This is a genomic window from Varibaculum sp. GTC20041, from assembly GCF_055387755.1.
Window position 1 is genome coordinate 1614804 of sequence record NZ_AP041144.1, and the last position, 228203, is coordinate 1843006.

The 228203-nt window shown below is 52.6% G+C and carries 232 protein-coding genes, 8 tRNA genes, 3 rRNA genes, 1 other RNA gene, 1 pseudogene and 1 CRISPR repeat array (2 of these 246 cut by a window edge); of the genes and pseudogenes, 141 read left to right on the forward strand and 104 right to left on the reverse strand.

Annotation, left to right across the window (positions count from 1 at the left end; all coding sequences use genetic code 11):
- The 3 genes in view from glpA to ACZ5BI_RS06750 are tightly spaced (each overlapping or abutting the next) and all read left to right on the forward strand, a layout consistent with a single transcriptional unit that may run on beyond the window.
- Window positions 1–163, forward strand: the 3' end of a protein-coding gene (glpA, locus tag ACZ5BI_RS06740) for an anaerobic glycerol-3-phosphate dehydrogenase subunit GlpA (RefSeq protein ID WP_464895939.1). 1484 nt of this gene lie to the left of the window's left edge; only the last 163 of its 1647 coding nucleotides appear in the window; its start codon lies beyond the left edge, outside the window; the stop codon is at window positions 161–163.
- A complete protein-coding gene (gene glpB, locus ACZ5BI_RS06745; RefSeq protein ID WP_316087062.1) occupies window positions 160–1407 on the forward strand; it encodes a glycerol-3-phosphate dehydrogenase subunit GlpB in 1248 nt (415 codons plus the stop codon). Before glpA ends, glpB begins: the two co-directional genes overlap by 4 nt.
- Window positions 1400–2647 carry an anaerobic glycerol-3-phosphate dehydrogenase subunit C gene (locus ACZ5BI_RS06750; RefSeq protein ID WP_024058369.1) on the forward strand — a complete coding sequence of 416 codons (1248 nt, stop codon included), beginning with the start codon at window positions 1400–1402 and terminating at the stop codon, window positions 2645–2647. Before glpB ends, ACZ5BI_RS06750 begins: the two co-directional genes overlap by 8 nt.
- A 67-nt stretch (window positions 2648–2714) precedes the next feature.
- On the opposite strand, the gene ACZ5BI_RS06755 is transcribed toward ACZ5BI_RS06750, so the two are convergent.
- Complete coding sequence (locus ACZ5BI_RS06755) at window positions 2715–3125, reverse strand: NUDIX domain-containing protein (protein WP_464895940.1); 411 nt, start codon at window positions 3123–3125, stop codon at window positions 2715–2717.
- Between the two features lie 136 nt (window positions 3126–3261).
- On the opposite strand from ACZ5BI_RS06755, the gene ACZ5BI_RS06760 reads away from it, so the two are divergent.
- The 3 genes from ACZ5BI_RS06760 (at window position 3262) to ACZ5BI_RS06770 (ending at window position 4295) form a co-directional block, all read left to right on the forward strand.
- Window positions 3262–3332 (forward strand) — tRNA-Gly (locus tag ACZ5BI_RS06760).
- A 281-nt stretch (window positions 3333–3613) separates the two neighbouring features.
- Window positions 3614–3949: a nucleotidyltransferase family protein gene (locus ACZ5BI_RS06765; RefSeq protein WP_464895941.1), complete on the forward strand. Its 336-nt coding sequence runs from the start codon at window positions 3614–3616 to the stop codon at window positions 3947–3949.
- Entirely contained in the window at window positions 3939–4295 is a 357-nt protein-coding gene (locus ACZ5BI_RS06770) for a HepT-like ribonuclease domain-containing protein (protein WP_464895942.1), read from the forward strand. The genes ACZ5BI_RS06765 and ACZ5BI_RS06770 overlap by 11 nt, the downstream gene beginning before the upstream one ends.
- On the opposite strand, the gene ACZ5BI_RS06775 is transcribed toward ACZ5BI_RS06770, so the two are convergent.
- The gene (locus ACZ5BI_RS06775; RefSeq protein WP_464895943.1) at window positions 4292–5917 is read right to left on the reverse strand and encodes an ATP-binding cassette domain-containing protein; all 1626 of its coding nucleotides are present in this window, start codon (window positions 5915–5917) and stop codon (window positions 4292–4294) included. The two genes, ACZ5BI_RS06770 and ACZ5BI_RS06775, sit on opposite strands and share 4 nt — an antisense overlap.
- Before the next feature lie 322 nt (window positions 5918–6239).
- Here ACZ5BI_RS06775 and ACZ5BI_RS06780 point away from each other — a divergent pair, with 322 nt between their 5' ends.
- The 7 genes from ACZ5BI_RS06780 to ACZ5BI_RS06810 all read left to right on the forward strand — a co-directional run bounded on the left by ACZ5BI_RS06780 (window position 6240) and on the right by ACZ5BI_RS06810 (window position 13857).
- Entirely contained in the window at window positions 6240–6950 is a 711-nt protein-coding gene (locus ACZ5BI_RS06780; RefSeq protein WP_464895944.1) for an ABC transporter ATP-binding protein, read from the forward strand.
- Window positions 6951–8408: an FtsX-like permease family protein gene (locus ACZ5BI_RS06785; protein WP_464895945.1), complete on the forward strand. Its 1458-nt coding sequence runs from the start codon at window positions 6951–6953 to the stop codon at window positions 8406–8408. It abuts the gene before it with no gap.
- A 378-nt stretch (window positions 8409–8786) separates the two neighbouring features.
- Window positions 8787–9725, forward strand: a complete 939-nt coding sequence (locus ACZ5BI_RS06790) for a metal ABC transporter substrate-binding protein (RefSeq protein ID WP_464895946.1) — start codon at window positions 8787–8789, stop codon at window positions 9723–9725.
- Between the two features lie 115 nt (window positions 9726–9840).
- On the forward strand, window positions 9841–10629 hold the full coding sequence (locus ACZ5BI_RS06795; RefSeq protein ID WP_464895947.1) for a metal ABC transporter ATP-binding protein: 789 nt from the start codon (window positions 9841–9843) through the stop codon (window positions 10627–10629).
- A complete protein-coding gene (locus ACZ5BI_RS06800; RefSeq protein ID WP_464895948.1) occupies window positions 10626–11771 on the forward strand; it encodes a metal ABC transporter permease in 1146 nt (381 codons plus the stop codon). Before ACZ5BI_RS06795 ends, ACZ5BI_RS06800 begins: the two co-directional genes overlap by 4 nt.
- Window positions 11768–12631 carry a metal ABC transporter permease gene (locus ACZ5BI_RS06805; RefSeq protein WP_311525403.1) on the forward strand — a complete coding sequence of 288 codons (864 nt, stop codon included), beginning with the start codon at window positions 11768–11770 and terminating at the stop codon, window positions 12629–12631. The genes ACZ5BI_RS06800 and ACZ5BI_RS06805 overlap by 4 nt, the downstream gene beginning before the upstream one ends.
- A gap of 260 nt (window positions 12632–12891) precedes the next feature.
- Window positions 12892–13857, forward strand: coding sequence for a carbohydrate kinase family protein (locus ACZ5BI_RS06810; RefSeq protein ID WP_464895949.1), 966 nt, complete (start codon window positions 12892–12894; stop codon window positions 13855–13857).
- Between the two features lie 83 nt (window positions 13858–13940).
- On the opposite strand, the gene ACZ5BI_RS06815 is transcribed toward ACZ5BI_RS06810, so the two are convergent.
- The 7 genes from ACZ5BI_RS06815 to ACZ5BI_RS06845 form a co-directional block, all read right to left on the reverse strand.
- The gene (locus tag ACZ5BI_RS06815) at window positions 13941–16568 is read right to left on the reverse strand and encodes an iron-containing alcohol dehydrogenase (protein WP_464895950.1); all 2628 of its coding nucleotides are present in this window, start codon (window positions 16566–16568) and stop codon (window positions 13941–13943) included.
- Between the two features lie 284 nt (window positions 16569–16852).
- Window positions 16853–18094, reverse strand: a complete 1242-nt coding sequence (locus ACZ5BI_RS06820; protein ID WP_464895951.1) for an MFS transporter — start codon at window positions 18092–18094, stop codon at window positions 16853–16855.
- Window positions 18095–18191: 97 nt separating this feature from the next.
- Window positions 18192–19382, reverse strand: a complete 1191-nt coding sequence (locus ACZ5BI_RS06825) for an MFS transporter (protein WP_464895952.1) — start codon at window positions 19380–19382, stop codon at window positions 18192–18194.
- Window positions 19383–19675: 293 nt separating this feature from the next.
- Window positions 19676–21040 carry an iron uptake transporter deferrochelatase/peroxidase subunit gene (gene efeB / locus ACZ5BI_RS06830; RefSeq protein ID WP_464895953.1) on the reverse strand — a complete coding sequence of 455 codons (1365 nt, stop codon included), beginning with the start codon at window positions 21038–21040 and terminating at the stop codon, window positions 19676–19678.
- Window positions 21041–21052: 12 nt separating this feature from the next.
- Complete coding sequence (efeO, locus tag ACZ5BI_RS06835) at window positions 21053–22285, reverse strand: iron uptake system protein EfeO (RefSeq protein WP_464895954.1); 1233 nt, start codon at window positions 22283–22285, stop codon at window positions 21053–21055.
- A 69-nt stretch (window positions 22286–22354) separates the two neighbouring features.
- Window positions 22355–23341: an iron uptake transporter permease EfeU gene (gene efeU / locus ACZ5BI_RS06840; RefSeq protein ID WP_307737923.1), complete on the reverse strand. Its 987-nt coding sequence runs from the start codon at window positions 23339–23341 to the stop codon at window positions 22355–22357.
- Window positions 23342–23744: 403 nt separating this feature from the next.
- Window positions 23745–24536: an MFS transporter gene (locus tag ACZ5BI_RS06845; protein WP_464895955.1), complete on the reverse strand. Its 792-nt coding sequence runs from the start codon at window positions 24534–24536 to the stop codon at window positions 23745–23747.
- A gap of 248 nt (window positions 24537–24784) precedes the next feature.
- On the opposite strand from ACZ5BI_RS06845, the gene ACZ5BI_RS06850 reads away from it, so the two are divergent.
- Entirely contained in the window at window positions 24785–25504 is a 720-nt protein-coding gene (locus ACZ5BI_RS06850; protein WP_464895956.1) for a TetR/AcrR family transcriptional regulator, read from the forward strand.
- Window positions 25505–25668: 164 nt separating this feature from the next.
- Window positions 25669–26919 carry a variant leucine-rich repeat-containing protein gene (locus tag ACZ5BI_RS06855; RefSeq protein WP_464895957.1) on the forward strand — a complete coding sequence of 417 codons (1251 nt, stop codon included), beginning with the start codon at window positions 25669–25671 and terminating at the stop codon, window positions 26917–26919.
- A gap of 96 nt (window positions 26920–27015) precedes the next feature.
- Here the strand turns inward: ACZ5BI_RS06855 and ACZ5BI_RS06860 are convergent, their stop codons facing one another.
- The 5 genes from ACZ5BI_RS06860 to ffs all read right to left on the reverse strand — a co-directional run bounded on the left by ACZ5BI_RS06860 (window position 27016) and on the right by ffs (window position 32956).
- Entirely contained in the window at window positions 27016–28062 is a 1047-nt protein-coding gene (locus tag ACZ5BI_RS06860) for an aspartate-semialdehyde dehydrogenase (RefSeq protein WP_278610613.1), read from the reverse strand.
- The gene (locus tag ACZ5BI_RS06865) at window positions 28062–29369 is read right to left on the reverse strand and encodes an aspartate kinase (protein ID WP_238127802.1); all 1308 of its coding nucleotides are present in this window, start codon (window positions 29367–29369) and stop codon (window positions 28062–28064) included. The genes ACZ5BI_RS06860 and ACZ5BI_RS06865 overlap by 1 nt, the downstream gene beginning before the upstream one ends.
- A 185-nt stretch (window positions 29370–29554) precedes the next feature.
- Window positions 29555–30151 carry a recombination mediator RecR gene (recR, locus tag ACZ5BI_RS06870; protein ID WP_024058293.1) on the reverse strand — a complete coding sequence of 199 codons (597 nt, stop codon included), beginning with the start codon at window positions 30149–30151 and terminating at the stop codon, window positions 29555–29557.
- 5 nt (window positions 30152–30156) lie between these two features.
- A complete protein-coding gene (locus ACZ5BI_RS06875) occupies window positions 30157–32805 on the reverse strand; it encodes a DNA polymerase III subunit gamma and tau (RefSeq protein ID WP_464895958.1) in 2649 nt (882 codons plus the stop codon).
- Between the two features lie 55 nt (window positions 32806–32860).
- Window positions 32861–32956: signal recognition particle sRNA small type (gene ffs / locus ACZ5BI_RS06880), an RNA gene on the reverse strand.
- 189 nt (window positions 32957–33145) lie between these two features.
- On the opposite strand from ffs, the gene ACZ5BI_RS06885 reads away from it, so the two are divergent.
- Window positions 33146–33233 (forward strand) — tRNA-Ser (locus tag ACZ5BI_RS06885).
- A gap of 181 nt (window positions 33234–33414) precedes the next feature.
- Entirely contained in the window at window positions 33415–34530 is a 1116-nt protein-coding gene (locus tag ACZ5BI_RS06890) for a tyrosine-type recombinase/integrase (RefSeq protein WP_464895959.1), read from the forward strand.
- On the opposite strand, the gene ACZ5BI_RS06895 is transcribed toward ACZ5BI_RS06890, so the two are convergent.
- From ACZ5BI_RS06895 to ACZ5BI_RS06905, 3 genes are read right to left on the reverse strand one after another with little or no spacing between them, the layout of a single operon-like run.
- A complete protein-coding gene (locus ACZ5BI_RS06895) occupies window positions 34525–34833 on the reverse strand; it encodes a hypothetical protein (RefSeq protein ID WP_464895960.1) in 309 nt (102 codons plus the stop codon). The two genes, ACZ5BI_RS06890 and ACZ5BI_RS06895, sit on opposite strands and share 6 nt — an antisense overlap.
- 30 nt (window positions 34834–34863) lie before the next feature.
- Window positions 34864–35289, reverse strand: coding sequence for a hypothetical protein (locus ACZ5BI_RS06900; RefSeq protein ID WP_464895961.1), 426 nt, complete (start codon window positions 35287–35289; stop codon window positions 34864–34866).
- A complete protein-coding gene (locus ACZ5BI_RS06905) occupies window positions 35286–35648 on the reverse strand; it encodes a helix-turn-helix domain-containing protein (RefSeq protein ID WP_464895962.1) in 363 nt (120 codons plus the stop codon). The genes ACZ5BI_RS06900 and ACZ5BI_RS06905 overlap by 4 nt, the downstream gene beginning before the upstream one ends.
- Window positions 35649–35756: 108 nt before the next feature.
- Here ACZ5BI_RS06905 and ACZ5BI_RS06910 point away from each other — a divergent pair, with 108 nt between their 5' ends.
- From ACZ5BI_RS06910 to ACZ5BI_RS07045, 28 genes are all read left to right on the forward strand, one after another.
- On the forward strand, window positions 35757–35999 hold the full coding sequence (locus ACZ5BI_RS06910) for a hypothetical protein (RefSeq protein WP_464895963.1): 243 nt from the start codon (window positions 35757–35759) through the stop codon (window positions 35997–35999).
- A 2-nt stretch (window positions 36000–36001) separates the two neighbouring features.
- On the forward strand, window positions 36002–36454 hold the full coding sequence (locus ACZ5BI_RS06915; protein ID WP_464895964.1) for a hypothetical protein: 453 nt from the start codon (window positions 36002–36004) through the stop codon (window positions 36452–36454).
- Window positions 36447–36638: a helix-turn-helix domain-containing protein gene (locus tag ACZ5BI_RS06920; protein ID WP_238127794.1), complete on the forward strand. Its 192-nt coding sequence runs from the start codon at window positions 36447–36449 to the stop codon at window positions 36636–36638. Before ACZ5BI_RS06915 ends, ACZ5BI_RS06920 begins: the two co-directional genes overlap by 8 nt.
- A gap of 13 nt (window positions 36639–36651) precedes the next feature.
- Window positions 36652–36852, forward strand: a complete 201-nt coding sequence (locus tag ACZ5BI_RS06925; protein ID WP_464895965.1) for a hypothetical protein — start codon at window positions 36652–36654, stop codon at window positions 36850–36852.
- A gap of 23 nt (window positions 36853–36875) precedes the next feature.
- Entirely contained in the window at window positions 36876–37046 is a 171-nt protein-coding gene (locus tag ACZ5BI_RS06930) for a hypothetical protein (RefSeq protein WP_464895966.1), read from the forward strand.
- Window positions 37039–37560 (forward strand): hypothetical protein, encoded by a 522-nt coding sequence (locus ACZ5BI_RS06935; RefSeq protein WP_464895967.1) that lies wholly within the window; start codon window positions 37039–37041, stop codon window positions 37558–37560. Before ACZ5BI_RS06930 ends, ACZ5BI_RS06935 begins: the two co-directional genes overlap by 8 nt.
- Window positions 37553–38410, forward strand: coding sequence for a hypothetical protein (locus tag ACZ5BI_RS06940; RefSeq protein ID WP_464895968.1), 858 nt, complete (start codon window positions 37553–37555; stop codon window positions 38408–38410). The genes ACZ5BI_RS06935 and ACZ5BI_RS06940 overlap by 8 nt, the downstream gene beginning before the upstream one ends.
- A 30-nt stretch (window positions 38411–38440) precedes the next feature.
- Window positions 38441–38623 carry a hypothetical protein gene (locus tag ACZ5BI_RS06945; RefSeq protein WP_464895969.1) on the forward strand — a complete coding sequence of 61 codons (183 nt, stop codon included), beginning with the start codon at window positions 38441–38443 and terminating at the stop codon, window positions 38621–38623.
- Complete coding sequence (locus ACZ5BI_RS06950; protein ID WP_464895970.1) at window positions 38620–39117, forward strand: RusA family crossover junction endodeoxyribonuclease; 498 nt, start codon at window positions 38620–38622, stop codon at window positions 39115–39117. Before ACZ5BI_RS06945 ends, ACZ5BI_RS06950 begins: the two co-directional genes overlap by 4 nt.
- Complete coding sequence (locus ACZ5BI_RS06955) at window positions 39104–39331, forward strand: hypothetical protein (protein ID WP_464895971.1); 228 nt, start codon at window positions 39104–39106, stop codon at window positions 39329–39331. Before ACZ5BI_RS06950 ends, ACZ5BI_RS06955 begins: the two co-directional genes overlap by 14 nt.
- On the forward strand, window positions 39276–40232 hold the full coding sequence (locus tag ACZ5BI_RS06960) for a hypothetical protein (protein WP_464895972.1): 957 nt from the start codon (window positions 39276–39278) through the stop codon (window positions 40230–40232). Before ACZ5BI_RS06955 ends, ACZ5BI_RS06960 begins: the two co-directional genes overlap by 56 nt.
- Complete coding sequence (locus ACZ5BI_RS06965) at window positions 40229–40753, forward strand: hypothetical protein (RefSeq protein WP_464895973.1); 525 nt, start codon at window positions 40229–40231, stop codon at window positions 40751–40753. The genes ACZ5BI_RS06960 and ACZ5BI_RS06965 overlap by 4 nt, the downstream gene beginning before the upstream one ends.
- 150 nt (window positions 40754–40903) lie before the next feature.
- Complete coding sequence (locus tag ACZ5BI_RS06970; RefSeq protein ID WP_464895974.1) at window positions 40904–41521, forward strand: hypothetical protein; 618 nt, start codon at window positions 40904–40906, stop codon at window positions 41519–41521.
- The gene (locus ACZ5BI_RS06975) at window positions 41522–41947 is read left to right on the forward strand and encodes a hypothetical protein (RefSeq protein WP_464895975.1); all 426 of its coding nucleotides are present in this window, start codon (window positions 41522–41524) and stop codon (window positions 41945–41947) included.
- A gap of 77 nt (window positions 41948–42024) precedes the next feature.
- On the forward strand, window positions 42025–42348 hold the full coding sequence (locus ACZ5BI_RS06980; protein ID WP_464895976.1) for a hypothetical protein: 324 nt from the start codon (window positions 42025–42027) through the stop codon (window positions 42346–42348).
- A gap of 50 nt (window positions 42349–42398) precedes the next feature.
- Complete coding sequence (locus ACZ5BI_RS06985; protein ID WP_464895977.1) at window positions 42399–42893, forward strand: single-stranded DNA-binding protein; 495 nt, start codon at window positions 42399–42401, stop codon at window positions 42891–42893.
- A gap of 21 nt (window positions 42894–42914) precedes the next feature.
- A complete protein-coding gene (locus tag ACZ5BI_RS06990) occupies window positions 42915–43220 on the forward strand; it encodes a hypothetical protein (protein WP_464895978.1) in 306 nt (101 codons plus the stop codon).
- Complete coding sequence (locus tag ACZ5BI_RS06995) at window positions 43213–43542, forward strand: hypothetical protein (protein ID WP_464895979.1); 330 nt, start codon at window positions 43213–43215, stop codon at window positions 43540–43542. Before ACZ5BI_RS06990 ends, ACZ5BI_RS06995 begins: the two co-directional genes overlap by 8 nt.
- Window positions 43535–43816, forward strand: a complete 282-nt coding sequence (locus ACZ5BI_RS07000; protein WP_464895980.1) for a hypothetical protein — start codon at window positions 43535–43537, stop codon at window positions 43814–43816. The genes ACZ5BI_RS06995 and ACZ5BI_RS07000 overlap by 8 nt, the downstream gene beginning before the upstream one ends.
- Window positions 43809–44147, forward strand: coding sequence for a hypothetical protein (locus tag ACZ5BI_RS07005; RefSeq protein ID WP_464895981.1), 339 nt, complete (start codon window positions 43809–43811; stop codon window positions 44145–44147). The genes ACZ5BI_RS07000 and ACZ5BI_RS07005 overlap by 8 nt, the downstream gene beginning before the upstream one ends.
- Window positions 44140–44469 carry a hypothetical protein gene (locus ACZ5BI_RS07010; RefSeq protein WP_464895982.1) on the forward strand — a complete coding sequence of 110 codons (330 nt, stop codon included), beginning with the start codon at window positions 44140–44142 and terminating at the stop codon, window positions 44467–44469. Before ACZ5BI_RS07005 ends, ACZ5BI_RS07010 begins: the two co-directional genes overlap by 8 nt.
- The gene (locus ACZ5BI_RS07015) at window positions 44456–44791 is read left to right on the forward strand and encodes a hypothetical protein (RefSeq protein ID WP_464895983.1); all 336 of its coding nucleotides are present in this window, start codon (window positions 44456–44458) and stop codon (window positions 44789–44791) included. Before ACZ5BI_RS07010 ends, ACZ5BI_RS07015 begins: the two co-directional genes overlap by 14 nt.
- Window positions 44785–45114 (forward strand): hypothetical protein, encoded by a 330-nt coding sequence (locus ACZ5BI_RS07020; RefSeq protein WP_464895984.1) that lies wholly within the window; start codon window positions 44785–44787, stop codon window positions 45112–45114. The genes ACZ5BI_RS07015 and ACZ5BI_RS07020 overlap by 7 nt, the downstream gene beginning before the upstream one ends.
- Complete coding sequence (locus ACZ5BI_RS07025; RefSeq protein WP_464895985.1) at window positions 45111–45440, forward strand: hypothetical protein; 330 nt, start codon at window positions 45111–45113, stop codon at window positions 45438–45440. The genes ACZ5BI_RS07020 and ACZ5BI_RS07025 overlap by 4 nt, the downstream gene beginning before the upstream one ends.
- Window positions 45425–45721: a hypothetical protein gene (locus ACZ5BI_RS07030; protein WP_464895986.1), complete on the forward strand. Its 297-nt coding sequence runs from the start codon at window positions 45425–45427 to the stop codon at window positions 45719–45721. Before ACZ5BI_RS07025 ends, ACZ5BI_RS07030 begins: the two co-directional genes overlap by 16 nt.
- Entirely contained in the window at window positions 45718–46245 is a 528-nt protein-coding gene (locus ACZ5BI_RS07035) for a hypothetical protein (protein WP_464895987.1), read from the forward strand. The genes ACZ5BI_RS07030 and ACZ5BI_RS07035 overlap by 4 nt, the downstream gene beginning before the upstream one ends.
- A complete protein-coding gene (locus ACZ5BI_RS07040; RefSeq protein ID WP_464895988.1) occupies window positions 46242–46517 on the forward strand; it encodes a hypothetical protein in 276 nt (91 codons plus the stop codon). Before ACZ5BI_RS07035 ends, ACZ5BI_RS07040 begins: the two co-directional genes overlap by 4 nt.
- A gap of 12 nt (window positions 46518–46529) precedes the next feature.
- Window positions 46530–47282, forward strand: a complete 753-nt coding sequence (locus ACZ5BI_RS07045) for a hypothetical protein (RefSeq protein ID WP_464895989.1) — start codon at window positions 46530–46532, stop codon at window positions 47280–47282.
- A gap of 41 nt (window positions 47283–47323) precedes the next feature.
- Here ACZ5BI_RS07045 and ACZ5BI_RS07050 read toward each other — a convergent pair whose 3' ends face one another.
- Together ACZ5BI_RS07050 and ACZ5BI_RS07055 are read right to left on the reverse strand one after the other, a co-directional pair.
- Window positions 47324–47530, reverse strand: a complete 207-nt coding sequence (locus ACZ5BI_RS07050) for a helix-turn-helix transcriptional regulator (RefSeq protein ID WP_464895990.1) — start codon at window positions 47528–47530, stop codon at window positions 47324–47326.
- Window positions 47523–47711 carry a hypothetical protein gene (locus ACZ5BI_RS07055; RefSeq protein ID WP_464895991.1) on the reverse strand — a complete coding sequence of 63 codons (189 nt, stop codon included), beginning with the start codon at window positions 47709–47711 and terminating at the stop codon, window positions 47523–47525. Before ACZ5BI_RS07055 ends, ACZ5BI_RS07050 begins: the two co-directional genes overlap by 8 nt.
- A 328-nt stretch (window positions 47712–48039) precedes the next feature.
- Between ACZ5BI_RS07055 and ACZ5BI_RS07060 the strand changes: the two genes are divergently transcribed.
- The 28 genes from ACZ5BI_RS07060 to ACZ5BI_RS07195 all read left to right on the forward strand — a co-directional run bounded on the left by ACZ5BI_RS07060 (window position 48040) and on the right by ACZ5BI_RS07195 (window position 70348).
- Window positions 48040–48672 (forward strand): ParB N-terminal domain-containing protein, encoded by a 633-nt coding sequence (locus ACZ5BI_RS07060; RefSeq protein ID WP_464895992.1) that lies wholly within the window; start codon window positions 48040–48042, stop codon window positions 48670–48672.
- Window positions 48650–49660, forward strand: a complete 1011-nt coding sequence (locus tag ACZ5BI_RS07065; protein WP_464895993.1) for a hypothetical protein — start codon at window positions 48650–48652, stop codon at window positions 49658–49660. The genes ACZ5BI_RS07060 and ACZ5BI_RS07065 overlap by 23 nt, the downstream gene beginning before the upstream one ends.
- Window positions 49647–49943 carry an HNH endonuclease gene (locus tag ACZ5BI_RS07070; protein WP_464895994.1) on the forward strand — a complete coding sequence of 99 codons (297 nt, stop codon included), beginning with the start codon at window positions 49647–49649 and terminating at the stop codon, window positions 49941–49943. Before ACZ5BI_RS07065 ends, ACZ5BI_RS07070 begins: the two co-directional genes overlap by 14 nt.
- A 159-nt stretch (window positions 49944–50102) precedes the next feature.
- Window positions 50103–50792: a terminase small subunit gene (locus tag ACZ5BI_RS07075; protein ID WP_464895995.1), complete on the forward strand. Its 690-nt coding sequence runs from the start codon at window positions 50103–50105 to the stop codon at window positions 50790–50792.
- 3 nt (window positions 50793–50795) lie between these two features.
- Window positions 50796–52349 (forward strand): terminase large subunit domain-containing protein, encoded by a 1554-nt coding sequence (locus ACZ5BI_RS07080; protein WP_464895996.1) that lies wholly within the window; start codon window positions 50796–50798, stop codon window positions 52347–52349.
- Complete coding sequence (locus ACZ5BI_RS07085; protein WP_464895997.1) at window positions 52346–53875, forward strand: phage portal protein; 1530 nt, start codon at window positions 52346–52348, stop codon at window positions 53873–53875. Before ACZ5BI_RS07080 ends, ACZ5BI_RS07085 begins: the two co-directional genes overlap by 4 nt.
- A complete protein-coding gene (locus ACZ5BI_RS07090; protein ID WP_464895998.1) occupies window positions 53872–55107 on the forward strand; it encodes an HK97 family phage prohead protease in 1236 nt (411 codons plus the stop codon). The genes ACZ5BI_RS07085 and ACZ5BI_RS07090 overlap by 4 nt, the downstream gene beginning before the upstream one ends.
- Before the next feature lie 9 nt (window positions 55108–55116).
- Window positions 55117–56316: a phage major capsid protein gene (locus tag ACZ5BI_RS07095; RefSeq protein WP_464895999.1), complete on the forward strand. Its 1200-nt coding sequence runs from the start codon at window positions 55117–55119 to the stop codon at window positions 56314–56316.
- A 164-nt stretch (window positions 56317–56480) separates the two neighbouring features.
- Window positions 56481–56645 carry a hypothetical protein gene (locus tag ACZ5BI_RS07100; RefSeq protein WP_464896000.1) on the forward strand — a complete coding sequence of 55 codons (165 nt, stop codon included), beginning with the start codon at window positions 56481–56483 and terminating at the stop codon, window positions 56643–56645.
- A gap of 19 nt (window positions 56646–56664) precedes the next feature.
- Complete coding sequence (locus tag ACZ5BI_RS07105) at window positions 56665–57213, forward strand: hypothetical protein (protein ID WP_464896001.1); 549 nt, start codon at window positions 56665–56667, stop codon at window positions 57211–57213.
- Between the two features lie 4 nt (window positions 57214–57217).
- Window positions 57218–57586 carry a hypothetical protein gene (locus ACZ5BI_RS07110; protein WP_464896002.1) on the forward strand — a complete coding sequence of 123 codons (369 nt, stop codon included), beginning with the start codon at window positions 57218–57220 and terminating at the stop codon, window positions 57584–57586.
- A gap of 14 nt (window positions 57587–57600) precedes the next feature.
- The gene (locus tag ACZ5BI_RS07115; protein WP_464896003.1) at window positions 57601–57894 is read left to right on the forward strand and encodes a hypothetical protein; all 294 of its coding nucleotides are present in this window, start codon (window positions 57601–57603) and stop codon (window positions 57892–57894) included.
- A 16-nt stretch (window positions 57895–57910) separates the two neighbouring features.
- Window positions 57911–58345 carry a hypothetical protein gene (locus tag ACZ5BI_RS07120; protein ID WP_464896004.1) on the forward strand — a complete coding sequence of 145 codons (435 nt, stop codon included), beginning with the start codon at window positions 57911–57913 and terminating at the stop codon, window positions 58343–58345.
- Window positions 58335–58943: a phage tail tube protein gene (locus tag ACZ5BI_RS07125; RefSeq protein ID WP_464896005.1), complete on the forward strand. Its 609-nt coding sequence runs from the start codon at window positions 58335–58337 to the stop codon at window positions 58941–58943. The genes ACZ5BI_RS07120 and ACZ5BI_RS07125 overlap by 11 nt, the downstream gene beginning before the upstream one ends.
- 242 nt (window positions 58944–59185) lie before the next feature.
- Window positions 59186–59536 (forward strand): hypothetical protein, encoded by a 351-nt coding sequence (locus ACZ5BI_RS07130; protein ID WP_464896006.1) that lies wholly within the window; start codon window positions 59186–59188, stop codon window positions 59534–59536.
- 104 nt (window positions 59537–59640) lie between these two features.
- The gene (locus ACZ5BI_RS07135) at window positions 59641–59937 is read left to right on the forward strand and encodes a hypothetical protein (RefSeq protein WP_464896007.1); all 297 of its coding nucleotides are present in this window, start codon (window positions 59641–59643) and stop codon (window positions 59935–59937) included.
- A gap of 29 nt (window positions 59938–59966) precedes the next feature.
- The gene (locus ACZ5BI_RS07140) at window positions 59967–63569 is read left to right on the forward strand and encodes a phage tail protein (RefSeq protein ID WP_464896008.1); all 3603 of its coding nucleotides are present in this window, start codon (window positions 59967–59969) and stop codon (window positions 63567–63569) included.
- Entirely contained in the window at window positions 63562–64464 is a 903-nt protein-coding gene (locus ACZ5BI_RS07145) for a phage distal tail protein (protein ID WP_464896009.1), read from the forward strand. Before ACZ5BI_RS07140 ends, ACZ5BI_RS07145 begins: the two co-directional genes overlap by 8 nt.
- A gap of 14 nt (window positions 64465–64478) precedes the next feature.
- Window positions 64479–65288: a hypothetical protein gene (locus tag ACZ5BI_RS07150; protein WP_464896010.1), complete on the forward strand. Its 810-nt coding sequence runs from the start codon at window positions 64479–64481 to the stop codon at window positions 65286–65288.
- 15 nt (window positions 65289–65303) lie between these two features.
- Window positions 65304–66362, forward strand: coding sequence for a hypothetical protein (locus ACZ5BI_RS07155; RefSeq protein WP_464896011.1), 1059 nt, complete (start codon window positions 65304–65306; stop codon window positions 66360–66362).
- Between the two features lie 3 nt (window positions 66363–66365).
- Complete coding sequence (locus tag ACZ5BI_RS07160) at window positions 66366–67040, forward strand: hypothetical protein (protein ID WP_464896012.1); 675 nt, start codon at window positions 66366–66368, stop codon at window positions 67038–67040.
- 16 nt (window positions 67041–67056) lie between these two features.
- A complete protein-coding gene (locus ACZ5BI_RS07165) occupies window positions 67057–67710 on the forward strand; it encodes a hypothetical protein (protein WP_464896013.1) in 654 nt (217 codons plus the stop codon).
- A gap of 230 nt (window positions 67711–67940) precedes the next feature.
- Window positions 67941–68102 carry a hypothetical protein gene (locus ACZ5BI_RS07170; RefSeq protein WP_464896014.1) on the forward strand — a complete coding sequence of 54 codons (162 nt, stop codon included), beginning with the start codon at window positions 67941–67943 and terminating at the stop codon, window positions 68100–68102.
- A gap of 42 nt (window positions 68103–68144) precedes the next feature.
- Window positions 68145–68504: a hypothetical protein gene (locus tag ACZ5BI_RS07175; protein WP_464896015.1), complete on the forward strand. Its 360-nt coding sequence runs from the start codon at window positions 68145–68147 to the stop codon at window positions 68502–68504.
- A 68-nt stretch (window positions 68505–68572) separates the two neighbouring features.
- Complete coding sequence (locus tag ACZ5BI_RS07180) at window positions 68573–68734, forward strand: hypothetical protein (RefSeq protein WP_464896016.1); 162 nt, start codon at window positions 68573–68575, stop codon at window positions 68732–68734.
- Window positions 68735–68736: 2 nt separating this feature from the next.
- Window positions 68737–69531, forward strand: a complete 795-nt coding sequence (locus ACZ5BI_RS07185) for a CHAP domain-containing protein (RefSeq protein ID WP_464896017.1) — start codon at window positions 68737–68739, stop codon at window positions 69529–69531.
- 22 nt (window positions 69532–69553) lie between these two features.
- The gene (locus ACZ5BI_RS07190; RefSeq protein ID WP_464896018.1) at window positions 69554–69826 is read left to right on the forward strand and encodes a phage holin; all 273 of its coding nucleotides are present in this window, start codon (window positions 69554–69556) and stop codon (window positions 69824–69826) included.
- 84 nt (window positions 69827–69910) lie between these two features.
- Window positions 69911–70348 carry a hypothetical protein gene (locus ACZ5BI_RS07195; protein WP_316689135.1) on the forward strand — a complete coding sequence of 146 codons (438 nt, stop codon included), beginning with the start codon at window positions 69911–69913 and terminating at the stop codon, window positions 70346–70348.
- On the opposite strand, the gene ACZ5BI_RS07200 is transcribed toward ACZ5BI_RS07195, so the two are convergent.
- The 5 genes from ACZ5BI_RS07200 to ACZ5BI_RS07220 form a co-directional block, all read right to left on the reverse strand.
- On the reverse strand, window positions 70345–71208 hold the full coding sequence (locus ACZ5BI_RS07200) for a tyrosine-type recombinase/integrase (protein WP_464896019.1): 864 nt from the start codon (window positions 71206–71208) through the stop codon (window positions 70345–70347). The genes ACZ5BI_RS07195 and ACZ5BI_RS07200 overlap by 4 nt on opposite strands.
- Window positions 71196–72044, reverse strand: a complete 849-nt coding sequence (locus tag ACZ5BI_RS07205; RefSeq protein WP_464896020.1) for a hypothetical protein — start codon at window positions 72042–72044, stop codon at window positions 71196–71198. Before ACZ5BI_RS07205 ends, ACZ5BI_RS07200 begins: the two co-directional genes overlap by 13 nt.
- A gap of 98 nt (window positions 72045–72142) precedes the next feature.
- Window positions 72143–72340, reverse strand: a complete 198-nt coding sequence (locus tag ACZ5BI_RS07210; RefSeq protein ID WP_024058229.1) for a hypothetical protein — start codon at window positions 72338–72340, stop codon at window positions 72143–72145.
- Between the two features lie 123 nt (window positions 72341–72463).
- Window positions 72464–72670 carry a hypothetical protein gene (locus ACZ5BI_RS07215; protein WP_464896021.1) on the reverse strand — a complete coding sequence of 69 codons (207 nt, stop codon included), beginning with the start codon at window positions 72668–72670 and terminating at the stop codon, window positions 72464–72466.
- Window positions 72671–72676: 6 nt separating this feature from the next.
- Window positions 72677–73534, reverse strand: coding sequence for a hypothetical protein (locus tag ACZ5BI_RS07220; protein WP_464896022.1), 858 nt, complete (start codon window positions 73532–73534; stop codon window positions 72677–72679).
- Between the two features lie 136 nt (window positions 73535–73670).
- On the opposite strand from ACZ5BI_RS07220, the gene ACZ5BI_RS07225 reads away from it, so the two are divergent.
- Entirely contained in the window at window positions 73671–74042 is a 372-nt protein-coding gene (locus ACZ5BI_RS07225) for a helix-turn-helix domain-containing protein (RefSeq protein WP_464896023.1), read from the forward strand.
- A gap of 507 nt (window positions 74043–74549) precedes the next feature.
- Here the strand turns inward: ACZ5BI_RS07225 and ACZ5BI_RS07230 are convergent.
- On the reverse strand, window positions 74550–75173 hold the full coding sequence (locus ACZ5BI_RS07230; protein ID WP_464896024.1) for a hypothetical protein: 624 nt from the start codon (window positions 75171–75173) through the stop codon (window positions 74550–74552).
- A gap of 610 nt (window positions 75174–75783) precedes the next feature.
- On the opposite strand from ACZ5BI_RS07230, the gene ACZ5BI_RS07235 reads away from it, so the two are divergent.
- Window positions 75784–77301 carry a xylulokinase gene (locus ACZ5BI_RS07235; RefSeq protein WP_278606354.1) on the forward strand — a complete coding sequence of 506 codons (1518 nt, stop codon included), beginning with the start codon at window positions 75784–75786 and terminating at the stop codon, window positions 77299–77301.
- Between the two features lie 89 nt (window positions 77302–77390).
- Here the strand turns inward: ACZ5BI_RS07235 and ACZ5BI_RS07240 are convergent, their stop codons facing one another.
- Genes ACZ5BI_RS07240 through ACZ5BI_RS07250 form a run of 3 tightly spaced genes read right to left on the reverse strand, consistent with a single transcriptional unit; the run spans window position 77391 to window position 78975 of the window.
- Window positions 77391–77501: an LPXTG cell wall anchor domain-containing protein gene (locus tag ACZ5BI_RS07240; RefSeq protein ID WP_278609032.1), complete on the reverse strand. Its 111-nt coding sequence runs from the start codon at window positions 77499–77501 to the stop codon at window positions 77391–77393.
- Window positions 77502–77528: 27 nt separating this feature from the next.
- The gene (locus ACZ5BI_RS07245) at window positions 77529–78440 is read right to left on the reverse strand and encodes a nucleotidyl transferase AbiEii/AbiGii toxin family protein (protein WP_278609033.1); all 912 of its coding nucleotides are present in this window, start codon (window positions 78438–78440) and stop codon (window positions 77529–77531) included.
- Window positions 78400–78975, reverse strand: a complete 576-nt coding sequence (locus tag ACZ5BI_RS07250; protein WP_464896025.1) for a hypothetical protein — start codon at window positions 78973–78975, stop codon at window positions 78400–78402. The genes ACZ5BI_RS07245 and ACZ5BI_RS07250 overlap by 41 nt, the downstream gene beginning before the upstream one ends.
- A gap of 152 nt (window positions 78976–79127) precedes the next feature.
- Between ACZ5BI_RS07250 and ACZ5BI_RS07255 the strand changes: the two genes are divergently transcribed.
- Entirely contained in the window at window positions 79128–80174 is a 1047-nt protein-coding gene (locus ACZ5BI_RS07255; RefSeq protein ID WP_316087035.1) for an NAD(P)-dependent alcohol dehydrogenase, read from the forward strand.
- 387 nt (window positions 80175–80561) lie between these two features.
- On the opposite strand, the gene rbsK is transcribed toward ACZ5BI_RS07255, so the two are convergent.
- The 6 genes from rbsK to ACZ5BI_RS07285 all read right to left on the reverse strand — a co-directional run bounded on the left by rbsK (window position 80562) and on the right by ACZ5BI_RS07285 (window position 86083).
- Window positions 80562–81464 carry a ribokinase gene (gene rbsK / locus ACZ5BI_RS07260; protein WP_024058220.1) on the reverse strand — a complete coding sequence of 301 codons (903 nt, stop codon included), beginning with the start codon at window positions 81462–81464 and terminating at the stop codon, window positions 80562–80564.
- A gap of 2 nt (window positions 81465–81466) precedes the next feature.
- Window positions 81467–82477 carry an aldose 1-epimerase family protein gene (locus ACZ5BI_RS07265; RefSeq protein ID WP_316086104.1) on the reverse strand — a complete coding sequence of 337 codons (1011 nt, stop codon included), beginning with the start codon at window positions 82475–82477 and terminating at the stop codon, window positions 81467–81469.
- Between the two features lie 11 nt (window positions 82478–82488).
- Window positions 82489–83889, reverse strand: a complete 1401-nt coding sequence (gene fucP, locus ACZ5BI_RS07270; protein ID WP_278606347.1) for an L-fucose:H+ symporter permease — start codon at window positions 83887–83889, stop codon at window positions 82489–82491.
- Window positions 83886–84539 (reverse strand): deoxyribose-phosphate aldolase, encoded by a 654-nt coding sequence (deoC, locus tag ACZ5BI_RS07275; RefSeq protein WP_316086100.1) that lies wholly within the window; start codon window positions 84537–84539, stop codon window positions 83886–83888. The genes fucP and deoC overlap by 4 nt, the downstream gene beginning before the upstream one ends.
- A 112-nt stretch (window positions 84540–84651) precedes the next feature.
- Window positions 84652–85629, reverse strand: a complete 978-nt coding sequence (locus tag ACZ5BI_RS07280) for a sugar-binding transcriptional regulator (RefSeq protein WP_464896026.1) — start codon at window positions 85627–85629, stop codon at window positions 84652–84654.
- Between the two features lie 229 nt (window positions 85630–85858).
- Complete coding sequence (locus ACZ5BI_RS07285; protein WP_316086097.1) at window positions 85859–86083, reverse strand: LPXTG cell wall anchor domain-containing protein; 225 nt, start codon at window positions 86081–86083, stop codon at window positions 85859–85861.
- A 375-nt stretch (window positions 86084–86458) separates the two neighbouring features.
- Between ACZ5BI_RS07285 and ACZ5BI_RS07290 the strand changes: the two genes are divergently transcribed.
- From ACZ5BI_RS07290 to ACZ5BI_RS07305, 4 genes are all read left to right on the forward strand, one after another.
- Window positions 86459–87502: an alcohol dehydrogenase catalytic domain-containing protein gene (locus tag ACZ5BI_RS07290; RefSeq protein WP_464896027.1), complete on the forward strand. Its 1044-nt coding sequence runs from the start codon at window positions 86459–86461 to the stop codon at window positions 87500–87502.
- Window positions 87503–87593: 91 nt separating this feature from the next.
- Window positions 87594–88637, forward strand: a complete 1044-nt coding sequence (locus ACZ5BI_RS07295; RefSeq protein WP_464896028.1) for a YeiH family protein — start codon at window positions 87594–87596, stop codon at window positions 88635–88637.
- Between the two features lie 761 nt (window positions 88638–89398).
- Window positions 89399–89782 (forward strand): type II toxin-antitoxin system death-on-curing family toxin, encoded by a 384-nt coding sequence (locus tag ACZ5BI_RS07300; protein WP_024058211.1) that lies wholly within the window; start codon window positions 89399–89401, stop codon window positions 89780–89782.
- Between the two features lie 91 nt (window positions 89783–89873).
- Entirely contained in the window at window positions 89874–90200 is a 327-nt protein-coding gene (locus ACZ5BI_RS07305) for an HNH endonuclease (protein ID WP_316086090.1), read from the forward strand.
- Between the two features lie 199 nt (window positions 90201–90399).
- Here the strand turns inward: ACZ5BI_RS07305 and ACZ5BI_RS07310 are convergent, their stop codons facing one another.
- The 3 genes from ACZ5BI_RS07310 to ACZ5BI_RS07320 form a co-directional block, all read right to left on the reverse strand.
- Window positions 90400–91146, reverse strand: a complete 747-nt coding sequence (locus ACZ5BI_RS07310) for a hypothetical protein (RefSeq protein WP_464896029.1) — start codon at window positions 91144–91146, stop codon at window positions 90400–90402.
- A complete protein-coding gene (locus tag ACZ5BI_RS07315) occupies window positions 91130–91825 on the reverse strand; it encodes an ABC transporter ATP-binding protein (RefSeq protein WP_316086088.1) in 696 nt (231 codons plus the stop codon). Before ACZ5BI_RS07315 ends, ACZ5BI_RS07310 begins: the two co-directional genes overlap by 17 nt.
- 73 nt (window positions 91826–91898) lie before the next feature.
- Entirely contained in the window at window positions 91899–92060 is a 162-nt protein-coding gene (locus tag ACZ5BI_RS07320; protein ID WP_278620170.1) for a hypothetical protein, read from the reverse strand.
- A gap of 171 nt (window positions 92061–92231) precedes the next feature.
- Between ACZ5BI_RS07320 and ACZ5BI_RS07325 the strand changes: the two genes are divergently transcribed.
- The 3 genes from ACZ5BI_RS07325 to ACZ5BI_RS07335 all read left to right on the forward strand — a co-directional run bounded on the left by ACZ5BI_RS07325 (window position 92232) and on the right by ACZ5BI_RS07335 (window position 94241).
- Window positions 92232–92495, forward strand: coding sequence for an AMP-binding enzyme (locus ACZ5BI_RS07325; RefSeq protein ID WP_464896030.1), 264 nt, complete (start codon window positions 92232–92234; stop codon window positions 92493–92495).
- Window positions 92496–92594: 99 nt separating this feature from the next.
- Window positions 92595–93203, forward strand: a complete 609-nt coding sequence (locus ACZ5BI_RS07330; protein ID WP_102184522.1) for a TetR/AcrR family transcriptional regulator — start codon at window positions 92595–92597, stop codon at window positions 93201–93203.
- Window positions 93204–93233: 30 nt separating this feature from the next.
- Complete coding sequence (locus tag ACZ5BI_RS07335; RefSeq protein ID WP_316098575.1) at window positions 93234–94241, forward strand: DUF5692 family protein; 1008 nt, start codon at window positions 93234–93236, stop codon at window positions 94239–94241.
- A gap of 332 nt (window positions 94242–94573) precedes the next feature.
- Here ACZ5BI_RS07335 and ACZ5BI_RS07340 read toward each other — a convergent pair.
- Window positions 94574–95050, reverse strand: a pseudogene (locus ACZ5BI_RS07340) (lipoyl synthase); the annotation flags it as partial.
- Window positions 95051–95893: 843 nt separating this feature from the next.
- Here ACZ5BI_RS07340 and ACZ5BI_RS07345 point away from each other — a divergent pair.
- On the forward strand, window positions 95894–97066 hold the full coding sequence (locus ACZ5BI_RS07345; RefSeq protein ID WP_464896031.1) for an IS256-like element IS256 family transposase: 1173 nt from the start codon (window positions 95894–95896) through the stop codon (window positions 97064–97066).
- A gap of 129 nt (window positions 97067–97195) precedes the next feature.
- Here the strand turns inward: ACZ5BI_RS07345 and ACZ5BI_RS07350 are convergent, their stop codons facing one another.
- The 4 genes from ACZ5BI_RS07350 to ACZ5BI_RS07365 all read right to left on the reverse strand — a co-directional run bounded on the left by ACZ5BI_RS07350 (window position 97196) and on the right by ACZ5BI_RS07365 (window position 101683).
- Window positions 97196–98635: a bifunctional aminoglycoside N-acetyltransferase AAC(6')-Ie/aminoglycoside O-phosphotransferase APH(2'')-Ia gene (locus ACZ5BI_RS07350; RefSeq protein ID WP_001028144.1), complete on the reverse strand. Its 1440-nt coding sequence runs from the start codon at window positions 98633–98635 to the stop codon at window positions 97196–97198.
- Window positions 98636–99043: a GNAT family N-acetyltransferase gene (locus tag ACZ5BI_RS07355; RefSeq protein ID WP_428844013.1), complete on the reverse strand. Its 408-nt coding sequence runs from the start codon at window positions 99041–99043 to the stop codon at window positions 98636–98638. It abuts the gene before it with no gap.
- A gap of 44 nt (window positions 99044–99087) precedes the next feature.
- Complete coding sequence (locus tag ACZ5BI_RS07360) at window positions 99088–100260, reverse strand: IS256-like element IS256 family transposase (protein ID WP_464896031.1); 1173 nt, start codon at window positions 100258–100260, stop codon at window positions 99088–99090.
- Window positions 100261–100501: 241 nt separating this feature from the next.
- Window positions 100502–101683, reverse strand: coding sequence for an IS1249 family transposase (locus ACZ5BI_RS07365; protein ID WP_464895807.1), 1182 nt, complete (start codon window positions 101681–101683; stop codon window positions 100502–100504).
- A gap of 160 nt (window positions 101684–101843) precedes the next feature.
- Between ACZ5BI_RS07365 and ACZ5BI_RS07370 the strand changes: the two genes are divergently transcribed.
- The gene (locus tag ACZ5BI_RS07370) at window positions 101844–102149 is read left to right on the forward strand and encodes a hypothetical protein (protein WP_464896032.1); all 306 of its coding nucleotides are present in this window, start codon (window positions 101844–101846) and stop codon (window positions 102147–102149) included.
- A gap of 314 nt (window positions 102150–102463) precedes the next feature.
- Here the strand turns inward: ACZ5BI_RS07370 and ACZ5BI_RS07375 are convergent, their stop codons facing one another.
- The 5 genes from ACZ5BI_RS07375 to ACZ5BI_RS07395 all read right to left on the reverse strand — a co-directional run bounded on the left by ACZ5BI_RS07375 (window position 102464) and on the right by ACZ5BI_RS07395 (window position 109429).
- The gene (locus ACZ5BI_RS07375; protein WP_285023532.1) at window positions 102464–103261 is read right to left on the reverse strand and encodes a hypothetical protein; all 798 of its coding nucleotides are present in this window, start codon (window positions 103259–103261) and stop codon (window positions 102464–102466) included.
- On the reverse strand, window positions 103261–104139 hold the full coding sequence (locus tag ACZ5BI_RS07380; RefSeq protein WP_464896791.1) for an ABC transporter ATP-binding protein: 879 nt from the start codon (window positions 104137–104139) through the stop codon (window positions 103261–103263). Before ACZ5BI_RS07380 ends, ACZ5BI_RS07375 begins: the two co-directional genes overlap by 1 nt.
- Window positions 104139–106271 (reverse strand): peptidase domain-containing ABC transporter, encoded by a 2133-nt coding sequence (locus ACZ5BI_RS07385; RefSeq protein WP_464896792.1) that lies wholly within the window; start codon window positions 106269–106271, stop codon window positions 104139–104141. The genes ACZ5BI_RS07380 and ACZ5BI_RS07385 overlap by 1 nt, the downstream gene beginning before the upstream one ends.
- Window positions 106259–109186, reverse strand: a complete 2928-nt coding sequence (lanM, locus tag ACZ5BI_RS07390) for a type 2 lanthipeptide synthetase LanM (RefSeq protein ID WP_464896033.1) — start codon at window positions 109184–109186, stop codon at window positions 106259–106261. Before lanM ends, ACZ5BI_RS07385 begins: the two co-directional genes overlap by 13 nt.
- 87 nt (window positions 109187–109273) lie before the next feature.
- The gene (locus ACZ5BI_RS07395; RefSeq protein WP_464896034.1) at window positions 109274–109429 is read right to left on the reverse strand and encodes a hypothetical protein; all 156 of its coding nucleotides are present in this window, start codon (window positions 109427–109429) and stop codon (window positions 109274–109276) included.
- A gap of 297 nt (window positions 109430–109726) precedes the next feature.
- Here ACZ5BI_RS07395 and ACZ5BI_RS07400 point away from each other — a divergent pair, with 297 nt between their 5' ends.
- Both ACZ5BI_RS07400 and ACZ5BI_RS07405 read left to right on the forward strand, forming a co-directional pair.
- Window positions 109727–110110, forward strand: a complete 384-nt coding sequence (locus ACZ5BI_RS07400; RefSeq protein ID WP_464896035.1) for a helix-turn-helix domain-containing protein — start codon at window positions 109727–109729, stop codon at window positions 110108–110110.
- The gene (locus tag ACZ5BI_RS07405; RefSeq protein ID WP_464896036.1) at window positions 110111–110773 is read left to right on the forward strand and encodes an ImmA/IrrE family metallo-endopeptidase; all 663 of its coding nucleotides are present in this window, start codon (window positions 110111–110113) and stop codon (window positions 110771–110773) included.
- A 331-nt stretch (window positions 110774–111104) separates the two neighbouring features.
- Here ACZ5BI_RS07405 and ACZ5BI_RS07410 read toward each other — a convergent pair whose 3' ends face one another.
- From ACZ5BI_RS07410 to ACZ5BI_RS07420, 3 genes are read right to left on the reverse strand one after another with little or no spacing between them, the layout of a single operon-like run.
- The gene (locus ACZ5BI_RS07410) at window positions 111105–112754 is read right to left on the reverse strand and encodes a DUF2326 domain-containing protein (RefSeq protein WP_464896037.1); all 1650 of its coding nucleotides are present in this window, start codon (window positions 112752–112754) and stop codon (window positions 111105–111107) included.
- Entirely contained in the window at window positions 112748–112966 is a 219-nt protein-coding gene (locus ACZ5BI_RS07415; RefSeq protein WP_464896038.1) for an ABC-three component system middle component 7, read from the reverse strand. Before ACZ5BI_RS07415 ends, ACZ5BI_RS07410 begins: the two co-directional genes overlap by 7 nt.
- Complete coding sequence (locus ACZ5BI_RS07420; protein WP_464896039.1) at window positions 112950–114116, reverse strand: ABC-three component system protein; 1167 nt, start codon at window positions 114114–114116, stop codon at window positions 112950–112952. Before ACZ5BI_RS07420 ends, ACZ5BI_RS07415 begins: the two co-directional genes overlap by 17 nt.
- A 447-nt stretch (window positions 114117–114563) precedes the next feature.
- Between ACZ5BI_RS07420 and ACZ5BI_RS07425 the strand changes: the two genes are divergently transcribed.
- The 6 genes from ACZ5BI_RS07425 (at window position 114564) to ACZ5BI_RS07450 (ending at window position 119423) form a co-directional block, all read left to right on the forward strand.
- Window positions 114564–115052: an RNA polymerase sigma factor gene (locus tag ACZ5BI_RS07425; protein WP_464896040.1), complete on the forward strand. Its 489-nt coding sequence runs from the start codon at window positions 114564–114566 to the stop codon at window positions 115050–115052.
- Between the two features lie 13 nt (window positions 115053–115065).
- Window positions 115066–115275, forward strand: a complete 210-nt coding sequence (locus tag ACZ5BI_RS07430; RefSeq protein WP_464896041.1) for a hypothetical protein — start codon at window positions 115066–115068, stop codon at window positions 115273–115275.
- Window positions 115272–115700, forward strand: a complete 429-nt coding sequence (locus tag ACZ5BI_RS07435; protein ID WP_464896042.1) for a hypothetical protein — start codon at window positions 115272–115274, stop codon at window positions 115698–115700. The genes ACZ5BI_RS07430 and ACZ5BI_RS07435 overlap by 4 nt, the downstream gene beginning before the upstream one ends.
- Complete coding sequence (locus ACZ5BI_RS07440; RefSeq protein WP_464896043.1) at window positions 115700–116854, forward strand: DUF2800 domain-containing protein; 1155 nt, start codon at window positions 115700–115702, stop codon at window positions 116852–116854. Before ACZ5BI_RS07435 ends, ACZ5BI_RS07440 begins: the two co-directional genes overlap by 1 nt.
- A 2-nt stretch (window positions 116855–116856) precedes the next feature.
- Window positions 116857–117429, forward strand: coding sequence for a DUF2815 family protein (locus ACZ5BI_RS07445; RefSeq protein WP_284906330.1), 573 nt, complete (start codon window positions 116857–116859; stop codon window positions 117427–117429).
- A gap of 71 nt (window positions 117430–117500) precedes the next feature.
- Window positions 117501–119423, forward strand: coding sequence for a DNA polymerase (locus ACZ5BI_RS07450; RefSeq protein WP_464896044.1), 1923 nt, complete (start codon window positions 117501–117503; stop codon window positions 119421–119423).
- 16 nt (window positions 119424–119439) lie between these two features.
- On the opposite strand, the gene ACZ5BI_RS07455 is transcribed toward ACZ5BI_RS07450, so the two are convergent.
- Entirely contained in the window at window positions 119440–120360 is a 921-nt protein-coding gene (locus ACZ5BI_RS07455) for a DUF3800 domain-containing protein (protein ID WP_464896045.1), read from the reverse strand.
- A 196-nt stretch (window positions 120361–120556) separates the two neighbouring features.
- Here ACZ5BI_RS07455 and ACZ5BI_RS07460 point away from each other — a divergent pair, with 196 nt between their 5' ends.
- From ACZ5BI_RS07460 to ACZ5BI_RS07535, 16 genes are all read left to right on the forward strand, one after another.
- Complete coding sequence (locus ACZ5BI_RS07460) at window positions 120557–121324, forward strand: phage antirepressor (RefSeq protein ID WP_464896046.1); 768 nt, start codon at window positions 120557–120559, stop codon at window positions 121322–121324.
- A complete protein-coding gene (locus tag ACZ5BI_RS07465) occupies window positions 121321–121779 on the forward strand; it encodes a DUF7768 domain-containing protein (RefSeq protein ID WP_464896047.1) in 459 nt (152 codons plus the stop codon). Before ACZ5BI_RS07460 ends, ACZ5BI_RS07465 begins: the two co-directional genes overlap by 4 nt.
- Window positions 121772–124015: a phage/plasmid primase, P4 family gene (locus tag ACZ5BI_RS07470; RefSeq protein ID WP_464896048.1), complete on the forward strand. Its 2244-nt coding sequence runs from the start codon at window positions 121772–121774 to the stop codon at window positions 124013–124015. Before ACZ5BI_RS07465 ends, ACZ5BI_RS07470 begins: the two co-directional genes overlap by 8 nt.
- Window positions 124016–124149: 134 nt before the next feature.
- Complete coding sequence (locus tag ACZ5BI_RS07475) at window positions 124150–124431, forward strand: VRR-NUC domain-containing protein (RefSeq protein ID WP_284906378.1); 282 nt, start codon at window positions 124150–124152, stop codon at window positions 124429–124431.
- The gene (locus ACZ5BI_RS07480; RefSeq protein ID WP_464896049.1) at window positions 124412–125770 is read left to right on the forward strand and encodes an SNF2-related protein; all 1359 of its coding nucleotides are present in this window, start codon (window positions 124412–124414) and stop codon (window positions 125768–125770) included. The genes ACZ5BI_RS07475 and ACZ5BI_RS07480 overlap by 20 nt, the downstream gene beginning before the upstream one ends.
- Window positions 125767–126246, forward strand: coding sequence for a hypothetical protein (locus ACZ5BI_RS07485; RefSeq protein ID WP_464896050.1), 480 nt, complete (start codon window positions 125767–125769; stop codon window positions 126244–126246). Before ACZ5BI_RS07480 ends, ACZ5BI_RS07485 begins: the two co-directional genes overlap by 4 nt.
- Before the next feature lie 130 nt (window positions 126247–126376).
- The gene (locus ACZ5BI_RS07490; protein WP_464896051.1) at window positions 126377–126754 is read left to right on the forward strand and encodes an HNH endonuclease; all 378 of its coding nucleotides are present in this window, start codon (window positions 126377–126379) and stop codon (window positions 126752–126754) included.
- Window positions 126755–127009: 255 nt separating this feature from the next.
- Window positions 127010–127582 (forward strand): P27 family phage terminase small subunit, encoded by a 573-nt coding sequence (locus ACZ5BI_RS07495; protein ID WP_464896052.1) that lies wholly within the window; start codon window positions 127010–127012, stop codon window positions 127580–127582.
- 133 nt (window positions 127583–127715) lie between these two features.
- Window positions 127716–128906, forward strand: a complete 1191-nt coding sequence (gene metK, locus ACZ5BI_RS07500) for a methionine adenosyltransferase (protein WP_464896053.1) — start codon at window positions 127716–127718, stop codon at window positions 128904–128906.
- A complete protein-coding gene (locus ACZ5BI_RS07505) occupies window positions 128878–130134 on the forward strand; it encodes a site-specific DNA-methyltransferase (RefSeq protein WP_464896054.1) in 1257 nt (418 codons plus the stop codon). The genes metK and ACZ5BI_RS07505 overlap by 29 nt, the downstream gene beginning before the upstream one ends.
- A gap of 3 nt (window positions 130135–130137) precedes the next feature.
- On the forward strand, window positions 130138–131553 hold the full coding sequence (locus ACZ5BI_RS07510; protein ID WP_464896055.1) for a DNA cytosine methyltransferase: 1416 nt from the start codon (window positions 130138–130140) through the stop codon (window positions 131551–131553).
- 88 nt (window positions 131554–131641) lie between these two features.
- Window positions 131642–131857: a hypothetical protein gene (locus ACZ5BI_RS07515; protein WP_464896056.1), complete on the forward strand. Its 216-nt coding sequence runs from the start codon at window positions 131642–131644 to the stop codon at window positions 131855–131857.
- Window positions 131851–132300: a virulence protein gene (locus tag ACZ5BI_RS07520; RefSeq protein WP_464896057.1), complete on the forward strand. Its 450-nt coding sequence runs from the start codon at window positions 131851–131853 to the stop codon at window positions 132298–132300. The genes ACZ5BI_RS07515 and ACZ5BI_RS07520 overlap by 7 nt, the downstream gene beginning before the upstream one ends.
- 105 nt (window positions 132301–132405) lie before the next feature.
- Window positions 132406–132741: a hypothetical protein gene (locus ACZ5BI_RS07525; protein ID WP_464896058.1), complete on the forward strand. Its 336-nt coding sequence runs from the start codon at window positions 132406–132408 to the stop codon at window positions 132739–132741.
- A 178-nt stretch (window positions 132742–132919) separates the two neighbouring features.
- The gene (locus ACZ5BI_RS07530; RefSeq protein ID WP_464896059.1) at window positions 132920–133213 is read left to right on the forward strand and encodes an Nmad4 family putative nucleotide modification protein; all 294 of its coding nucleotides are present in this window, start codon (window positions 132920–132922) and stop codon (window positions 133211–133213) included.
- Window positions 133214–133288: 75 nt separating this feature from the next.
- Complete coding sequence (locus tag ACZ5BI_RS07535; RefSeq protein WP_464896060.1) at window positions 133289–134893, forward strand: terminase large subunit; 1605 nt, start codon at window positions 133289–133291, stop codon at window positions 134891–134893.
- On the opposite strand, the gene ACZ5BI_RS07540 is transcribed toward ACZ5BI_RS07535, so the two are convergent.
- On the reverse strand, window positions 134863–135246 hold the full coding sequence (locus ACZ5BI_RS07540; protein WP_464896061.1) for a hypothetical protein: 384 nt from the start codon (window positions 135244–135246) through the stop codon (window positions 134863–134865). The genes ACZ5BI_RS07535 and ACZ5BI_RS07540 overlap by 31 nt on opposite strands.
- 34 nt (window positions 135247–135280) lie before the next feature.
- Between ACZ5BI_RS07540 and ACZ5BI_RS07545 the strand changes: the two genes are divergently transcribed.
- From ACZ5BI_RS07545 to ACZ5BI_RS07575, 7 genes are all read left to right on the forward strand, one after another.
- Window positions 135281–136552, forward strand: coding sequence for a phage portal protein (locus ACZ5BI_RS07545; RefSeq protein WP_464896062.1), 1272 nt, complete (start codon window positions 135281–135283; stop codon window positions 136550–136552).
- A 122-nt stretch (window positions 136553–136674) separates the two neighbouring features.
- Window positions 136675–137550 carry a head maturation protease, ClpP-related gene (locus tag ACZ5BI_RS07550; protein ID WP_464896063.1) on the forward strand — a complete coding sequence of 292 codons (876 nt, stop codon included), beginning with the start codon at window positions 136675–136677 and terminating at the stop codon, window positions 137548–137550.
- 22 nt (window positions 137551–137572) lie between these two features.
- A complete protein-coding gene (locus ACZ5BI_RS07555) occupies window positions 137573–138790 on the forward strand; it encodes a phage major capsid protein (protein ID WP_464896064.1) in 1218 nt (405 codons plus the stop codon).
- A 29-nt stretch (window positions 138791–138819) separates the two neighbouring features.
- Entirely contained in the window at window positions 138820–139137 is a 318-nt protein-coding gene (locus ACZ5BI_RS07560) for a head-tail connector protein (RefSeq protein WP_464896065.1), read from the forward strand.
- Window positions 139138–139151: 14 nt separating this feature from the next.
- The gene (locus ACZ5BI_RS07565) at window positions 139152–139484 is read left to right on the forward strand and encodes a phage head completion protein (RefSeq protein WP_464896066.1); all 333 of its coding nucleotides are present in this window, start codon (window positions 139152–139154) and stop codon (window positions 139482–139484) included.
- Window positions 139484–139921, forward strand: coding sequence for an HK97-gp10 family putative phage morphogenesis protein (locus ACZ5BI_RS07570; protein WP_464896067.1), 438 nt, complete (start codon window positions 139484–139486; stop codon window positions 139919–139921). The genes ACZ5BI_RS07565 and ACZ5BI_RS07570 overlap by 1 nt, the downstream gene beginning before the upstream one ends.
- Window positions 139918–140262 (forward strand): hypothetical protein, encoded by a 345-nt coding sequence (locus ACZ5BI_RS07575; RefSeq protein WP_464896068.1) that lies wholly within the window; start codon window positions 139918–139920, stop codon window positions 140260–140262. The genes ACZ5BI_RS07570 and ACZ5BI_RS07575 overlap by 4 nt, the downstream gene beginning before the upstream one ends.
- Here the strand turns inward: ACZ5BI_RS07575 and ACZ5BI_RS07580 are convergent.
- On the reverse strand, window positions 140259–140771 hold the full coding sequence (locus ACZ5BI_RS07580; RefSeq protein ID WP_464896069.1) for a VanZ family protein: 513 nt from the start codon (window positions 140769–140771) through the stop codon (window positions 140259–140261). The genes ACZ5BI_RS07575 and ACZ5BI_RS07580 overlap by 4 nt on opposite strands.
- Window positions 140772–140844: 73 nt before the next feature.
- Between ACZ5BI_RS07580 and ACZ5BI_RS07585 the strand changes: the two genes are divergently transcribed.
- Window positions 140845–141453, forward strand: a complete 609-nt coding sequence (locus tag ACZ5BI_RS07585; RefSeq protein WP_464896070.1) for a major tail protein — start codon at window positions 140845–140847, stop codon at window positions 141451–141453.
- Between the two features lie 15 nt (window positions 141454–141468).
- The gene (locus ACZ5BI_RS07590) at window positions 141469–141897 is read left to right on the forward strand and encodes a polysaccharide deacetylase family protein (RefSeq protein ID WP_464896071.1); all 429 of its coding nucleotides are present in this window, start codon (window positions 141469–141471) and stop codon (window positions 141895–141897) included.
- A gap of 298 nt (window positions 141898–142195) precedes the next feature.
- On the opposite strand, the gene ACZ5BI_RS07595 is transcribed toward ACZ5BI_RS07590, so the two are convergent.
- Window positions 142196–142927 carry a hypothetical protein gene (locus ACZ5BI_RS07595; RefSeq protein ID WP_464896072.1) on the reverse strand — a complete coding sequence of 244 codons (732 nt, stop codon included), beginning with the start codon at window positions 142925–142927 and terminating at the stop codon, window positions 142196–142198.
- Between the two features lie 59 nt (window positions 142928–142986).
- Between ACZ5BI_RS07595 and ACZ5BI_RS07600 the strand changes: the two genes are divergently transcribed.
- From ACZ5BI_RS07600 to ACZ5BI_RS07645, 10 genes are all read left to right on the forward strand, one after another.
- Window positions 142987–145665, forward strand: coding sequence for a phage tail protein (locus ACZ5BI_RS07600; RefSeq protein WP_464896073.1), 2679 nt, complete (start codon window positions 142987–142989; stop codon window positions 145663–145665).
- 52 nt (window positions 145666–145717) lie between these two features.
- Window positions 145718–146356, forward strand: coding sequence for a hypothetical protein (locus tag ACZ5BI_RS07605; RefSeq protein WP_464896074.1), 639 nt, complete (start codon window positions 145718–145720; stop codon window positions 146354–146356).
- A gap of 13 nt (window positions 146357–146369) precedes the next feature.
- Window positions 146370–149030 (forward strand): phage tail spike protein, encoded by a 2661-nt coding sequence (locus ACZ5BI_RS07610; RefSeq protein WP_464896075.1) that lies wholly within the window; start codon window positions 146370–146372, stop codon window positions 149028–149030.
- Window positions 149031–149061: 31 nt separating this feature from the next.
- Window positions 149062–149499 (forward strand): DUF1617 family protein, encoded by a 438-nt coding sequence (locus ACZ5BI_RS07615; protein ID WP_464896076.1) that lies wholly within the window; start codon window positions 149062–149064, stop codon window positions 149497–149499.
- 274 nt (window positions 149500–149773) lie between these two features.
- Window positions 149774–150328: a phage holin family protein gene (locus ACZ5BI_RS07620; RefSeq protein WP_464896077.1), complete on the forward strand. Its 555-nt coding sequence runs from the start codon at window positions 149774–149776 to the stop codon at window positions 150326–150328.
- A gap of 173 nt (window positions 150329–150501) precedes the next feature.
- Complete coding sequence (locus tag ACZ5BI_RS07625; RefSeq protein ID WP_464896078.1) at window positions 150502–151368, forward strand: N-acetylmuramoyl-L-alanine amidase; 867 nt, start codon at window positions 150502–150504, stop codon at window positions 151366–151368.
- Window positions 151369–151579: 211 nt separating this feature from the next.
- A complete protein-coding gene (locus ACZ5BI_RS07630; RefSeq protein ID WP_464896079.1) occupies window positions 151580–151978 on the forward strand; it encodes a hypothetical protein in 399 nt (132 codons plus the stop codon).
- An 11-nt stretch (window positions 151979–151989) separates the two neighbouring features.
- Window positions 151990–152175 carry an SHOCT domain-containing protein gene (locus ACZ5BI_RS07635; RefSeq protein WP_464896793.1) on the forward strand — a complete coding sequence of 62 codons (186 nt, stop codon included), beginning with the start codon at window positions 151990–151992 and terminating at the stop codon, window positions 152173–152175.
- A gap of 40 nt (window positions 152176–152215) precedes the next feature.
- A complete protein-coding gene (locus ACZ5BI_RS07640) occupies window positions 152216–153466 on the forward strand; it encodes a recombinase family protein (RefSeq protein ID WP_464896080.1) in 1251 nt (416 codons plus the stop codon).
- Complete coding sequence (locus ACZ5BI_RS07645; RefSeq protein WP_464896081.1) at window positions 153466–155019, forward strand: recombinase family protein; 1554 nt, start codon at window positions 153466–153468, stop codon at window positions 155017–155019. The genes ACZ5BI_RS07640 and ACZ5BI_RS07645 overlap by 1 nt, the downstream gene beginning before the upstream one ends.
- Before the next feature lie 182 nt (window positions 155020–155201).
- Here the strand turns inward: ACZ5BI_RS07645 and ACZ5BI_RS07650 are convergent.
- The 16 genes from ACZ5BI_RS07650 to leuC form a co-directional block, all read right to left on the reverse strand.
- A tRNA-Ala gene (locus tag ACZ5BI_RS07650) sits at window positions 155202–155274 on the reverse strand.
- 139 nt (window positions 155275–155413) lie between these two features.
- Entirely contained in the window at window positions 155414–156058 is a 645-nt protein-coding gene (locus tag ACZ5BI_RS07655; RefSeq protein WP_316098157.1) for a histidine phosphatase family protein, read from the reverse strand.
- Window positions 156059–156065: 7 nt separating this feature from the next.
- Entirely contained in the window at window positions 156066–156509 is a 444-nt protein-coding gene (rsfS, locus tag ACZ5BI_RS07660) for a ribosome silencing factor (protein WP_464896082.1), read from the reverse strand.
- Between the two features lie 9 nt (window positions 156510–156518).
- Complete coding sequence (locus ACZ5BI_RS07665; RefSeq protein ID WP_464896083.1) at window positions 156519–158942, reverse strand: hypothetical protein; 2424 nt, start codon at window positions 158940–158942, stop codon at window positions 156519–156521.
- The gene (nadD, locus tag ACZ5BI_RS07670; protein WP_024058201.1) at window positions 158942–159559 is read right to left on the reverse strand and encodes a nicotinate-nucleotide adenylyltransferase; all 618 of its coding nucleotides are present in this window, start codon (window positions 159557–159559) and stop codon (window positions 158942–158944) included. The genes ACZ5BI_RS07665 and nadD overlap by 1 nt, the downstream gene beginning before the upstream one ends.
- A 143-nt stretch (window positions 159560–159702) precedes the next feature.
- Entirely contained in the window at window positions 159703–161223 is a 1521-nt protein-coding gene (gene obgE / locus ACZ5BI_RS07675) for a GTPase ObgE (protein ID WP_464896084.1), read from the reverse strand.
- A 114-nt stretch (window positions 161224–161337) separates the two neighbouring features.
- Window positions 161338–161589, reverse strand: a complete 252-nt coding sequence (rpmA, locus tag ACZ5BI_RS07680) for a 50S ribosomal protein L27 (protein ID WP_024058199.1) — start codon at window positions 161587–161589, stop codon at window positions 161338–161340.
- Between the two features lie 24 nt (window positions 161590–161613).
- Window positions 161614–161934, reverse strand: a complete 321-nt coding sequence (gene rplU / locus ACZ5BI_RS07685) for a 50S ribosomal protein L21 (protein ID WP_038109296.1) — start codon at window positions 161932–161934, stop codon at window positions 161614–161616.
- Between the two features lie 203 nt (window positions 161935–162137).
- A tRNA-His gene (locus tag ACZ5BI_RS07690) sits at window positions 162138–162213 on the reverse strand.
- A gap of 122 nt (window positions 162214–162335) precedes the next feature.
- Window positions 162336–163250 carry an ATP-grasp domain-containing protein gene (locus ACZ5BI_RS07695; protein ID WP_464896085.1) on the reverse strand — a complete coding sequence of 305 codons (915 nt, stop codon included), beginning with the start codon at window positions 163248–163250 and terminating at the stop codon, window positions 162336–162338.
- A 66-nt stretch (window positions 163251–163316) separates the two neighbouring features.
- Entirely contained in the window at window positions 163317–164441 is a 1125-nt protein-coding gene (locus tag ACZ5BI_RS07700) for a D-alanine--D-alanine ligase family protein (RefSeq protein ID WP_464896794.1), read from the reverse strand.
- Window positions 164442–164456: 15 nt separating this feature from the next.
- Window positions 164457–165482, reverse strand: coding sequence for an NAD(P)H-dependent glycerol-3-phosphate dehydrogenase (locus ACZ5BI_RS07705; protein WP_464896086.1), 1026 nt, complete (start codon window positions 165480–165482; stop codon window positions 164457–164459).
- A 2-nt stretch (window positions 165483–165484) separates the two neighbouring features.
- Window positions 165485–166339 (reverse strand): lysophospholipid acyltransferase family protein, encoded by an 855-nt coding sequence (locus ACZ5BI_RS07710; protein WP_288292345.1) that lies wholly within the window; start codon window positions 166337–166339, stop codon window positions 165485–165487.
- Between the two features lie 9 nt (window positions 166340–166348).
- Window positions 166349–167668, reverse strand: coding sequence for a UDP-N-acetylglucosamine 1-carboxyvinyltransferase (gene murA, locus ACZ5BI_RS07715; RefSeq protein ID WP_101929377.1), 1320 nt, complete (start codon window positions 167666–167668; stop codon window positions 166349–166351).
- A 189-nt stretch (window positions 167669–167857) separates the two neighbouring features.
- Window positions 167858–168523 carry a 3-isopropylmalate dehydratase small subunit gene (gene leuD / locus ACZ5BI_RS07720; RefSeq protein WP_464896795.1) on the reverse strand — a complete coding sequence of 222 codons (666 nt, stop codon included), beginning with the start codon at window positions 168521–168523 and terminating at the stop codon, window positions 167858–167860.
- 3 nt (window positions 168524–168526) lie between these two features.
- Entirely contained in the window at window positions 168527–169954 is a 1428-nt protein-coding gene (gene leuC / locus ACZ5BI_RS07725; protein ID WP_464896087.1) for a 3-isopropylmalate dehydratase large subunit, read from the reverse strand.
- Between the two features lie 91 nt (window positions 169955–170045).
- Here leuC and ACZ5BI_RS07730 point away from each other — a divergent pair, with 91 nt between their 5' ends.
- Window positions 170046–170807 carry an IclR family transcriptional regulator gene (locus ACZ5BI_RS07730; protein ID WP_024058190.1) on the forward strand — a complete coding sequence of 254 codons (762 nt, stop codon included), beginning with the start codon at window positions 170046–170048 and terminating at the stop codon, window positions 170805–170807.
- 139 nt (window positions 170808–170946) lie between these two features.
- Here the strand turns inward: ACZ5BI_RS07730 and ACZ5BI_RS07735 are convergent, their stop codons facing one another.
- From ACZ5BI_RS07735 to ACZ5BI_RS07750, 4 genes are all read right to left on the reverse strand, one after another.
- On the reverse strand, window positions 170947–172140 hold the full coding sequence (locus ACZ5BI_RS07735) for a glycosyltransferase family 4 protein (protein ID WP_464896088.1): 1194 nt from the start codon (window positions 172138–172140) through the stop codon (window positions 170947–170949).
- A 136-nt stretch (window positions 172141–172276) separates the two neighbouring features.
- Window positions 172277–172393, reverse strand: a 5S ribosomal RNA gene (gene rrf, locus ACZ5BI_RS07740).
- 165 nt (window positions 172394–172558) lie between these two features.
- Window positions 172559–175643 (reverse strand): 23S ribosomal RNA (locus tag ACZ5BI_RS07745).
- A 292-nt stretch (window positions 175644–175935) separates the two neighbouring features.
- Window positions 175936–177473, reverse strand: a 16S ribosomal RNA gene (locus ACZ5BI_RS07750).
- The 16S, 23S and 5S rRNA genes sit together here, the layout of an rRNA operon.
- Window positions 177474–177516: 43 nt before the next feature.
- On the opposite strand from ACZ5BI_RS07750, the gene ACZ5BI_RS07755 reads away from it, so the two are divergent.
- The gene (locus ACZ5BI_RS07755; protein WP_464896089.1) at window positions 177517–177807 is read left to right on the forward strand and encodes a hypothetical protein; all 291 of its coding nucleotides are present in this window, start codon (window positions 177517–177519) and stop codon (window positions 177805–177807) included.
- A gap of 172 nt (window positions 177808–177979) precedes the next feature.
- On the opposite strand, the gene tyrS is transcribed toward ACZ5BI_RS07755, so the two are convergent.
- Window positions 177980–179245 (reverse strand): tyrosine--tRNA ligase, encoded by a 1266-nt coding sequence (gene tyrS, locus ACZ5BI_RS07760; RefSeq protein WP_464896090.1) that lies wholly within the window; start codon window positions 179243–179245, stop codon window positions 177980–177982.
- Window positions 179246–179373: 128 nt separating this feature from the next.
- Window positions 179374–180441: a PTS sugar transporter subunit IIC gene (locus tag ACZ5BI_RS07765; protein WP_238128436.1), complete on the reverse strand. Its 1068-nt coding sequence runs from the start codon at window positions 180439–180441 to the stop codon at window positions 179374–179376.
- 83 nt (window positions 180442–180524) lie between these two features.
- Between ACZ5BI_RS07765 and ACZ5BI_RS07770 the strand changes: the two genes are divergently transcribed.
- Window positions 180525–181229, forward strand: coding sequence for an NUDIX hydrolase (locus ACZ5BI_RS07770; RefSeq protein ID WP_278609252.1), 705 nt, complete (start codon window positions 180525–180527; stop codon window positions 181227–181229).
- 760 nt (window positions 181230–181989) lie between these two features.
- Here the strand turns inward: ACZ5BI_RS07770 and argH are convergent.
- From argH to argC, 6 genes are all read right to left on the reverse strand, one after another.
- Window positions 181990–183417 carry an argininosuccinate lyase gene (gene argH, locus ACZ5BI_RS07775; RefSeq protein ID WP_464896091.1) on the reverse strand — a complete coding sequence of 476 codons (1428 nt, stop codon included), beginning with the start codon at window positions 183415–183417 and terminating at the stop codon, window positions 181990–181992.
- A gap of 2 nt (window positions 183418–183419) precedes the next feature.
- Window positions 183420–184634, reverse strand: coding sequence for an argininosuccinate synthase (locus ACZ5BI_RS07780; RefSeq protein ID WP_464896796.1), 1215 nt, complete (start codon window positions 184632–184634; stop codon window positions 183420–183422).
- Entirely contained in the window at window positions 184631–185878 is a 1248-nt protein-coding gene (locus ACZ5BI_RS07785; RefSeq protein WP_316086170.1) for an aspartate aminotransferase family protein, read from the reverse strand. Before ACZ5BI_RS07785 ends, ACZ5BI_RS07780 begins: the two co-directional genes overlap by 4 nt.
- On the reverse strand, window positions 185871–186767 hold the full coding sequence (gene argB, locus ACZ5BI_RS07790) for an acetylglutamate kinase (RefSeq protein WP_316086172.1): 897 nt from the start codon (window positions 186765–186767) through the stop codon (window positions 185871–185873). Before argB ends, ACZ5BI_RS07785 begins: the two co-directional genes overlap by 8 nt.
- A complete protein-coding gene (gene argJ / locus ACZ5BI_RS07795) occupies window positions 186764–187873 on the reverse strand; it encodes a bifunctional glutamate N-acetyltransferase/amino-acid acetyltransferase ArgJ (protein WP_464896797.1) in 1110 nt (369 codons plus the stop codon). The genes argB and argJ overlap by 4 nt, the downstream gene beginning before the upstream one ends.
- 68 nt (window positions 187874–187941) lie before the next feature.
- Complete coding sequence (argC, locus tag ACZ5BI_RS07800; RefSeq protein WP_464896092.1) at window positions 187942–189000, reverse strand: N-acetyl-gamma-glutamyl-phosphate reductase; 1059 nt, start codon at window positions 188998–189000, stop codon at window positions 187942–187944.
- A gap of 54 nt (window positions 189001–189054) precedes the next feature.
- On the opposite strand from argC, the gene ACZ5BI_RS07805 reads away from it, so the two are divergent.
- On the forward strand, window positions 189055–189258 hold the full coding sequence (locus ACZ5BI_RS07805; RefSeq protein ID WP_464896093.1) for a hypothetical protein: 204 nt from the start codon (window positions 189055–189057) through the stop codon (window positions 189256–189258).
- A gap of 148 nt (window positions 189259–189406) precedes the next feature.
- Here ACZ5BI_RS07805 and ACZ5BI_RS07810 read toward each other — a convergent pair whose 3' ends face one another.
- A complete protein-coding gene (locus tag ACZ5BI_RS07810; RefSeq protein ID WP_464896094.1) occupies window positions 189407–189895 on the reverse strand; it encodes a flavodoxin domain-containing protein in 489 nt (162 codons plus the stop codon).
- 76 nt (window positions 189896–189971) lie between these two features.
- On the opposite strand from ACZ5BI_RS07810, the gene ACZ5BI_RS07815 reads away from it, so the two are divergent.
- Window positions 189972–190976 carry a hypothetical protein gene (locus ACZ5BI_RS07815; protein ID WP_238127339.1) on the forward strand — a complete coding sequence of 335 codons (1005 nt, stop codon included), beginning with the start codon at window positions 189972–189974 and terminating at the stop codon, window positions 190974–190976.
- Here ACZ5BI_RS07815 and ACZ5BI_RS07820 read toward each other — a convergent pair.
- Both ACZ5BI_RS07820 and ACZ5BI_RS07825 read right to left on the reverse strand, forming a co-directional pair.
- A complete protein-coding gene (locus ACZ5BI_RS07820) occupies window positions 190969–191766 on the reverse strand; it encodes a CDP-alcohol phosphatidyltransferase family protein (RefSeq protein ID WP_464896095.1) in 798 nt (265 codons plus the stop codon). The genes ACZ5BI_RS07815 and ACZ5BI_RS07820 overlap by 8 nt on opposite strands.
- Before the next feature lie 83 nt (window positions 191767–191849).
- A complete protein-coding gene (locus ACZ5BI_RS07825) occupies window positions 191850–193328 on the reverse strand; it encodes an alanine/glycine:cation symporter family protein (RefSeq protein WP_464896096.1) in 1479 nt (492 codons plus the stop codon).
- A 116-nt stretch (window positions 193329–193444) separates the two neighbouring features.
- Between ACZ5BI_RS07825 and ACZ5BI_RS07830 the strand changes: the two genes are divergently transcribed.
- Together ACZ5BI_RS07830 and ACZ5BI_RS07835 are read left to right on the forward strand one after the other, a co-directional pair.
- Window positions 193445–196063: a DEAD/DEAH box helicase gene (locus ACZ5BI_RS07830; protein WP_464896097.1), complete on the forward strand. Its 2619-nt coding sequence runs from the start codon at window positions 193445–193447 to the stop codon at window positions 196061–196063.
- Window positions 196064–196120: 57 nt separating this feature from the next.
- On the forward strand, window positions 196121–196843 hold the full coding sequence (locus ACZ5BI_RS07835) for a YggS family pyridoxal phosphate-dependent enzyme (protein ID WP_464896098.1): 723 nt from the start codon (window positions 196121–196123) through the stop codon (window positions 196841–196843).
- A 30-nt stretch (window positions 196844–196873) separates the two neighbouring features.
- Here the strand turns inward: ACZ5BI_RS07835 and ACZ5BI_RS07840 are convergent, their stop codons facing one another.
- The 3 genes from ACZ5BI_RS07840 to ACZ5BI_RS07850 all read right to left on the reverse strand — a co-directional run bounded on the left by ACZ5BI_RS07840 (window position 196874) and on the right by ACZ5BI_RS07850 (window position 200310).
- Window positions 196874–198166: a hypothetical protein gene (locus tag ACZ5BI_RS07840; RefSeq protein ID WP_464896099.1), complete on the reverse strand. Its 1293-nt coding sequence runs from the start codon at window positions 198164–198166 to the stop codon at window positions 196874–196876.
- A gap of 236 nt (window positions 198167–198402) precedes the next feature.
- On the reverse strand, window positions 198403–199038 hold the full coding sequence (locus tag ACZ5BI_RS07845; RefSeq protein ID WP_464896100.1) for a GNAT family N-acetyltransferase: 636 nt from the start codon (window positions 199036–199038) through the stop codon (window positions 198403–198405).
- Window positions 199039–199098: 60 nt separating this feature from the next.
- On the reverse strand, window positions 199099–200310 hold the full coding sequence (locus ACZ5BI_RS07850) for a molybdopterin molybdotransferase MoeA (protein WP_238127344.1): 1212 nt from the start codon (window positions 200308–200310) through the stop codon (window positions 199099–199101).
- 101 nt (window positions 200311–200411) lie between these two features.
- On the opposite strand from ACZ5BI_RS07850, the gene ACZ5BI_RS07855 reads away from it, so the two are divergent.
- The 3 genes from ACZ5BI_RS07855 (at window position 200412) to mscL (ending at window position 202273) form a co-directional block, all read left to right on the forward strand.
- Window positions 200412–201032 (forward strand): 5-formyltetrahydrofolate cyclo-ligase, encoded by a 621-nt coding sequence (locus tag ACZ5BI_RS07855; RefSeq protein WP_464896101.1) that lies wholly within the window; start codon window positions 200412–200414, stop codon window positions 201030–201032.
- 108 nt (window positions 201033–201140) lie between these two features.
- Window positions 201141–201815, forward strand: coding sequence for an SAF domain-containing protein (locus tag ACZ5BI_RS07860; RefSeq protein ID WP_464896102.1), 675 nt, complete (start codon window positions 201141–201143; stop codon window positions 201813–201815).
- A 17-nt stretch (window positions 201816–201832) separates the two neighbouring features.
- Window positions 201833–202273 carry a large conductance mechanosensitive channel protein MscL gene (mscL, locus tag ACZ5BI_RS07865; protein WP_278620310.1) on the forward strand — a complete coding sequence of 147 codons (441 nt, stop codon included), beginning with the start codon at window positions 201833–201835 and terminating at the stop codon, window positions 202271–202273.
- A 439-nt stretch (window positions 202274–202712) separates the two neighbouring features.
- On the opposite strand, the gene ACZ5BI_RS07870 is transcribed toward mscL, so the two are convergent.
- Window positions 202713–202904, reverse strand: coding sequence for a hypothetical protein (locus ACZ5BI_RS07870; RefSeq protein WP_316087201.1), 192 nt, complete (start codon window positions 202902–202904; stop codon window positions 202713–202715).
- 2 nt (window positions 202905–202906) lie between these two features.
- On the reverse strand, window positions 202907–207088 hold the full coding sequence (locus tag ACZ5BI_RS07875; RefSeq protein ID WP_464896103.1) for a DNA helicase: 4182 nt from the start codon (window positions 207086–207088) through the stop codon (window positions 202907–202909).
- Between the two features lie 191 nt (window positions 207089–207279).
- Here ACZ5BI_RS07875 and ACZ5BI_RS07880 point away from each other — a divergent pair.
- Window positions 207280–207352 (forward strand) — tRNA-Arg (locus ACZ5BI_RS07880).
- Between the two features lie 108 nt (window positions 207353–207460).
- On the opposite strand, the gene ACZ5BI_RS07885 is transcribed toward ACZ5BI_RS07880, so the two are convergent.
- A complete protein-coding gene (locus ACZ5BI_RS07885) occupies window positions 207461–209095 on the reverse strand; it encodes an inorganic phosphate transporter (RefSeq protein WP_316098420.1) in 1635 nt (544 codons plus the stop codon).
- 195 nt (window positions 209096–209290) lie between these two features.
- A complete protein-coding gene (locus ACZ5BI_RS07890) occupies window positions 209291–210625 on the reverse strand; it encodes an MFS transporter (RefSeq protein WP_316086677.1) in 1335 nt (444 codons plus the stop codon).
- A 275-nt stretch (window positions 210626–210900) separates the two neighbouring features.
- Between ACZ5BI_RS07890 and ACZ5BI_RS07895 the strand changes: the two genes are divergently transcribed.
- A tRNA-Ser gene (locus ACZ5BI_RS07895) sits at window positions 210901–210991 on the forward strand.
- A 166-nt stretch (window positions 210992–211157) separates the two neighbouring features.
- Here the strand turns inward: ACZ5BI_RS07895 and ACZ5BI_RS07900 are convergent.
- The 10 genes from ACZ5BI_RS07900 to ACZ5BI_RS07945 form a co-directional block, all read right to left on the reverse strand.
- On the reverse strand, window positions 211158–212861 hold the full coding sequence (locus tag ACZ5BI_RS07900; protein WP_316086678.1) for a hypothetical protein: 1704 nt from the start codon (window positions 212859–212861) through the stop codon (window positions 211158–211160).
- Complete coding sequence (locus tag ACZ5BI_RS07905; RefSeq protein WP_316086679.1) at window positions 212846–213676, reverse strand: ABC transporter ATP-binding protein; 831 nt, start codon at window positions 213674–213676, stop codon at window positions 212846–212848. Before ACZ5BI_RS07905 ends, ACZ5BI_RS07900 begins: the two co-directional genes overlap by 16 nt.
- Window positions 213677–213975: 299 nt before the next feature.
- Window positions 213976–217464, reverse strand: coding sequence for a hypothetical protein (locus ACZ5BI_RS07910; RefSeq protein ID WP_464896104.1), 3489 nt, complete (start codon window positions 217462–217464; stop codon window positions 213976–213978).
- A 229-nt stretch (window positions 217465–217693) separates the two neighbouring features.
- The gene (locus ACZ5BI_RS07915; protein WP_464896105.1) at window positions 217694–217927 is read right to left on the reverse strand and encodes a hypothetical protein; all 234 of its coding nucleotides are present in this window, start codon (window positions 217925–217927) and stop codon (window positions 217694–217696) included.
- A gap of 518 nt (window positions 217928–218445) precedes the next feature.
- Window positions 218446–218604, reverse strand: coding sequence for a hypothetical protein (locus tag ACZ5BI_RS07920; protein ID WP_464896106.1), 159 nt, complete (start codon window positions 218602–218604; stop codon window positions 218446–218448).
- 224 nt (window positions 218605–218828) lie between these two features.
- Window positions 218829–219386: a CRISPR direct-repeat array (repeat unit 37 nt; unit sequence GCTGGGATTCAGTTCTTATTTACCCCTGATATGCTTG).
- Between the two features lie 51 nt (window positions 219387–219437).
- The gene (gene cas2, locus ACZ5BI_RS07925) at window positions 219438–219758 is read right to left on the reverse strand and encodes a CRISPR-associated endonuclease Cas2 (protein ID WP_464896107.1); all 321 of its coding nucleotides are present in this window, start codon (window positions 219756–219758) and stop codon (window positions 219438–219440) included.
- A gap of 5 nt (window positions 219759–219763) precedes the next feature.
- Window positions 219764–220651, reverse strand: a complete 888-nt coding sequence (cas1, locus tag ACZ5BI_RS07930) for a type II CRISPR-associated endonuclease Cas1 (protein ID WP_464896108.1) — start codon at window positions 220649–220651, stop codon at window positions 219764–219766.
- A 10-nt stretch (window positions 220652–220661) separates the two neighbouring features.
- The gene (cas9, locus tag ACZ5BI_RS07935; RefSeq protein ID WP_464896109.1) at window positions 220662–224012 is read right to left on the reverse strand and encodes a type II CRISPR RNA-guided endonuclease Cas9; all 3351 of its coding nucleotides are present in this window, start codon (window positions 224010–224012) and stop codon (window positions 220662–220664) included.
- Between the two features lie 291 nt (window positions 224013–224303).
- A tRNA-Asn gene (locus ACZ5BI_RS07940) sits at window positions 224304–224375 on the reverse strand.
- A gap of 39 nt (window positions 224376–224414) precedes the next feature.
- A complete protein-coding gene (locus ACZ5BI_RS07945) occupies window positions 224415–224933 on the reverse strand; it encodes a hypothetical protein (protein ID WP_464896110.1) in 519 nt (172 codons plus the stop codon).
- A 56-nt stretch (window positions 224934–224989) separates the two neighbouring features.
- Here ACZ5BI_RS07945 and ACZ5BI_RS07950 point away from each other — a divergent pair.
- Window positions 224990–225064 (forward strand) — tRNA-Ile (locus ACZ5BI_RS07950).
- A gap of 94 nt (window positions 225065–225158) precedes the next feature.
- On the opposite strand, the gene pheT is transcribed toward ACZ5BI_RS07950, so the two are convergent.
- Both pheT and pheS read right to left on the reverse strand, forming a co-directional pair.
- Window positions 225159–227807, reverse strand: a complete 2649-nt coding sequence (pheT, locus tag ACZ5BI_RS07955; protein WP_464896111.1) for a phenylalanine--tRNA ligase subunit beta — start codon at window positions 227805–227807, stop codon at window positions 225159–225161.
- 2 nt (window positions 227808–227809) lie between these two features.
- Window positions 227810–228203, reverse strand: partial view of a phenylalanine--tRNA ligase subunit alpha gene (gene pheS, locus ACZ5BI_RS07960; protein WP_464896112.1) — the 3' end only. Its footprint extends 692 nt past the window's final position; the window shows 394 of its 1086 coding nt (coding positions 693–1086); its start codon lies off the right edge, out of view; the stop codon is at window positions 227810–227812.

Below are 228203 nucleotides of genomic sequence, written 5' to 3' on the forward strand. Positions count from 1 at the left end.
GGAGTCTGCCCGCGAAACCGCCCTCGATAGCTGGATTATGCAGGGCATTTTCGACCTGGAGCATGCGCCTGGAAAAGGCCAGCTGAGCGAGGTTGCCCTCAATCCGGTCGAACAAGAACGCGATAAACAGGAACGTGAAGCCGTAAAGGAGGCACTAGCGTGAGAGACGTAGTAGTAATCGGTGCTGGCCTTTCTGGTCTTAGCGCTGCGCTTCGGCTACTTAAAGCCGGGCAGGAAGTTGATTTAATAACCAAGGGGATCGGCGGCATCCAGCTGGGTCAAGGCACGATTGACCTGTATGGATACAGCCCAGAGCGGGTAGATAATCCTCTCGAGGCGATCGCAGGGTTACCTCAGTCCCACCCTTACAGTAAACTGGGCTCTCAGGCGGTAGCCGATTCTGCTAACTGGCTAAAAGAGCAGCTAGGGGCAGATTTGCTTGCCGGCAGTCCAGATAAGAACGTATTCTTGCCCACCTGCCTGGGTGCTTGGCGCCCCACCTGCCTACCCCAGCCGTCAATGCTGGCGGGCGCGCCTGAGGACGGAAAGAAGTACGTAATCGTGGGACTGCGCCGTCTCAAGGACTTTTATCCGCAATTGGTAGCCGAAAATCTGGAAAAGGAAGAAATTCCCGGCGGAGGTAAAGTTTCGGCTCGCCACATCTGGATAGATATCCCGGTACGCCCGGGCGAGGCCGACACTTCCGGGTTGAATTTCGCCCGCGCCCTCGACACCGAGGATTTCCGCGCCAAATTCTGTGACGAGATTAAACGCTATTTGAAAGACGGGGAAGTAGTCGGTTTCCCCGCGGTGCTGGGATTGAAGGATCTGGGCGCCTGGAAGGACATCTCTCGTCGCCTGGGACATGAAGTGTTCGAGATCCCGATTCTGCCGCCTTCCATTCCGGGGATGCGCATCAATGAGGCTCTCACTCAAATGGTACGGGATCTGGGAGTACGCTACATTATCGGCAGTGAAGTAACCGGCCTTAACGTTAGTGATGGCCGGGTTGAATCCGTGACTTTTGATTCTGCCGGCTCGGAGACGACCCTTAAAGCTAAGCACTTCATCTACGCTGGTGGCGGCTTCGAATCCGGTACTTTACATGTGGATTCTTACTGGAATGTTACTGAAAGAGCCTTTAATTTACCGCTCGCAATCCCGAGCGGACCGCTGGTTCACGAAGACTATTGGGGACCAGACCAGCCCCTGTTCGAAGTGGGGGTACAGGTCGATTCCCAGATGCGGGTACTGGATGCTTCCGGGAATCCGCTATATCAGAACCTTTACGCCGCTGGCGGGTTGCTAGCGGGAGCCACTCGGTGGCGGGAAAAGTCCGGTGATGGCATTGCTCTAGCTTCCGCTTTTAGGGCTTGCGAGACGATTTTGGGGGATACCAATGACTAAGGATTTACGTAATAAACCCGAGTTTAATCCGTTGATGCGCGCCAGCTTGGATGCTTGCGTCAAATGCACGATTTGTGAAACCCAATGCCCGGTAGCAGCGGTCACTCCCCTGTTCCCCGGTCCGAAATACGTGGGGCCACAGGCGGAACGTTTCCGCAAGGGAATGTCGGTTGACCACACCATTGATTACTGCTCCAGCTGCGGTACTTGTACCTTAGTGTGTCCGCAGGGCGTGAAGGTGGCTGAGCTAAATAACGTGGCTCGCGCCGCGATGAAGCAGCAAAACGGCCGTCCGCTCCGCGATGTGCTCATCTCCAACACCATGTTTATGGGCAAGGCGATGACCCCGGTGGCTCCGCTGGCGAACTGGGCACTGAAGCAAAAACCGATTCGTCAGATTGTAGAGAAAACTTTCGGGATTCACCATGAAGCGCCGATGCCGGTCGCTGACGGGTTTAGTTTTGAAAAATGGTTCAAGAAGCATACCCGCACTGCTCCGGCTCCCACTAAGGGCAAGATCGTGTTCTTCCACGGTTGTGCGGGTGAATTCTTTGAAACTACTACCTCGATTCGCTCGGTACAGATTCTCGAGCACCTAGGATACGAGGTACTGGTACCTCCTCACGGTTGCTGCGGATTGGCGCAACAGTCTAACGGCCTCTATGACGGGTCAAAGAAACTGATTCGCAAACTGGCGCATGATCTGAACGTCCCCGGGGATGACCTAACGATAGTTGGTTCTTCCGGTTCTTGCGTGGGCATGGTCAAGCATGAGGCGCGCGAGATTCTGGGTGTCCAAGACGAGGAGCTCACGCAGGTGTCGCGGCGTATCTGGGATATTTCGGAGTTCCTGCTGGATTTGTATGACCGGGGCGAACTGGATCTGGATAACTTGGAGCCGATGAACCTGACGGTTACTTATCACGCGCCCTGCCAGCTAAAATCCACGGGGATTGGCACCCCCGGTAAGCAGTTACTGGATAAGATTCCGGGACTGACGGTTCACGAATCAGGCGCTACCTGCTGCGGGATTGCCGGCACTTACGGTTTGAAGCGGGAAAAATATGACATTGCGCAAGCAGTAGGCAAGACCGCTTTCGACAAGATTAAGAGCACTAACTCTGACCTGGTGGTTTCGGACACCGAGACTTGTCGCTGGCAGTTGGAGAAGGGCGGCGGTAAGCCTGCTGTCCACCCAATCTATCTGTTGTTTGAGGCCATGGGGCTAAAAGATAGCTAACACTAAGTTAACCGGGGTTTAGGCTCCGGTTACTGGGTATCTATTTTTGAGGACGCAGCTGGGCTGGTTATTTCAGGACACGACTTAACGCTTCGGCGATAGGTAAGTCGGGTTCTAACCAGTCTAGCTGCGTTACTTTTTCTGCCGGGCTCCACTGCAGGTGGAGATGCGAATCCCCTGCTTGCAGGACTGGTAGCTCACGGGGATAGTAAAGCATTACTCGCATTTGGGCGCCTTTTAGTAGCGGCCAGTTTCCCGCCGGGAGCGGGCCGGGCAAGATTTGTTTCAGCCCAGCAGGAGGAATCTCCCAATCGAGTTCTTCTTTTATTTCCCTAACTAACGCTGCTACCGGTTCCTCGCCCTCGCGCGCTTTTCCGCCTGGAAGTTCCCATTTGCCGCGTAGTTTTTCCGGGTAGGAGCGCTGCGCACAGAGTAGTTTGCTATCGCAGATGGCCGCGAGTGCTACTACGAAAGTCATTGGTACCTCCCTGGTGCCGATGAGCATAAGATAACCGCTTAGGCTGTTGCTCCCAGTCATTTATTCTCACTTTTGTCCACTAGTTTTGAGCGGAGCGCTGCTACTGGTTATACTCTAAAGGCGGCTAAATGCCAACGCGGGTGTAGTTCATCGGTAGAACGACAGCTTCCCAAGCTGTAGAGGCGAGTTCGATTCTCGTCACCCGCTCTGAACGGAGGTGCAAGCACAAGCGCGGAACGCGTTTGAATGCTTGTGACCGGAGTGAGGAAGGGTAGGCACCGCAGGTGCTACTACCCGCTCGAAGTGAGGAGAGCAAGCAAAAGGAGCTTGCTCTTTTTGCTTATTCGACGAACGAGGAGGGTCGTAGGGAGCGCAGCGACCGAGCACCCGCTCTGAGTGAGGATCGTGAATATGAAAGCTTGCTTTCATATTTCTGATCCGAGCGAAGAAGGCTATTTTATCTTTGAGTCGCGAAGTAAGATAGCAATATGACAATCACGACCAATCCGGTTGCAGCGACTGCTCCGTCACTAGAACGGCTTCGTGCTGCAGATGATGAAGTACGTGATGTTATCAAGCATCATAAAGGCACTGGAAAATACTGGGTTTTTGGTTCGGTTTCCAGGGGCGAAGCAACCAGAGATTCGGATTACGACCTGTTGGTGGAGTTCCTTCCCGGAGCAAGCTATTTCAACTTGGCTGCTTTAGAAATTGAGTTAAGCAATCTGCTCCACAACCCGGTTGAAATTATGCCGAGCTCTTCTCAAGGGTACGCGGCAGATCATGCCCGTTCCCAGGCAATCTCGGTAAATCATGACACCTGATCCGAAAGTTGTGGCTACGGCTCTTAGCGAGCTCGCCGAGACGGTAAAACATGTCATCAGCCAGGGAAGAGAGCTTTTCTTGTCGGATTCTTCCGACGCGGAACTCCTCTACCTTGCCTCTTGTCAAGTGATTATTCGGCTACAAGCAATGCTTGAAGACCTTCCGGCTGAAACCTTGGCTCGATGCACAGATCTACCGTTAGCCGAAGTTCGTGGTATGCGTAACCGCATGGCGCACGGCTACCTTGACATTGACAAGTCAATGCTGTGGGAGACAATGTCACACGAGATAATTCCGTTAATCGAGAATATACTTCGCAAAATTGAAAATTATCGCAAGCCCTAACGGATATTGATTTTTCTACCTTGCCAGTGGTTGATTAGCCACCGGTCATGGCTGGCTACCACCAAAGTTCCCGCCCACGCCTTCAGGGCTTCTTCCAACGCTTGCATCGCCTGCAAATCCAGGTAGTTGGTGGGCTCATCAATTATCAGTAAAGAGGGCGAGGTAGCCAGCGCTAACGCAATTTGGGCTCGCCGCTGGTTTCCGGCCGACAGCTCCGGGATAGGCGTAGCCCACAGGGAAGGATGGAGGACACCTTTGCCGACCTCGCCAATACCGTTTTCCCAGATGGTGCCAGTGAATCCGGGGTCGCCCTCCTGGGGAAGCTGCTGAGGAACCAGCCCGACCTTCCGCTCGCCGGCAATTGTGCCGGTACTTTGCGCACCCGCGGGTGGATGCCCGCGATAGATCCAAGTCAAAAGGGTAGATTTTCCAGAACCGTTAGCCCCAGTAACCAGTAGATGCTCTCCATAGAACAAATCGAAACTGAGCGGCGCCAAGCGGCCGGCAACTGTGGCACGACGCGCAGCTACCGCTACTCCGGTGCACGTAGCAGGTTGCTTAAACTCGAAAGTCAGGTCGTAGCTACGGGGTTTGCGCACTTCCTGTTCGTTAAGGCGTTCACCTCGCTTATCGTCATTTCGCATTCGCCGCTGCGCGGTGGCAGCGGCGCGATCTGCAAAAAACTTCTTGGCTTTACCCTCAGCGCTCGCCAGGCGTACGCCCCCGCGAGCTATCTTGCTAGCTTCCTGGCGATGTTTTCTCAGTAACCGTTTCTCGGCCTGCTGTGCTGCATGTAATTCCCGATGCTTGCGGCAAGCACTCGTTTTTTCGGCTAAATATTTTGAGTAGGCACCCGCGCAGCGATAGAGACCAGTAACCTGACTACTACCAGTAGCTTTAGCTAGTTCATTCCATAGTGCTACGTCCATATCGTAAATAACCGTGGCAGTGTCCTCGATAAACGCCCGGTCGTGACTCGACATCAAAACCGCGCCTCTCCATTTATTAACGGTTTCTACTAGAAAATCGATTGCACGAGCGTCTAAATGGTTGGTGGGTTCATCCAAAATCAACACTTCGGGCTTCATGATTAGCGTGACCGCCAGTTGCAGTCTCCCCCGCTCCCCCGGGGACATGCTGCTTAAACTGCGGTCATGTCCTGATCCGGTGAGCACCCCCAAGCCCAGCCTCGCTAAAACTTCAGTGAGCCGCGCCTCGAGCGACCAAATATCAAAACAGCTCATTAAGGCAAGCAGCTGGTCATAGCGGCGCTCCGCCTGGGTATCACCAACACCTTGACTAAGTTCAGCCGTTGCGTCCTGAAACTGGGTAGCGATATTTCGCAGAGGACGCAAAGCACAGCCGAGGTAATCTCTGACGCTGCCACGAAAATGTTCAACAGCGGGTACCTGGAAGAACTCAGCGTTTGTTCCCACGACCTTAACCTTGCCTTGTTCTGGCAAAAGATCCTGGGAAGCGATGCGAAGCAGGGTAGTTTTCCCGCAACCATTGGGACCAATCAAACAGGCGCGCTCGCCCTCCCCTACCTGCAAATTGATGTTTTCGAGCAGCGGTTTAGAGGAGTATGAAAAAGAAATATTTTCGAGAATGATGGCAGGCATAATAATCTCCAGGACGCAACGATTAAGGGCGGCGTCTCAGCTGAGCTGAGTAGAGATTACAATGTCATCGGAAATTAGCTCCCCACTTGGATAACATAACGAGCACCTAGCCCGTTACCTACCTTGATTTTAGCCAACCCCTTGCCGAATAGCTACAGCTTATTACCCGCTTCAGGTAGCCTACAGGCAGCTAGCTACTTAAAGAGGGCGCACTCTCCCCTTTGGGTAGTGGCAGCTCTACCTCTGGGTAGTTTTTAGCAATACCTAAAAATCAGTTTCAGCACTGTTCCCTGCGCCCGATGGGCGGACTGAAATAGAAGGTATGAATCAATATAAAGAAAAAGAGGTGCTCAGCACCGATAACATCACTAAAAGTTTCGGAAACGTACACGCTCTCGCCGGGGTTTCTCTACAAATTCATGAGGGCGAGTCGGTGGCAATCATGGGGCCATCGGGGTCAGGAAAATCGACCCTTTTGCATTGCCTATCCGGCGTCCTCGTTCCCGAATCCGGAAAAGTTTTATTCCGGGGCGAGGATATCGCGGCACAAAAAGATGTAACGCGCTCCCGGCTGCGGCTTAGCCAGTTCGGGTTTGTGTTCCAAGACGGGCAACTCATCCCCGAGCTGCCTGCCCGCGAAAACGTGGCACTCCCCCTTATTTTGACCGGAACTCTGCTCCCGAAAGCTTTAACGCGCGCAGATAAACTACTCGCTGAGCTGGGACTTTCTGAGCTGAAAAAGCGGCGTCCCGGAGATATGTCCGGGGGTCAGGCACAGCGGGTAGCAATCGCTCGCGCCCTCATCGGTAGCCCGAAAGTGGTTTTTGCAGATGAACCTTCTGGCGCTCTTGATCAAGCTACCGGATACGAAATGATGGAAACTTTAACCCGGGAAACACAGCGCTGCGGGGCAGCATTAGTGCTGGTTACCCACGACATTAACGTTGCGCAATGGTGTTCACGTCTGATTGAAATTCGGGACGGTAAAATCCACTCCGACCGCGCTCTAGCGCCGCAGTCTAGGAGGGCGTAAATGTCGACCACTAACATAGCCAGCCCAGCTACCTCCTCGCGCGCACAAAACCTAAACTGGTTAACCTGGCATCTCACTAAAGCACGTTTCCGCTCTCGCCAGGGCGAATCACTACTTTATTTGGCGTCAATCCTGGCCTATACGGTGTGTGCCGGGTTAGCGTTAACGGTTGCTGGCGGCACCTACATGTTCTATAACCGCTGGCAGACCCCCACCGGAATCGCTGCCCAGTTACTTGAAGCCGATGCGAGTTTCGAAATCATGCTAAAGTTCTATTTCCTCTTAGCCATTTTGGCCTGCGCTCTAATAATCCCATCTTTAAGCTCGCTCGCCACCAAGGCGGCAGTATTGGGGGCACGAGGACGCGAAAAGCGTTTAGCCTCCTTGCGCCTGCTGGGTGTGTCCTCTGCGGAGGTCACCAAGATGACCCTGCTAGATGCGCTGATCCAAGCGGTTATCGGTTCCCTGATCGGTACTGCTCTTTATTTCGCGACCCTTCCTGCCTGGACTTTTCTTGAAATAGAAGCCAAATATATAACGGTTAAGGAAATGCTGCTGCCCTGGTGGCTACTGTTGATCGTGCTAGCAGTAATTATCTTGCTGGGACAGATTTCTGCCTGGTGGGGAATGCAGCAGGTAAGAGTTTCTCCCTTGGGAGTAACCCGCAGAGCGAGCCAACCGGCGCTGCGCATTTGGCGCCTGGTAGCTGCGGTAGCTATTTTTATCGCCGCTTTCATAGTCAGTCAGGCAACCTTAGGGCTATCAAAAACCCGGACGATAGCGATAGTCTCCGCCGTTGTTCTGGTAGTTATTTTGGGGTTTAACTTGCTGGGACCCTACCTGTTGCAACTAAATGCTCGCTTGCTGGCAAAGGTGCCGATTCCTGCGATGGTACTGGCGTCTCGGCGAATAGTGGCCGACCCCAAGACTACTTGGCGGCGCGTCAGCGGTATGGGGTTCTTAGCTTTTCTCGCGGGTTTCGTAGCCATGTCGCCAGTACTGGTCAATGGGGAAGGTTCTGATCGCCTGGCTGACAACTTTATTGCAGCCACCCGTTGGGATTTCCAAACTGGCGCCATGATTACCTTGGCGGTCAGTTTCGCGCTTTGTGCCTGTGCCATGTTGATTACCCAAGCGGCAACGGTGATTGAAAATGCCGAGCAGTCCCGGGCTCTGGCGAAAATGGGCGCCCCGCGCGGCTTCGAATTGCGCTCGATGTGGCTGGAAACTTTGGGACCACTAGCGGTATCCGTGCTAGGAGGAGGCATCTTAGGACTAGTAGCCGCTATGCCGATGGTGCAAATGTTAAAGGAACAAACCGGACAAACCCCTGAGAATTCGGTGACCCAAATGTGCCTGTTAATGCTGGCCGGTTTGGCGGTTACGGCGGCCTCGATTTTCGCTAGCCACCCCCTGCATCGACGTTTACGCCTGCTGCAGCAACGCGCCAACGACTAACGGCCAGTTCTACTGGACGTTCGCACGGTTACATAACTAGCGCGGAAGCCTAGAGAAGTTACCAAGAAATCTAATCCCCCAGCAAGGATTTTGCCGGACTTTCCCATATAGGAAAGTCCGGCAAAATTAATTACTAACTCAGGATCCCCTAAATCTATGCCACTCCAACTATTCACCCAAAACCCGAGAATCACCAAAAGCCCCTAGTTTATGAAAAAACTCATACAACAGGAACTTTATGCAGGTCAACACAGCAAGCACCCCCTATAGGACAAACGTCAGTTTTCTTTTTCCCAATTGATAACTATCTTTATTATCAGGTTCACCTAACCTAAACTAATATTTCGGGTACCCGAATAATATGAAAGAGGATGATAAATGAAACTGAAAGCCGTGGTCTCCGGAATCTGTGCGCTAGCCCTGGCAGCTTCCCTGGGAGGTTGCGCCAAAGATGGTGCCGCCGATAATGCGGATGGAGCTAATGGAAAGCTAAAAATTGTTGCCACCACCGGTTATCTTGCCGACGCGGTGAAAAACATAGCCCCCGACGCCGAGATTACTACCCTGGTAGCCCCCGGAGGCGATCCCCACACTCAAGAACTCACCACCAAAGACACTGAAAAAATCCAAAAAGCGGACCTGGTGGTTTGGACCAGTCACGACATGGAACACAAAATGATGGGTCAGTTCGATGGTCTGGGTGATAAATCCTTGCCCGCCGCAGAAGCCATTCCGAAAAAAATGCTGCTGGACTGGGAAGAAGATGGCAAGATCGAAGGCCACGACCCCCACGTGTGGAATGACCCGATCGGATGGCAATACGCGGTAACCGCTACTGCCGAAAAAATTGCGAAACTAGATAAAGCTAACGCCGACAAATACCTCAAGAACGGTAAAGAATATAACGCCAAGATTCAGGCCATGCATGAAAAGGCCAAGGTCGCATTGGCAAAGATTCCTGCCAATCGCCGCACTCTGGTAACCGGTCACGACGCCTTCAACTACCTGGGACGCACCTACGGACTAGACATTATGGCTACCGATATGGTTTCTTCCGAATCGGAAATCTCTGCGGTACAGTTGGAAGAACTGGCAAACACTATTGCTAGCAAAAAAGTTCCGGTTATCTTCTATGACAACCTCAAGAGCCCGGAAGTAGTAAAGCACCTCCAAGAAATGGTGAAGTCCAAAGGTTGGGAAGTTAAACTCTCCGACACCGAACTCTATGCAGACACCCTCGGCGAGAAAGCCCCCACCAACACCTATCTGGGAGCTTTCCAGCACAATGTGGAAGCTATTGTAAAGGCACTCTCATAGAGAACGCGACCTGAGTGCCAGGATGGGCGCTAGGTTTCGCCGTCTCCAAGTTTCCTAGCGCCCATCCTCTTTCTTCCCAAATCATTCAGTTATCTTCGTTAAAGGTATTAACTCCATGACTTCCAAAAACACTTCTTCCCCAGAAGACTCCCGAGAAAAGACTGCCAGCGTACCAGTGAGCACTCCCCCTTGCGTGGTGGAAAACATCAGCGCCGCTTACCGAGATCGTCTTGCCCTCTCCGGGGTGAGTTTTACCGTCCCCAGCGGAGAAATCATGGCGATTCTTGGCCCTAATGGAGCCGGAAAATCTACTTTGATCAAAGCGATGCTGGAACTGATTCCCCGGGTCAGCGGGAAATCTGAATTCTTTGGGAAAAACTTGAGCCGGGTACGCAAACGTATTGCCTATATGCCGCAGTCTGCCTCAATTGATTGGGATTTTCCCGCGCGAGTAAAAGACGTGGTGTTAATGGGAACCTACACCCACTTGGGATGGCTGCGCCGCCCGGGGAAAAAAGAGCATCAGGCGGCGCTAGCCGCTATGGAACAACTAGATATCTCCGATCTCGCAAACCGACAGATTTCTGAGCTTTCCGGGGGACAAAAACAACGCACCTTTGTGGCGCGCGCCCTGGCCGCCGATGCTGATTTATTAGTTATGGATGAACCCTTCGCGGGGGTTGATATGAAGTCCGAAAAGACGATTTTACAGGTACTGCGTTCTCTAGCTAGCTCCGGGAAAACCGTGCTCCTGGTACACCATGATTTGGCTACTGTAAAAGATTTTTGTTCCTCAGTATTGCTGCTTCGCGAAGGAAACTTGGTGGCCTCCGGTCCTCTAGACACTACCTTTACCGCTAAGAACATTTCCCAGGCATACGGAATCGAGGGAGCGCTGGCATGAAGCACGCCCTCACCAACCTCTCTAGCCTTTTCCCCCAGGAACTAATCTCTCTAAGTGATTTTTGGGGAACCTACAGTTTTCGTGTGATGACCGCGGGAGCAATCCTGGTGGGTTTCTTCGCCGGAACCCTCGGATCCCTACTTTACGTGCGTAAACAATCCCTAGTTTCTGACGTTATTGGACATAGTTCTATTGCCGGGATTGTGGGAGCCTTCGTAATTGCTTCGCTAATGGGCGCAGATGGACAATCGATCCTGGTTTTGACGATTGGAGCCACAATTTCCGGCTTGCTGGCTGTTGCCACCACCAATCTAATTGCAGAAAAATCCAAAGTGGGAGTGGAAGCCGCCATGGCAATTTCTCTGGCCATCTATTATGGCGGCGGCATGGTGGCCTTGAGGCTATTATCCTTTTCCCATTTCTCCGGACGCTCTGGTATTGCACAATATCTGTTCGGCAATGCCGCCACTATGCGTCAAATCGATGTGTTCACCGTTGCTATCCTAGGTTTTACTACTCTATTGATCGTCGCGATTTTCTGGAAGGAGATCGCGCTCTTTGCTTTTGACCCCGTAGGCGCCCAGGCAGCTGGCTTTTCCGGTAACCTTTTGATCGCCATTGTCACCTTGTGCACCACCGTAGGTATCGTGATTGGGGTGAAATCTGTAGGGGTAGTATTGATGGTTGCTTTTGCTATTATCCCCGCAGCTGCTGCACGGCAGTGGACCGATCATCTACCGGTATTATTCCTAATGGCGGGAGCAATAGGTGCACTTAGCGGCGGTTTTGGTTCTTATCTGGCAGTATCCATCGGTAAGGTGCCTACTGGACCGGTAATCGTAGTCATCCTTTCGCTGGTTCTAGCTATTTCTTTAGTTTTCTCTCCGCACCGCTCTTTGCTGGCTTACCGGTATCGCCGCCGCCGGCATATCCAAAATTTAAAGCACGAGCAGGAAGATAATACCTCCCCCGCTCAGGGTAATTCCTGGAAAGAGCAGCCTACTAATCCTGCGGCAATAGCTAACCAGCTGTGTTTCTCACCGACAAAGGCGCAGGAAGGCGACACTCCCTCCCCAATTCTCCAATCAGCCGGAACATTAAGCCACAACTCCCAGCTAGACCCCGAGGTTAATCTGAAATGAGTTTTGTACTTGCAGCCTTATTACTAGCAATTACTACCTCGGTAACTTGCGCCCTACCCGGCACCTTCTTGGTGTTGCGTCGTCAATCCATGCTGGTGGACGCAATGAGCCACGCAGTCCTACCCGGAATCGTGCTGGGAGCGTTGCTTTCTGGATCCACTTATTCTCCGATAATGGTGGTTCTTGCCGCTGGTTTTGGGTTAATCGTAGTTTTGGGAGCCAACTATCTGCAATCCACCGGTCTACTACCTAAGGATGCCAGTCAAGGAGTTATCTTCCCCCTGCTATTTTCGGGCGGAGTAATTTTACTGTCCACTGCGCTGGCGCATGTACATATCTGCGAGGATACGGTACTGACCGGCGACCTGAACCTGCTGGCTTTAGATACCGAAAGGTTGATAATCAGCAATTATGATTTTGGTCCCCGCGCCATGTGGATGCTGCTGATAATTTTCGTAGCGAATACAATATTTTTACTGCTTACCTATAAGGTTATGCAGCTTGTGACTTTCGATAGGGAATCAGCCCGAGTCATCGGGTTCCCCATCCGCACGGTGGAAACTATATTCATGGTTCTGGTGGCCTTAACTATTGTGGTGGCTTTTTCTACTGCGGGCGCCATTCTAGTGATTGCCCTACTGGTAACCCCAGCAGCCACTGCGATTCTACTGTCTAATTCTCTCCCAAAAATATTTGCTTTCACCCTGATTATTGCGGTAATCAGCGCAATTATCGGTTTTATTACCGCTTGGCATTTCAACCTTGCCACCTCGGCGATGATGGCATTTACCGATGGGGTCTTATTCCTAATAGTTCTACTGATCAGCCGGGTGCGCACCCGTGTCAAGAAGCACGCTTAGAGCTATCCCAGCTGCTACCTACTCCAAATAGTTGCTAAGGGCTGTCCCGGTAACCAATGACGGTTACCGGGACAGCCCTTACTGACCGAATACCTCCATCTAGGCATTAACTGCATTTGCTAAGATAAGCAAAGCTGGTCATTCCTAATCTTCTTCCTGTGCATGTGCGGTCAGCTGCTGTGGGTACTGAAAGTCATGCCGGAAACCAAGGGGATTCCCCTTGAAAAAATGTCCAAGAAACTAGGTGTGGAGTAGTTATCATGACCGATATGAAATCAACTGAGTGTCCCGTACTTTGCCTGGGAGAAGCCCTGATTGACGTTATTAAACGTGCAGGTAATGTGGACGAGAAAGTGGGGGGCAGCGTTTTTAACGTAGCGTGCGGAATCGCCAGTTTAGGTCACCCCACCTCCTTGGCTTCTTGGTGGGGCGAGGACGAGCGTGGTAAGAGCCTAGAAGAAAAACTAGCCTCCGCCGGAGTAAGCGTGGTGCCTGGTAGCACTAACGCTCAGAAAACCCCGATAGCTAACGCTCAAATCGACGATAATGGGCAAGCAACCTACAGCTTCGAGCTGGAGTGGCAGGTTCCGCCCCTGCCGAAGGTCAGTACCCTCAGCCACTTGCATACCGGAAGTTTCGCCGCTACTTTGGCACCGGGCGCCTCTGCAGTGGTCAAGGCGGTCAAGGCCATGGCAGCTGGGGGAACCGTAAGCTATGACCCCAATGTACGCCCCTCGTTAATGGGCAGTCCCGAGGAAGTACGCCCGCGGATCGAAGAGCTAATCAGCCTCGCTGATCTGGTTAAAGCCAGCGATGAAGATATCGCTTGGCTCTACGGCAAAGACACTCCGATTGAGACCGTGTTACACAAGTGGAAAGACCTGGGACCAGGCATAATTGTAGCTACCCGCGGACCGTGGGCGTCCTATGCGTTTTGCGCCAATGACCGGGATATGTTGGCGGTAGATCCCCTAAACATCAAGGTCAAAGACACGGTGGGCGCCGGAGATTCCTTTATGGCCGGCCTGATTTCGGGACTGTTAGATGCAGGCCTGCTGGGTTCGGCGGAAGCCAAACAGCGGTTACGGCAAGCTCGCCTCAGCGATATCCAAGGTGCTCTCCACCGGGCAACCATCACCTCGGGAATCACGGTAAGTAAGGTGGGAGCCTATGGTCCTACCCAAGCTGAGGTAGCAGAGGTACTTGCCGCTGACCCCACCCTCTAGCTAGAGCGAACGCGTTAGAGACAACAGCGAATTTAGGTGGGCGGGGGAGCTATGACACCTCCCCCGCCCACCTATATCAGGGGTTAAGAAACAAACTTTTTCCCGTAGTAACAGACTTTAAGCATGTTTTCTATTTCCGCCATGGTAGCTTTACGGGGCGTACCAGTATAGGACTCGCGATCGAAAGTACGCTGGGCTAGCTCGGGCAGTTGCGCCAGGAAATCTGCTTCCGAAATCTCAAAATCCTGCACCTTTAACGGCACCCCAAAGGTGGAAACCAAGTTTTCCAAAGCCTGGGCAAGAGCCGCACCGGCGTCCTCTTCTCGCGCCTCAATTCCGAGTCGACGACAAATTTCAGTCAGCTGCTGGGGAGCCTGGAAACGCAGATAGTTCGGGGAAGCCACAAACTTGCGCGGCCGTCCTCCTAAGAACCGCACCACATTAGGCAGCACTGCCGGGAAATATTCCTGATTACTGCCTCCAAAAGCGGCTGCAAAAGTCTTGGTCAATGAATCCGCCAACCCCATTGTGGTGTTACCCTGCGCTGTAGAAATTAAGAACGCCCCTTCGATAACCTTTTCTCGCTGGTCAGCCAATTCTTGACTCTCTTCTGCGGCACTAACTACCCGGGGCAAAGTCTTATATACATTCTCTAGGCCGTGCAGCGCCAAGGAATCGGTATATTCACTGGCTTGGGTAGAAGTATAGGCTTCGATAGCGCAGGCGACACCCTGGAAACCGCGCCGCAGAGTATCTTTTCGGCTATAGGGCGCCAAGGTAGTATCCATAACCACAATTTGCGGCAGGAATGCAGTCGACTTAACTGGACGAGCAAAACCAGTATCCACATCGGTAATAGCAGCCGAGGGTGCGACCGCAGCACGCCCTCCGGTAATAGTAGGAACACAGATAAGCTGTGGCGAATTAATGTGAGCTGGTAAGGAGATATGCCCGGCACAGACCTCCTTAACCGATAACTCGGGGCACGCCGCGAACAAACGTAGGAATTTAGCTGCATTGATAACGCTTCGCTCCCCAACTGCAATAACCGTCTGCGGTCCGTAACCAGTGATTTCACGTACTTTCTTCTCTAGATATTCGGTACTGAAATGCCTTTCCGCATCATCAATAACCTGAACAGATATTTTATTGCTGCGGGCATACAGTAGTTGCATCACCACATCCAATTGCCCGTTATTAGCGGCACGTTGATTGGTAATCACCGTAATTTTGGTACCTAACTCCAGATTGGCTAGCTGCCGAATATAGCCAGATCCGAGATAAATTTGATTAGGTACTTGGAAAGGCATCATTACCGGGTTCCTCCTGGCTAGCCGTTTGACATTAAGCAGGTTAACTGCACTGATATTGTTCGATACCGAGTTATGGCCATAAGAACCACAGCCGAGAGTCAACGAGGGCACCATCGCGTTATAAAGACCTCCGATAGCACCGAAAGCGCTCGGGGAATTTTCAATAACCCGCACGGCGTTAACTTCTTTGGCGAACTTGTCAATAACTTCCCATTCGCGGCAATGAATGGCCGCGCTGTGTCCCAGCCCGTCTTGTTCTACCATCTGGCGGGACAAATCAATGCCTTCCGTGGCATTTTTCGCCCGCAATACCGCCAAGATTGGGGAGAGCTTTTCTCGGGTCAATGGCTCTTCATAACTTACTTCCGAGCAGGGCACTAAAATAGCTGGGGTATCTTCGGGAACGCTAAAGCCGGCCATTTCTGCTATCTTCGAGGCTTTCTGTCCCACAATCGCCGCATTCAATTTGGCGGTCTTGCACCCTTCACTACCCGCACGTGCCCCGAAAAGCAGCTCTTCTAGCTTCGCTTTCTCCTCCGCGTTTGCCAGGTAGCATCCGAGATTTTCAAACTCTGCCAGCGCCTGATCAGCAATGGTCTCGTCGAGGATCACCGCCTGCTCGGCAGCACAAATCATGCCGTTATCAAACGACTTCGAAATAGTGACGTCATTTACTGCATTTTTGACCACGGCGCTTTCGTGGATATAGGCAGGACAGTTTCCAGCTCCCACCCCTAGCGCCGGTTTCCCGCAAGAATAGGCACTCTTGACCATAGCGTTACCACCGGTAGCGAGAATAACTGCTACTCCCGGATGGTTTATCAGCTTCGTAGTAGCCTGCATTGAAGGAGCGGTAATCCACTGTACGCATCCCTTAGGCGCCCCAGCTTCTAGCGCCGCCTCGTAAACTATTTTGGCGGCATGAGCAGAACAGTTCTGTGCGAATGGGTGGAACGCAAAAATAATGGGGTTGCGAGTTTTTAGGCAAATCAGTGCTTTAAAAATAGTGGTGGAGGTGGGGTTAGTGACCGGGGTAAGAGCCGCCACCACCCCGACTGGTTCTGCAACTTCCACGATCCCGGAGAACTCATCACGGGAAATCACCCCTACGGTTTTTTGCCCCTCTAAGTCGTGGGCAATAACTTCGGAGGCAAAAATGTTTTTTACGGTTTTGTCTTCAAAGTTACCGCGTTTGGTTTCGGTTACCGCCTCGGCGGCCAGCACCGCATGGGCTTCCCGCGCTTTTCGGGCGGCGGTTTCTACAATAATATCTACGGTACGCTGATCAAGACTCTCAAATTTTGCCAGTGCCTGCTGGGCATTTGCTACGAGTGCATCGATGGCTGTTTCGTCGGCAGCCTGTTCGATTGGGGCCGCACTCAACTCTTTTTGGGACATGGTTAACTCTTTTCTGTACACCGATTAAATAAACTGGATCTGCTTTACTACGGCCAACAACTCTGTTTAGAAAAATTTACCTAATAAAAACATTAACTTGAATAAAAATAAATTTGGCTCATAGCATAGGTTTTCAGGCCCCTAAGCCTTTATGCACATTTATGCATACCTATGAAGCATATGCCTAAACCCAGAGATACACAGCCCTAGTATCCCGCAGACACTTTTCTTATCTCGCACCAGCTGCTGGGAAGGAAAGAATTAATATCAGTATGCAATCCCAGTTAGTGAACCATTCGGCGAACTAGCCGATATTGCATAAACGCCATTACCCCTAAAGCAATACTCAAATACACTGGCAGCAACCCCACTGATAAACGATCCGCCACTATCCCGAATAGTGGTGGCATAATCAGGACTCCCACAAAGAAACAAGACATTTGTACCCCGGTGATTGCCCGCGAGCGCTCCCTCCCAAAAATCTGCGGGGTGGAATGGATCATCGCCGGATAAATAGGAGAACACCCAAGTCCAACCGCCATTATCCCGCACACTGCCAACGCGGCTGACCCGGGAATAATCAGCATTAGCAACCCCAAAGCTGTCAGTATCATCCCCGAGCGAATCATCTGTTGATCCGAGTAACGCATAGCCAAAAAACCGCTGATAGCACGCCCTAAGGTGATTCCTAAGAACACCATACTGGCGAAGGCGGCCGCCGCAGCTGCATCCATATTTTTAAACAACCGCAAGTAAGTTGCCGCCCACAGCCCGATGGTGTGTTCTAACGCGGAATAACAGAAGAAACAGACCATCATGGCTTTCACTCCCGGAATCTGCACCACTTCGGAAAGCTTCAGGTGTCGAGGTCGTGCGGACTGAACTTTCAGCTCCGGGATTTCCTCGGCCTTTCCGGAGCCAGCATTTTCTGCCCCTCGGTCAGGATAGTTGCTAGAAATAGCAGCGGAGTCGGCCTGCTCGCCGCGTTTCCACAGAGGAAGACTTAGGAATAGTACCGCGGTTATGCCCAGTTGTATACAGGCGGCATACCAGTAGCCCCCGCGCCAGTCGCTGCCTCCCGCAAGGGCAGCTCCCATAATGTAAGGACCAATCGTGGCACCAATCCCCCAACAGCAGTGCAGCCAGTTCATATGGGAACTCTTAAAATGTAGTGCCACATAGTTATTTAACGCCACATCTATACTGCCGGCTCCCAATCCGTAAGGAATCGCGCATACACAAAGCGCCCAGAAGTTGGGAGCCATTCCGAACCCCAGGATAGCTACCGCGGTTAGCCCCACCGAAATGGCGGTGATTTTTCCGGTGCCTAGCCAGGAAATCAAACGATCTGAGAGCAGGGAGGAAACAATGGTTCCTAGGGAAATAATCACCGAGACAATCCCGGCGTAGGAAACCGTTACCATAAAATCTGAATAAATTGCTGGCCAAGCCGACCCCAGCAGGGCGTCAGGTAGTCCTAGGCTAATGAAAGCCAGATAAATCAGTGCCAGTAATAAGTTAGTCAAGGGTGCCTCCTGGCTTAAAACTATCAGTTTTAAGCATCCACATATTGCCTGAAAAGGCTACATTTTCCTGGTCCTCAAGCTGGTGCAAGCACCACTGTTAGACATACAAGGGAGCCAAGCGGCGCTGCATCAAGGCGAATACTCCCAGAGACAGAGCCAGGTAGACAGGTAAAAAACCGACAGATAAATACTGCGCTATCAGGCCAAAAAGGGGCGGCATCACGAAAACCCCCAAGTTACAGCTAGCCATCTGCACGCCGATTACTGCGCGCGAGCGATCCCTCCCAAAGATTTGGGGAGTTGCGTGAATCATCGCAGGATACATCGGCGAGCAACCCAGACCAATCGCCATAAGTCCGCAAATCGTGATGGTTGCCGATCCCGGTATTAACAACAGAACTACTCCCCCCGCTACCAGACTTATCCCCAAACGGATTAATTGCTGGTCAGAGTAACGAATCGACAAAAATCCGCTCGCTGCTCGCCCTAGGGTTATCCCCAGGAATAACATTCCCGCAAAGGAGGCGGCGCTCGCGGCATCCATACCTTTAAATAACTTAAGGTAGGTTCCACCCCAGACCCCAGTTGCTTGTTCCAATACGGCATAGCAGAAGAAACATGCCATTACCTCTTTTACACCTTTAACCCGCACTGTCTGTGAAAGCTTGAGAGGGCGCTGGTTAGCTGCAGAGGAATCCGATTCGGGCAACTTCTCACTACTGGCAGGAGAGCTTTCCTGTTCGTGGCGTTTCCAGAGCGGCAAACTTAAAAATAGAATCGCGGTAATTACTAGCTGTATCAAGGCTATATACCAGTATCCGCTCTGCCAGTTACCTCCCCCAGAAAGTGCTACCCCCATCACATAAGGACCAATCGTGGCACCAACTCCCCAGGAGCAGTGCAGCCAGTTCATGTGGGTACTCTTGAAATGTAGCGCTACATAGTTATTGAGAGCCACATCCACGCTGCCCGCTCCCAGTCCGTAGGGAATCGCGCAGACGCACAGCACCCAAAAGTAAGGGGCAAAGGCGAAGCCCAGAATAGCCAAAGCAGTCAACAACCCCGAAAGCACGGTCACTTTCCCGGTACCAAGCCGGGAGATTATCCGATCCGACAGCAGACTAGAAGTAACAGTTCCCAAGGAGATAATCATAGAAATAAATCCCGCATACGAAACCGGCACCGCAAAATCTGGATAAATCTCTGGCCAGGCTGAACCCAGCAGAGAATCGGGTAATCCCAAGCTGATAAAAGCCAGATAAATCAGTGCCAGTAGTAAGTTAGTCAAGAGCGCCTCCTGAAATAAAACTATCAGTTTTAGGCACCCATTTACCGCGCCCAAAATCAGCATTTCAGTGACCATAAAATTTGAGGAGGCATCAATTTAACAGGCGGTGACGGAAACTTTACGGGAAAACGGGGGCAGTTGAAAATACCATTTTTACAGCTAGTGGTAAAACAGTGGCTAAGTTTTAGCTTTATTAAGTGGCAGAAAAAGTTGCGGGTCTTGCTGAAAGCAATCAGCAAGACCCGCTCCCGGTTTTAGGTTTCCCCAAAACCTATTTTTCTGGAGGTTACAGTTTAGGCTTCAAAGAGTTTTTGCCCCACGTAGTCTTCTCCCTGCCCCACACCGGGTGGCATTACCCACATACTGGTAGCTATATGCTGCAGGTATTCGGTCATGGCGTCCCCCGACATCTTCTTCAGAATGGGAATGAAGTTGGTTTGGGGGTTACGAACATAGGCGATAAACATCAGCCCACCTTCCAGACGCCCCAAGCTGTCGGTACCCTCCATATAGTTGTATCCGCGCCTGAGCATCCGGGCTCCCCCGTTGTTATCGGGGTGCACCATCGCCACGTGCGAATCCACCGGGATCAGCGGTTCCCCGTCTTCGCCCTTCTTCTTAAAGTCGGGATCGGTGAACTCAGTTCCTCCGGACTGGGGGGCTCCCTCTAGTTTGTCGCGCCCAATGGTGTCTTCTTGCTCTTGCAAGACCAGTTCGTCCCAGACTTCCATCATCTGCTTGATTTTGCGAGTACAAAGATAGCTGCCACCTGCAAAATACTTTCCGCCCGAATCACCGGGCTGAATCCACAGATGCTTATTTAGCTCCGCATCGGAATCTTCCTTTTTGATATTGGAAGTTCCATCCTTGAACCCGAAGAGGTTACGGGGAGTTTTTTGCCCGGTCGAGGTAGAGGAGGTGCGTCCATAACCCAGTTGCGTCCAGCGAACGGTTGCGGTGCCGAACGCCAAACGACTTAGGTTGTGGATTGCGTGCATAGAGATCATGGGATCTTCCGAACACGCTTGCACCACGATATCCCCGTAGCACTGATCGGGATCCAGTTTCTCTGCTGCCATCCTCGGGATCCCGCCTTTTAGCGGCTCCGGCATCCTATCGGCAATCCCCAGGCGGTCTTTCCCGTCTTTCAGGAAGAAACTTTCCCCAAAACCAATAGTGATCGTGAGGGCGCCTGGCCCGAGATCATAGGCTTCGCCCGTATCATCCGGGGGTGCCAGTTTGGACACTTTGGGATCGTTTACCGGATTACCAGCCATCATCCGTTCAGCCGCCAAAGACCAGTCTTTCAGCAGCTGAATAACCAGTTCCCGGCTCTCAGTGGTCAGGTCATAGGCAGCCATCATCATCTGCTGCTGCTGAGGGGTGAGAATTCCCGGTTGATGTTTACCTCTAAAAGGATAGGAAATCTTCATTACATCGGAAGCCGCTTCTCCGGCGGCCTCACCTTTGGATTTACCGTAGGCGAAACCTCCGAATCCCCCGATGCCGATACCGGCGAGGGCAGCGATCCCCCCACCGATTAACACGTTGCGACGGGAAATCCCCGGAGCAGAAGCAGTTTCTTCTGGGGTTTCCCCCGAGGAGGCAACCTTTGAGGTTTCCTCCTCGGGGTGATGGTTAACAGAGTTATTACTCAATGAATATTCACCTTATTTCAGGATAGATTCCGTCAACTTCGCCAGCGGAGCACGCAGCGCATTTACCTTATCGGAAAGCTCTTTTTGCTTCTTGGTGTACTTTTCGGGAGTTTTCTCCAAACCGACAGCGACCGTCGCGATATCAGTGTAGGGCGGGAAATCCCACTGGTTATCCCCACTGGCCCGGTTATAGGAGGAAATAGTAGCTTCTAGATCCTTCATCTTGGCATCGATTTTCTTCGCCAGTTCTGGATCTTTCTTCTGCGCTAAGGCCTGCACATTACCGTAAGCTACCCGGGCACCCTCCACGTTGGCCTGGAAATCATAGAGGTCAGTGTGCGAGAAGATCTCTTCCTCACCCGTGATCTTGGTGGTAGCTACTTCTTCTAGCAGACCAATAGCGCCATTGGAAATATCGTCCAGCTTTAGTTTGAAGTCAGCAGCATAAACCGCTTTATGTAGATCCTGAGTGTCTTTCATCAGCAAATCGGCAAACTTGGTGCGATCGGCAGCAGAAAGCTTCTGATCGATCCACAGATCTTTCTCTAAGCGGTGCCAACCGGTCCATTCCCGCCCGTCAGCGTCATCAGCCTGCTGATAGTCGGTTTCCCGCTCGTCCAGCTTCGGATCCAAATCACCGAAGGACTCCGCAGTGGGCTCGATCCGCTCGTAATGCATACGAGCCAAGGGATAGAGCTTCTTAGCTTTTTCGTTGTCGCCCGCCTTGTAAGCATCTACAAATTCTTGGGTGGCTGCTACCAACTGGCCAGCCTGATCCTTTACATAGGCGGTGTACTTGGTAACCGCGTCATCGCGCAGTTTTTGCTCATCGGCGCTGACCTTAATCCCTTCACCCTTGGTTACTTTGAACTCTTTCAGCCCCACCAAGGCGCCTACCATGTTCTTCTTGCAGGCGGTGTAGTAGGTTCCTTCTTCTAGCTGCACGGTGAAGTCGCGTTTATCCCCGGCTGCCAGGTTCTCCATTTCTCCCATAATCTGCAGCTTGTCTTCAGCAAGTACTTCAAACTCATTGCGGGCAGGTCCCTCGTTGTTTAGGGAGAATTTGATAGTACCCGCCGGCGCAGTATTGACCGCTAGCTCGCACTTGTCGTCAGCGATTTTCACCTCGATGGGTTTAGCGCTACCCGCCGCACCATCACTGGCGGCGCTGTTGTCGTTCTTTACGCAACCAGTCATCGTGACTGCCAGCGCCGTACCCACGAAGGCTACGGCAATCTTACGCATTTGCATTTATTTGTCTCCTTAGGTGTGCATTTTTGCGTCGAGGACGCGAGCGCGCCCTCGGGAAAACGGTCAGTCAACTGCAACTGACGTTTTGGTCTTGTGAATTGTTCCTGCTGGCGCGTCCTCAGCGGACACAATCGCCGCTGTATCCTTGTCTCCCGCGTCAGTTCCTCTCTTTTCCGGCGTAGCAGCTTCTTCTTTTTGCGCCCTTTTCACTGCTAAAAACAACTTCTTATTGCGGTTGTAAAAGTAGAACAGCGCCCCCACTACCACCAGGTAGATCAGCCAGCTAAAGAACTGCAGGGCGGTGGGGCTGGGCGAGAACTGGAAAATGGCTACCAGCACGTCATAGAGACCGCCGTTATAAACCAGGGTGGGAATATAAGTGGTGAAATCGAATAGGGGTGCGGTCATGGGGATAACCCCGGCTTCTTGTAAATCGTGGAAGCCATAGGAGCATACCCCGGCGGCCACAAAAATCAGTAAATACCCGGTTACCTCAAAAAATACCCGCAAGTCGATACGGGCTACTCCCCGATAGATCAGGTATCCCAGCGCGATGGCGATTGCTATCCCCACCAACATTCCGACAACCAGGCTGGTGCCATTTTCGTTGTCGCTGGCATTCTTGAACATCGGCCAGATAAAAATCGCGGTTTCTAGTCCTTCTCGCCCCACGGTGATCAGGGCGATTACAAACAGCGACCAACCGGCTCCGCTACCTTTCGACAGCGCTTCCTTGACTTGGGATTGCATCCGGGCAGCCATCCCGGCGGAATGCTCGGCCATCCAAAAAATCATCCAGGTGATGAGGGCGACCGCGAATAGGGAAAGAAAGCCTCCGAGCGCCTCTTGGGCTTGGGTGGTAAGGGTGTAGGTTCCCCAAACCAAGTAAGCACCCACGCTCATGGGGACTACCGCCCCTACGACTATCCCTAGCCATAGTTTTGGCAACAGATCTTCACGCTCAACTTTCTTTACATAGGCATAAAGAATGGAAACTATTAAAACAGCTTCCAAACCTTCACGTAACGCAATTAGTAAAGCGCCGAGCATCTTCTCTCCAGTCCGCGAATTAGTTAGCTAAAACTTATAATTCCTTAGCTAAGGCAAGCCTAATTTATTCAATTCGTCTCACCCTGTCAAGGAGCTTTATTCTCACAAAATTTCACTATAAACACTGGCCAAAGCATCATACAGTCAATTAGTGCAGCTTATGCGAATTTACGTTCTCGTTCCTAAAGTAGGTTCACCTATCTATTTACCTGTTATCTCGATCGGTAGGCTCGCAGGCGGTCACGGCTATTTCGGAAGTGAGGATATGCGCTATCAGCTACCTTCCAGCCGGGAAGATACTTTTAGTAACCTATAGAAGCCAAGCGGCGCTGCACCAAGGCGAATACTCCCAAAGGCAAGGTCAGGTAGACAGGCAAAAGGCCTACTGATAAATACTGCGCTATCAGCCCAAAAAGTGGGGCATAATAAAAATCGCCAAATAGGAACTGGCCATTTGCACTCCGGTGGCCGCCCGTGAGCGGTCTTTCCCGAAGATCTGGGGAGTGGCGTGCAGCATCGCGGGATAGATCGGCGAACACCCTAGGCCAATCGCCATAAGCCCACATACTGCCAGTCCCGTCGATCCCGGGATTATCAAAATCGCTACTCCCGCTGCGGCCAGTAGCATTCCCAAGCGGATTAACTGTTGATCGCTGAGGCGAATTGCCAAGATTCCGCTGACAGCTCTGCCTAGAGTCACTCCCAGAAACAACATTCCCGCAAACGCGGCAGCAGCGGCCGCATCCATCCCCTTAAATAGCCTCAGGTAAGTTCCTGCCCAAAGCGCAGCGGTTTGCTCCAAGACGGAATAGCAAAAGAAACAGGTCATCATCTCTTTTACTCCTATAATCCGCACTACCTGCGAAAGCTTTAGGGATTGAGGGCGTGCGGGGGCATTAGAGCCAGGCGACCCCTCGGAGTTAGTAGTTACCTCTATCCCTTCATGGTGTTTCCTAAGCGGCAAACTCAAGAACAATACTGCGGTGATTGCCAGCTGTACCCAAGCAATGATCCGATCCGATAACAGACTGGAGGTAACGGTACCCAGGGCAATAATCATAGACACAATCCCCGCATAGGAAACTGGTACCTGAAAATCTGAGTAGACCGCTGGCCAGGCTGAACCCAACAGGGCATCGGGCAATCCCAAGCTAATAAAAGCCAGATAAATCAGTGGCAACAATAGGTTGGTCAAATATCCTCCCTCAAAGCCACTAACAGTACCGCGTTTTAAGCTACCACTATCGCCAATATGTTAGTGCGTCAAATACGATTATTTATCGCTGAGGTTCAGTCGCCACCTCACCCATAAAATGCGTTTCCCAACAAATATTTTGCTAGTTACCAGCTAGGAGCCCCTTTTCTTTGTCCGCCTCAAAACTTCCCACTACAATCTTTCGAGACGATTAGATTAAAAGTGTCATTAAATGAAAGAATGTCTACATGCCAAGGATTATCGGGGAAACTCTGGAAGAACATCGCGAGAAAACTCGCCAACAGCTATTTGATGCCCTCTCCCGTCTCCTCCAAACCAGTACTTTTGCATCGCTAACCATGGCGAAGATTGCTCAAGAGGCGGGAGTGGGGCGCACTGCGGTCTACAACCATTTCCAAGATAAAGAAGCACTGCTCCTGGCATTCATTGCCTATGAAACGGGACAGTATTCGGTGCGTTTGAACCACGCTCTGGCGGGGGTGTCCTCCCCTATAAAAATGCTACGAATTTACATCCGGGAACAGCTCACTCTGGGATCTTCTTACCACCTAGCGCCCGGGCTAGATCTACGCCGGCAAGTATCAAATGAAACTAGCAGCGAACTACGCCTTCACGCGCAGATTGTAGAAAATATACTGCGTCAAATCTTACGAAAAGCCATTAATGAAGGCACACTTCCTCCCCAAAACCTACCCATTGCGATCTCGATGGTGAATGCGTCTCTAGCAGGCAGATCTCTCCCCAAAGACCCGATTCACCGAGAATATCTGATCCACTGCATACAGGCGTATGTGCTGCGTTCCTTGGGCGCGAGCCACACCTTGGCTCCGCTACCCAACGCAAAACGTTTCTTGGGACGCCGGTTAGATCTCGACGATAATCCGTTTGCTTCCCGCGAAGGCGAGGGAATGGTGATCTCCGCCTGTCCAATCCATCGAGCCAGCTAGACGCAGCTTTGTTGCTATCTGGCAAGCCGCACGTTTATCTTCCTAGGCCGTAAGCCAGGAGGTAGTGCCGGCATTTATTTGCTGAGCCGGCAACTATGGACCCGAGGGAATCATTTTGAAGTCCCAGTAATCTATAATCGCTTAAGAGAGTCAAAGGAGGAAACATGAGCACCGACCCGGTTCAGCGGGCAAGCGACCCGGCGACGCCCCTGGAAGAATTGCAGTATTTGGCTCAAAACCATCCCTCTTTGCGTCCTCTCATTGCTGAAAACCCCTCCACTTATCCAGAACTTCTAGAGTGGTTAGGCGAGTTTTCTGATCCGGAAATTGCCGCTGCCTTACAACGCCGCCAAAACCGGCTAGACCGGGCAGCTCGGGCAAAAAACCATTCCCCTATCCCGGCATCCTCTCCCGCTCCCCAGAAGGCACCAGCAGAAGAACCCCAGAGCGCTTCCCCGCTGACTCCTACTAAAGCCAGCGCAGCTGTAGACCCGGTTAGCAGTAAAGACACCCAAGATTTACCTACCACCCCCCTCGAAGCAACCGCGGAAACGACAACCGCGAAGCCAGCGGATGAACCAGAAACCGCAGTTACCGCTGAAACTGAGGTAGCGGAAAAAACTAAGGCTGAGAAACTTAAACTTGCTGACGAGGAAGATTTAGAAGACTTTTCACCGGTCGAGGAAAAAACCGCCTCCCGAAAAAGCAAGATTTTCGTGATCGTGATTGCCGTGTTGATCGGTTTAATACTATCGGTCGGAGGTAACTTAGCAGACCGCCTAACCGGCGGTGACGGCTCGAAAAGCTGGTACGGGAAGGACGGAGTGATCGCGCGCATCTTCGGAGATTCCGATCTAAATCGCGACCACAACAATAATGGGATTCCCGATGATCAAGAAAATGGGGCAAACGGTGCCGGCAGTAAGAACGCTGCTGGCCAAGACACTAAGCAAAAAAACAGTAACGCCGGCGCCCAACTGGACGTGAAAACTGAGGGACGCCAGATAGCTCCCGCTCCCACCAACCAGATAGGGCAAGCAAAAGGGCTACCCAACGGCGCCTACCAGGTCGCTGAGTTTTCACTCCCTGATGCCCCCATCAAGTGCACCATCGGCAACGAAGTGGTTTGTAACGTCTTTAGTTTTACCGGAAATATCGGGCAAAACCCGGGAGCCACCGTCAAGTTCACCCTGGGAGCAGATGGCGCAAAGCCCCCCGAAGATTTAGGGGTTAAAGATAACGAAGTTTCACAGACCGTACTCGCTAGCGGTGCTGCGGCAGCCTCAGGAGCCTACGCCTGCGAGTCTTCCGGATCGGGGGTTGACTGTTGGAATCTGCAGACCGGATTCGGGCTGAAACTAACGGTTAATAGCGCCGAAGCCTACCAACCTAAAGTTAAAGCCCCCGGCAACTAGCCTTTCCATTACCCCGGGAGGCAGCGCCAGTGAAATCTATTAGCTTTCTCCTCCTAGCGGGCAAGCAGCCAACCTGACACCCGCAGGTAGCCGGAACTAGGCTTCCAAAAGTTCGCGGGCGACCAGCTCTGCGATCTGGATGGCGTTAAGTGCCGCCCCTTTACGCAGGTTATCGGCGCAACAAATGAACGCCAGCCCCTTTCCATCCGGAACCGATTGATCGATACGCAAGCGTCCAGTGAAAGTCCCATCTCGGCCAGCAGCATCCAAGGGATTGGGTACCTCTACTAGTTGTACTCCCTCAGCCTGCTCTAATGCCGCCTGAGCTTGTTCTAAATCTACCGGGCGAGTAAAACGTGCGTTTAGGGACAGTAGATGCGCGGTCATCACCGGGATTCGCACGCAGGTGCAAGAGGCCGCGAGCTCCGGCAGGTGCAGGATCCGCCGCGACTCATTACGCAGCTTTTGTTCCTCATCGGTTTCGGCAGAGCCGTCATCAACAAAGTTTCCGGCTACCGGAACCGCGTTGAACGCGATCGGGCGCACATAGGTTTTAGGCTCGGGAAACTCAATAGCTTGCCCATCTAAAGCCAGTTCTTCGCAGCGCTCTACGCTAGCTTCCAGCTGGGAAGAAAGCTCTTGCACCCCAGCTCGCCCCGACCCGGATACTGCCTGATAGGAGGACGCCACTAAGGTTTCCAGCCCAAAGAGATCATGGAGCACTTTCACCGTGGGCATTGCCGCCATCGTGGTGCAATTAGGGTTGGCGATAATCCCTTTAGGGCGGTCCTTGATATCTTCCGGGTTGACCTCGGAAACTACCAGGGGCACCTCGGGGTCTTTGCGCCAGGCGGAGGAATTATCGACTACCACTGCCCCGGCAGCGGCAAAACGAGGAGCATAGGTACGCGACGCTGACCCTCCGGCGGAAAAGATCGCAATATCGATCCCCTCCAGGTTCGCGTCCTCCACGTCCTCTACAGTTATTTGCTGACCGCGGAAAGAAAGCTGCTTGCCCGCGCTACGCGAGGTAGCAAACAGGCGAATGCTAGCGGCGGGAAAGTCTCTTTCTTCCAGCAGAGTACGCATTACCCGGCCGACCTGTCCGGTTGCTCCGACTAAGGCTACGGTTAGTTCTTTCATCATCGTCCGGTACCTCCATAGACCACGGCTTCAGTTTCTTCGGAATCTAAATCGAAAGCTTTATGGATAGCCAACACTGCATCATCCAGGCGATCTAAATTGATCAGCACGGAGATACGCACTTCTGAAGTAGAAATAATATCGACGTTGATCCCGGCATCCGATAGCGCCTGGAAAAAACGCGCCGAAATCCCCGGATTATTGCGCATACCTGCCCCAACTAGCGATACCTTCCCCACGTTGGTGTCGTGGTCGATGCGGATGAAATCCAAAACGTTCTTTTCGTGCTGCAGTTCTTCCATCACTCCCGGAATGTCTTCCGCCGGCATAGTGATCGAAATATTAGCCCTACCAGGGCGTGCCTCGGAAATGTTTTGTACGATCATGTCGATATTGGCACCGACTTTTGCCACCGCTGCAAACAGGTCAGCGGCCACGCCCGGTCGGTCAGGCAAGCCCACTACGGTCAGCTTTTCCTGGGAACGATCATGGGCAATACCAGAGATAATGGGAGCTTCCACGTTTTCCTCCTCAAGGGCTTTAGCGGGGACAATCCCTCGCAATGATTTCGGGGCCGGACCTTGGGCAATCCAAGTGCCATCTTTATCGGAAAAACTAGACCTTACATGCAAGGGCACCCGGTAGCGCCGGGCAAACTCTACTGCTCGCAGATGCAAAATCTTGGCGCCGTTAGCTGCCAGCTCTAAAGTTTCCTCATAGTCGAGGGAGTGCAATGCCCGGGCAGTCGGCACCAGGCGCGGATCAGCGGTGAACAATCCGTCAACATCGGTATAGATTTCACACACGTCCGCATGAAGGGCAGCTGCTAGCGCCACCGCGGTAGTATCAGAGCCACCACGCCCCAGAGTGGTCACATCTTCGGCATCGTTAACGCCCTGAAACCCGGCTACAATCGCCACATTATTGTCTCGGATTACGCGGGCGATTCTTTCCGGAACCATCCCGACAATCTGGGCTTTACCGTATTTAGCGTCGGTACGAATACCGGCTTGTGCGCCGGTAAAAGCCATCGCCGGTACTCCTTGCGCGGAGATGGCCATAGACAGTAAAGACATAGAGATACGTTCGCCAGCAGAAAGTAAAATATCCATTTCCCGGGCGGGAGCATGAGCATTAAGTTCGGCCGCCATATCAATCAGGTCATCGGTGGTATCTCCCATAGCGGAGACCACGACCACCACTTGATGCCCGGCTTGACGGGTTTGCACAATTCTGCGCGCAACCCGTTGCAACGACTGGGTGTCGGCAACCGAGGATCCGCCATACTTTTGCACAATCAGTGCCATTTGTTCCCCTTGTATGCCTAGCGATTAGCTGTCTTCTGCAATTATTGTAAGAATTTGGCGCAATCTCGGCTTTAGCGTCTCAAATTTGCTGGTAGGTAAGCAAACACACAAAATCGGGCACCCCGCCCGGGTTCTTCCTGGGACTTTTGCCACCATTAAGCGGTTTGCGTTTTCTCGCGGAAATTCTATTCGGCCGAACGCCTTCCCTCCAAGGCACGCCCTAAAGTAACTTCATCAGCGTATTCCAGATCTCCACCTACCGGTAGTCCCGAGGCCAGGCGGGTAACTTTTAACCCCAGGGGGGAGATGGTGCGGGTCAGGTAGGTGGCCGTAGCCTCGCCCTCAATATTGGGATTAGTGGCAATAATGATCTCTTGTACGCTGTCACCCGACAGGCGGGTTAGCAGCTCCCGCAAACGCAACTGTTCGGGGCCAATCCCGTTTATCGGATCGATTGCCCCTCCGAGCACATGGTATAGACCGCGATAGCTGCGGGTGCGTTCAATCGCCCCCACGTCTTTGGCTTCTTCAACTACACAAATAACCGCCTGGTCTCGTTTTGGATTGCGACAGATAGAACACAGTTCCTCTTGGGCAATATTGCCGCATTTGGTGCAAAAACGGATCTTTTCTTTCGCGTCGATTAAGGCCTGCGCCAATAGTTCTGCTTCGGCTTTCGGGCGCGACAGCACATAGAACGCGATGCGCTGTGCTGATTTTGGTCCAATCCCCGGCAGCCGCCCTAAAGCATCGATTAGATCTTGCAAAGCGCCGTCATACATATAAGTTAAATACCCGCTTTCCCGCTGCCGCCAGAATTATCTACCGTCTCAATTATCTTGCCACCAAGCATAGATTTTGCGACCTCGACCCCCCAACGTCCGCCGCTTTCATCGAGCGAAACATCAGGATCGGAGAGATCGGGGATATCTTCATCTTCATAGCTGGGAGGTGCGCCCGGCGCTGGGGACGCAATTCCATCGTCCTCGCTTGATGCAGCCGACATCCGCGGAGCAGCCGGGATATCCGGCTCGAAAGTCTGCTCACGCGGCGCTGCTAGGGGCGCAGAGCCACTAGCTTCAAAGGGGGCCGCGGATTGGTCTGCTCTGGGAGCGACTAGTTCATCGGCAAAGTCACGGGGCGCCGCCATCACTGCGTTTTCGCTGCCAGGTGCCGGCGAAATAGAGGTTTCGGGGCGAGGCGCTGCCATTTCTGCCGCTGGCGCCTCGAACGGTGAGGGCGCTGCCGCAAGTGGTGTCACAGGCTCCGACATTGTCGGATGCGCCGCGTCCTCTGCGCCCTGATCGTTTTCCTTAGAAACGGAGTCTGACGCTTTGGGGTTAGCGATGATCCAGTCAGCATTGGAGGATGCCGGCTCACTTTCTTGCCCAGGTTTATCCCCGGGCTTATCCGCTGCTTTGGGGGTCTCACCTGCAGTTTCCGCAATTGCGTTTGCGGCGTCCGCGGAGGTGCTAGGGACGGGATCAGGGTTTGCTTCACCACCCACTGGTTCTGGATAGGAAATCTCTTCACTGCCATCTGCCGGATCCGCGTCTTCGGGAGGATATTCCTCTTCTTCCGGGGGTGCCTCCTGGGGCAGAGTTTTCTCTACTTGCGAGGAAGCATCTAGTTTGAACCGGGATAGCACCTCGCTCATAGCGGGCGCACGGCTATCATCGCTTCCCGGAAGTACCTGCACTGTCCAGGAATCTGACAGCTCCTCCTGTAAGCATTTCTCTATCGGGGCCAGCCGTTCCTTCAAGTATGCAACGGTCTGCGGAGTATCTGCTAACAAGGTAACTTGCTGGTTTTGGGCACCTCCAAGCTGCAGATGGCGATTGCAAGTTGACCACAGTCGCTGATCAGAGTCCCGCAAACGCGCAGAAACCCTACCCCAAGATTCCAGTAACTGCCAGTATTGTTCCCCTTTTTCTACTTCCGGCACCTCGCGCAGGGAAACGCTAGCCGCCAGTTCTTTGGGAGAGAGTTCCTGCTCCGCTACTTCATTGCGGGGAGCCTGTTCTGGTTGGGTAATCTGCTTTCCAATAACTGGAGCAGACTGTTTATTATCAATAGTTTCCGGGCGCGGAGCAGCCAGTTCTGGGGCCCCGCCACCTGTAGGGGAAGCCGCCGGAACCGGGTTCGCGCGAGGAGCCGCGGGAGCCGGTTCAGTAGGAGCTTCAGGGGCTCTAGGAGCCACGGCATCTGGTCGGGCATTTGCGGTATTTTGAGGACGCTTCCGTCCCGGACGATGCAGAGCGGCCATTGCGGCCTCAGCCCCGCTCAAAGACCCAGAAGAGGCAGAATCGTGTCCACCTGCAGCTACCTGGCTCTGTTCGGGCAATAAAAGCCGCGCAGCCAGTAGCTCAACTTGCAGGCGCGGAGCGGTAGCTCCCGTAAGCTCGGTTAAAGCAGTATTGGTGAGATCGCTGGCGTGGGAAATCCCGGCGGTTCCCCAACGCTGCGCTTGGGTTTGCATCGCCGCTAATTGATCGGCGGGGGTTCCCGCTAGTACCGTCTGAGTATCCTCAGCGGATGAAACCGAGAGTACCAGCAGATCCCTAAGATGTAGCAGTAAATCTTCCAGGTAGCGGCGAGGCTCATGCCCGCCCTCCACCATTTTGGCGATCACCTCGAATAGGGCGGCTCCGTCACGGTCAATAATGGCGTCTACAGAACGCTCTAAAATCGCACTGTCTGTGTATCCGAGCAGCGCGGCGGCAGTCCCATACGCTAGTTTGCCGTCCTCGGCACCTGCCATCAGCTGGTCAAGCACCGAAAGTGAGTCGCGTACTGAACCCGCGCCTGCCCTCATCACTAGCTGCAGCACTCCCGAGTCAGGTTCGATATCTTCGGCCTGGCAGAGCTTTGCCATATATTGTTCCATTGTTTCCGGCGGCACCAAGCGGAATGGATAGTGGTGGGTGCGGGAACGGATAGTACCGATTACTTTGTCAGGTTCGGTGGTCGCAAAAATAAACTTTACGTGTTCGGGGGGTTCTTCCACGATTTTCAGCAGGGCGTTAAATCCTTGCTGGGTAACCATATGAGCTTCATCTAGGATAAAAATCTTAAAACGATCCCGCACCGGGGCAAAGCCTGCCCGCTCTCGCAGTTCTCGCGCGTCATCTACCCCGTTGTGGCTGGCGGCGTCGATTTCTACTACATCGAGGGACCCTGAGCCCCCGGTCGCTAAGTCTTTACAGGATTCGCATTTTCCGCAAGGAGTGTCGGTAGGGCCTTCTACGCAGTTCAGACAGCGCGCCATGATTCGCGCCGAAGTGGTTTTGCCGCATCCGCGCGGCCCAGAGAAAAGATACGCGTGGCTAATCCGCCCAGAGCGCAGCGCCGCCATTAACGGTTTGACCACATGATCTTGCCCAATCACGTCTTGGAAAGTGTCTGGCCGGTAGCGGCGATAAAGTGCGATGCTCACGGCTCTACTGTACTAAAGCCCAGCGATAAGCGGGGTGCCTGGAGAGGAATGCGATAAAAAAGACCCTTCACGCACCCGATAGCGCACCCTTATCCTTGCTGCCTTCCGGCCCTGGGGAGGTTCGAATGATATCGCCGCGTGAAGGATCTCCCCCAGTTTAGCTTAGGAGGGCGCTAACTGGAAACGGTGCGGTCAGCACCGAGGCGAGAAGGTAACTTCCGAGGACGCGGGCGCGGTTTCTACGGAAGTAACGTCGACTCTTATTACCGGGCTGTGTTCGACTCCTCATTTCCAGAATCGACATTAGCGAGAGCATTTAGGTAAACTCAAACTTGTGCCTGGAGGTATCGCCTAGTGGCCTATGGCGCTCGCTTGGAAAGCGGGTTGGGTGCAAGCCCTCGGGGGTTCGAATCCCCCTACCTCCGCCAATGCCCTCACTGGAAGTTATTTCTGGTGAGGGCATTTACTGTTTTTCTAGGCGTTTTACCTGGTGGTAATATATTTACTCTTTGCGCCATTCTGAGACATCGAAAGACAGCGAGAGACAGAAAAAGACAAAACGCGGGCGTCTAATGGTACATTTAATGGTACATTTCAGGAGGCGCAGACATGGGACGGACTAGATCATTCGGATATATCAGGACACGCAAGCGCGAAAACGGTAATTCTTACCAGGCGTCCTATATAGACCCGGCGACAGGTAAAAGACACACTAAGACTTTTAGGGCGAAAAAAGACGCCGCAGCATTCCTAGCGAAAACCGCGCTAAAGATTGATGCCGGGGAAACCCTAGATAAGCCAGCCCCGCGCCGTGTGCCTACGGTGAAAGATTGGGGGGAAGAATGGCAAAAGCGGCTTAAGGATTCGGGGGCTTCCCCCAATACACTCAGGTCTTATAAATCGGCTTTGAATCGCTATGTGTACCCGGCTTTCGGTACGCGCGCGCTCAATTCTATTACCCGCCCTGAGGTCATAGACTGGTACTACAAGACCGCGCCGGGGCATCCGGGGGCGCGCCGGAACGCTTACCGCAGCTTTTCCGCGCTTATGAACGCGGCGGTAGAAAATGAATTTATTGAGGTCTCCCCCGTACATATTAAGGGCGCTGCATCTAAAAAGCGGGTGCGTGATGAGGATAGGGAGCGGGTCGCGACTGATGAACAGGTGAAGCAGATCGCGGGCGCGATGCCGGGACGGCTCGCTATCATGATTTATTTGGCGGCATGGGCGGGGCTACGCTACGGGGAAATAGCGGCGCTACGCCGGCGGCATATTGATCTAAAAGAGCGGCGGATCATGGTGAGGGGCGCGGTTAAGCGCGGCGAAACCGGGAAGCTTGTCGAGGGTGTGCCTAAGACGGCGACGGGACGGCGTGACGTGCCTATCTCAGACCCTCTAGCCGCTAAATTGAAAGACCACCTAGCCGCCTATGTAGGCAAGAGCCAGGACGCTTTAATTGTGTATTCGAGGGCGGGAACGTTCCTATCTAATAAAACGCTGCATAACAGCTATAACCCTGCTGTAGCCGGGGCGGGGTTACCGGGCTTCAACTTCCACCAACTCCGCGCCACCTGTGCAACCATGCTTGCGCGCGTGGGCGCTACGGAGGCAGAGATTCAGGCGATTCTAGGGCATTCGACCTGGTCGATGTCGCAGATTTACCAGCGAGCCACTAGGGAGCGGCTAGTCGAGGTAGTAAACCGAATGCACGCGGGCAGGCTATAAATATTTTTTCTTAATCTTGATCTTCCCGCGCTTAGTCACCGTATAGGTGGTGAGAGTCCCCGATTCCCTGCCTAGCTCTACCAGTCCTAGTAGTAGGGCGAGCCCTAGAGATAAAACCGTGAGCGCTAAAAGCACTAAAACCCAGCCGCAGCCGCGTTGCTGCTTTTTGAAAGTCACGAGCCGTTCATCGTCGGCGTATCGGATTTCTAGTCCGTCTTGTAGGGCTTTGTCGTAGTATTTCGCTAGTTTTGGGTGGTTGGGGCGTGGCCAGTTTTGGGCGGGGGTTTCCGGTGTTTTCGCCATAGCGGGTTTCCTTTCTGTGGTGGTTTCAGTCTATATAGTAGCCGGTACGGTTTTTGCGAGTTTGCGGCGGTACGCTTCAATCACCCAGCGGGGCAAGTTTAGAGCTGACGCGATCCCGCCAGTTGACCACCCGTACTGCGACTCCCAAAACTCATAGTCAGCGGGGTTGATAATTGCGGCGGCGACGGCTTCGTCAATGCGGGCTTCTACCGGGGCGGTTTGGTGTCCATCATGCCTAGCGGCGGCGTGAAAAGTCTCGTGAGCTAGGACGGGTGCCACCCACGCGGAGGGGGTGCGGCGGTTAATGTAGATAGCGCGCAGGTCGTCTATATAGATGCCCTGCCAATCGCCCGGCATTTCTACATCCATAAATAAATCTACCTGGTGCTTTTCGCACCAGGCGCTTAAAGATTCTAGGGAGGGCGGCGATTCTTCCCACCAGTCGGGGTAGATCACGGCTGATTATCCGCTTCGCCCTTGAGTTGATCCTCGATTGAGTACCCCGGATTCTTAGCTGCGAGTTTCCAGACGGGAATAATGTGCGGGTCTAGTCTCTTGCCTGCTTCTAGGTCTAGTAGGTCTTGATAGGCGCGGTTAACGATTTCGGCGGGGTCGCGGTCTATGGCGGTACATATGCGGGAATAAAAATCAGTAGGCAAAATCCGTATCCCGTTTAGGTACATATTGATCTGCTTGGCGGTTGTGCCTGTCGCTTTACCGAGTTCCCTTTGAGTGATTCCTTTTTCTTCTGCGGCTTCTTTTAGTCGTGCTGCTAGGAGTGTCGCAAAAAGTTTTCCGCGCTTTTTTATATCCATGTGGACAATTATACCCTATTTTATTACCCAAATGGATAACAACAGGTGTGACCCATCTTACATGACGTCCACTTGAACAACTGCCTCCAACCCTTTATAGTTGTTCACATGGACAACATAGAACCTAATAAATGGATCGCTCACCAAATCGAGACAGCCATCCAAGAAGAACGCACAAGTTCTCACGCAGTCGCAAAGGCTGCCGGCATTGCGTGGACGACATTCCAGCGTCACCTTATCCCCGTCGGCAATTTCGACTGGGACGAGCTAATGCGAATAGCGACCGCGCTAAACCGTCCCCCCGCATACTTCACCCCGCCCCAGTTCCAACACTCAAAAGAGGCGGCATAGTCATGCAGGGCACTCTATTTGACACAGCCGACACAGACCTGGCAAGCACCGGGTACAGCGGGGAACAACTCGCGGGCGTAGACCGGGACGCTTTAGGCAATCTCGCGTTCCTATATACAGCCAGCGAAAAAGGCAACTCATCCGGGATAAGATTCGCCGCCACTATCGAGGACGCACAAAAATGGTGCGCTTCCCCGGTATCGCGCGGACAATTCCACGGCGTGCAATGGGCATATTTTTGGACTTCCGCAGCCAATTACATCAATTGCCACTGGGATATTAAAGACGCCCGGCTTGACCTGAAAGGCTTTACAGATTCGGGAGAGTGGGACGAGAAGATCGCCGCGACTGGGTGCAAAAAAATAGCGCTCTGGGAACTCCCCGCCGTGCTTGCGAAAGCCGGGATTGAGGTGCTTAACGCACCGGCTAAGCCGGGGAGGTTTCCCCTTGGCTAGAATCCCGCTTTGTGAGTTATTGACCCGTGATGAAGCCGCGAAAGCCGCGAAACTTTCCCCGCGCACGATTGACCGGCTGGCGCAAGCCGGGATAATCCAGAAGCGCTATTTAGGGCGGTCATCACGGATTTGGATTAAAGACCTTGAAAAACTTCCAACTTTTACCAAGCGACCCACTACCTAAAGGAAAACCCGCAATGAAGCATGAAACCCCGCCCGCAGTGTTTTGGGCGCGCCGTGCAGGATTAGCGCTCATACTGACCGCCGCCGCGATGTATACCGCGTTCTTCTTCGCCCCCGTGGCAGAGACCGAAACCGTAACTGCTGCCGCCGCGTTTTGGGGCATGGTAAGCGCTTACCTAATCGGCACGGTACTGCTTTTCACTCCCACGAAATGAACCCACGAAAGGAAAAACCCACGATGTCAATCATCTGTATAACGCTCAAGATTTTAGCGATTATCACGTTCGCTTTCGCGATAGCGCTGGCAGTCCTAGCAATCCAAGAGCGGATCCGGCTAAAGCAAAACCCACCACGACACCTAAAAGACGTGCACACTCCGACCGTTAAGGAGGCAATCAAAAATGACTAGCCGAAACAATTTCCCGAAGCCTGTAACTACCCAGGACGCGGCGCGGCAGCTCGCAGTGTGCAAGCTGGTGAAAGACCAGGTTAAAAAGATTGAAACCCCCGCCCGTGCCTTGATTGAGGACGCTTTGAAGCCGGGCGACCGTCTTTATGCGCGCGGCGTAGACGGTGAGAAAGAAATCGCTGTCCTAGTGCGCTCTAAGCCTAAAGGCGGGCGGTACAAGGTTAAAGACCCGGTGGCTTTCGCGAAATGGATTAGCGAGCATGATCCTGAAATCGCTTATTTGCACGTAGAGACCACTATTAAGAAATCTTCCCGCATGAATGACCCGGATTTTCTTGAGGGCTACATGGAAAAGCACGCCGGGGAAATCCCGGATGGTGTGGAGGAAGCGCCCCCCGCGCGATCCACCCTTACTGTGCGTCAGTCTTATGAGCAGGCAGAGAACTTGCTTGAGGATGCAACCGCAAGGGGCGGCATATCGGGGTTGCTGGAGGCGGTGAGCGAAAATGAGTAGTCAGGAGCTTTCGGTCTATTCCCAGCCGCTAGACCAGCAGATCAATTACGCGAAAGCTATGGCGGTTTCAAACCTGCTGCCTGTGGCTTACCAGAACCACCCTGAGAACGTTCTAGTAGCGCTTGAGCAGGGGCGGGCGCTAGGTATCGCCCCGATCCAGGCCATGAACCAGATAAACGTTATTAAGGGTAAACCCGCGTTATCTGCTGACCTGATAGCGGCATTAGTGCGGCGTGCAGGGCATCGGCTACGGGTTGAAGGTGACGATACTTACGCGCAAGCGACCGTTATCCGTGCTGATGATCCTGACTATATTCCTAAGCCTGTGCGTTGGGATATGGAACGCGCGAAACGCGCCGGGCTATTGGGTAACCCGTCATGGCAGAAATACCCCGCCGCAATGCTCAGGGCGAGGGCGATTAGTGAAGCCGCTAGGGCATGGGCTAATGACGCGCTTTACGGATTTATCTATACGCCGGAAGAACTTGATAATAACTGGCTGCCTGACACTGACCCGGACACGGGCGAACCCGCCCATAACGCCCCTGCGCCTGTCCCCGTGCAGTCTCAAGCCCCGCAACCGCACCCCACAGCCCCTAAACCCGACTTGCTAAATCAGGCACAGATAGACGGCATACAAGGCGGATTCGCAGACCTAGGATTAACCACCGTGAAAGCAGCCGAGGGTATTCGCTACTACACAAAGGGACGCACTTCAAAGCTCTATGAAATGACCGTTGAGGAGGGTAAGGCGCTGGCACGGCATATTAACGAGAGACTCCAGCAGGCACAGGAAGAACCCCCTGTAGACGAGCCGCCACCGCTTGATGTGGAGGTGGTCGAAGAATGAGCAGGACTATCCAGATTAATTGCGCTAAATGTGGCAAGAAAAAGGCGTGCAGAGGCTACCCGGCACGGGTGGATAAAAGTCACCGACAGGAACGGGGTTTCTAGCACGGGGCGGGCATGTCGCCGCTATGAGATCACCCCCGCCGGTATCGAAGTACTAAAGACCGCTAAGACCGAGGCGGAGTGGAAAGCCGAGAGAGAGCGCGCGTCATGAAATGGATTAATTGGACGGCACTGGACGGTATAGCTTTCACGGTGCTAGGTGAACCAGTCTCGCAGGGATCAATGAAAGTCAACCGGCGTACCGGCAGCTTGTATCACGTGAAAAATGATGCCCTGGTGCTTTGGCGTCACCGGATTCTGCAAGAAGCGTTTTTACAGGCTCACGCCCACCGCTGGATTCTGCCAGATGATGGGACAGGTCTAGATGAGCCGGTTTTGATCTCGGCGCGGTTTTATTTGAAAAAGCCGATGCGCCCCCGCTTCCTATATCCCGCCGTGAAGCCCGACCAGGACAAGCTATTGCGTGCTGTGCAAGACGCTTTAGCACCCCGCAAGGGTAGGCGTTTCCTTTTCGATGATTCGAGGGTTATCGGGTCGAGGGTGCAAAAGGATTACGCGAAATCCCGGCGGGTCGGGGATAAAGACGGGCCGCGGCTCGAGTGTGCGGTTTATAGATTCCCAGGCGGCAGTAATGGGGGTTTTTAATGTTAATGATCTTGATGAAGAAGCCCGGAAAGATATTAAAGAAATATTGAAAGCACTTATTGAAAATGGGCTTTTAATTCCGGATCCTAATCCGGAATTCTGCAAAATATCGACTGATTTTCTAAAAGTTTTGGAAGAAATGGGAGGAGGAAAAAGAAATGAGCGAGCCGAAACGGTGGATCAAAATATCCCAAGATTTACCTCAGCACCCTAAAATGTTGGTCGTTTCGATTCCGGCGCGGTGGCTTTTCGCGGAACTGCTTTGCTACTGCTCAAGATTTTTGACGGACGGGGCAATCTCTAGGGCTTCCGCTAATGCTTTAGCTATGCCTATAGCAATGCATACAGCAATGCTTAAAGCATTACCTAAAGCAATGCGCGAAGCAATGCTTGAAGCAATGCCTAAAGCAATGCTTGATTTTGAGGAAATCGCAGACGCGCTACTTGATGAGCTATGCACCAATGACCCGACTAAGCCGACCCTAACTAAAACCGAGGACGGTTTTAAGATTACCGATTATCTTGATTACCAGGAGGCAAAAAAGGATGTTCTAGCACGTCAAGAGCATGGGCGGAAGATGGCGCGGGCTAGATGGGGCAAGAAAAACGATACTGCAAGTAATGCTTCAAGCAATGCGCAAAGCATTACTACAAGCAATGCGCTAGGCAATGCTGCAAGCAATGCTTTACGCAATGCAGATAAAGATAAAGATATAGATATATCTAAAGAAAAAATATATAAAAAAGAAACCGAGCCGCTCCCCGCTAAGACCCGCAAGCGCGCTGTCCCCCTCCCTGCTGATTGGAAACCCAACCCGACACACGCCCGGATCGCTTTAGAACGCGGGATTGATCTAGAAGCCCAAGCGGAAAAGTTCAGGGATTACGCGAGAGCACACGGGAAAGCCTATCGGGACTGGGACGCGGGGTTTAGAAACTGGCTACGCTCCGACTATACGAAGCCGGAAAATCCTAGCCCCCGATACCGGAACCAAGAAGACCAGCTCGAGCGCATGTTCCAAGTCGCGGCAGCCTCAGACCTAGCAGATCAAGCCGCAAGCGATAGCGCGGAAATCTTCACGCTACCAGCATCAACAGGCGGTGACGCGGCATGATTACAAAAACTCTAGCCGCTGAGATTATCGGCTATCTTGCCGGGTGCGGCGTGCTCAACGTCAAAGGCGAGAATCAGGCGTTGATCTGGGCGGATTACCTGAACACGCACGCCGGGGCGGGCGTTAGAGAGGCGCTTAAACCCGATATTGAAGCCGCGACCCGAAACCTAGTTGTGACCTGGCAAAACTCGCGGGAATACGCCCCGAGGATCAGCCCCGAAGCGTTAGCCCGCGAAATCCGAAAAATCCAGGCGGAACGGTTAAACGCCGTGGAAAATGCCAACCCGGAGAACTCGCGGATCAACCCACCCGATGACCCTAACGCCTATGTGACCTGGGAAAAAACCCGCCGGTTCTTGATCGCGGTGAAAGCGCTACCGGTGGAGACCGCGGAACGCGAAGCACTCAAGCAAGCTAGGCAGGCTCTAAAAGTTACTGCGCCCTCAACCCCCAGCACCCCGCCAGAGCAAAACTACGGCGCACAGAACAGCCTAAAACCCGCTATCCCCACCCCCTTATAGGGTAGACGATTTTAAACCCGCCAAAACGGCACACAGGCAACCTGGCAGACAAGAGGCGACAACCCACCAGACCAACTAGCACCGCTAAGAATACGCGGGAAAACAATTAAATAAATCTAAATAAAACCCACAAAATAAAGGAAGATTAAAATGACAGAAATGACCGCAATTGAAATCCCACAAATGACCACCCAAACGGCTGTTATTCCAATCAAGGGATTAAGCCCGCTGATTATGCATAAATGGAGCGAGAAAGCTAAAAAACAAATGCTCGACAATATGCAGGGCAAGAAAAAGGGGAAAGAGTTAAAAGACCCTGAGGCAGAGTATCGCGCCGCGATCTACCAGCTAGACGAAACCCGCTACGGCTTCCCGGTGATGGCATTCAAAGCCGCAACCGTACGCGGCGGAAAACTCATGGGACAAGTCATGACCGAACTCCGACAACTCATGAGCTTTAAGGGCGAATACTCTACGATCTGCGACCAAGAACTAGCGGAAATCAAGGGCGAACCGCACATGCGGGAGGACACTGTGCGCCTATCACGCGCAGGCAGCGATCTACGCTACCGCCCACAGTTCGACGAATGGGAAGCAACCCTAGTGATTGACTTCTTCCCTAACCTGCTGTCCCTAGATTCCCTAATCGCGCTAATCAACTTCGGGGGCAAAACCGTAGGAGTCGGAGAATGGCGACCCGAGAAAAACGGACTGTACGGCACTTACGAGGTTGTACCGGGCGACATCAAGATCATCAAGGAGCAATAAATGGTAAACGCGACGATTGAGAAAGAGTTGCGGGCGTTGCATTCGCGCGACGGGGTACTCACCTGCGAAGCGGTAGTAAGAGAAGCCCGCGCGAAATCCTCACCTCTACACGACTACTTTACCTGGGACGATTCACGCGCCGCCGAAAGATACCGGCTAATCGAAGCCGGAAAGCTAATCGCCACCGTGCGGATCGAATACACCCCGAAAAAAGCCGCGCAGGTGGTCTACACTCCCGCGTTTATCCCTACCGGGACTAATAGCGAGGGTAAGCGGCAATATTACCCGGTCGAGGAGGTGACAAGAAACGATTTTCTAAGAGAGAAAGCACTGGCGGATGCTCGCAGTGAAATGGAGGGCACACGCGCCCGATATTCCCACCTAGTCAATCTACTGGAACTATCCACCGAGGTATTCGCCGCCTAAACGATAAGCCTGCCAAGGCAGGCGAGGCGTGTCCGGGTCTGGCTCGGTTAGGCGCGGCAAGGTGTGGCTTGGCAGGCATGGCACGGTGCGACCCGGCGCGGCAAGGTCAGGCGAGGCAGGGCGAGGCACGATTAGGCAGGCACGGCGGGGTAAGGCGGGGTCAGGTGTGGCTGGGATTGGTATGGCAAGGCAAGGCAGGCGAGGCATGGCGAGGCACGTCTAGGAACGGCGAGGCGAGGCTAGGCGTGGCGCGGCTTGGCAGGCGCGGTCTGGGCAAGGCAAGTCAAGTTTTGGTTTGGCACGGCAGGCATGGTGGGGCGAGGCAAGGTCTGGCTCGTTCGGGCTGGACCCGGCATGGCGTGGCAGGCGAGGTTGGGCGCGGCATAGCAGGGACGGGCTAGGCAGGGCATGGCATGGAAAACCACAACACACAAATCAAGGAGAAAAAATAATGGCAATCAAACATATTTCCGGCACCGGAAACCTGGGATCAGACCCGAAGCTCAGATACACCAACAACGGGATAGCGGTCTGCGAATACTCGTTAGGCGCAACCGCATCCCGCCAAAACCAAAACGGCGAATGGGAGGACGACGGCGCACCCCTATGGCTCTCCCTAACATTCTGGGGAGAAGAAGCCGAACACTACGCCACCGCAGCCAAACGCGGGCAAACCATCGAATTCCACGGAACCGGGCTAAAACTAGACCCCTGGAGCACCCAAGACGGACGCGCCGGAATCACCTACCGGGTGCTAAAACCGGCAATACGGATCAGACCACCCAAGAACCAACCCGCCCAACCCGCCGGCAGCGGGCAGGGGCAATGGGGCGCGCCTACCGATAACCCATGGGCGCAACAACCCAAACAAGTTACACAGCAAGCCCCAGCGGATCAACCCCAAACCGACGCATGGGGAAACGTTGACAACACTCCCCCCTTCTAAACCACCAAAGGAAACCGGAAAATGATTACCGATAAACCGCCCCTAGAACGCATCTGGTCATGCCTGCTCGCTATCCAATGCGACGCGGGCGCGGCACAAGACACCTGCTCAAACCTTTTATTTCTCATACCAGACGCACTCGGTCACCTGACACCGCTCACCAGACAAAAACTCATTACCGATGACCCGTCACGGTTTGAGCAAAAAATCCAGGTGATAGAGAACTACGCCGATTCCGCCGCCGCCGACCTTTCAGAGATACACCGTTACACGCGGCTAATCCGAGGCGCACTAGACCAAATAAGAAAAGAGACCCAAAATGACTAACACGCCTGAGACCCCTACCCGGATTATCTCCGAAACTGAGGCTCAAATAATCTCCCAGAAGCTTGAATATTGGGACGACGGGGTGAGCAATTTCGCGCTGCAAGCATCCCAAACTTTGCGAGAGCTACAGGAAAAACTCAAAAACCCCACCCGCGAAAACCTAGAAGCCATCATTGACGACCTCAAAGCGATATTTACCGGGCAACGCATGATCCAAGACATTAACGCCGCATACCTGGAAGGGCTAGAAAAAAGAATCAAAAGATTTGCCGCGATCTGGCTAAAGGAAAACCGTAAGAAAGAAGAGGGCGAAAATGACTAGACCCGAAAATAATAAAGAGATAATCGCGACAGCTAGGCAACTCATCATAAACATTTACAAGCACTATCAAATCACGCTACAGCTATCCGCCGCTAGTAGGGAAATTGAGGATTACTTCGACAACCCGGCATCTAAAACCCGTTACAGGCTAAAAGGACTTGTGAGCAAGGCAGGAGCAGCGGCAAGCCTCACCGCCGACACCTCCGACCGAATCCGATACCTGTCATACCAGCTCAGAACGCTACTAGACGGAGAGGTGGTAGAAGATGAGTAAAAAACGAGGCTCTCGCATGGATACCCCGCAAGACCGCATATGGCATACGCTCACCTATACCGCCGGGGCTATCCAAACCGCGCAACACCTGCTAAGCCTTGCTCTGGAAAATGTACACACCGCTATGGAGACCTGCACCCCCTACGCGGGAAAAGACGGTACTTACGATTCGATTTTTACCGACACGGATGACATAGAAAATGCGCTCAACTGGATGAACGACCTGTCCGCGCAGGCACAAGTCGAAATAGCAAGAATCCCTAAATCTGTGCTCGATATTAGGTACCTACTCACAGAACTAGACAAGAAGGAGAAGGCTAAAAATGGTTAGCCAAGAATACATGGACACCATGCTAGACATCCAGACCACCGCAATGGGTCTTGGGAACGCTGTCGATTACGCACAAGAACTCGCAAAAAAACTCGGGTACACGCTGGGAAAGACCGAGGGATATTTACAAGCTGCCACCCCTGAATTCTTAATAAAATTCCCGATACTCATAGACGAGCAAATTGATAAATCGATTATTTTAGCGGGCAATCTAGAGACCATAGCCAGCCAGCTAGGTAAGCAAATCACCACGACTAAAAATCTCATCAAAACCGCCCGCGCCCTAGCTGATAGTGAGGAGGCCGGAAATGCTGAGGAATAAAGACCGGCAACTCACGCATAAAGCCCGCGCACAATCTGAGCGATTAGCGTTCCCCGGAGGCGACACAGACCGCGCGGCGAGGCAACTACAGATCGCCGGGCAAGACTTCAATCATTGGCTAGACGGCCTCACAGATGAGCGACTAATTGAGAAAATCCCGAGCATAAACGAGCGGCTCGACTATGTATGCAGTCTAGCGGTGGAGGCACAAAAAGACTCCGCTGAATTTATCGGGCGAATCTGGGACATTCGGATAACCCTCGGAAAACTCGCTACACGCGCTAAAAACCGGCATAACCAAAAGGAGGGCGGGGAATGTTAGACAATACCCAAAAAAGAGCCGTCGCGAATCTGAGAGACGCAGCCAAATATCTTGCTCAATCCACGACAGAGCTAAACGCCATAGTCTACGACTACGCCCGGGCATGCCAGAACTTCAATCGGCAGGTTTTTGAATCCAGCGACAAGAGACTCATGGAATGGCTTCCGGAGATACAGGAGAGCTTAGATTGGCTCACTTTCCTAGCCTCTAGCGTGCAAGTTACCGCCGCCGAGCGAGTAATCGACCTGTATAGGGCGGGGACGCCTGTCGGGATTCTAAAAATGACCAAAGCCAAAGAGAAAAAGAGGAGAAATCGAAAATGAGCGCTTGGGAAGAAGAAACCCGCGAAAACCTTAAAGATGATGCTGAGCGGTGCATTACCGCGATCCGGCTCCAGCTCTTAATCCTTATGGAAGCCTTGGAAAATACGGATGAGCGGCAAGCGATTATCAAGACGGCACTGCAAGATTCCACCGCCGCCCTTGTACCAGCTACAGAGCTAGCCGACCAGGTAAAAGAAATGCTCGGCCATACCCACAGGCTGAAAACTCACGCGGCGCTAACCCACGAAAATACCCTAAAACTCGACCAGGATTTAACCCAGCTAAAGACGCTAGAGAAAGAGGGGAATCAATGCGAGACCCGCTAGACCCACCCATATGGGCAAAAATCCTGTTAATCCTCACAGTAGCGGCGCTAATCATCATCGGTCTAGCGACCCTAACCGCGCCCACCTGTGACCCGGTAAGCCGCCCCGCCTCGGTCACTTCCGAGACCTGGTGCCGGATCCTACACGATACCGGCTCGCGCTTGTCGTGCGACTGGGACAACCCAGACCTACCAGCCCGAGCGCTTGCCGAATACCAAACCCACCCCGGCATCACGATTGAGCAAGCCACAATCAACGCAGCAAAAGAGGGGCAAAAATGATCCTTGTAGATACCCTAAAATTTCTTAAAACCGCCGCCGAAAAAACCGCTGAAATCGGCTGGATTCTAGAAGCCCGATACGACAAAGACACCACCCGCTACTATAGCCGTCACGTCCACGAAATTGGGCTACTAGCCTGCCTATTAGGTAATCTCATCTCGACACTAACCGGCAACGCTATATCCAGGATCATCTCGAAGTCCGGCGAATACGACTACATAAAAGCCGACTTCGAGAACGCTCTAAGCTATACCGAAGCCGTCGCCGAGCTGACCCGCCAATGGTACAACTACACGATTGACATGCTGCAATGCGCTGACCCAGAAAAGCTAGTCGAGACTTGGCGGATGGACGGCTACGATTCCCCTTATTTGGTGGACTATCGCGAAGCCTGCGACGAGCTAAAAGCAGCGGTCAACCTCGATGAAACTATAGGTTCTGAGCTGACACTATATGCGGAGAAAGTCGAACAACTAGCCCGCCTAGCCGCCGCATACGAAGCCCAAAAGAAAGACAAAAAATGACCGCTAAAACATGGGCGCTAGACGCTAAATGCGCCACCCCCGCTGGCAGAGCCTTAATCGACCTACTAGCAGACCACCCTTCCACATGGGACAACCCGTATGTACAAAAACGCATACACACCCTATGCGAGGCTTGCCCCGTCAAAGCTGAATGCCGGCGCTTAGGGGAAGAAAACGCGCGAGGCACCACAGACCGATACATGCGCCTAAACTACGGCATGCCCTACGCCGGGTATCCCCTAAAACAATACAGACAAGAAACCGCCGCCTAGGAGGATCAAGCCATGAGCACCACCCCCGCCAACAGTCAAGAAGAAGATAATACGATTAGCCCCGCCCAGGCACACGACTACCTCGACAGAATCCAGGAATGGGACGGCAAATATTTAACCATCACCGAGCTAGCCACCATGACCCTAAACGCCGACATAGGCAGGCACGGCAAAAACTCTAGACTCTACGCCCTACCATTCCACGCCGAACGCTGGCTCGACGAGCCACAAGACGGGGCAGACGGCGCTAAAACCTGGGACGCCATGCGCGCCACCCTCGACGATTGGGCAGCAACCCTAACCGAAACCCTCCAACTAGACCCCGCCGACACCTGGGACACGTTGCATGCCGCCATTGATGAAATGCTTTACCTCAAGCATGATGATCTGCCGCTACTACTAGAAGAAATCGGCACAATCTGGAAGCGAATCCGGCGGAATGTTGAACCAGCCGCCAAATCCTACACATGCCCCAAATGCGGCAACCCAACCTTTTTGAAATACGGGGTGAAAGGCTGGGACGAAAAATACACCTGCAAAACCTGCCGCATCGCCTGGAAACCCGCCGATCTCTACACTGCGACCCGACAAAAAATCGCGCGCTCCGACCAATGGATAGACACCGCCCACGCCCTTGCAGCATTCCCCGGACTAACCCCCGACCGGCTCTGGCAATGGGCACACCGGGGACAAATCGAAGTTAGGAAAAATAATAAGGGGCGAAACTTGTATCAGGCGTCCCAGATTAGGGAAAATCTGCTATAATGTCAGGCAGTGGGCGTATTTCGCGCACCCAAAAACTCTATTTATTGACCGTGGTTACCTTTCCCGGGGCGTCCTTCATTCCATTTAACGATTGCTTCCTTACGCCACCCAGCTACCGCCCGGTCGTCAAGACCAATCGCCACATCAGGCTCGGGCAGCATCCCTTTAGCTTTATAAGATGCCGCCGTCCCCTTAGTAACACCGATTAGACGCGCCACATCACGCAACGCTAAAAAAGTCTCACTCATTGCCTTTACCTCCAGCGTTTAGGTCATAGAGACATACCCCCATAGCGATAACCCAAATAACCCACATGGTTACCGTCTTCCAGGTGGCTGCCTGTAGGTCAGTGATGGCTAGGTTAGCGCCACCGATAGCGATAAGGCACCCCAAGGTTCCTAGGTTCCCCTTAAACTTTTTTCGGTTCATGGCTCGTTTAGCGGTGTTGGCTGGTAGAATCTGACCTAGGCGGGGTCGAAGTAGCTACATTCTATTTCGACCCCGCCAGACCTTCCCGGCTACTTTTCGTCTTTATGGAAGTGATCCCACAAGGCAAGTAGCAGACCGGCTAGGGCTAACAGGTTACCCAGGTCAGTTCTATCTAACACCGCTTTCTCCTTTCGTTTTATCTTTCCCCTTACCGGGGCTTACATATATTATTATACACTATACACACAGCATAACGCAAGTATTACGAGCAGAACCGGCACATAAAACACCGGAGAGCCTCACGACTTCACCACACAGGAAGAAACCAATGAATAAACTCACCGCTCCCCGCGCGTTAGGGAAAGCCCTAGAAACCTCGATCAACCTAATAAAGCCCGCCCCGGATAATCCTAGGGAAATACCCGAAAAAGCCATTGAGCAAGTCGCTAAATCCATCCAAGAGTTCGGGTGGCAGCAGCCCCTAGTTACCGATAATGACCGGGTAATAATAGCGGGACATACCCGCTATTTAGCCGCGAAAAAACTCGGCCTAAAAACCGTGCCATGCATCAAAGCCACCCACCTCACCCCTGAGCAAGCCCACGCCTACCGCATCGCCGACAACCGCTCCCACGACTACACCACCTGGGACTACCCCGAACTAATCCAACAAATAAACGAACTCGACGACTTCAACGATGTTTTAGATGTGGCAGATTGGGAAACCGTCCTAGAATCCATACCCGACCCCGAACCCCTTGATCTAGAAGACGAAACCGCGCCCGCGAGTTCTCAGCCCGCACCAGACACGCCCCTGGATCTAGACGAAGAAGCCGCAGCGCTCATCAAAAAAGAATACATTCTAACCATCGAATGCCTAGATGAAGAAACCCGCGACGAAATAGAGTACACCCTCGCACATACCCCAGGAGTGCTAAATGTCCGCCGCAAACGCGAATAACATTAATCTCGCCGAAAACCTCCAAGTAGCGATAATCAGCGGGGGAAGACCAAAACTAAAACAACGCGCCACCGCCCGTCTACTCGCACCCCTCAAAGACGCGGGCATTAAAAACATTGCGTGGGTCGTGTCAGAAAAAGACGCCCCCCAATATGAGACAGACGAGTATCCAATCGAAACCTACAGCACCGAATGGGCATACAACTACGCCGCCACCCACTGGATGAAACCCACCAAACCAAAAACCGGGGACTTCCTCGGAGCATTCCCCGGGCGAGAATGGGCATGCCACCTAGCCGCGCGAAACCATTGCCGCTACCTACTCCAACTCGACGACAACATCCAGCGCCTATCTATAGGCAGCAGAGACACCGCCGCCGGCGCTGAAACCGCGAAACAACTAAACGGACTAGTCTTCTACGCGCAAACCCTAACCAACATAACCGCCGCCACCAACACCCGAATGTGCGGTGCACAACTAACAGCCGTCGCCGGAAACAAGAACCCCATCCTAGCCCGCACCGGCTTCCCCTACTCCCTATTCATCGAACAAATCGACCACAACCGCGCACCCTGGTTCGGGCCATTCGAAGACGACATAACGCACGCCTACCAGTACGGGACAAGAGCAGACGGAGCGACAGCGACCCTAGTCCCCCTATTGAACTACCGGAAAGAATCAAAAGCTAAAACCGGGATGCGCTCAAACTACCAGCACGACCGGGCAAGATACCTACAGCAAATCTTCCCCGAAACCGCCGGCGTTACTTACATAGGCAGCACAGCCAACGGGGCAGGAGGCGGGCGAATCTTCCACAAAATGAAAACCGGAGCAATCCGCAACCCCCTTACCATCACCAACCCCGAGCTATGGGAAACCACCCGCAAACAAGTCGCCGACGCCCTCAACCTATGGGGCAAACTCGAAGCCGTGAGAATGCGCGAAAAAGTTATAAAAAGAATCCGAGGACACCATGCAACAACCTAACCGCTCAACCCGCCGCCACATACAACAACGCAAAGCCTTCCAAACCCACGCAAAAAAACATAACCTACCCTGCTGGATCTGCGGCCAACCAATCAACTACGACGCCCCATACAACAGCACCGACCCCGACAGGCTACAGCTAGACCACCTGCTCCCCGTCTCAACCCACCCAGAGTTGCTAGAAGACCCCGCCAACTTCCGCCCCGCCCACGCCTCATGCAACCAAGCACGCGGCAACAAAGCACCCCGCCCCGGACTCGGACACACCAGCCAAAACTGGTAAACCCCTAGACCAGCACAAACACAAGCTAAGGGGTAAGGGGGATAACATCACAAAACCCCCTGACCAGGTAACACTGTCCGGGTGGTGCTGTTCCTCCCCCCAGCAAACACCGACCCCTATCGCACCCACCAGGGCTAACCCACGATTGGAGGCTAAATCATGGCAGCGAAAACCGATAACACCGCGCGGGATGAAAAACGCCGTGAAAAAGAGGTTTTAGAGAATAAAGCGCGCGGGATGATACGCGCGGGCGCTAACTTTGACGAGATTGCGAATAATTTAGGGATTTCCCCGCGTAAGGCACGGCAGGTGGCGGTGTCGTCTCTTACTCGTAAGGCTCGGCCTACCTCGGAGCAGCAACGCAAGATTGATTTTGAGGTGTTGCGTGGCTTGGCTTTGAAGCTGCAAAAGGCGGCTTTTGAGGGTGATGTGGCGGCGGCGCGTCAGTTCTTGGACGTGCAAGACCGGATGGCGGGGCTAAACGTTCCCGGCGATGATACCTTGCCCCTTGTGGAGGCTTTCGATAAGACTGTGGCCGCGTGTGCTAGTGAGGGGCTGGACGCTGATGGGAAAGATGCCGCGCTGGTTTCTTCCGGGCGGCGGATTGCGTTTCAGATCGACCAAGTTGTCGCCTCGGGGCATTCCCTGGAGGTAACTAAGGCGCTTTATCTTTTGCCGCATTTGAAGGGGATTCTTGCTGATATGCAGGCTACCCCGGCGGCTCGGTTGGAGGCGGCGGCGAATGCTAGGGATAAGGGTGAGGCGGCGGAGGCTACGGCGCTTGGGAAGATGCGGGCGTCGCGTGACCGTATCCGGCTAGTCAAGAGCGATAGCGAGCAGGCGGGTTAAGGCATGGGGGAACCTCGTTTTGGGGTTACTGAGCCGCGAATCTGGACACGCCCCCTAAGACCCCTCACCCCGGAAACTACCCTCGGTTTTGACGTTATTGATTTCGCGAAAGAAATCCTAAGGGTTGAGCTTTTGCCTTGGCAGAAGTGGGCGCTAGTCCACATGCTCGAAATAAAAGAGAACGGCGAGTACCGGTTTAGGCGGGTTTTGATTGAGGTCGCCCGCCAGAACGGGAAAACGACGCTCGCGGTTATCCTCACGCTTTGGCGCATGTATGTAGACCACTCAACCTACGTGCTAGGCACGGCGCAGAACTTGGATACCTCGCGGGAGACCTGGTTAGAAGCTGTGCAATACGCGCAGCATACCCCGGAGCTTGCCGGGGCGGTTGAGCAGGTGCGTCAGGGCAACACCGGGCTAGAACTCAAGTTAACGAATGGCGCGGTCTATAGGGTCGCTTCCGCAAGCCGCCAGGGCGCTAGGTCGAAATCTGCGGACACGATCATCATGGACGAGCTGCGCGAGCATTACAACTGGGACGGTTGGAACGCAGCGACCAACACGGCGATTGCGCAACGCAACTCCTTAACCCTATGTCTATCCAACGCTGGGGATCATAAATCCGTTGTCCTCGCTACCTTACGTAAACAGGGGATCGCGCAAATAAAGGCGGGCGGATCTTTCGCTTACTATGGCTGGTCTGCACCGGAAAAAGCCAAGGTGGACGACCGGGACGCATGGGCGCAAGCCAACCCGGCACTAGGCTACACGATCACGGAAGATGCGCTAGCGGCTCAGCTTGCAGACGTCGGGGACGCTATCGAGGGTTTCAGGACTGAAAACCTTTGCCAATGGGTCAAAGCTATCCGTGAACCTTATTTGCCGCGTGAAGCCTGGGGCAAATGCCTAGACGCTGATTCCCAGATTATGGAGGGCTCGCCGCTTGCTATCGGGATTGACACGGCGGTGGATAGGTCTTTCTCTGCCGTGGCTGTCGCCGGGTGGCGTGCCGATGGTGTCCCGCATGTGGAAGTAGTGGCGGCGCGTTCCGGGATGGTTTGGGTGCCGGACTGGGTACAAGAATTCATCGAAAAGCACGCGCCCGGCTCGGTGATGATTCAGGCGCGGGGCTGTCCCGCCTCAGAACTCACCGAACCACTAGGACGCTTGCAGATTAAGGCGCGGCTAGTGCAAGGCACGATGCTAGGGGCTGCGACCGGGCAATTTAAAGACCGGGTGCTCGCGGGAGAACTGCGGCATATCGGGCAACCCGCCCTAGATGTCGCGGCAGGCGGGGCGCTAGTGCGGTCAGTAGCGGAGGCGCAAGCATGGGCAAGAACATTATCGAAGCCTGTCGATATTTGCCCTCTAGTGGCGGCGTCTTGGGCGCTTTATGGGCTGGTGAACCCAGTGGAGACAGATAAGAGGCTTTCGGCGTATCGGGAGATGCCGGGCGATTGGTGGCTAACCCTCCCCGCGACTAGCGGAACTAGGGAGGAGGGGGAACCCACTGGGGACGCTGATGAAGAAAATCGGGATTGGTGGGAGGATCTATGAGCCTTTTGGATAGCCTTAGAGCATATACGGGGCGGATTAGGTCGCGGCAACCCTCCAAAATGGTATCTATCTGGCGCGGCATACCCCTAGAACTCCAAGTGCTTGAAGCCCCGGTTGATGATGCTGGGCTTATTGGTAAAAGCGTTGCCGATATTTGGCGGACAGAACCGCACCTGCGAACCGTCGTGGACTATATCGCAACGAACGTGGCGCAGCTAGGGATTCATGTATTCGAGACTACGGCGGCAGGAGACCGGGACAGGGTACGGCAAGGCGTTTTAGCGAATGTTTTTAAGCGCCCGAACCCTAACCAGACTCTCGGCGAATTCCTACGCGCCCTAGTGACCCAGATCGCGCTTTATTCGGATTCCTATGTGTGGGTCACTATCGGGAAAGATGGGCAACCCGAGCTGCGACTACTCCCTAATGAGTGGCTGACGGTCGAGATGGACGCTTTCGGCGCGCCTAAAACGTTTTTCGCCGCTACCGGGGATAACCCGCAATCGGTAGAAATACCCGCTAACCAAGTTTTGAGCTTTCCCGGCTGGTCTCCGGACGGTATGGACGGGAACGGGTCACCAGTAGAAGCGCTACGCACAACTTTAGAGGAGCAGTATCAGGCGCGGAATTTTAGAACCCAGATATGGAAATCGGCGGGGCGCTTCAACGGGTATTTAACACGCCCGAAAGATGCCCCGGAATGGGACGACGCGGCACGGCGCAAGTTCTACCAGATGTGGCTAGACTTCACCGGGACGAACGGGAAAATGGCAGGAGCTAACCCGCTGCTTGAGGACGGGATCGAGTTCAAGCGGACTGCATTTTCAGCGAAGGAAGAACAATGGGCGGAAGCCACCAAGCTCTCACTAGAAACCGTTTGCCAGGTCTACCACGTCCCGCCCGTCATGGTCGGGATTACGGATGATGCTAACTATTCCAACGTGACCGCATACAGCCGGCAGCTTTACACGAACACTTTAGGGTCTTGGATCGTAGCGCTAGAGCAGCGTTTTAATACTTTCCTAGCCCCAATGATTGGAGCACCACCGGAACAGTTCGTGGAATTTAACGTTGAAGCTAAATTGCGCGGCGATTTCGCGGAGCAATACAAGATTCTACAAACTGCCGTCGGTGCTCCGATTCTTACCCGGAATGAGGCGCGGCGGATGCTGAATTATAAGCCGGTTGAGGGAGCGGACGAGCTAATAACCCCGCTCAATGTGCTTGAGGGTGGTCTTGCGTCTCCGACTGACGGCGGGGACGGACGCCCTGAGGAAATCGGAGAACAAGCCGCCCTAGAAATAGTGGCTAGAACGGCGGATAGGTTGAAGCGACGCACCGACGCCGGCGGCAGCGTGGATTGGGGGCGATGGGTTAAAGAGCTAACCCAAGACCTCACAAAAACCGGCACCCCCGCTAAAGATGCTGCAACTATCGCCGAACGTTTCAAGGGGATTATTACCGAGCACCAAGAAAAAACCGGGGAAACCCTAAACGGGGCGGGACTTGTCGAGGTGTGGGAATGAAAACGCTCATTATCGGCGCGCCTTGTGCCGGGAAAACCACGTATGCGCGGCAACACCGAAAGGCTGGCGATCCGCTCATTGATTTTGACCGGCTAGTCGAAGCCACAGGCGGTACAGCACACGCACAAGGCCAGGACGATATCCGCCGGGTGGCGGAAGCTATGAGGAAAGCCGGGCAAGGGCGCGGATTCGCGGATGATATTAGCGCGGATGTGTGGGCAATCTACACCCGGCCATCTAACGGGGCGCTCGCGGATATGGCAGAGCGAGGAATCCGGATTATTTGCCTAGACCCCGGCGAAAAAACGTGCCTTGAACGCGCCGAAAAAGAAGCCCGCTCAAACTCCTCAATCGAAGCAATCAAAGCATGGTACGAGAACCCCCCGGTGCTCCCGGCGGGAGCAGAAAGGAAAAAAACGGTCATGAAAACCAAAAAACTAAACCTGAAAATTGACCGGATAGGCGCGAAAGACAACCTAACCGCCGGACAATTCACGGGCTACGCGTCCGTCTTCGGAAACGTTGACTCCGTGGGCGACAAGATCATTAAGGGCGCTTTTGTGAAGTCGCTAAAAGAGTTCGGGGACGGCGGGGCTGGTATCCCCTGCTATTGGTGCCACGAAACCTCCGACCCTGAAATGAACCTCGGCACCACGTTAGAAGCCACTGAGGACGAGCATGGGCTTTTCGTGAAAGTCCAGCTAGATTTAGATAATCCTAAAGCCGCATATGCCTACAAACTGCTGAAAGAGCAGCGGGTGCGGCAAATGTCTTTCGCCTACCAGGTGACGGATGGGGAAAATAAAAAAGATTGCTTTGAGATTACCGGCTGCAAAATCTTCGAGGTGTCCATCGTGCCGGTGGGCGCGAATCAAGCCACCTCGATTGAATCTGTGAAAGCCCTCCAAGAAGAAGACACCCCGGAACCTAGCGAGGACGAAGCCACCGAGGATGAGGGCGGGGCTAGCGAGGAAGAACCGGAAACGGATTTAACCGCTGACCTAGAGACCCTAGAGGATCAACTCGCAAAAATCGTTGACCTAGTAGCAACCATGATCGAAAAAACCCAAGGGGAAGAAAACCCCGAAGAAGATAAGCCTACTGATGAACCCGGCGGAACCGGGTCAGAGACCGATAACTCGGAGACTGACCCGCGTAAGGGCGGCAATGTGTCAGTGAAGAAAGAAGCGGACGCGATAATCGCCCGCGCTAACCGTTTACTAAACATTTAAGGAGAAAAAATGAATTTGAAAGAAATGTTAGCCGCCGCCCTAAAACGCTTAGAAGCGGCACAGACCGCGCTAAACAGCGGGGTGGGCGACGTTGAAACCGTAAAAGCCGCCTCCGCTGAGGTCAAGGAACTATCCGCAAAGCTAGAAGCTCTGAAAGAATCCGAAACCATTACTAAGGCGCTAGGGGAAAAGAAACAAGAGCATAAGGACGTCCCAGCTAAGAGCTTGGGGGCTCACGTGGTGAAAACTTTAGGCGCGAGACTCAAGAAAGCGAAAACCGTCGGGGAAAGAGACGCAATGTCTATCACCAGCCCGGAATATAAAGCCGCGACCGATACCCACGTAACCGGCACTCTACCGGAGCACTTAAAGCCGGTGACTATTGACCGGAATATCGTCCGGGAATACGAGCCGCCCCTACGTGTCGCTGATTTTCTTGGCGCGGGCGCGCTAGATTCCCCGACCCTGGTCTATTTCACCGAACAGCTAGGCGCGGCAGTCGAGGGCGCTTTTACTACCGTCGCGGAAGAGGGTAAGAAACCGCAATTGCATTTCCCCGGCTACAAAGAGATAACCGAGACTGTCCGCAAGATCGCCGGCTATATCAAGCTGTCTACCGAAATGCTAGAAGACGAGGCGTTTTTGGTGACCGAAATTAATAACCGGCTTTTGCGTGAGCTAGCAAAGTTCGAGGAGCACCAGTTGCTACACGGAGACGGGCAGGGGACTAATGTCCTTGGGCTTTTGAAGCGTGAGGGCTTGCAGAAACTCGAATCTAAGGCCGACCTAGTGGATGACATTTTCCGGGCTTGCTCCAAAGTCGCCGAGACTACCGGTCTAGAAGCTGACGGGATCTTGATTAACCCTGCGGATTATCAAGAGCTACGCCTCAAGAAGGATACTAACGGCCAATACCTCGCGGGCGGTCCATTCACCGGGCAGTACGGTGTGGGCGGTATCCTCCAAAACCCGCCGCTATGGGGCAAAACCACGATCGTAACCCCGGCAATCGAAAAGGGCAAAGTCCTTGTCGGTGCGGGTAAGCAGGCTGCGACCGTGTACCGCAAGGGCGGCGTCGCGGTGCGTACCGCGTTCCAGAATGAGGACGATTTTACCCATAACCGGGTCACTATCCTGGCTGAGGAACGCCTCGCGCTCGCGGTGTATATGCCGTCCGCGTTCTGCCTGCTCGAAAAGACCGCCGCATAACCTGAGCGGCAAATCAATCTAGGTGCTATTGCCCGCCCTAGCGGGTAGTTTCCCAGGCTCTCAAATAGTCTGCGGCTGATAGTCACTAAAAAAATATCAGTGAGAAAACCGGGGGAACTATCCAACGGGGCGGGCATGGCACCACCTACCACAAGGGGGAAATCTTGGAGATTGTGACGATTAGGCGCGCGGGGCAACCGGTACGGATTCAGGTCAACCCGGCAACGGCGGCGGATTTACGCGCTAAAGGTTTGCTGATTGAAGAACCTAAGCCGCGCCGTAAAGCCGTTAAACCGGCTAATAAAGCCGTCAAACCAGCAAACAAATAACCAAAAATAAGGGGGGGTAATGATGGGGCTAGACCGGTATTCCATACCAGATACGCCGCCAGCCGGTAACAACGATACCCGGGGCGCGGCATGGGGGGTTATTCGCGCCTACGCCCGCTGGCATATCTGCCCGATCATCACCGAAACCCTCACCCTAGACGCGACCGGGACACGGACGATTAACCTGCCCACCCTCAGACTTTTAGAGGTGGAGCGGCTCGAGTATGCGGGGCAAGAAATCGCGCCGGAAAATATCGAGTTTTCAGACGCGGGGTTAATCCGTGTCGGTAAAACCTCGCTACCCTCCCGGCTCGGAGGAATAAAAGCCACTATTAGGCACGGCTATGACCCGAAAGAATGCGTCGAAATCTTCCAAATCGTGCGAGCACTCGCAGACCGTATGCAAACAGGCAACGCCTCGCAAGGGATCGTGCAGCAGACCACGGGGCCGTTCTCGATGCGTTTCGGGACGCTCACGGGCGGTATGCCACTATCCCAAGCGCTACTACTAGAGCCGGAAAAGCAGGTTTTAGCCCGGTATCGCCTGCCACTCGGTCCAGGGTGGTGAGAGGATGTTTTTTAATTACCACAGTCAAGAAATCTATAGGCTACGCCGCCGCCTTGTCACTGACAGGTATGACGGGACTAGGAGGCTCGCAGACTGGGACGACTATCCAGAGCGGGAAAGAATAAGCGGATTTATCGCACCCGGCTCTACCCTCTCAACCGACCAGGTCGGGCGCTTGCAAGTGCAAGACGCGTGGACGCTCTACATGCCAGACGAAACCGCAGATATTATGCCCGGCGACAGAATAGAGGCACGTCTATGGGATCGCGACCGGGTCTTTGATGTGGATGGGCATCCAGAGTATTACGAAAACCCGCTACCAGGCGCGAGCCTACGCGGAACCGTCGTGCACCTGAAAGCATCCACCGGATAAGGGGAGGGTGAAAGATGTCTAAAGCCGTGAACGTTGAGGTCGAAATAAACGAGGATTTTTTTAACCAGATCGGCCACGACCAGGCGATATCGCAACTAACGCACTCAATCGCCGAAGCCGCCGCGATCGAAGCCCGCGCAACCGCACCCTACGACACCGGCGATTATCAACGCTCAATCCACACCCGCAAAGTCAAATCAAAAAGGCGGACGATGTGGCAAGTAGTCGCGGATGATTGGAAAGCCGCGATCCTCGAAGCGAAAACCGGGAATCTTCGCAGAGCCGTGAACAGGGCTAAAAAATACTAAAAAATAGGGGGTTTTGATGCAGGTCGCACACTATGAAAACCCGACACCCTGGCTAATCCAATATTTTAGGGAAAACCTGCTACACCACCCGCAACCGGAGTTTCTCGCGGCATGGCCAGAACCAGATAATCCGCGTACCCCGCCCCGGTGGGTGGTAGTCCGAGACGACGGAGGCACAGACCTGCCGGATGGGGTGCAGCAAGCCCGGGATATCGCTTTTACAGTATCAGCCCCTACCCGCTGGAAAGCCGACCAGGACGCCGAAAACCTGTGCACCCTAATCCGTGCCTTACCATACGCAAAAAATACACCGGTAACCCACCTAGCTAGCTTGGTCGGACCGCAACCAATCACCGACCAGACATATCCGCATCTGCGGTACATAACCTGCTCCCTATACATCACGGGGGCTCCGACAATAATAGGAGGAAATAATTATTATGGCAGCTGACGCACAAGGTAACGACCTTAAAGCTGTAAATATCCCCGTGACCGGCGCAATCGCTTTCGCACCGTACGGGACTAAGATCCCCACCCCCGAGGAGGGAGGGAAAAAAGAATACAAACTACCCACCGAGTTCAAGCGCCTAGGGCTGATTACTAGCGACGGCGGTCCGGAATGGACATTGGAGGCTGACGGGGACGCGCAGGAGTTTTGGCAGGAGGGCTATTCGATGCCGTCCGGTCTCGCAAATTGCACCCTGACTTTCACCCTCGCACAAACTGACCCGGTCACGGTGGAGTTTATACGCGGCATCAAACCGGATGCTAACGGCTTCTTTGTAGTGGACGCGGGCGGGAATCCTAACCGGTACGCCCTCTATGTGGAAGAGATTTTTAAGAATTCGATGATTCGCCGCCGCGCCGGCGCTAACGTCCAGATTCAAGAGGTCAAGGAATCGAAGTCCGAGCGCGGCAGCATTCTTGGCTACGAGGTGACCGTAAAGTTCGGGACTGACCCGCAGCATGAGGGCGGACAATTCGGCGAATGGAATATTTTCCCCGATGGAGTGAAAGGCGACGTGACGCCCGCAGCTATCACTAGCTAACCGCCCCGGGGATTTTTAGACTGCCCCGGCTGGAGAGAAGAAAAACCGGCCTTTTAGCGTCCTTTCGCACCCCCTCGTGCCTGTGTGGATTTTTTGTGGGTTTCCTTTACCACACGCGCCGCGCGGGGGTTTTGCTAAAGGGATTTTGGGTTTTTCTTGCTGGTGGCTCTCCGGCCGGGGCTTCCCTATACCAAAACCGCCAGCAATACCAGTAAAAACACCTATTTGAAAGAGAAATAATCATGAGCACCAGCAAGCCAGCTTTTAAGATTCCAACCCGCGCAGACCTAAAACCCGTTGTACGTGGGCAATATATTACTTTTCAGACTTCCGGCGGTGTCCTAAAACTACCGCTCGACATTAAAACCAAGGTTTTCAAAAAAGTACGCGACATTGAAGACCAGACCGAAGCGTTTTTTGAATTATTGGAGGCGCTAGGGGATGAAAAAGCGTCCGCGATCATTGAAGAAGTTGGCATGACCGAATTCATTGTGATCATGACCTGCTATTTCCAAGAATTTACCAAGTTTGCGGATGAAATCGGGGCGCAATTGCCATCCTCAGATATTTTGGGGGATGAGCCGGGGGAATAGTCGCGGTCGCGGCACTCTCCCTATGTCTTGAGCGTCCCCAGCTTTTCAATCTCGATTTATTAGCTCGCTACCACACGCCCCTTTCCACTGTCATGGATTGGGGCGTGTCGTATGCGATAGCGGCAGCGGTCGAGATAATCACCGACCCGGCTAGCCGGGTTTTTGCGTCCGTCACTGGCTGGGACTACCCCATGAGCCGCACCGAAATATGGGAGGCGCGTGGCTGGGAGCGGGTGATGAACGCGCTCCTGGGCGAAAAAGAAGACCCGATTTTATTTGAGTGGCCGTGGCCGAAAAATAGCGCGGATCAGGCAGAACGCGCCTTAATCGCGGGTATGGATCCGGAAGAAAAAACCTGGTTCGAGGACACGCTGAAAACGTTTTCAGCAATACCAGATTAGACAACAAAAAACTAAATAAGGGGGCTGTTTTGGCGGGTTTCGCTTCGACTGCATGGATCACGATAGCTCCCTCTTTTAAGGGTATGCGCGCCGGGGTTGCGCGTGAATCGGTTCGGGCTGGTAAACAGTTCGGCGGGGCTTTTAATAAAACCTTTTCCGCTGCAACTAAGGGCTTAGGTAAGAACTCTTTTAAGGCGCTGGAAAAGTCCGCGAAAGTCACCTCCAACGCTTTAAAGCAAGCGAAAGCGGATCAGGCGGCAGCATCCCTAAAGCTTACGGTCGCGGAAAACAGGGTTGCGGATGCGGCGGGGCGTGTCAAGGTTGCGCAGGCACAGTATGCGGCGGCGGTTCAAAAGTTTGGGGCTGATTCCCCGCAAGCTATAGCGGCGTCGGAGCGGCTTGCTAAGGCTCAACGCGATCATGATGTCGCTACTCAAAAGGCGGCGGCGGCACAAAAGGTTTACGATGCGGCGCTAACTAAGACTGCTGAGGCTTCCAAGCTCGCAGAGGCGGCACAAAAGAAGTTAGCCGCGTCTACTAGCCTAGCTGGCGGGGTGTTTAAGACTGCGGCGGCTAAAGCGTCTCAGGTGGGCGGGGCGTTCAAGACCGCTTGGGCTGGAAACAGCGAGGCGGCGTCTAAGTCGTTTAGTCAGGTTTCGGGGTCGCTCGGCGGATTCGTAAATAACGCACTGGCAAAAGCCGGGGGGCTTGGAAAAGGTTTCGGGAAAGCCGCGACTATCACCTCGCAGGCGTGGTCTAAAGTTTTCCAAAATGCGCCCCGCTGGATACAGCCATTCACGGGATCAATCGGCAAGGCTTTGAGTGTCTCGGCTAGTGCCGCGACTAAAACCGGGGGACTATGGGCGGGCGCTTTCGGAAAGCTAGGCGGGCTCGCGGATAGCGTCTTCGGGAAAATCGGGGGGTTAGCCACTAAAGCATTTAGCCTAGTTGCTCCCGGGATTAGTAAAGCGGGGGCGGCATTCGGGCGGCTCTCTGCTATGGCAGCCCCGGCAGTGTCCAGCATTAAAAGTTCTTTCTCTAGTCTTGCCCCTCATTTCCAGGCAGTGGGCGGGCGGATTCACGGGGCTATGTCGGCGTCTTTTTCTAAGATGCGCGCCGCTGGGTCTAAAGCATTCGCCGGTCTGAAATCGGTCGCAGCCTCGGCGGGGCTTGCTATCGCCGCCGTCGGTGCTGTAGCGCTTAAAAAAGGTTGGTCTAGGGCTACTGGTATTGAATCCGCGCGCGCCTCCCTCAAGGGGCTGGGATTCGATGCTCAGCAGACCGAGGGCATGATGAACGCCGCCCTTAAATCGGTAAAGGGGACGGCTTTCGGGCTTAATGATGCGGCACAGGCTGCGGGTAAGCTCGGCGCGTCCATTCGAGATACCGAAAAGATGGAACGCTCCCTAAAGAATATTGCGGCGTCGGCTCAGATTTCAGGTAAAGACTTCGGGCATATCTCGACTATTTGGGCAAAAATGGCTGGCCAGGCCAAAGTTACCGCTGCTGATTTGACCCAGCTTTCTAAAAATGGTGTTCCTGCCGCGTCGCTTTTGGCGCGGTCTATGGGGGTCACTGAGCAAGCTGTCCGCGAAATGGCATCCAATGGGCAATTGGACTTCGAAAAGTTCGATAATGCTATGCAGTCGGTGCTAGGCAAGGCGGCGGTTGAAGCTGCCGATACCTCGACCGGTGCGATGAAAAACTTCGGGGCGGCACTAGGGCGGCTAGGTGCGTCTGCTATCGCCCCGATGCTACCCGGCCTCAAAGAACTGCTAAAACACCTAATTGATGTTGCTGATGCTGTAACCGAGAAATTACAGCCGGTCTTTGAGAAAATCGGGCAAAAGTTTGAGGCATTCGGTAAAGGCGGACTATCGGGGATCACGTCCACGCTAGGCAAGTTCGCGCCGCTAATCGGTGCCGCTGTCGGGGCATTCGCGCCGCTCTTAGCAAAGATTCCGCTAGTTGGTGTCGCTTTCAAAGGATTGACCGGGCCAATCGGGTTAGCTATCGGGATTATCGGGAAGATTATCCAGTCCTCCCCGGCTTTGCAGTCCGCGCTTGGGGGGCTTTTCTCAAGTATAGGCGGGATGGGTGACGGCCTTAAAGGTGTGTTTTCCCTGATAGGGTCGTTAATGGCGAAACTTGAACCGGTATTTAAGACGATCGGGGACACTTTAGCGGGGGTAGTAAATCAAATCACCCCGATAGTGTCTAGCCTTGTCCCTATTTTCGGGCAGGTTTTTGCCGCGCTAGGTGGCGCGTTGCAAAGTATCATGCCCGCGCTAGGAAACCTGGTTAGCGCGTTAGTGTCTGGGCTTGCCCCTATCCTCCCAATGATTGGGGGGATGTTGCAGCTTGTAGCGGCGCAGCTTGCGGGGGCGCTTGGTGGCGCTTTAGCAATATTATTGCCGGTATTGTCGCAGGTAGTGTCCGCGTTGATAGACGCGCTCGCACCAATCCTGCCGCAGATCGGGGCGGTGTTGCAGGCGGTGACGCAAGTGGTTTTCTCGCTAGTCTCCGCTATCGCCCCGCTCTTGCCCATGCTCGCTGAGATTATCGGGCAAGTCCTCGCTGCGATTGTCCCGGCACTGCCTAGTATTGGTGAGCTTATAGGGCTACTAGCTGGGACGATAGCGACCCTAGTGACCGCGCTTGCCCCGATTGTAGAGATTATTGGGAATATTCTTGCCGCTGTCATGCCGCTAATCTCCGCTGTCCTATCCGTGCTAGCCCCGATACTATCCGCTATAGCCTCAACCATCGCGACCGTCCTAAACGTTGCGTTAGCGCTGGTAGTGCCGCTAATAACCGGGATTATCCAGGTCGGGATGGGGCTAGTCAACTTCTTAACCGGTGCGCTTTCCGGGGCAATACAATTTATTGCCGGGATTTTCTCGACCGTTTTCGGGGGTATCGCGTCCCTAGTCTCGGGCGTGTGGTCTGGGATTATGGCTGTGATTTCGTCTGTGATGGGCGGGATCGGGCGGACGATTAACGGCGGGTTGCGGACAATCCAGAATATTTGCTCCTCAATATGGGGGACGGTTAAGGGGATTTTCTCGGGCGCGTGGAGCGCGCTTCGCTCTATCGTGACTGGCGGGGTCGGCGCGGTATTATCTACAATCCGCTCTATACCGTCAAAGATTCGCAGCGCTTTTTCTAGTGCAGGGTCGCTACTGTCCGGGGTGGGTCGCAAAATCATTCAGGGCTTGATCAATGGGATTAAGTCGATGTTTTCCAGCGTGAAAAATATTCTCGGTAATCTGACCTCGAAGCTCACAAGCTGGAAGGGGCCGGAATCTGTAGATAAACGGCTTTTGCGTCCTCAAGGCCGCTGGATTATTGAGGGCTTCGATAAGGGTCTGCAGGATCGGGTAGCGAATGTGAAAGCCACCCTAACCGGGCTAACGTCTGACCTGCCGGGGATGATTGCTGAACCGGATTACAGTCAAGCTAACCGCGTAACCGGGTCAGGCACGGGCGTGGCTAGTGGAAGCTCTGGCGCTCCGGTCACGATTAACAACACTCTCCGCTCTGATGATCCGGTCAAAATGATGTCGATGTTGTCCCGCCGCTTACTGGCTGTCCCTGAAACCGCTAATGCTCTTGGAGGTGCTTATGCCTAGCATAGACAAGCCTTTGCAGGCTGAGCCGGTCACGCGGTGGCAAGAAACCGCCGCTAAGCTAGGGGGGCTGACTTTCGGGGTACGCGATAGCGACGGCATATTTTGGGTGCTCAATGGAGCACCTAAAATCTATGATGTGACCCTAGAGGGAGAAACCGGGGCGCGGGCTTGGCGGGATGGTGACTGGATAGGTCGCACCTGGATACGTGCCACTCGCATGAGCCTTAATGTCGGGGTCAGGGTGCCACCTAATCGCCCCGGGCTGGTCAATGTCGCGGTGGATAAGATTAAAAACGCTTTACCGCTCCGCGACCCCGATATTTTGCGGATACGGGATTACCGGGATTACCCGCTCGGCTGGCAAGTCAGGTGCGAGGATAAAATCCAGGTGAAAAAACACCGGGTCGGGGCGTCTCTTGAGATTCCGCTAGTGGCGGCGTCGCCTTTCGCTCACCCCGTGGATTGGGACACGGGCGCGACCGTCTGGGATGTGTACGAAACCGGGCTACCTAAGAAGAGTGGCGGACTGCGTATCCCGTTTACGGTGCCATTTATTATCAAGTCGGCTGTGGTGGCGGGTGAACTGAGGTTTATAGTGGGCGGCTCAGCGCGTCCCTTGTCGCAGATTATTATTAGCGGCCCCGTGAAGAATCCGGTTATTCGTGATGCTGTCGCGGGGTGGCGTGTCGCTGTGAACCTGGACATTCAAGAGGGTGAGCGTCTCGTGATTGACCCGGGGTCTAGAACGGTGGAGCTTAACGGGGCTTCCCGGCGCGGCGCTATTTCGGGGGGTTTCCCGGTCATCGATGTCGGGGAGCATTTAATCACGTGGTCGGCTGATGGCTACACGCCGGAAGCGCGGTTGAAGATTCGGGTCGCGGAATCCTACCTATAAGGAGAAAAATTATTATGGCTGAGGCAAATAAAGATCTTTTGATTCCCTGGGCGCTCGATGCCGGGACGGACAACGCGCCGGAATATACCGGCAGGGATTTGCGGGATCTTTTCGCTGTGTTTTTTGAGCCTAAATCAGACACGGAGCCTTTCCAGGCCGCGCCGGGTATCCTGCGAGGCTGTACCGTGTCCGCGTCCTCGACTGAGGTTAATGTGCAGCCGGGGCATTGCATAGTGACCACCGCCGGCGGGTCGTACCTGACCGGGGTCAAGAACCCGGTTACGCTGCCTTTGTCTGCGCCTAATGCGACTTTTTCCCGCATAGACCTGGTCGCTCTCATGATCGAGGAGACCGCGGATAAGGGACGGGGCGCTAAAATCCGAGTTATCGAGGGTACCCCGGCTAGCTATCCCAGCACCCCCGCTACCCCCGCCGGGGCGCTAGTTTTAGCCACTGTCCGGGTGCCTACCTCTGGATCCCCACGCGTAACCCCAGGGATAGAGGCCTCCCTAGCAGGGGCATCAAAAAAAGAGGACGAGCAGGTTACTAACTACCCATTTGCTCCGACGGTGGAGTATGGGCAGGTGCAAGGCACGACCCTACCGGGTGGAGCCGTCCTAATCACTGTAAATGTCACAATGAGCGGTTACGGGAACGACATAGCGACCGGGATGTCAGGGCTTACGCCCTGGCACGGGCCTTTAGGGGATGGCGAAAATATTTGGTGGTGTCAGCTATATAGAAACGGCCTCTCGGTGCTGGGTGATACCCCGCCACAAGGTACTGAACTTATGGGGTCTTTTGTTGTGAAACGGCAGGACTAGAAAATAATGTTTTTTTTGGCGTGTGATATACAGACCGGGCAGATACATGCCGAACTGCCGCTCGCGTCTGGCGATTCTTTTGAGCGGGCGATGCAAACAATCTCGACCGCTAACTTTTCCCTACCGGTCTATGACCCGGCATGCCCACGGGACTGGGAGGCGTTGACTGCGCCATGGCGCTTCTGGATTGTAGCGGTGCTTGATGATGGAACGATTGCTTGGGGTGGGATTATTACCGGGCGAAGCCGGTCTGCCACTAGCGGGGTGGTGTCGATCTCGTGCTCATCCCCGGAGGACTATCTAGACCGCCGCTACACGCCCGCAAAAAGGTTCGACCAGTGGGATCAGTCCGATATCGCGGCGTGGCTGGTACGCCAGGCTATCCCGGACGGAATACCATTCTTGATTGACGCCCCTAAGAGCGGCACTAAAAGGGATCGGGAATATAATGACGACGACGCAGCGACGCTTTATAAACGGCTTTCGGATTTGTCGGGGGTGATTGGCGGCCCCGAATGGCACATTAGTATCGAGTGGCAAGACCGGCAAAAGCAATCGGCGATTATCCCGGTCTTTAAATGCGGAACGCCCCGGATAGGTATAGCTACGGATTCCCCGCAGGCGGTTTTTGAGCTACCCGGCGGGCTAATCGAGGCAACACTCGAGGAGCGTTTTGGAGAGTCGGAGTATGCGACGCACGTCATGGCGGCGGGTGGCGGTGAGGGCGAAGATCGCCCCTTATCGTCTCCGATGATTGACGCGGCACGCGAGAACGCTGGCTACCCTAGGGTTGAGGTGCGGAAAACTTTCGACTCTGTCACCCTAAAACCGACCCTAGACACGCACGCTAAAGGCTTACTGGCGGCACTGTCGGGTGGCGTGCAGGTTTTCACGCTCACGCAAAAACTGGATGAATATCCCCGGCTCGGTGTGGATTGGCATATGGGTGACGATGTGCGGCTAGTGATTGATACGGACACGCTCAAGATCGACCGGAAAATCAGGGTTGTGGGTTGGTCGCTAGACCCCGCAAAAGAGCTAGTAAAGCCGTATGTTGCACAGATTGGGGGCTAAACGTTGCTTGGTGATGGCGCGCCGTTGCCGGTGACGGCGGAAACCCCGGCACGGATATTACGGACGATAGAAAAAGAGAATAGCTACGGCGGGCGGCGGTTATCGTCTGCCACGATTTCTAAGGGCGGGGTGACGGTACGCGGCAAAGGCGTCCTCGAAGTCCTAGACGGCGGCTCCCTCGAGATCGTGACCGGGAACCTTATCCTCGCCGCGGGGATGATAAAAGCCGACATGCTAAAAGACCACCTATTCCCCGAAGTATTCACAGCACCTAGACGCACCCTAACCACCCTAAACGGGGCTACTCGGGAACGTTGGTCTACCCCTCAAACCTTGATAACCGCGACCGCCCCGCCCTGGGCGAAAGCCGGGATTATTTTCGCTGTCGTCTCAGAAATGCTAGTCGTAGATAACCGCGACTACGCGCCGCGCTTCACCGCTGCACTTGCGACCCACGCGGAAGGCAACCGGGGAGCTCAAAGAAATTTCGACACTAACGACCCCGGGATCACTTTTATAAATATGAAGTTTTTCGGGCAATCAATGAATGGGCATTTCGTGACAGTCCCAGAAAGCCGCGCCGTAAAAATCGGGTACACACACCAGGTGGATAATGCGCCGCATATCGTGTTGTCTCGCTCATGGGTAGAAATGCAAGCATTAGCAATCTGGATTTAAACACTAGGGGGGCGTTTTGGGGATTCCTTTACCGTCTGGGATAGACGCCGCGCAACGTAGGTTTCGAGAGATTCAGGCAGCTGTAGATAATACGGGGACACGTACCCTAGAAGCGGCAACTATTAGCCAGGGGAATCTACGGGTTAGGCATGGCGGAAATATTGTTATTGGTGATGGGGGTTCGCTGCGTATCACCGGCGGCGACCTGATTCTTGGGCAAGGCAAAATCCAGGGTGACGCGCTCGCCGAACAATTCACCGCTAAAACTATCTCTTTAGGGTCTGAAAATAATTCTGGGAAGAATCCGGGGGCAGCTTGGGCGTGGGTTAATGATGCTTTAGTGTCGTGCCCGGCGTGGGCTCAGAAAACTTTTATTATCGCGTCCTGGTATGTGCAGCAGACGCGGAGCTCCGCTTTTGATGATACGAACTTCGGGGCGTTTGCCCGGATGCGGTGCGGCGCGCAGTATTCCAGCGATGTGCTTTTGAACTACGAACAGAGACTAGATGATGGGGCTTATTTTCAGTATGCGGCAACAGGTTTCAGCATTTTTGAGCTGCCCGGCAATACTGATTTTCGGCTTGGTGTAGAGGGACGGGCTACGCGGGCAGTTTACAAGATGATCGGTACTGTAAACGCACTTTGCCTTTTCACTAGAAACAACTCATAACACGATTTTAGGGAGGTTATATTATGGCTAGTAAACCTTTAGCGCATGTGGAAACTGAGACGCGGGAGCCTTTTATTATTATCGACGGCAAAAAATATCCGCTATCCGGGGCGATCAAGCCGCCAAAGTTTAGCTTTAGCGCTAATTATTCGAATAATTTTAACGGCACAATAAAGATTCCCGCGCCATATCGCGCACCTGAGGGATTTACATTTCAAGTATTTTGTCTAGTGAGTACGGGTTTTACTCACATATCTACATGTGTCTATAACCGGGATGCTGGCACTATCGATGCTCGTATCTATCAGGGCGGATCAAACCAAACAGTGGCGCTTGATCTTATCGGGTGGCGGCTCGTGTCCCTGTCCGAAAACCCGAACCGTCTCCAATAGAAAGGCTTAAAATGACTACCCCCCCCCCCGCTGATTCACGCCATGGCAACTAACTCTAAATATGAGGTCGAAAAGACCTGGCAGCTTATAGAAGCGTCCGATGGTTTTAAGGGCTTGCGGATTGAAAAGCGCGGCGGCATGTATCGTATCCCCGGGTCTTGCCTCATCAATTTTGATATGCAAAAGATAGGAGCCAGGATTGTTGCATCTTTGCCTCCTGGGGTGTCTATCCCAAGAGAGGGCGTAGCCACTACCGGTCTAGCGATATTCAAAAATGGTGTCCGGCACGTATACCAGATGCTCGTGAATTATTTAGGGCAGATTGTGATTATGACTAATTCTGGTGGGATCGCGAACTTTTATTTTTCAGACCTGATCTGGTTTGAAGACGAATGTAAATAACCTGGCTCTCAGTTCTTGCCCCGGCTTTGTTCGGGGCTTTTTTCATACCCAAAACAAGGAGAAAACAAATGCCAGAAAACCTAGACCCCTGCGCGAATTGCGAGGGCTGCGAGGAAAGCGCAGAACTACTCGAGCCGTCCCCGCTACCCGTAGACGACGAAGAAAACGCGGCAGACCTACCCCAAGACCCCGACAGCGTGGCAAACCTTGACCAAGAGGAGGCCGAATAATCATGGCTACCGCAAGTGATGTTTTACGTGTCGCCCGCTCTCAGCTCGGCTATACCGCCACCTCGACTAGCGGCAAGTTCTGCGACTGGTACGGGATGCGCGGTTATTGGTGCGCAATGTTTGTGTCATGGGTCGCTGCTCAAGCCGGGGCAACCGCGATCATTCCCCGCCACTCATACACCCCCACCGGGGCGCAATGGTTCAAAAACCGAGGCAGGTGGCATTCTGGGACGCGCGGCCTCACCCCCGGCGACATCGTGTATTTCGATTTTGGTTTAGGCCGTATCTCGCATGTAGGGATTTTTGAGGGCTGGAACCGTGGCCGCGTGGTGACGATTGATGGGAATACCGGCTCTAGCGGTGGGCGCTCAGGTGGCAGGGTTTTACGCCGCGCCCGCGCCCCCCGCTATATCGTCGGGTATGGTCGCCCCGCATACAGTAGCGGCAGCACCTCCCGGCCTGCTGCTAGTGGTCTTGCCGTGGATGGCTGGGCTGGCAGAGCTACTATACGCCGCGCCCAGCAACTCGCGCGATCCCCTCAAGATGGTTATATATCGGGGCAATGGAAAGGCAACCGCAAGGCTCATTGGGCGGTCACGGTCATGCGGTACGGGCGGGGAGGGTCAACCCTCGTGCGCCGTATCCAAGCCGCCGTAGGGGTCAAGCAGGATGGACACTGGGGCGCGGCTACCTCTAGGGCTATGCAACGCCGCCTCGGCGTCACGCAAGACGGTTATTTCGGTAATGCGTCCGCGAAAGCCTGGCAGCGTCGCCTGAATGCCGGAAAACTAATTTAACGATTTTTTGGAGGCTAAAAAGATGAATAACCACTACACCTACACCGACACCCCGCGCCTCGCTGAATGGCTAACCCCCACAGTGCGGGCGTGGGCTTACTCGGTCGTAATTGCAATAATCGCAATCCTAGGCGGCTACGGGATAATCACTGATACCCTAGCCCCGCTCTGGGTCGCACTCGCAGCGGCACTACTAGGCCAAGGCGCGGCATTGGCACACACGCCTAAAAGAATTGTTGAGCCTGATAGCGGGGATTCTTACGCTCCGGCTCATCGCCTAGACCCAGAAGCCTAGACGAAAAACCATTATCAGGCTTGCCCCGTCCCTTTTTCCTGCAAGAGGGGCGGGGCGCTTTTCCCATATATGGAGGAAAACACTTTGCACCAGATTTTTACCGCCCCGGAAGTCATCGCCGCCCTAACCGCCCTCATCGTCGGTGTCCTCACCTACGTGCTCGCTAAAATCAAAAAAGCCACCGAAGACACCCGCCGCCAAGTCACCAATACCCACAAGACCAACCTGCGGGATGATATCGACGCTAATAAACGGATCATGCTACTGGGACAAAATGACACGCGCGCCGGGCTAGGGCAAATCTTAGGAGAACTCGAAGATTTTAAACGCGTGAGGGATCAGCAGGCAGCAGAATCGCGGGAGCGCGCCGCTTTTATCCGCCGCGATATTTACCAGCTGAGAGAATCAGTAGAAAACCTCACCACTAGGATGCAGGACGCAGAGCAAAACGCAGACCGCGACCACCGCGAAATCTGGGACGCCATACACACACGCACACAAAGCCCGCGGCAAGACGATTAATCAGCTAGCCAATCACTCAACCTGTGGGAAGCATTCCGACGAATAGCGGCATGCGCCCTGTCATAATAAGCCACCATCGACATATCAGCATGCCCCGTCGAGGCCATGACGTCCCGATATGGCACCCCGGCATCTAGTGAGAGGGTCACGAATGTCGCGCGGAGCTGATGCGGTCTTACAGGCGTATCTAGCCCGCAAATCTCACTCATTTGATTGCATAGCGTATAGACCCGCGACGGGGTGAGGACACGACCACGGTCTAAAAGAATCCGCCCGTGCTTGCGTTTCCCAATACAGTCGCCAAGAACTTCGACGGTGGCGGCGGGGAGGGTTACGGTATCCATGACCCCCATTTTTCGGTTCGGTAGGGTGAGCGCGGTCATGTGGTCTATCGTGGATAGGTGCTCGATCCGCGTCGCTAAAGTCTCACCCAGCCGCAAACCATTTAGCAAAAGCAGGTGGATTAGCCCGTTTGTGGGTTTCCCCATCTCGATCGACGCGGCAAGAATCCGCTTTGCTTCTTCCCGCGTATACCATTTGAGGCGTGAGCGGCGCGGCCTGGAATAGCGCCTAACGTATGCCCCGTGATCCGTTTGGGTTAGCCCCTCTTGGAATGCCCATCTATAGAATCCACAGATAGGGACTAGATAGCCGCTTACGGTGCTTTTTGATAGCCCGCTTTTTCTTTTCGCCGCTGCGTATTGCTCGATAAAAACCCTGTTCACGTCCAGCATGTGAATACGGGCGTTGATGCACCAGCCGAGAAAATCCAGCATAATCCGGTAATATCTTTCAAGCGTTTTACCCGTGTAAGGCGCTAAAAACTCAGAGATTAGAACCGTCTCGTCTAGCGTCTCCACACAAAAACCGTCTCCGACGATTTCAGGGGCGCGCCCTCCGGTCCTTTCAGATACGGGGCGACATACACGGGGCGGCGCTGCCCCAGTTTCTCCCCGCAGGCTTGATTTCTCCAATGCCCGCGCACCATGAAACGCACCGAAAGACCCCATTTCTTTTCTCCCTCGCTTAGTTCTTCTGTGGGTAATCGCGCCACATTTTCCCGTAAAGCCACCAGGTTTACCCCGGTAGTTATATCGCCGGGACCGGGAGGGACATACCGCCTCCGTCTAGGTGTCGAATCGTGCCGGGTAATTTGCCCGATACGGGGCTGAGTAGCCAGCAGGAAAGTTGCGGTTAGGTACGCTTCGAGGTCTTTTTTCAGCTGCCCAATGTACAGATAAGCGGTAAAAGGCATATAGCAAAGGTCTTCCGCGCCGGGGGGATCATAGATTAGAGTTCCTACTTCTACCCCGCGCGCCGTCACCTCCCAGGTAACCCCGTGGATCGGGGTATCGCGCTGTTCATCCCAGTATTTCGAGGTGAGAAGCACGCCAGACACTAGCGGGGTGCCTTCCCATACTAGGATGCCTTTCGGGGCAGGGATAGCCTCTAAAAGACGGGTATTTTCTGGGAGGGTCTTGGCCGCATCCCATGCTAGGCGCGCCATATCGGGACGCACCCACCATAAAGTAGTATCGACCGGATTGAACGGCCGCACTGTTTTGGCCATGACCTGGTCAGAGGGGTCAAAAGTTGCGACCTCGCGTGCATAATCTGCCGGGGAAAAGTCGTCGAATTGTTTTTGTAGCGTATCGCGTAGGCGCGGCATTTTCGACGCCGTGAGCTTTTTCGTCATGCTAACCGCCTAGTGGTATAGGGGGAACTTGTCGACAATTTCGACAAGTTGAAGGGGATATGAGTTTCCCCCCGCCGGGGTGGCGGGGGGTATCTTATTTAGATTTCGTTAGCTGCTACGATTTCCCAGAACTCGTCTGCGTCGACTTTCTGGTAGTAGCGCCCTCTTTCGTCTACGTCGCTGATTGCGTCTGCGATTGCGTCTATATCGTACTCATCGCGGGTGGTGACCCCGTTTTCAATGGCGGGAAGAATGGCGTAGTCGATGAGGTCTTTTTTAGTGGTGAAGAATTCCATTTTATTTTCCTTTCAATCCAAGCGAACCATTTCGCTTTCTTTTGATTACATTTATAGTATACCAAAACAACTATAAACTAACAAACTCCTAACCTGTAATCTACATCACAGTTAGGGTTAGTGTTATCGCCTATCGTGCACCACTCGCTGCACAGTAGTAGCAGATACGCCAATAGCTTTAGCGATTGCGTATGCCGATACGCCGCGATCTGCAACCTCACGCCAAACCTTATTGCGCGCCGCGATAGCGTCATCCGCCGCTTTTTTCGCGTCCTCAGCCTGCTGATGCGCCGCGCCCGCTTTTGCTAGTAAATCTTGCTCAATACTCACTTTTCCTCACCTCTGCACCGCTTCCCAATATTCTTTGCTGCCTGGATGCTCAACATAAAATTTACCGTTTTCATCTTTTAGGATCAGCCGCTGAGCGATTCCGTCAATATCTAAATCTTTATAGTCCTCATCGTAATAATCCGGGTAGTTCTCGATCAGCTCTTCGATTTCGTGTTTTTTCGCGTCCTTGAAAGTGTCGTAACGGTTGGAGCTGCGATCATATTTAGGCATTAGCTCATCGAGTGCATCCGCGCGTTTTTCGTAATAATACCCGCAGCACGCGTTATAACCGAGACCCTCCTCCAGGACTCCGTCAATATCAAATTCGCTTTCTAAAAACTCACCAAACTCCAGAGACGATACTAAACCGTCGTATGCCTCGCTAGAGCTGTCGTAAATCCACCCGAAAGAGCTTCCCCAATCGTTTACGCGTTCCTCGTCCCGGCTTGCCCAAATAGCGTAGCGCTCAAGATTTCTTAGGAGTTCCTCAGGGGCAGAAACATTTTCGAGTTCATATCGGATTTCCCAGATGATCTCGTCGCATTTTAACTGCTGCCTGGATTCGCCAAAAGCTACTAGATTGTCTTTTAGCCAGTCGCACAGGTCACAGTAAACCTCATCCGCAATACCATCAGGGAATGTGGCGTTAAGGGCTTTATCGAAGCGGGTAAAAATAGTTGTGATTGCGTCGCTGATAGCTGTGTCCTCGTCGCTGTCACCATCGGCAAGTTCACTAGTCAACTCTTTTTCTTGCACGCCAGCCCCGTTAGAGTATCCAGGGTTTCCTTCATTAGTCGTAGGCCAGATATCCTCGGCGTCTTCGGCTTTATCGGTTAGAGTCTCTGCTAAAAATTGCTTGTTCATTTCTAATCCTTTCAATCCAAGCGAACTATTTTCGCTTTCTTTTGATTACACCTTTATTGTATCATAGCCAACCGCCAACACCTAACCTATATAATATAATCTGCGTCACATCTACTAGAGTTGGTAGTATAAGCACATGACACCAGCACAATTTCGCGTCTACAGACAAGCCCTAGGACTATCAAACCGGGCATGCGCCGACGAGCTACATGTTAATCTGCGATCCGTCCAACTATGGCAAAAACCAGACGCAAGCGTCCCGCCCTTTGCTGCTGCCTGGCTAACCAAAAAATGGGAAATTATGCTAAAACGCGTAGAGACCGCCTTAGATGTGTCCGATCTGGATATAGTAGGAACCCCCGTAAAACTCACGCTCTCGCGTACTCCCTCGCAGCTAGAAGCGAGCGGGCTTAAAGACCTGTCCCCGGTAGAGGCCGCCGCAATGGCAGGCATATTAGCCGTATCTTGCGAGCTGGCAGGTAGAGATGTGCAGATTGAGTACGCGTAAGAATAACCCACCTACCCGGCTTAACCTCTGATATTATTAAAGTGCCTAGGCATTAATCACCGCCAAAGAGCCGGCGACCCTAGCCGATACGGCTTGCAATCGCTGACTATCCCAATAATCGGGGTGCGGATACACACTAAAACTAAAGCCCCGCTGACCCATAAAGGCCGGCGGGGCTGTTTTCCTATATAGTACTGTAATAGTACAAACTACCTATTTACCTGCGTTTGCGCAGTTAGTGACGGGGATGGCGTTTATTCCCCCTACCTCCGCCATTAGATAATCTTTGAACAGCAATAATGCAACTATCGAGTTTGCAATTATCATTTCATGTAATATCTCTGCGGCATCACATGAGCTGTTTTGAATGCTGCCAGTGGCGAATCAGTGAGGTTTTTCGTCGCTTCACCATTTAACCCAGCACCGAACGTTGAAGGAACTCCCACTTAGCTGGGATAATCGTCCATACTAACTAAGTTGTTTCACTCTCGTTCGGCTATAATAACCCTAGTTAATCAACCTTGGTTTTATTGTTGGTTTAACTTTAAGAACATCGTCTAGCCTCAGCGTGTCATCGAACCATAGCAAGGCTTCCGGATCTACCCACCGCATCAAGCATCTTGCCTCTGCGATATCCCGGGCGATATTGCGCCGGAAAATTGGTTCCAGGTGAGCGGCACGATTCCTAAGGAAATTCATATTTCCTAGCAATCTGGCTGTTTCTCGCTGGCGTTTGCGCAGGTCTGAATCCCCAAAAGAGAATGCCTTGTGAAGTGCGGGAACCCATATTGATGCGTGATACCTGCGGCTTGTCAGAAATCGCCAAAAACCAAAGGACAGTTCGGCCACGATTTTATCGTGATTAGGCGTTGAACCGTTGCGTTCTATACGAGCGCGAGCTTTATCCACGTCTTCTCTAGCCCGAGAATCGAGAGCAGGGAGAGCGAACCAGTCATCATATCCGTGCCTCGTCGCATTCCAGGCAGTCAGGGTGCGGTCGATTGAGTTGCGCACCACCACCTCAACCATCGCAGTAGCACTTAGCATCGCCCCAGCCAGTTGAGTATTCCAGGCATAAAGCTCAAATGCAGTGTCAAGGACACCATCGGTAGCTGCGAGATATGTGCTCAAACGCTTCTCAGAAAGAAGACCGACCATAATAGTTCGATCCCATTCCTTGTTGTGCACCTGTGACACCCCTGCTCCCTGTGGTAAACTCAATATCGAAGACCCCGGAACGATCCCCAGCCTAGGCTGAATCGCCGGGGTTATGTATACCTCCTATTTTACGGATTAGTACTCGAATATAGGGCTAAATACCCGAAAACTCACCTTGATGCAGCATACTCACTTCAGGGCAATCTGAAGCTGTTCAAAAATAGGGCTAATGCCCGAAAGTTAACCTCACCATTACAGGATCTGGTGAGGAATGCGAATGCTAATATCCCGCAGTATTCTGTGGGATATTAGCATTCGGTCTTCTAAAACTGAAACGCCAGGAAAGAATGTGCTCAAGAAGATCAGTACGGAATAACCATCCCCCTACGCACCGCCCCATGATTTCCTCAAAGTTTTCTGCTCCCAACAGACAACTAGCTTCAGTAGCGAAATCATAGAAAAAGTGGATCGCAGCATTCCTCGGCGACTTATTTCTCTGGTGAACTAGCCGTAACCAGTTATCCTTAACCACGGCCAAGTAAAATCACCTTTATACGCATTGGAACGAGGAGGCTCAATCAGCATGGGCAGTTTAGTAATCGCAGTAGATTCCTCTACCACCAGTACCAAGGCGATAATTGTCGACAGTGCCGGATCGGTACTTTCACAGGCGAAGGTAGAATTTGCAATGTCCACCCCAAGAGTGGACTTTTATGAACAAGACCCTCGCGACTGGTGGAAGAGTACCAATGAGGCGGTAGGGCAGGCAGTTGCGCAGCTTAGCGACACTGATCGTAGTCGCATCGAATTTCTCTGCGCTACCATTCAGCGCCAATCATTCGCTTTGGTGGATTCAGAAGGAGTCCCTCTTCGTCCCGGGATTTTATGGCTCGATGGCAGAGCCGCGGAGCAAGTTAAAAAGATTGGTAGCCGGCGAGTACATGAACTTTCAGGGTTCCAACCCGATACCACTCCCTCGATATACAAGATCGCCTGGTTAAAAGAACATGAACCCGAAAAACTAGCTGCTGCCCACAAGATAGTAGGGGTGCACGGCTATCTAACTCATGCCTTGACCGGTCAATGGGTGGATTCGGTGGCAACTGCTGATTCCTTGGGATTCCTGGATTCCGCGAAGTTGGATTACTCGCCGGAACTGCTCGATCTAATCGGAATCAAACGTGACCAGCTAGCCGATCTGGTTCCCGCAGCCTCGATAATCGCCCCGATCAAGAAATCGGTGCTAGCGGATTGGGGAATCAAACAGTCAATTGAACTGGTAGCTGCCTGCGGAGACGGGCAAGCGGCAGCATTGGGAGCCGGGGCTACCGGAATGGAAGAAGCCTACCTAAATATGGGGACTGCCCTGGTAGCCGGGGTGCATTCACCCCGCTACCAAATAGCCGACGTGTTCCGTACCGATGTGGCAGGTATTCCCGGCCAATATGTGCTGGAAATCGTGCAAAACTCTGGTGCCCACTTGGCGGGTTGGTTCCGTAGCGAACTGGGCAATCCGGCACTTGCGGGGCGCCCCGATCCCGAACTAGAAAAAGCGGCCGCCCAGGTGGCGACTGGATGTGGCGGGCTGGTGACCATGCCCTATTGGAATGCAGTCCAGTCACCTTTCTGGGATCCGATTGCCCACGGCGCCATCATCGGGCTGGCAGGAGCCTATGGGAGAGCGGAAATCTACCGCTCAATTCTGGAAGGTATTTCATTGACCATGGCTACCAATTTGCACACCCTTGCCGACACTACCGGAGTGCCTTTGCAATCGGTGCGAGTAATGGGAGGCGGGCAGCGCTCTCCCCTATGGCGCGCGATTATGACGGACTGTATCGGACTTCCCCTCACCAGCTGCGAAACCGAAGAAATCTCGGCTATGGGCGCCGCGGTGATGGCGATGGCACAAACTGCTGCTTACGCTTCCGTAGAAGAGGCCGCAAAAGGGATGGCTGCCTTGGGAGACACCTCGGAACCGAACCTTAAGAACCATGAAATCTATCTGGAACTAGCGGAGCTGCAAAACCAGGCATATCCGGCCTTGAAACCGATTATGGATAAGCAGTATCAGTTCTCTCTACGTCACCCCTTGCACTAGGTAATAGGACGTGATGCGAGAAAAGCAATAAATTTGGGTCGCCCCTTTTGAGGGGCGACCCAAAACTGTTATTTAGTTATTCTTAATGGTTAATGCTGTTTACGGTTGCGAACCAAGACTGCGCCCGCGCCAACGGCTAGTAACCCTAGCGCCAGCGCCGGAATCCCCGCGGAACCAGTCTTGGGGACTTTCTGCCACACGGTGTTACCTTTGTTGCGTTTACCTGGTCATTGAATTCCATCTATGGTGCGAATAGTTTGTGCTAGCCACTGTCTCGCATCGGAAAGTGAGGACAGCATGTCCGTAGCTTCATTGACCTGAGTCTCAGCGCGCGCTTCCAGGTATGCACTTTCCCAACCACTCATATCCCGCAAAGGTAGAGGTGGCCAGGCTTGCGCTTTTCTCCATGAAAAAGTTCGTACACATAATTGCTTAAGTTCCGCCAAGTCCAGCTGCATGCGCCACAGCACCTGCAGATCTACCAAATCATGGGCTCTGGAATATGTCAGATCAGTAACTGCATGAAGCTTCTGCGCAAACTGAGCTTCAGGAGAAATCAAACTTACAGGCCTCAACTCCCCAAAGCCGAAACGGGCATTAAAATCATATAAATCACTATCTATGCGAGTACCCTCATACGTACTCGTCTCAATCTCTTGAGCTGACACTTCCACCTTGAGCGCAGACCACTGCTTCCCAAGAAATTTCAATGAAACCCGGTACGGTTGCACCAAATACTGAGGGAGCTTCACCCCAGGGTCGTGAATTGGTAAAGCAACCAAAGCCCCCGTGAAAGCTGTTCGGGGCGCACTGTTTGGATTATTGTGTAGCTGTGCTTTTGATGGTGGGACGAAACCCCAGCCTTTCATCAACTTAACGCGCAGCGCTTCTTCGAATCTGCGGGTTTGCTCAGAGATAAAAACATCAAGATCCGAGGTCGCGCGAGTTCCAGGCTCGCCCGCGCGCAGCTTCATGCCCATACCACCTTTTATTACTGTGAACTCTGGAAGCATCTGGGATACAACCAAGGTAGACAGCATTAACCGGGAGCGCGCAACCGTAATCCCCCGAGCAGCGGACACTTCTTGCAGGCGTTGCTCAAGTTGAGCAATGTTTTTGGGAGGAACGACCCCGCTCATACAGCACTTCCTTAGCCTTGAGTTCCTTTGCGGTAACAAAATCTTTACGGTAGCACTCGTGCACTAAGGCCAGCCATTTTTCATTTGGTAGTTGGGGAAAAACATCTGTCAGTGCCTCATTAACCGAGGTGGATGGCAGATTGCAGTACTCAGTAATATCTGTTTCCACAATGTCAACGCGATCGGTAAGCTGCATCCATTGCGGTAACTTTCTACGTACCCGTCTACGGGTAGCAACCCGGATCGAACGCGGATTAAAATCCCCCAGTTCCAAAAGAGAAAAGACCGCATCTCCCCATAAAAACCCGCCTTTACCAGCTAGCGCCACCGCTATGGCGAACTGGGTAAAACGCGTGAGCGGCACCCCATGATGTACGTATACCCCGTTACCATAGCTACGCAGCGTGCCTCTATAAGCTAATTTTCGTACCTCAACAGCAGGTACACCGACAGAAATCGCCTCCGAAACGGTTAATACCCCGTGGCTATAAGCCGCAACCTCCCATAAATCGTGCGCGTAGGTCAAAACATTCACCCCCTCCTTCTTTGTCAATACCGTACCACTATTAGTACGGTATTGACAGATAAAAATTATTCCCCCCCCCGTTCCTACTTGCCACCCCTGCGCTAGGTCGGGTGGCGGGTTATGGTTGAGGGTAATAACCTTCTCGCTTACAAGGAGCAGCAATGACCCAGGTAAAAGCCTACGCAATGGATTCGGCCACTTCGGATTTCCATCCCGTAACCTTAGAGCGGCGCGAACCAGGACCAACCGAAATCTATTTCGAGATCAAATATGCCGGGGTCTGCCACTCCGATATTCACACCGGGCGCGCGGAGTGGGGAGAGGTAATCTACCCCCTCACCCCCGGTCATGAAATCGCCGGAATCGTCACCAAAATTGGCTCGAAAGTAACCAAGTTTGCCGTTGGTGATCGGGTAGGGGTCGGCTGTTTCGTGGACTCGTGCGGCAAATGCGAGGCTTGCCAAGCGGGAACTGAACAATTCTGTAATGGCGAGGGCGGGACTATCTGGACTTATAACTGTATAGGGCGCGACGGCGTCCCCACAGCCGGCGGTTATTCCACCGGGATCACCGTGGAGCAAGACTATGTTTGCCGAATCCCGGACGCGATTCCTCTGGAAAAAGCCGCCCCCATTATGTGTGCCGGGGTGACCTTATATTCCCCGCTTAAACGCCTCGGGGCAGGCCCGGGCAAGAAAGTCGCCATCGTGGGCATGGGAGGGCTCGGCCATATGGGGGTGCAGATTACCGCCGCCCTGGGAGCCGAAACCCACGTCATTTCCCGCACTCGCGCCAAGGAAGAGGACGCGAAACGCTTTGGGGCAGTTGCACTGCACCCCACTTCTGAGGACGGGACTTGGGAAAGTATGCGCTCCCAGTTTGACCTGGTGGTATCGACTCTGTCTGACGGTGTGGAAATCGATCAATTGCTAGATTGTGTAAAACCCGAAGGGATCGTAGGGATTGTGGGGCTACCAGAGAACCGCCAATCCTTCGCCATGGGTAACTTGGTGGGCAGGCAAAAGATGCTTGCCGGCTCCAATATCGGTGGCATCGCCCTCACCCAGGAAGTGCTAGATTTTTGTGCCGAGAAAAATATCGGTCCCCAAGTGGAGATCATTTCTGGCGATCAAATCAATCAGGCCTGGGATAACGTGGTAGCCGCTAAGGTGCGCTACCGCTACGTGATCGACACCGCCACCTTCTAGAGCGGGCAGTTGCGTTGGTTTTCGATGCCGATGCCTCGATACTACTTGATGCTCGCGCGAAACTGCCTGATGAAAACAAGTACGCTTAGCGATAAACTCTTCAGAATCTGAAGCCTAATCAGTACAAACCACCAGGATAATAAACAGTACGCTCTAAGGAGCGCTCAGCTTTACCCAGATTTCTTACTCTCAGCTTTCACTCACCGTGATGGCAATAATGCCGTTACCCTTCCTACCCCGTGGAGAAAGGGTAACGGCATTATCAAGCTGGCTGGCAAGGAACCGAATAATATGCCCTCGTAGTTTTGATGCTGCGTGCGCTAATCTAATGCGACTGCGCATATACACTGTTCATGCCAACCAAACTGAGCCTAGGATAACGGTGGACTAACGGAGGTTTAGCTCTTCAGCCGTAGCATAGGAAGTTTGCGTACCCCGCTTAGTTACTGCATCGCCCGCATAGATATTAGCCTTGCGAATCGACTCAGCAATGTCCCCAGTCTGCGTCCAACAATGGCTAAAGCAACCAATGAAAGCGTCACCTGCCCCGGTAGTGTCAACTGCCCTGTCAGAGGTTCCTTCAATTAACTGTTCTCCGGCTTCACTAATCCACAAGGCGCCCCGTGAACCCAAAGTGACAATCACATTCGGAATTCCCGAGTGAGTAAGCACTTGTCCTGCAGCACGTATATCTTCTTCGGATTCTACCGGCATCCCAGTTAGTAAAGATAGTTCACTCTCATTTGGCACGATGAACTCCACGTTTTTTACCTGCTCTAACGATAGTGAGGGATCGGCTGGAGCTGGGTTCAACAGAATCGGAATACCTAATTCATTGCCTAATCGTATAGTCGCATATACCGTTTCTAGCGGAATTTCCAGCTGCATCACGATCAGTTTACATTCGGCAATTTGCGCCTTGGCACGTTCCACATCACCGGGAGTTAACAATGCGTTTGCTCCCTTGACAATTATGATTGAGTTACGGGATTGGGGATCCACAAAAATTGGGGCGACCCCCGAGGTAGCATCCGTACGCATAACAAATTTGGTGTCGATACCGTTCTCAGCAAAGTTTCTTATGGTGTTGTCTGCAAACATATCGTTGCCTACCCTGGTGACCATCAAAACTTCCGAGCCCATCCGAGAAGCTGCTATGGCCTGGTTCGCACCCTTACCGCCACAACCCATTCGAAAATCTGGAGCCTCTACGGTCTCGCCTTCATGGGGCATTCGATTGATATAGGAGATTAAATCGACCATATTCGAGCCAACTACTGCAATATCCATTTCTAGTTCTCCTTAATGCCGGTAGTTACTTGGAAAGTGCGAGCTTCCCCAGGGGCAAGTTCAATTAACGTTCCAGCTTTACGAGCCGCTTCGCGCCCTTCTGGACGTGATGTCCCGGGAAGCGCAAACGCAGCAACTTTTTGATCTTCGTTATGCAATATCCACCGCGTTATCACTGGGAAACTCTCGGTACTAAAACGGGTTTCAAATACCGTTCCGTCCTGGCAGGTCATTTCTAAAATTGCTTCTTCGGTCAGTTTGTCTACTCCATCAGCGAAATACACAATCTCCGGATCGAACTCTTCAGCCCCTTCCAAGGAATTAGCGTCCCGATTACCGGCTTTTATATCTGCGTTCAACTTCAACCATTTTTCAGTTGGTTTAACATGCGCCGGCACAGATTCACGCAATTTGAACGCATCTGCAGGCAAGTTTTGGGTAATTTTTCCGCTTGGTACGAACGCGTAGTTCATATGGCACATATATTGCAGAGGCATAGAGGCGTACTTAGACATGTTTTGCACCCGTAGCTCAATATCGAACATGGATGAATTCTGGTGCAAAGTCACCGAGGGATTGGCTACATAGTGATCACCAAAACCCTTCAAGTACTCGCGGCAAGAAACTACGCGAATGGCATTGTTTGAAACAATCAATTTCGCCGAGTCCATGGGAGCGCATGCAAATTCACCATGCAACGGATGGTTATCCCCTTCGCCGGGGCAACCAGCGGCAAGCAGCCCCGAATGGAAAGCAAAGCAGCCGTAGGTGTCCTCAATCAAGGTCGCCGGTTTAGGCTCTGAAAACATGTTTTCCATGCGAAGGCTGTGACCGCAAAACTCTGCGTCCCAGATAATTTGCCCCATGAAGGGTAGAACCTCAACATATCCGAGCGAGTTACGGATAGTTAGTGAAGCAACTCCGGATGAGTAAGTTTTCGTGGTTACCGACCACTGCTCTGAATGCAGTATTTCCGTCTCTAACTGCGTAAATAGGGATCTTGGTAAATTCATTTCATATTGCATTAGATTTCACCCTTTGGAGAAGTTTTATAAGAGGAATAGAAGTACATCAATACGGCACCGAAACAAAAGAGATTAACGGCAAAAGAAATCTGCATCGAGCCAGTCAGGTCAGAGACCAGCCCCTGTACTGCAGGAATAACCGCCCCACCAATAATCGACATGACGATTATCGCTCCGCCGGTTTCGGTATAGCGTTTATCTTCGATCGAATCTAGCGTGCGCGAGTAGATAGTTGCCCAACACGGCCCGAACAAAAACGAAACCAACACCGCAGCATAAACTGCTGTCATATTAGGAACCAAGATCACATACGCTAACGCACCCAATCCACAAAGAGAGTAGCCGACGAGAACTAAATCTTGATTAAACCGGGTCATCAAAAGATTTGCTAGGAACTTTCCTAAAAAGAACCCAATAAACGCAAAGATCATGAAGTTAGAGGCTGTTCTCTCATTGAGGGAGTGATCCAGATTAAGCGCGAGCCTAATCGTAAAGGACCAAACCGCTGTCTGCATGCCAACGTAAAGGAACTGAGTCAGAATACCAGCTTTAAATCTACGGTTTCCGGCCAAGTATTTTAGGGTCTGGAATATGGTTGCCTTCGTGGTCTCTTTCGCGTTATTTACCACAGGCTTACACTTTGGGAACTGCGTAATCATCACTAGAATCAGGATTACCAGCAAGATTAGAATGATTACCCGGTAGGGATGCAGAGTGCGTTGTAGCATTTCCCGAGCAAACTGTTGCGACTCTGCAGCAGTAAGATTTGCCATCTGCTCATGCAGCGCGGCACCTTCGGAAAAAATCAAGTACTTGCCCAGTAAAATTCCCCCGATAGATCCGAGAGGATAGAAAGTTTGGGAGATATTTAGTCGTAGCGTGGAATATTTTTTCGGTCCAATCATCGACGAGTAAGTGTTACAGGACGTCTCAAGGAACGATAATCCAATTGCAATCGCAAACAGTGAAAACAGGAATACTGAATACGTCGCCATGTGGGAAGCCGGGAAAAACAAGGAGCAGCCGATGATATACACACTCAGACCAACCATGATTCCAACTTTGTAGGAGGTGGAGCGGATTACTCGGGAGGCAGGAATAGCAATAATGAAATACCCACCGTAGAATGCTGACTGCACAAACGCGGAAGCAAAGTCAGAAAGAGTAAAAATTGACTTGAACTGTGTAATCAAGATGTCGTTGAGGCTGGCAGCTATCCCCCACATGGGGAAGCAAATCGACAGTAAGAGATACTGAAAAATGGGGGTTCGCGAAAGGTAACCGTCGGCTAACTGTTGCGTATTATCCTTTATCAACCCTCGGCTGTTATTTACTTGTCCTTCGGGTGTTTTTTGCCTAGGCAATGATTGCTTTGGCGAAGTTTCCACATCTATACTCATTTGTTCCCCCCCAACAGTTTCATTCCGGCAGAGGCACCAATACGGTTAGCTCCTGCGGCGATCATTTCGTCCATGACGGCAGCGGTTCGAATCCCGCCAGATGCTTTAACTCCCATATTCGAGCCAACAGTTTTACGCATAAGCTCCACCGCATGCGCACTTGCACCTGATTGTGAAAAACCTGTAGAAGTTTTTACAAAATCTGCGCCAGCCTGTTGTGCGCATTCGCATGCATTCACGATTTCTTCATCCGTTAGCAGGCAGGTTTCCAAGATGACCTTCACTAGAACCCCAGTACCAGCTGCTTGGACAACACCAGCAATGTCTAGCTGAACTGCGCGCCAATTCCCATCTTTGACTGCCCCCAGGTCTATTACCATGTCGACCTCTTGCGCTCCGTCTGCAACGGCATGGGCAGTCTCAAATTTTTTCACCTCTGTGCAATGCGCACCAGAAGGAAATCCGATTACTGTACATACTTTAATATCACTACCGGAAAGCTCACGCTTAGCCAGCGAAACCCTATTGGGGCTTACACACACCGACCAGAATCCTGCGGTTTTAGCCTCTTCGCACAGCTTTTTTACCGCTTCAGCTGTTGCATCTGGCGCAAGCAGGGTATGATCAATTAGTTTTGCTTTATTGGTCATGTCTACGTCTCCTTCGACTTCATGCAAGTCTTGGCTGACTTGTCACTGGTCTCACGCTACTTTGCTGCCCCAGCCTACAGAACGAATTTTTGGCACATATGTGCCATTTTGGCTATTTGCCTTGTTTCTTTTTCGTCAAGGCATGTAGCTTACGAGCCGTTACCGTATCTATAACTAACCGGTTAGCATAACCACGTAGCAATGCAGCATAGACTACTTGCAACTTATCGGATCCTCCGGCTACCAGGATCTTTTGCTCGTTACGCCGTAAATCCGGCAAGGAAATTCCCAAAGTGCGGTTGTTAAGATCCGGCAGACAGACCCTGCCGTCTTCATCGATGAAGTGCGCACATATTTCCCCCACCGAATGTTCGATCAAGAATTCTCTTTCGTCCTCATTAATGAGCGGACTATGCAGCAGAGTTGCCACGGAACTAACTGAGCCGACCGAATAAAGCACGATACGTGCTCGGCGCGCAAGTGCCATAACCCTACTGACACTCTCTTCTCGTTCAATCGCTAGCTTCGCACCTGCCGATTCCAACACGATTGGATGCCCTACCATGTGCACCTTGGCCTGCAGAGATTCTCGTAACTCCCGGAAACTGGTTAGAGTAGATAAATCCAGGGACGGCATCCTTAGATTGCCACCGACCTGGACTACATCGACCCGCTGTAAAGATTTCCGCTGTAAGCTCGCAGTCAATGCCTGAATGGTTCGAGACCAGTAAACTCCAACAGCGTCTCCATCACGCACCATCCCCATAAAAAGGTCTGCCCCCGCCTGTCCCAGAGCCTTGCGAATATCAATGTCGCGTCTTCTAGGTGGAGACACTAAACGTACCTCGTCAAGTGAAAAAGCAGACCGTAAAGAATCGATGAGCTCTCTGTCTTGCTCTCGTGGATCATCTATTCGAATTTTCACGAACCCGCGTGCCTTCGCATGAGTGAGCAATTTGGAAACATTTGGTCGTGAAACATGCAGTATATTAGCGATTTCGCTCTGAGATAGGCCGCTATAGTAGAGCTTTGCCACATCCAGGGATTGATGATCCCTGCGGGTCATTCCCAAGCGATCTTTTTTCACCATGAGCCTATCTAATCAGTCTGGAGTCTAGTCTGAGGAAATCTGAAAATCAGCCTTTCAGAAAATACAGTTACAAAGTTTTCAAGAACTAAACGTTACACTCCTCGGGGTGAAGCTATCGTCAGGCGTTGAGCTAATCAGAAATGCTGCAGCAGCTCCAACACAAGCCGCATTAAACGCTTCGCGGCGGTACCACATACACCCGCCCTACAGCCAAAACCTCATACTCGCGTTACGCCCGGCGCCGTAGCAGCACTAACGCACCTAGAACACTGCTGGCTCCTGCAAGTAACAGCAGCCCTAAGGGCGAGGAACCGGTATTTACCATTTCTTCTTTGGGCTCAGCATTGGGGCTAGCTTTCGGCGTGGGAGTCTTTTCGGAATCAGCAGTTTTAACCTTGCTGGTGGTAACGGATTTCTCCCAGGTACCAGTTAAAGTAACTTCCAGCGGATTCAACCTAGCGGCGTACCTAACTTTTATTGGCAGTTCACATTCCTGACACCTCGCTTAGGAAGATCACTCGCTGGATTCCAGGGAAATGTCTTTGATTACCGCTAGGCGACCGCACAGAAGGAGCCATCTTCGCACGGTGAGTAAACCACTTAGCATCCCTTAGACAATCAATCTTCCCCGTCATCTAAGGTGACAGTAAAGGGAAGAACTATTCACGTGACGGGTGAGGAACCAATTTACGGCTACTGATGACAGTAGCCGCTACTAGATTCGTGAGACACTAGACTCGCTGGGCATGGGAGCCCCTGATCCGGGCGCTACTTCCTTCGCGTTACTAATGGACACGGTTCCGGAATTTCTTTAAGGAGAGGAGAAGTCATGCGGGCAGCAACTTTGAATGCACCGGAAGATCTACGGCTGGTCGAAAAGGAAAAAACAACCCCGGGCAAGCATGAGGTCTTACTGAAAATCGAGGCCAACACCATGTGCGGCACCGATTATCGGCTCTATACCGGGGCGAAAACCTCCGGGTTTTCCTATGGTACGGTTCCCGGACACGAAATTGCAGGCAGGATCGTGGAAATCGGCGAGGGCGTCGAGCAGATTCAACCCGGCTTGCGCATTGGGCAACAGGCGACGGTTTCGATCGTAGTATCGTGCGGTCACTGTCCCAACTGTCTACAAGACCGCGAACACCTCTGCTCAAACCTAGAGCTGTTTGGCTACGCCATCGATGGTGGCTTACAAGAATACCTGCTGGTGCCAGAACGAGCCCTGCGTAGAGGCAACCTGATCACTACCAGTAAAGAACTTGACCCTAAAGCTCTTTGTCTAGCCGAACCTATCTCTTGCTGCTTAAACAGCCTCGATCAATTCAAAGTGAACCTGGGAGAGGTAGTGGCTGTTCTAGGAGCCGGCCCGATCGGACTAATCCACGCGCAACTAGCACTGGCCAGTGGGGCTAGACAGGTATTCGTATCTAACCGTTCCCGTGGGCGGCGCCAAGTGGCAGACCGGCTGGGCGCGATTGGGGTCAGCCCTGATGAACTTGAGGATCGGGTCAGGGAAGTAACCAACGGAGCGGGAGCCGATGTGGTGATCGTGTGTATTGGTGCCTCGGATCTAGCCCAGGATGCCTTAGAGCTTGCCCGAGATGGAGGGCGAGTCAACTACTTCGCGGGATTCCCGAAGGGTTCGATGACTCAAATGGAGCCTAACCTGATTCACTATAAAGAATTGCAGGTTACCGGGGGTTCTAATGCTCGCCGTCGCGATGTAAAACGGGCGATTCAAGTGCTCGAAACGGGGGCTATTAATGTGGAGGAAATTGTCACCCACACCTTCCCGCTATCAAAAGTGCATGAAGCGTATCAGGCGGTACACGATCGGGTTGGCGTAAAAATTGCGGTAATACCCGACTAAAAAGCAGTTCCGGTTAACCTGTGGGGAACGAGACAGACCTATCTGTCATTCTTACTGCCGGATCGTTTTGACCTTGTGGTATATATGGCAAGTGATTTCTTTGAATAAGCTCAAACGGCTCTTACCGGGAATAGCATATGCGTGCGTGATCGCCGGAATCGCTTGGCTAATAAACCTGTTTCTTCCCCTGCTGTCATCGATGCTGGTGGCAATCCTGCTGGGGGTAGCCGTCCGCAACACGAAGCTAATTCCTGCTGTCTGCGAACCCGGTATCGGTTTTTCCGCGAAGACTATTTTGCGCTCCGGGGTGGTGCTGCTTGGTTTTCGGCTGTCGCTACCGGCTATTGCCGCGCTAGGTGCCGGCACCATCGTGACCATCATCTGCGCAGTCGCGGTCACTATGGTGGCGGGTTACCTGTTGACCTACTTTATGCGAGTCAGTCACGCCACCGGGATTCTCACCACCTCAGGTACGGCGATTTGTGGGGCTTCTGCCGTTGCGGGGATATCCCCGGTGGTGTCTGCCCGCAACCGCGAGGATGCCGATGACGCGGTCGCGACTGCTATCGCTTGCGTTACCCTATTCGGGACGCTCTCCCTCGTCGCTTTACCGGCTGCCGCCCACGGGCTGGGGTTATCCCCCACGCAAGCAGCCGTCTGGCTGGGAGCTTCTATTCACGAGGTCGGCCAGGTAGTGGCGGCCGCAAACATTTACGATCCGACAGTCTCTGATTTGGCCACCGCCACCAAGCTGGGACGCGTGGCCTGCCTAGCGATCGTAGTAGCAATCGTGGGGATAGTTGAGCGGCGAGTAGTACAAGTACGCCACAAACAGGCAGAGAAAACCAACTCTGGCAAGCGCCCGCCCCTGATTCCCGGATTCGTGGTGGGATTCCTGGTCGCAGTAGCGCTAGCCTCAGTGTTTGCGGGCATCCCCACTGTCAATAACATTTTCAGTACCCTAGGGGGCACGGTTGCTACCCTGCTGCTGACGGTAGCGATGGGTGCGATGGGAGCCGGAGTGAACCTGCGTAACGTGATTAGATCCGGAGGGCGCGCCCTCGTCCTCGGAATAATCCTGAGTGTCCTAATCGCCGCGGTCTCGCTGGGAACGGTACTTCTTTTAGTTGACTAACATCCGACTGGAAGCGCGAGGGAACAGGATCCCTCGTTCAAAACCTAATGAGCGGGAAAGATACGAAAATTCGTCGGCAATATCCAACTTTCGCCCATCACTGGCAAGAAAATCCTCCGCCCATCCCTTGATCTGGAATTGCAAAGAATGAAACCGCATTAGCTGCCCCCTCTCCTAGCGCCCATTTCAAGTCTTCTAAAAAGAGTCAATAGCTGAATTATGTGTATAAATTTGTTGTTTTTGGGGGTTTGCTCAGAGGTTCAGGTACTTTAAATATGCTCTGAAAGCATGTGGATTGTAGAGTTTTTTGACCTACGCACCTGAGGCGCGGGGATAAGTTTTTCCTCCCTTTCCCTTGTCATGCCTGCGATAGCAATCGCACCCACCATGGCGCACCGCCACCGAAACCATCTAGCGCTAGAGGAGAAACCTTTTTAATTTATTTTTATCCTGCGCGGCAAGCAGCCACATCGAAGCCGGAGAGGTGCAAATACCTATTGACTCTGGATCAAATATTAGCCATAATTTTGCTAAGTCAAGAAGGGGAATGTCAATGCCTGCATTTACAATGGGTCTAGCGGAAGCTAAAAATAATTTTTCCCGGGTCACAGCCGAAGTGAACAGGACGGGAAACCCCTCACCATTTTGAAGAATAACCGGCCGTGGGTAATTATCCAACCGGCACACGGTACGACCGAAGTAGCCGACGTTGCAGTCGACTTCATGGATGAATATGCCGACGTATTCCAAGAACTGGCCAAATGAACGGATTTGCGTTTTCGCAGCAGGATGTCCTCGCTATTCATGCTGCGGCAATCGCTCGGTTCGGCGGAATCGGCGGAGTTCGCGATGAGGGGATTTTAAAGTCCGCGCTCGCACAGCCTTTCCAAACCTTCGGTGATAAACATTTGTACCCTGACCCAATTGAGAAGGCGTGCAGATATGCGTTCGGAATTATCTCCGGTCACCCATTTCTAGATGGAAACAAGAGAACTGGTGCCGCACGCTTAGGCACATATCTCAGAGTATCCGGTATAGATTTCAAACCTGATCATGCTTCATTTCTCGAGACTATTCTGGGCGTGGCGGATGGTTCTGTTGGATACGATGAGCTCGTACGCTGGGTGAGAAATGCAGTGGAGTGACCAAACCTCAGGTTTATCCAGGGGCTTCTATTTAGTGCCACTAATCCCTGACGGGATTACGCCAACGAAGTGGAGCTAGCGGGAATCGGCGGTGCTGCGCAAGCCTGCAACGCCCTGCTCCTATCACGGATTCCCGCACCTCACGCACGACAGGTATTGCGATGGGCACGCCAAACTCGCCAAACTCGCCAAACACAACTATCGCAAGTACGAGTGCGACCCAGCTATCAACAAACGCTACGGACGCCAGTGGTGGAGAATTCGCGCCCGCTATGTCGCCGAACACCCGCTATGCGAGCAGCGCCAGAAAGAAGGCAGGCTCACCCCAACGCAGGAAGTCCACCACATCCTCCCGCTCTCGCGCGGAGGAACCCACGACTTCAGCAATCTAATGGCGTTATGCAAGCCCTGCCACTAACAAATCTCTGCTCTCGATGGTGACCGGTGGCGAAATGGCAGGTCAACCAAGCGCGAGTATCGCGGGTAGGGGCGGTTGAATCTCTACAAGGTGGGTACCTAGACAGCGAGCTCGGCCAACCGCGCACGAAGTTTCCGAATCAAACGGGGTATCACCTGTAAGTCTTGCAGAGCGGAGTATTACCCGTCCACTAGCTTGTCTATAGCCGTATGAAGTTGTTTTTTCGACGGGAGAGCATGAACGCGCTCAACCAGACAATGATTCCCAGGAGCATATTCGCCGCGATGAAGAAGAAAGCACTGTTCACTTGATCCCCGAGCCCGATAACAGTGACGGGGAGACTAGCTGAATATAGGTTGACTATCGAGTCGCTCGAGGTCACTCCTAATAGCCATTGAGCCTTTGGCGCAACCTTTTTAAGCATCAGCACACAAGCAATCACCGCGAACAGTATGGTAACCGAAAAAACAAACCAAGCCGATAACAGATAAGGAAAACGGGTGCGAATATTTTTCAATGTGTACGATACGAGCAGCATCAAGCCAAGGCCAGTGAATATCGAAACGATATATCCGAGAAGATTAGCTAACTGCACCATCCCATCAACCGATGAAGACTTTGCTAATGGTAGGAACGTAGCACCATAGCTGCATAGGAGGTACAAGGAGAGTACAAGCATATTGCAAACAGCTAAACGCCAGCGCGACAAAGGAGAAAGCAAGAGCAAACGATCATCACAAGCGCCAGTGAGCCGAAGCACAGCATCTAACGCATACAGCGTTATCGCAATTTCGACAAGCATAACGCCAATACCGTATATTTGCTGCACCACTAGCTCATCTGACACAACCCGAACGATTGCTAGAGCGATAATGACCATAATTAACGGAATCATGACTCGCCCATGTTTGGTTGCCAAAAGACGAAAATCAGTCATTCTTAACATAGCCCGATACGCTCCTCTTATAAGCCAGCTCTAAATCGCCATCGCCGAAATCTCGCAGATGGCTAGCAGTATCATGAGTCAGCAGTTTCCCATCTGAAATAAGAACAACCTCATCGAAAATAGAATCCACGCCATTGATCAGGTGGGTACTAAGCAACAGCGGAGCGCTAGGAATACGATATTTCTTGATCAGAGCAAGAAGATGATCCCTCGTGAGCGGATCAACCCCTGCCAGCGGCTCGTCCAACACATAAAGCTTAGGAGCCCTAGACATAATCAACGCAAGATGAAGGCGTTCACTCATCCCTTTTGATATCTCACTCACTTTGGTTAATGACGAGAAAGAAGCCCCCTCAAGAAACTCTTCAAAAGCACCAGTTCTGAAATCATCGTATCGGCTACGAAACAGATCAACGCATTGCGATACTCGCAACCACGGATACAAAAAAGGCTCATCGGGAAGATAGCTTACCGCTACACGATGAGGAGCCACGATTCTCCCCTGAATCCTAGCAATATCCCCCACAATCGTGCGAAGCAACGTGCTTTTACCGGCTCCGTTCGGACCAAAAAGCCCCACCACTCCTGCCTCGGCGCCAATGCGAAAATCATCCAAACGTAGCGCAACATGCTTGCCATAGCTCACAACCAAGTTCTGCGCTTTAACCACAGCATCCATTGACCTCACCCAACTCGAAACAGTAAAACCAGGCTGAGACAAAAACGAAGAACAATTGCCCCAGCAGCAATAATCAAGCGTACTGGGTATTAACCCCAAATGCCGCCCCGACTGTGGGCGCGCCGTCTAACGAGTCACCCTCGTCCATCGACTGCGTCCTGCCACCTACCTCGTGTGAGGCGGACATCCCGGCCTGCTCGATCGGCGAACTCATCTGCGCCGGCCCGTCGGTCACTCACGGGTACTGGAATGACGAGGAGTTCAACGCGGCTTCTTTCCGCGGATCCTGGCTGCGCACCAATGATCTGGGCTTCATTGACGAGGGAGGCTTTGTTCACATCGTGGGACGCAAGTGGCCACGGTCAACACCGGCGGCGAAAAGATACTCCCCCACGAAGTCGAGCAAGTGCTGGCCAGAATGGAGGGAGTGCAGTCGGCGTATGTGGTGGGCGTACCCGATATGAAGTGGGGTGAGGCGGTGAATGCGGTACTGGTGATGGAGGATGGGTACGCGTCTCCGTCGCTGAGCGAGGTGCGCGCTTTTGCCGGACGGTATCTTGCTCGGTTCGAAGCGCCTCAGCGTGTGTCCGTGGTCGATTCGCTACCGGTGTCTTCGAACGGAAAAGCCACTGTTTCCGCGCTTCGAGCCGTATTTACACACCAAGATTGACACTATGTCAACCTTGTATTAATATTTATATTGAGCGTTGACACGGTGTCAACATTCCTCACGAGGCTGTGAGAGTTTTCTGCAACGAATCGAGTTGCCATGTCAGATAGGTCTGCACCAACAGGCGCCAAACGGGATTCCATCGTGCGCGCCGCATACGACCTCGCCCAGGATAAAGGGTTCGCACGCCTGACAGTGGGTGAGATTGCACGAAAAGTGGGGATGACGCGGTCATTGTTTTATCACTATTTCCCTGATCGCAACGCTCTGGCTGACGCAGTTCTGGACCTCATCATTGATTCAATCGTGGACGAATTGACGTCATGGAATACCGGCCGAGAAGAAGGCAATATTGACCACGCGCTCGATGATTTCATCACGCTGATGCACACCATCGCGCAGCGCGAAAGTATTTTCACTCGTCAGCTGATTCGTGGCGGCAATGCAGAATTATATGTCCGCTTTATTTCACGTGCTGCGGACCGCGCCTCTGACTACATCGGACGCACGACTGTTCAGGATTACATTTCCCGCCACGGAGCTCCCATTACGGATATCCATGAGACGTTCTATATACTGCTCGTCGGATCAATATCACTCATGCGTACGCATCCTGATGTCTCGCACGAAACTCTCAAGCGCATCGTCGCGCAAATGCTCCATATTGAAAATGGCATCATGTCCGCTTCCTCCCCGCACTCCAACTGAAAAACACTCAACACAGAAAGGTTCGAAACAATGTTGTTTCAAGTTTATGGAGACACCGCCGCATATCAATGGCTTGGCTGGTTATTGGTGTTCACTGGCCTCCTAGTGGCCAATGAATTTGCCCGACGCACCAAGACAGGCGGAATTATCTGTTTCCTTATTATTCCCGCAATACTGTCGGTTTACTTCATCTCAATTTATATTGGGGCAGCCGTAGGCGCGGACTGGGCTCTCACCAACCCAACCTATGTCCACATGTCGTCATGGTTCCACTACGCCAAGCTGTACGCTGCAACGGCCGGATGTATCGGCTTCATGATGCTGAAGTACAGGTGGGGAGGAATTGGCAAATCTGAATGGTTCAAGTGCTTCCCCTTTGTTATTGTGGCGATCAATATCCTGATTGCTGTAGTCTCTGACTTCGAAAGTGCATTCCGTGCCTGGGGAACTACCTGGGTGTCAACTGAAGGTGTCACCTTGATGGGTGGATGGCACAACGTCTTCAATGGCCTTGCTGGCCTGATCAACATCGCCTGCATGACTGGGTGGTTCGGCATCTACGTGTCAAGGAAGAAGCAGGACATGTTGTGGCCCGACATGACGTGGGTCTTCATCGTTGCCTACGATTTATGGAACTTTTGCTACACATATAACTGTTTACCCACACATGCATGGTATTGCGGTCTGGCATTGTTACTGGCTCCGACGGTGGCAAATCTGTTGTGGAATAAAGGCGGCTGGATTCAAAACCGGGCATTTACGCTCGCCTTGTGGTGCATGTTTGCTCAGGTTGTTCCCGCCTTCCAAGATTATTCTGTGTTCTCCACGCAGTCGGTCAATAACCCGAACACCAATTTGGTCGTGTCGATTATCGCGTTGATCGCCAACATTCTCGCCTTCGCCTACATCATGTACCGGGCTCGCAAGCTCAGAGTCAATCCTTGGCTGCACGAAGTATTCCAAGGCACTCGAGACTTCGAGAAGGCAATGTCTCGCCGTGAGGACGCGAATCAGGTTTCCAACGTCAAGGCACACTAGGGACGGCATGGGGCGCGATGACACAAGACGCCCTCTTGCCACCGATTCCGATATTCGACGTGGAGGAAGAGCCCGCAGGCACCAGCAACGTGCCAGTCATCTCCAGCAACCACCACGTTGAGTACGCCTTTTCACCCAAGTCCTGATCGAATCAGTTAACCGATTGCTCAACGCGCGTCCTGTACTGGCTCATCGAGCCCCCAGGGCGCGCGTTGGAGTTTCCAAGCTCTAGATTGCCGACACGAGTAGCGGGCGTCCCACCAGCGAACCGGATGCGGGAATGTCAGACTCAGCCGATGCGGAGTGAGCACATTCTCAGGCGACATACGGTCCAGAACAGCTGATGCTTCCTGACGCGCAGCCCCAGCTGATGTTAGTTCAACCAAGCCGGTAAACTCAGCGGGGATCTCGCGGCCAAGGTTCTTCATCGCTTCGGCCCACAGCTTGCCTGAGCGATACGAGGAGCGTACCAACGGAACCGACCTGCAGGCAGGGAAGCCCATCGAATATGCCAGATTGCGCAGACGGACAAATTCTTATGGTTTGACCCAGCGGACAATCGGGTGATGCAAAGCGGATGGACGAAGATACTGTGTGACGGTCAGGATGTCGCATCAGGCATCCAGCAAATCACGCATGGTCGATTCAATTTTTTCCGTCGTCTCCCCCATACCGAGAATCAGATTCGACTTGGTCACCAGACCAACCTGTTTGGCGGCGTTGGTGACGCTGAGGAACCGATCGTATCGAAATGCAGGCCGGATCGTCTTCATCAGACGCGGAACTGTTTCCAGGTTATGCGCGAATACCGGGTTAATACCCCCAAAGGGTATTAACCCCAAATTTTGGAGCAAAATGACAAAACAAAACCTGCTGGCGCGAAATTGTATCAACACCAGCAGGCATTTAGTTATGTAGCTGCTGAAGATGATACAAATTATTCGGCTCGAGGGCGACGGTGCAAGCAGGCTTTTCCGCCTGATAACAAGCCAAAATGCCGATTACGGACCTGAGTCGGGAGGCATTGGTTTGGTTGCAAATGATCCGAGCACATCACTAATGGATTATCTGTCTACGAATTTTGGAGCGGGCTTTACCCCGCGAAAGCCGTGCCGCGAAAAAGTTACTCCTCCCGCGTAAAGGTTGCTCCACATTCTTCTGCCGGATCGTTGATTCTTCCGTAGTAGACGCAGACGGCATCATTGTATTCACTTTCCGTGACGGATTGTCATTCTCGTGGTGAAGCTGACGGGAGTACAGGATTTAGATGAAGGCGATGACCGTGCCAGTGGTCAATCAGCCAACGGTCGTGACTGGCGATAATCCACATTACCTGGCCAATTGTCTGGTATTTCATCAAACCCAAAGCTCGTTGACAGTTTCTCTTGGGGCAAGAATAGATGCTTGTATAAGCTATATTAGCAGTCAGATATATTTTGGAGGAAGTCATAAAATGTCCATCAATAACATAAATAACTCTGGCGACGGAAACATTTTCAATCAAAATATTGGCGGCAAATCCATATATGACCTCTTTGATATTGATGACCTGATAAAGTCCGTATAATTGTGTAAAAGTAAAAAGGCCATATAACAGTCCTTTTACGGTACAATGTTTTTAACGACAAAAACATACCCAGGAGGACTTTTACATGACCCAAGTACATTTTACACTGAAAAGCGAAGAGATTCAAAGCATTATTGAATATTCTGTAAAGGATGACGTTTCTAAAAATATTTTAACAACGGTATTTAATCAACTAATGGAAAATCAACGAACAGAATATATTCAAGCAAAAGAATATGAACGAACAGAAAACCGACAAAGTCAACGAAATGGCTATTATGAGCGCAGCTTTACGACACGTGTAGGCACGCTAGAATTAAAAGTACCCAGAACACGTGATGGCCATTTTTCACCCACAGTGTTTGAACGTTATCAACGAAACGAAAAAGCCCTCATGGCTTCAATGTTGGAAATGTATGTATCAGGCGTTTCAACTCGTAAAGTATCAAAAATTGTGGAAGAACTTTGTGGTAAATCCGTCTCTAAGTCCTTCGTTTCTAGCTTAACAGAACAGCTAGAACCTATGGTTAACGAGTGGCAGAATCGTTTATTATCAGAAAAAAATTATCCTTACTTAATGACCGATGTACTCGATATAAAAGTACGAGAAGAAAATCGAGTACTCTCAAAAAGCTGTCATATAGCGATTGGAATAACCAAAGATGGCGACCGTGAAATTATCGGCTTCATGATTCAAAGTGGCGAAAGCGAAGAGACCTGGACAACATTTTTTGAATACCTAAAAGAACGCGGTTTACAAGGTACGGAACTCGTTATTTCTGATGCGCACAAAGGATTAGTCTCTGCCATTAGAAAATCCTTCACCAACGTAAGTTGGCAAAGATGCCAAGTTCACTTCCTAAGAAATATCTTTACCACCATTCCTAAAAAAAATTCAAAATCTTTCAGAGAAGCTGTTAAAGGAATTTTTAAGTTCACAGATATTAACTTAGCGCGTGAGGCTAAAAATCGATTGATTCATGATTATATCGATCAACCAAAATATTCAAAAGCTTGCGCATCATTGGATGATGGATTCGAAGACGCCTTTCAATATACCGTACAAGGAAATTCCCACAATCGACTAAAGAGTACCAATCTAATTGAACGACTGAATCAAGAAGTACGCAGAAGAGAAAAGATTATTCGCATCTTCCCCAATCAAACATCAGCCAATCGCTTAATTGGAGCCGTTCTTATGGACCTACATGATGAATGGATTTATTCTTCAAGAAAATACATCAATTTTGATAAGTAGAAATGGTAAAAACATTGTATAGCATTTTACACAGGAGTCTGGACTTGACTCACTTCCTTTATTATTTTTCATTTTTTTAAACTATTTAATACTAATGTCTTTTATAATAGCTTTTCATATATTATATAATCAATCTTTATAAGTCCTTTTATAAATTTCTTTTCTACCATTTTCGATAAATTCCTGTTTAATATTTTTAATTCCATAAACAATAGTTTCAATAGGATAATATTCTTCAACTATATCTTGATATTCTTTTGCTTTCTCAATATCTATATTTCCATACATTCTTAATATATCTTCTCCAAAATTTGTTCCTATTTCTTCTTCACTATCTTCAAGTAAGTATATAAAATCACAATATTCATCTATAATTCCAGAATCTCCAAAATCAATTATTCCAGTTAATCTATTATTGCCATCTAACAATAGATGATTACAACTAAAATCATTATGGCATAAACACTTTTTACCCTCAAAAACTGTTGTTGCATTTAGTCTTTCCATAAAACTTTCTATATAATCTTTTTCTATATCAGTTAAATCATTATAAATAGTTTCACGCAACAATATATACTCTTCTAATACATTTTGTTTATTATCAATAGTACATTCACTAATATCTGTATAATCTAAACCGTGCATTTGTCTTAAAAAACTGGCAATATCTCGTTTTAACAAATTTTGTTCTTCTTCTGACATAGTAGAATAAATTTCTGGTGTTAAAAAAGTTCCTTTAATTTCTTTATAACCTAGTATAGATAATTCATCACTAATATACGAATATTCAATATTAGGAATTTTTACATTAGTTTCTAAATTTGTATTTAAAAAATTATATATTGCTTTTTCTTTTGCATAACCTTTTTTCTTATTAGTACTAAATTTTGTTTTAAAAATGTATTCATTATTAACTAAATATGCCACACTATCATAACCACTACCGATTATTTCAATACTATCTACTTTGAAATTATCAAAGTAATGCTCAATTAAATATTTCATTGCCTTAACATTTGTGGCATTATCATCATATCTATATTCCATTAAATAACAATCTTCTTTTTTGCCCTCGTGTAATTCATGTTCTGGCAAATCTTCAATAATTCTAAAACCAGATTTTTGGTATGCCCTTATTGCTCTTGGATTATTTTTATGAGGGTCTAAAATAACTGCATTAGCATTTCTTTCTTTTTTCAAAAATTCAAAAATCAATTTAATATATCTTGTACCAATTCCTTTACTCCAATAATTTGGCTCTCCTATAAATTGATCCATACCATAGACTATCTCATCAGTTTTTGGATAATGATAATCAGTATATAACTCATCATACATTTTATATATTTGTCCATATCCAATAGGAACATTGTTATATTCAATAATTACTCTAAAAACTTCATCTTCCCAAGGCTCTGTATAATGTTTTTTTAATGATTCTAATGTATATTTTTTATCTCTACCACCATAAAATTCTAATACTCTTTCATCAGTTAACCATTTTAACATCAAAGGAAAATCATCATCTATTAAAGTTCTTATACATATTTCATTTTCAACTATATTCATTTATTTATCACCTTTTTCATAATCATATACATATACTATTTCATCTTTATAATCATTTTTACCACCTAATTTTTCATATACATGGCAAGCTCTAGGATTACCTTTATCAGTTATTAAAAACATTTCAGAACAACCAATCTCTTTAGAATATTCCTTAATAAAAGATAATAATTTTGAACCATAACCTTTGTCTTGATAGTTAGGTAACATTCCTATTGAGTGTAAATAAAACATTGTTTTTCCATCAGGTCTTAAAAGTGTATAGCAATATGCAAATCCTATAATTTTATTATTTTCTTTAGCTATAAACCCAAATGAACTGGTATCATTAAGAAATCCTTTTAAATTATCAATATCAAAAACCATATTATCATCAATTAAAACTTCTTCCATAAAAAACTCAGTCAAGTCCAGACTCCTGTGTAAAATGCTATACAATGTTTTTACCATTTCTACTTATCAAAATTGATGTATTTTCTTGAAGAATAAATCCATTCATCATGTAGGTCCATAAGAACGGCTCCAATTAAGCGATTGGCTGATGTTTGATTGGGGAAGATGCGAATAATCTTTTCTCTTCTGCGTACTTCTTGATTCAGTCGTTCAATTAGATTGGTACTCTTTAGTCGATTGTGGGAATTTCCTTGTACGGTATATTGAAAGGCGTCTTCGAATCCATCATCCAATGATGCGCAAGCTTTTGAATATTTTGGTTGATCGATATAATCATGAATCAATCGATTTTTAGCCTCACGCGCTAAGTTAATATCTGTGAACTTAAAAATTCCTTTAACAGCTTCTCTGAAAGATTTTGAATTTTTTTTAGGAATGGTGGTAAAGATATTTCTTAGGAAGTGAACTTGGCATCTTTGCCAACTTACGTTGGTGAAGGATTTTCTAATGGCAGAGACTAATCCTTTGTGCGCATCAGAAATAACGAGTTCCGTACCTTGTAAACCGCGTTCTTTTAGGTATTCAAAAAATGTTGTCCAGGTCTCTTCGCTTTCGCCACTTTGAATCATGAAGCCGATAATTTCACGGTCGCCATCTTTGGTTATTCCAATCGCTATATGACAGCTTTTTGAGAGTACTCGATTTTCTTCTCGTACTTTTATATCGAGTACATCGGTCATTAAGTAAGGATAATTTTTTTCTGATAATAAACGATTCTGCCACTCGTTAACCATAGGTTCTAGCTGTTCTGTTAAGCTAGAAACGAAGGACTTAGAGACGGATTTACCACAAAGTTCTTCCACAATTTTTGATACTTTACGAGTTGAAACGCCTGATACATACATTTCCAACATTGAAGCCATGAGGGCTTTTTCGTTTCGTTGATAACGTTCAAACACTGTGGGTGAAAAATGGCCATCACGTGTTCTGGGTACTTTTAATTCTAGCGTGCCTACACGTGTCGTAAAGCTGCGCTCATAATAGCCATTTCGTTGACTTTGTCGGTTTTCTGTTCGTTCATATTCTTTTGCTTGAATATATTCTGTTCGTTGATTTTCCATTAGTTGATTAAATACCGTTGTTAAAATATTTTTAGAAACGTCATCCTTTACAGAATATTCAATAATGCTTTGAATCTCTTCGCTTTTCAGTGTAAAATGTACTTGGGTCATGTAAAAGTCCTCCTGGGTATGTTTTTGTCGTTAAAAACATTGTACCGTAAAAGGACTGTTATATGGCCTTTTTACTTTTACACAATTATACGGACTTTATCGATGACCTAGCGTACGAATGGTGTCACAGAAAAAATGTTGTTACCAAGACTCGTAAATCACGGGTTAAAAGTTCAATTTTGAAGATTGTTCTGGGTTAATGCCCGAATTGTGTGTCTTTTTCCGGGCGTGTCGGGGTGGTTTAGTGTCCTGCCCAGCCTTTGCGGATGTGTAGGGATCCGTCTTGGTATTTGGGGTTGTAGTCGATGGCGTTGTCCCATAGTTTCGGGCCTGGTTTCGGTTGTTCGGGCCCTGGTTTGGGGTCGGGTTTTAGGTGGTGTGGTTGGATTAGTTGGTGTGGTTTGAGTGGGTGTTCGCTGTGGAGGTAGCACCACCATTCGGTGGCTTTTTTCATGTGGGGCTCGGATAAGCCGCGATGGTTGTAGATCAGGGTTTTGATGGCGGCGTTTATAGCGCCTTCTAGCTCGTTGGTGGTGGCGGGTAGCGTGGTGGTGGCTTGTTTGTTTAGGGTCGGGTCTAGGAAGGTGAACAGGGTTGCTTTCCTGGTTTGTTTGGCGAGTAGGTTGTAGGCTCTGCGGGCTTTTTGGTGGGTGTACCACCATTGCTGGTTAGGGCGAATCCATAAGGGTATTTGGTCTTGGGGTACTTGGTTTTTATAGGTTTTATGGTTTAACCATTTTCCCCATTGGTTATGGAAGGCTTGCACTAGCCCTATCCATTGGTCTGCTTGGTTTAGATCCTTTATTGTTACCAGGCGTTTGGCTAGACCCCATAGTGCTTTGTGTGCCGGGATTTTAGGGTTGGTTGTTGTAAGGGCACGGATGTTTCGTTTTATGTGTACTAGGCAGCGTTGCACGCGCGTGTTTGGCCATTGGTCTTTGATAGCGCTTAACGCTCCGGCTTGCCCGTCAGTTATAACCATTAAGGGCTCTGGTAAGCGTTTTAACAGCTGTTTATAGGCGGCCTTGTTCTCTTGGTTGCACCATTGCCAGGCCAGGACTTTACCACTGTTTACGGCGGTTAGAAGACACCAGCCGTAAGGCAGGTAGGTGCCATCTATTTGTATATAGTCATAGATTTGCCCAGTTGGTACGATTACCGGTTCAACCCGCCAACACCAGTTAGTTCTTCGCTGCCAGGTAGAAGAAGAAACTTGCAGGTCGCCTATAGCGTCTTTCCCGGTTAACCATTTAACGAACTGGTCAAGCTGTGCCTTTCTGGAAATATCTGGCCGGGTATTACAAAAAGAGGCCCCGCACTTGGTACAGCGGTAACGCTGAAGTCCTTTTCTGGTTCTACCATTCCTTTTAGCACCCGCCTCGCCGCAGGTAGGACACTTTCTTCTGCTTGATCTACGACCCATAAATCAAACAAAAGCAGACCCCTACACCAAAAACACGGAAAGTCAACAACCCGTAGAAAACAAGCCCAAAAAGCTAACCAAACCCCAAATTACAAGGTTCCACCAGCCAAAACACCAAAATAAAGACACACAAAATGGGCATTAGCCCATTGTTCTCGGCTTGGTTCTACTGGGGGTGTGTCTTTTCGTTGCTTTTTCTGAAGGCGCCTTCGACAGTATTCCAGCATTCTTTTCCTTCTTAAGAGAGCTGTCAAAAGAAGCCATCATCACAATACTAACTTTTATAGTGGGAGCTGTTGCAACGCTGGTGGGAGGCTCAGATGCTTGCCACCGCAGCGATGCTGAGAAAAGAAATAGGGAGACTATGGATCTGATCGCACGTCGCGTAATTGATCTTAATTTCTCAACGAGACAGTGGAAGAATGCCAAGAAAAGAGCGGAAAACTTGTGGTATAAAAACGTGTAACCAATCTGGGGAAGACTAGCTTAAAAAAATTAAATCTAAAGTTCACTGTTTTAGAATATTCTCTCGAAATAAAAATTTGTGTACCCAGGCTATTGACTTTTGTACCCGCCCAGCACTCTGTACCAAAATGGGTGTTCTCTTGTTTTGTCGTATGAGGCGATTTTTCCTTGGCAGCGCTGGTTTCTGCTGCGGTCGCGGAACATAGTAGCAGGCTGTTCTGATTTTCCAGGCAATTTGTAACCGGATTAAAACCACCCAAGTGAGAACTTTTCATGCGGAGAACACGCCGCAAGCTCTTAAACGCTACCACCGGCTTAGACTACATTCCTTTTGAATCTAACAAATCCAACCAAAACCGAAATCACGGGATACGCTATAGCAGCACAAAATAGGAGTGGATAGTTCAATGTGCCTGTCATCACAGGATCTTGTGTAATCAAGTATCCGTAAACATTGTTGGGCAGCCAAGAACTGATTGTCTTTGAAATGTCTAGCGGTATAAGACCAAATACAATAGGAGCTATCAGGCTTATCGCAATATATGATCCGATCGCGGAAGCAGCATGGCGAAAGATAAACGCCAATCCACCCGCAAACAACACACTAGTAGCCAAATTGAAACACGCGACTAGGATCTGCCTCCAAACTGTAGCATCAGCTAGAGTGATCGTGTATGGCGTGTCATGTGATACTAAGATGCCTTCGAGAGGAATAATCGCCATTAGAATTACAAAGAACGTTGATAGCGAAAACGCTAGTGGCCAAAAAAGTTTAGATGCGATAAACCTTGCAGGTCGACGACTTGCCCCGAAAGTAGTATAGATAAAACCAGAACCCCACTCGGCACAAATGTAGGCGATTATTGCAGCTCCAAAAAAGATTTGCGCAAAAGAAAAACCAAAAAGTGGAATCTCGTAAAGAAACGAGACGTCTTCAAGCGGTTCTCCTTTACTATAGGAGAGGGCTATGCTATAAGATACCGCTATTGCGATCGCGAACATGATAACAAGGCCCGTATAGATCAGCAATCGTGCCGAACGTGACCCCTTGAATACGATCATCTGCAATCGAAAGTCACTGAGAGTGCTACTACGATACTTAACATCAGCCATTACTTTCCACCTTCCGAAGAAAAGGACAAATAGACATCCTCGAGTGATCTATCCACTTCCTTAAGGCAAGTTATTGGAACACCAAGGTTTACCAATTTCGGTCCCAAGACAACAGGTGACACCTCTTTAACAAAAATGCCATTTGCAACGATTTCGACCGCATAGTCAAGACGCTTTAGAGCATCTACCAAGACCGATTGCTGTTGCGCGGTTACGTGCGTAGTTGTACCAGAGACAAGCTTTTCCTTAGTACCTGTCCAGACTGTTCGCCCATTCTTTATTATCACAAACACGTCTGAAATGATTTCAACTTCCGAAAGAGTATGCGATGATAACAGCACTCCCCCACCCTGGTTGCGATAATTGGACAAAAAGTCACGAAGCCAAAGAATGCCATCTGGATCAAGCCCGTTCATCGGCTCATCTAAGATTAGATAGCTAGGCTCCGCCAGTAGCGCCAGAGCAATATTAAGCCTTTGTTTCATACCCAGTGAAAACGATTTAACTCGTCGATGCTTTGCGTGGTCTAGTCCAACAGTCTCTATCAGCGACATAATCCTTTCGGATGGCACACCATATGCGGCTCCCAATGCGCTCATGGCATGCATCGCCGTTAGTTCGCCATTGACCCCCTGACGGTCAAGAAGTGTTGCAAGCTTTGACCATGGGTCAGCTAGCTTGCCTGCCTCGACACCATCAACCGTGCAGTCTCCACTATCTGCCTTTTCGAGCCCTGCAATGATGCGCAAAGTCGTAGACTTTCCAGAACCATTGGGACCAACGAACCCAACAATCTGTCCGGTTTCAACAGTGAGAGACACATCTTCAAGTGCACGGATGTCACCGTACTTCTTTTGAAGGGAAGATACCTTTATCATCACAGCCCATCCTTCGTTGACTCTTGATATGCGAAATACATTTTGCTGAATAGTCCCCCGCCTTCTAACAGCGATTCAAAAGATCCATTCTCCACAACTATTCCTTCATCCAATACTACGATTTCATCGAAGTCTCGAATTGTCTCGAGGCGGTGCGTAATTGTCACAAAGGCACAACCCAATCTACTTAACGACTCGTATAGACTTGCCTCAGTTCTCTGGTCCAGCCCCGAGGTAGCTTCGTCAAGAATAAGTAACCGAGGTTCTTTGAGTAGAGCGCGCGCTATACAAATGCGTTGCCTCTGTCCGCCTGAAATATTCTGACCACCGTTTATCAACATTGTCTGCAGACCTTGGGGGAATAGGTTCGGGTCGAGTCGAAACTGAGCGAGCTCGAGGCACCTCACCAGATCAGCATCTGTATGCTCATTTCCCCAGGATAAGTTGTCACGAAGCGTAGCATTTCGCAGACTAGAATCTTGAGGAACATAGGCTACGCAATCATAAAAGCTGGACTGCGATACATTTCGGAGCCGAACGCCATTGGCTTCAATCGAGCCAGATGTAGGCAGCAATAGACCACCGATAAGTTTGGCTAATGTTGACTTTCCGCAGCCAGTTTTACCAACGACCGCAATTCTTCTTTGCTCACCAATCTCGATACTGATGTCTGAAACCGAGTCTTTCGCAAATGCTCCATATCTGAATGAGACGCTTTCAAGACGAACGGGTAACTGAAACTGCGATGATGCATCAGGGGAAAACATTGGGGCATCCATATAATTCACCAGATCGTCAACGCGACGTAAGGCTGACGATGTTTCCCCGATTTCGGCGCCCATTTCAACGATCATAGTCACTTGCGCCAAAAAAACTGTTGCAAGCAGTTGCAACTGTACGGCCTGCCCCAAGGCGTCAGGCCCGAAGGAGCTAAAAAGGTTTGTAAGGAAAACGACAACAGGCAAAAAGGTTTGTATTGCGTTTACCAGTGAACTTATAGACCCCCTTAGAAACAGCTTCTTGCGCTCTAGTGACACAACTTTTGCGTTGTGTGCTGCCCATGATTCAAATATTTTCTCCTCGTGACCTCCTGCCTTGACCTCTTGGATCGAGCTAATGGAGTCAACCAGAACTGAGTTTGCTAAAGAGTCTTCCCTATTTTGCTCATCCGACAGCTTCCTAATTTGCCGCTGTGAGAAATTGAAAGCTCCAAGGTAAATCAAGGTAGCCGCTAATAAGAGAAGAAAGCTCCTAAAGTCCAGCACGCAAATGTATATGAGACACCCTATTCCTGCAACGCTACCGACAAATAGCTTGGGCAGAACTCCAGACACAAAGGACTCTAACTTCTTGATTAGAGAAACACGGTATAGCAGCTCACCCCGAGGACGAATATTGAAGTAACTTAAGGGTGCACGAAGTAAAGTGTAATATATGATCTCAGTTAAGCGTTTACTAATTGTCGTCGAAGCTACCGAACTAATAGCAGTATTCAACAGGTGAACTAATATGAAACCGAACGCAAGGCTGACGATTGCAGCTATTATTGATGCTTGATCCATACCTCCAAGCTGCTTTACCAGCCATCCGGTGATTTGAGGGACTGCTACGGTAACACCCGTAACGAGAATGACGCCAAGGAGTATAGGAAGAAGTAAGAATGCTTTCCCTGCCAAGAGTACTGCGAGGGACTTCCATGATGGATCATCTCTAACTTGACCTTCGCTAACTTTAGTATTCCCTCTTGCCGCTGTTACACAAAAGCTTCTGAAATTAGCCTCAATTTCCTTTTTGCTACACCAACGACGGCCGGATGATGGGTCGACGATGCGCCAACTATCGCCAAGTCGCTTCTCAAGTACGACATAATGCGCGGGTTCCCACGCAATGATCGCAGGCAAGGGGACACGGGACAGATTTGAATAAGAGCACTTTACAACTTTGGAGTTCAAACCAAAGTCACTAAGTATCTGGGTTAAAGCTCGAAGAGACAATCCGTCACGTCCTGGCGCATATGTCACACGCATTTTTCGAAGCGAAGCGGAGATCCCAAATGACTGAATTAGCATGTGAACACAAGCAAGCCCGCAGTCCGATTGCGCCACTTGGTACGATGGTCTCACTCTAACCATAGCGGACACCTCACAACTTCCTCAGACGACAACAGGTACTCTCCATATAGCGCTGTTCCAGCAATTCCAGCGAAGAGGCTGTGTGAAATCGAAGATCTTGATAGCGACCGTAGAAAACTAGGGAGAACGTTTTGGAGCCAGAAGAGGCCGGCCTCGCGACTTCTTGTAACCAAGGCATGGTCCCCTATCAACTCACCAACTTTCTGTAGAATCCAGAGATTGCCCACGTCCCCATGGCACAATGTGGGATTACCGCCGAAGGTTTCCTTCTTAACTACATCGGTGAGAAATTCAATCGTGGGAGCAAGCTCATAACATTTTCCCAACTCGCTCTCGTGGAATTGAGCTAAGGCTAAAAGGACACCTGGAGTACCAGAACACCAACCTCTACCGATGCCAGTTTGTTCAAAGCCGATTGGCCATAATCTCGATTCACTCTCACGGAAACTCAAGAACTGGCTAAACAATCTACTTACTGAGCTCTCGAGCCGATCCCTATTCGAAATGTGGTCGCAGAGCATAGCAGCGGAGGCTAAAGCACCGGCATGACCATGTGCATAGCCGGATAACCAACTACAACCACTCGAGGTCGATTCAGCCAAACTGTCTAGAGCATTTAAATAGTCATCTTCAATTTTGGTTGATTCGAATACACCTAAGGCCTTTGCCAAAACCGATAAACCGATAGTGCCTCCAGTGAAATCGAATCCGTCGTGCGAGGCACACGAAATCATTTTATTGGCTAGTGACTTTAGTCGCTCGAGTCCACCGTTATCCCCCGCGGCGGAATAATGACAATGCAATGACCACAACACAGAGTGCGCACCAGACAAGGCTCCCGTATTTAGCGTAGCCAACTGTGTGGTATTTAGAGATTCAAGCTTGGTGACTAGTCCATCAAAGTAGTCATGTGCCTCTTTTCTTCCTCGACAGGAAAGACCTGCAGGCCCCGAAAACACAAGCGGTAAAGCCAAGCCGGAGGATCCGGCATATAGATCCATGGAGACTTCGTCGACGTACCAGTACTGATGAGCCTGGTTGCTAAGTCTAGCGCCAATCCAAGTAGCCGGGGCACTTCCTGAACCGTAAACATACCCATTCAACAAAGATGTAAGTGCCTCATTTAGTGACACTTCGATATTATGTGAAACGTTAGAAAGGCTGTCGGAATATTTAAACTGTGTGGCATTGGATGATTCATCATAATAACTCGCGAATGATATCTCGATTAGCCAGCAGTCCAGCTCAATGGTTTTGGAATCCATCTTTTGCACACGACCTATTGCATTTTCGATGGGCGACTCGATAAAGTAGTTCTTTTTGACTGTTTGAACAGACCCTTCGAGGTCACTCGATGTTGCTGAGACCACATATCGAGGAATATCTCCAGAAATGAGGCTTGCAAGCTCGTTACGCAATAGTAGCCGGTCGCTGTCGAAACGCCCAATAGCAAAGCGTAGCAGGGCTCCAACATAAAGACTAGGACTACTTAGACACTGATGATTTGTTGCCAGCTGAATAGCATTAACGTATTTTATGGTGTCCTGCACCACTACACGAAAACACGACTTAGAAAAGCACTCTCGTAACAAGTTAGAGATCGATGCCTTTTTGTCAACGACAGCTTTAGTAAGTTCTCTGTAGCGTTCTGTTAAACTTCTGACGTAGTCGGATGAAAAACGGAAACTGGACGCGTTATCAGACATATGCTTGGCTACATCCTCATACACCAAGTGCATCTTATTTGTAAAAGGATTCTTTAATACTAGCTGGCGCTCAGTAATAAGGTTCTTATCGCGTCTACCAAGTACGCCAACATCTACAAAAGTTTCTCCGCGCTTTTTGGGGATAACTAGCGGTGACGGGAAAAAGCCTGTTGAGGTGACAGTCTCGGATAGTGCAGCGTGTATTGGTATACCCTCACTGTCACGACGACAGAGACCCGAGGTAAGGGCGGTCTCAGCGTCTACCAGGATTGGGATACCATCGGCGCTAAAGCGCACGTTCTCGTAATGAACATCGGTAAAACTTAGAAGCTTCAGGAGTAGGGCAAACTCGGCTGCTGCCCTTGGATTATCAAAGCGGCTTTCTTCGACGTGTGGGACATGCTCTGCCCAGCCGTATGAGCCCCGAGTGATTACCTTTCCGACGAACGGGCAGCTAAATCCAAACATTCGGCCCAACTGCTCGGCAAACCTCGAGCAAGACTCCTCTACATCTAGAGGTCGCGGTTTGTGAAAAATCTGTTGTCCATCATCCAAGGTCACAACTGCAACGCTTTTGCCATCATGCGTATCACCCAGTTCAAAGGTGATGTTTGATACTTGTAAGTCCTCTGTCAGTCCGAACCTTGACAGTCTAGACCAGTCTTCCTTCAAATGGTCTAGTATCTCTGACAGGTACCTTAAACTGCGTTCACACTTACGGTTTGCCAGGTACCACGCAATTGGATAGCGTTCCTTAAATTGTGCCAAGCTTCGGAAAAGTGCTTGAGAGGACTCTTCATAAGTCAGTTCTGGTCCGTTGCTACTTATTTCCTTTTCAACGAAATCGAGTTGACATCTCAGAAGAAGGCGTTGAAGTGCTGAACAATTTGCAGATACGAATGATTTAATTACAGCGTCGCAGTCGATTCTGTGAGGAAAAGCATCAATCACGTCCCTGATGGATGATATTTGCAAGTCGGATAGTGCCCATGTTGAATCAAGGAAGGGGATAGGTTCGCGTTCGAAGAATCGGTAGAGTTCTGCAAGATTGTCAGCGAGTACCTCTTCATCAGTCTCACTGTTCTTTTGTGTGAATTTGTCGATCTCTCCTTGGAGCGAGGCCACACCGTGCTCGTAGGCAGCACTAGTCAATAGTTCTTGGAACAGATCATCTGTGATCTCTGGGAAAAATTTCCTAATGCTACCCACAAGCACGGCGTGAATCTCTCTCTAGCGATCCAAGTACACTTCAAGTGGAGGGACTAACGCAGTATCTCCACCCTCACGCTGTGTAACTTAGCCACAGAGGAAACCCCAGCACTCCCACGACATGGTGCAAACGCGACCAATCGTGCGAGTACCCGGTACGGTCCAGGCACCGCCCGTGAAGGAGTTTTGGTTTTCACTGAGCTCCTGTTCACTCAGTTCTTCAAAGAAATTAATGCCGGACATATGAGACCTCCGAGTTCTAGTAGGTACCCACAGCTTGTGCTGTGGTGGGTCTAGGGTACCAGGTACGCCAAAAACGCGCAAGTGGATTTTGAACACTTACGCGTTGGCTTGCCTCGAGGTCTCATTTTGAGGCACTCGAAGAGCTTAGCTAGGTTTAGGTTCGCATGCAAGTCTGGAGGCTCCCTTGTTGCACATCTCACGTGCAACAAGGGTCACTTCCGGATTCTTATGGAGCCAAAGTTGCGTTATGCTTGATTGCGTGTTAGCGTTTATGCGAACACGCTTAGGAGGTGAACGATGCAGCAAGATACATTCGGATTTGGACAATTTGTGCAGGAGCGACGTAAGAAGCTCGGGATCACTCTTCGGGGGTTCGCTGAGAATCTTGACGTGGCACCGGCATACATGAGTGATATTGAAAAAGGGCGCCGTTACGCTCCCGATGGGAAACTTGAAGATATCGCCGATCTTCTACGCTTGACTCAGAGCGAGCGTGAGGAGATGTTTGATCTAGCCGCTCGCACGCGATCTGACCAGGTGTCGTCGGATCTGTCTGGTTACATTATGGATACTGATATGGCTCGTGTAGCCCTACGTCGCGCACGCGACGCTCAGCTTGACGATGATGGCTGGAAGAAGATTCTTGATGTCATCAACCAATCCAGGAAGGCTGGTGACTAGATGGCGCACAAGGTCTACAAGAATATCGAGTTGGACGTAATTGTCGAGCGACTCTTGGAAGAGATGGGCGAAGTTGATGTGCTATCAGGGCTCGCTGCTTTGGATATTGAGCACTTTGCGGAGTTTAGGTTGAATGCTGATATTGAATACCGGTGTTTATCCGAAGACGGCAAGACTCTAGGCATGACGGTGTTATCAAATGGGCCGGTCGAAGTGTGGGATAAAGAAAACAAGCGTCCGCTAGTGGTCGCCGCCACCGCTAATACGATTATGTTAGATCTTGAAAGTGAACACTGTATTAACGAGGGTAAAGCTCGATTTACGCTCGCACATGAGTGTGGACATTTGTTTTTACATCGACCCCTCGAGCCTGACAGCTGCCCGGATTCCCGTACCTTGGTCGCTAAGTGTGGCGTGGACTTCTATACTCGCCCTACCAATTCTCGACGAGATGAGCAATTTCGAGAACGGCAAGCAGACCGCTTAGCTGCGGCCTTGCTCATGCCTGTGAGTGGTGTGCGTGCAGTGGTAAATAAGTACGAACGGGAATGCGCAGAAGATCCTTTCGCGTCAGCGATTCCCATCCAGAGCCATATAGCCGATGTTTTCAATGTCTCACAGGAAGCTGCGAGAATCCGCCTGGAGTGCCTCAACCTGATTTAGAGGTGTTCCAACATGTCGCCGATGGCGGGCTAATACCCAAAATATGTGTCTTTTGCCGGGCGTGTCGGGGTGGTTTAGTGTCCTGCCCAGCCTTTGCGGCCTAAAAATCAGGAGGAAAACTGTCAACCAAACCCTCAGCAGACCCGTCCAAAAAACAATCCGCACCCCCATTTTTAGGTATTAACCCGGTATTAGCCAGATTTCCAAGGGCGTGTAATTGAAAAGCGCCTGCGAAGTATCTGCTTCTCTCGTACGCCTGCTGCTTCACGGAGCTGTACTTTGTTCATGTTCTTGTCTAAAAGGATTTTCCGGAGTTTGTTGTATTGGATCTTCACGGGCGGTCCTTTCGGCTCCACTTTTCGCCGAACAGGGCGTGCTCGTTGTTGTCAAGCTTAAGTACCATGGTGCGCTGAATGATGGCTTTGGCCTCGTCAGTGCAGTCACTAACTTTGTCAACGGCTATGAAGATTTGCTTTTCTACCTGGTCGTTGTATACGCGGATGAGGTTGCTGAGGTCGGTGCGTGACATGGAGTCGAACATGATCGAGTCGTGCGCGATGGCCGGAAGCGCCGTGTTCTGCGCTATCGCCAGGTCGTAAATGATGACTCCACGATGGTTAGTGCCAGTGCCTTTATCTCTCGGGGTTTCAAAGTCGTAGCTGTTGAACGCGTTAAGCGAGAGCCTTGGAGCGTTGTATTCGCCGCCGGTTACTTCTTCATTGATGGCTTCCATCTGGCTGTCGATTGCAGTTTCAATATACGAGAGCACCGCATCGAGCTGTTGTTGGTAGCGGGTGTTCGCTTCTTGCTTTTCTTTTTGGAGCCGATCGCGAGTATCAAAAGCATCGTTTTCGTCTTGCAGCTTGTTGATACGGCGGTCTAAGGATGTGTAGGCATCCAAGAATTCGTCTGTGAAAGCTTTTGAAGCTGGTATGGAATCTATGCTAGATAGTAGCTCGGTGGCCTGCCCCTCGAGCGTAGCGAGTTGCCTGGTAACGTGGGTGTGAGCGGCTTCAAGTTCTTCACCTAGGATTGCTTGTATTTTCGTATGGAACTTTTCGATTTCCATGAGCTTTGCAAGGTTGGCATACGGGAAGAATTCTTGCAGACTTTTGAGGTCAGCTTCGGTTGGGTATGCGCCTTGGTGGAGATTCAGGTCAAGCAGGTGTAGCTCGTCTTGCTTGCTTGTAATCTCGCGGTGCAGATCATTGAGCTGGCGCTTGAGCTCGTTACGTTCGTTCGCTTTCTCGATTTCTGCCGGTTCTACATCAGTCTCATCGGATTGGGCGAGTTTGCGCCGGTCTTCCTCTAGGGCAGCGATTTCTACTACGTTCTGCTTGTATTTGGTCATCCCATCGACAGCTGAGGGTATGAATTCATAGCGGCGTGCCATTTTGAATGCTGAGATTTTGTTTTCGGCTTGTTGCAGTTGTTCTTTGAAGTCCTTGATTTCGTCGTAGTACCCGAATAGCGCGATTAGGACGGTAATTGCGTCCTTTTGGGATTCGTCTCCTCCTCGGGTTTGGAGAGGTTTGAGTTCGTTGTGGTTGTTCTTGCCGTAGATTCGGAAGAAGCGGCTGAGCGTATTCCTGTATTTCAGTCCTGACAGGTCCATGTGGTATTTCGCTGCAAGCCACGCGTTGAACTCTTCAATTTTCATTGTGCCGATGAAGGTTTGGTTTTCATCGACTTGTGCGACAAGTTTTGGGTCGGTGGGAGTTCTCGCGAAGTGGTACTGCCCGTCAGCGAATTCGAATGTGAAGTATATCGTGTGGTCGTCCAGTTCTTTGACAGCATCACTACCAACATACGTGTTGCCGCCGAATGCGAAGTCGATGATGAGCATCATGGTTGATTTGCCGATAGAGCCTGCTTCGCCTTTGATCGCGCCGAGGATGGTGTTCAGGCCTTTAGTGAAGTTGATAGGTGGGCGTAGTTGTCCGTCTTCACGGAATAATCGGCAGCTGATTTGTTTTAGCATCGGTGTAGTTTCCCTTCTTCGCTGAGCGCAATCCGGCCAAGCGCATACAGGCAATCTAGGGCTTCAATGAGCCTAGTTGGATCAGTATTGGTGCTGGCAAGAGCTAGGGCGATTTCGTTGGGTGTTTTTGGTGTATCGAGGTGGCGCAGGATTTCTGGTAGCAGTGGTAGCACGCTGTCTTGGTAGGCGAAGAGTTTACTTGGTAGCAGCATCGAACACCTCGCAGGATTGAACGAAATAGGAGATCACGTAGGCGCAGTATCTTTGGTCTTGTTTCGTGATTTGGCTCAGGCGTTTTGATAGTTCGCCGTGAATGATGAGCTTGTCGAACTTCTTGTCCGCGAGCTTTCGATAGGAGGCTTTTATTTGAGCGCGCAGGAGTTCTTCATCGAAAGTTTTAATACGGGCCTGTTCTTTTAGTTGGTTTTGGATGAATCTGAAGAATCTTGTCACGTGCTGCATGACCTCGTCGAAGAGGAAAAAGTCGGAGGCCTCGTCTATTTTGCTTTTAACCGCTACGGGATCGAAGTTAAGTGGTTCGAAGTCTTTCGGATTCGCGCGTGCCAGGTTTTCTACTACCCTCGTGATGCCACGCTCAATCTGGACAGCGCTGAGGGTTTGCCTAGCTCTGGCGCTTCGTTCTTGAATTTCTTTAATCTTTTTCAGTTCTTTTTCCTCGGCCTTTTTATGGCCGAGAACATACTGATTGAAGCACTTGGAGCACAAAGCCACGAGGTTTCCGTATTCGGCTTTATCTCCGGCGATACGTGCGGCTTCATATACGGCCTGCGATTGCCCACTAGGAGCAACATTTTGTAGAGATTCTCCGCAACCGGGTTTTGAGCACACGTATTTACAGTCTTCGAGGAGACGCGACCCGTGTTTATTAATAGCTGCCATCGAGCCTGTTTTGGCTCGCTGCAGCTTACGACCAGCTTCAAGAGACGGATCGACAGTTAAACGCAGCGATTCCTGAATCAGATCGAAGAATACGTCTCCAACGTTATCGACGCTGACTTCCTTGTCGATAAATGGGGCGATGGATTTGGCTAGAGCCGCTTTTACCTCATCTGCGGCCTCAGTTGGGACGCCCTCAATATAATCAAGCGAATCAACGAACTCCCTGCGGGTTGGATTGTTCAGCATTTCCCGCGCTAACTTCTTCGATGCTCCGCGTTTGTAGTACTGCTCTAGGGTTGTATCCGCCCGGGCAGCGTCTGGGGTTTTGTCTCGTGAGGTGTACCAGAGTTCTTCGGGCACAGAACAAAGTCGACTAATCATACTCCGCATATAAGGAGCAACGTTCATTCCCTCGCTCAGGTGCGGGTAAGCGGCTTTCATCAGCTCTGTGAATAGGCTCATCGCTCACCTCACTCCGAAATTTTTGTCCTGCCTGTCCTGCACTGTCCTAAACCATACCGATCGGCGAATGTCTGTTTTCTATCGTAGAAGCCAAGCGAATCGAAGCCTAAGTTGTGCGAGAGATTTCCAGAGTTAATTCTATCGAAATTTGCTCTAAAAATAGCTCAGCTCGCTTGGTGCGCAAAGCTGGTGGCAGGTTCGCCCAGCTAGATCGCTGATGGTTGCAAACATCGGCGTGTGGCTCCACTGATGCCGGTGCAAGCTACACAGGCAGATTCCTCTGTAAAACCGAGGGAGCCAATTGAGTGAGCTGACGCTGGCGGGCAATCCGATTATGGGTTGCCCGCCGCTTCTTTATCAGCGCTCAAGACGACTTCGGTTTACAGACACAAGTGAATAACGGCAGCTCGCTCATGCGGCTCTTTCTGACAAAGAAAGGGCGCTGCCATGAGCACGACCGACAACAATCAAAATCACGTCACTTTCAGCTTCGATTACGTCACTGACGAGCACATCGAAGTCCAACTCCCATCCGATAGCCCGATTACGCAGGCGCTGCTTGAGCATGATGCGCGGTGGAAGAAAACAAACCGGGCAGACACCCGCCGAGATCGGCACTCCTCCCCATCCGAGTTTCCCAAGGAGGGTATGCATTTCGCTGCCGATATTGATATCGAACGCGACTTTCTGAACAAGCAGGAGGTTGCTACTGCATTCGCTGGCCTGTCTGAGCGTCAACGCTTCCTAATCGAAGCAGTCGTCTTAGATGGATACTCCTTTGCCGAAATAGCGCGAGCTGAACACAAGGACGAGTCAGCTATTCGTCATGCCTATAACCGTGCGATTAAGCGGGCACGAAAAATTCTCGAGGCCGACCGTCCGGAATCGAGCTTTGGCGTGGCTTATAGAGCAAGGCAACAAAAGCAAGTCAAGTGAAGGAGTAATTGCGATGCGAAATAAGCGGAACGAAAGCCGGTTGAGCCGCCTGATGCGGCGAATCACTGGACGCACCGAACGCACCCCTATCGGTAAGTATTCGATGCGTCGCCCCGTGTCAGGAACGGTCAGCCTCGTGGATGACGATGACGATTTGATGGCTCTAGCGCGCGCCCTCTACCCCGAGCGCTACAACACCACCAAAGGTGGTGAGCAGAAATGAACATCCCCACTGCAAACGCCATCATTGGGCTGATTAATTCGATTGCTGAGGATGTGACTCGCCTCGGCGCGATTGTCGAACAGGCCGCGTGGGACGGGATCGAAGATCACGCCGGAATGCCAGGGCAACGCCCAATCACGGCGGCGCGCCTCGAAAGCCCCTATGTGGATGAGGACATTCTGGAGACAGAACTCGTCGAAGATGAACCCGTCGAGGAACAAACCCCCGCCGAGCCTGAGCAGGTGCCGGAGTTGCTGCCAATTGAGCAGGTACGTGCCGCACTGGCGGATTATGCACGCTCTGGATTGAGCGAATTCATTAAAGCTCAGATTCGAGAGCATGGACACACCAAGCTTTCCCAGTTGACGGTGAAGCAAGCTAATGCGGTGCTCGCCGCCGCCGAAGCTGAGGCTGGTGGTGCCTGATGCCACCGCAAGCACACGCACTCTTGAGCGCCTCGTCGGCGCATCGATGGTTGCACTGCCCACCCTCCGCGAAACTCACGGCTGGGGTGACAGAGGCTCCAAGTGAGGCTGCACTTCAGGGCACGGCGGCTCACGCGTTGGCGGAGCATAAGCTGCGCCGGGCATTGAAGCAGCAATCTAAACGCCCCGTCTCCGAATTCGAAGATGACGAGATGGATGCCTACACCGACGATTACGTCTCCTATGTGCTCGAACAATACGAGCAAGCTAAACAGGGTACCCCTGACACCGCAATCTACATCGAGCAACACTTGGATTTCTCCCACGTTGTGCCTGGTGGCTTCGGCACCGGCGACTGCTTGGTCGTCGCAGACGGCACCTTGCACGTGATCGATTTGAAATATGGCTTGGGCGTGCTGGTAGAGGCTGAGTGGAACCCGCAAATGATGCTCTACGCGATCGGTGCACTTGTCTTGTTCGACGCTCTTTATGACATTGAGCAGGTGGCATTAACGGTTTTTCAGCCACGGCGCGAAAACGTCTCCACCTGGACGATTAGCGTCACTGAACTGAATGAGTGGGCTGAGCAGACGCTCAAGCCTGCAGCCGAGCTAGCAGCTAACGGTGAGGGCGAGTTTTGTGCTGGTTATTGGTGTCAGTTCTGCAAAATCGCCTCCACCTGTAGAGCCAGGGCTGAAGCGAACCTTGAGCTGGCTAAATTCGAGTTCGCCCCGCCAGCCGAACTCAGCCCAGCCGAGGTGGCCAAGGTGTTGACGCAAATACCAGAACTAACGCGGTGGGCGTCAGACGTGCAGGACTATGCACTCAATCAAGCCCTAAGCGGTGAGCTCTACGAGGGGTTCAAGTTGGTTGCTGGCCGCTCGATCCGCAAATACACAGATGAGACTGCGGTGGCTGAGGCTGCTAAAGCTGCAGGCTACAAGGACATCTACAAGCAGTCCTTGCTCACTATTACCGCGATGGAAAAGCTCATGGGAAAGAAGAACTTCTCCGAAATCCTCGGGAATCTAGTGGTCAAGCCTGAGGGTAAACCCACCCTGGTTCCCGTCACTGACAAACGCCCAGAACTGCAGGTCAGTACTGCGGCTGACGATTTCACAAACATCGACAATCAACAGAAAGAAGGCAAATAATCATGTCGACCCGAGTGAACCCGAAAACCAAGAAAAACAACCCGACCAAGGTCATAACCGGCGAAATACGCTTGAGTTACGCGAACGTTTGGGAAGCAAAATCTATTAACGGCGGCAAACCGAAATTCTCGGTATCACTTCTTATTCCTAAGGATGATGCTGCAACTATCGATGCAATTAATACTGCTATCGAGGCCGCGATTCAAGAAGGCATTGGGAAATTCGGAGGGAAGATCCCGCCACGCGCATCACTGAAGCTTCCGCTACGTGATGGAGATACTGAGCGTGACGATGAGGCTTATGCCGGACATTTCTTCGTAAACGCCAATAGTATTAATGCTCCGCAGATCGTGGATCAGGACGTAAATCCAATCCTCGACCGCTCCGAAGTCTATTCAGGCTGCTACGGGCGAGTTTCCATCAATTTCTACGCTTTCAACACCAACGGGAACCGTGGCGTGGCCTGCGGGCTTGGCAATATTCAAAAGACCCGTGATGGTGAGCCACTCGGTGGCCACGTGAGCGCATCCTCCGAGTTCGATACCTGGGATGCAGACGAGGACTTCCTCGCCTAAAGCAAACCAATCCACTCAAGGGGCGGAGCCAAGCCGCTTGGCTCCGCCCCACCCACTCGTTAAGGAACACTATGCGCACGCTCAGTATCGACATCGAAACTTACTCGCCAATCAACCTCGCCAAAGCCGGAGTCTACAAATACTGTAACCACCCTGACTTCGAGATTCTCTTGTTCTCCTACGCGATCGACGGCTGCGCGGTGCGCACGGTGGATCTAGCATCCGGAGAGCAACTTCCAGCAGAGATTCTCCGAGCACTTGATGACCCTGTCGTGGTTAAGTGGGCTTACAACGCTGCTTTTGAGCGCGCCTGCCTCAGCGCATATCTGGGCAGGCGGCTTGATCCTGCTGGGTGGCGATGCTCCATGGTGTGGGCAGCGACTCTCGGTCTACCGCTCTCCCTGAAAGACGTCGGCGCGGTACTGAATCTCGATGCCCAGAAAATGGAGGCGGGCAAGAGCCTCATCAAGTATTTCTGCGTCCCCGACAAACACGGCCATCAGCGTCTGCCGGGTAGTGACCCGGATGGCTGGAGGCTGTTTAAGATCTACAATGCTCGCGACGTCCAGGTAGAAACAGCAATCCGCCACAAGCTCGCTCATTTCCCAGTACCTGATTACCTCTGGGGCCAGTATGAGGTCGATCAACGGATCAATGACCGTGGTATCCGTATCGACACCACATTGGCCACAAACGCTATAACGATTGACGAATCCCATCGGGCGCAAGCACTCGCCCGTGCGCAAGAACTCACTGGCTTGGATAATCCTGCCTCACCGTTACAGCTCCAAGAATGGCTAAACCAGCATGGCTGCACGATAGAGTCTATGGCGAAAGAATCAGTCGATGAAGCCCTAGCATCTGCGAGTGGTGAGGTGAAAGAAGCTCTCGAACTGCGCCAAGAGTTATCACGCTCATCAGTAGCAAAGTACCGGAAGATGATGGATGCCACCTGCACCGACCAAAGGACGCACGGACTCCTGCAGTTTTATGGGGCTAACCGTACAGGGCGGTGGGCTGGACGTCTCGTGCAAGTGCAAAACCTGCCGAGGAATTATCTGCCGGATCTCGCTCAGGCACGTAGTTTGGTGCGTGCTGGTAACGGTGATGCGCTCGATATGCTTTATCCTTCCGTGCCTGATACTCTCAGTCAGCTGATTCGCACCGCATTCATCCCCTCGGAAGCTCACCGGTTCATCGTCGCCGACTATTCGGCGATTGAGGCACGCGTGCTGACGTGGCTTGCTGGTGAGAAAACCACCCTGGTCGCGTTCAAGAACGGTGAAGATCTCTACTGTGCTACAGCGAGTGCCATGTTCGGTGTGCCTGTGGAAAAGCACGGAGCCAATAGTGAGCTTCGGCAGAAAGGAAAAATCGCTGTCCTTGCTTGTGGCTACAACGGCTCCGTGGGCGCACTCAAAGCCATGGGTGCATTGAATATGGGGCTCAGCGAGGGCGAGCTGCAGCCGATTGTGGACGCTTGGCGGCAAGCCAACCCTAATATTGTGCAGCTGTGGCACGAGGTTGATAATGCCGCTACCAGAGCAATCAGCACGGGTAGACCTGTGACCCTACGGAACCTCGTCTTCGAGAAGAAATCTGGAATGCTCTTCATCACCTTGCCAAGCGGTCGGTGCTTGGCATATGTGAAGCCAGGTATTGGTGTGAACAGGTTCGGCGGCACCTCGATTACTTATTGGGGTCAAGGCGTGAGCCGCAAGTGGCAGAAGCTCGAAGCCTACGGCGGCAAGCTAGTGGAAAACATCGTTCAAGCCATCGCCAGAGACCTCCTCGCAGAAGCCATCACCCGTATCGAGAGTGCCGGGCACCGGATTGTGATGCATATTCACGATGAGGTCGTCATCGACGAACCCATCAATTCTGACATCACCGTTGCTGACATATGCGCCCTCATGAACGAGCTACCCGAATGGGCTGAGGGTTTACCGATTGATGCAGCCGGGTACGAATGCGACTTCTATCAGAAGGATTGAGTGCACGGCTCGCGATCTAGTAGCAGGTGGCGTAGTTGCCGAGGAATTTCGGGTAGAGATCTTTCGTGGCGCTGCTTGCGGCGCGGATTTTGGAGTGTTCGCTCGTGATCTTGCTAAGCCGGTCGCCAAAATACTTGAGTGCCCACCTATATTCAGCAAAATTCGAATCATACTTGTATGCAGCAATACGACCAAGGATTGCACATATCCAGTCCGCGCATTGAACCGTTTGATAAAGATGACTCTCCACCTCCATCGGCGGCTCCACAAGTTTCGTAGCATCTTCACTGCTGAACATGAACGCTGCTGCGCCAGCGAAAACCTCCAGCCGCTCCTTCTCGCCCTGTTTATCGAGCACCATCAACAGATTCTCAGCATCAGGCAAATCCCAATTCACTCGTTGAATCAGCTGCTTCATCGTATGGTCGTAACGCTCAGCATTCGTCTCAGGGGCCTCAATCGGAGTACCGCGCAGTTTCTCCTGCCCATAAAACACCACGCGAGCATCCAACGATTTCAGCGTTTCTAAAACCCTGAAAATGAGGCGGCGAGTTTCCCGATACTTCTCGATATTCTTCGTGGTGAGCAGCGCTGAGCCTTTCTTTTCCCAATGCTCCACGCGCTTACCTGCCGAGATTACTTTCGCCTCAATTTCTTCACGTAGCCCACGCTCCTTAACGAAACGGAAAATACCAGATAGCTTGCGAATGTTCTGGGCTGGGATCACGAAACCGCCGAGTCCGAATACTGGGTGAGTCTTATAGGACGGGTCGAATCGACTCACGTATGCACCGTTATGCCCAAACTCATCGAAATACCCGACGTACACGTCACCTCCCGCTACGAACACGAAAGCCCGCGAAATCGCGGGCTTCGGAAGTGGAGCACCGAAATGCGTCCACAGGTAAATATACCAGAGCCCTGCCGTCAACAGCAATAGCGAAATACTACCGCTTCGAAACAGTCCGTTTTTCTTTTCTCCAACCCCGTCCGGTTTTGGGTCTTGCCATGGGCGTATTGCGCCATTGCAGGAAAACGAATTGTGGCGCGCCCGTCCGGATTGGGCTCCTGCCGTGGCTTATAGCGAGATCCACACAAGGTGGCTCTCTGTGAGTCCATGAAAGGAGCCAGGAATGGCTGCTGACCTTCAGATTTTTACCAATCCCGTGTTTGGGCAGATCCGCACCATCACCGTGGATGGCACCACCACGTTTGCTGGTAAAGACGTCGCCATCGCACTCGGCTACAAAGACCCGGTAAATGCGATCAAACTGCACTGCCGTGGGGTGGCAAAATACCACCCCATCGTCGATAGCCTCGGGCGCACCCAGCAAGCCCGCTTCATTACCGAGGGTGATGTTTATCGGCTGATTGTCTCCAGCCACCTGCCAGCGGCAGAGAAATTCGAAGCCTGGGTGTTTGATGAGGTGCTGCCATCGATCCGCCACCACGGCCTGTACGCGATCGATGAACTACTCGACAACGATGAACTGCTCGAACAAGCCCTCACGCATCTGCGTGCCGAACGCGCTAAACGTCTCGCTGCCGAGCAGGCTTTGCTCGAGGCAGCACCGAAGCTCTCCTACTACGATATCGTGCTGCAATCGCCGTCGTTGATGCCGATTACTGCTATCGCCAAGGACTACGGGCTGGGTGCGGAGAAACTCAACCGACTGTTAGCTGATGAACATATCCAGTTCAAACAGTCAGGCATCTGGTATCTGTACGCCGAGTATGCGAAATGCGGCTACACCCAATCCAAAACCCACCTGCTGGAAAGCGGCAAGACGGTGATGCACACGTATTGGACGCAGAAAGGCCGCCTGTTCATCTATGACCTGTTGAAAAACCGCTGCCACATCCTGCCGGTCATCGAACGACAAGCAGGTGAAACCAAATGAACACACTCCAAAATGACCGACCACTAATCAGTGATCTAACACCGTGGCGTAACTCCAAAGGCTACGCAGACCCGACTGCATATAGGGCGCTGCGGGCTCTGGAAATATCCGAATTCGGCCACCGTCCCTTGACCTATATTTGCTCGCCTTACTCCGGGGACGTTCAGATGAATGTGGAGTTGGCAAGGGATCTATCTGCCTATGCGGTGCGCTGCCGCCGCATCCCACTCGCACCCCACCTGCTGTTTCCACAGTTTATGGATGATACAGATCCGTGGGATCACGAGCTTGCCATGTTCTTTAATCGCGTGCTTCTTTCTAAGTGCGAGGCCATGTGGGTGTATACGCCGCGTGTTTCGCCGGGCATGAAAACTGAAATCTCCTGGGCTCACCAACTCGAACTCTCGATTACTTATTTTGACCACAATTTTGCGGAGGTGAACCTAGATGACTGACTTCATTTTGTGCACGACTAGTCTGGTGAGCGCGCAACGCAACCTCAAATACCCGAATCACCGGCACATAACCAATGCGGCTGATTTGAAGAATGCCGTGACACATGACCATGTGGCGGCCGAATATGAGGGCGATATCCGTTCTACCGACAAGTTCTTGCAATCCACGTGTGTGGTGATGGACATCGATAACGACCACTCCAATTCACCGGCTGATTGGGTCACCCCAGAATCCTTGGCGCTCATCTTCCCAGGCGTCGCTTTGGCGACCGCGACCTCGCGTAATCATTTAAAGCCGAAAGGTGAAAAGACCGCCAGGCCGCGCTTCCACGCCTACTTCCCAATCAAACCGGTTACTGACGCTGCAGTCTATACGGGAATCAAGAAGAAGCTCGCCTCCTACACCGGAATCTTTGACCGTAACGCTCTCGATGCCGCCAGATTTATTTATGGCAACCCCGCAACCGAGGTCACCTGGGTAGACGGTTCCCTATCCATCACCGATTTTCTCGATGCTGACGCGTTCGCCGCACTCGAAATGGCTACTGGTGAGATTCGGGAAGGCGCACGCAATGCGACCATGAGCGCTTTCGCTGGGCGAGTGATTGTGCGTTTTGGTAACACCGAGCAAGCACGCCAGCTTTTCGAGACGAAAGCACACACCTGCGTGCCACCCTTGCCCGATGCCGAGCTGGAGGCAATCTGGACCTCGGCATTGAAGTTTGGTGCAAAAGTAGCTGCGACACCGGGTTATATTCCACCAGAACGCTACGCCGAAATCCAAGGACTGCGTCCCACCGATTTCACCGATGTCGGTCAAGCCACCGTCCTGGCAGACGAATATGCACAAAAACTCGCATTCTCTGAGGCCACAGATTGGCTGGTGTATAACGGCTCGTTTTGGGAAGAAACCAGACCGGGCTCGCGCGCCATAGCCCAAGAACTCACCACGCGCCAGCTAGAGCAAGCCACAGACCTGTTGGAGAAAGCCCGTGAGGCGTGTGATTCCACTGGGGTCACTCAGTTGCTGTCGGCAATGAGCCTGACCAAAGCGAAAAACCTATTCACTAACGTGCAGTGGACCGCTTACGAGCAGCTTCAAGACGCACAAGCCTACGAGAAATACGTGCTCAAACGCAGGGATAGCAAGGCGATTACAGCGTCACTCAAGGAGGCAGCTCCGATGCTGCAAGTCACCCAAGCAGACCTTGACGCAGACCCCTTCGTCCTCAACGCCCCTGGTGGCACCATTGACCTCACCACCGGGCAAATTCACGAGCACGACTATGGGGATTTCATCACCAAGCAAACCACCGTTGACCCCACCGGTAAGGGCCAGGCTACCTGGTTGGCGGCGCTTGAGGTGTTCTTCCAAGGCGACCAAGAACTAATCGACTATGTGCAGCGAATCGTGGGGCTGACCGCGATCGGCAAAGTCTACGTCGAAGCCCTCATCATCGCCTACGGCGACGGCAGGAATGGCAAATCAACGTTTTGGAACACAATCGCTCGGGTGTTAGGCACATACGCGGGCAACATCTCCGCCGATGCTCTCACTGTGGGTGTGAAGCGGAATGTGAAGCCTGAGCTGGCAGAAGCCAAAGGCAAACGCCTGCTGATTGCAGCGGAGATGGAAGAAGGCATGAGGCTTTCAACCTCGAACGCGAAACAGCTTTCTTCCACTGACGAGATATATGCGGAAAAGAAGTTCAAGGCTCCGTTTGCTTATCAACCAACCCACACGCTCGTGCTCTACACCAACCATCTACCCAAGGTTGGTGCCATGGACGCAGGTATCTGGAGGCGGCTGATCGTGATCCCGTTCGAGGCAAAAATCGAAGGCAGCTCTGATGTCAAAAACTATGCAGAGTTCCTATTTCAGGATGCTGGCGGCGCGATTTTGCAGTGGATTGTGGACGGGGCCAGGAAGATTATCGCCGAGGACTACCACCTGACTCCACCGCCGCGAGTACAGGCCGCGATTGATTCGTATAAGTCATCGAATGATTGGCTGCAGCACTTTCTCGATGAGCGTTGCGATATAAACCCGGCTTTTGAGCAGAAGTCTGGTGACTTGTATGCCGACTATCGGGCTTTCGCGCTCTCGATTGGCGAGTACGCCAGATCCACTTCCGATTTCTACACCGCACTCGAACAAATGGGCTTCAACCGTCGCCGCACCAAGAGCGGGCGCTTCGTTGATGGCCTGCAGCTCAAGAGCGAATTCGACCTCTAACAGTGAGCGGGTGACGGTCAGTGCCAGTCGTGTACTAGTCCTTACATAGGAAGCAATTTTTTACTAGTTCTTTCTATAAAAGGTTATGTAGACGACCGTCATAGACCGTCACCACGTGAGCAGAAAGCTACGTGATGAAAGAACAACATTTAGAACAGCAGCTCGTGAAAACCGTGGAGGATTTGGGCGGGGTCTGCTGGAAACTAGTCAGCCCTGGAACTACTGGTGTACCTGACCGAATCGTGCTGTTACCTGATGGACATGTCGGCTTCGTGGAAGTCAAGGCACCCGGCGGCAACGTCCGCGCGATCCAAAAACACAGGCTCAGGCAGTTGAAGTACCTCGGCTTCACCGCACTCGTACTCAACAATCCTGACGAGGTTGAGGAGGTGTGTCATGCAATATCAGCCGCATGATTATCAGAAGCTAGCAACGGCTTTCATTGAGGAACACCCGGTTGCAGCACTGCTATTGGGTATGGGGCTTGGCAAGACCGTCATCACCCTGACAGCAATACAAGATCTCCTCTTCGACAGCTTTGAAATACACAAGGTGCTGGTTATTGCTCCGCTGCGCGTAGCGAGAGACACGTGGCCTGCTGAGCAGGCAAAGTGGAGCCACTTACGCCAGCTACGCCTGGCGGTGGCTGTCGGCACCGAACGTCAACGCCGAGGCGCGCTCAACTCTGGTGCAGATATCACAGTGATGAACCGGGAGAACGTTGACTGGCTTATTACCCGTAGTGGCATCAAGTGGCAGTGGGATATGGTCGTCATCGACGAACTCTCCTCATTCAAAAACCATCGCGCCAAACGCCATGCCGCGCTCATGAAGATCCGCCCACAACTCAAGCGCATCGTCGGGCTGACTGGCACACCGGCCAGCAATGGGTTGATGGATTTATGGGCGCAGTTCCGCCTGTTGGATTTGGGCGAACGGCTCGGGCGCTACATTTCCCGCTACCGCGACAAATGGTTCGACCCTGACAAGCGCAACGGGATGCAGGTGTTCACCTACAAGCCCAAACCTAGCGCTGAAGAGCAAATCTACCAGGCAATCTCGGATATCACGTTGTCGATGCGAACCAGCGACTACCTCACTCTCCCACCACTGACTGTCACGACCACCGAGGTGACCATGAACGGCAGGGAGCGCAAGGTGTATGACCGGTTAGCGGCAGAGATGGTAGTCGAGCTGGGCGATGAGGTGATTGACGCGGCCAATGCTGCCGTCCTGGCTGGCAAGCTCACCCAACTCGCGTCTGGTGCGATCTACACCGAAGCAGGCGACTCTATCGTGGTACACGGCCGCAAACTCGATGCCCTTGAAGACCTCATTGAAGCTGCGAATGGGAATCGCGTGCTTGTGGCGTATTGGTGGCAGCACGACCTGGCACGCATCCGGCAGCGCTTACCGCAAGCCAGACAGTTAAAAACTTCAGCGGATATTGAGGCTTGGAATGGCGGTGAGATCCCGCTGGGGTTGATTCACCCAGCGTCCGCTGGGCATGGGCTTAACCTCCAACAAGGCGGCTCAATCCTCATCTGGTATTCCCTCACCTGGAGCCTTGAGCTCTATCAGCAGACCAACGCCCGCCTGTATCGGCAAGGCCAGACCAAGCCGGTGACTATTACGCATATTGCGACCAAGGATTCGATTGATCAGCGGATCTTATCGGCACTCGAATCGAAGAACATGACCCAGTCGGCGCTCATCGACGCGGTAGCGCAGACCTTGAAAGGAGAAACCAAATGAGCGTTACGCATCAAGAAACCGACATCACCTGGCGCTACGTTGACCGCCGCGCCGCTGCTATCAACGCGCTGCGCGACTACGCTACTATGGAAACCATCATCGATAACACTCCCGATGACCTGAAAGCTATCGAAGCCGACCTGCCCGGTCTATCCTCCCCCGTCTTGGATGGCAGTCGCCGTGCGTTTAATCCCACCGCGGCCGAGGACAAAATCCTTAGACACTTGGAACGGATCGATAACCGCACCCGCAAATATCTGCAAGCCAAGGATTACATGGACTGGTTCAATCCCGCATGGCAAGCGCTCACCGATGAGGAGCGTGACGTGCTGGAGGTTTGCTTCCTTTCCGGGTACGAGTCCGCCACTGATGCGATTTATGAGGTGCAAGAGCGGCTAAACGTGGAACGCTCTACCGCCTACAACCGGCGCAAAACCGCCCTAGACCACCTCACCAGTCTCCTGTACGGACGCTAAGATGCTTGGACAAAACGCGGACGACATTCCCGTTTCGAGCCTGATATAGTGTAAATAGTTAGAAAAAGGTCAAAGCCCCGAACGGATACATTCCTTCGGGGCTTTACCATCACCACAGGAGATAACGGGAATGCCACGCAAACCCAAACGTCCCTGCTCAGCACCTGGCTGTCCCGAACTAACCCGCGAAAGGTTCTGCCAGCTTCACGCCAAAAAGGTAGATAAAAACTACCGCAAGTACCAGCGTGATCCAAAGATTAACCGCCGCTACGGCGGGCGCTGGCGTAAGATTCGCGCCACATATATCGCGCAGCATCCTTTGTGCGAAGACTGCCTGGACAAAGGAATGACCACCCCAGTGGCCGAAGTCCACCACGTCCTACCCTTAGACCATGGCGGCAGCCACGACTTTTCTAACCTGCGCAGCCTGTGCAAACCCTGCCACTCCAGGCAGAGCGCGTTAGACGGTGACAGATGGAGGCAAGCCCCTCAGGTCTACACCTACTAGATTTCTTGAAAACCGCAACACAACCATTGGCACTTCCCCACCCTAAAAATATTGACCTTGTTCCCACGCCAAGTTACGGGACAAGTCGAGGGTTCGGTTAGGGGTTGGGGGCCTCGAATCTCTACAGCTTTGGCGAAGGTCAGCGGGCGGGGCCAACCGTACGCAAAAAGACCGAATCAAACAGGGTATTAACCTAGCGCATATTTGAAGGCCGTTTTTTCTGGCCACCGCAGGTCAGATAGGAGGCCGATAGCCGTGGCAAAAGATGGAACTAATCGCGGTGGGCGCCGTGTGAGGGCTGGCGCGAAACCCGACCCGCTGAGTGAGAAACTCGCGAAAGGTCTGCCGGCTACTCGCCTGGAAGATCCGCTAGCGAGCCCTTTCGATTTCGAGGGCGCAGATGTTGGTGATGGCGCGGTGCTTGCTGGTGAGGTGATGCCGGAGCCTTCCGAGTATCTGTCGGAAGTTCAGCGCGATGGCAAACCGCTGGGTGCTGATTTGGTGTACCGGGAGACGTGGCGCTGGCTTGATGAGCGTGGTTGCACGAGGTTTGTTTCTAAGCGTCTGATTGAGGCCTACGCCCAGGCTTTCGCCCGGTATGTGCAGTGTGAGCAGGCGATCTCCAAGTTCGGTTTGCTCGGCAAGCACCCGACCACTGGGGCTGCTATCGCTTCCCCGTTTGTTGCGATGTCCCAGTCTTTTGGTAAGCAGGCGAATGTGTATTGGTATGAGATTTTTGAGATTGTGCGGGCTAACTGCACTAGTGACTATTCGGGTACGGCCCCGGGTGATGAGGTTATGGAGCAGTTGCTGAAAGCTCGGTCTTAGCAGGCAGCAAAAGCTTCCGTCGTTACCGTTGAGCGATTTTTGCTTGGTTATGATTTCTGGTTTTTCTTCGCGTCCCCGCCTTGGGGGCGCGTTCTTTGTTTCCTGTAGTTCCTCTCTATGAAAGGTGCGTATTATGTCTGTGGTTAAAACTGCTGAAGCAGTGTGTATCGGTCACCCCGATAAACTGTGCGATTTAATTGCTGATCAGATTCTCGACGACATCCTGTACGAGGACTCCAACGCCCGCGTCGCGGTAGAGGTCATGGCTACTGGGCGACGCATTATTGTCACTGGTGAAATCAGCACTAATGCTCGTGTGGACTTGCGTGATTGCGTACGAACTGCACTTACTGCAGCTGGCTATAAGCCGTGGAGATTTTTGGTGTACGTATGGGTGCGGCGTCAATCTAGCGATATTAACGACGGGGTGACCACATCTTTAGAGGCTCGCCATGGCGATGAGTCTGCTTATTGTCTTCAGGGTGCTGGTGATCAAGGCACGGTCTACGGTTATGCCTGCACTGATACTCCTGAGCGTTTACCGTTGCCTCTTGTTTTAGCCCACGAGATTTGTAAGCGGCTAGATGACGCGCGCAAGCAAGGAACCATCACTGAGATTTTCTCGGATGGTAAAGCACAAGTTTCGGTGCGCTACGACAACGCAGGAAAACCGCAAGCCGTAGAGACGGTGGTGGTTTCCGTCCAGCACGATGAACACAAGGATTTCGAGGTGTTGCGCCGTGAAATAACTTCGCTGATTATCGGTCCAGCATGTCAGCGGTATCTACCGGTAGGCCCGGACACGGTTGTGTTGGTGAACCCGTCCGGGCGGTTCGTGGAGGGCGGCCCTAAAGCTGACACTGGACTCACCGGTAGGAAGTTGATGGTTGATACCTATGGTGGGCTGGCCGGACATGGTGGTGGAGCGTTTTCCGGTAAGGATCCGTCGAAGGTTGACCGCTCGGGTGCTTATATGGCGCGTTTGATCGCGAAAACGATAGTGGATGCGCACCTAGCTGAAGAGTGCCAAGTGAGCATTTCTTATGCGATTGGTAAAGCCGACCCGGTCGCTTTTGCTATCGACACGCTCGGCACCGGTGAACATCCTGATGAACTAATTACGGCTGCTGCGCGCGATGTCTTTAGTCTTCGTCCGGCTGCGATCATCGACCAGTTACATCTCAAATCTCCCGGTTACGTGCGGTATTCGACGTATGGGCATTTCGGGGATTGCACACGCAAGTGGGAAGACACCTGGACTACTAGCCGTGAGCTTGTCAAGGCGGTGAAAAACCATGCACATCAAACAAATAGCGCTAACTGATCTCACCCCAGCTGACTACAACCCCCGCAAAGACCTACAACCCGGGGACGCGGACTACGAAAAGTTGAGGCGCTCCCTTACCGAGTTTGGGTATGTGGAGCCAGTCATCTGGAACAAAACCACCGGAAATATTGTAGGTGGGCATCAGCGTCTGAAAGTACTGGCTGATCTGGGATACGAAACGGTCGACTGCGTGGTCGTTGAGCTAGACGAAACCCGCGAAAAAGCGCTCAACGTTGCTCTAAACAAGATCAGTGGCGATTGGGATGATTCCAAACTCGCCCTACTTATAGCCGACCTGGATGCTTCCGATTTCGAGGTTGAACTCACCGGTTTCGACGAAGCCGAAATACAACAGTTGATAGGTTCTCTTGACGGCGACAGTATCGAGGATGATAACTTCGACCTGAACGCCGCCCTAGAAGCGGCAGCCTTTGTCGAAAAAGGCGATATCTGGAGGATTGGTAGGCACCGCCTAATGTGCGCGGACGCCACGAACCCGGCCGATGTCGAAACCTTGATGGACGGCAAACAGGCTAATCTGGTGGTCACAGACCCGCCTTACAACGTGGACTTCAAATCGAACAGCGGCCTGAAAATCGCAGGCGACAAACAAGACGCAGACACCTTCTACCAGTTCCTGCTGGCTGCATTCACCAACATGGCGGCATCCCTAGATAAGGGCGGGTCAGCCTATGTTTTCCATGCCGACACCGAAGGCCTCAACTTCCGTCGCGCTTTTCAAGATGCTGGCTTCTACCTGTCGGGGTGTTGTATTTGGGTCAAGGACTCCCTGGTACTTGGTCGTTCCCCATATCAGTGGCAGCACGAACCGGTGCTGTATGGGTGGAAGAAAGACGGCTCTCATGCTTGGTATGCCGACCGCAAACAAACCACGGTGTGGAATTTCGCCAAGCCCCGCAAAAACAGTGACCATCCGACTTCCAAGCCATTAGACCTGTTGGCTTATCCGATTCGTAACTCCACCCAAACCAACGCAATCATTCTCGACACTTTTGCTGGCTCTGGTTCCACGCTCATGGCTGCAGAAGCTATTGACCGCACTTGCTATTGCATGGAGCTAGATGAGAAATACGCTTCCGTGATTCTGCGCCGCTATGCCGAAGCAAGTGGAGACGCAGCAGGGATCACTTGTGAGCGCGGTGGCAAGCAGTATGCCTACCTGGATCTGGTGAAAGAGGTAGAGCGCCCCAAGCAGAAAGGCTAACTCGTGAGACAAACTTTAAGGCTTGGCTCGCTTTTTGATGGCTCGGGAGGTTTCCCACTAGCGGCAACCAAGGTTGGTATCGAACCTGTGTGGGCGAGCGAGATTGAGCCCTTCCCGATCCTGGTCACCACCACGCGTTTTCCGCAAATGCAACACCTGGGCGACATCTGCGATATTGACGGCAGTCAGCTAGAGCCGGTGGATGTGGTCACGTTTGGTTCTCCTTGCCAAGACCTGTCGGTGGCAGGTAAAAGGGCAGGTTTAGCTGGCGAGCGTTCGGGTTTATTTCTCCAAGCCGTCAGAGTCATCAAGGAAATGAGAAAGGCAAGTAGTGGACGGTATCCAAGATTCGCTGTTTGGGAAAACGTGCCCGGAGCTTTCTCCTCCAACAAAGGCAATGATTTCCATCAAGTCCTGCGCGAACTCATCAGCGTCACGGACGAGCAAGCAGCAGCTAACCTACCTCGAGCTGACAAATGGCAAAAAGCTGGAGCGATCGTGGCAGACCAGTGGAGTATTGCGTGGCGAGTATTGGACGCGCAATTTTTCGGCCTGCCCCAACGACGCAAACGGATCTTCCTTATCGCAGATTTTGCAAGCGGGCGTGCCGGACACATACTCTTTGAGCCCCCGAGCCTGCGCCGGAATACTCAGGCGGGCTGCGACCAGGGGCAAGCCGCTACCTCCAATCTTGCATCAAGCCCTCAAACAGCAAGCAGCAGAAATGGTGTAGCGCGCTCGTTCACGCTGCGGATGCGTGGCGGGAAACCTGGTGGCGGTAAAGGCCCGCTTATCCAAACTGATATTTCTGGCAGGCTTGGTTGTAATAACGATCAGAGGATTTTTGAGCCGATCGCTTATGGTTTCAACGCTATACATGCCAAGCGTAAAAACCGGACTGGCAGGTACGGCTACGAAACCGAGGTCGCAAAAACTTTAGATACGAGCGGTATCTGCCCGACCTGTAATCAGGGTGGGATCGCGATAGTCGACACGGTGGTTTCGGCATCAAAGAGTGATTTCTTTTGCAAAGGCAGCAACAACCTCACCGGGCCTCTACTTGCATCGGATTTTACTGATCCGCCTATTGTCACCGCGCCACAACCTAGCGGTTATAGGGTGCGCAGGCTTACGCCCACCGAGTGCGCCCGCCTACAAGGATTCCCTGACGATTGGACACGAGATTTAGCAATCAGCGACCCTACAGATTCACAGTTGGATTACTGGTGGCAAGTCTGGACCAGCTGGGCCAAGGCGCAAGGATTGAAAAAACCTAAAACCCGCAACCAAGTACGCTCCTGGCTCACCAATCCTGGAACCGACCGGGCGTTATACAAGCTGTGGGGAAACGGGATAGCTTTGCCGTGCGCCAAACTCGTGCTTTCCCAGATAGTGGCCGAGACCACTAAAACTCCTTGATTTTAAGGCGAAAATGACTGGATAAGCCCGCGAACCTATGGCTGTATGTACATGACCAAACAACCAGCAAGAAAGAGAGGGTTTGGTGATGATGGGACAGCTATATGTCGATCTAGAAGAAATCGAAAACCTCGGAGTGGACCTGACCGATATTGGTGCGGTGTGGGATGCAGCCGAAGACCACGGCTACGAGCACGTAGAAATGATTGTCTCCAATTTCCCGCACGACTTCATGTGCCTCATCCGCACTTGGCTGGGCGTTCAAAGCATCGAGTTTGATGGTGAGGAGGATGTGCAATGGTGAGCACCAAAAAGGCTGAAAACTACGGGCTCGTAGTCACCCTGCCCGTCACGCTTGATGAGGCTGAGCTGGCAAGGCTGCATGAACTTATCGCAGCCAAGAAAGACTTGATCGCTAAAGCGCTCGGCGCGAGCCAGCTCGACATCACCACCAGTAGTGAGGGGCTGAGTTTCCCGTGGTGGGATAAGCTCCCAGAGTTTGAGAAGATCACTGCCTACACCGAGTTTTTGACGAAGCTGATCACCTACGCCAAACGGATCCACCGCACCGTAAATCGCAGTACAAGCCAGGTAAGTAATGAGAAGTATGAGCTGCGCTCTCTGCTTTACCGCATCGGACTTTCTGGTAAAGAACATAAGGAAGTACGCAAGATTTTACTTGCACCATTAAGCGGTGATTCTGCGTGGAAAACCCCGCCACTAATAAACACTAGCCGAGAGATGTAAACCACTATTTATTAGGCAAAATAAACGGTGAAATGACTGGATAAGTAGCGAAGTCTATGGCTGTATATACATACCGAAACGGTACACAACAGAAAGGCACCAGCCATGAACACCAAAGAAGCTGAATGCAGCGTCGAGGAAGAAAACACTGAACGCCTTATCGGGCGTGCTAACCGGTTGGGATACACCGTCACCAGCATTGAGATTGAACCTGGTCGGGTTGCGATTTCTATTGTTCCTTCCCCTCTGTTCCCCTACACCCCGGAGCTTGACCGGGATTTTGAAACCGATCAATGGCGGGTGCAAACCACCGCCTACGGAGCGTTGAACCTAGACGACATCGAACAAGTCACCGAGGGATACGGACGGGCAGCAGCGATGGTGCGTGAACTTGAGCATGCTACACCGGGAAACGTTGTCAACTACCATCTGACTCGTTAAAACTAAACACAAAGGCAACCCCACCTGGCGTGGGGTTTGCCTTTATCGTGAAGCGTTATGACCTAGAGATGTACATCTCTAAGTTTTCTTGAAAATAGGCGGAAAATGACTGGATAAATAGGCGTGTCTATGGCTGTATATACATACCGAAACGGTACACAACAGAAAGGCACCAGCCATGAACAGCACAAAGGTCACCAGCGAAACCCTCCAGATGAGCGTTGATTCCTACGGGACGGTTCTTGCCTACGGAGGCTACACGCTAGCAAGTTTTGCTACCTGGACCAAGACTGAAGGATTTGGCAATAACGCCCAAATCTACCGGTTGATGGAAGAACCCGTCAGCGGGTTCGGGCCTAACTCGAGGGGCCGCGCAGAATGCGAACTCGAACTCATCGCTGAGTCAGACCATCTTTTCGCTGACGCCGGACATGCGATCGCCTGGGCGTTAGCTAATCTGCCCCAAGCCTAGCCCTACAAGGCGCGAGGGTACCTGTTATCGCTGGTAGTAACTGATTTTTTAACCAATAGAAGGTAACTGATTCGTATGCGTGAGCTAGCTGATTATCACCCGAGCCGGTTCATGGCTGAAAGCTCGCGCTATGACAAGCGCCGAGCCGATTTTGCGGTCGCGTTTATCGAAGCTTTAAAGCATACGAAAGGCCGGTGGGCAGGAAAACCTTTTAAGTTGATTGATTGGCAAGAACAAATCATTCGCGATCTTTTCGGGGTGGTAAAACCTGACGGGTTTCGCCAATTCACTACCGCTTACGTGGAGATCCCTAAAAAGCAAGGCAAATCTGAACTAGCCGCCGCTATCGCACTCTTGCTGTGTTGCGGCGATGGCGAGGAACGCGCTGAAGTTTATGGGTGTGCTGCTGATCGGCAACAAGCATCCATCGTGTTCGAAGTGGCAGCGGACATGGTGAGAATGTGTCCCCCACTAGCCAAGCGGGTAAAGATCCTTAGAAGCCAAAAACGTATCATCTACTCCCCCACTAATTCCTTCTACCAGGTACTATCGGCCGAGGCCTATTCCAAACACGGATTCAATATTTCCGGAGTGGTATTCGATGAGCTACACACCCAACCCAACCGGGCGCTCTTCGACGTGATGACCAAAGGCAGTGGGGATGCTCGCACCCAGCCGCTGTACTTCTTGATAACAACCGCCGGCACCGACACCCACAGCATCTGCTACGAGCAACACCAAAAAGCCCAAGACATTCTAGATGACAAAAAGCACGACCCCACCTTCTATCCAGTCATATATGGGGCGGGGCAAGATGATGATTGGACCGATGAAGCCGTGTGGCATAAATCCAACCCATCCTTGGACGTGACGGTGCCAATCCAGAAAGTTAGGGACGCTTGTAATAGTGCCAGGCAGAATCCGGCTGAAGAAAACACCTTCAGACAGTTGCGTTTGAACCAGTGGGTCAAACAGTCTGTGCGGTGGATGCCTATGAATACCTGGAACAAAAACGATGGCCCAGTCCACTTGGATGAGTTAGAAGGTCGTGTTTGTTACGGCGGGCTCGACCTGGCATCCACCACCGATATCACTGCGTTCGTGCTCGTCTTCCCACCCGACGGCGAGGATGACAAATACACGGTCGCGCCCTGGTTTTGGATTCCCGAAGACAACCTCAAACTCAGAGTTTCTAGGGATCACGTGCCCTACGACCTATGGCATCAGCAAGGCCACCTACTCACGACTGAGGGCAACGTGGTGCACTACGGGTATATCGAGAAGTTCATTGAGGATCTTGGCACCCGGTTTAATATCCGAGAAATCGCTTTCGACCGGTGGGGAGCTGTCCAAATGAGCCAAAACCTTGAGGATGCCGGGTTCACGGTGGTGCCGTTTGGGCAAGGATTCAAAGACATGTCCCCACCCTCCAAAGAACTCATGAAACTCGCCCTAGAAGGCAAGCTCGCCCATGGCGGACACCCGGTGCTGGCCTGGATGGTCGATAACATTCACGTGCGCACCGACCCAGCCGGGAATATCAAACCCGACAAACAAAAATCCACGGAAAAGATTGACGGAGTCGTCGCTACCATCATGGCCTTAGATCGGGCAATAAGATGCGGCAACACCTCAGAGGCGAGCTCAGTTTATGATTCGCGGGGACTATTGGTGCTATGAGATTTTGAATGAAACAAGCTGCCAATCTTGTTAGCTGTTACTGCTAGTAGCGAATAGATGGCTCCGTAGATGAGCGCGGATTCGTTGAAAAAGATAACCGTGGGCGCAATGAAAAACAGTATCGGCATCACTATCCATAAAGCAGTGAAGCCCTCCTTGACTGCGTCCCAGGCAGCTAGCGCAATAGTGGCGAGTGGAAATGCTATGAACAGCATCAAGATAAACAGCATCATGCCTGAATCAGGGGTGCTGAATAATCCGATGGCGGCTGTCGTGAGAGCAGGCAGTAAAAGATAGCAGGCGAAAAGTACGCCAAGTCGTGCCCAGGTGCCGCGTCTTTTCCACCTTTGCATGTACTCATTTTTTCATGAGCAGAAGGGAAAAACCATGGGTCTTAGAAACTGGCTACGCGGCAGGGTGAAACCAGTGGAGAATCACCAGCTGTCCACTAGCTACAGCTTTTTGTTTGGGCCGACGTCTGCTGGGCGTCCGGTGACCGAACGTAGCGCGATGCAGATGACTGCCGTGTATTCGTGTGTGCGGATTTTGGCTGAGGCGATAGCCGGACTCCCACTGCACGTCTACCGCTATAAGGACGGTGGCGGCAAGGAAAAAGCCCTCTACCACCCCTTATACCGGCTTCTTCATGATGAACCTAACCCCGAGATGACGAGCTTCGTGTTTAGAGAAACGCTCATGACGCATTTGTTGTTGTGGGGGAATGCGTTCGCTCAGGTAGTGCGTAACGGGTTAGGTGAAGTCATTGGACTGTATCCGCTGCAACCGAATCGGATGAGCGTAGGCAGGGATCTGGACAGCAAGGCTTTGTATTACGAATACCAAACCAGCTGGGACGAACCCGCAGGACAATACCAAACCATTCGTCTTACCCCTAACGATGTGCTTCATGTTCCAGGTCTTGGTTTTGATGGGTTGGTTGGTTATTCCCCGATCGCGATGGCAAAAAATGCTATCGGGCTCGCGCAGGCCACGGAAGATTACGGTGCTTCATTTTTTGCTAACGGGGCGGCTCCTGGCGGGGTGTTAGAGCATCCAGGCACGATCAAGGATCCTTCTCGGGTGCGCGAATCCTGGCAACAAACCTTCGGTGGCGCTCGTAACGGTAACAAAGTTGCGGTGCTTGAGGAGGGAATGAAATACACGCCGATCTCGGTAAGCCCGGAGCAGGCACAGTTTTTAGAAACACGGAAGTTTCAGGTGGGCGAAATCGCTCGCATCTTTCGTATCCCGCCCCATATGATCGGTGACCTCGAAAAATCCTCGTTTTCCAATATTGAACAACAGTCTTTAGAGTTTGTGAAGTACACGTTGGATCCGTGGGTGATCCGCTGGGAACAAGCCATCAGTAGAACCTTGCTCACCCCGAGGGAAAAGACCGAGCTGTTTGTGAAGTTCAACGTTGAAGGTCTGCTGCGCGGGGACTACCAGTCACGCATGGAGGGATACGCGGTAGCTCGCCAAAACGGGTGGATGAGCGCCAACGATATCCGCGAGTTAGAAAACCTTGACCGGATCGAGGCGGCCGATGGCGGGGATCTGTACCTGGTAAACGGGAATATGCTTCCGCTTCCTATGGCTGGGGCTTACAGCGACGCAGGCCGAGCGGTGCAAAGCCCGGGCTTTGATACCCGAGGCTAAGGAAGCTGCTGTAGAGAGGCGAAGCCGAACGAACATGCCGGCTCTCAACAAGCCGAAGAAGGCGATCCGGGTGATGAAGTGCCTGAAGAACCTAGAGAGAACCAAGTATTGAGGAGGAGAATGTGAAGCGTTTTTGGAACTGGTTAACCCCACAGGCAAGTGGCCCGAATAGTGATGGGGGTGAAAGGGTTTTGCGTATTAGCGGGGTTATCGCTGAGGAATCATGGCTAGATGATGACATAACTCCAGCGGTTTTTGCCTCGGAGTTAAGCGCGGGGTCTGGGCCGGTCACTATCTGGTTGAATTCGCCTGGCGGTGACGTAGTGGCAGCTGCTCGTATCTATAACATGCTGCTGGATTATCCCGGTAAAGTCACGGTGAATATTGATGGGATCGCGGCATCGGCGGCATCTGTGATTGCTATGGCGGCGTCCACGGTGGCTATGAGCCCGGTTTCGATGCTCATGATTCATAATCCCGCCACGCTTGCTATGGGTGATAAAACCGAGCTGTCGCGTGCCCTCGACATGCTCGAATCGGTCAAAGACTCGATTATCAACGCCTACCAGCTAAAAACTGGCTTGTCCCGGGCGAAGCTTTCCAAGCTCATGGACGCTGAGACGTGGATGGACGCAACAGCTGCTATCGACTTGGGGTTCGCAAATGAAATCCTCACCAGTAAACAGGGCTCTACTCCAGACAAAGACGACGAACCCACCAAGACAAATCCCGATAAGGGTGATGATCCTGGTGATGGCCAGGATGAAGAATCGGTGAGCAAGAAAGTACCGGGGCGAGCGAAAAATGAGCGCGGCGTGGTGTTTTCCAGAAAGGTTTCAGAGCAAAAACTTGTTGCCCAACTAGCTATGCACGGCAAAAGTGCTGCCCCTCCCGGGCCGCCGCCTCCTGTAAGTGAGCATCCTTGTGTAAAGCCCGCTGGCGCTTGTGGTCGGCGGGTTGTTGATTTATACGCCCATTTAACCAACCAACCCCATTAACTAAGAGAGGAAATATTCCATTATGACTACTGTTACTGATTTGTATACCCGGCGTGCCCAAACCTGGAATAAGGCTAAGAAGTTTCTAGATGAGCGGCGCGATAGCGAGACTGGCTGTCTAAACGCCGAAGATGACGCGGCCTACGCCAAAATGGAGGCCGAGATTGAGGCACTTAGCGGCGAGATTGCTCGATGTGAGCGAGCCGAACGCCTAGAAAACACTCTTGCCAAGGCGACCTGTAATCCCATCACTTCCGCTCCTGGAAGCGCCATGGGCGAAGACAGTAAGGTCAAGCCTGCCCGTGCTACCGCTTCCTATAAGCGGGCGTTTTGGGATGCGATGCGGCTTAACACCTCCCCCATGGAAGTAAGGAATGCGCTAAGCGAGGGGGTGGATTCTGAGGGCGGATACCTAGTACCTGACGAGTTCGAACGCACCCTAGTGCAGTCTTTAGCTGACCAAAACATCATGCGAAGCCTCGCCAAGGTTATTCAGACCACTAGCGGGGATCGTAAAATCCCTGTCGTGTCTACCCATGGCACCGCGACCTGGCTGGATGAGGGTAAACCATATAGCGAGTCCGATGAAGCCTTCACCCAAATCTCTCTGTCGGCGTTCAAGCTGGGCACGTTCCTCAAGATTTCTGAGGAGTTGCTCAATGATGCCGCGTTCAATGTTGAGCAGTACCTGGCTAGTGAGTTTGCTCGCCGTATCGGTGCGGCCGAAGAAGAAGCATTCCTTGTAGGCGACGGGCAGGGTAAACCCACCGGCATCTTCAACGCCACGGGTGGCGCCGAGGCTGGCGTCACCACTGCAAAGCCCACAGATATTAGCGCTGACGAGCTCATCGATCTGCACTATAGTTTGCGTGCCCCCTACCGGGCGCGCGCGGTGTGGCTGATGAACGATGCAACCGTCAAAACCGTACGCAAGCTCAAAGACGGTAACGGGCAGTACCTGTGGCAGCCAGCGATAACTGCCGGCACTCCCGACATGATCCTTGGCCGACCCGTCTACACCAGTGTTTTTGTCCCTGAGCTTAAAGCAGGGGCGCGCACAGTAGCGTTCGGTGACCTCGGTTTTTATTGGATTGCTGACCGGCAAGGCCGCTCCTTCAAACGCCTAAACGAGCTATTTGCAACCACCGGGCAGATCGGGTTCCTCGCCTCCCAACGCCTAGACGGCAAGCTCGTCTTACCCGAAGCGATCAAGGTTCTTACCCAAAAGACCGCGGGGTAAACCATAAAAATAGTTAGGAGGTGGCAGCCATGAAAACAGACGAACTCATGGCCTTAGTCAAGCAGAATCTGCTGGTCAACCATAGCGAGGATGATTCTTTGATTGCCTCGTTTGTTTTGGCTGCCATCTCCTATGCAACCGCTTACCAACATCTGCCCGAGGGCTACTACGACAAACAGCCGATGTCGGAGGCAACCCGGCAAGGCATTATTATGCTCGCCACCCATTTCTATGAGTCCAGAGATGGAGCAACCGCCGGGTTTTGGGCAGACAAAACCGATGCTGCCCGCGCCGTGTGGAACGCAGTAAACACCCTGCTACGCCTAGATCGGGACTGGAAAATCTAAAGAAAGACACCTCCATGGCAACGCTAGGAAAAATGAGCGAGCACATCGACCTAATACAACCTGTAGTGGTTAAGGACGCTGCCGGGTTCGCCACGACTGGTGATGAGGTTATTGCTTCGGTGCGCGCATATATGCAGGTGCGGCACGCTTCACCGGCTTGGGTCAACCGCGCCGCCTACACCAAAGCAGACCTGTTATTTAGGATCCGAGCAATACCCGGCATAAAAATAACCGAGGCGATGCAAATCAGCTCCGCACATGGCAGGTACGTTATTGATGCTGTCGAATACCTCGGCCGCTATATCGAGATTTTAGCTCACCGCACCGAAGCAGAAGGAGCACCCTGATGGCTAGAGTACAAATCAAGCTTCCCAACGATTTCATTGACGCACTCGACTCAGCCAGCAACATCCTTGATAACTCCGCTGAGCAAGTGCTTAAAGCCGGGGCTAACATAGTGGAGCCGCGTATGCGCTCTAACCTTTCTGCAGCAATCGACAGCTCAACGAAACAGCCCTCCCGCTCTACCGGTCAGCTCGCCAAAGCGCTAGGAACCGCGCCAGTAAAAGTCAATAGCCGCGGAGACTACAACGTCAAAGTCGGTTTCGCCGAGAACCGAGACGATGGTAGAGCTAACGCACTAATCGCTAACGTCCTCGAACACGGACGCTCCAACCAGCCCGCTAGACCCTTCCTAGCCCCCACGCGTTCACAAACCAGGCGAGCCGCAATCACCGCAATGAAACAAACCCTAGCCGCGCGAATCCAGCAGGTGAAACCATGAGCGGACTTTTAGAAAACCTAAGCCACATCGCTAAACAACTTGGGCTCGCCTATGCAGTCAGCTGCTACACCGATTCCCCAGCCCCAGACACGTATCTAGTCTTCACCCCGTTAACAGATTCTTTCGACATCTTCGCCGACAACACCCCCGGTATCGAAATAGAACAAGCCCGAATCAGCCTGTTCACAAAAACCAACTACCTGGCACTAAAAGACCAGATCACGAAAACTCTAATCAGCGCTCGCCTGGTTATCACAGGCAGGCGCTATATCGGATACGAGGACGATACCGGCTACCACCACTATTCAATCGATGTTTCGAGTTTTAGAGCCTGTCCTTAAGAGTTTGCAATGAGCAGGAAAGTCAAAAATCCGATGAACAAGATCTCCAGGACTAACCCGATGACGTTAATGACTTTTTCGCTCTTTTCAGGCCAGAATCTGGCTAGCAGAGCAAAAACTGCTAAGCCAGTAGCGGCTCCAGCAGTGTTCATTATGACATCGGTGATATCGCTGACCCCAATAGCGAAAACGTACTGAACGACCTCGAATGCCACGCTTGCTAAAAACGGTGGGAGCAATTGAATTAACCATGAGCGCCGTTTCAACAACATCATCATGTACAAGCCAAACGGGATGAAAACAAGGAAGTTGACCACGATCTCATCAAAGAAGATCGACCCGTAAAGATTCGCAGAATCTGCAAATGGGATCAGATTTAAGTAGCGCACATGCCACATGCCCAGCATGTCGTCAACGCTGGTGGCGAATTTGAACAGCACCATCCACAACAACAAGAGCAGATAAATCCCGAACACCGCATAGGTCAAGCATCGCGTTTTCTCTCTCATGCCCCAATTCTATCTCTCGATGACATCTAAAGACCCATGTCACGAAAATCACTACCCAAAAGGAGAAATACTCATGGCCACTATTGGTCTAGACAAGCTCTACTACGCGAGCATTAGCGAAGATCCCACCAGCGGTGAGGAAACCTATGCCGTTCCTAAACCGCTCGCTAAAGCGATATCTGCAGAATTGTCTGTGGAGGTGGCTGAGGCGATTTTGTATGCCGATGACGGGGCATCCGAGATTGTCAAGGAATTCAAATCTGGAACGCTTACTCTTGGGGTTGATGATCTCGGGGCAGAGGCTGCAGCTGCCTTAACTGGTGCGAGACTGGACGCGAACGGGGTACTTATCAGCACTTATGAGGATGGTGGCGCACCCGTGGCTATCGGTTTTAGAGCTGCACGCTCTAACGGGAAGTACCAGTATTTTTGGCTTTACCGCGTCAAATTTGCTCTGCCGGGAACCACGCTGGCGACCAAAGCTGATTCGATCACGTTCTCTACCCCGAGTATTGAGGGAACGATCCTGCGGCGTAACAAACCAGACGCTACCGGCAAGCACCCGTGGAAAGCCGAAGTCACCGAAGGAGCAACAGGCGTGAAAACTGAGACAATCTCCAGCTGGTACACCCAGGTGTATGAGCCTGCCGCTACAACCAGCATTAAACCGACAAACAACTAGAAATACAGGTAAGCCATGACAGCGAAAACCCAAACCAGCCCGGCCGATAGCCCCTCTTTAAAAAGCGCGACAATCACTATCGCAGGTCAAGAATACGAGCTCGTCCTCACTACCCGCGCTACCCGCCTGATAGCTCAACGTTACGGAGGGCTAGAACATTTAGGTCAAGCACTGGAAACTAGCGAAGATATGGATAAGTCACTCGGTGAGGTAATCTGGCTCATCGCCCTGCTCGCTAACCAGTCCGTACAAATACACAACCTCACCCATCCAGACGATAAGCGCCCAGAGCTGACCGAAGAAGCGGTCGAGTTACTAACTGTGCCTGCAGATTTAGCTGACTATCGAGAGGCTATCGCCCAGGCATTACAGCGCGGCACCCGGCGAGCAATCATGACCGAGACACCCAACCCAAAAGGGCAAACCAAGAAAAAGGACACCTAATAGATAGTGAAGAGGCAATCTTTACCCGCCTGACCTATATCGGGCTCGCCCACCTGGGACTGACCCAAGCAGAGATCGAACTGATGGTGTTCGGACAGCTACTGGACTTGGTGGATTGTTGGCTGATTGAGACCGGCCGGGCTGAAGCGAAACGCCAGTGGTTTATTGATGATGTGGTCCCAGAGGGTATTTAAGGGTTGCTTGTGGTAGGCTGGGTGATGAAGAAGGTGGGAACAAGGTCTCCCATCATGTCTTAGGAGAGTCTGGTGGACGTAGGCGCCGCTAGGCTCTTCTTTCATTATGCAGTGGCGGGTTTTCGTCTAAGTACTGCGCTGACCTGCGAGGTGCCGGTGAGCCATTGGGCAACTGTCGGGTTGATAGAAGTGACGAGATCAAACGCCTCTTGAATATGCGCGCGAACATCCATGTCCAGTAGCGGTTCTACGTGTGAGACCCGGTTACGCAAGCGATGCAGGTGCGCGACTCTCCAAAAGGTTAGTTGTCCGTCAGGGTCTTCGGCATTTGGGAAAGCGTTGCGCAGAGCCTCGTCCCATAGGCGCATCCGATTATGGTTTTCCCTGGTTTCAGGGTTGGCATCGGGCAGATGATTGGGCAACAGGTCACGCCACATGCCGAACATGATTTGCGCTAACACGTCATCATGACTGACTGGCTGATTGTAGCGGCGGTGGTCTGCAGGTCTGGCGGTCGCTTGCTTGTTTGCCCGCCGCAGTGCATCTTTACGTTTGGCCGCGCTAAGGCTTCTTAGCGGAGCGGCTGGCTCGTCGAGCAGCCAACTCGTGGCTCCTGGAAGGTTGGCTGTATTCCAGGTTTGTAGCCGCGCGTCGATGGCGTTGCGCAGTATTACTTCAGTGTTACCGAGCACGGCCTGAACACTAGCGGTGAGTTCGCCGTGCCATTGATAAAGCTGAAGCGCCCTCTTCTGGTTACCCGCACACCGCTCAAGATAAGGCGCCATTCGGGCATCAGACAACGCATCAACCACTTGCCCGCGCCAATCAGTACTCACCAACTCATTTTCCCACAACCGACCACCCCTTGGCCAACCTATGCAAAAGGACACCACACATGGCTGATAGCTCTTTTGGTTTGAAGATTGGCCTGGAGGGTGAGCGGGAGTTTAAGCGCGCGATCACGGATATTAATCGTGAAATGCGGGTTTTGGGATCTGAGATGAAGCTGGCTGCGTCAGCCTTTGATAAGAACGAGGTCTCGGTTTCGTCTTTGACGGCCAAAAATCAGGTGCTGGCCAAGGAGATTGAGGCGCAGCGCTCCAAAGTCGAAACTCTCAAGGCTGCGTTGGATAATGCTGCGGCTTCGTTTGGTGACAACGATTCTCGTACGAAGAATTGGCAGATTCAGCTCAATAACGCCCAGGCGACTTTGAATGGTCTTGAGGGCGAGCTTAAAGAGAATAATTCTGCTCTTTCCAAGTTTGCCGATGAGGCTGACGGTGCGGGTGATGATGCGAAAACTGCAGCTAAGGACACCGGACACCTAGAAAATGCTGTAGACGAGCTGGGCTCTCAGATGGACGGTACCAGTTCGAAGACCCGCATTTTTGGTGACGTGCTTAAAGCCAGCCTGGCAGCGGAAGCTGTTGTTGGTGGGGTGAAAGCTATCGGGCACGCCATCGCGGGTATCGCTAAAGGCTTCGGCTCAGCGATGAAGGATGGCTTGGACTATAACGCCCGGATGGAGCAATACACCACCTCGTTTACCACGATGCTGGGTGATCAAGCCAAGGCTCAGAAACTGGTTAATAACCTCAAGTTGGAAGCGGCTCGTACTCCGTTTGGGATGGAGGATCTAGCCAAGGCCACCCAAACGTTGATGGGGTTCGGCATGAGCGCTGAAGAATCCCAGGTACGCCTCAAACAGTTAGGTGATATCAGCCAGGGGGATGCTGGAAAGTTCGAATCCCTCACGTTGGCGTTTGCGCAAATGAGCTCTACTGGCAAGCTGACTGGTCAGGATTTGAACCAGATGATTAACGCGGGGTTCAACCCTTTAGAGGAGATTTCCCGTAAGACCGGTAAAAGTATTGGTGAGCTTAAAGAAGAAATGGCTAAGGGCGCGATCAGTGCGGATATGGTTGCGGATGCGTTTGCTAGTGCCACAAGTGAGGGTGGCCGGTTTTATGGGGCGATGGATGCCCAATCCAAAACCTTCTCTGGCCAACTCGCTACGCTAAAAGACGGGGTCGATAACCTTAAAGGCCTACTTGCTGGAGGTTTGACCACGGCTTTGGCTGGCACGGTGATGCCGATGGTTAATGGTTGGGTCGATGAACTCACCGGCGCGTTCGAGACCGGGGGCGCACCGGCCTTTATCGACACCCTCGGAGAAATCTTGCAAGAGGCTCTGGAGTTTATTTCTAGCCAGCTCCCGCAAGTGGTGGATACCGGGATGAGTATCCTCACCTCTTTGTTGGAGGGCATTATCGCTGTTCTGCCTTCCTTGGCGGAAACTGCCGTGACGTTGATTGTGGCATTGGTGGAAGCAATTATTGAGGCGCTACCTTCGCTTCTTGAAGCGGCGGTGCAGATCATCGCCACACTCGTTTCGGGTATTGGTGAGGCGTTGCCGGAGCTGATCCCGGCGGCGGTAGAAATGCTGATGACCATGATCCAGGGGCTCATCGATAATTTGCCCCTTATTTTGGATGCAGCCCTGCAGTTAATTATTGGTCTTGCCCAGGGTTTGATTGCGGCTATCCCGGTGCTTGTTGAGGCTTTGCCGGAGTTGATTGGTGCGATTATTTCTTTCGTAATCGGAGCCGTCCCCCAGATTATCGAAGCTGGTATCGAGCTGTTAACCGCGCTGGTTGGTGCCTTGCCTGAAATTATTACCGTTATCACCGGGGCTTTACCGTTGATTATTACCGCTATCCTTGGCGCGATCATCCAGGCAATCCCCCAGTTGATTAACGCGGGCGTGCAACTATTGACGGCTCTTATAGGGGCGTTACCAACTATTATTAACGCGATTGTGGCGGCTTTACCTCAAATCATCTGCGCCATATTGTCTGCTATTGGTGGGGCTATCCCTCTTCTTGTACAAGCTGGCATCCAACTATTAACCAGCCTCATTCGGGCTTTACCGACCATTATCGGCACTATAGTTTCAGCTATCCCGAGGATTATTTACGGCATTGTTAGAGCAGTGATGGGCGGGGTCGGACAGATGATCTCAGCTGGAGCATCCCTGGTTTCTGGGTTATGGCAGGGTATTCAGTCACTAGCGGGCTGGTTGTGGAACCGGGTCGCTAACTGGGTGTCTTCAATCTGGAATGGGATTCTCGGGTTTTTCGGTATCCATTCTCCTTCTAAGCAAATGGCGTGGGTTGGCGACATGCTAGTTGCTGGTCTAGCCGGAGCAATAACCACGCGCGGCCATAAGGCTGTAGATGCGGCAGCGAACATGGCAAAAGACACCATGGATGCTATGGGCGAGTTAACTAACGGGGTTAACGTACCTATCAAGGTCAGTAAGGATTTGTCTTTGCCAAACACCGATCTGACCCCTGCCCTAGCCGGCCAAATATCGCATACTGAAAAGGAAACTGAACCTGGCAGCGTTGATGTTCAAGGGGTAGCAGATGCTACAGCTGCCCGGATTCTTAAGGGTTTGGATATCAAGGTTGTTTTAAGTGATGGGACGCTGGTCGGCAAACTCGCACCCAAAATTGATCAGCAACTATCACGGCTATCTCGGCGAGCCAATCTTTTAGCTGCGGGGGTGTAAATCAATGTACGGGTTTGTTCTCGACCATAAGGTTAGCTCTAAAAGCCTGGGTATGCGTTTTTGCGCACCTGTAGAAATCCCTACTGCCGCCATGGGCGTGGATGATATTGAGGTGTCAGGGCGGGCCGGTACTCTTACCCGCTTTAAAGGGTGGCAAGATGGCGAAATAACTTTGAAACTAGCGGTGCGTGGCGGGCTGGAAGCATTCCGCAAAGCCGCCTACGCGCTGACTGGGGCCCACACGATTGGGTTTAGCGGTGAGCCTGGCATGTTCAGGTATCTTAAACACGTCAAAATATCACCAGCGCTAGGCTCGCTGTCCACTTGGGTATTGTTTGAAGCCGAGCTTTGTTGCCAGCCGTTTACCTACCTGGAAACCGGGCTTAAACAGCTAACTTTGAGCGGTTCGGGCACGATTAGTAATCCTGGTCTTTTAGCTTCCGATCCGGTAATAACTGTTTTTGGTACCGGGGATTTGGAACTAAAAATAAACAATACCGTCTTGATGGTTTCTGCTCCTAGCGGGCAATTAACTATCGATAGTCCCCGGCTTACAGCCCACGTTGCAGGTAAAACCCAAACCGATGGGATTTCAGGGCCCTTCCCGCAACTTTCTCCTGGTGCTAACCACATTGAGCTGGGCACCGGTATTTCAAGAATCGAAGTTAAAGGTAACTGGCGTACCTTGTAGAAAGGAATAACCCATGATTACGATTCATGATCGTAGCGCTAGGGATTTTACTGCCAGTGGGTTAGCGGTGCTAGATCGCCACGTTATCGACCCGATGGTAAGTCAGGAACTAAACGGCAAGTTTTCCCTAACATTTTCCTACCCCTTTGATGGGCCAGCAGCGAACCTGTTGGTAATAGAAAACATCGTGGCCGCCCCGGTTCCAGGAATAAACCTCCGGCAAGGATTTCGTATCAGCGAGGTCACCACCAGCCTTGACGGGATACTCGAAGTAGTTGCCCATCACGTGTTTTATGACCTTTCTGCAAACCTTATCGCTGACACCTATGTGGTAAACAAAACCGCTAAAGCAGCCTTAGATCAGCTGCTAGGGGCAGCCAATAGCCCGCACGGTTTTAGCGCTTCTAGTTCAGATAACTCGCGTCGATCCTCTGCACGCATAGTTAGAACCCCACTCAGCGCGGCTCTGTTAGGTGACAGCGACAACAGTTTTATTTCGCGTTGGGGCGGGGAGCTTACTTTCGATAACTGGCATATCCACCACGCGCCCCGCATAGGTGCTAATCGTGGCGTGGTTATTAGGGATCGTAAGAACCTGTCCGGATACGAATCGAGCCTGGACTACACCACGATAGTTACCCGGATTTTGCCGGTTGGTTACGACGGTCTGCTCCTACCTGAACTGTACGTGGATTCTCCGCGCATAGGTGATTATGTTGCGCCGCGTATCAAGGTCATCCGCTATGGGCAAGTCAAAGCCATCAAAGACCCAGGCAAGCCACGTGAGGACGAACTTCCCCTAGAGCAAGCTCACGCGAGACTGCGTGAACTAGCGAAAGCTGAGTTCTCTAGTTGTCATGTCGATCAACCGCATTGCGCTTACAAGATCTCGTTTGTGGATCTGGCTTCGACGAAAGAATATGAGGGTTTTTGCGACCTAGAAACCGTGACCCTAGGCGACACAGTAACCGTCCGCCACGATGACCTCAACGTGGCACTCACCGCCAGGGTTGTTGCTTATGACTTCGACCCACTCGCAGGTGAATACATCAACATCGAACTTGGCAGTACTGCAGGAAAATTCACTGACATCACCCACACCATCACCGCTGCCCGCAGCGAGGCTATCCAAGCCCAGCAGGCAGCAAGTATTGCGCTAGCTAGCGCGGACGGGAAAAACACCAACCACTATGGCACCACCCAACCGGTATTAGCGCGGCTTGGGGATGTGTGGTTTAAAGAAAATGGTGAGCAAGTAGGAATCTGGATCTACCGCGTTACTGATACTGGCCAGCCTACGTGGGTCAGTCTTGCTACCGATTTGAACGCGGCCGAACTGGCGGCAAACCTGCAAGCAGCTAAAACCCAGATCGCGCAAGCAAACGCTAGCGTTGAGCAAGTCCAAGCAAGCCTTAAACAAACCCAAGGCGAGCTAGTAAAAACCAGTACCGATACAGCGACTGCAAAAGCGCGGGCCGAAAAAGCTCTCCAGGATGCAACCAATACTCAAAACGCTCTAGAAGCGTTCAAAGTGCAGGTAGCAGATGAAACCAACAACATTAACTCCTCCTTGACGATGGTTTCAGACAACGTGAACCTGAGAGTTAAAAGAGCCGAGATTATTACCCAAATCAATCTGTCGAATGAAACCGTGCTGATTGATGCAGCAAAAGTACACATCAGTGGGCAAACCTCAATAGATGATGCCGTAATCGGTACCGCAATGATTGCCGATGCGGCTATCACTAACGCTAAAATCGGTGAGCTGTCCGCAGATAAAATAACCACCGGTACCCTAGCGTCCGCGCGGATTGCCGCCGGGAGCATCACTAGCGATAAGCTCACGATTGCTAACGGATACATCCAAACAGTCATGATCCGCGACGCTGCTATCACCTCGGCGAAGATTGCTTACATAGATGCCAGCAAGATCACCACTGGTCTGCTTGATGCCAACCGGATCGGAGCGGCATCCATTACGGCAGATAAGCTTTCCGCTAACGCTATCCAGGTTGGTCTTGCCGGGTGGACAAGTAATATTCGCATCAACCCGACCCAGATTTCTTGGTATAACGGTTCGGAACTGGAAGGGAAAATCGCTAGTACCGGGATGCAGTTTTGGTACGGGAATCGATATATCGGACAGTTAGGCAGGGGCCATAAAAAGGATCATGAGGAAATAGAGGGTATCTCCACGTCGCTAGCTAACGAGGGTGACTATGTTGCCTGGACCTACCAGGACGCTCCAAACGGGGACTATTTCACGTGTTTGACCCTAGACCCAAAGGGAAGGTTTTATGATTCGGCTGGCATCCACCTTGGGGCTGATCTGCGCACGAATGGTTACAAGTTCTATACCACCGAAAACAGATCGGTCACCTTGGAAGATTGTGTACTAACCGATAGGGGCACGCATCCAGGATGGGTCGGGCCGACAAAGCTAGCCAAAGTAGTATTCCACACCTATGACGTCATGATCGTCACCAACGGCACGTTCTATAACATGACCCGACTTTTCGACCGGCTCTCAGACCTTATGAGCCGGGTAAACGGGCTCATCGGGCTGCTTAACCAGGGATGGATCAGCACCATAACCTCCAAAGCCGATGGCACCATCTCCTGGACCTACTTCCATAACACCGGGTATCAACCAATGTCTACCAACACTGCCTAAACCAGGCTGTATACAAAGAAAGGAATACGTCATGAAAATTTGGATAGCTAACAAGCACCTAACCGGACTAACAGAACTATTAGCTGCCATGAGTCTTAAACCTGGCCCTTCTAGAGCTAGAACCAAACTGCTAGACCTAGTAAGACAGGCCACCAAGCGTTTTAGCGATGACGAATACGAACTGGTAACCCAATACGCCTCCCTAAACGAAAACGGCAAACCCCGCATCGATGCTGGGGGAACATTCACCCTGGCATGCCCAGAAAAAGCCCAAGAATTCTTCACCGCTCGTCAAAGCCTATTCGATTCCCTGGCCGAAGTATCTGGGCCGACCTATCAAAACCATCTCCAAGAAGTAAAAAGCCTCATAGAAACCTACGACGGCGAGCTCGCCGGGCAACAAGCAGAAGCATTCTGTGCGTTAAGCGAAGCAGTAGAACAAGCCATAAGCAAAGGAGAAACCTCATGATTGAGCAAGCGATAATCCCGATCCCCTCTGACCCAAAACCAGCCCCGCCAGGAAAAACAAAAAACACAGACAATCCCGTATTGGTGGCACCCAGAAAAAACACTATGGATATCACCCGCCTCACGCTGCAAGCCCTAAAGCGCCCACATATACAAACCGAATAGCACCGCCTTGTTTGAAGTTTCAATGCCTGCCTTGTGCAGGCATTTCCTATATCCGCAATCCCCCACGCTTTCCCTAACCCGTTAACTATTTTGAAAGGACAGCAAGAATTTTGTCTATCAAAACCATTTGGATGCTATTCCAAGGCGCCATGACCGCTATAGGTGCTTGGCTAGGAGCCTTCCTCGGTGGAACCGATTCCCTGCTCTACGCCATCGTAGCCTTCACCATCATCGACTACGCCACCGGAATACTAGCCGCAATCAACGCTCACCGACTCAGCTCCTCGGTTGGGTTTCGCGGTATCGCCCGCAAAATCCTAATCTTCGCCCTCATCGGACTAGCCCACTTATTGGATGTGCATATTCTTGGCACCCCCGGAGTGCTACGCACCGCCACCATCTTCTTCTACCTATCCAACGAGGGCATCTCCGTCCTGGAAAACGCTGCACTGTTAGGTCTGCCGATCCCGGGCGGACTACAACAAGCATTAGACACAATCAAGCAAACCGGTCAAAACCAGCCCGCCTTAAAAACCGGCTCAACCCCGCCCGCTAAGGCGAGCAATCCAGATAAATACTCCCCGCCAACCCCTCAGGCAGGCCAGATTAATCCAGGCAAATATCTGCCCCAACACGCCCTCCCTAACGAAATAGAAAAACCATGAAAACATTCCTTAAATTCCTGGCACTCCTAGCAGTCTTAACGCTACTTACCGCCGGGATCTGGCTCCTTTTCGCCATATTCCTTTCATGGATACTTACCCCCCTTATCTACCTGATCGCACTTTTTATCCTGGCCACCAGCTAAACCAACCAAAAAAGAAACGGAGAACCCAAAATGAAGAACTGGAACACTCTAGAAGCTGACCTGAACCTGCTGATGAACAAACACTTCACCAAAGGCAGACAAGGCCGATCCATCAACAAAATAATCCTGCACCACAACGATGGAAACCTTTCCATACAAGGATGCTGGAACGTATGGCAAACCCGACCCGCCTCCGCGCACTACCAAGTAGAAACCAGTGGCCGCATCGGCCAACTCGTCTGGGACCGGGACACTGCCTGGCACGCGGGAAATTGGGTAGCCAACACCACCTCCATTGGAATCGAACACGCAGACGCATCCACCCACCCCTACCGTATCTCCGATGCCTGCCTAGAAAACGGGGCACACCTTCTCGCCGCGTTGTGTCACTACTACAAGCTCGGCCGACCCACCTGGGGCAAAAACGTATTCGGACACCGCGACTTTTCCGCAACCGAATGCCCCGCCTCCATAGCCGGATCCCAACACGCAACCTACATGGCCAGAGCCAGCTACTGGTACGACCAAATGGCCTCCAGCAAAGTATCCGCTACGCCAGCACCTGCCTCGAAGCCTGCGCCTGCGCCGAAGCCAACCACCACTGGTGGCAAGAGCGTCGACACGCTCGCACGTGAAGTCATCAATGGTTCGTGGGGTAACGGGAATGACCGCCATCAGCGGCTCACCGCGGCCGGGTTCGACTACGACGCCGTGCAAGCCCGCGTCAACGAAATCCTCGGCCTTAAAGCCAAACCCGCAGGCAAGAGCATAGAGACCCTCGCTCGTGAGGTGATTCGTGGGGATTGGGGTAACGGGAAAGAACGCTACAACCGCCTCATCAATGCTGGCTACAACTACCAACAAGTACAAAACCGCGTCAACCAAATCCTTGGCTAACAAGCCGAAGGCAACAACTGAATAACCACGCTGAATAAGAGCCGCCCTGGCGAGACGTCACCGTCTTGCTGGGGCGGCTCTTTTTCGTTTCTACCCGTCCGGTTCGCTTCTTCTTCACGGGCGTATGGCGCCATCACAAAAATGGACCGTCCGGATTGGGCTTCTGGGGTGGCTTAAAGCGACAGCAGGTTCATCGAGTTAGGAGCACGCTATGGGTTTTGATGCCAGAGAACAGCACGCAATCCAGCAGGTGCACGCTGACCACGTACCATATCGGCGCATTAGCCAGATCCTGGGTTTGCCACCAACATCGGTTCTTCGTTTTATTAATGCCCTACCAGCAAGCACCACCCGTGTTCCTGATGATGTGCTCGGTTGGTGCCCGTGGTGTGGGGCTCGTCTATATCGACGCACTGACGGCAAAAAGCAGCGATTCTGTTGTAGCGAGCATCGGCGTGCCTGGTGGAAAGCACACCCTGAGGCGAAAAGGCGCACTGCTATCTATAGCTTTACCTGCGCTGGTTGCGCAACCACATTCACTGCCTACGGAAACAAGAAACGCAAGTATTGCTCCCATGCCTGCTACGTGACCCACAGGGGCACGGTATGAAAGCGGTTCAGATGAAACATGAGGCAGTCTGCAGGGTCACCCTTGCACTTGCCGAAAAACTCCGCGTAGCCGGTGCCATCTCTCAGGCTGATTATCAGCGGATACGAGAGACTCTCATCAGCTCTTACCAGCCCCTGATTATGGGGCTTTTACTACCGCAGCGACTGGATAAAACAGGCGTTCAGAGTGATGTATAGAAGCAAAGGTTCACACCGAACGTGATACAAGGAGACGAGCATGGAAATCTGCACACTACCACCCAAACCCGCCCAGCTACGACTGACGCGGGTGGCGGCGTATGTGCGGGTATCACGCGAATCTAAGCGGCTCACTCACTCGTTTTCTGCCCAGGTTTCTTACTACAACAAGCTGATCAGCTCAACGCCAGGCTGGGAATATGCCGGGGTCTACAGCGACTACGCAACGACAGGTACGTCTATCTCGGGGCGCGGCGAGTTCAACCAGATGATCGAGCAAGCACTCGCAGGGAGCATCGACATTATTCTCACCAAATCAATTAGCAGGTTTGCCCGCAACACTCTCGATCTACTAAACACAGTGCGAGCATTGAAGGCTGCTGGGGTGAGCGTGCGTTTTGAACGTGAAAACATCGACACCGCCAACGCTGAGGGCGAAGTCCTCCTCACTTTACTAGCCTCGTTCGCGCAAGCCGAATCCGAATCTATCTCGGCTAATGCGAAGTGGGGAATCAGAAAAAAGTACAAGGATGGACTGTTGCATTCGCGCCAACCCTACGGATACCACTACCACCACGGCCAGCTCGACATCGTTGAAGAAGAAGCCGTTATTGTGCGGCGTGTATTCAGCGAGTTTCTTGAAGGGATCAGCCCAGAGAAAACCTGCAAACACATGAACCAAGAGGGATTGCGTTCACGTGGTGGCGGCAAGTTCCGTGCCTCGGTGACCCGCGATTGGCTGGAAAACCCCACCTATATCGGTACCGCAATCTTGCAACAATACTTCAGTGCTCACGCCGGAGATAACACACCGACTCTGAATCGTGGCGAGCTCACGAAATACATTGTGGAAGACTCCCACCCAGCCATCATCACGCGAGAAGTGTTTGATGCTGTCCAGGCAGAACTAGCTAGGCGGCGTGCTACGGGCGGACGTAGCTTGACCCCAACCGGTGGGAGTAGCGCTCTTACACACCGCATCACCTGCACTATCTGTGGCAGGAACTATCATAGGCGTACCCGCCGCTTGGCACACTCGACCTATAAATACTGGTGGTGCGAAACCGCCACGAAAGGCAAAGGCAACCCCTGCCATGCTCATCAACTACGAGAAGAACACCTGCACGCCACCATCAAACGCCTGCTTGGGCTTCATGCTTGGGACGACCAGCAGATGGTTAATCGTATCGAACGGATTGAGGCCAGCCCGAACTGGCTCCTCACCATCCACCTCAGCAACGGAAACACTGCCACGATTGACTACCGCACCGGTGAGGAGATGACTGCCTGATGCCACGGATTACCACTATCCCTGCCACCAAAAAGATACACACCTCATCCACGGCTTTGCCCTCGCTTCGCCGCGTCGCTGGTTATGCTCGCGTCTCCACCGATGATACTGACCAAGCGAACTCCTATGAGGCGCAAGTGGATTATTACGAGCACTACATCAACAACCACGACGACTGGCAATACGTCGACATCTATACCGATGAAGGAATCTCTGGCACAAGCACAAAACACCGTGACGGATTCAACCGCATGATCGCCGACGCCTTAGCTGGCCGTATCGACCTGATCGTCACCAAAAGTGTCTCCCGGTTTGCTCGCAACACCGTCGACTCCTTGACAACCGTGAGGAAGTTGAAAGACAAAGGCGTGGAGGTATTTTTCGAGAAAGAAAACATCTGGACACTCGACTCCAAAGGCGAACTATTGATCACCATCATGTCAAGCCTCGCCCAAGAAGAATCCCGCTCCATTAGCGAAAACGTCACCTGGGGTCAGCGCAAACGCTTTGCCGACGGGAAAGTAAATATGCCATTCAAGAACTTCCTCGGCTACGACCGCGGCCCAGACGGTAGCCCGGTTATTAACCCCGAGCAAGCCGAAACTGTGCGCCACATCTACCGCCACTACCTCGAAGGCATGAGCATCCCCCAAATCGCAGCCTCATTAGACGCGGACGGAATACTCACCCCACGACGTAAACACAACTGGAGCCACACCACCATCCAATCCATCCTCACCAACGAAAAATACAAAGGCGATGCTCTGCTGCAAAAATCCTTCACCGTAGATTTCCTCACCAAAGAGATCAAACCCAATCACGGCGAAGTGCCCCAGTATTACGTGACCGACTCCCACCCAGCCATCATCGACCCTGAAACGTGGGAACTCACCCAAGCGGAATTCGCGGCTCGAGGTAACGGTCGGCGCGAGCGAGTGTTCACAGGCAAGGTTTACTGTGCTCACTGCGGCGCAGCCTATGGCAGCAAAACGTGGCACTCCACAAGCAAGTATCGCGCCGTCATCTGGCAATGCAACCACAAATTCTCCACACCCCACCCAGGCAAAATGCCGATCCTGCGCGATGAACAACTCCAAGCCATGTTCCAGAGCGCGCTCGCCCCGCTCATCGAGCAACGCGGCCTCATCGACTGGAGACTCCTCACCGCTGTACTCACCGACACCAGCGAGCTAGAAACCAAAGCTGCTGAGCAAGCTACTGAAGTAGAGATCGCCACAAAACTGATCGAGCAAGCTATCAACACGAATGCGCATCAATCCCAAAATCAAGATGACTACCATCAACGCTTCAAGAAGCTGGAACAACGCCAGCGTGAAGCCATCAACGCCTACGAAGCAACCACGGCAGAGATTGAACGGCGCACAGGCATCAAAGCCACACTCAACCACTACCGACGCACCCTCACATCGCTAGAGAAAGCAGGCAACTTTAACCCCGCCACCTTCCACACCCTGTGCCAACGCATCGAGATAGCACCAAGTGGCAAAGCAACCGTGATCTGGAAAGACGGAACCAGCACACAAGCGCAATAGCCAGAAAGCTCCCCAAATAGAAAGCCAGCACCGATCATTTCGATTGCTGGCTTTCTATTTACCCAGCTCAACACAACAATTTCGCGTAACCCCTATTTTGGAGCAAACAAGCGATTTTTGGAGCAAAAAGGCAAAACAAAACCTGCTGGCGCGAAATTGTATCAACACCAGCAGGCAGTTAGTGGAGCTAGCGGGAATCGAACCCGCGACCTCTTCCATGCCATGGAAGCGCGCTACCAACTGCGCTATAGCCCCGAAAGCCATGTCCTACCTTCACAAGCCCGCTCGGTAGGCACCAAATAACTTTAACTAACAGTGAGCCTTTACTTCAAATCGCCCGTCTGTGTATTCCGACATAGTCGTTACTACCACAGCTCATACCCTGCCACACGCCCTAAGCCAAGGAAGGTAGCGCCGAACCGGGAACCTCGGGGGCTCCAATATTGTGTGAGACCAGACGCCATCCCGGCTTTCGTGAGTAAGGAATCACCGTGGACCAGTGGCAATTATCTAACCCTCGCAGTCCCTGCCAGGCCAAAGGATCCAAGCCCATAATCTTCACCAATCCCTGCGTCAAAGCTGAACCGTGAGACACCACCACTAAGACGCCCTCTACCTCGTCAAAATGATCAGCAACGCATTCGGCAACCCGCGACCCGACTTCACCGCGCGACTCTACACCCGCCAGGGGACATTCCCCGGTTGCCCGCCATTCTTCATAGCGTGCCGCAAAACGATCTTGCAGTTCTTTCACCGAAAGACCCTCAAAATCCCCGAATGCACGTTCACGTAGGCGCTCGTCAACCCCAAACTGAACGCTCTCGCCACACAGATCAGCCAGAGCCTGTCCCGTATCCTGAGCGCGCCCCAAGTCAGAACACACAATCCGCTCAGGCTTAAGCTTAACTAGCTCTTCCGCGGCCGCCGCGGCCTGGGCTACCCCCGTCTGATTAAGGGGAATATCCACCTGTCCTTGTACCCGTCCCTGCAGGTTATAGTCAGTTTGACCGTGTCGCCAAAGGACAATCCTCTTCGCCATGAGTTGCCTAATCTAGCCCTACAATCAAACTCGCAGCGTCCCCACGCACCCCTTGAGCAGCTACCCGAGCCTGCTCCGCCTGGACTGCTTCCTCCAAATCGGGCAATTCGATGCGTGGGCAGTCATTCCACAGTCGTTCCAGCCCGTAATATTCGCGCTCTTCAGCCAGGAAAATATGCACGATTACCCCCGGTATCTCCATGAGTACCCACCGGAATTCATCATTACCCTCAATAGTGGTCGGATCAGCGCCCGCATCATGGCAGGCATGATCAATTTCATTCATAATCGCTCGCGCTTGGCGCGGATTATCGGCCGAACAAATCACGAAAATATCCGTAATGATAGTTTGTTCGTGAACATCAATCGCCACCACATCAGTCGCCAGTTTACTGGCAGCCGCCTGGGCAGCGATTTCAGCTAATTGATGCGGGTCAAGCTTTTCGACCAAGAAGAACTCCTATATTTGAGTAACGGTTACATTATCTACGATACCGGGTTGGAAGATATCCTGCCCCATCGTTTGAGAAATCACTGGTCGATCCATAGTAAGCACCATTCCCAAAGCAATAATCAGCAAGATAGATAGCCTAAGCACCCAACGCAAGAACGTTTGGATAAACGTTAGTGGCTCTTCCTCGCCCTCCTCATCAGCGGATTCTTGCCACGCCCCGGCGCGAATGTCTTCCTGCTCCGGGGCCTCAGCTTTTTTTGCTTTCCTTTTCCGCTGCCACCACCGGGTTTTCTCCTCTTGAGGAGACTCGCTTTCGGCGGAAACGGGCGAGGCATCGCTCGGTTTAGCTTCCGAGGAATCGGCTAACGGCGCTAGTGTCGGACTGTCAGCCGCAGCAGGAACCGCTAGCGGACTTGTGGCAGTAACCGCGGGGGCTGCAGCAGCTGGGGCAACTGGCGCCGCAGCCGGTGCGGAAATAACCGGCGAGAGTGGCTGTGCATTAGCTGACGGCACTGCAGTCGCTCCTGGTACAGCTCCTGTACCTGACGTAGGCGCTGGCTGCGCTGGCTGTGCCGTCGGAGGGGTTACCACTGGCTGCGTAGCGCCTATTGTCTGAGGCGCTGCTTCTGGCCGCGCCAAAGCAGGCTGGGGCAGCGCCACGTTAGCTTGAGCAGCAACATCGGCTCCAGCGGGAACAGCGGCTCCAGCGGGAACAGCGGGAACAGCGGGAACAGCGGGAGCTGGAGAGGCGGGCTGCGCGCTGGGCGCAGGAACAGGAGCTGAAACGGGAGCGGACTGCACCTGCGAAACTTGCGGTTCGACCTGAGTAGCAGCGGGAAAAGCTGAAACTTGACGCTGCCCTGCAGTAGCGGCCGGGGGCGCCGGAGCTGGACGCACAGATGCCTGACTTCCGGTATGCCCCGCTAAGGTGAGCGAAGCGGAAGGGGCTGCAGCCGGTTTGGTTACCCCCAATTTACTCTGCGCCAAGGCCTGTTGGAATAGCTCAGCAGCGGAACCAGCTTCACCAGCGGCTATATTTAATGGAGATAAGTTAGCCGCGTTGGGCGCTAATCCCCGCGCAGAGGTTTGCGGGGGATTCTGCATGCTAGTAGCGGCCGGCACTGCCGGTACTGGCCCGGCTGGAGCCATCGGAGAAGTTACCTGTGAACGAACGTCTCTTCTTTCCTGTCCCCTAGCCTGGGAGGAAGCAGAGGTTGAGGACGCCGGGACAGCACTAGCAGGCAGGTGAGCCGGCATCTGCGGAGCCCGAGCCGCAGTCGGAGCCGGAACTGACCTAGTTTCCGCAAGATTCTTACTGGTAGCTGCAAAAGCTAAACTATCGGCGAGCGCCCGGTCGTCGGCCTTATCAGCTAGAGCGTCAATCGGACTTACTCTCACGGGTTGGGTAGTATCGACATCAAGAGCCGCCCCCGTCCCTGGGGTGGTGCCAGAAAAGCCCGCATCGGCATTTGCTGGCGAATAAACCGATTTACCAGAGCCGCCGGGGGCATCTGCAAAAATACGTGAGGTGGCCTGCGAATGTCTCTCCTCTGAAGGTACTGAAGCAGCAGCTACCCCCGCCTGCGTCCTCGCCTCAACTGCGGGAGCTTGTCGGGGGGATCCCGGTTGCGGAGTTGACGCGAGCGGCGCTGCCGGCTCCTGCGGGACAGCGCGAGGGCGCGGTTTGGTTAGCGAATCTCGCGGTGAAGACTGCACCGGCCCTTGCGAAACCGGTTGTAACTCTTTGGGGATAGCCTGTGCTGCCCGCGGCGTAGCATCAGCTGGAGCTGCAGGGGCACTTGCGGGTGGTTGCCCAGATCCCGCCTGTAGATTTTGAAACGAAGCCAATAGCTCCGCCATTTTTTCGGCTTCAGTTTTTTCTTCCGCGACCTGCGTGTTTAAAACTTGTTGTTCCCGCTGCTGCTGTTGACGGGCAGCAGTACGCAAAGCTTCCTGCTCGGCATCCTCTAATTGGCGTAAACGTTCCGCAGCCTGAGCCGCTAAACGTTCCTGTTCCCGGGCGTATGCTTGAGCTTCCTCCCGTTCCTTCAATAGCCGCTGTAAATCCGCCTCTGCCTTTTCTCGCGCTTCTCGCGCGACTTTACGCATCTGTTGCTTTTCTCGATAGTCTTGTACCCAACTGCGCCCATCCTGTTCCGGGCTAAGATTGCGATGTGTTTGCTGCGCAGCTGCCAATGACTCCTGGCGTAGCTGCCAAGAAATATCCCCCTCAACCTGGCTAAATCCTTCTTGGATCTGTCCCCATTGGGACTCTTGCGAAGTCGGATGGGCGCGATAAGTTGGACGTCGTCCTCCGGTGCGGATCTCCTCCAGGCGAGCTAACTGTTCCGCAATCGAAATCTGGCCGTACTTAGAAATCGGCGAATAGGTCTGCCCCTCAGGGCGATTCGGAAAGTCTGCTTCGCTCATTAGTGGTTATCCTCCAGATAAAGACCATATTTCGCGATGTATTGCACAACCCCATCCGGAGTCAAGTACCAGATCGGAGCCCCGGATGCCACCCGCTGACGGATGTCGGTCGAAGAAATAGCCATGGCAGGAACCTCTAACAAAGACACCCGCTCGGCAGGTAGTTTTTCGGTGTCACCCCAGCGGTGACCGGGGCGGGTTACCCCCACGAATCGCGCCAGTTGGAACAGTTCGTCCGCGTTTTTCCAATCCATGATTTTACGCAAAGCGTCCGCCCCAGTAATAAAAAATAGGTCGCAACCAGGACGTTCCCGCTTTAAATCCCGCAAGGTGTCTACCGTGTAGGTGGTTTCGCCCCGTTCAATATCCACGCGAGAAACGGTAAAACGCGGATTGGAAGCGGTAGCGATAGAGGTCATTAAATAGCGATGCTCTGGCACTGTAACCCGCCGCCCTTTCTTAAACGGCTGGGTAGCTGTCGGCACGAAAATAACTTCATCGAGGTCGTAGCGGTGCTGCACCTCAGATGCCGCCACCAAGTGGCCATGATGAATCGGGTCGAAGGTACCACCCATGACTCCGATACGCCTGCCCGTGACGCCAATGCCTACCGCCATTAATACCCCTTCTTGCCAGCTTTTCTGCTAGACCGGTAGCTTCAATCCTACCAAAGGTGAGCGAGTCCTAATATCCTTTACCGCTCTTCGTGACGGAAGTAAATATTTTGTCGACAAAACGACTATCTCGACTCGTTAGCCAGCTAGTCCGTAGAAGGATCCGTCCACAACCCCTGTTCTGCTTCTCGCCGCAAATTCTGGCGAGCTGCTTCTTTCCCATCCATCATCTGATGATATTGCTCGCGCCGCTCCTGGTTAGTACGCCGGCTAGATCCCCCTAAACGTAAATCTTGTCCGCGAGCACCCAGCAGTTCGGCACCGGCAGATTGCATAGGTTCAAAGTCGAAGATCACTCCGCCTTCCATCTCGCCGATAACCACCGTATCTCCGCTCTTAGCGCCTGATTGGAGCAGCTCTGTTTCCACCCCTAAGTTATAGAGTCGGTCTGCCAGGAAGCCGATCGCCTCATCATTGGCAAAATCAGTCTGCTTAACCCAACGTTCGGGTTTTTCTCCCCGCACCTGATAAACCAGTCCTTGCCCAGTTTTTTGCTTCGTAACCGTAAAGCTAGAATCCCCCGCGGCCTGTGGTCGCAACACCTGCACCGGCTGGACTTCGCGTTCTGGCTCCGTTTTACGCAGCCGCAATACCATGTCTGCCAAGGCGAACACTAAAGCCTCCAGGCCGCGGCCGGTAACCGCGGAAACTGCATACATGGGCCAGCCAAATTCGGCTAATTGTTCTGCTTGTAGTTTCGCCATCTCTGCGGCATCGGGAATGTCCATTTTATTCAGAACAATTACTCGAGGCCGCTCGCCCAAAGGCACATATCCCGAAACTTCGTCCAGGTCGCTTTCATAGGCCGCCAATTCGGCCTCTAGAGCTTCAATATCATCGACCGGGTTGCGCTCGGACTCCATGTTTGCACAATCCACCACGTGCGCAATCACTGCGCACCGCTCAATATGACGGAGGAAGTCCAGTCCCAGTCCTTTCCCCTGCGAAGCACCGGGAATCAAACCGGGGACATCTGCCACTGTGAAACGTTCATCTCCGGCCTGCACCACCCCCAGGTTTGGTACCAAGGTAGTGAACGGATAATCCGCAATCTTCGGTTTTGCCTCGGAAATAGCTCCGATCAGGGAAGATTTACCGGCGGATGGGAATCCTACCAGCCCCACATCGGCTACCGACTTTAGCTCTAGGATAAGGACACGAGACTCGCCCTCCTCCCCCAAAAGTGCGAATCCGGGGGCTTTCCGCTTGCGGGTAGCCAGCGCGACGTTGCCTTTACCGCCAGTTCCCCCGCGCGCAACCTCCAAGCGTGAGCCGGCTCCTTGCAGATCCGCCAGAATCTGGCCATCTTCAGATTTGACTACCGTCCCGGGAGGAACCGGGAGTACCAAATCTTCTCCGTTCGCGCCCTCGCGATTGTCTCCCATCCCGGGAGTGCCGTTAGTGGCTTTGCGGTGCGGTAAATGGTGGTAATCGAGCAGGGTATGCGACTGGGGATCTACCTCTAAGAACACGCTGCCGCCGCGTCCCCCATCGCCTCCATCGGGGCCGCCCAGCGGTTTATATTTTTCGCGCCGAATACTGACACAGCCATTACCGCCATTACCGGCAGTCACATCGATTTTTACTCGATCAACAAAACTGGCCATGCTTACTCCTTAGAGGTGCGGCGGAAAAGTCACTAGCAACCGCCCGTTGGTCACTATACAAGTGTAGCGGGGTCGTAACCCGACCCCGCTACCTAAAAAAGTATTTGCTTTGCTTTAAGCCGAAACTACGTTTACGACTTTACGACCGCGTTTGCGACCGAACTCAACGGATCCGGCGGCCAAAGCAAAGAGGGTGTCATCTTTGCCCATTCCCACGTTAGTCCCGGGGTGATACTTGCTTCCCCGCTGACGAACCAGGATCTCCCCGGCGTTGACGTTTTCTCCACCGTAACGCTTGATCCCCAGGTACTGCGGGTTAGAGTCACGGCCGTTAGAAGAGGAACCTAGCCCTTTCTTATGTGCCATTTTCTTTTCCTTTCTTGCCTGAGGTTAGGCGATCTTAGTGATCTTTACCTGGGTCAGCTTGGCGCGGTGGCCCATGCGGCGAGTGTATCCGGTCTTGTTCTTGAACTTCAGAATCCGAACCTTCGGTCCTTTTGTCTGTTCTAAGACCTCTGCCGTTACCTTGATTTTCTCTAGATCAGCGGCGTCGGAGGTGACTTGGTCACCGTCAACTACCATCACTGGCTGGAAATCGACGGTGTCGCCAACTTCTGCTGCCAGCTTGTCGACGACGACTACATCCCCGACGGAGACCTTTTCTTGACGGCCGCCCGCCTTGACGATCGCGTAGACCACTTTGCTGCTCATTTCCTTAGTCACGTACATTTTCTTGTGTCCGGAAAACCGAACCCCGCCGGCCTTCCAAACAACCAGCACCGACTAACCAGGGTAGTCGATACCGGCGGCAATTTTCAAACAAAATCCCTGTCCAGACAGTGTGTTATCTGCCACCGCAAGTTCAAGGAACTATTTGAACCGCCTATGCGGCAAACTGCAGGACAGTTGCCGTATGGGGTGGCTGACGGGGCTCGAACCCGCGACCTCCTGGACCACAACCAGGCGTTCTACCAACTGAACTACAGCCACCATTTATCGCATAGCGACGAATACCCACTTTATCTAACCGGGGGCTTCAGATGAAATTATTGCGACACTTGCGGGCTATGTATCCGCTCACACCTACTATCCTTGCAGGTAAGAATGGAGCTTTACCAGAAAACGCGGTTACAAATTGCGTCCGCGAAAGTACCGATCCCGTCCTCGCGAGTACGTAGATACAACGAACCGTCTACCGGGGACACTTCCATCAGGTAATAGGATCCTTTCCCATCAGGAACAATGTCAATCCGCAAGAACAGCAGATGCTGATCGTGTCCCAGGCGCTGTTTTATCATGCGATGAATCGCCGAACGTACCTTTTCTCCAAAAATCCATTCTTCGGAATTTGGCTGCCGGTTACCGGTTACTGTTTCTTGCGCCTGCACCTCAGTGGTATTGGGGTTGGTGAGCATAGCGGCCTTTTCTACCGAGTGCGATAACACCCCGTTCATATAAACCAGAGAGTATTCACCGTGCTCATCAACTTCTGATAGGTAACGCTGCACCATAACCGAACGCCCCTCTTGTAGGAGACGATTGGCGTGGGTTACTGCTGCCATTCGTGCCATACCGTTATTGGCATCATAACGGCCCATTTCCCGTCCCCCGGAAGAGACTGCCGGTTTGACTACGAACTCTCCATAAGCAGGGAATCGGGTGTGCACCTGGTGTTTATTCAGATGCTGTTCCGGTTCTAACCAGGTAGTAGGGATAACGGGAACGCCTTGTTCTTGCAGGTTAAGTAGATAGTGTTTATCGGTTGCCCACTCGGTCACATCCGCCGGATTCAACAAACGCGGAACCTGGTGCGCCCACTGCACGAATTCTTCGCGGTTGGCGGCGTAATCCCTCACGGCGCGGATTACACACACCCCCGCTTCTTCCCAGTCCACGTGGGGATCATTCCAAATCGCGATCCGAGCATCGACCCCCCGCGAGTTCAGTTCATCAACTAGCCCGGCCTCGTCCTCGGATAGCTCCGGATACTGCGCACAAGTCACTAAGGTAACGCGTTTTTTCGCCATATCTCCAACCCTAATTGTTCTGCTCGTCATTAGCCTAGGAAATGATCCCTATTCTTTTGAAATAACTTATCTCAATCCCACTGGACGCGATAACGCCAAAGTAATCAGTTCTTCCATCAACTGCGAATACCCAATGCCCATATATTCCCACAGTTTAGGATACATAGAAAACGGGGTGAATCCGGGCATGGTGTTAACTTCGTTGATGACTACCGCATCTTTTTCCGGATCAACAAAGAAGTCCACTCGTGCCAGGCCCTCACACCCAAGGGCTTCAAAAGCCTGGGCAGCTATCTCGCGCACCTGAGTAGCCAAATGCCCGGGGATCTTTGCCGGGATTTCTAAGCTGACGGTATCTTCCCCAAAATATTTGGTTTTATAGTCATAAAATGGCACGTCATCACCCATGGCGATGCGTCCCGGCTCGGTGGTACGAGGACGCCCATCTGCTCCCTGCAGCACCGCACATTCCACCTCAAAACCGGTAAGTTCTTGTTCTACAATCACCCGCGGATCTACCGCTTGCGCCTTGGTGATCGCTGCTTCTAGGTCAGCAGCGACGCTAACCTTGGTGATCCCCAGGGAGGAGCCAGCCCGTGCCGGTTTTACAAATACCGGCAACCCCAGGCGTTCTAGACGCTCAGTTACCCCAGCACGGTCACGCTTCCACTGCCCGGCGGTTACGGTTTCCCATTTTCCGGCCGGCAGCTCGGCCTCATGCAAAAGCACCTTGGTGGTGGGTTTATCCATAGCGGCCGCCGATGCCAGCACTCCGCATCCCACATACGGCAGATGCATCATTTCTAACAGTCCCTGTACGGTTCCATCCTCACCGAAAGGTCCATGCAGCAGCGGGAATACTACGTCAAAATTGCCGAGATCGCTCAAGGAAAATTCTGCCCCCAGCTGGGTGGGTAGGCTCACCACGTGTCCATCTCCCGGGGATAAGAACAACTGCCGATTGGCAGCAGGAACTTCCGCGACACCGGTATCAGATATCTGGAACTGGTCGGAACTAAAATCTATCGGCACCCACTGACCCTGCGGGGTAATCCCTACAGTAACTACCTCGAAACGGTCATGGTCGATGGCTTCTACTACCCCGGCAGCGGTCGCACAAGAAATCCCATGCTCCCCCGATTCTCCCCCGAACAGCACTAATAGCCGAGGTTTACGTTGATTGTTTTGCATCACGGTTGATCCTCTCTACACCATTCGTGCACTGGGTCCATCGGTTACCCGCGGCCCGGCAGTTAAAGATACTAACGCTTCTTCTAAGCTTTGTTTCCCGCTAATCACCCGATAGGCAGCCGAGTTGATCGGCATAGAAACTCCATGTTTATGCGCTAAATCGCGCACTACTGGGCAAGAGCGGGCCCCCTCAACCGTACCTGCCGAAGCCTCCAAGGCTTCCGAAACGCTCATCCCTTTCCCCAGACGATACCCAAAGGAAAAGTTTCGTGACGAGGACGAAGAACAGGTAGCTACCAGATCGCTGAGCCCGGCAAGTCCCAGGAATGTCTCTGGCTGGGCACCCATCGCTACCCCTAAACGCACCATTTCTGCCAGGCCACGCGTAATCAGGAAAGAGCGAGAATTAACCCCTAACCCCAGACCATCAGCAGCCCCTACTGCCATGGCGATAACATTTTTTACCACTCCCCCGATTTCTACCCCAACTATGTCCTCGGCCACGTAGGGGCGGAAATAATGGGTGTGGATACGCGATGCCACCAGCCCGGCGCGCCAGGCATCTTCCCCCGCAACCGCCGCTCCCGTAGGTTCATGACGGGCAATCTCCCCGGAGAGATTCGGCCCGGACACCGCCACTATCCGGGACGGGTGAATCTCGCCAGCCTGAGCGATTACTTCGGTCATGGTTTGCAAAGTGCCTGCTTCTAGCCCCTTTACCAGCGATATCACCGTGGCGTTTAGGGGGAGGAAGCTCCGAACTTGCTGGAGCAAAGTGCGTACCCCGTTGGAGGGGATAGAAACCACCACCATTCCGGCGCCCTGACATACCCATTGCAAGTCGCTGGATGCCTTAATCCCTTGTAGAGTTGTTCCCGGCACGTAGCGCGGATTTTCCCCCGCATTAATTTGGGCAGCTAGTTCTGGTCGCCGCGCCCAGATCCGCACTTCATTGCCGGCATCCGCTAATATTTGGGCAAATACTGTTCCCCAGGCTCCTGCACCCAGCACGGCGACTTTGCGAGCCGCAGAGGTGGCCATTATCAGTTATCCTCCTGCGTTGCCGGATTAGCGGCGTTAGATGCAGCTGCTAAATATGGGTCAAGCTCTCCCAGGCTGCGCGCGGTTACCAGCTTTCCCGGATGATCTGCCCGCCATGCCTTAGCGGCTATCCCTAGCTGTTTCTTCGAAGGCATCCGGGCAGATTTGCGATCTAACGGCCGGTGCGGCATTTTTGTGCCCCGAATCTCTTCCACCCCGCGGCAAATCGCCTCTTCGATTCTTTCGGTTGCCTGATACCAAACTTCTGGTTCTTCAGCCCGGTCATACAGATCCGATAGGTCAACTTCCGGCAAGGCCTTAACCCAGACGTCCTTTTTACCTTTCAGATTAGGGCGGCGTCCATAGCGATCAAGAACGTCTTGCGCCCCCCATTGCACCACTGGCACCAGCGGAACCCGGGCGCGCAGCGCCATCCGCGCTGCCCCCGTTTTCATCCGCATCGGCCAAAAATCGGGATCGCGAGTCAGGGTTCCCTCCCCGTAGACGGTTATGCATTCACCGGCTTGCAAGCCCTCAATCGCAGCCGCTAAAGCATCTCGGGAGTGGGTAGATTCCCGGTAAACCGGGATTTGCCCACAGGAACGCATAATCGACCCCAGGATCGGAACTTTAAAGAGTTCCTCTTTGCAAAGAACCCGCACCGGATAGCCGGCGCTGGTCATGAAGTGCATGAGGGTCATGGAGTCGAACTCGGAAATGTGGTTGACTACCGCTACGAACCCGTCTTCTTTGGGCAGATTTTCCTGCCCTTCCCAATGTCGGCGGGTAACCGCCCCTACTGGAACGCGCGCCACGCGTACACAAAACTTATAAAAGCGAGAAAACTTACCGGCCATAGTTACCCCTTATTTTTCCAGCTTGACTTGCGCACCTAATGCACCCAGTTTAGTAAGGAAATGCTCATATCCGCGGCTAATCATATCGATTCCCCGCACCGTAGATTTTCCATCAGCCGCCAGTGCCGCGATCAAATGAGAGAATCCTCCCCGCAGGTCGGGGATAGTAATATCGGCACCATGCAGCGGAGTCGGCCCAGAAATTGCCGCCGAATGATAATAGTTTCTTTGCCCGAAACGGCAGGCCAACCCGGTTAAACATTCCCGGTACAGCTGGATTTGGGCTCCCATTTTATTTAGAGCCTTGGTAAAACCAAAACGCTGCTCATAGACAGTTTCATGCACGATCGACAGTCCCTGTGCCTGGGTGAGAGCCACCACCATAGGTTGTTGCCAGTCAGTCATAAAACCAGGATGTACATTGGTTTCTAGCACGATCGGTTTGAGTTCTCCGCCCGGATGGTAGAAGCGAATCCCGTCAGGTTCGACCGAGAACGCGCCCCCTACTTTGCGGAACATGTTTAGGAAAGTAATCATTTCCGGCTGAGAAGCGCCCTCGACAAAAATATCGCCGTGAGTAGCCAGAGCCGCAGATCCCCAAGAGGCTGCTTCGATCCGATCTGCCAGGGCGGTGTGGGTGAATCCTTCCAGATTTTCTACCCCTTCGATCCGGATAGTGCGATCAGTATCTACGCTGATGATCGCGCCCATCTTTTGCAGCACATTGATCAGATCCATGATTTCCGGTTCAATGGCGGCGCCTCGCAGCTCCGTGATCCCCTCGGCTTGCACTCCTGCCAGCAGGGTCTGTTCAGTGGCGCCCACTGAAGGATAGGGCAGTTCAATGACCGCTCCCCGCAGCCCCTCCGGAGCGGCGATATGGATACCCGATTTCAGTTTGTCTACCTGGGCTCCGAAAGAGCGCAAAATAGACAAGTGGAAATCTATCGGACGATCCCCAATCACACATCCCCCCAAATCCGGGATGATGGCTTCTCCGAGGCGGTGCAGTAGCGGACCACAAAATAGAATCGGAATCCGTGACGATCCCGCTAAGGTATCGATACTGGCTACCTGGGCGGCCTCTACATTAGAGGGGTCGATAAGTAGCTGTCCGCTGCCCGAATCGTAGTCGGTTTTCACCCCGTGCAGTTCCAACAAACCGCAAACGATATCTACGTCCCGGATTAGAGGCACATTTTTCAAAATAGAAGGGGTAGTGCCTAGCAGCGCCGCCACCATCGCCTTGGGGACAAAGTTCTTTGCCCCTCGTACCTTTATACGGCCTGTCAGCGGATGTCCGCCTTGCACTTCTAGAACCGGTTCCACCTGTTATTTCCCTTTCCGCTTTCCTCAATATGCCCAGTGTACCCGCCCTCGCACTTGCAGGCAGACACCTGGCAGGAATTGCGCTTTGGGCGAGGGGAATCGCACCAAAATATCGGGTAGCGAACAGGATTAGCAGGTGAAAGTTCTTTCGGTGGCTACTGAGCGTATTAGCCGGATAGCAACATGCAACTATGGCTGGTTAAACTCGGGTATTCTCAGGGGCATTTCGCGCGCAGAAACTACCTCTCGAGGGGGTAAATGTTTCGTCGGCAGGGTGCAGGGATAAAACTTAGGCCGCGCCGTTTCGAAAGCACTAATGACGTCCTCATCTCGCAAAGTGAGATCAATATCGTCAAGCCCTTCCATCAGGCGCCAGCGGGTATAGCTATCTATTTGGAAACTGCAGGAAAAAGCCCCGCAAGTAACGCTCTGTTCCGCTAAGTCGACGGTAACAGTGCTCCCCGGTTCTTCCTCTAGCAATTTCCACAAAGTCTGGCAGTCTTCCAGGCTAATGACCCCGGCCACCATGCCATCTTTTTCGCAGTTTCCCCGAAAAATATCGGCAAACTTGGGAGCTAAAACCACTTTGAATCCATAGTCCCGTAGCGCCCACACTGCGTGTTCTCGGCTGGAGCCGGTACCAAAGTCGGGGCCAGCAACCAAAATAGATGCCTCCCGGAAGGGAGCTAGGTTTAGCACGAAGTCTTTATCTTGCCGCCAGGCCGCGAAAAGACCGTCCTCAAACCCCGTTTTAGTCACCCGCTTTAAATAGACTGCCGGAATGATCTGATCGGTATCAACATTCGAACGGCGCAACGGGGCAGCAATACCAGTATGGGAGATAAATTTTTCCATCATTTAGTCCTCTTTCCTGGTGGTTACTTCTGGTAGATCTCGCGGACTTGATAAATGCCCGGTCACCGCAGTGGCGGCCGCGATCGCCGGGGAAACCAAATGGGTACGTGAGTTCTTACCTTGCCGGCCTTCAAAGTTTCGGTTCGAGGTAGAAGCCGAACGCTCGCCCTCTCCCAGCTTATCTGGATTCATTCCTAGACACATGGAGCAGCCAGCGTTACGCCACTCGGCCCCGAAGCTAGTGAAGATTCTATCTAATCCTTCGGCTTCGGCCTGCAGTCGCACCCGCGCAGATCCCGGTACCACTAGTACTCGCACGTCCTCAGCTTTCTTACGTCCTCGCCAAACCTTAGCTACGGTGCGTAAATCTTCGATTCTTCCATTGGTACACGAGCCAATAAAAACCGTGTCCACTTTAATATCACGCATCGGGGTACCCGGGGTTAGAGCCATATATTCTAGGGACCGCCGGGCAGCATCTTGCTCACTATCGGTGTGCAGCTGCTCGGGATCAGGTACTTGCCCGCTCAGCCGCACCCCTTGCCCAGGATTGGTGCCCCAGGTTACGAAAGGCTCGATACTTTCGGCGGGAATCGTGACTTCCCGGTCGAAGTGGGCATCTGGATCAGTACGCAAACTCTGCCAATAGCGGGTAGCGGTTTCCCACTGCTCACCGCTAGGGGCATGAGGACGCCCTTTAATATAGTCAAAAGTGGTCTGGTCAGGGGCGATCATTCCCGCGCGCGCACCCGCCTCAATAGACATATTGCAGATGGTCATCCTCCCTTCCATAGAGAGGTTTTCGATGGCCTCACCGCGATATTCAATCACGTAGCCCTGCCCGCCGCCAGTGCCGATCTTGGCGATAATCGCCAAAATAATGTCTTTTGCCGAAACCCCGGGAGCTAGCTTCCCGGGAATGTTAACCGCCATAGTTTTAAAAGGTTTAAGCGGCAAAGTTTGGGTAGCTAAGACCTGCTCCACCTGGGAAGTGCCTATCCCAAAAGCTAACGCCCCGAAAGCTCCGTGGGTGGAAGTGTGGGAGTCTCCGCAAACAATTGTCATCCCCGGTTGTGTAAGTCCCAGCTGGGGGCCAACTACATGCACGATGCCTTGGTCGGCGTCCCCCAGGGAGTGAAGCCGGATTCCGAACTCTTTAGCATTTTCCCGCAAGGTACGAATCTGAGTAGCGGAGGTTTGATCTTTAATCGGTAGATCAATATCCACGGTGGGGGTGTTGTGATCCTCGGTGGCGATAGTCAGGTCGGGGCGACGTACTTTTCGCCCCGCCATTCGCAACCCGGCAAAGGCTTGCGGGCTGGTCACCTCATGGCAGAGATGGAGGTCAATATATAGCAGGTCGGGCGCCCCATTTTCGCCGTGTTTAACCACGTGAGCAGCCCAAACTTTTTCCGCTAAGGTCTTAGCCATGTATGCCTCCTCGATCTCGTCCCGATGGATTTGTAATGTCTTTTCGAAAGTGTAGTTGGAATTCCACGCTGTAAGATGGCAATATCAATACATGGACAATAAAAGTGAAGGCAGTGGGGTCGGGGTTCTCGACAAGGCCACTCTCGTCCTAAGCGCCCTAGAAGCAGGGCCTGGTACCTTGGCTCAGCTGGTGAACAGTACTGGTCTGGCGCGTCCGACGGCACACCGGCTAGCGGTCGCGTTGGAGTATCACCGTTTCGTAGCGCGAGATGTACATGGCCGTTTTATTTTAGGCCCGCGAATTGGGGAACTAGCGTCGGCAGCTGGGGAAGATCGTCTCCTAGCTTCAGCTCGCCCAATTTTGAAAGCGCTTTGCGATCACACCCAAGAATCGACGCAAATGTATCGCCGCCAAGGAGATCAGCGAATTGTGGTCGCCAGCTGCGAGTCTCCTCTGGGGTTGCGTGACTCGACTCCCACCGGTTCGGCACTGTCCATGAAGGCGGGTTCCGCTGCGCAAATTCTACTAGCCTGGGAGGAACCTGACCGCTTGCATCGCGGCCTGCAAGGAGCCTCTTTCACGGCCACCCAACTATCGGTAGTCCGCCGCAGGGGCTGGGCACAATCTATCGGAGAACGCGAACCCGGATTGGCCTCCGTTTCTGCGCCAGTACGGCTAGCCTCGGGAAAAGTGGTGGCGGCTTTGAGTGTTTCTGGTCCCATTGATCGCATGGGACGCCAGCCCGGCAGGATTCACGGCCCGGCAGTGGTGGCTGCTGCCAGTAGGCTCTCGGATTTTATGCGCCGCGCAGAAGGGATTATGGCAGCAAAGAAACAAGCGAAGGGCAACTAGCTTTATTTTTCCCGAGGGCGTGCCCGCAACTCCAGGGACAGAGCCCGGGGTTGATCGCGGTTCTTTCTATCGCGTCCTGGGGCAAATCAATTCTGCTAGGGATCGTCCCTATTTGTTTTAAGTTTGTTGCAGCGTGAAGCTACTTTTTTCGGCGATACTCTATTGCCTGCTCATAGGCCGCCAGCGTTGCCTGGAGGCACCGTTCCCAGGAGACTGGGCTAGGCTGCCGCTTGCAGTTGTCGCGCAGATTCTTCAGCTTTCCATTTAAGAGGGCGGCGGCGGTTTTTTCCGCTAGCTTCTGGTCAGTGTCAGCGGTAATACCGGTGACACCCTCGGTAATAAAGTCGGTTATGGGGCTTTGTGAGCGGACGATTACCGGTAACCCGCTAGCTCGCGCTTCCGCGGCCGCGATCCCAAAACTTTCATGCAGGCATAGGGTAATAAAAAAGTCAGCCTGGCGGTAAACGGTTAACAGACCAGAGGGATCCTGCCTACCTGGTAGGATAACTTGTCCCTGGCTAACTTGCCGCTGCTGACGCAGCAGGGGTTGCAGCGCCCCTTCCCCAAAAATCTTTAGCTGCAAATTTCCTTGACTACCCAGGATTTGGTTTACTCTTTCGGTAAATTTAATAAGCGCCAGTGGTCGTTTGCGGGGCATTAAACGGATAGCACTGACTGCGTGAAAAGTGTTAATAGCGGGAACCTCTAAATTTGGGTCAGTAGCTGTTATCGGCGAGCCTGGTCTATCTATATTTTCGCGCCCGGACGCCGATCCCAAGGCAGGTGCTGGAGATGACCAATAGTCGGTATCGACCCCGTTTGGGGTTATCGGCCAAGACTGCCGATTTTGGGGCGCTAGTAACTGGTTAATTTGGGAGTTCATTAGCGAGGAAACTCCAGAAAACAAGATTCCCACCTCCACCCAGCGGTTGAAAAAGCCGCTGCTGCGCATTAACGGAGCCCAAGCGGCCAGTTCGCAGTGGAAGGTAACTAAGGTGGGAATCTGGCTTCCGGCAGCAATTTGCAGAGCCAAGTGTGCAAAGGGCGACAAGACTCCCACATGTACATGCAAGAGATCGAAGCGGAGAAAAATAGCCCGAAATAGAGGGGCAGCAAAGGGATTCATAGGTGTAAACCCAAGGGTGGGCATGCCTAAACGATGCACCGGAATGTTATCTTCTATACGACGCCCAACGAAGGATCCGTTTCGGGTGGCAGTGATTACTTCTGGTAAATGTCCAGCTCCTTTCAGGCGCTGCGCTAGATTGTAGGTTTGAGTTTCAATTCCCCCCATATGTGGCGGGTAGCAGTCTGTAACTATCCCGATACGCATGCCTTTATCCTACCTATAGTTCTCGCCTCGTTTACGACCAGTCTTGACCACGCCTAGCTACCAACGGTCTGCAAAAAGTTCTACATACAGTTAGGAGGCCAAGCCCTCCTAGGGCTTGGCCTCCTTTTTAAGATGGTTGTGGTGGTTTCTTACTCTCCCGCGCTCGTTGGGGCGTAGTACCATCAGCGTTGCCTAGCTTAGCTTCCAGGTTCGGGATGGGACTGGGCGTGTCCTAGGCGCTATGACCACCACAAGACTATGTGTTCAACCCCCGTGCTTGTTGCTAACTTGTTTTGGTTAGTTTCCTTTTTTTGGGGGGTACCGTTCTTGTAGACGGTGTTTGAGAGTGGGTGTGAGCGTCTTCGTGACGATTCGTATTGTGGAATGCTTGAACACACGGTGTGTTTTAGTGTTGTGATTTGTTTTTTAATGGTTGTTTAGTACCAGTCAGCTTTGCGTTTTACAACGTGTACACTTCTGGCCTATCTACCCAGTAGTCTGCTGGGAACCTAAAAGACCTCATCTTAAAGCAGGCTTCCCGCTTAGATGCTTTCAGCGGTTATCCTTTCCGAACATAGCCAACCAGCCATGCACCTGGCGGTACAACTGGCACACCAGAGGTTCGTCCATCCCGGTCCTCTCGTACTAGGGACAGGACTTTCTCAAGTCTTAACGCGCGCAGCGGATAGGGACCGAACTGTCTCACGACGTTCTGAACCCAGCTCGCGTACCGCTTTAATGGGCGAACAGCCCAACCCTTGGGACCAACTCCAGCCCCAGGATGCGACGAGCCGACATCGAGGTGCCAAACCATGCCGTCGATATGGACTCTTGGGCAAGATCAGCCTGTTATCCCCGGGGTACCTTTTATCCGTTGAGCGACAACGCTTCCATAAGCCATTGCCGGATCACTAGTTCCTACTTTCGTACCTGCTCCACCCGTCAGTGTCACAGTCAAGCTTCCTTGTGCACTTACACTCGAACCCTGATTACCAACCAGGATGAGGAAACCTTTGAGCGCCTCCGTTACCATTTAGGAGGCAACCGCCCCAGTTAAACTACCCACCAGGCACTGTCCCTAACCCAGATAATGGGTCCAGGTTCAGATAACCAGCAACATCAGAGTGGTATTTCACTTGCCGACTCCACAACCACTAGCGTGACTGCTTCAACGTCTCCCACCTATCCTACACAAACACAACCAGCCACCAATACCAAGCTATAGTAAAGGTCCCGGGGTCTTTCCGTCCTGCTGCGCGTAACGAGCATCTTTACTCGTAATGCAATTTCGCCGAGTTCGCGGTCAAGACAGCACAGAAGTCGTTACGCCATTCGTGCAGGTCGGAACTTACCCGACAAGGAATTTCGCTACCTTAGGATGGTTATAGTTACCACCGCCGTTTACCGGGGCTTAAATTCACCGCTTCGCCAAAAAAGGCTGACAGCTCCTCTTAACCTTCCGGCACCGGGCAGGCGTCAGTGCGTATACATCGCCTTACAGCTTCGCACGCACCTATGTTTTTGATAAACAGTCGCTTCCATCTTGCTATTGCACCCCACACCCCCTAGAACAGAAAACGCTCTTCAAGGGGTGGGGCCTCCTTCTCCCGAAGTTACGGAGGCAATTTGCCGAATTCCTTAACCACGATTCACTCGCTCGCCTTAGTATTCTCTACCCAACTACCAGAGTCGGTTTAGGGTACGGGCGGAAACACACCTCACAACGCAGCTTTTCTCGACAGTACAGACCAACCCTGTTATCAACCCAAAAACGGGCCTCACCATCACCCCTCACCATACACGCCTTCCGGATTTGCCTAGAAGACAGGCTACAGGCTTGAACACGGTAAACCACCACCGCGCCAGGCAATCTCACTGTGTCACCACGAAGCTAAAACACTCAAACCAAAAACCCAAAACCCAACGACCCTTATCAACCCGAAGGAAGACAAGAACCGAAAAGGGCGTCAAGCTCAAAAGAAAAAGCGCTATATACGGTCTGATCCCGGTAGCAGAATATCAACTGCTCAACCATCGACTACGCCTGACGGCCTCGCCTTAGGACCCGACTAACCCAGGGCGGATAAACCTTCCCCTGGAACCCTTAGTTTATCGGCGCCAGCGATTCTCACACTGGACTCGCTACTCATGCCTGCATTCTCACTCCCACACCACACACGACCCATCACCAGGCCGCTACAACAATGCAGGACGCTCCCCTACCCCACAACACCAAAAGCATTGTAGTCACAGTTTCGGTGGCATGCTTAAGCCCCACTACATTATCGGCGCACAATCACTCGACCAGTAAGCTATTACGCACTCTTTCAAGGGTGGCTGCTTCTAAGCCAACCTCCTGGCTGTCAACGCAACTACACATCCTTTTCCACTCAGCACACACTTAGGGACCTTAACCGATGATCAGGGCTGTTTCCCTCTCGACAACGAAGCTTATCCCCCGCTGTCTGACTGCCCCACCAACTTAACGCGCATTCGGAGTTTAGCAGATCTCAGTAACCAACAAGGCCCATCAACCAACCAGTAGCTCTACCACACGCAAGCAAAAAATGGAACGCTATACCTAAATATATTTCGGGGAGAACCAGCTATCACGGAGTTTGATTGGCCTTTCACCCCTACCCACAACTCATCCCCCCAGTTTTCAACCTAGGTGGGTGCGGTCCTCCACGACGTTCTACCGCCGCTTCAACCTGGCCATGGGTAGATCACCCCGCTTCGGGTCTATGCCACGCTACTATTACGCCCCCAGGACTCGGTTTCCCTACGACTACCCCACAACAGGTTAACCTCGCAACGCAACATAACTCGCAGGCTCATTCTTCAATAGGCACGCCACCACCACACCAACCCCCGAAAGGATCCCGCGGCTCTGACGGCTTAAAAACGCTTGGTTTCAGGAACTATTTCACTCCCCTCCCGGGGTACTTTTCACCATTCCCTCACGGTACTAATCCACTATCGGTCACCATGCCCGTCCAGGCTTACCCAATGGTCTGGGCAGATTCACACGAGATTCCACGAGCCCCGCGCTACTCGGGAACAAAACCCAACGCCACGCATGCACAACCAGCTACCCGACTCTCACGGTCTACGGCCAGGCATCCCAACCTGTTCACCTCGCACACACAAAAACGCTCCAAGAACCGGCAGATTCTCAACGATTTCGTCCCACAACCCCGCCTACGCAACCCCTGCCGAGTATCACACGCAAACGGTTTAGCCAACACCCGCTATCGCTCACCACTACACACGGACTATCTCACAAAAGGCGGTACTAAGATGTTTCACTTCCCACCCTACCAACACACACCTATCAAAACTTCAGTGCGCGCCAACCACACACAACTATGGTCAGGTTACCCCATTCGGAAACCCCCGGATCAACGCACGCTCGCTAACTCCCCGAGGCTATCGCCAGCCACAACGTCCTTCATCGGCACACGATGCCAAGGCATCCACCAAACGCTCAAAAACAAAAAACAAACCAATAAACAAAAAACACCAACCACCCCAAAAAACAGGGCAGTCAACGAACAAGATTCTCACAAAAAAAGCATCACAAAGACACTCACATCCACTCTCCAAAAAACAAACAACCAACCCAAAAAACCCCAAAACCAACGGCCTTGAAAGTCAATGAGCCAAACAAACAAACCCAAGGAGCCTGATTGTTCCTATACCCGACAGCCCCCCAAAACCAAACCCAAAACGATTAAGCCCTGGGGGGAAAGTGTTTCCTCGTTCCGCTTGCGCTTAAAAATAAAATCTCCCTAGAAAGGAGGTGATCCAGCCGCACCTTCCGGTACGGCTACCTTGTTACGACTTCGTCCCAATCGCTAGCCCCACCTTCACCCGCTCCCCCTCAAAAAGAGATAGGCCACAAGCTTCGAGTGTTACCAACTTTCGTGACGTGACGGGCGGTGTGTACAAGGCCCGAGAACGTATTCACCGCAGCGTTGCTGATCTGCGATTACTAGCGACTCCACCTTCACGGGGCCGAGTTGCAGACCCCGATCCGAACCAAGACGCCCTTTAAGAGATTCGCCCCACCTTACGGTATCGCAACCCTCTGTAGACGCCAATGTAGCATGCGTGAAGCCCAAGACATAAGGGGCATGATGATTTGACGTCATCCCCACCTTCCTCCGAGTTAACCCCGGCAGTCTCCCACGAGTCCCCAACACAACTTGCTGGCAACATAGGACAAGGGTTGCGCTCGTTGCGGGACTTAACCCAACATCTCACGACACGAGCTGACGACAACCATGCACCACCTGCACACCAGCCAAAAAGGAAAACCCATCTCTGGGCCAGTCCAGTGCATGTCAAGCCTTGGTAAGGTTCTTCGCGTTGCATCGAATTAATCCGCATGCTCCGCCGCTTGTGCGGGCCCCCGTCAATTCCTTTGAGTTTTAGCCTTGCGACCGTACTCCCCAGGCGGGGAACTTAACGCGTTAGCTACGACGCAGAAGACAAAAAAGCCCCCCACACCCAGTTCCCACCGTTTACAGCATGGACTACCAGGGTATCTAATCCTGTTCGCTCCCCATGCTTTCGCTCCTCAGTGTCAGTAACAGCCCAGAGACCCGCCTTCGCCACCGGTATTCCTCCTGATATCTGCGCATTCCACCGCTACACCAGGAATTCCAGCCTCCCCTACTGCACTCAAGCCAGCCCGTACCCACCGCAAACCCACAGTTAAGCCATGAGCTTTCACGACAGACGCAACCAGCCACCTACAAGCCCTTTACGCCCAATAATTCCGGACAACGCTCGCGCCCTACGTATTACCGCGGCTGCTGGCACGTAGTTAGCCGGCGCTAATCAACCCCTACACTCAACACACCCACTAGCATGCCTTGTTCAGAGCAAAAGAAGTTTACAACCCGAAGGCCTTCATCCCCCACGCGGCGTCGCTGCATCAGGCTTGCGCCCATTGTGCAATATCCCCCACTGCTGCCTCCCGCAGGAGTCTGGGCCGTATCTCAGTCCCAATGTGACCGACCACCCTCTCAGGCCGGCTACCCGTCAAAGCCTTGGTAAGCCATCACCCCACCAACAAGCTGATAGACCGCGAGCCCACCCTTCACCGAAAAAATCTTTCCCACCCACCCCATGCGAGGCAGACAGAACATAAGGTATTAAACACCCTTTCAGGAGCTTATCCCAAAGAAAAGGACAGGTTACTCACGTGTTACTCACCCGTTCGCCACTCTCACCAAGGATGCAAGCACCCTTGGATCCCGTTCGACTTGCATGTGTTAAGCACGCCGCCAGCGTTCATCCTGAGCCAGGATCAAACTCTCCAACAAAAACCAAAAACAAACCCACCAAAAAACAGCAGGCAAAAAATCAATGATTCAAGCCAGAAAACAATCCAGCAAAAACAAACACCAACAATCAAAAAACAAAACGTTCCAAAATCATCAGCATCAAAAAAACAAAAAACAGAAAAAACCAAAACACCCACCAAAACCAGCAGGCACCCCAGTCAATCCCACACAAACAAAACAAAAAAACACACTATCGAGAACACAAACAACCAAACCACAAACCAACCAAAAACGATCAGTAAAGGTCGCTGCGCGAAAAACGCGCGAGTCTCAGCCTAACAGATTTGGTTTTTGGCTTTCAACTTATTTGTAAGTGAAACAGGCCATAAAACCAGTTCTTATCTGTTAAGTACTAAGTCAAACAATCTAGCCCACTGACCCAGAACCGAAGCTCTCTGCCGGGGCAACAGGTATTAACTTACCTACTGCAGTTAGAAAACTTCAAACTGAGACGTGGTGACCTCTCACACACCGCCAAAAATAAGCTATTTTTGCAGGTAAGCGACAGCTAGATTGCGCTTGCCTTTCCGGAAAAGCACCAAAGAACCCGGCAGCACGTCCTCGGAAGTGATAAGCCGATCCGGGTCGGTAACCTTCTGATTGTTCAGATAAGCGCCACCGTTCTTAATGGTGCGCATCGCCGCGCCGCGCCCCTTCTCAAAGCCGGCGGTTATCAGCAGATCCACCAGGTTAGTTTTCCCGATTTCTACCGTGGCACTGGGCAAATGGGCTGTCGCTCCCTTCAGAGTCTTGCCGTCCACCTGACGCAGATCGCCACTACCCCACAGGGCTTCGGTAGCTGCCAGCACCTGATCTAGTGCCTCTTGACCGTGCACCAGACGGGTCACCTCCGCGGCCAGCGCCTTTTGAGCTTCGCGTTTATGAGGACGCTCAGCTACCTCTACCGTTAGTGCCTCGATTTCCTCGCGGGATAGGAAAGTAAATACCTTCAAGAACCGAACTACGTCCGCATCTTCGGCACCCAGCCAGAACTGGTAGAACTCGTAGGGCGAAAGCATCTCCGGATCTAGCCAAATTGCCCCTCCCTCGGATTTACCAAACTTGGAGCCATCGGCCTTGGTAATCAAAGGGGTGGTCATGACGTGGACGTCTTTGCCCTCTACCTTGTGGATTAGATCCATGCCGCCCACCAGGTTGCCCCATTGATCGTTGCCTCCGGTTTCCAGGGTGCAGCCGTAGCGGCGGTATAACTGAAGGAAATCGTAGGCTTGCAGGATTTGGTAGCTGAACTCGGTATAGGAAATTCCTTCTTCGGATTTTAGACGCCGCGCCACCGCATCTTTAGACAGCATGGTTCCCATCCGGAAGTTCTTCCCCAGGTCACGCAGGAGTTCAATCGCTCCTAGATCCTGGATCCAGTCCATATTGTTAACCATGATTGCCGGGTTATCGCCCTCGAAATCCAGGAAACGACTGATTTGCCCGCGCAGGCGCTCTACCCAGCCCGCCACTACTTCTTTAGGTTGCAGTTGCCGCTCCGCGGTCATCCGGGGATCCCCGATCAAGCCGGTAGCACCCCCAACCAGGGCAATAGGCCGATGCCCCGCCTTCTGCAAATGCCGCATCATCAGCACTTGCACCAAGTGTCCATGATGCAAAGAAGCAGCAGTAGGATCAAAACCGCAATAGAAAGTGACCGGTCCATTGGCAAGTGCTTCCCGCAGTTTCGCGAGATCAGTGTGCTGGGCAAGTAGACCCCGCCATTCCAGCTCATCAATAATATCGGCCACGATATTCCTTTCTTATGCAGGTTAAACTCGTGATCCCCCTCGGGGTGAACACGTCTATATTCTTCTCGGGCTTAGTCTAACCTACCTGCGGACGCAGCTGGGGGTTTGCTTCCTATCCGGAATGCTGCCTATTTTTCGAGCAGCATATCCCCGGCCTTAATCCAACCCTGCTTCCGCATAAACTCAGCAAATAGCAAAGAGAGGGCGGCGGGGGCAATAAAGTGCAGCAGCAAGATCATTCCCAAAAGTGCTGGCCAAGATGTAGTTGGCCCCATTACATTCCAGGTCATAATCTGTCCCACTAAACCGGAAGTTCCCATTCCGGAGCCGGCAGCATTCGATTCCATTTTGAAAACCATAGTGGCAATGGGACCGAGAATCGCAGATGCCAAAGTGGGGGGAACCCAGATTAAGGGATGTCGCATAATATTGGGGACCTGCAGCATGGAGGTACCGATTCCCTGCGAGATTAGGCCGGAAACTTTATTTTCTCGATAGGACGCTACTGCGAAACCTACCATCTGCGCGCTACACCCCACGGTTGCCGCCCCGGCCGCTAACCCGGATAGCCCCAACACGATTCCGAGAGCTGCCGAGGAAATCGGGAGGGTTAGAATCATCCCCATCAGCACCGACACAATAATGCCCATTAGGAAAGGTTGCCGCTCAGTTCCCCAGTTAATGATGGCTCCGAGAGCGGTCATCATCTGCGAGATTCCTGGCCCAATGAGCAGACCCACAATGGCTCCAGAGGTAACAGTCACGAAGGGGGTAACCAAGATATCTACTGGGGTTTTACCGGAAACTAGTAGGCCAAACTCGACCGCCACGAAAGAAGCGATAAATGCCCCCAACGGTTCTCCCGGCCCCTGTAGCTGCATGGAAAGACCGTCCACGATTCCCCCGCTCAAGATTTTGGCAGCATGGGCTCCGATCATTCCGGCTAGCCCGGTTCCTACCACTACATAGGTAGAGGCGTGCAGGCGGTGCGCTACCCCCATCCCGATGCCGGCTCCGGTAAGGACCGAGGCCACCGAACCTATTAACACCAGTCCCCGCCCGATTATTCCGGGGATAAAACCGCCTACCTGCACCATGATGGTGCCAATAATCAGGGAAGCGAATAGCCCGTGTGCCATACCGGTCATTGCGTCAATAAAAAATAGCGATAGCCAGCCTTTAATCCGTTGTTTCATCTTGGAAACTTTCCTTGTCGAGGTATCTCTTTTAGTTTTCGCCTAATAGTCGAAAACTAAAATTTAAGCTACCATAAGGTTTTGTGAGAACCCAATTGCGAGACGCCGAAGATGTTGCCGTCTACCGGCATGAGGCACTCAGTGTAGTCTTGCAAATCCGGGGAGATTCCCCGCAGCTAATGGTGCTGGTGGCGCGCCGTGAACACTCCCCCTTTCAGGGTTTGCCCGCCCTCCCCTCCGGTCCTTTAGAACCAGAAGAAACCCTGGGTGCCAGCGCTTTTCGCCATCTATCCGAAAAGATGGATATTGGCGCACTTTCCTATATGGAACAGTTAGGTACTCGTTCTGATCCCCGCCGCGACCCCAGTCAACGCACCGTGGCCACCGCCTATTTAGGGTTAGTACCTGCCGACGTTACTACCGCAATTCCGGCTTACGCCCAATGGGTGCCGGTAAACAACCTGCCGCAAATGGCTTACGACCATGCCGACATTATTTCCGAGGGCGTAGACCGGTTACGATCGAAACTTTCCTACACCAATATTGCGTTTGCCTTGGCGCCTCCGGATTTCACTATGGCGGAACTAACCCGCCTCTACCAGGCAGCTTTGGGGCATGAAGTTTCCCCCACCAACTTGCAGCGGGTGCTCAGTCGCCGCGGGCAACTCGCCCCCACCGGTCAACGTAAAGCGCCCGGCACCAAAGGCGGGCGCCCCGCTCGCCGTTTCCGCTTCACTAATCACTGCCTGCAGGTAACCGACCCCTTCGCCATCCTCCGCCCTTCCTGAAAACCGCAGAGCACAGACGCTAGTTCCCCGTCCCTTCCACGCGAGGGCTAGGTTTTTCCTCCCGCCCAAGAATTCGGAAAAAGCCCTAGGCGTTTTCCGAATTCTTATGCCCACCGCGCCCACTCGGATAAAACCTAGCCCTCGCGTTTACCGAGCGGCGTAAGCGAACAACAATAACGCCGTTCCCTTACGCTTACGAAGGCATTTGCATCACAACCAGCAAGGGACGCGCCGACCGAAACATCGTCCAAATTGCCAGTGGGCTGAATTATTCCTCTAGCGCGAGTCACCGATTTCCGGAAAACAACGACGGGATTAAAAAGTAAGAACATCCGGCACCAGATAGGACTAGGAAGCAGCGCTTTTGCAAGTACGCCTGAAGGAGAAGTTGTTTGGTCGAAGAATTAACTGAACGCGGGGGCTAGGTTTTATACGAGTGATTGCAGTCGTGATTGTGCCACATACGGCAAGGGGCGCGGCCGGTAAAAGATACGAGAGGGGCTTGACCGGCGAAGCCGGTCACGGGGTCCCCGGAGTGCTTTTACCGAGCCAGACCCGCCGCCAACAGTGCTGATTAAACAGACAACCTAGTTCGGGGGAAACCAGCTGAGCGCGTGGGGGCGGATTTATGCCGAGGGGTAGGCTTCGGGCACTAAATCCGTGAAAATGCCAGAGCATTTTCCGGATTTCGGGGCGCGAGGCAAAATCCGCCCCCACGCGCGGAAATAGTTTTTCCTCCCGCTCAGCAGCAGGGAAGGGACTATTTGAATTCCAGGCGTTTGCCGGCGAAATCGGTGCGGATGCGCGCGATCTGCTGCTCGGCGGATTGCAACTGCCGCGCGACCTGCGCGGGCGCCGTACCGCCGCGGGCGGCGCGGGCGCGCACCGAACCGGCGGGGCTGAGCACTTCCCGCACTTCGGGAGTTAGCAGCGGGTCGATGGCGGCGAACTGCTCGTCACTCAAATCCGCTAGTTCTATCCCGTTTTCTTCGCATTTGCGCACGCAGGCTCCGGATACTTCATGTGCTTGCCGAAACGGCATTCCCCGCGCCACTAGCCACTCGGCAATATCGGTGGCGAGAGAGAACCCTTGCGGCGCGAGTTCTTCTAGGCGAGCGTAGTCAATCTTCATAGTGGCTATCATGCCGCTGACTGCTGGAAGTAATACCTCTAAAGTATCAACCTGGTCAAAGACTGGCTCTTTATCTTCTTGCAGGTCACGAGCATAAGCAAAAGGTAGACCTTTAAGTACCGCGAGCAGACCGGTTAAGTCCCCAATCATGCGACCGGCTTTACCGCGCGCCAATTCTGCCACGTCCGGATTTTTCTTTTGCGGCATGATTGATGAACCGGTAGAGAACGCGTCATCTAAGGTGACATACCCGAACTCTTTGGTATTCCAGATAACGATTTCTTCTGCGAGGCAGGAGATATCGACCCCGGTCATGGTGCAGATGAACGCGAACTCGGCTACCACGTCGCGGGTGGCGGTTCCGTCTATGGAGTTTTCTACTACCCGGTTAAAGGCTAGGTCTGCCCCTACTTGCTCCGGGTCTAATCCCAGGGTGTTGCCCGCGAGCGCCCCGGATCCGTAGGGGCTGGTGGCGGCGCGCCGGTCCCAATCTTCAAAACGCTGAATGTCTCGCAGCAGCGGCCACACGTGGGCGAGTAGCTGGTGGGCTAGCAATACCGGTTGGGCATGCTGCATATGGGTGCGTCCCGGCATTACGGTATCCCCGGCGGCTTTCGCTTGGCTCAAAAGCGCTTCTGCGACCTCAATAATTCTCTCGGCGAGGGCGCGTGCCTGGTTTCGCAGGTACATCCGGATGAGGGTGGCGATCTGGTCGTTGCGGCTACGTCCAGCGCGCAGTTTCCCCCCTAAATGCTCACCAGCCTCAATCAATAGCCCCCGCTCTAAGGCGGTATGCACGTCCTCATCACCGGGGTCGGGGGTGAAGGCACCGCTTTTAACTTTTTCTTCCAGCCGCCCCAGAGCCGCCAGCATCTGCGATAGTTCCTCGCCGTCTAGCAGGCCGGCTCCCGCGAGCGCCCGAGCATGGGCGCGCGAACCCGCTAGATCATAGAGCGCCAGGCGCCAATCGAAATGGGTGGATACTGAAAGTGCCGCTAAAGCCTGGGAAGGTCCGCCCGAAAAGCGTCCTCCCCATAGCGATACCTGTTCGCTCATAGTTATTTCTTGCTTTCTTTTTGTTCCCGCGCCGCTGCCAACTGGGTTGAGAGCCCATAGATTCCGATGAATCCGCGCGAGAGGGACTGGTCAAAGCTGTCTCCTGAATCGTAGGTCGCCAGGTTGAAGTCATACAAGCCGACTTCGGAGCGCCGTCCATCAACTACTGCCCGCCCGCCGTGCAGAATCATCCGGATATCGCCGGTGACATATTTTTGGCTGTCTTCTACGAAGGCATCGAGCGACCCTTTGAGCGGCGAATACCATTGCCCCTCATAAACCAGTTCTGACCAGCGTTGTTCCACTTGCCGTTTGAAGCGTCCCTGTTCGCGCTCTAGGGTCAGGTTTTCTAGGTTTTGGTGGGCAATAATCAGCGCCACCGCGCCGGGAGCCTCATAGATTTCCCGCGACTTAATCCCTACCAGGCGGTCTTCCACCATATCTAGGCGACCTATCCCTTGGGCGCCTGCCCGGCGGTTCATTTCTTGAATGATTTCCAGGGGCGACATTTTTTGCCCGTCCAAAGCTACTGGCACGCCCTCTGCAAAACTAATAACTACCTGATCCGGGATCGGAGGGTAGGCGGGGTCATCGGTGTAAACATAGACGTCTTTAGTAGGTGGATTCCATAGATCCTCCAGGTATCCGGTTTCTACCGCGCGCCCCCACACATTCTGGTCAATAGAGAAAGGATTGTGTTTAGTGGTTTCGATCGGCAGTTCGTGTTCTTCCGCGTATTTAATCGCCACGTCCCGGGTGAGCGCCAGATCCCGTACCGGGGAGATGCATTTAATCTCCGGGTTTTGGCTGGTGAGCGACACCTCGAAACGTACTTGGTCATTACCTTTACCGGTACAACCATGAGCCACAGTGTCGGCGCCAAAGTCTTTCGCTACTTTCACCAAGTGTTTACAGATTAGCGGCCGAGAAAGCGCCGATACCAGCGGATATTGATCCATGTATAGGCCGTTGGCTTTGATTGCCGGTAGGCAATATTCTTCGGCGAACTCGTCCTTAGCGTCAGCCACATAGGCATCGACTGCCCCGCAATCCAGGGCACGCTGGCGAATTACCTCCAGGTCTTCCCCGCCTTGCCCTACGTCTACGGCGCAGGCGATCACCTCTTTGCCGGTTTGCTCCCCGATCCAGCCGATGGCCACCGAAGTATCCAATCCGCCCGAATATGCCAGTACTACCCGATCTTTACTCATGGTTATTCTCCTTTTTCTAGGTCTAGTTCTACCTGCGCGAGCGCTTCTTTTAACGCCGGTATCAGGGTTTTTGCTTCGTCAAGTTCAATAATTAGGGGCGGCGCCAAGCGAATTATGTTCGCTGCCGGAGCATTAACGATAAAACCCGCCTTAAACAGAGCCTTCGCCAGTTGCGGGGCAACATTTTTTTCGAGGACGAGGCCGCGCAGCAGCCCTTGCCCCCGGGTTTCTTTTATCCCTGGGATTTGGGCCTCGGCAATCGCCTGCATCCAGGCGTCCCCAATTGCGCTAGCGTGCGCCGGTAAATCCAGTTCCTCCATCAGGGAGATGGTGCGCGCCACTACTGAAGTTACCAGCGGGTTTCCCCCAAAAGTGGTGCCGTGACTTCCTGGTTTTAGGGCACTGGCAGCGCGTTGGTTCATCGCCACGCAGGCCCCTACCGGCACTCCGGCGCCCAGTCCTTTCGCCAGGGTTACCACATCCGGGATTATTTCTTTTCCGTCATGATAAATTCCCTGGTGGGCAAGCCATTTTCCGCATCTGCCCATCCCGGTTTGCACTTCGTCAAAAATTAGCAGAGCGCCGGTTTGGTCAGCGAGCTGGCGTGCTGCCGCAACAACTTCCGGTGCTAGGGGGATTACCCCCGCTTCTCCTTGCAGGGGTTCTAGGAAAATCGCGGATACGCCCTCGGGGTCTACCGCTTCAATGCCTGCTACCGACGCCTCCACAAACTCGGTAGGCCCCACAAAGGGCACGAAGGGTTCGCGGTAGGGAGCTTTATAGGTTAGCGATAGTGCCCCCAGAGTACGTCCGTGAAATGCGCCTTTAAGTGCAATCGCGCGCCCTCCCGGCCGGGCGGCTAACGCCATTTTCAAGGCGGCTTCATTGGCTTCGGTGCCCGAGTTTACAAATAGCACTCGCGCCTGGGAGACGATTTCCGCCTGCCGCCCGCTACCCCACCCTTCGGCACAGATTTTCTTAACTGCTTGCGCGGCCTCTACCTGCTGATGGGTAGTAAAAAAGTTCGATACGTGAGTAAAACGGCTGGCTTGCTCGTGAATAGTCTTCACTATTTCTGGGTGAGCATATCCGAGGGCGTTCACAGCGATTCCACCCAGTAAATCTAGATATTCCTTGCCGTCTGTATCCCACACCCGGGTGCCTTGTCCGTGAGTAAAACAGGCCTGCGGCTGCCCGAACACCCCTAAAAGATTGTCCTGATAACTGGCTTTCCATTCAGAATTAGTCATGGCTATCTCCCATCACCATAGTTCCAAATCCGGTATCGGTGAAGATTTCTAGCAGCATCGAGTGCGGCACCCTCCCATCAATAATGGTGGCGCGAGGTACTCCCTGCTCACAGGCTTGGATACAGGCTTGCACTTTGGGGCGCATTCCCGCTTCCAAAGTAGTCAGCATTTGGGCGGCCTCGCTCGCCCGAAGCTGCGAAATCCGACTATCTGGGTCTGGCCAGTTGCGATAGAGTCCTTTCACATCGGTGAGGACGATTAGTTTCTTCGCCCCAATGGCGCCTGCGACTGCCGCGGCCGCCAAATCCGCGTTGATATTTAATACCTGCGTAGGATTGTCTTGGTTTACCGCAATGGAGGAAACCACCGGGATACGCCCCGATTGCAGTAAATCCTCTATCGGTCCAGGATCTACGGCAGTTACTTTACCCACTAGCCCCAGGTCTACGGGTTTTCCATCAACGGTCGCCCCCTGTTTTTGGGCACGCAAAAACGCCCCGTCCTCGCCAGAAATCCCGATTGCCGCGATGGAGGATTCGTTGAGTAGCGAAACCAGTTCGCGCTGCACTGTCCCGGTAAGCACCATGCGCACGACTTTCATTACTTCTGGGCTAGTGACCCGCAGACCGGAAACAAAGGGAGCTGCAATCCCCAGGGTTTTCAGCATGGAGTTGATTTGCGGGCCACCCCCATGCACCACCACCGGTTCAATCCCCCATTCATGCAGGAAACTTACATCCTGGGCGAAAGCGGCTTTGAGCTCTTCCGAAATCATGGCGTTTCCGCCGTACTTGATCACGATCCGCGAGCCGGAGTATTCGCGCAGCCACGGCAAGGTTTCTAGCAGTACCCCGGCTTTGTCCCAGGCTGATAATCCTTTTGTGCTCATGATGAATAGTCCGCGTTGATATGAATATATTCGTGGGTAAGGTCATTGGTAAGTACGCTGGCCTGGGCGTTTCCGGCTCCCAGGCGTACCTCCAGATGCACGTCGCGGCTTTCAAAGGGAACGTCTTGCCGGTTTCCCCAAGCGGCACCGTTTTTACATACTTGCACCCCGTTGAACAGCACCGATACCGCGCTCGGGTCGTAGGGGCAGACGCTTTCGGGCACGGTTCCCAGTTCGGAAACGATTCTTCCCCAGTTGGGGTCGCATCCGGCGATGGCGGTTTTCACCAGGTTTGAGCGGGAAATGGTTTTCGCGGCGATTAAAGCCCCGGCTTCGCTTTCGGCCTCAGTGACTGCGATTTCTACCGTATGCTGCGCACCTTCCGCGTCATCAGCTAGTTTGCGCGCCAACTGGGCGCAAGTTTGAGTGAGCGCTTCAGTAAATCCACTGGGAACGGTTCCACTTTCTCCGGAGGCCAGCAAAAGCACAGTGTCGTTGGTGGACATACAGCCATCGGAATCTAGCCGGTTAAAGGTTTTCGCGCAGGCAAGCTCTAGAGCCTTTTGGGCAGTTTCCGCATCGAGGAGGGCGTCAGTGGTGATTACACAAAGCATGGTAGCGAGAGCCGGAGCAAGCATTCCGGCTCCTTTCGCCATTCCTCCGATTTGATAACCTTCAGCCTGATAGTGAACGGTTTTAGGTTCGTTATCGGTGGTGAGAATAGCCCAGGAAGCATCGGCACCGCCCTCTTCAGACAGGCTCGCGGCAGCGATTTCAATCCCGGAGAGCATTTTGTCCATCGGCAGGGGCGTCCCAATCATTCCGGTGGAGCACACTAGGACTTGCCGCGGATCGATTTCTAGAGCCTTAGCGACTGCCTTGGCGCTGGCCACCGTATCTTTAAGACCGTTTTCCCCGGTACAGGCGTTGGCGCTGCCCGAGTTTAACACCACCGAGCGCATTCCAGTGGCGCCTTTTGCGAGGACAGCCCGCGAGTAGAGTACGGGGGCGGCGGCGAAACGGTTGGAGGTAAACACCCCGGCGGCTACCGGGTTTTTCCCGGTGTTGAGGACGAGCGCTAGGTCTTTGCGTCCTTTGCGGCGCATTCCGGAGGCGATTCCGCAGGCTTTGAATCCGGGTACGCTGGTTACGCCTTGGAGGCTTTTATCTTTTTTCACGGGGCAACTCCAATCTGGTTAATGCCGTTATATTCGGGCAGACCCAGCGCCAGGTTAGCTGACTGCACGGCCGCCTGCGCGGTACCTTTACCTAAGTTATCGAGGGCGCTAAGGGCAATAATCTTGCCCGAACGCTGATCTAAAGCCAGCTGTACCTGCACGTTTGCGCTGCCAGTCACGGCTTGGGTTTGTGGCCAAACGCCAGGATCAAGTACCTGGATAAGGTTTTCTTCCTGATAAAAATCCTGATAGAGGGCGTGCAGCTGCTTCGTAGAAGTTTTTTCGGTAGCCCCGGCGGTTACGGTTGCCAGGATTCCCCGCGACATGGGTACTAACACCGGAGTGAGGGTGATTTTATAGTCCTCGGGGTTGTTTCCGCTGCTAACCGCAAAGTTTTGCGCGATTTCAGGGATATGGCGATGGGTTCCGCCTACCGCATAGGGCTGGGCATTCCCCAGGGCAGCGGTGGCCAATAGGTGCGGTTTTAGGGATTTCCCAGCTCCGGAATACCCCACCGCTAAAGTGGCGACAATATCGTTTGGATCAATCAATCCGGCTGCTACCAGCGGTTGAAAAGCGAAGGTAACCGCAGTTACGTTACATCCGGGAACCGCAATCTGCTGGGCGGCCGCCAGCTGCTCGCGCTGCGACGACCCGCAAGCACATTTAAGCTCCGGCATTCCATAGGTCCAGGCCGGGCAGTATTCACCGCCATAATAACTGTCCCAGGCTGCTTTAGAGGTAAGCCGATGGTCGGCCCCGCAATCTACTAACAGGCTCTCTACCCCACCTGCGCGTAGCTGCGCTGCTATTTTCCCGGATTGTCCGTGGGGTAGCGCCAAGAAAATCGCGGCGCTTTCTTGTAGCGCCTCCGGGTCTACTGCTTTTAATTCTTGCTTGGCTAATTGGGGAAGCTGGGGATGAAACTCCCCTAGCTTTTTTCCTACTGAGGAGGACGCGCATAGCTGATCGACCTCGAAATTGGGGTGGGCAGCTACTATCCGCAGGATTTCTCCTCCGGCAAATCCGCTGGCACCAACAATTGAAACCTTCATAGTGCATATTTATATCAAGTTATGAATAACTATGCATAACTTTAAGACCCGGTTGTGAGCAGAGATACTTTTATAAAAATGATCGGCAGGGAGATTACCTCCCTGCCGATCACCGGTCAGATATCTATTACCTGCTCCAGCTCCATTGGCAGAATCCCGGCATCGGTAATTACACCCGACAAACGAGAAACCCGGCTGTCTGTCCTGAACATTTGCCCAGGCATCGGAGCCGCCACTGGCTTACCTAACAGCGGATGAAGCTCCCGATGAGCGCTTTTTTGAACTAGAACCAGCCAGACACGAAACCGGTGACTAGGGATCCCTTAAGCATTACTGTCCGCAGGTTGGCGCCTGGCGAGGTATCCCTCGCCAGGCGCCAACCTGCGGACAGTAATGAAAGAAAGATTTATGCCTTGATTTCTTTAATGACTTTCTTTGCCCAGTCACGAACTAACTGGTCATCGCGGAAGTCGCCCTCCACTGCACCCCCTAGGCGAGCCACCGTGCGCTCCCGCAAAGATAGCTCCTCTGGATCCAATCTGCCTGGGAAAGTCACATATTCTTTCGGATCAATATTCAAAAGCACTGGTCCTACCCGCGAAGGATCTTGCACTTTGTCTTCGGGAACCCCCGACAGCCCCACTGAGAATGCCCACAGCGGAGTGCGGCGCAGTTCCGAAGCAAAGCGGCGACAAAAATCATTGGCAGTATCCATCCATTTGGTTAGATAAACCGCTGAGCCAATAATGACTGCCCCGTATCCATCTAGGCTGTAGACCTCTTCTGGTTTTTCCAGGTCCACTTCCAGACCGGCATTCTCCAGTTCCTCTACAATAACTTTTCCAACTTCTTCAGTCGCTCCATGCTTGGAGGCGATAGTCACTAAAACCTTCATGTCTCTAGTATGACCATTTTTTTCTTTCTTGTCGCGAAAAGACCGGAATTCCTAAAATTCTCATAGACTTAAAACCATGGCGATGGTCGATCCTTCCTTCAAAAATGGGCAAAAGCTCACCGATCTCGCTGTGGTATCCAAATATGCCCTGGATCCGGTGGTTATTTGTCGTAGTGCCGGCCTTCATCGCGTTTCTGAACTGGGGCGCGGGTGTACCCGCGATATTTCTTGGCTTTTTTCCCTTCCCGAACAATGCCTTGACCATTTCCTGGCCTCTAAAGAGGGCGAGCGATTCTTAGGGCAACTACGTGCGGATTTACAGCGGCCGCTAAAGGTGTGGCTGGGAGGGGGTACCCGAGCAGAAGCCGAACGTTTCTCGCGGATGCTAGGTACCGGAAGAATCTTAGATACCGCGCAATATCCTGAGGGCAGGGATTATCCCCAGCGACTAGTGGGAGCGATTCTTGCCTGCGAGCAGGAAGAAGATACCAAAATTCCCTGGCTGCTCGATCCTGAAGACCTGGTGGAAGCCCTTATTGAGCGTTGGGAAGATTTGAGTGTCCACAGTCGGCAGCGAATACGTCGCGCATTCTTAGGAATTGACGCTACCCATCTTCCTCCTAAGATCGCCAGCGGCCTGAATGCCTGCGGGATTATCCAGACTCGGCGTTCACCGCTAGTAAAATGGTTAACTGACCCCAAAGTGTTGGCCTACCTGGTGGTAATTACCTATTCCAGCCTGCGAGTTTTACCGGTGAGTCTGGTAAAAGAGTTTCATGGATCTCTGCTGGTGCTATGGACCATGGATATTGTTACCGCTATCCCCTACACCTGGGGAGTACTTGCCATGTTTACCGCCAAGCGCCAATTGGTGCGCATCATAGGTACGTTTACTACCGCGATTACTTTCGCGGCTCCCTACGTATATTTCGCTATGACCGGCAAAGACTACCCCACCTACGTGATAGTAATCGTTATTTTGTTTATTATTTCGGGGTTCTTTGTAGAAGGCTCGAAATATCTACGCGAACGTTACCTGGTGAATTTTTTGCAAAAACCACAAGAAACCGGCACTAACTGACATTTTTATGGTTTAGTTGCTTCTGCTTGCGTGGGGCTTGCGGACCTACAAAAGTACGGATCACACCGTTGCCAATAAAGTAAACGCCGCTAATCCACCATGCCCACCACACCAAGGGGTTACGTTCGGGGAAATAAATAGTGAGCCAAATAATGCAGGCTAGCCAAATCACCACTGACAAAATATTGAGCCACCGCAGTTTTTCTACCCGGAAAGGATGGCAGAAAGTAAGCGGAGATAGCGTTAGCACAATAAAGAGCAGCACGATGGTCAGGTTGAACCACCAGGGCAGTGCCACCAGATAGAGATAGAGGATTACGATATTCCAGGCTGCCGGGAATCCCACGAAATAGTTATCGGAGCTTTTGGCTTTCTTATTGCAGTAACAGAACATAGAGGAGGCACAAACCGCTACCATCAGCAATTCGGTCACCACTAGATCCATTCCCTTACCGGGGATTCCCGGAGCGAACACTAAGGTTTGGGACATGAAAATCGCGGGGATAAACGTCCAGGTCAAATAGTCTACGATCAAATCGAGAGCGGAACCATCAAACCAGGGAATTACCTCCTTCACCCGGTAGCGCCGCGCCAGAGTGCCGTCCAAGCCATCAACAATCAAGCTAATCGCCAGCCATCCCCACATCTGCAGGTAGTCGTGGCGCATTAAGGCAAGTACCGCACAACCAGCCCAGACCACCCCAGAGGCGGTAAAGACATGAACTGCCCAAGCTTTTAGATAGTCACTGCGCGTGAACTGAGAATCAACTGTCGCGGGGATCTGTTCCATAGTCCCTATTTTGCCTTAGGCTTTCAAATACATAAAAACCTGTGAAACCTTGGCTCTTTGTTTCTTATAACGAGCGAGGGCGCCTAGCCCTCAGTAAACAGGGCTTTGCCCGGCTCGCCGCTCCATACATCGGTGGGTAACTTTGCCGGCAGATAGGGATTGTTATTAGCTACGAACACCGGTACCGCCTCTTTATCGCGCCGAAGCGATGCCGAATAATCCTTTAAGGCGCCCACTGCCCACTTCCACAGCAGGGTAATCGCTATCAGATTGGTGATGGTCATAACCGCCATGGCGATATCGACCGCGTTCCACACTAGCGGCAGGGATACCACTGCTCCTAGCACCACCGACGCCACGGAAACCATTCGCACCAGCCAAGATGCCCAGGGTTTAGTAGTCACAAACGACATATTCACATCAGAATAGACATAGGCGGCAATAATTGAAGAAAACGCCAGTACCGAAATAATCAGCAACATTAAATAGGTTGACCAATCCCCCAGCTGGGAGGCTACCGCCACCGTAGTCAACGAGGCCGCCTGGGAAGGATCGGTACCGGTAAGCACCGCTTTAGGAGCACTCAAAATGATAATGGCGGTGGCAGAACACACGATAATCGTGTCTACGAAAACCCCTAACGATTGAATGAGGCCTTGCCGCACCGGATGGGAAACCGTGGCGGTTGCGGCCGCGTTGGGGGCGGTTCCTTGCCCGGCCTCGTTAGAAAATAGTCCGCGCTGTACTCCGTTGATCAGGGCAGCAAATATTCCTCCGCCAACGCCTCCCCCAAGCGCTCCACCGGTGAAAGCACTTTTTACGATTAAAGCTAGGATCGCGGGAATCTGCCCAATATTTATTACCAGGATAATCGCCGCAATAATCACGTAAACCACGGCCATAATGGGAGCCATCCATTCGGTTACCCGCGCTACCGAACGAATTCCTCCTAAAATAATCGGAGCCGCAAACACGAACAGAATCACCGCAATGATCGCCGAATGCGTGCCTTGCTGGGCTTCGGTAGTGCCGAGGGTGGCCATAATCGAGCCGGCAATCGCATTGGACTGCACGGAAGTGATCACGAAACCACAGGTAATGATAGCGATCACCGCAAAGATGGAACCAAACCAACGTTTGTGCAGCCCCAACCACATATAGTAGGCCGGACCTCCTCGGAAAGTACCGTCCTCGTTCTTGACTTTAAAAATCTGCGCCAGGGTGGATTCCATAAAGGAGGTAGCCATCCCCACTAGCGCTACTATCCACATCCAGAAGATCGCGCCCGGCCCGCCGATGATGAGGGCGGCCGCCACCCCGAAAACGTTGCCCACTCCCACGCGAGCCGCCAGGGAAATAGTGAAGGCTTGGAAGGAGGAGATTCCTCCGCGGGAATCTTTACGAGAGGACAACACTACGTGCCACATATGGCGGAAGAGCCGGAATTGCACTCCCCGGGTAATCACCGTGTAGAAAATCCCCAGGCCGATTAGGATCCAAATTTCGCCGTAGAGGGCGATGGCATCGGCTATCTGTTTGACGATTGCGGCGGCTTGATCCACGCTATTCTTTTCCTTTCATCCGCCCAAAAATCTTTTCGGCGTCCTTATTAGGACAATCCGGCAGGATGAGGTTACGCAAACGTGTCCACACTGCGGAAGCTGGTTACAATAGCCGCATGAGTATTGCGCCCCTAAATCAGCTACTGGACGATTTAGAGGACGCGGGTAAGCTGGATGACCCCTTAGAAGTCCTGGCGGGGTTCAGCAATTGGGCAGCCTCTACCCGTCGAGCGTTATATCCCCATCAAGAGGAAGCCGCTACCGAAATTTTTGCCGGTCACCACGTGATTGCGGCGACTCCTACTGGTTCGGGAAAATCTATGATCGCTTTGGCGGGGCATTTGGCGGCGCTGGCGAAAGATCAGCGTTCTTACTACACCGCCCCTATTAAAGCGTTAGTGTCTGAGAAGTTTTTTGACCTGGTAGAGCTGTTTGGAGCCCGGAATGTGGGGATGATTACCGGCGATATTTCTCTAAATGCGGAAGCCCCGATTATTTGCTGCACCGCGGAAATCTTGGCTAACCAGTCACTGCGTGATGGCGCTGAGCTAGATGCCGGGGTAGTCATCATGGATGAGTTCCACTTTTACGGCGACCCTGACCGCGGTTGGGCTTGGCAGGTCCCGCTGCTGGAACTGCCGAAAGTCCAGTTTGTGTTAATGTCGGCGACCTTGGGGAACGTCGATTTCTTCATCCGGGACTTACAGGCGCGCAGCGGGCGGGAAGTGACGCTCGTTGACGGAGCCTCCCGCCCGGTGCCTCTGGAAATGGAATATAGCGAGGACGACTCCCAGTACCTGTTAGAAAGCCTGGTCAAGGCGGGACGCTGGCCGATCTACCTAGTGCATTTTGCCCAAAATGATGCGGTGAAAACCGCGGCGGGGTTGGCGTCTGCTAATCTGCTAGACCGCGAAAAGCGGGAAAAAATCGCTGCCCACTTAAAAGGAGTCCATTTCACCAAGGGATTCGGGCAGACTCTCTCGCGGCTATTACGTCTGGGGGTGGGGGTGCATCATGCGGGTATGTTGCCTCGTTACCGCCTGTTGGTGGAGCAATTGGCGCAACGCGGCCTACTGGCGGTTATTTGCGGGACGGACACTTTAGGGGTGGGGATAAATGTCCCTATCCGCACTGTGGTGTTTACTTCCCTAGTCAAGTTCGATGGGCGGCGCCAGCGGCATCTCTCGGCGCGGGAGTTTCACCAGATTGCCGGCAGAGCCGGGCGCGCCGGGTTCGACACTATGGGGTTTGTGGTGGTGCAGGCGCCGCCCGAGGTGATTGAGGCCAAGAAGTTGACGGCGAAGGGGCAAAAGCGTAAGGGAACGTCCTCTTCCAATAGCCAAAAGCCGAAGGTGTCCTGGGGACGTTCTACTTTTGAACGCCTGGTCGCTGCCCAGCCAGAAGCGCTACGTTCTCATTTCCGGATTGACCATTCTTTAGCGCTTAACGTCCTTTCTGGGAAACGGGATGCCGGGGAGCATTTGCTGTGGCTGGCACGCAATAACCATGACGCTCCGCAAGAGGCCAACCCTCATTTGCGCCGTTTAGGACAGGTTTATTCCTCTTTGAAACAGGCGGAAGTGGTTCGACATTTACCTGCTGAAAAGGCGGGCAGCCGCGGGCGCCTAGTGCTCACCCATGACTTGCCGGAAGATTTTGCCCTTAACCAGCCGTTATCGCCTTTCGCTCTGGCTGCTTTGGATCTATTGGATCCCGATAGCCCCGATTACGCTCTAGATTTAGTTTCGATTGTGGAGTCGGTGTTGGAGGATCCGCGCCAGGTGCTGATTGCCCAACAAAAAGTCCAGCGTGACCAGGTGTATCAAAAGTTGCGTTCCGAGGGCGTGGAATACCACCAGCGTCAGGAAATCCTAGAGGAAACCACTTGGCCGCAGCCTCTGAAAGAGCTGATTGCCGGGGCATTTAAGACTTTCGCGCATTCTAATCCTTGGGTTTATGGCTCTGAGCCCTCCCCCAAATCGGTGGTGCGCTATCTGGTAGAAAATGCGCTGACCTTTACCCAGTTTATTTCTCGTTTCGAACTTGCCCGCAGTGAGGGCGTGGTACTGCGCTACCTGACCGACGCCTATCGCTCCCTGGGACAAATCGTGCCGCCGGAGAAGCGCAATGAGGACTTCGACCAGTTATTGATCTGGCTGGGCAACACGGTTAAGGGCGTGGATTCCTCGCTGCTAGACGAATGGGAGGCGCTGGCCAACGGGAAACGCCGGGAAAGCCTCGCGGAGGATGCAGAAGAAGAACCCGCCTTTGGGAGCGGAGAAAACCAGCTGCCCAGCGCTAATCCTTTCGCTTTGCGCCGCCAATTCCGCAATGCCGCCTGGCGGCGGGTAGAAGCCATAGCCTTCGATAGCCTGCCTCGCCTTAAAGATTGCCAAGATTTACATCCCGATGGGAGTGCCTGGTCGGATGAGGATCGCGGAGCCCTGTTGGATGATTATTGGGAACGCTACGATGACTTGCCACTGGATCAGGGGGCGCGCGCCAGCAGTCACGCGGTAATTAGGGAGGGCGACCAGGCGCGAGAGCTGCTTTCTCGCTACCTTCCTGCCGATAGCAACTTGCTGGACGGCAGGAAGGTTTGGGCGTTACTGCAAGAAGTGGATGACGGCAGCGGGCTATGGGAATGGCGAATGTTATTTGCCCTGGATATCGCGGAAACTGATGAGAGTGGGCAGCTACAACCGTACTTGGTGGTCTACGGAGATATCACCTAGGGCGCTGCTGGCGCTAGCACCCTGTCAGCGATTTGCCACGCCCAGTAGAGTGGAGTTATGGATATCGCAACCGGGATTGAACAAGTAGACCAGCGGATCTCTAAAGCCTGTGAGCAGGCGGGGCGGGAGCGCAGCGAAGTTACTTTAGAGCTGGCGGTGAAAACCCGCACCAGTGAGCAGATTATTGCGGCTGCTAAGGAGCTGAAAGCGCGCGGTCTACCGGTAGTGCTAGGACATAATCACGTGCAGGAAGCCGTGGCGACTAATGAGGCCGTGCGAGCGGCAGACTTGGGCGCGGAAGTTCATATGATCGGTCATCTGCAAGGCAACAAGATCAGTGCCGCCTTGCAAGTTTGTGACCTGGTCGAAACGGTGGATTCTCTGAAAACTGCCCAGCGTCTGGTGCGCCGGCTACAGACCAATTATCCGGAGCGCGTCCTGCCGTGTTTTATTGAAGTAAACTGCTCACGCGAAGCCTCCAAAGCGGGAGTGAGTCCCGATGATGCCTGGGAGTTAACCCAGCGAGTCCTACAAATGGAGCCGCTGAGTTTGCGGGGATTTATGACTATTGGTGCCCTTAACCCTGATGAAGAGCGCATTCGCGAATCTTTTAGGATTTTGCGGGATTTGCGGGATCGCACGCTTACTGCCGGAGGACGCGGTCAGGATGCCCGCGAACTGTCGATGGGAATGTCAGGGGATTTAGAAATTGCGATTAGCGAGGGGGCAACTATGGTGCGCATCGGAACTGATGTTTTCGGCGCGCGCGATTACCGTTAAGATTTTGTCTGTCGCTCAATGGGCAGGCGGTTAGTTTGCAATCCGCCGGTTATCTAGGATTGCTTCCACATCTACTGGCTTGCTTTGTGCTACCAGCTGCGCGGTAGTCAAAGACTCCTCGCTATGCGGATGCGGACGTGAAGGACGATAAGGAGCCTTGCTTTGGGTCGCCAAATGCTCCGCGAGCAGCTCAGAGGCATCTACGTCACGGCGCGCTAGTCGCGGTTTGAGGGCGTAGATTGGTTTCGGCATCGGCGTTGGCGTCCAAGTATGGTCAGTTTCTGCCTGGTTTTCTGCTGCCTCCTCTGTATGACTTGTAACTGCCGCGGTCTCCGCTTTCTCGGTAGCATCCGCGCTGCTGTCCTCAGCCGAGATTTCGGTAATCTCCGCTAACGTAGTGGTTTCTTTCTCGGCTACAGCGGCGGCAACGGGCTCTTTATCCTCGCTGACTTTTTCTTCCGCTAAGGTAACTGCTGTGTTTTCTTCGTTCGCTTCGAAGTGGCGCTGCGAATGGCTGGAGGCTATTTCCCGAGTAGTTTCCTTAGCCGTTTCTTCTGCTTGCTCTACGGTTTCGTCCTCGTGAATTACAAAGTATTCTCGCAACGTGGCGGCGCGCCGAGCCGCGGCAGCTAGTTTGCCGAGCGCCATGCGACCCCGGTTTTCCCCGGCTGCTTCTGCCTTGGTTTCGCTGGCGGTAGCTGCGGCGCTGGTTTCGGACTTTTCGACGCTGACAGCGCTCTGAGTAGATTCGGCCTCGGCGTGCATTTGGGCGAATTTCTTTTCGCTGGCACTCACGCGATGTCCTTTTGCGGGACGGGTCTCGAGGGCGCGGATAACTTCTTGGGCACGCTGATCATTTTCACGGCCGGCTTTGGCAGCTCGCGCTCCCAGAAATAGCGTTCCCGCAATGGTCGCTAGTGGAATAAGTGTCCACCACCAGGAAAGGAGGCTAACGGCAGCTGCCGTTACCAGCACCATACCTATCGCGAACTGTACCGTAACTAAAGTGAGACGGCGACGCGCAGCTTGTGAACGCCGCTCAATCTGCCGAGCCCGGGTAAGCCGAGCGGCCATCAGTTCACTGTGGTCACGCTGGGTTGGTGCTACTGGTCGTTGCATAGTTCCTCCTAATACTGGGGGGTTTACGCTGTAACGTCGCCGCTTTTGCGCCGATTGCTGGGTGTTAAGTACCCGCAAATTTGCGCTAAAACGATCATCGCCATGAGACTGGGTTTGCCGCCGCTTGGAGTCAATTAAGAGGGGCAGGTAGATACCTCCCAGAATTAAGACCAATATTGGCAAAGCCAATCCAATAAACTCCACATATCAAAAATAGGGGATTTAAGCGCCAGATTCTCTCTTCATAAAGGCGTGTTGAGCAGGGAAAGTTATTAAATCTTTAGCAAATCGCAACATCTATAACAATCACACCAATAGCCACAATAACTACGGAATTTTTCCACGTTTTACCGTGGCAATAACCATTGTTTTAAGCAATCTCACGTTCGGGGAAACGCTGGTTGGTGCGGAGGAAAACTAGTCTCCAGTCGGGGCAAGCCTTACGCCTCCTTCTTTTTCAATCGCGCTCTTTTTTCTAGTTGCGCCAGGTATCCACCCGCGGGGATTTCCTCAGCGGTTGCCGCATACCCCAGGTGATCAGCCCAGCTTCCCGCAATGCAATAGAAACTGTTTTTTCGCCCCTCAAACCGCAGCCCCAGTTTCTGTACTACCCGCAAAGACACTTTATTTTCGGGACGAACATTTATTTCTACGCGGTGCAGGTGGGGAGCCCCTAAACATAAATCCAACACCATCGCCACCGCCGTAGTAATCATCCCGCGGCCACTATATTCTTCGGCTACCCAATAGCCCAGGTTTCCCGAGTGTGAGGCTCCCAGGGCAATATCTCCGATAGTAACCTGCCCCACTAGCTGCTCATCAGCATAAACACCAAATGGATAGTAACGGCGCTGACGCACCAGGCGGGCACTACGGCGAATGAACGCTTCCAGCTCCATATCGTCTGGGGGATAGCCGGGAGCAATGCTGGCTTCCCAAGGCGCTAACCAACGCTCGTTATCGGCTCTTACCTGCGCTGCCTGACGATGATCTCGCGCCACCATTTCCCTAATAGATAGCTGATTTATCGGCGGATCACCCGGTTTAATCAGGCCGCGAGCTACCGGACTATCCAAGTGCGCATAGTAACGCGGCCTGCGCCTAAAAGTTAAACGCTCGTAAAGCAACACGGTGCCCTAATCTAGCACCATGCAGTGGAAATAGTCGCCCTCCGAGACGGAAGTTACCGCCTCGGGAATAACCGCCAGTGCATTCGCCCTCGCCATGGTAGAGAGTAAAAGATCTTCTGGCTCACCGGTTAGTCGCGCGCGATAACCACTATCGGGTGCACCCACGATTTTCACGGGCACAAACTGGCGCCTACCAGCCGGGGAACGCCAACCGCGATCTACTCGCGCCCGCAAGGAAGGGCGATACAGTTCATCCCAACCGGCCATATGCCGCAGGCAGGGGCGCACAAAAATCTCGTAGCTGATCTGGGCGGCTACCGGATTTCCGGGGAGGCAAAAAATCGGGGTACCCTCCCCGACAGTGCCATAACCGAGCTGTTTGCCGGGAGTCATCGCCACATTGTCGAAGCGGGCAGTCCCTAAAGGAGCTAGCACCTCTTTCACCGTGTCGGCGCTACCGTAGGAAAGTCCCCCAGTGGTGATAATAATATCTGCCCGAACTAGCTGGTCTTCAATAGTTTCAGACAGCGCCTTTTGTTCATCAGGCACTGCCGCCACTCGGAAAGTGTCAGCGCGCGCATCGGCTACCGCAGACGAAAGCGCGTGCCCGTTAGCATCGAAGACTGCCCCGGCGCGGATCGGTTTGCCCGGTTCGATAAGTTCATCTCCGATAGACAAAATCACTACCCGAGGACGGGGACGCACCGTCACCCGCAGGCGCCCTACCCCCGCCAGTAACGCTACTTGCCGCGATCCAATACGCGATCCGGCACGTAAAATGGGGGTGCCCGCACTTACGTCTTGGCCGCGTCGCAAAATGTTTTTTCCCTTGGCGCAGGCAGATAAAATTTGTACCCGCGCCGGACCTTGGTCAGTTTCCTCCAAAGGCACCACCGTGTCGGCTCCCACCGGCAAGGGAGCGCCCGAAGCTATCCGGACTGCACTGTTTTCCACCAAGGTGCACGGTTCTGCATCCCCGGCTTTCACCTCAGCGATCACATCCAGGAAGACCTGGCGCATTTTGCCGGCTCCCCCCACGTCTTGGGAACGCACCGCATAACCGTCCAAAGTCGCCTGGTCGGTGACCGGTAAATCGAAAGGTGCACTCACGTCCTCAGCTAATACACACCCCACCGCGTCTGGCAACAACACGTCCAGGGGATCCAGCGGAGCCACTAGGGAAAGACAAGTATTCAAATGTTCCGCAACCGTGCGCATTACCCCTCCAAAGTCTAGTACTATTACCAGGTTACCTGCCGGAGTCTTTGCCGCGATGGCGAAAAGCCGACTGTGGTTAAACGAGCGACTATCATTGACTCATGGGTTCTGTGAACAGTAAGCCGGAACTGCGAAAAAAATTTCTTGACCGGCGTCGCTTAACGTTTTCCCCTACCCAACGTGTCCAGGCAGAATCGCAAGTGCTCCAGGCTGCCAGGCCACTATTAGCTTCCCTAAAACCCGGCGAGGTCGTAGCCAGTTATATTTCTTTCGACACCGAAGTTCCAACCTTCTTACTCAACGAAGCCATTTTGGATTCCGGGTTGAAACTAGTTGTCCCTTGCGATTTGGAGCAGCCCCGTTGGGGACAATTAGATCCGGTACAACATAGTCGCGCCCTATACCGCCGTTTCAATCCCCACCCGCCGCTGGTGTCTCGAGAAATGCAGTGCGATCACCTGGCGAAACTGGGGTTAAAGGTGATTTTCTTACCGGCTTTAGCAGTAGATAGGACGCAGGTACGTCTGGGACGAGGAGCCGGTTGGTACGACCAGGCTTTGGCGCACTGCGATTTGACTGGTTCCACTCGCCCCCAGTTGATCGCCTTAACCCATGACTGGGAAGTTTTACAGGCAGGAACGCTACCCCAGGAACCGCATGACCAGCTAGTTGACCAGGTGATTACCTCCTCGGGGCGGATACAAAAATTAGGAATAACCTAAAGCGGGCGACTCCAGTTCTGTTTGTCCCCAAGCAAAGATGACAGATAGTTTTTCCGGCTGATTATTTCAATATTGCTTGGCGATTTTACTCGGATAAATATTCTGGCTATGCGAGAGTTCCTTTGGCGCTGGCGGCGTACCATCGCCCTGGCAGCTACTGTTGCGGTAGCCGTAACCTTACTTCGTTTGCTGCTACCCCAGGTGGTCACGAAACCTCTATTAATTGCCGCCACCGATATTCCACCAGGAACCATTATTGACGCTGGCCAAGTAACTGTGAAAGAGATTCCCGTGGCCGCCCTGCCACCTCAGGCTTATAAGAAACCTTCCCAGGCAGTCGGTCAGCGGACAGCCGTTCCCATCGCTGCCGGCACTACCCTGTTTCCGGCCTTATTTTCTTCTTCTCCTTTTTCACGACAATCCTATAGAGGGAAAGTGATTTTGGCACTACCTTTGCGGGAAAGCGATCAAGGCCTGGCCGGCGCCGGTGATGAAGTGATTTTTTTCCTCGCAAATGATCAAGATAGTAGCTCTGTCCCCGATACCAGCCCGGACACTACTAATCCGCAAACCATTCCCGAGGGCGGGGCGAGAAAATCTGCGGAGAATACGGGACTCTCCGCGCAAATCACGGCGCAAGTATTATCAGTCAGCGCCGCTAGCGGATCTTTGACGGGGGAACAAAAAACCGCCACCATTGAGGTTGCGGTTAACCCCAGTGAGGCTGGACGCCTGGTAGAAGCCAGCAAATCAGAACCGCTACAATTGGCCAGGACAGGTTAATTACAAAAAAATGAGGAATGATGAGTAAAGACAATACTGGTTTCATTGCTGGATTCAAAGAGTTTATTTCCCGTGGAAACGCCATCGACCTAGCAGTTGGGGTTGTTATTGGTGCCGCTTTTGGCGCAGTAGTCACCGCCATCGTTGACAAATTCATTAACCCGCTGATTGCAGGGCTGGTGGGTAAACCTAACTTCGATAATGTTTTAGAGTTCCATCTCGGTAACGCTACCGTGCAACCGGGAGCGATTATTACCGCCCTGGTTAACTTCCTGCTAGTCGCCCTGGCGATTTATACCTGCATTATTGTGCCGATGAATAAGCTCATGCGGATGCGTGACGCTAAAGCTAAAGCCGATGAAGAAGCCGAAGAACCCAAGGCAGATCCCCAAGTGGAACTGCTAACCGAAATCCGCGACCTCCTACAATCCGAAAAATCCGCGTCCCAAAATAGCTAACCTAGTCCCGGTCTGGCTCGGGTTGCGCGGGGGAAAGTTTGTCCTCCCGTAGGCCTCCGCGCACAGGGGCGGATTTTGCCTCTCGCCCCGAAATCCGGAAAATGCTCTGGCATTTTCACGGATTTAGTGCCCGAAGCCTACCCTGCGGCATAAATCCGCCCCTGCACGCTAATTGCGTACCTTACGAGAATCTCGCGCCAGCTATGCCCCTTGCGCGGAGGAGAAGTTTTATCCGAGCAGGCTAGGCGGGTATCTGGCGGTTCTTGTTCCCGTATAGCCCCTTACTTAGGTGGTACCAGCGAGCGGGGAGCCTGGGTTTTATCCGAGTGGGCGCGGCGGGCATAAGAATTCGGAAAACGCCGCTACGTTTTCCGAATTTCTTGGGCGGGAGGAAAAACCCAGGCTCCACGCGGGAACTACAAGAAAACCCAAATGATGACTATTGGTTACGCTCGCGCCAATGAGGGGGCATTTCGGATAGGTAGTCTATTTCCGGGTGCTGATTAGCAGTTTCTCGGCGCTCGCCTTGATCGAGGATGGGGTCAGAGCTTTCCTGCCAGGAGGTAGGTTTACCTTCGCGGATGCGCTGCCGGTCAACCTCGGAGTAGCTACGCGCGGCCGGATGTTTCATGGTTAAGCGTTCCGGGTGACGACATTCTTCAGGATCGTTTCCACCTGACCATCTCGGCGCTGCAAACCTAGCTCATTAAACAGCAGATCTACTTCTTCCTCCACGCTGCGAGTCTTATCGTCCGAACGAATCCAGGCGAGCAGATCATCTAGCTGGTCATCACCGTAGGCGGTTAGAGGCAATCCTCGGGAGATGGCGGGACGCTTTACACTACGCTGTTCTTCACCTGTTGCCTCGTGCGAAACGGGAGAGGAAGCCGGAAGTGGCGCTACCCCTACCGCGGGCGCAGGGGAGGCAGCTGGCGCGGGAGCTGCCACTGCTTGTCGCTGTGCCTGCGCTTTTTTGCGTTCCTCAACCACATCCACCACCAAGTCTAGTAGCTGCTGAGCCTGTACGGCCGGATCCATAAATACCGCGGTGGAATAGACGATGCTAACCACCCATCCGTATTCTTTGAGTCGTTGCCGCCAATGACGTTCCCGCCGCCGTAAAGATTTCTCGGCGACATAGTCGGGGTTGTCGGTCAGCACCGCCACCAGCAGTTCATTGGGATAGTCCGGGTGCCCGATGGCTAGGGGGATCCTCATACCGTTCTTGGGCCCTAAGTTGGGAATCACGGTCAGCCCCACTGAATAGAGCCGTTCGGCGAGATCAAGTAGTAACCGATCAGGTTGAGATTCTTCCTCCCCCATCGCCTGCGCGGCCTCAACTGGCCCTACAGTTTGGGCTTCGGCTCGGGCAGCCTGCAGCAAATCGTATAGCATCTGGGAGCCCGGATGATGCAGCCGTTGCGGATCGATAGCTTCTGGCGCCATCGATGACACCAGAGATAGTTCTTTGCGCACCATTGAAACCGCGTCTACCAGTAGTGCCGTACCATCTGCTGCCGAGATAACTCCAAAGTCATGTAGTACTTGACCATGGGGAGTCTTGGCGAAACCTACCGATAAAATCACGTGGTCGCGACGTAAACCTGCGGCTCCGGCTGCGTCAACTATCACGAAGGGTTCTTCTTGATTACTACCCAGGAATTTATCTAGCTGTGGGTTACGAGCTACTTCACTCATAATCGCGGCACTGATTCGCCGGGCATGTTTGACCGTCAAAGCTACCACCCCCAAAGACTCCTTGCTTTGAGACTGGGCGTGTAAACAAACTTGCCGCACTACCTCCTCAACTTCCTGGGAAGAGGTTTCGACGCATTGGGCACCGGGAGCGGGCATTCCGCGTCCATCGACTATCGTCAAAGTCACCGGGCGAGAGGGACGGGGTACGGTTACCGGCATCACGTCTCGTCCGTAGTCGTGATCGGCTAGGAAGGAAGCCACCCACTCATTTACTCGAGATCGGGTAGGAGGCGCGGTTAGCTGCGGGAATATCCCCGCAAACTCCGAGATGGTACCTTGTTCGCTGCGACGCACATCCCCTACGACGACCACTTGTTTTGCTCTCGCAATCGCAGGAATAACTTCTGCCAAGTCGGTGTTTTCCACTCCGTCCAGTACCAGTAAATCCACGGGGTGATCATTACCGAGAATCTGGGGTACCAGTACCGGAGGAATCGCGCGAATCGGACGCAACCGCTCCACAATCGGGAATTGCCCGATTACTTCTGGCAGATCGGTGCGAGCATCTTTCAATACTTGTTCCAAGTCAGAGACCGTTTCGGACTGGGTGTCTACCAGTTTGGCTACCTGGTGACGCACCTGGCGCAAGACTTGTTCCGACAGCGAGTTCACCTGGGCAAGATCGAGGTCACGCAGCCGCGTAGATAACTCGGCCAGGCGTTCTCCATCAAAATGAGCCAGGCGGTCATCTAGACGCAGCATTTCTGCCAATGCTGATGCCCACCAGGAAAGGTCTAACTCTGCGCGCAACAAATCGAAAGGAACCCGGCGTTCTCGCAGGTCATCTACTAATTCATCGAGACCTAAATCGTGGAGTTCTTTCAGAATCGCTACCCGCTGTGGTAGGCGCTCGGCTCCTTGTTCGTCTTGAGACAAGTTATCAATCAAACTGGCTAACTCGTCGAGAGGCATTTGCATTAAATCGCCAAATCCGGTGGAGAAGAACGGCTGTATGCGCGTGATATGGCCGCGTAGCGCCTCCTCTGCTTTTTGCATCTGGTCAAGCCGCCCTGGCAACACTGGCCAGCCACCACCGGGAGAGTATTCGCGCCAAATACGACGTTGCTGTTGTACTCGAATCAGTTCCCGATGTAGATCTTCTACTTTCCGGCCTGGCCGCACCATGTCTTTAGCCTGTTTAATTAGGCGTCGCCGGTGAGATTCCTTCATATTGAGCGCGCGTTCTTTACGCCATTTCTTGGTAGCGGTGGCGATCACCATATCGGCAGCTGAGCGCTCGAAAATCTGAGGCTTAAACACATCCATGGCTTCGCGCAAACCGTCTAACATGCGCAACTGGTCATGCCATTGGTTAAGATTCTTGGCTCGCAGCAACCCGGTTTCTTTTTGAGCGCGATCAATATCTGCACGCACCTGCGGCAACATGCGACCCGCTAACTGGTTGACTCCCTCGACTGCGGTATCAACCATTTCGGGGGAAGAAATTACTACCGAATGCCAGGGATTTGTTGCCCGTGTTTGCGAGAAAATTCCTTCTTCGGCGGCTTGTGCCAGTAACTCTTGGGCACGTTTAGCGCCATCGGAGGCAATCCGATGCAAAGTTTCTAGGTTAAATCGGACTTTAGTGCGCGGTCCAGGCTTCATAGAAGTCAAATCTGCCAGCACCTGCAACGCGTCATAGGCGGACACCTGCCAGGGGTCGCGTTTGCGATGCAGCTGCTCCATATAGCCACCCAGCTGGGAACGCACCTGCGTCAGTTCGTTACGCATCTTAATAGTGACTTCGTCAGCGGCAGGATCCACTGATTCCACCGGAGCGCTTAAAGATTCCAGCAACTTGGCAGGAATGAGGTCGCGCCAGCGGCTGCGACTGGACAAATCCAGGGTGAGACTCTCTAGCCCTAAACGATTAAAATACCCCAACACCTGCTGTAGGCGACGCCGCGCGCCCGGCACATAGGCAATGGTGCGCCCCGCACTGGCAGCATCCGCTAATATTGCTGCCACCGTGGAAGTCTTTTCCGATTCCGGAGGCGCATCTAGCAGCAGATTCGCTCCGGAGGCCACCGCATCTAGTATGTTATGCTGCGCGGGATCCAAATCCCCTACCCCATGTTCGGCCAGAGGATCCCGGTCGGTCAACACTGGTTGCGGTAGCGGCGAAAGCACCTTCCCAGCGGCATCTACATCTCCGCAAAGAGCCGCGGTCACGTCCGACTGTTCCAGTAGATCTTGATTGAGCGCAAAATCTTTGACCAGGTTGGAGAGAGGATGCAGGTATTGCCCTACGGTAAGCGAATCGTAGAGGTCAAATCCCAGCAGATGCCGTAATCCCAGACGTCGCAATTCGTGCAGGGCGTTGGTGGGGCTGAAAGCTACTTCTGCTTGCAGACCTTGCAGAATGGAAACAATTTCTGCTTGCTCGCCCTTTTCTCGCAGTGCCGCTTCCAGAGGCGGCCAGACTTCTACTGCACTATCTAAAGTAATCAGTACGTCCTCGTCCGCGGTTAAAGACAGCTCTACCGGGCAGAGTAATGCCGGTCCGGTGATAGTGCGCGGCTCGCTGGCGCGTACTTTTTCAATATCGTAAACCGCGCTATCTTCCGCCTGTTCCTTAGCGGCGTCCTCACTGCTAGAGAGATTATTTTCTGCATTTACCGCCGTGGCAGCGGTTGCCGACATTTTCGTGGTCGAGGACGCGGATTTGCTCGCGGCGCGTTCCCAGGCGGCTCCTAATGTGCCCCCTTGTCGCCAGGAGGCGGTGCCGATCGCGAGATAAACCGGCGCGCTACCATAACGGGATTCGCGGTCTCGGGAAGCAGACAGTACTTCGCGAGCACGGATCCGGCAATGGGATAGGGCACGCGGTTCGCGTACCAGATTAGATAACCGAGTCGGACGACCTCCATATAACTGCGCTAAGCCCCCGGGGTGGGCAGCAGACAGCTCTAGGTAGCCGGAGGAGGTCTCCTCGGCGATTGTATGCTCTAAGTTGGCATTCCAATGCGAGAGCATCTCCTGTACCAGCTGTTTACGGTTTTTGGGCGCCGCTGTTTCCGCGACGGCCTCGCTGGTAACGTCTTCCGCTGTAGTCATCTCTGTTTCCGGGTTATAGCTCACGATGCCACCATACGCGAAAGCGGGGGTTTGCCCTGGTTGCCATGCCCTAAGATAGCGAAAACGACAATTCTCACGTCTCGGTTCGCCCTCGATAAACCTGACTGCAATTTTGAGGCTAGTAAACCAATGCTATCCTGGACTGGCTGAGGCGCTGACGGCCGCCTTGCGCCCTCGTAGCTCAGGGGATAGAGCACCGCTCTCCTAAAGCGGGTGTCGGACGTTCGAATCGTCTCGGGGGCACTATTTGACGACGGTACTTACGGCGCCTTCTTCCTCTAAAAACCGCTTTGGTCAGGTACCGCGAGGACGAGCCTCGAGCTACCTGACCAAGTAGGGGTAACTAGCGGTTTAGACCATCACCCGCAATACGCTGACCGTAATCGCGGAAATAACCGCCGCGGCCGGCAAGGTAATCACCCAGGCCAGCGCAATCGGTTTCATTAATGACCAGTTGGCAGCTTTATTAACGATCCCGATGCCGAGCACCGCACCAATCAAAATGTGGGTGGAGGAAACCGGCAGACCCAACAGCGAGGAACCCATAACCACCGCCGCAGCCGAAAGCTCTGCCGCGAATCCCGAGGCCGGGTGCATTTCGGTAAGTCCAGATCCTACGGTCTTAATAACGTAGCGGCCAATGAACCACAGCCCCGAAATCAGCGCGATCCCCAAGGTGAGCATGACTGCTCCCGGGACAGCGCTTTCTGTGGAAATACCCCCGGTTCGCAAGACGTCTAGCACCGCGATGAACGGGCCAATAGCGTTGGCGATATCGTTCGATCCATGCGAGAAAGCGAACGCGGAAGCGGTAAAGACCTGCATCCACGAGAACAACAGGAAGGTTGAGCGGGAAAGATCGCGTCTCTTGAGGGAACGCGCAAAAATAAAGACTGCCATCCACACTGCTGCCGCCAGCATTGTCAGGATCAGGACATTCCCCAACATAGATAGGCTGATATCCAGGTTATCCAGCCCTTTAAACAGCATGAGAGAACCAATGATGATCGCTCCAAATGCTGCCAACAATGGCACCCAAGTGTCTAGAGCTTTATGGGCATTGACATCATCTTTTTCTCGGTTGATACGTTCGAGCTCTTTGAAGTAGTCAGATTCCAGGTCAGAGGGATCATAGTCCCCCATATTCATGGTGGTGGCGTCACGTACCATCGCGTTGGTGTAGGAAACCTGCTGGATTTCATTGAGCCGCTCAAACCAGGCCTTATGACGAGTACGCAGGTCTGCACGTTCCTGCTTGATTTCACGTAGACGCTGGTCGGCGCGTTCATTGTAAACCAGGATCGAGGATTTAATAGATTTGAACAAAATATAGGCCACTACCCCACCCAGTACCGGGGACAGCACCCAGGAGATCGCGATTTTCCCGATGCCTCCCCATTGCACCATGTTCCAACCTCCAGTGTGGGTGGTAAATCCTACCGTGAGGGCAGCCCCAACGATGCCACCCACAATGGAGTGAGTGGTAGACACCGGCCAACCCATACGGGTCGCTAGCAGCAGCCATACTGCCGCCCCTAGCAGGGAAGACGCCATGATTAGCGCAAAGTCCATCGCCTGTAGATTCGAGATGGCCGATAGGTCGACGATTCCGGAACGCACCGTATCGGTTACTTCTCCCCCGGCAATTACTGCCCCGGACACCTCAAAAATCGCGGCCACTACTAGGGCTTGCTTCATTGATAGGGTTCCGGCACCTACAGATGTCCCGAAAGAGTTGGCCACATCGTTACCGCCAATGTTGAACGCCATGAACACGGCGAAGGCGATCGTGATTACTAGCAGTAACGCTTGATCAGTTTCTCCTACATAATCGAAAGCCCAAAAAATGAACCAAATGGCACTACCCAAAAGCAGGCCACCGAAAGCCAAATGCCAGTACACATCTCTTTTCGCCAGTTTTTGGAAAAAAGTCAGCTGTCCCAAAGGTGCTTCGGCCTCTGTTGGGGGCATATCAGTTTTAGCCACGGGATTAACTCCCTTCAGATGAGAATTTTTAACTTTCACCTGGAAGTTAACAACCTAAGGTTACCTATTGGTTAACAAAGTGGAACCGCAGGAAAAACTGCTAAGAGGAAGAGTAACCCAAGAAGTATGACCACACCTGCGTATTCTCACGTTTTGTGACCGCGAAAGCAGTATCGATGGCGGGACCGCTACCTTCTAGGTTCCGGTGTCGCGTGACTGGTTATCCATAATCCGCTGCCGTTCCGCGCGTTCTTTCCGACGCCGCATCGCCCGCTCCCGCGGCCCTTCGATGCTGACGAAGGGGCGGGACGCGCGCAGAGTAACGTCTACTCTCCAATGTCGCCACAGCCAAAACCCCACTATCAGCGCAACCAGCAAGGAAGCTATAGCGCCCACCCCTAGTGACCAACGCGGCCCCCAATGTTCAGCTACCCAACCGATTATTGGCGCTCCTATCGGGGTGGTTCCCAGGAAGAAGAGGAAATAGATAGACAGAACTCTGCCCCGAATCTCTTCATCGGTGGAAATCTGAATAGCAGCATTAGCGCTGGTAAGCAGGCTTAACATTACAAATCCGGTGGGGATAAGTAACAGAGCAAACACCTCATAGGTGGGAGCTAGCGCGAGCGCGCCCTCTAAAACTCCAAATAGTACGGCTGATACCACTACGGTGAACACTCGGGGCTGGCGCCGCCGGGCAGCCTGCAGGGCTCCCGCCAGAGCTCCGATCGCCATAATCGAGCCCAATAACCCATATTCACCCGCACCTTTACCGAATACCCGGGTAGCCATGACCGCTTGGGTGAGCTGGAAATTTAACCCCAAGGCCCCCACTACCGTAAGAATGGCGATAATCGCTTTAATATCGGTACGGTTTTGGACATAACGCAGCCCTTCCTGCATCATTCCTTTAGTGCGAGAAGTCTTTTCCGGGCGATAAAGCCGGGCAGGATCCATCAGTGCCAAGCCGAGAACTGGAACGATAAACAGGACGAAGTTGGCGATAAAAACCCATCCGGGGCCGATACCAGCGATCACAAATCCGGCAAGTCCCGGACCGATCAGACGTGCCGAGTTAAAGGCGGTCGAGTTTAGCCCCACCGCATTAGGCAGGTCTTCTTTAGTTACCAGTTCGGATACGAAAGCTTGCCGCGCTGGGGAGGTTAGGCAGTCTGCAACCCCGGTTATCAGGGCGATTATATAAATATGCCAGAGAGCGGCGACTCCCGTGAGTAGCAAAATCCCAGTTAGGAGCCCGCAGAGGGCAACTACGCATTGGCAGATCTGAATAATGCGGCGCCGATTGAAGCGGTCAGCCACCATCCCCGCCGGTATCGACAGCAACAATTGGGGCAGGAATTGCAACGCAGTGACTACCCCGACTGCAAAGCCGGACTGGTCGGTGAGTACCATCAACACTACCCAGTCTTGGGCGACTCGCTGCATCCAGGTGGCGGTGGAAGCAAAAATATTAGATATCCACCAGATCCGATAGTTGTGGTATTTGAAGGAGGTAAATGTGCGCGACAAAACTACCTCCTCAAACCTTGCAATCTATATCCCTGCTTATTTAGCCTAGCTCTATTGGAATACTGCCCGCAGCTTTCCACGCTTTAAGCGTAGCGACGCCAGCTGCAGGTGGGTTTTAAAGAGTAAAGTGCGGCGTTTTACCTGTTGAAAGCGAGCGCCCCGACAACGGCTTACTAGGTAAACAACTGTGATAAGGGAGCTAGTGATCGGATGCACGCGAATGGTTTTTGCCGCTAACCTTGCTGTCCGCTAAACTATGGGGGTGCTTTGACATTGGAGATGTCGCATAGTGGCCTAGTGCGCTCCCCTGCTAAGGGAGTTGGGGTGGATAGCCCCTCGAGGGTTCGAATCCCTCCATCTCCGCCAACAGACCAGATTTTACCCCCTATTTATGTCAGTTTTTAGGGTGGTTGTTAGCGCTTCTCACCAGTTTTAATGCCAAAGCGGAAGAAAACTGCGCGAAGATTTTTAGGCACTAACCAGGTTTCGCCCCCAATACGCGGCAAATCACGCCTATCTGGGCGTTATTAGTTTACTCCCCGCTATATATATGTTTTGGCCACGCCATCACTCGGCGGAGATTACGCACCTGGAAGCGTTCGAGCAGTTTTCCTCCGCCGTAGATTCCCCCCACCAGCACCGCAGCGGTAATGAGGGCAGCTATCAAGAGCGAGACCCAAGAGGTATTCAGGAGCACGCAGAACAGCATGATTAATCCCGCGGGGAGAGCGCACAGCAACAACGCCATCATTGAGGATGCCATGGCAGCCAGCATAGATTTTCCACTTCCTCCCGAATTATTACGCAGAGCCGACTGTCCCGGTGCCGGGCCGGGGATAGTAACCACCGTAGAAATCAAAGAATTTGCACCTAAACCCACTAACAGGTAGCAGCAGGCTAAAATGGCAGATTTCAAAATCGCGGAGGTGTCCATTTTCAGCGCTAAACCAAAAATCAAAGTAATCGCCACCATTACCGGAAGTTGATAGCTAGCAAGAACCCCAACACGCACGGTTCTGTCAGTTTTACCGGCAACCCCGGCAATAATCTGATACCAGTAGGCGGAAGAATCATGGGACCACATATTCAGCAGAGCAGTTGCGGCCGTCACCGCTACCAGCAAGATAGTTCCGTTTAACGCCCAAAAAACCATTTCTCCCGAGGGATGGTTTACCCACAACATAATCCCAAAAATAACTGCCACATACAGTATCGAAGATAGGGAAATAATTTGGCGCGGGTCTTTTCGCTGGTAGTAACTGATTCTTGCCCAATGGATTTGTCCTACCGGCGACAGGGGTAACACCCGAGCTAACAGAGGAATCCTCCAGACGTCCTCACCATTTTCGTTAAAGGACGCAGCTAAGTTTTTTGTAGCGGATACCTCCGCTAAAACCTGCCCCCGCCCCATTAGAGCGTTCGCAAAAACCTTCGGCCACGCCCTCAAGATTAGAACCCCATAAAAGCAGGTAGAGGCGAGGGAGAGCGCCAGCCCCCAATAAAAATGAGCCATCACGAAAGGGGCAAGCAGGAAAGGAGCAAGCGGAGTAAGTGCCAAGAAATACCAAAAAATCTGTGCTGTACTTCCGGTCAGCTTTTGCACCAGCAGCGGGAAAAACGCGGTTGCGCCACCGCTATCAGCAAACCAATGCGGAATCGTAGTCACCAGCAAGTATCCCAAGGCGATTACCACCATCAGCCCAATACCGGTAAAAAGCTGGCGAGAGCTAGCGCGCTTCGCAGTTAATCGCGATACCAGCCGAGTTTGCAATATCTGAGTGAACGCTGCAATCAAAAATACCCCTAGCAGCCCACTTAGCACGGTAAGCACACTCGCGCCAAGGCTACCGGCCGCTAGCCACCCCGCCAGCGACACCTCGTAGATAACGAAAACTACGCAAGAGGAAACACTGACGATATTAGCCGTGAGCAGCCCGTAAGCGGCGCCCCGGGTCGGACCAATATAGGGGCTTAATGCCTGGGGAGTCAGGCTTTGCTCACCAGCTACCGATGCCGATACCATCATCATCCACACCAGGACGATAAGCAGCGCGTAATAGATTTGAATCGGAGCGGTAAGCCCTGCTTGACCTGCTTGCCAAAACCCGGTTGCCACCCCAAGTAATATAAATGCCACGTAGATGATAGCTAGGACACCGAGGACTATTCGCCACCACTGTTTAGTGAACTGTTTGGTTTGCAAACGCAGGTTTAGCCGGATTAACGTCCCAACCATGACAGGTCTCCTTCGCGTTGCTGATGTCCCCCTACTAGCTGTAGGAAGCGCGAGTTGAGGTCTTGTCCTGCCGCGACTTCTTCGGTGGTTCCGGATACCAGAATACGACCCTGATTAATCACTGCCACATGGGTACACAACGATTCCACGGTCGCCATCACGTGAGAAGATAAAACTACCGTCCCCCCTAGCTTCACATATTCTTTTAACACCTGTTGTAGGGTGTTTGCCGAAACCGGATCGACCGCTTCAAAAGGTTCATCCAAAACCACTAGGCGCGGGGAGGTAACCAGCGCTAAAGCTAAGCCGATTTTCTTGCGCATACCGGTTGAGTATTCGCTTATCGTCTTCTTTTTATCTAGTGGCAGTTCAAATGCTTGCAAAAGTGAACGAGAGCGCTGAATTGCGGTCTGTTTATCGAGGCCGCGCAGCTGAGCGACAAATGTTAAGTGTTCAATCCCGCTGAGACGGTCGAACATATGCATCCCGTCGGGTAATACCCCCAACGCTCCCTTTGCCGCTACCGGTTCGTCCCACATACTGATGCCATTAATGAAAACTGAGCCTCTGTCGGGTTCTAAAAGACCGGTAGCGATAGACAGAAACGTGGATTTTCCAGCCCCATTAGGACCTACCAGCCCGAAAAATGAGCCAGCCGGTATTTGCAAATAAAGATGGTCTAAGGCAAGGTTATTGCCGTAGAGTTTCACTACGTCCTGAGCATCTATCGCATTACCTATCCCCGCGGCTTGAGGTGCGAGCGTCTGCGGTTTTTCTGATGAATCCAGCTTAGGTTTGGGGAGTTCATGTTCCATGGGTAAAGACTAACACCCCCCATTCGCCAACTGTGCGACACCCATTTTCTAGGGGGCAAAGCCGCTGCCGGCGATTCCAAGAAGAGCGAGAAAAATACAGATAACAGCAAGCTGGCTATCGGAAACATCATAGATAAAGAAGCCACGGCTACTTGGCTACTGAAATAGGTTCTTAATTTAAACTATTTTTATCTCTCATTTTTAGCTACGTATTTTCCGGCTAGTTAATTGAGTAAAAGTTGTCCCCGGGGTTTCTAAGCCCGGGGACAACTTTTAATTGCTTAGGGAGGTTTGACTTCCTAGACCTCCTGGGATCGGCGACGACTGGCGGCTACCAATCCCACTCCGGTGATTACCGCTAGCGAGTTCAACGCCAGCAAGGTAGTTACCGACACCCCGGTCACTGGCATTTGCTCGCCGGCAGCCAGTTTCCCGGCAGCCGGTTTGCCGGTGTTAACCTCTTTAACTACGACAGTTTTGATGGTTTTCTTTCCCTTGGGTTTCGCCGGTAGTTTCTCCCCTACTTCGAATTGGAAGCTGGCGCGCTCACCCCATTCGTTGGTAGCGGTGATGGTGTGTACACCTAGCTCCCGTGGCGCCTGCACGGATACCATAAATTCGCCTTTTCCTACCGCCGGATGTACCCCCAGGTCAACCACGGTTGAATGCATAATGACGTGGTTCTGGCTATTAGGACTAAAACCGGTGAAACGTACCTGGAACTTGGTTCCCGGCAAGAACTTGCTCTGCCCATTGGCCGATTTGGCTGCCTGCACCTGATGGTATTGTTCGTAGACTGCCTGGGCAGCTGCCAGCTGAGCTTGAGCTTCCCGATTAGCCACGGTGGCTTCCTCCAAGATATCTTGCGCAGCTTGAGCCAGTCTCGCTAGTTCATCTGCTGCTTTCTGCGCCTCCTCGGCAGCGGTAGCCGCATCGCGATAAGCAGCAAAGGAAGCGGGCAATCCCAGGTTGTTGAGATCGCTATCGCTAGCATCCAGGCCATTGTCCAAGGCGGTCTGCCCATCAATAGCCGCCAGTTTATCCGCTAGTGCCTGCTTGGCTTCCGCTTGTTTTTGCAGGTCGTCCGCCACCTTAGTGACGGCTTGCAATTCTTTATTAGCTTTGGCGGCGATAGCTTCAGCCGCTTTCAGATCTTGCTCCGCCTTTTGCGCCTTTCCAGCTGCCTGATCATGGGCTACCTGCTGTTCAGCTAACGGATTTAGCGCCTGTTGCGCGTTTGCACGCTCGCTTTCAGCCCGGTTGGCAGTCTCCGCAGCCTGCTGATTTTCGGTTGTCGCCTCCTCTAGCGCAGTATCTGCAGCCTCTTTCGCTGCCTGCGCCTGTTGGAGTGCCTGGGTCGCCGTTTCCAGCTGGGTGGCGGCTGCTTGAGCTTTGGCTTTAGCCTGGGTTAAAGCTGCTTTCGTCTTGGACAACTCTTGCTGGGCATTTCCTAACGCCGTGCCTTTAGCCAGCTCTTCTAGTTCTTTTTCCTTCTCTAGTTGCGCTGCCTCTTTGTCTTTAACGTTCTGCTTTGCCGTTTCCAGGGCTTTCTGCGCAGTAGCTAACTCTGCCTTAGCATTCTCGAGGGCGCTCTTAGCGTCAGTAGCGGCCTGAGTAGCTGTCTGCACCGCCTGCTCTTTTTCCTTAGCCACGCCCTCGGCAGTCTGCTTATTGTTCTGCGCCGCCGTAACCTTTTCTTTTTCGCTTTCTAGAGCCGCAGCGGCGTCAGCTTCTTTGTTTTGGGCATCCTTCCAGGCATTATCCTTTTCCTGAGTTTTAGCTTCCGCCTCTGCTACCGCTGCTTCAGCTGTAGTTATATTGTCACCGGCAGTCTTTGCCGCTGCTTGCAACTTTGCCAGTTTTGCTTTCGCATCCGCTAGCTTCTGCTTTGCGCCCTCGGTAGTCACCGAGTTGTAGTACTCCATAAACCGTTGTTCGTATTCATCAACGGTATAGGTTTTTTCTCCTTGCCGGACTCCGCTATAGACTTCGCCCCAAACAGCTCCATATTTAATCCCCTCACCTGCTGCACCCGCAAAACCGGTGGCAGTAGAGTGACCTACGATATTGAGGTAATGCCCTACATCGAAATATATGCTGGGGTACTTCTGATAAATCTGATACGAGGACATATTCGCCATATCGGGGTGCTGTTTCAAAGCTTCTTCATAGAGGGATTTCTCGTCGTACCATCTAAATACCGGATCACTCTTGCCCCATGCCAGGTTTTCTGCCACTCCAAAGGCACTAGAGTGCTCAATCTGGTACCTCGACCAGTTAGCTTGCGCCTGAGCAATCGCCATTAAGCGGTCAGTAATCACGTAATCATCAAGCTTTTCACCATTGCGTCCGCCTTTGGCGCGATACTGATTAACTACTCGCACCCAGGCAATGGCCTCTTTCATATTGTCTAAGTTGGTGGTGTCATTGGCGGCTCCGGGTTTCAAAGTGCCGTTCACCAAGGTGCCATCGTCAGCGGTAGTGGTTTTATCATTCAAAATCTCAAGAGCATCCGTTGCCCCTACACTTTCAAAGAACCCAAAGCTGCCCTTCTTGAATTTTTCGGCAGCTTCTTTCACCGCTTTTTCAGCGTTCGCTACTTCGGCTTCGGCGGCTTTTACTGCTGCGTCGGCTTGCTGTTTCTTAGTCTTCGCTTCTTCGAGATCTTTTTCTGCTTTAGTTTGTGCGGCTTTAGCCTCATCCGCTGCCTTCTTGGCAGCCGCAGTTTCACCCTGGCGGGTCGCTAAAACCGCCTCTGCTTTACTCTGCTCTGCTTGCGCGGCTTTTACCTGTTCCCCGGCAGCTTGCACTGCTTGGTCTGCGGCAGCTTTATCCTTTTTAGCCTGTGCAACTGCTGCCTGTTTTACTTGCAGCTCGTTTTGCGCAGCCGGGACTGCCTGTTGGGCGTTTTCTAGCTCTATTTGCCGTTGCTCAACAGTATTCTGAGCTGCCTTCACCTGTGCTTTAGCTGCCTCTACCGCTGCCTGCGCGTCCTTTAAGGCCTGCTCGGCGTCCTCACTCAGCTGTTTAACTTTGGCTTCTAGCTCGCTAACTTTTTGTTCCTTGGCGCGTACATCAGCTTCGGCATCTTGTTTTGCTTGGGTAGCCTGATTGACCGTTTCCGTGGCGGATTGCAAAATCGTAGCCGCAGTTTGCGCGCTTGCCTGTGCGTCTTGCAGCGCTTTTTGTGCTGCGGCCGCTTTGGCGTCTGCCTCTTGCTTGGCTTTTTCGGCGGCAGCTACCTTGTCTTTGGCTGCCTGCAGCTGTCCAGCATCGGGGGCAGGATTATCTGCGACTGCTTTATCTGCTTCCGCCTTTGCTTGCTCGGCTTTGGTTACGGCTTCACCCGCAGCTTTTGCGGCGCTCTCGGCAGCCGTTTTCTTCTCATTGGCTTTTTCAAGCAGGCTGGCTGCATCACTTGCCGCTTGCGCGCTCTCTTTCTGCGCTTTCACTAGGGCATCGAGGGCGTCTTGCTTCGCCTTTTCGCTGGCCGCAGACTTTTCTCCGGATTGTTCGGCAGCTTCCTGCGCTTTCTTCGCAGCTACTTGCGCTTGAGTTTCCGCCTCCGTGGCCTTATTTGCGCTCTGCTGGGCGGTATTCTTCGCGGCTTCCAGGTTCTTTTCCGATTGAATTTTCGGATTGGTTTGCTGGTTTTGCTGTTCAGTACCTGTGGGATCAGCGGGCCCGGTAGGCTCGGGAGCGGCTTGCGCGATCCCTGTGGCCGGTAGAGTTCCCGCCAGCGCCAAAGCGAATCCGGTAGCAGTTAGTTTTGTGGCATGCTGCTTCATTACGTAAAAATCTCCTTTAGGTCACCCCTCAATGACCTATCTCAACCCTCAACTTTGAAATTTGGAGCGCTCATTACGGTGCCTCAAATCACCAGAGCAAACGATTAAAATCTTATCAGACTGAGCAGCATCCCTCAATGGACGTAAGTCTCATGCGCCATTAAGAACTAAGAGAGCTCTCTGCCCTCACCCCACTTCCTGCCGCTCACCCCATGGGATAGCAGGTTTTTTAGGCAGCGAACTTTTTCATTGCGCCCTGCCGGGTCATACCGATAATCTCACCGATCGCCTGCCAGGTTTGACCTTGATTACGAGCCTCGTTAACCGCTTCGTCTAGCTGTCTATCTGCTCTAACGGTTTCAATCAGCGCCTGATAAACCTTAATTAAGGAGGGATCAGTAATCGTCATTTCCGGCTCGGGATCCGCCGCGATTTCTGCTAGCAATTCTTCGTCAGTTTTCATTTCATCCATCCTTTCCTCAAAAATTTCGCCCTGGCTTTCATGGCGTGAAAAATATCCCCGTCTTGATTAACCCCTATTTCCAAGAGTTTGCCACCGGGGGTTGGTCCGATACGAATCTGACATCCGTCCAGGAAGTGCACGATAACAGCATTCCGATAAGCATGAGCTATCTCCTGATCAGTGCAGCTTTTCTTAGCCTAGCTATTTGCGCTGGTTGATACGATATATTGCAGCATTGCCGGGGCTATGTCTTCTTGGAATCAATATCAAAAGGAGGATACCAATCCCAAAATGTTTCCATCGAAGTTACTATTTACGACCCTTTCGGTCTGCCAGGTTTGCCGGGGCGTGTGGCTTGCCAATGGTCTAGCGTCTCCTGAGACCACCCGAAAACTTGCGCTTTTCCCTCTCCGATTATCACGTCAGGAGGTGGGAAGATTCCTCTAGCACGGTAGGTCGCAACCGTGCTAGGAGATAACCCTAGATACCCAGCAGCTCCAGCACTTGAGAAATATTTTTTAGCCATGCTGTCGGATCGCTAAGAATAGGGCGGATACTCCACCAATCCCAATAGCTAGGGATAGAGCTGTGTTTGCCACTGATGGAAAGCTAACTATTTCGGTCAACACGAAAATAGCGAAAGTAGCGAACGCTAGGGACATTGCTTTTATCTTCATTTCGTTTCCTCCTCACTAGCCATAATATCGGACATAGAGCTCTCCTACCCCTTACCCGATAGCTTTAGATACTCACCCTTGAGGTGATTCCAAATAAGGTTTACAACGGCAGCTATTCCTGTTACATACGTCCCAAGGACTATTAGTATTTCAACTAAAGTTCCAGTAAGCACCTTAATACGGTCACTTTTTACTATGTCTCTATTGCACTGAATGAGGAGAATCTGGGGATTCAGTTCTTATTTACCCCTGATATGCTTGAGGGACACGAGACGCCAGCCGATAGTCTGCTGGGATTCAGTTCTTATTTACCCCTGATATGCTTGTTCCTCACCGTTACCCTTTACCCCCATAGCTGGGATTCAGTTCTTATTTACCCCTGATATGCTTGGGTAGGAATGGCTTCAACTACCGCTAGGAGCTGGGATTCAGTTCTTATTTACCCCTGATATGCTTGACCATCAACAATCATTTATTTTTCCTTTGCTGGGATTCAGTTCTTATTTACCCCTGATATGCTTGCCAAAACGGCGCGGGGATTGCCACCGGGGCTGGGATTCAGTTCTTATTTACCCCTGATATGCTTGGTTTTAGCCGAAAGGTTTTCTAGCGCGTGCTGGGATTCAGTTCGTATTTACCCCTGATATGCTTGACTTTCCACAATGTTCCTCCTTTCAGAAGCTGGGATTCAGTTCGTATTTACCCCTGATATGCTTGGAAACAAGAACCGAGGTAGGAGCGCCCGGCTGGGATTCAGTTCGTATTTACCCCTGATATGCTTGAGTAGGGGTAAATAATCCCAGTTTACACGGGGTTTCACGCTCAATTTTTGCTCAAAAAATTGATAGTTGTTCCGGTTTTTCCTCTGCTTTGCTAGGAGTTCCGTTTGAAAAATGGAACGTTCGAGACCATTGTTTATCTGTTAAGAAAATCATGCGAACGTTTCCTTCGGGAGGAATACCGGCACGGACTTTACCGATGGTGGTTACGTCGCTTAATCCCGCAGGAGTATATTTTGCGTAGACACTAAACTGCACCATGCTGAACCCTAAATCCAACAGCATTCGCCGGTATGCGTTTGCTTCGCGCCGATGGCGGGCGGTATCCACCGGCAAGTCGAACATCACCAGACACCACATGGGCTTCTTACTCATAGAAACTACTTAAACCATTTAGGAGGAGAAAAGCTTTTTACTTGACTCTCAACGTAAAGGCCAAATAACTGAGCGAGATCCTCAAATGCTGTGGGAATACCGATACCATCATCTCGATACTGACTACTGGCAGCCGCCACCAACTCGGCTTTACAATCAGCCGCCGCGGATTTACCGGCCTTTTCAAGGCGGTAAACCTCCAAATCAATTAACGGTCGAAAGATTTCCATCAAATCGTCAACTAAGCAAAACAGATTAGCTCGATTGTGATGGAATATCCCCAGTGACGGTTCTAACCCGGCAGCTAGCACCGCTCTAACCCCGTGACCGCGCACAATCGTATAACCATAATCCAACATGGAATTAATGCCATCACCCAACCCCGGTTGACGCGAGAACTCTTTCCCGAACAGCGCCAACCAATAATAGCGGGCTGCTCTGCCTTCGGTGTTATCGGGATCGCCAGAACGTACCAGCCTTACTAACTCCAGCAGCTTTTTACTGTCTATATCTTTCCCACACAGCAGCAAAGTTTTCGCTTGATTTTCTATTTTCCGCCTCACCACTGCTTTCCAGGCAGTTTTTTGTTTAGGAACGCTCATACCCGCCTGTGCCACCCGCCGCGCTGCGACCCGAGAGTGAGGCCGCCAAGCAAAGGCTCCCGCCTCGGGAATCCCCCGCCAATCGCAGAGCAAAACACACACATCTGCGGCGGTTAAACGGTGCAACACAGCTCCGGAGAGGTGAACTCCCATCCCGATAAGAACTACCGCAACATCAGCCACTGGTAGAGTCACCTGCGGTTTATCTTCTGGATGTAAAACTATAGCTCCTGTTTTCGAGGAAACCGACCCAGAAAACTGCGTTAAATCAATAATCCGCCAGGAAGCCATGGTTTCCCCCTTAAATAGACCAGCTATTGGGTAGTCGCGAAGAATTATCGCGAATATTTCCAAGCACGTCCCGGCGAATTACCCTTGGTTTTGCTGCGTTAAACAACTTGTTGATAGCTGGCCACCAGCCTCGACCCTGTAAAATTTCTTTGGTTCCCGGCAAAGCATCCTCCGGCATTCCCTCTCCCGCCAAATAAAGTGGACGCAGTCTGAGTGTGATTTTCATGGGAAACCCATCTACCGACCAATGCGATATTCCAGGATACTCCGATAGCAACTCGGCAATTGCCCCTTTTCTTTCCGCAGATAAATCCAGTTCCAGCTCGTCATCGACTACTAGCCAACCCAGATACTTGGCATTGCCTTCCCGAAAAGCCTCACGCAACTTCATTTCGGCATTGCGCATCGAAATACTTTGTTCTGGCAAATGAACCTGAAATAGATCAACCCCAGCTTTATTCGGTAAATCGACCGTAAACACTCTAAGCATGGCATATACCGGTTTTTTGCGACCCAAAATTCGGTAAATCCGCGCATGGTGGATAGAAGTTCCCACCTCCACGCATCCGTTGCGCAACTTCATCGTAGGGGCATTCGTTGGGAAAATTCCGACACTGTCATCTGCAGCAAAATGACTGCCGTTAACCACTATTTTTCGTTCCGGATTAGCAGGTAATCCCTCTGCCCACACAAAGTCAGGCAAGCGGGTCAACGCGCACCACAAAGCGGGGGTTTCTGCCCGATCAATATCATTCATCGACCAAGCATCCCCCAATTGTTTACTATGCAGCTTTTTCACTTCCTCATGCAGTTTCCCGTCCCCGAGCCGTAACCTGAAGTTAGAGAACACCGGAATCTGGTCATCAGCCAATGCTTGGTTATAAATCTCTGCCAGATAACGCATCTGCTCTAGCCAAACTGCATAGATCTTTTGCTGCGCAAAGGTGCTACCTTTCCAGCTCTTCCAATTTTGCTCACCACCAGCCATAATCTGGCCACGCCGAAGGTTTTCTCGTTCCACCAACGTCTGCGCTACTGCCGGGCGCATCATCGCGATGGTGGCGGCATCCATAGCATGATGACGCCTGTCCAGACGGGTTTTTCCTCGTCCGCCAATCAGATTAACTCGCCCTTCAAAACCTGAAGCTCTGCGGGCAGCTGCGGTAATCGAGCCGTTAAACACTCGTACCTTAACTTTATTTTCAGAGTCCGCGTCCTCCCCTTCGCTAGTATCAATTGCTGTCGCCGATTGACCTAGCGGGATGCGATAGCGCTGCTCAATTCGATGAGCCAGTTCGCGCGCCATCCAACTGACTGCTTCCATAGAGCGGTTGTCAATTTCGGGGTCTGCTTTGGTACGCGATAACCTGTCAATAACCCCCGCCCGTAAACTTTTGTCATCTTTAACGGAAGTATCGGTAAACCAACCTTTGACTCTAGAAATCGCTTCTTTCTGACTAACCCCCGGGATATTTGTCTGCGCGGCCCAAACCGCGAAAGGAATATTGCTTTTCTCTTGGTTACAGCGCCTGCAAACTGCCACCAGATTATCCCTGGTATTCGTAGATCCCACCCCTCGCCGCGGGACGATATGATCCATTTCGGCAGTAGCAAATGTAATATGGGTTCCACAGTACAAGCATTCACAATGTTGTCGCTGCAACGCTTGTTGCTTGCGAATCGCAGCGATACGGGGCAACCCCGAAAGATTCTGGCTTCCCTCTATCTGCTGCCGAGCCTCCTCGTTCTTCTTAAAACGCTGCGCTTGAAAACGTTGCAGTTCATTTGCCTTCGCCTTGGACATGAATGCTTCGCGTACGTGCTCTATATTGACCTGTTGGGGAATCCCCCACTCGGCTTCGGCTCGCAGTAACCAGCGGTTAACCCCTTTCAAAACCCTGTCTACCACTGGATTTCCCACGGGTTCACCCACCGGAACTGCGGGAGGCTTCCACTCCGGCGAAACCCCGAACTCCACTTCCCGAGCCTGCTGCAAATCGACATTATCGACTAAAATCCGTTCCGTTATTCGCTCCAAGCTCTCTACCGAATAGGCCGCCCTGCCGATCGGGAGCCTCACCGATGCCTCTAGTTTCTCTAAGTCTTCATCATTCAGGCTGGCGATAAAATCAGCAGCTATCTGTTCTTCACGATTGGTAGCTTCCCCGGGTGAGGATGCGCGAGATATCTGATCAATAAACGCACACCTTTCCAGGTAACTTGCTGCACGCCACCACTGTTGCACTGGCTTGATACCACACTTAGTCAAACGGATATTCGTTTCATCTACTGGCGGAGTATTCCCGGTTCGCTCCCCATCCGCCGTCAATTTCCCGGTTCCGAACAAATCCTGGCGTTCGATCCCTAAAACTTTAGCCACCTCTATCCAGGTGGGAAGCTTCTTGCGATCTGGGTTGCTTAAGAACTCGAACAAGGAAGTTGTTTCTTCGCCAGTCAAGCGGCGTTCGTTCTGTCCACCCTCACCCTCGCGAATCCGCAAATTAGCGATAATGGTGGCGATTCGATAACGCTGAAAAACCGGATGTGCCTTTTCAGCGCGATCTAGATGCTCTTGCCCTGGCAATGCATCTTTCCCTACCTTTTCGGCAGCACTACCTTTGGGGGACTTTACGGCAAAAACCTTATCGATTATCTGATTGCCAAAATCTTCGCTAAGTCGCTGACGAGAAAAAATCTTTTTAAGCTCTGTCGCGTAATCAGTTTGTAAGAGTTTACCAGCCAAAATACCGGCATCACCACGTATCTTTTCCCCACTATCAAGTAGATAAAGCAGCTGCCCCGGAGTCAACCCTGCGGGCAAAATCCGCCCAGTTTTTTCTGCTACTCGCGCCCGCAAAGCAATGAGTTCATCAGAATCGGGATGCGAAACATGCAGACTGCTAACCGACACCCAAGGCGAGCGCCAGCCTCGATGCCGCGCTATATGCCGGATCGCAATCGCCAGTTTTTCCTGGCGTAGCCGCTCATCCTCTATGTATTCCTCAACCAGCAGGGCACGGACTTTCCACGGTTCGTGCGGGTCGGGATACTTTTCCAAATCGGGTAGCGGCCAACCGAGCTCAACCAAAAACTTATCCAACTCCGCGAGCCGTCTCCGCCTGTTCCTAATCAGACGGCGCGCTCGGCGAGTTCTTCCAGAAATAGCCTTCCGAGTTTCCTGAATTTTACCGCCATCTTTACCAACCCCGGCATCGTGCAGCAGCACTGAAAGGTTCAAAAAGGAAATCGGATTGTCATCATCATCAATCTCGAGAGCACAGAAGCCAGTAGAGTTCCGCCCTACATCAATGCCAATCCGATAACGCCGCCTATCTTTAGGGGTATTTTCCTTCTCGTTCATAGAATAAGGATAAGCAAACCATGCAACAAAGTGGGGTAAAACACACTTACGCCACAAAAGATGCAGTGGAAATAATAGCCAAAAGGCTGAGCATTCAACTTCGCTAACGAGGCGAAGCTTACTGAGATTCAGTTCTCTTCAACTCTAAGTTCAAATTTAAAAAAGAGCAAGCAATTCTGCTTACCAGCGCTATTTATCAGGGAAAATACCCACCTGACATTAGCTTCGAAAGCCTCTACCACCGGAGCTAAAACAAAAATCCTCAGTGCCTGCAAGCACTGAGGTTTTAAGCTCCCCCAACTGGATTCGAACCAGTAACCCTTCGATTAACAGTCGAATGCTCTACCGTTGAGCTATGGGGGATCGACTTGAATAAGCCTACCGTGAGAGGGCGAAAACTTCCTAATCTTCGCGTCTCAGAACAATTCCCAATTTCTGTTCCCATTCGCTCACTACTGAACGCAAATACTGCTGGTCATCGGGGTTTTGAAAACTAGATATCGGCGGATGTAAACGTAAATTGCGGTTATCGTCACGCAATATCTGTGCGCTAACTCTCTGTCCGGAAGGCAGCTCTAGAGGGGTAATAAACACCTGCGCCTCGCTCAGCGCCTCCCGGATGATGTCCATAAAGTTGTGTTTGGGAGCTTCAATCGGGGTAAGAACCAGATCTTTGCCCTCATGGAAAACAATCCGCAGCGTTCCCGTCTCGCTATCCCAGCGGGCGTGAGAAACTTCATCCCAGCCAAAACGTGACTTTACCTGCCCAGATTCCACTTCAGTTAATGCCTGCATGGTCACAACCAGAAAGCGATCCTCCGCTACCGTTAGGAATTCAAAAACTCTATCCGAGGAGGTCAGGACGGCTTTTACCGCATCCGGGATCCTGCGCCCCCGCAATTTTCGCAAAATGTTAGTCACGTTCCCCACCCTAGACAAAATTCAGTATTCTGCCCACCATCCGGTAGGCTAGATTCGCCCCGTTAGCTCAGTTGGTTAGTAGCAGCGAACTCATAATTCGTGGGTCGCGGGTTCAAGTCCCGCACGGGGCACCCCTGCCTTCCCGGTTTCCAACTTCCTCGGCCTCTATATTTAGCGGTGATGAGGGCGAGTTTGCACCCTCATCACCACCAGCGATTATCCCCGTTAAGCTCGCAAAGTCGCCTTGAACTTCTTCGCGGTAGCCTTAATAATCCGGGTGCGCACCGCTTGAATCTCACCGGCACTCAGCGTGCCTTCCCGGGAGCGAATCTTCACCGAGAACGCCAGTGACTTCTTGCCCGCGCCTAGCTGCTCACCGCTGAAAACATCGAAAATACGTACTTCTTCCAGCAGGTCTCCCGCCTGTTTCTCAATCACCTGCTGCACGTCAGCCGCGGGAATATCCGCATCGACTACCAGAGCAATATCTTCTTTTGCGGGCGGGAAGGACGATACCGACTTTACCTGCAAATCTTTCTTCGGCATCGCGGCAGTGAACTTCTCGAAGTCGATCTCGAAAGCGCATGCAGATTCCGGCAAGCCAAAGTTGCGGCAAACCGCCGGGTGGAGCTGCCCAGCCAAACCAACGCAAGCGCCCCGCACCACGATCCGCGCACAGCGACCCGGATGGAAAGGCGCGACTGCCTCTGGCGAGTCCGGCTCCCCCATCATATTATCGTTAGCTACCCGCTGACGTCCATCTTTACCTCGCACGCGCATCGGTACCGCCAAAGTTTGCGCCACCGTCCGCACAAACTCCACTGCGTCCGCCCAATCATAGGAGCGGCCTGCACCCAGCGCGCCGGCCAGTTCCGCCTGTCCCACTAGCACCCCAGCAATATGTTCTGGCTGGTAAGGAACTCCTTTTTCGAGGGCGTGCTGCTGGTCAGGATCCGGTTTCCCCGCTACCCCGAAGGAACCGGTAAGTTCAGTTCCCATTCCTCGGGTCACTAAACCGGTCTCAAATATCGCGCATTGCTCATTACCACGCGCGATATTGCGCTGGGCTACCCCCAGCAAAGTATCGAGCAGCGAGGTGCGCAGCAACGGTTGATCATCCGCCAGCGGATTCGCGACCCGCACCGCTTGGCGGCGCACATCCTTTTCTCCAAGTAGTTCAGCGTCAAACACATCCTCGGAAATAAAGGGATAAGAAAGCACCTGGACCAAGCCGCCTTGCGCTAGCGCCCGTCCCACATCCCGGCGAGCCTGCTGCTTCGGGGTGTATCCGCGTCCAGCAATCGGGCGCGGCCTGCGCGAAGGAATCGTGTCATAGCCAGCCAGCCGAGCAATTTCTTCTACCAAATGCGCTGATCCGGTTAGATCTGGGCGCCAAGAGGGCGGCCGGGCAATAACTTTGCCGTCCTCAACCCGCACTTCACATCCCACGTCTTTTAGCAGGCGGGTGATGGTTTCCTGATCATATTCCACCCCGGTTAGCCGTGCCGGTTCATGCAGTGGCATTACGATTTCCGGGAAAGGCTCGGTGTTATTGAGGTCGCTAACCCGCCCACTGTCGTTACCCCCGCCGTATTCCACCAGAATGTCCACTACTCGCTGGGCAGCTACCGGAGCTAGCTCGAAGTCCACGCCACGTTCAAAACGTTTAGAGGCTTCGGTGGGCAGTTTATGTCGCCGCGCAGTACGCGCAATCGAAGTAGGCTGGAAATGCGCCGCCTCTACCAGCACGTTCACCGTATCTGCAGTAACCTCGGTGGAGGCGCCTCCCATTACGCCTGCCAGCCCCAGCACGCGGGAGCCCTCTGCACCTTCCGGGGAGTCGGTGATCAGCAGATCTTCGGGATCTAAGGTGCGCTCTACCTCATCGAGAGTAGTTAGCTTTTCCCCGCCTTTCGCCCGGCGAACAACAATCGGTTCGCACACTTTATCCAAGTCGTAGGCATGTAGGGGCTGCCCCAAATCCAGCATCACATAGTTAGTGGCATCGACTGCCAAAGAAATAGAACGCATGCCTGCCTGTTCTAGGCGGCGCACCATCCAGTCCGGGGTGGCAGCTTGCGCATCAACGCCGGTCACAATGCGAGTCACAAAGCGGTCACACCCAACTCTGCCGTTTACCGGAGTCTCATCTGCAACTTTAACCGCAAATCCGTCCCCAGTGACGGTCGGGACTGCCCCGGAAGGAAGGTTTTCCGCCAATCCCAGATCGGTAAACTTAGCGCCGGTGGAATGAGCATATTCTCGCCCCACCCCGCGCATCGCGAAACAGTAGCCGCGGTCAGGGGTGATATTGATTTCTAGGGTTTCCTCCCCCAATCCCAGCAGTTCGATCACCGATTCTCCGGGAACAGGTAGCTCTCCGGCTGCGGCCTTTTCCGGCAGTAACTGCTCCAGGACAATAATGCCGTTGTGGTCGTCGCCAATCCCCAGCTCCCGCTGGGAACAAATCATTCCGTCAGAAACATGTCCGTAGGTTTTACGGGCGGAAATCTGAAAATCACCGGGCAAAACTGCGCCCGGCAGCGACACCACCACTAAATCTCCCACTTTAAAGTTGTGGGCACCGCAAATAATTCCGCGACTGGGCAGCTCGGAGGGCTCTTTACCCTCACCGGGACGGTCATTAAACTCGCCTACATCGACTCGGCAATAGTTAATGACTTTCCCATTGGATTGCTCTTTGGCATCCAGGGTCAAAACCCGCCCGGCCACCAGAGGACCGATTACTGCTGCGGGATGGATGGCTTCTTCTTCCAAACCTACTTTCACCAGGTCATATGAAAGCTGTTTGATGTCCGTGCCCGGCACTACCTCGACGTGATCTTTGAGCCAATCAAGCGCTACAAATGGCATTGCTAGTTACCCCTTCCGGTAGTACCGAACTGTTTAGAAAATCGCACGTCGCCCTCGACAATATCGTGCATATCGGTGATTCCATGCCGCAGCATCAACGTGCGTTCAATGCCCATACCGAAGGCGAACCCTGAATACACATTAGGGTCAATCCCGCACGCTACCAGCACATTTGGGTTAACCATGCCGCAACCGCCCCATTCGATCCAACCCGGTCCGCCTTTCTTTTGCGGGAACCATAAATCCATTTCCGCGCTGGGTTCAGTAAAGGGGAAGAACGAGGGGCGCAGCCGGGTTTTCGCTTCCATCCCGAACATGGATTGTGCGAAATGATCCAAGGTACCCTTCAGATCTGCCATAGTCAGACCTTTATCCACCGCCAGGCCTTCTACCTGG

Bases quoted from the DNA above. Each gene is read 5' to 3' on its own strand.
- ACZ5BI_RS07400 (WP_464896035.1), top strand. From the start codon at position 109,727: ATGCAGCAAGATACATTCGGATTTGGACAATTTGTGCAGGAGCGACGT.
- ACZ5BI_RS07035 (WP_464895987.1), top strand. From the start codon at position 45,718: ATGATCCTTGTAGATACCCTAAAATTTCTTAAAACCGCCGCCGAAAAA.
- ACZ5BI_RS07700 (WP_464896794.1), bottom strand. From the start codon at position 164,441: ATGCAAAACAATCAACGTAAACCTCGGCTATTAGTGCTGTTCGGGGGA.
- ACZ5BI_RS07235 (WP_278606354.1), top strand. From the start codon at position 75,784: ATGGGCAGTTTAGTAATCGCAGTAGATTCCTCTACCACCAGTACCAAG.
- ACZ5BI_RS07905 (WP_316086679.1), bottom strand. From the start codon at position 213,676: ATGGAACATGAACTCCCCAAACCTAAGCTGGATTCATCAGAAAAACCG.
- ACZ5BI_RS07145 (WP_464896009.1), top strand. From the start codon at position 63,562: ATGCCTAGCATAGACAAGCCTTTGCAGGCTGAGCCGGTCACGCGGTGG.
- cas2 (WP_464896107.1), bottom strand. From the start codon at position 219,758: ATGAGTAAGAAGCCCATGTGGTGTCTGGTGATGTTCGACTTGCCGGTG.
- ACZ5BI_RS06800 (WP_464895948.1), top strand. From the start codon at position 10,626: ATGAAGCACGCCCTCACCAACCTCTCTAGCCTTTTCCCCCAGGAACTA.
- ACZ5BI_RS07290 (WP_464896027.1), top strand. From the start codon at position 86,459: ATGCGGGCAGCAACTTTGAATGCACCGGAAGATCTACGGCTGGTCGAA.
- ACZ5BI_RS07830 (WP_464896097.1), top strand. From the start codon at position 193,445: ATGAGTATTGCGCCCCTAAATCAGCTACTGGACGATTTAGAGGACGCG.
- ACZ5BI_RS06795 (WP_464895947.1), top strand. From the start codon at position 9,841: ATGACTTCCAAAAACACTTCTTCCCCAGAAGACTCCCGAGAAAAGACT.
- ACZ5BI_RS07485 (WP_464896050.1), top strand. From the start codon at position 125,767: ATGAGCGTTACGCATCAAGAAACCGACATCACCTGGCGCTACGTTGAC.
- ACZ5BI_RS07900 (WP_316086678.1), bottom strand. From the start codon at position 212,861: ATGGTTGGGACGTTAATCCGGCTAAACCTGCGTTTGCAAACCAAACAG.
- ACZ5BI_RS07345 (WP_464896031.1), top strand. From the start codon at position 95,894: ATGACCCAAGTACATTTTACACTGAAAAGCGAAGAGATTCAAAGCATT.
- cas9 (WP_464896109.1), bottom strand. From the start codon at position 224,012: ATGAACGAGAAGGAAAATACCCCTAAAGATAGGCGGCGTTATCGGATT.
- ACZ5BI_RS06860 (WP_278610613.1), bottom strand. From the start codon at position 28,062: ATGAAAGAACTAACCGTAGCCTTAGTCGGAGCAACCGGACAGGTCGGC.
- ACZ5BI_RS06975 (WP_464895975.1), top strand. From the start codon at position 41,522: ATGGTAAACGCGACGATTGAGAAAGAGTTGCGGGCGTTGCATTCGCGC.
- ACZ5BI_RS07110 (WP_464896002.1), top strand. From the start codon at position 57,218: ATGTTTTTTAATTACCACAGTCAAGAAATCTATAGGCTACGCCGCCGC.
- ACZ5BI_RS07415 (WP_464896038.1), bottom strand. From the start codon at position 112,966: ATGCTGCTACCAAGTAAACTCTTCGCCTACCAAGACAGCGTGCTACCA.
- ACZ5BI_RS07185 (WP_464896017.1), top strand. From the start codon at position 68,737: ATGGCTACCGCAAGTGATGTTTTACGTGTCGCCCGCTCTCAGCTCGGC.
- ACZ5BI_RS06990 (WP_464895978.1), top strand. From the start codon at position 42,915: ATGATTACCGATAAACCGCCCCTAGAACGCATCTGGTCATGCCTGCTC.
- ACZ5BI_RS07380 (WP_464896791.1), bottom strand. From the start codon at position 104,139: ATGATAAAGGTATCTTCCCTTCAAAAGAAGTACGGTGACATCCGTGCA.
- ACZ5BI_RS07300 (WP_024058211.1), top strand. From the start codon at position 89,399: ATGAACGGATTTGCGTTTTCGCAGCAGGATGTCCTCGCTATTCATGCT.
- ACZ5BI_RS07575 (WP_464896068.1), top strand. From the start codon at position 139,918: ATGAGCGGACTTTTAGAAAACCTAAGCCACATCGCTAAACAACTTGGG.
- ACZ5BI_RS07445 (WP_284906330.1), top strand. From the start codon at position 116,857: ATGTCGACCCGAGTGAACCCGAAAACCAAGAAAAACAACCCGACCAAG.
- ACZ5BI_RS07030 (WP_464895986.1), top strand. From the start codon at position 45,425: ATGCGAGACCCGCTAGACCCACCCATATGGGCAAAAATCCTGTTAATC.
- ACZ5BI_RS07545 (WP_464896062.1), top strand. From the start codon at position 135,281: ATGGGTCTTAGAAACTGGCTACGCGGCAGGGTGAAACCAGTGGAGAAT.
- ACZ5BI_RS07055 (WP_464895991.1), bottom strand. From the start codon at position 47,711: ATGAACCGAAAAAAGTTTAAGGGGAACCTAGGAACCTTGGGGTGCCTT.
- ACZ5BI_RS07480 (WP_464896049.1), top strand. From the start codon at position 124,412: ATGCAATATCAGCCGCATGATTATCAGAAGCTAGCAACGGCTTTCATT.
- ACZ5BI_RS07365 (WP_464895807.1), bottom strand. From the start codon at position 101,683: ATGGGTCGTAGATCAAGCAGAAGAAAGTGTCCTACCTGCGGCGAGGCG.
- argC (WP_464896092.1), bottom strand. From the start codon at position 189,000: ATGAAGGTTTCAATTGTTGGTGCCAGCGGATTTGCCGGAGGAGAAATC.
- ACZ5BI_RS07710 (WP_288292345.1), bottom strand. From the start codon at position 166,339: ATGGCCGGTAAGTTTTCTCGCTTTTATAAGTTTTGTGTACGCGTGGCG.
- ACZ5BI_RS06950 (WP_464895970.1), top strand. From the start codon at position 38,620: ATGAAATGGATTAATTGGACGGCACTGGACGGTATAGCTTTCACGGTG.
- ACZ5BI_RS06970 (WP_464895974.1), top strand. From the start codon at position 40,904: ATGACAGAAATGACCGCAATTGAAATCCCACAAATGACCACCCAAACG.
- ACZ5BI_RS07120 (WP_464896004.1), top strand. From the start codon at position 57,911: ATGCAGGTCGCACACTATGAAAACCCGACACCCTGGCTAATCCAATAT.
- rplU (WP_038109296.1), bottom strand. From the start codon at position 161,934: ATGAGCAGCAAAGTGGTCTACGCGATCGTCAAGGCGGGCGGCCGTCAA.
- ACZ5BI_RS07080 (WP_464895996.1), top strand. From the start codon at position 50,796: ATGGGGGAACCTCGTTTTGGGGTTACTGAGCCGCGAATCTGGACACGC.
- ACZ5BI_RS07050 (WP_464895990.1), bottom strand. From the start codon at position 47,530: ATGAGTGAGACTTTTTTAGCGTTGCGTGATGTGGCGCGTCTAATCGGT.
- ACZ5BI_RS06855 (WP_464895957.1), top strand. From the start codon at position 25,669: ATGAGCACCGACCCGGTTCAGCGGGCAAGCGACCCGGCGACGCCCCTG.
- ACZ5BI_RS07695 (WP_464896085.1), bottom strand. From the start codon at position 163,250: ATGGCGAAAAAACGCGTTACCTTAGTGACTTGTGCGCAGTATCCGGAG.
- ACZ5BI_RS07785 (WP_316086170.1), bottom strand. From the start codon at position 185,878: ATGACTAATTCTGAATGGAAAGCCAGTTATCAGGACAATCTTTTAGGG.
- ACZ5BI_RS07465 (WP_464896047.1), top strand. From the start codon at position 121,321: ATGAACACACTCCAAAATGACCGACCACTAATCAGTGATCTAACACCG.
- ACZ5BI_RS06815 (WP_464895950.1), bottom strand. From the start codon at position 16,568: ATGTCCCAAAAAGAGTTGAGTGCGGCCCCAATCGAACAGGCTGCCGAC.
- ACZ5BI_RS07915 (WP_464896105.1), bottom strand. From the start codon at position 217,927: ATGAAAACTGACGAAGAATTGCTAGCAGAAATCGCGGCGGATCCCGAG.
- ACZ5BI_RS06765 (WP_464895941.1), top strand. From the start codon at position 3,614: ATGACAATCACGACCAATCCGGTTGCAGCGACTGCTCCGTCACTAGAA.
- deoC (WP_316086100.1), bottom strand. From the start codon at position 84,539: ATGACCAATAAAGCAAAACTAATTGATCATACCCTGCTTGCGCCAGAT.
- ACZ5BI_RS07520 (WP_464896057.1), top strand. From the start codon at position 131,851: ATGGTGAGCACCAAAAAGGCTGAAAACTACGGGCTCGTAGTCACCCTG.
- ACZ5BI_RS07625 (WP_464896078.1), top strand. From the start codon at position 150,502: ATGAAGAACTGGAACACTCTAGAAGCTGACCTGAACCTGCTGATGAAC.
- ACZ5BI_RS07605 (WP_464896074.1), top strand. From the start codon at position 145,718: ATGCGTTTTTGCGCACCTGTAGAAATCCCTACTGCCGCCATGGGCGTG.
- ACZ5BI_RS07115 (WP_464896003.1), top strand. From the start codon at position 57,601: ATGTCTAAAGCCGTGAACGTTGAGGTCGAAATAAACGAGGATTTTTTT.
- ACZ5BI_RS07635 (WP_464896793.1), top strand. From the start codon at position 151,990: ATGAAACATGAGGCAGTCTGCAGGGTCACCCTTGCACTTGCCGAAAAA.
- ACZ5BI_RS06890 (WP_464895959.1), top strand. From the start codon at position 33,415: ATGGGACGGACTAGATCATTCGGATATATCAGGACACGCAAGCGCGAA.
- ACZ5BI_RS07350 (WP_001028144.1), bottom strand. From the start codon at position 98,635: ATGAATATAGTTGAAAATGAAATATGTATAAGAACTTTAATAGATGAT.
- ACZ5BI_RS06910 (WP_464895963.1), top strand. From the start codon at position 35,757: ATGGACAACATAGAACCTAATAAATGGATCGCTCACCAAATCGAGACA.
- ACZ5BI_RS06940 (WP_464895968.1), top strand. From the start codon at position 37,553: ATGAGTAGTCAGGAGCTTTCGGTCTATTCCCAGCCGCTAGACCAGCAG.
- ACZ5BI_RS07205 (WP_464896020.1), bottom strand. From the start codon at position 72,044: ATGACGAAAAAGCTCACGGCGTCGAAAATGCCGCGCCTACGCGATACG.
- ACZ5BI_RS07020 (WP_464895984.1), top strand. From the start codon at position 44,785: ATGTTAGACAATACCCAAAAAAGAGCCGTCGCGAATCTGAGAGACGCA.
- ACZ5BI_RS07475 (WP_284906378.1), top strand. From the start codon at position 124,150: ATGAAAGAACAACATTTAGAACAGCAGCTCGTGAAAACCGTGGAGGAT.
- ACZ5BI_RS07245 (WP_278609033.1), bottom strand. From the start codon at position 78,440: ATGAGCGGGGTCGTTCCTCCCAAAAACATTGCTCAACTTGAGCAACGC.
- mscL (WP_278620310.1), top strand. From the start codon at position 201,833: ATGATGAGTAAAGACAATACTGGTTTCATTGCTGGATTCAAAGAGTTT.
- ACZ5BI_RS07085 (WP_464895997.1), top strand. From the start codon at position 52,346: ATGAGCCTTTTGGATAGCCTTAGAGCATATACGGGGCGGATTAGGTCG.
- ACZ5BI_RS07070 (WP_464895994.1), top strand. From the start codon at position 49,647: ATGCAACAACCTAACCGCTCAACCCGCCGCCACATACAACAACGCAAA.
- ACZ5BI_RS07360 (WP_464896031.1), bottom strand. From the start codon at position 100,260: ATGACCCAAGTACATTTTACACTGAAAAGCGAAGAGATTCAAAGCATT.
- ACZ5BI_RS07095 (WP_464895999.1), top strand. From the start codon at position 55,117: ATGAATTTGAAAGAAATGTTAGCCGCCGCCCTAAAACGCTTAGAAGCG.
- ACZ5BI_RS07910 (WP_464896104.1), bottom strand. From the start codon at position 217,464: ATGAAGCAGCATGCCACAAAACTAACTGCTACCGGATTCGCTTTGGCG.
- argB (WP_316086172.1), bottom strand. From the start codon at position 186,767: ATGAGCACAAAAGGATTATCAGCCTGGGACAAAGCCGGGGTACTGCTA.
- ACZ5BI_RS07045 (WP_464895989.1), top strand. From the start codon at position 46,530: ATGAGCACCACCCCCGCCAACAGTCAAGAAGAAGATAATACGATTAGC.
- ACZ5BI_RS07665 (WP_464896083.1), bottom strand. From the start codon at position 158,942: ATGAGCGAAGCAGACTTTCCGAATCGCCCTGAGGGGCAGACCTATTCG.
- ACZ5BI_RS07315 (WP_316086088.1), bottom strand. From the start codon at position 91,825: ATGGATGCTGTGGTTAAAGCGCAGAACTTGGTTGTGAGCTATGGCAAG.
- ACZ5BI_RS07875 (WP_464896103.1), bottom strand. From the start codon at position 207,088: ATGACTACAGCGGAAGACGTTACCAGCGAGGCCGTCGCGGAAACAGCG.
- ACZ5BI_RS06810 (WP_464895949.1), top strand. From the start codon at position 12,892: ATGACCGATATGAAATCAACTGAGTGTCCCGTACTTTGCCTGGGAGAA.
- ACZ5BI_RS07405 (WP_464896036.1), top strand. From the start codon at position 110,111: ATGGCGCACAAGGTCTACAAGAATATCGAGTTGGACGTAATTGTCGAG.
- ACZ5BI_RS06775 (WP_464895943.1), bottom strand. From the start codon at position 5,917: ATGCCTGCCATCATTCTCGAAAATATTTCTTTTTCATACTCCTCTAAA.
- ACZ5BI_RS06780 (WP_464895944.1), top strand. From the start codon at position 6,240: ATGAATCAATATAAAGAAAAAGAGGTGCTCAGCACCGATAACATCACT.
- ACZ5BI_RS07105 (WP_464896001.1), top strand. From the start codon at position 56,665: ATGATGGGGCTAGACCGGTATTCCATACCAGATACGCCGCCAGCCGGT.
- nadD (WP_024058201.1), bottom strand. From the start codon at position 159,559: ATGGCGGTAGGCATTGGCGTCACGGGCAGGCGTATCGGAGTCATGGGT.
- obgE (WP_464896084.1), bottom strand. From the start codon at position 161,223: ATGGCCAGTTTTGTTGATCGAGTAAAAATCGATGTGACTGCCGGTAAT.
- recR (WP_024058293.1), bottom strand. From the start codon at position 30,151: ATGTATGACGGCGCTTTGCAAGATCTAATCGATGCTTTAGGGCGGCTG.
- ACZ5BI_RS07225 (WP_464896023.1), top strand. From the start codon at position 73,671: ATGACACCAGCACAATTTCGCGTCTACAGACAAGCCCTAGGACTATCA.
- efeU (WP_307737923.1), bottom strand. From the start codon at position 23,341: ATGCTCGGCGCTTTACTAATTGCGTTACGTGAAGGTTTGGAAGCTGTT.
- ACZ5BI_RS07515 (WP_464896056.1), top strand. From the start codon at position 131,642: ATGATGGGACAGCTATATGTCGATCTAGAAGAAATCGAAAACCTCGGA.
- ACZ5BI_RS06925 (WP_464895965.1), top strand. From the start codon at position 36,652: ATGAAGCATGAAACCCCGCCCGCAGTGTTTTGGGCGCGCCGTGCAGGA.
- fucP (WP_278606347.1), bottom strand. From the start codon at position 83,889: ATGAGTATAGATGTGGAAACTTCGCCAAAGCAATCATTGCCTAGGCAA.
- ACZ5BI_RS06805 (WP_311525403.1), top strand. From the start codon at position 11,768: ATGAGTTTTGTACTTGCAGCCTTATTACTAGCAATTACTACCTCGGTA.
- metK (WP_464896053.1), top strand. From the start codon at position 127,716: ATGTCTGTGGTTAAAACTGCTGAAGCAGTGTGTATCGGTCACCCCGAT.
- ACZ5BI_RS07090 (WP_464895998.1), top strand. From the start codon at position 53,872: ATGAAAACGCTCATTATCGGCGCGCCTTGTGCCGGGAAAACCACGTAT.
- ACZ5BI_RS07130 (WP_464896006.1), top strand. From the start codon at position 59,186: ATGAGCACCAGCAAGCCAGCTTTTAAGATTCCAACCCGCGCAGACCTA.
- ACZ5BI_RS07765 (WP_238128436.1), bottom strand. From the start codon at position 180,441: ATGAAACAACGGATTAAAGGCTGGCTATCGCTATTTTTTATTGACGCA.
- ACZ5BI_RS07075 (WP_464895995.1), top strand. From the start codon at position 50,103: ATGGCAGCGAAAACCGATAACACCGCGCGGGATGAAAAACGCCGTGAA.
- ACZ5BI_RS07005 (WP_464895981.1), top strand. From the start codon at position 43,809: ATGAGTAAAAAACGAGGCTCTCGCATGGATACCCCGCAAGACCGCATA.
- ACZ5BI_RS07310 (WP_464896029.1), bottom strand. From the start codon at position 91,146: ATGTTAAGAATGACTGATTTTCGTCTTTTGGCAACCAAACATGGGCGA.
- ACZ5BI_RS07190 (WP_464896018.1), top strand. From the start codon at position 69,554: ATGAATAACCACTACACCTACACCGACACCCCGCGCCTCGCTGAATGG.
- ACZ5BI_RS07470 (WP_464896048.1), top strand. From the start codon at position 121,772: ATGACTGACTTCATTTTGTGCACGACTAGTCTGGTGAGCGCGCAACGC.
- ACZ5BI_RS07460 (WP_464896046.1), top strand. From the start codon at position 120,557: ATGGCTGCTGACCTTCAGATTTTTACCAATCCCGTGTTTGGGCAGATC.
- ACZ5BI_RS07810 (WP_464896094.1), bottom strand. From the start codon at position 189,895: ATGAAGGTTTTAGTGACTATCGCCTCCAAGCATGGAGCGACTGAAGAA.
- ACZ5BI_RS07425 (WP_464896040.1), top strand. From the start codon at position 114,564: ATGAGCACGACCGACAACAATCAAAATCACGTCACTTTCAGCTTCGAT.
- ACZ5BI_RS07125 (WP_464896005.1), top strand. From the start codon at position 58,335: ATGGCAGCTGACGCACAAGGTAACGACCTTAAAGCTGTAAATATCCCC.
- cas1 (WP_464896108.1), bottom strand. From the start codon at position 220,651: ATGGCTTCCTGGCGGATTATTGATTTAACGCAGTTTTCTGGGTCGGTT.
- ACZ5BI_RS06750 (WP_024058369.1), top strand. From the start codon at position 1,400: ATGACTAAGGATTTACGTAATAAACCCGAGTTTAATCCGTTGATGCGC.
- ACZ5BI_RS07565 (WP_464896066.1), top strand. From the start codon at position 139,152: ATGGCAACGCTAGGAAAAATGAGCGAGCACATCGACCTAATACAACCT.
- ACZ5BI_RS07590 (WP_464896071.1), top strand. From the start codon at position 141,469: ATGACAGCGAAAACCCAAACCAGCCCGGCCGATAGCCCCTCTTTAAAA.
- ACZ5BI_RS06865 (WP_238127802.1), bottom strand. From the start codon at position 29,369: ATGGCACTGATTGTGCAAAAGTATGGCGGATCCTCGGTTGCCGACACC.
- ACZ5BI_RS07410 (WP_464896037.1), bottom strand. From the start codon at position 112,754: ATGCTAAAACAAATCAGCTGCCGATTATTCCGTGAAGACGGACAACTA.
- ACZ5BI_RS07920 (WP_464896106.1), bottom strand. From the start codon at position 218,604: ATGAAGATAAAAGCAATGTCCCTAGCGTTCGCTACTTTCGCTATTTTC.
- ACZ5BI_RS07630 (WP_464896079.1), top strand. From the start codon at position 151,580: ATGGGTTTTGATGCCAGAGAACAGCACGCAATCCAGCAGGTGCACGCT.
- efeO (WP_464895954.1), bottom strand. From the start codon at position 22,285: ATGCGTAAGATTGCCGTAGCCTTCGTGGGTACGGCGCTGGCAGTCACG.
- ACZ5BI_RS07000 (WP_464895980.1), top strand. From the start codon at position 43,535: ATGACTAGACCCGAAAATAATAAAGAGATAATCGCGACAGCTAGGCAA.
- ACZ5BI_RS07505 (WP_464896054.1), top strand. From the start codon at position 128,878: ATGCACATCAAACAAATAGCGCTAACTGATCTCACCCCAGCTGACTAC.
- ACZ5BI_RS07615 (WP_464896076.1), top strand. From the start codon at position 149,062: ATGAAAATTTGGATAGCTAACAAGCACCTAACCGGACTAACAGAACTA.
- ACZ5BI_RS06965 (WP_464895973.1), top strand. From the start codon at position 40,229: ATGATTACAAAAACTCTAGCCGCTGAGATTATCGGCTATCTTGCCGGG.
- ACZ5BI_RS06995 (WP_464895979.1), top strand. From the start codon at position 43,213: ATGACTAACACGCCTGAGACCCCTACCCGGATTATCTCCGAAACTGAG.
- ACZ5BI_RS06985 (WP_464895977.1), top strand. From the start codon at position 42,399: ATGGCAATCAAACATATTTCCGGCACCGGAAACCTGGGATCAGACCCG.
- ACZ5BI_RS06770 (WP_464895942.1), top strand. From the start codon at position 3,939: ATGACACCTGATCCGAAAGTTGTGGCTACGGCTCTTAGCGAGCTCGCC.
- ACZ5BI_RS07210 (WP_024058229.1), bottom strand. From the start codon at position 72,340: ATGGAATTCTTCACCACTAAAAAAGACCTCATCGACTACGCCATTCTT.
- ACZ5BI_RS07150 (WP_464896010.1), top strand. From the start codon at position 64,479: ATGGCTGAGGCAAATAAAGATCTTTTGATTCCCTGGGCGCTCGATGCC.
- ACZ5BI_RS07025 (WP_464895985.1), top strand. From the start codon at position 45,111: ATGAGCGCTTGGGAAGAAGAAACCCGCGAAAACCTTAAAGATGATGCT.
- ACZ5BI_RS07180 (WP_464896016.1), top strand. From the start codon at position 68,573: ATGCCAGAAAACCTAGACCCCTGCGCGAATTGCGAGGGCTGCGAGGAA.
- ACZ5BI_RS07870 (WP_316087201.1), bottom strand. From the start codon at position 202,904: ATGAAACATCCGGCCGCGCGTAGCTACTCCGAGGTTGACCGGCAGCGC.
- ACZ5BI_RS07755 (WP_464896089.1), top strand. From the start codon at position 177,517: ATGATTCAAGCCAGAAAACAATCCAGCAAAAACAAACACCAACAATCA.
- ACZ5BI_RS07560 (WP_464896065.1), top strand. From the start codon at position 138,820: ATGAAAACAGACGAACTCATGGCCTTAGTCAAGCAGAATCTGCTGGTC.
- ACZ5BI_RS07555 (WP_464896064.1), top strand. From the start codon at position 137,573: ATGACTACTGTTACTGATTTGTATACCCGGCGTGCCCAAACCTGGAAT.
- ACZ5BI_RS07435 (WP_464896042.1), top strand. From the start codon at position 115,272: ATGAACATCCCCACTGCAAACGCCATCATTGGGCTGATTAATTCGATT.
- ACZ5BI_RS06915 (WP_464895964.1), top strand. From the start codon at position 36,002: ATGCAGGGCACTCTATTTGACACAGCCGACACAGACCTGGCAAGCACC.
- ACZ5BI_RS06905 (WP_464895962.1), bottom strand. From the start codon at position 35,648: ATGGATATAAAAAAGCGCGGAAAACTTTTTGCGACACTCCTAGCAGCA.
- ACZ5BI_RS07540 (WP_464896061.1), bottom strand. From the start codon at position 135,246: ATGCAAAGGTGGAAAAGACGCGGCACCTGGGCACGACTTGGCGTACTT.
- ACZ5BI_RS07065 (WP_464895993.1), top strand. From the start codon at position 48,650: ATGTCCGCCGCAAACGCGAATAACATTAATCTCGCCGAAAACCTCCAA.
- ACZ5BI_RS07585 (WP_464896070.1), top strand. From the start codon at position 140,845: ATGGCCACTATTGGTCTAGACAAGCTCTACTACGCGAGCATTAGCGAA.
- ACZ5BI_RS07330 (WP_102184522.1), top strand. From the start codon at position 92,595: ATGTCAGATAGGTCTGCACCAACAGGCGCCAAACGGGATTCCATCGTG.
- ACZ5BI_RS07060 (WP_464895992.1), top strand. From the start codon at position 48,040: ATGAATAAACTCACCGCTCCCCGCGCGTTAGGGAAAGCCCTAGAAACC.
- ACZ5BI_RS07730 (WP_024058190.1), top strand. From the start codon at position 170,046: ATGGACAATAAAAGTGAAGGCAGTGGGGTCGGGGTTCTCGACAAGGCC.
- ACZ5BI_RS07640 (WP_464896080.1), top strand. From the start codon at position 152,216: ATGGAAATCTGCACACTACCACCCAAACCCGCCCAGCTACGACTGACG.
- argJ (WP_464896797.1), bottom strand. From the start codon at position 187,873: ATGCGCCGCAAAGGACGCAAAGACCTAGCGCTCGTCCTCAACACCGGG.
- ACZ5BI_RS07375 (WP_285023532.1), bottom strand. From the start codon at position 103,261: ATGGCTGATGTTAAGTATCGTAGTAGCACTCTCAGTGACTTTCGATTG.
- ACZ5BI_RS06935 (WP_464895967.1), top strand. From the start codon at position 37,039: ATGACTAGCCGAAACAATTTCCCGAAGCCTGTAACTACCCAGGACGCG.
- ACZ5BI_RS07860 (WP_464896102.1), top strand. From the start codon at position 201,141: ATGCGAGAGTTCCTTTGGCGCTGGCGGCGTACCATCGCCCTGGCAGCT.
- pheT (WP_464896111.1), bottom strand. From the start codon at position 227,807: ATGCCATTTGTAGCGCTTGATTGGCTCAAAGATCACGTCGAGGTAGTG.
- ACZ5BI_RS07430 (WP_464896041.1), top strand. From the start codon at position 115,066: ATGCGAAATAAGCGGAACGAAAGCCGGTTGAGCCGCCTGATGCGGCGA.
- ACZ5BI_RS07600 (WP_464896073.1), top strand. From the start codon at position 142,987: ATGGCTGATAGCTCTTTTGGTTTGAAGATTGGCCTGGAGGGTGAGCGG.
- ACZ5BI_RS07835 (WP_464896098.1), top strand. From the start codon at position 196,121: ATGGATATCGCAACCGGGATTGAACAAGTAGACCAGCGGATCTCTAAA.
- ACZ5BI_RS07040 (WP_464895988.1), top strand. From the start codon at position 46,242: ATGACCGCTAAAACATGGGCGCTAGACGCTAAATGCGCCACCCCCGCT.
- rbsK (WP_024058220.1), bottom strand. From the start codon at position 81,464: ATGGATATTGCAGTAGTTGGCTCGAATATGGTCGATTTAATCTCCTAT.
- ACZ5BI_RS07855 (WP_464896101.1), top strand. From the start codon at position 200,412: ATGGGTTCTGTGAACAGTAAGCCGGAACTGCGAAAAAAATTTCTTGAC.
- ACZ5BI_RS07705 (WP_464896086.1), bottom strand. From the start codon at position 165,482: ATGGCCACCTCTGCGGCTCGCAAAGTCGCCGTGCTGGGTGCAGGAGCC.
- ACZ5BI_RS07815 (WP_238127339.1), top strand. From the start codon at position 189,972: ATGGCGATGGTCGATCCTTCCTTCAAAAATGGGCAAAAGCTCACCGAT.
- ACZ5BI_RS07535 (WP_464896060.1), top strand. From the start codon at position 133,289: ATGCGTGAGCTAGCTGATTATCACCCGAGCCGGTTCATGGCTGAAAGC.
- ACZ5BI_RS06930 (WP_464895966.1), top strand. From the start codon at position 36,876: ATGTCAATCATCTGTATAACGCTCAAGATTTTAGCGATTATCACGTTC.
- ACZ5BI_RS06790 (WP_464895946.1), top strand. From the start codon at position 8,787: ATGAAACTGAAAGCCGTGGTCTCCGGAATCTGTGCGCTAGCCCTGGCA.
- ACZ5BI_RS07580 (WP_464896069.1), bottom strand. From the start codon at position 140,771: ATGAGAGAGAAAACGCGATGCTTGACCTATGCGGTGTTCGGGATTTAT.
- ACZ5BI_RS07820 (WP_464896095.1), bottom strand. From the start codon at position 191,766: ATGGAACAGATCCCCGCGACAGTTGATTCTCAGTTCACGCGCAGTGAC.
- ACZ5BI_RS07655 (WP_316098157.1), bottom strand. From the start codon at position 156,058: ATGGCGAAGAGGATTGTCCTTTGGCGACACGGTCAAACTGACTATAAC.
- ACZ5BI_RS07385 (WP_464896792.1), bottom strand. From the start codon at position 106,271: ATGGTTAGAGTGAGACCATCGTACCAAGTGGCGCAATCGGACTGCGGG.
- ACZ5BI_RS07335 (WP_316098575.1), top strand. From the start codon at position 93,234: ATGTTGTTTCAAGTTTATGGAGACACCGCCGCATATCAATGGCTTGGC.
- leuC (WP_464896087.1), bottom strand. From the start codon at position 169,954: ATGGCTAAGACCTTAGCGGAAAAAGTTTGGGCTGCTCACGTGGTTAAA.
- ACZ5BI_RS07420 (WP_464896039.1), bottom strand. From the start codon at position 114,116: ATGAGCCTATTCACAGAGCTGATGAAAGCCGCTTACCCGCACCTGAGC.
- argH (WP_464896091.1), bottom strand. From the start codon at position 183,417: ATGAGCGAACAGGTATCGCTATGGGGAGGACGCTTTTCGGGCGGACCT.
- ACZ5BI_RS07645 (WP_464896081.1), top strand. From the start codon at position 153,466: ATGCCACGGATTACCACTATCCCTGCCACCAAAAAGATACACACCTCA.
- ACZ5BI_RS06895 (WP_464895960.1), bottom strand. From the start codon at position 34,833: ATGGCGAAAACACCGGAAACCCCCGCCCAAAACTGGCCACGCCCCAAC.
- ACZ5BI_RS07610 (WP_464896075.1), top strand. From the start codon at position 146,370: ATGATTACGATTCATGATCGTAGCGCTAGGGATTTTACTGCCAGTGGG.
- ACZ5BI_RS07280 (WP_464896026.1), bottom strand. From the start codon at position 85,629: ATGGTGAAAAAAGATCGCTTGGGAATGACCCGCAGGGATCATCAATCC.
- ACZ5BI_RS07440 (WP_464896043.1), top strand. From the start codon at position 115,700: ATGCCACCGCAAGCACACGCACTCTTGAGCGCCTCGTCGGCGCATCGA.
- ACZ5BI_RS07530 (WP_464896059.1), top strand. From the start codon at position 132,920: ATGAACAGCACAAAGGTCACCAGCGAAACCCTCCAGATGAGCGTTGAT.
- ACZ5BI_RS07450 (WP_464896044.1), top strand. From the start codon at position 117,501: ATGCGCACGCTCAGTATCGACATCGAAACTTACTCGCCAATCAACCTC.
- ACZ5BI_RS07570 (WP_464896067.1), top strand. From the start codon at position 139,484: ATGGCTAGAGTACAAATCAAGCTTCCCAACGATTTCATTGACGCACTC.
- ACZ5BI_RS07850 (WP_238127344.1), bottom strand. From the start codon at position 200,310: ATGCGCACGGTTGCGGAACATTTGAATACTTGTCTTTCCCTAGTGGCT.
- ACZ5BI_RS07175 (WP_464896015.1), top strand. From the start codon at position 68,145: ATGGCAACTAACTCTAAATATGAGGTCGAAAAGACCTGGCAGCTTATA.
- ACZ5BI_RS07265 (WP_316086104.1), bottom strand. From the start codon at position 82,477: ATGAATTTACCAAGATCCCTATTTACGCAGTTAGAGACGGAAATACTG.
- ACZ5BI_RS07735 (WP_464896088.1), bottom strand. From the start codon at position 172,140: ATGCGTATCGGGATAGTTACAGACTGCTACCCGCCACATATGGGGGGA.
- ACZ5BI_RS06755 (WP_464895940.1), bottom strand. From the start codon at position 3,125: ATGACTTTCGTAGTAGCACTCGCGGCCATCTGCGATAGCAAACTACTC.
- ACZ5BI_RS06955 (WP_464895971.1), top strand. From the start codon at position 39,104: ATGGGGGTTTTTAATGTTAATGATCTTGATGAAGAAGCCCGGAAAGAT.
- ACZ5BI_RS07255 (WP_316087035.1), top strand. From the start codon at position 79,128: ATGACCCAGGTAAAAGCCTACGCAATGGATTCGGCCACTTCGGATTTC.
- ACZ5BI_RS06960 (WP_464895972.1), top strand. From the start codon at position 39,276: ATGAGCGAGCCGAAACGGTGGATCAAAATATCCCAAGATTTACCTCAG.
- ACZ5BI_RS06850 (WP_464895956.1), top strand. From the start codon at position 24,785: ATGCCAAGGATTATCGGGGAAACTCTGGAAGAACATCGCGAGAAAACT.
- ACZ5BI_RS07010 (WP_464895982.1), top strand. From the start codon at position 44,140: ATGGTTAGCCAAGAATACATGGACACCATGCTAGACATCCAGACCACC.
- ACZ5BI_RS07220 (WP_464896022.1), bottom strand. From the start codon at position 73,534: ATGAACAAGCAATTTTTAGCAGAGACTCTAACCGATAAAGCCGAAGAC.
- ACZ5BI_RS07015 (WP_464895983.1), top strand. From the start codon at position 44,456: ATGCTGAGGAATAAAGACCGGCAACTCACGCATAAAGCCCGCGCACAA.
- leuD (WP_464896795.1), bottom strand. From the start codon at position 168,523: ATGGAAAAATTTATCTCCCATACTGGTATTGCTGCCCCGTTGCGCCGT.
- ACZ5BI_RS07490 (WP_464896051.1), top strand. From the start codon at position 126,377: ATGCCACGCAAACCCAAACGTCCCTGCTCAGCACCTGGCTGTCCCGAA.
- ACZ5BI_RS07525 (WP_464896058.1), top strand. From the start codon at position 132,406: ATGAACACCAAAGAAGCTGAATGCAGCGTCGAGGAAGAAAACACTGAA.
- ACZ5BI_RS06980 (WP_464895976.1), top strand. From the start codon at position 42,025: ATGGCACGGTGCGACCCGGCGCGGCAAGGTCAGGCGAGGCAGGGCGAG.
- ACZ5BI_RS07395 (WP_464896034.1), bottom strand. From the start codon at position 109,429: ATGTCCGGCATTAATTTCTTTGAAGAACTGAGTGAACAGGAGCTCAGT.
- ACZ5BI_RS06785 (WP_464895945.1), top strand. From the start codon at position 6,951: ATGTCGACCACTAACATAGCCAGCCCAGCTACCTCCTCGCGCGCACAA.
- rpmA (WP_024058199.1), bottom strand. From the start codon at position 161,589: ATGGCACATAAGAAAGGGCTAGGTTCCTCTTCTAACGGCCGTGACTCT.